The sequence below is a fragment of the Stenotrophomonas sp. YIM B13575 genome (genome assembly GCF_042787595.1).
In the GTDB taxonomy this organism is placed as follows: Bacteria; Pseudomonadota; Gammaproteobacteria; order Xanthomonadales; family Xanthomonadaceae; genus Stenotrophomonas; species Stenotrophomonas lactitubi_B.
Map to the genome: position 1 here is coordinate 55472 of NZ_JBHZOP010000012.1, position 198458 is coordinate 253929.

Genomic DNA, 198458 nt, shown 5'->3' on the forward strand with positions numbered 1-198458 from the left:
ACAGCGCCAAGGCGCCGTTCGCGGTCGCGCCGCCGGTGTTCCGCCTGGACCCGAAGAAGCAGCAGACGGCCCGCATCCTGTTCACCGGTGCCACGCTGCCTGCCGATCGTGAAACGCTGTACTGGCTGAACATGCTCGAGATCCCGCCGAAGACCGGTGGCAGCACGGCCAACATCCTGCAGTTCGCCTTCCGTACCCGCATCAAGGTCTTCTACCGCCCGCCGAACCTGGCCGGCGAGCCGGTGCTGGCGCATCAGAAGGTGCGCTGGTCGCTGCACTCCGCGTCCTCCGGACTGGTGCTGCGTGCGGACAACCCGACGCCTTACCACGTCAACTTCGCCAGCGTCGGCCTGTGGGCCAATGGCAAGGAACAAGGCATGCAGGGGGGCGGCATGGTCGCACCGTTCGCACAGGCCGAGTTCGCGCTGGAAGGGCTCACCGCTCCTCCGCAGGGCGAGCTGAAGGGCGCGATCACCGTCATCAACGATTTCGGCGCCCTGGTGCCGACCCAGGTCGCCTTGCAGCCCTGAGTACAGCGCGCACCGCCTGCGCGCCTTTCCCTGTCCCCGCGGAGACACCCTGATGAACGCCCCGATCCGGGCGCCGGGCAACGGCGCCTGCCGCCTGCGGCATGCCCGGCTGCCGATGCTGGTGGCCACCATCCTGTTCGCCCACAGCGTTTCGGCGGCGGAATCCGGCGTCGACGAAGCGGTCACGTTCGATGCGGCGTTCCTGCCGGCCGGTGCGTCGGCCCGCCTTGACCTGGAGCGCTTCGCGCAGGCTGACTACGTCGCGCCGGGTACCTACCGTGGTGATGTCCGTCTCAACGGACAGTGGCAGGCACGGACGGACATCCTCTACCGCGAGGTGGAGGGCAGTTCCCGGCTGTGCCTGGACCCTGCACATCTGCAGGCGTACGGCATTGCCGTGGATCGGCTGCAGGCAGACCCGGAGCACCTGCCTGCGTTGCCGTGGCCGCAGGAGCTGGTCTGCGCAAGCCTGGGTGACCTGGTGCCGGGCGCAACGGCAACGTTCGATGCCGGCAGCCAGACGCTGGACCTGCAGGTACCGCAGCTCTACCTGCGCAGCGAAGCACGCGGTTACGTCGATCCCAGCCAGTGGGATGCCGGCGTGCCCGCGTTCGCCTTGAGCTACAACGCCAACGCGTACCACTACAACAACGGCAGCACGGCCCGCTATTCGGGCTTCCTGGGCCTGAACGCCACCGGCCGCGTTGCCGGATGGCAGCTGGTGCACCAGGGCGCGATGACCCTGGGCGGCAGCCAGCCGCAGCGCTACCGTTCCACGGCCGCCTACCTGCAGCACGATATCGTGCCGTGGAAGGCGCAGCTGATGCTGGGTGACACCTCCACGCCGGGTGACCTGTTCGAAGGCGTGCGCCTGCGTGGCGTGCGCCTTGGCAGCGATGACCGCATGCTGCCGCAGTCGCAGCGTGGCTTCGCACCGGTGATCCGCGGCGTGGCCGAGACCAATGCACGGGTGATCGTGCGCCAGCGCGGCAGCGTGCTGCACGAGGCCAGCGTGGCTCCGGGGCCGTTCGAGCTGGACGATCTGTATCCAACCGGCTATGCCGGTGACCTGGAGGTGGAGGTGCGCGAAGCGGATGGCCGCTCGCACCGCTTCACCGTGCCGTACTCGGCCGTGCCGCAGCTGCTGCGCCCAGGCCAGTCGCGCTGGAGCGCGTCGGCCGGCCGTGTCGACGAGAGTTCGCTGCGTGCAGCGCCGGAACTGCTGCAGCTGCAGTACCAGCGCGGCCTCAGCAACACCCTCAGCACCTACGGCGGCATGGTCGTGGGTGAAGACTATCGCGCCGCCCTTGCAGGTGCGGCGATCAACACGTCCTTCGGCGCGGTGGCCGCAGACGTGTCGCTGGCGCGGATGGCCGTGCAGGGGCTGCCGCCGATGTCCGGCAGCAGCTTCCGGCTGGCCTACAACCGCAACGTGGTGCGCACCGGAACGTCTTTTGCCGTGGCCGCCTACCGCTATGCCACCCGCGACTACGTGAGCCTGCGCGACTGGGCATCGCTGCGCGACGCGCGTGCCCGCGACCTGGACATCGACACCGTGGCCCGCCAGCGCAACCGCATGGACCTGAGCATGAACCAGCAGCTGGGGGAGCGCGGCGGGCAGCTGTTCGTGATCGGCACCCGTCGCGATTTCTGGAACGCACCCGGCCGCCAGCTCGACCTGAGCATCGGCTACAGCAACCAGTGGAAAGCACTGAGCTACAGCCTCAACTTCCAGCGCACCCGCGACTCGATCGACTTTGGTCGCGGCTATCTGCAGGACAGTATTCCCGGCGCGGACGTGCCGGCCGCAAGAGCCCAGCAGGCACGCGTGGACAACCGCCTGATGCTGATGGTGTCGTTGCCGCTGGGCAGGTCGCCGCGGGCGCCGCTGGGCAACCTGATGCATACCCGCAGCCGTAATGGCGAACCGGCCACGCAGCTGTCGACCAACGGCCTCTCCGCGCGGGACGACCGCTTCAGCTATGGCGCCACCCTGTCGCGCATCGCGGGCAGCAACAGCGTCGATCTCAACACCGGCTACCGCGGTGCGCGCGGCCAGTGGACGGCCAGCATCAGCAGGGGCAGCGACTATACCCAGCTGGGCATGGGCGCAGCGGGTGGCATGGTGCTGCATGGGGATGGGCTGACCTTGTCCCCGCCACTGGGCGAAACGGCAGCACTGGTGCACGCCGCTGGTGCGGCCGGTGCGCGCATCGAGAACGGTGGGGGTGCGCGCCTGGACAAGCGCGGCTACGCCGTGGTCCCGTTCCTGACGCCTTACCAGCTGAACACCATCTCGATCGATCCCAAGGGCACCGGCTTCGACGTGGAACTGCAGGAAACGGCACGCAGCGTCGCGCCGCGTGCCGGCTCGCTGGTGCGCTTGGCCTTCAGTACCCGCGCCAGCCATGGCCTGATGGTCGACGCACGTACCGATGACGGTCGGCCATTGCCGTTCGGTGCCGAGGCCACTGACGCCCAGGGCACCAATGTCGGTGTGGTGGGGCAGGGCAGCCGCCTGCTGCTCACCGGCCTGCAGGCTTCCGGTCCGGTGCATGTGCAATGGGGTCCTGACAGCGACGAGCAATGCGTGATGCAGGTGCAGGTGCCGACCTCACGTTCCGGCGATGGTTACACCGTAGTGGAAGCGCGCTGCCAGACCGCGGCCGCTGCACAGCAGCCCGGCCCCGGCGCTCTTCCTCACCTGGTTACTCTGGAGAAAGCGCCATGAACCCGATCATGCTGATGGCCCGAGTCCTGCTGGCCGCGATGCTGCTGGCCAGTGCGCCTGTCTGGGCGCAGAACTGCCGGATGTCCGACGGCAATGCGCCGCTGGTCAACATCGCAAACCTCAATGGCTCGATCACCGTCGGTCCGGACGTGCCGGTGGGAACCGAGATCTTCCGGGCAACCTATTACCCTGGCCCCGGCAACGAGATTACCTGCACGCCTGGTCGGATGGACCGCATCCGCCAGTACACGTCGTTGCCGTATCGCGCTTCGAGCTACGTGCACCCGAGCTACGGCACCGTGTATGAGACCAATGTACCGGGCGTGGGTGTGGCCGTGTGGTACAGCGGAAGAGGATTTCCGTTCTTGGTCGAAGACGAAACCAACCTTCCGCCACCTACCGTCCTGCTGTTCACACCGGCACAGGCCTTCGATGTGAGCCTGATCAAGATCGGTCCCATCAACGCAGGCACCGTGACCGGCGTCAGCCTGCCGCAGTTCGAGTACCGGATGACCGGAGCCAACCGCAACGTGCTCTTCTGGAGCGGGCGCGTGCAGGGCAGCCTGAACATTGTCTCGCGCACGTGCACCACCAGCGACGTGCCGGTGGACCTGGGCGTGCACCAGATGAGCGAAATCCCTGCGGTCGGGACTGGCACGGGCTGGGTGAATGTGCCCGTGGTGCTGCGCAACTGTCCTGCGTTCTTCGGCCGCTTCCGCGGCCACCTGACCACCGGTACGGTGCAGACCGCCAACGGGCGGGTGGACAACCGCATCCGCTATCGTGTCGATCCGGTCACTGCGGTTGCCGACCGTGCGCGCTCGGTCATGGCGCTGCAGGACGACGGCGTCAACCTGACCGCCACCGGCATCGGTATCCAGATCGGAACGCAGGCGCAGGATTCGGTCGGCTTCAACACCCTGCGTGATTCCGGCCTGGCCCTGACCGAGGTCAACAACGCGCAGTACACGATCATGCTGCGCGCACGTTACTACCGCCTTGCAGCCGCAGCGTCCTCCGGGCAGGCCAATGGCGCGGCCACCATCACCCTGGAGTACAACTGACATGCGCGCTGTCCTGCTGTTGGCCGCGCTCGCCGGGCTGCTGCCGTTGCCATCGCATGCGGCCGACCTGACCCTGCGCTTCAGTGGCCGTTTCCAGCCCGGCACCTGCCAGTTCAGCGTCGCCGATGTCGATGTGGGTACCTTCGACGCGCCGTACTTCACCGCCAATCCGCAGTCGCACGCGGTCAGCTTCACCCTCAACCGCAGCAGCTGCGCCAGCGATCTGCGCGTGCTGCACGTGCGCATGGCGGGCACCGCCGACAGCAGCGATGCGCGTTACTTCGCGGTACCCGCCAGCGGCGGTGTGCGCGGCCTGGCCGTGTGGTTGTACACGCCTGCCCAGCAGACACTGGCACCCAACCAGGCGGGGTTCGACTGGCTTACCAATGGAACGCCGGCGGCCGGTCACCTGCTGAACGCTCGCCTGGTCCGCACCGGCACGGTAACGGCTGGCACCATCCGCACCAGCGTGACCGTACAGGTCACCTACAACTGAGGTGCATCATGCATCGCACTGCTCTTTTCCTGGTGCTGGCCATGTTGACGGCCAGCGTGCAGGCGCAGGACACCCAGCCATTCACCGTTTCCGGCGAGATCCTGCCCGGTGCATGCCGGATCACGTTCCCGGACGTCGACCTGGGGTCGCACCTGGCGAACGTGTTCACTGGCAGCCATGGCACCGCCTACGTCGATTTCAGCGGGACCGTCAGTGACTGCGATCCCTTGATCCTGCGGGTGGCCATGACCTTCGACGGCACCGCCGATATCGACAACAACCGCCTGTTCCAGGGCGTGCCCGGCGTGGGCGTGGAACTGGTGCGGGTGGTGTCGACGCTGAACGTGCCCATTCCGCCCGGTGGCAGAACGCAATACGTGACGGCCGAAGGCATCTTTCCGTTCCGCGCGCGCCTGCTGCAATCGGCGATGCCGGTCTCCGTCGGGCGCATCCAGCGACCGATCACGGTTTCCCTGACCTACAACTGAGAACCCCCATGCGTGCTTCTATTCCAGGCCTGTGGCTGGCCGCTCTGCTGATGCTGTCCGGTGCAGCATCGGCACAGACCGCTACCACCACCAACTTCAACGTCACCGGCACCATCCTGCCGGGCGTGTGTCGCATTGCCGTGGCCGATGTCGACCTGGGAACCTACCAGGCTACCCAGTTCACCGGCGCCTTCAGTACGCCGTTCCAGGCCGTCAACGTGGTGGTCAGCCAGTGCGATCCACTGGTGACCCGGGTCGGCCTGCGCTTCACCGGCAGCGCCGACAGCAACGATGGCACGCTGTTCCAGGGTGTGGCCGGCATCGGCATCGAACTGCAGCGCACCAGCAACGGTACCCGGCTGCCTCCCGGCGGTCTGTCCCAGATGACCACCGCCGCCGGCACCCACGCCTTCCGTGCGCGTTTTCTGCAGAGCGCGGCGACCGTGGCAGCGGGAACGGTAAGCCGGCCGATCACCGTGTCGATGACCTACAACTGAGGCCCCGCCAGGCTGAACGGCATGCGTTCAGCCATTGCCACAACCGCCATTTAGGCCCTGTCCGATTCGGGGCAGGACCGCTGCTTTCCAGCATTTGTCCGTAGACGCGGCATTGGCCGCCATTCGACCGGCCCGACCAGGCAGGGCGGCTGCGATGGCCGCTACAACGCCCCCGAGTGTGGAGCCATAGCGCGCCGCACGGCGCCACGCATCGTCCTTTCTGCCACTGCATAGATGGCTGTGCAAGGCCGTCCTCATGCAGCTGAATTGCCGCGGCATGCCTACGCGGGCCTGGGTTCCGGATGCGTGATTAGGCCGCGTCCGATGTTTCCGGATGGGGGGGGATAGGAGCATGGCCTCAAGCACTACGAGGTCACTGTCCACCCCCCGCGGCCAACGTCATGTACCGCGCGAATCAACTACGAGGAACCGCCATGAACAAGATCTATCGAATCGTCTGGAACCAGGCCATCGGCCGTTGGATGGTCGCATCCGAACTGACCACGGCCCGCGGCAAGCGCAGCGCCGGTGGTCGTCGTGCACTGCTGGCGATCGCCGTCGGCCTGTCGGCCGGCAGCGCCATGGCCGCGCAGACCTGTTCCACGCCCGATGGCACCCCTGGCAGCGAGGACGAGCGCGCAGAGTGCATCGCCGATGCCCCGGCATCGCGCAGCATCGGCGTACTGGGTGGCATGGATGGCGGCGTCGCTCCCGGTACCAATGCCGTTGCGGTGGGGCCGGGTTCGCAGGCACTGGCTACGAACTCGGTCGCTGTTGGCAATGGTGCGGTGGCCAACAACCTTGCAAACGTCGCCATTGGTGATCGTGCGGTAACCGACGGCTTCAATTCCGTATCCATGGGTTATGCCGCCACCGCGACCGGGAACTTCAGCCTGAGTGTGGGCGGAGGTTCCAGCGCGACCGCGGCCCGCGCTACGGCCGTGGGTACTGACGCCAAGGCGACCGGCAACAATGCGACCGCTGCGGGCAATGCCGCACTGGCGAGCGGTGTCGCCGCTTCGGCGTTCGGCGATACGGCACGGGCGCAGGGCGAACGCTCGCTGGCGCTGGGCGCCAACGCCAACGTCGACGCTGCCGCGCAGTATGGCGTTGCCCTGGGTCGCAATGCCCAGGTCACCGAGACCGGCATCAATGCCGTGGCAATCGGCCAGGGTACGGTGGCCAACCGTGCCGACAGTGTGTCGGTTGGTACGGTGGGCGGCGAACGGCAGATCGTCAACGTGCGTGCCGCCACGATCGATACCGATGCGGTGAACCTCGCGCAGCTCAAGGCCAGCGCCGGCAGCACGGCAGCCGCGCTGGGCGGGGGCGCATCCGTCGATGCCAATGGCAACGTGACCGCGCCGAGCTACAACGTGGGCGGCAGCGCGCACAGCAACGTGGGTGCCGCACTGGCCAACCTCGACGGCCGCACCGCAGCCAACACCACGGCACTGGACACGCTGGCCAGCACTGTTGACGGTGCGGTGATGTACGACGGTGCCGACAAGTCGTCCGTCCGTTTCGGTGGCGCCGATGGCACCACGCTGAAGAACATCGCCGACGGTGATGTTGCCGATGGCAGTACCGATGCGGTGAATGGTGGCCAGCTGCACCAGACCAACGAGCGGGTGGCGCGCAACGCCGACGATATCACCACGCTGGACGGGCGGGTGACCAACGTCGACAACCGGGTCAGTACCCTGGTCAGCGACCTCGATGCCGGCACTGTCGGCCTTGTCCGCCAGGACGCCACTACCCGGACCATTACCGTTGCCGGTGGCAATGACGGTGGCACGGTGAACTTCGCCGGCACCAGCGGCAATCGCGTGCTGGCCGGTGTCGACGACGGCGTGTCGGCCAACGATGCGGTGAACCTGTCACAGCTGCAGGCGACCGAGCAGGGGCTGCGCAACGACATGGGTGCGATCGGCGATACGCTCGAAGGCGCCGTGGTCTACGACGGTGCCGACAAGGCATCGGTGCGCTTCAGCGGCGCACAGGGCACCGTGTTGAAGAACGTTGCTGCCGGCGATGTCTCCGACGGCAGCACCGAAGCGGTCAATGGCGGGCAGCTGCACGACACCAATGAGCGCGTTGTCGCGGCGGAAGGGAACATCTCCCTCATCCAGGGTGATGTTACCCGGCTGGATTCGCGGGTAACCACCAATGAGGGCGATATCACCCATCTGACCTCGCAGGTGAGCCAGTTGGCGGCCGGCGGTCTGGGCCTGGTGACCCACGACGCCAGCACGGGCGTGGTCAGTGTGGCAGCCCTGCAGAGCGGTGGTGTTGTCGACGTGTCCGGTACGGATGGCAACCGCGTCGTGAAGGGCGTTGCCGGGGGCCGCGTTGCCGACGACAGCGACGAGGCCGTCAATGGCGCGCAGTTGAAGGCGACCAACGACCGCGTCGCGGTTGCCGAGGGCGATATCAGCAACCTCGATGGGCGCGTGACCATCAACGAAGGCAACCTGACCCAGCTCAGCCAGGACGTGAACAATCTGTCGAACGGCTCGGCCGGCATCGTCCAGTACGACGCCACTTCGGACAGCATCAAGGTCGGCAGCCAGCAGGGTGGAAGCCTGGTCGACATGGCAGGCACGTCCGGTGCCCGCCGCATCGGTGGCGTGGCCAATGGTGTTGACGACGCCGACGTGGCCACCATTGCCCAGCTGAAGGCGTCCGGCCTGGTTGATCCGAATGATGGCCGCGCCTTGGGCGCACTGGTTTACGACGACGTATCACTGGACCGCGCTACGCTGGGCGGCAGCCAGGGCACCGTCATCGCGAACCTGGGCAACGGCCTGATTGCTGCGGGCAGCCGCGAGGCGATCAATGGCGGTCAGCTGTGGCAGGTGCAGGCCGATTGGGAAGCGCGCTGGGCGGCATTGGATGGCCGCGTGGGCGTGGTCGAGGAGCGCATCGCCGACGGCAACATCGGTGGCCCGGGCAATCCTGGCGGGCCGGGGACCTCGCCGGGCACCGGCGAGGGCTCGGTTGCCATCGGCGACGGCAGCCAGGCCGCCGGCAGCGGTTCGGTGGGTATCGGCAGCGGTGCTGCAGCCACCGGCGAAGGGGCAGTCGCCATCGGTGACGGTGCCTCGGCGTCCGGCAACGGCTCCGTGGCGATCGGCGCCGGTTCGGTCGCCGATCGTGATCAGGAAGTGTCGGTGGGATCCCAGGGCAATGAACGCGTCATCAGCAACGTGGCCAACGGTACCCGTCCGACCGATGCCGTCAATGTCGGTCAGATGGAAGACCGCTTCCAGGCCGAGCGCGATTGGTCGAACAGCCGCTTCCAGGCGATCGACAAGCGCTTCGACCGCATGGGTGCGATCAGCGCGGCCTACGCTGGCATGGCCCTGAACACCGCTGGGCTGAGCGGCGACAACCGTGTCGGCGCCGGTGTGGGTGCGCAGAACGGGCGTACGGCTCTGGCCGTCGGCTATCAGCGCATCATGGGTGAGAAGAGGAATATGTCGGTTTCGCTCGGCGGCGCCTTCAGCGGCAGTGACCAGAGCGTTTCGGCCGGCGCTGGCTTCAGCTGGTAACACCGTCCCGCATGCCTCGCAGAGGGGCATGCGGGATCTGCCCGGGGCGTGCCGCGCCGCCGCGGGATTCGATCAGGGCGCGGCGGCCTGCAGCCGGTCGTACATGCGCACCAGGTCCACCAGCGTGCGCGCGCCCATCTTGCGCATCACCTGCGCGCGTCGCACCTTCACCGTGATCTCGCTGACCCCAAGGTCAGCGGCGATCTGCTTGTTCAGGCGACCTCGCACCACGCCGTCGACCACCTCGCGCTCGCCGGTGTTCAAGGTGTCCCAGCGCTGCTGCAACGCGCCCAGCACGTCGCCCTCGCGGCGCCGCTGGCGGTCGATCCCGATGCCCTTGTGGATGGCATCCAGCAGCTCCTGGTCACGGAAAGGCTTGGTCAGGAATTCGATGGCGCCTTCCTTGATGGCATTGACGCCCATGGCGATGTCGCCGTGCCCGGTGATGAACACCACCGGCAGGTGCAGGCCGTGGCTGGCCATGGTGCGATGGAAGTCCAGTCCGCTCTGGCCAGGCATGCGCACGTCCAGCACCAGGCAGGCCGGCGCGTCGTCCATCGCGTGGGCCAGGAATTCGGCGGTCGAGGCGAAGGCCCGTACCTGCAGGCCCATCGATGCCAGCAGATCTTCCAACGCAGCACGCACCGATGCATCGTCGTCGATCACATAGACGATCGGTGCCGGTTCAACGGGCGTTGTCGTGGGTTTACGCATGCGTGTCCTCCGTGGCCGTGGGCAGCTCGAAGATGAAGCAGGCGCCACCGCCTGAGGGTCGCTCGGCGCGGATATGGCCACCATTGGCCTCGATCATCGAGCGACTCAGGCTGAGACCCAGGCCGAGGCCATTCGCCTTGGTGGTCCAGAATGCATCGAACACGCGGTCGGGCTGCTCCACCGGCAGGCCGATTCCGCGATCGCGCACGCTCAGGCTGACGTGGCCTTGCCCATCATGTGCGGTCAGCAGCGACAGCCTGCGCTCGCCCATGGGCGTTACGGCCATCGCGTCAACGGCGTTGAGGATGAGGTTGCCGATCACCTGCTGCACCTGCACGCGGTCGGCATGGGCGGGGGGCAGCTCGTTGCCCAGCAGCAGCGCGACCGTCACGCCATGCTGTTCCAGTTCGCTGCGCGACAACGCCAGCATTTCCTCCACGGCCAGGTTGAGGTCGAAGGCCTGGCGCTCGGGCGCGGCGCCCTGGGTCAGGCCGCGGATGCGGGCGATCACGTCACTGGCGCGATGGGCGTCGGCGACGATACGGGCGATGGTCTGCCGTGCCTTGTCCAGGTTCGGCGGATCCTGGGCCAACCAGCGCTGGCTGGCCTCCGCGCTGCTGGCGATGGCCGCCAGCGGCTGGTTCACTTCATGCGCGATGGAGGTCGTCAGCTCGCCGACGGTGGAGGCGCGGGCCACCCGCAGCAGGCGTGCCTGTGCATCCTGCACCGCAGCCTTGGCTGCTTCCATCTTCAATGCCAGATACGTGGTGATGCCGATCACCAGCATGCCGATGGCCGAATTGACCAGGCCGATGCGGTAGGTGCCGAAACGGGTCAGGAAGAAACTGATGGCGGTCAATGCGATGCAGACTGCCGCAAGCGCGATGAGGCCGCGTGCGGGCAGCTGCCGCGACGCTGCCAGGATGACGGCTGCGTAGAAGCAGGCGGCGGCAACGGCGTAATCGGTAACCGTATCGACCAGGAAGATGGCCGCCATCACGATGATCAGGGCCAGCACGACCAGGGGGCGGCGGGGCGACAGCGATGGCATCGGGGGCTCCCTGGCGTGTGTGGAAAGGATAGCAAAGCGATGTTCGGTAGATGCCGACCTTGGTCGGCATGGGTTGTCCGCGATCATGGCGGCCCACGGATTGTGCCGACCAAGGTCGGCACCTACCAAGGCGGTGCACGGTAGCGCCGGGCCATGCCCGGCGAAATGCGTCCATCAGCGGCCGGCACTACTCCTCCAGGCTGGCGTTCCAGAACCCCTGCAGCACGCCCGGCGTGGCCGCCAACGTCGCCAGCACGGCATCCAGTTCGCCGCCATCGACCGTGGTGGCGTACAGCACCGCCTCGATCTCGACATCGCGCTCGCCGAACGGGCGCTGGTCGACCGCGCGCACCGGGTACTGCGCCTGTTCCAGCAACAGCAGAAGACGGTCCAGCACCTCGGCCTGCTGCTCACGCTGGCAGACCACGTTGATCGCGTAGGTTGCCTCGCTGAACGCTTCCGGCAGCGGTTGCCGCTGGATGCGGTTCACCACCGGCCGCAGCAGGGTGTTGGTGGCCAGCACGAACACCGCAGCCAGCACCGCCTCGGGCAGCAGCTTGATGCCGGCACAGGCGCCGACCGCCGCCGAGCCCCACAAGGTGGCTGCGGTGTTCAGGCCAGATACCTGCGCGCCATCCTTCATGATCGCGCCGGCACCGAGGAAGCCGACACCGGAGATCACGTAGGCCACCACGTGCAGCGGTGATGGCGGACCGCCGTACATGTCGTGGAAGCGCACGGCCAGGTCGACGAACACCGCGGCACCCACTGCCACCAGCGTGTTGGTGCGCAGGCCGGCGGTGCGCTGGCGGAACTGCCGCTCCAGGCCGATCAGCGCGCCCAGCACGAAGGCGACAGACAGGCTGATCAGCGAGCTGAGGGTGGCGCCGGCGTTGAACGCCGGCAGGTGGGGGTTGAAGTCCATGAGGGTTCTCCCTGCGCCGATGCGCTTACTGCCAGCCGTAACGGCGGATGTAGAGCTTCTTCAGCAGGGTGGTCAGCACCGCATAGCCGAACAGGATCGCCACCAGGAACGGCCAGTAGCCGGCCGGCAGCGCCTGCAGCTTGAAGTAGCCGGCCAGCGGGCTCATCGGCAGGATCACGCCGATGGCCATGATCGCCCCGGTCATCAGCAGCAGCGGCGGCGCGGCGATGCTCTGCACGAATGGCACCTTGGGCGTACGGATCATGTGCACGATCAGGGTCTGGGTCAGCAGGCCGACCACGAACCAGCCGGACTGGAACAGGCTCTGGTCGGCCGGCGTGCGTGCATCGAACACGTACCACATCAAGGCGAAGCAGCTGAGGTCGAAGATCGAGCTGATCGGCCCGAAGAACACCATGAAGCGGCCGATGTCCGCCGGGTTCCACTTCAGCGGCCTGCGTACCAGCTCCTCATCGACGTTGTCGAACGGAATGGCGATCTGCGAGATGTCATACAGCAGGTTCTGCACCAGCAGCTGCAACGGCAGCATCGGCAGGAACGGCAGGAACGCCGAGGCCACCAGCACCGAGAACACATTGCCGAAATTGGAGCTGGCGGTCATGCGGATGTACTTGAGCATGTTGCTGAAGGTGCGCCGCCCCTGGATGACGCCTTCCTCCAGCACCATCAGGTTCTTCTCCAGCAGGATGATGTCGGCCGCCTCCTTGGCGATGTCCACCGCGCTGTCCACGCTGATGCCGATATCGGCCGCGCGCAGTGCGGGGGCATCGTTGATGCCATCGCCGAGGAAACCAACCACCTTGCCCTGTGCACGCAGCTCGCGCACCAGCCGTTCCTTGTGCAGCGGCGTGAGGCGGGCGAACACGCGGTGTTCCTGCAGTGCATGCGCCACGGCCGCATCGTCCATGCGCTCGATCTGCGGGCCGGTCACGATCGTGTCGGCATCCAGGCCGACCTGGGCACATACGCGGGCGGTAACCAGCTCGTTGTCGCCGGTGAATACCTTTACTTCCACGCCGTGCGCGGCCAGCGCCTGCAGCGCCTGCGCGGCCGACTCCTTCGGCGGATCGAGGAAGGCGACGTAGCCCACCAGGGTCAGCTCGCGCTCGTCGGCCTGCGAGTACACGCTCTGGCTGGCCGCGGTCTCCTTCATCGCCACCGCCACCACACGCAGGCCCTGCTCGTTCAGTTCCTCGGTGGTCTGCCGCACGCGGGCCAGGCGCTGCTCATCCAGCGGCATGTCCTGGCCGTTCTCGCGCACGGTGCTGCACACCGCCAGCATCTCCTCCACTGCACCCTTGCAGATCAATTCGTGATGGTCCTCGCGCTCGGATACCACCACCGACATGCGGCGGCGCTCGAAGTCGAACGGGATCTCGTCAACCTTGCGGTAGTCCTGTGACAGACGCAGCGAGCTCTGCAGCTCCACATGCTCCAGCACCGCACGATCGAGCAGGTTGATCAGGCCGGTCTGGAAGTGGCTGTTGAGGTAGGCGAAGGTCAGCACATCCTCGGAATCCTGGCCGAACACATCGGTGTGCCGCTCCAGTGCGATCTTGTCTTGGGTGAGGGTGCCGGTCTTGTCGGTGCACAGCACTTCCATCGCGCCGAAGTTCTGGATCGCGTCCAGGCGCTTGACGATCACCTTGCGCCGCGACAGCAGCACCGCGCCCTTGGCCAGGGTGGAGGTGACGATCATCGGCAGCATTTCCGGGGTCAGGCCGACCGCTACCGACAGCGCGAACAGGAAGGCTTCGGTCCAGTCGCCCTTGGTCCAGCCATTGACCAGCAGCACGAACGGCACCATCACCAGAGCAAAGCGGATCAGCAGCCAGCTGACGCTGTTGACGCCAGCCTGGAATGCCGTCGGTGCGCGATCGCTGGCACTGCTGCGCTGGGCGAGGGTGCCGAAGTAGCTGGTGTTGCCGGTCGCCAGCACCAGCGCGGTTGCCGTGCCGGACACCACATTGGTACCCATGAACAACAGGTTGGCCTGTTCCATCAGGCCAGCCTCGGCATTGCCCGGCTGCACGAACTTCTCCACCGGCAAGGATTCACCGGTCATCGCAGCCTGCGCGACGAACAGGTCCTTGGCCGCGAGCACGCGGCAATCGGCCGGGATCATGTCGCCGGCCGACAGCACGATATGGTCGCCCGGCACCAGATCACGGATCGGCAGATCCAGCAGCCGTGCCGGCCGCCGGCTGTGCAGCTGTGCGCCGAAATACTGGTCGGCCACCTCCGCCGCCTCGGTGCCCGCAGCGCGGCGCAGCACGCGTGCGGTATTGCCCACCAGCGCCTTCAGCCGTTCGGCAGCGCGGTTGGAGCGGCCCTCCTGGACGAAGCGGATCAAGGTGGACAGCACCACCATTGCGCCGATCACTACCGTCGCCTTGGCGTCTTCGGTCAGCCAGGACACCGCGGCCAGTACCGTCAGCAGCAGGTTGAACGGGTTGCGATAGCACTGCCACAGATGGCGCCACCACGGCAGTGGCTTTTCGTGGTCGACCTCGTTCGGGCCGAAACGCAGCAGGCGCTCTTCGGCCTCATGCGGGCTGAGACCGTCGACGTGCGACTGCAGGGTGGCCAGCGCATCGGCTTCGCTGCCCTGTGCCAGCGCGAGCAGTCCGGCGGTGAGCGCGGCCGGTGCGGCCTGCGTGCTGCCACGGCCGTAACCGGCTTCGGGCATGGCACGACGACCAAACAGGTTGGCCGCGCGTCGGCTGCGCAGGAAGGTATTGAACCAGGCGTTGAGCAGGCTCATGGGGGAGGTCCTCGTGGAGCGGCGTCGGGCGGCGCCGGCGCGTGGAGCGGAAGGGGCGGGTCGTCAGGCGTGGCGCATGGCCAGCACCGCGGGCGACCAGGGCTGCATGCGCAGCCGCTGGCTGCCGCCGATGCACAGCGGCTTCATCGCATCGCGCAGCGGGTAGGGCAGGTGGCGCAGCACGTTGATGCGCTCGCTGATCGGCAGCAGCGACAGGGCGTCGGCCACCACCCGTGGCGAGCCGAGGGCCAGCGAACGGGCGAACAGGACAGGGCCGTGCTGCAGCAGCAGGCTGCGCAGGGCGGAAACATCGCGCTCACCGATCAGGCGGCGGACAGTGATGTAGAGAATCTTGTAGGACATGGGATTCCTCCGGGCAGGCGCTGCCCGGGGCTCCCATCGCTTACACGGACAGGAACCGGCCGTCAGTCGCCAGCAGTGAACAAGGGGGCAGGCAGGGGCGCGCGTTGCGCCCGGCAGGGTCGGGATCCATCTGCGTCTCCGCGTGGGGCGGCCAGTGGCTGGCCAGTGGCGCTATTGTCCGCGCTCGTATTCAGCAGGCCTAGAGGCCCGTGGGTTAGCCCGGCTATACCTTGGTATAGAAAAAGGGGCCGTTGGCCCCTTCTGTTCAGCTGCGGTCCGCGAAAGCGTCGGTGGCCCGCACCAGGGCATCGGTAGTGGCCGCTTCGTTGGCGCTGTGGCCGGCGATGACCATCTGCAAGGTGGCTTCCGGCCAGGCCTTGGCCAGATCCCAGGCACTGCGTGGCGGGCAGATGATGTCGTAGCGCCCCTGCACGATGACGCCCGGCAGATGGCGGATGCGATCGATATCGCGCAGCAGCTGGCCGTGTTCCAGGAAGGTGTTGTGGCGGAAGTAATGCGCCTCGATGCGTGCCTTGGCCAGCGTATCGAGCGGATCGGTAGCGGACACCGCGTCGACCTCATGCAGCAGCGTGGCGGCATTGTCTTCCCAGCCCAGCCAGGCCTGTGCCGCTGCGATGCGGACGGCTTCGTCGGCATGGTCCAGGCGCTTCCAGTACGCTTCGAGCATGTTGCCGCGCTCGTCCTCCGGGATGTGCGCCTGGTAACGATCCCAGCGCTCCGGGAAGATCCAGCGGGCACCGCCATCGCGCTCGGCGAACCAGCGGTTCTCTTCTTCGCGACCGAGGAAGACGCCGCGCACGATCAGCCCGGTAGCGCGGTCGGGATGCGCCTGTGCATAGGCCAGCGACAGCGTCGAACCCCAGGAACCACCGTAGACCAGCCAGCGCTGGATGCCCAGGTGTTCGCGCACCTTCTCGATGTCGGCCACCAGGTCCTGGGTGGTGTTGTCACGCAGCTCGCCGAACGGCGTGGAGCGGCCGCTGCCGCGCTGATCGATCAGCACGATGCGGTAGCGCGTCGGGTCGAAGAAGCGGCGATGGGTGGGCGAGATGCCAGCGCCGGGGCCACCATGCAGGTACACCACCGGAATGCCTTCAGGCGTGCCGCACTCTTCGACATGCAGGGTGTGCAGCGCGTCGACGGGCAGCGTGTGCTCGCGGTACGGGGTGATCGGCGGGTACAGCGTGCGCATGGCGATGCCTCACAAGCGGGGACTGCAAGGATAGCGGGGCGCAGCGGTCAGCGTCATCCGCGTCAGGTTCAAGTACTCTTTGCGTTCAAGGGGCAACGTCGTCGATTCCTGACGAGATGGACCCGGCAGGACGCAGAGGATGAATGACATGAGCGCGCAGGACGTCGCCGTACACGCCCCGCCGGCGCACGGCTCCCTCAGCAGCGGCGCCCGCGAGCTGCTGAAGTGGATCGCGCTGCTGTCGATGACCGGCGATCACGTCGCCAAAGTGGTGTTCGGTGGCTATGTGCCGGTGGTCAGCGAGCTGGGGCGCATCGCCTTCCCGTTGTTCGCACTGGTGATGGCCTGCAACCTGGCGCAACCGGGCGCCGATCTGGGCAAGTCGATCCGGCGCTTGTCCGCTTGGGGCGTGGTCGCGCAGCCGCTGCACATGCTGGCCTTTGGCCACTGGCTGCCGCTGAACATCCTGCTGACTTTCGGCCTGGCTGCGGTGGCGGTGCATGCGCTGACCAGCAACCGGCAGCTGTTGCTGCTGGTGGCAGGAGGCCTGCTGCCGTTCTTCGTGGACTACCAATGGGCGGGGGTGGCCCTGGTGGTGCTGGGCTGGATCGCGTTCCGCCACCGGGCGTACTGGCTGCTGGCGTTCGGATTCGGCGGGCTGTGCTGGGTCAATGGCAACGGATGGGCATTGCTGGCCATCCCGCTGGTGCTGGCGTTGGCCAGGGTGCCGTGGACGGTTCCGCGTTCACGCTGGGCGTTCTACGTGTACTACGTGGGGCACCTGGCGGTTCTGGCCGCCTATGCGCAGTGGCTGCGCTGAGCAACGGCACCCATCGCAACGGCACCCATCGTAGCGGTGAGCTGCCCCGGTCACGTCGCGGGTGCTTTTCCAGTGCGCAACGCACACCGGGCACGCTCGCCTCTACAATCGGCCCATGCCTGCCACGCCCACCCTTGACGATCTGCGTCGCTACGCCGTAGCCCGCACGCTGTTCACGCCCACCACGCTGCTGACCGCGATCCGTCGCCTGGGTTTCGTGCAGGCCGATCCCATCCGTGCGCCTGCGCGTGCCCAGGACCTGACCCTGCGGCACCGGGTGAAGGGCTATCAGGCTGGAGATCTGGAGCGCCGCTACAGCCGGTTGCCGATCGAGGAAGACTTCCTGGTCAACTACGGTTTCCTGCCGCGCGAACACCTGTCGTTGATGCATCCGCGGGTGTCCCGCAGGCCGTGGGACGCCAGCACGCGGCGCAAGGCGGCCGAGGTTCTGGCGTTCGTGCAGGAGCGGGGTGCGGTGCATCCGCGCGAGGTCGACCAGGCGTTCGCGCATGGCCGGGTGACCAACTACTGGGGCGGCACCAGCAATGCCAGCACCCACCTGCTGGATGGCATGCACTACCGCGGCATGTTGCGCATCGCCCGTCGTGACAGTGGTACCCGCATCTATGCCGTTGCAGAACATGCACTCGCCGAGGGCGGCAAGGCCGCACGCCTGCAGCGCGCCAACGCACTGATCGATCTGGTGGTGCGCAAGTACGCGCCGTTGCCTTCGGCCAGCCTCACCTATCTGGCACGGTTGCTGGGCTACGGCGCTCCACATCTGTCCGTCGAGATCCAGCAGGCACTGCGGCTGGCACGCGAGCGCCTGGCTGGCTGCATCATCGACGGAACACAGTGGTACTGGCCGGCCGAGGAGAATCCCCGTTCGCGGCGCTATCAGGCCGATGAGCAGGTGCGGCTGCTGGCGCCGTTCGATCCCGTGGCCTGGGATCGGCGACGGTTCGAGCTGCTCTGGGGCTGGGTCTACAGGTTCGAGGCCTATACCCCGGCGGCCAAGCGTCGCTTCGGCTACTACGCGCTGCCGCTGTTGTGGCGCGACCAGGTGGTCGGCTGGGCCAATGTCACCGTCAGGGATGGCGCTCTGCAGCCGGATATCGGTTTCGCCAGCGCCTCGCCCATGAAGGACGTTCTGTTCCGCAATGCGCTGGATGATGAGCTGGAGCGGATGACGCGCTTCCTCACCGGATGAAGTCTTGCCTTGCGGTGACAGCAGACGCTGTTGCTAGTCGTCGCGCCGCTGCGTGCGTACCCGTGCACGCGCGTCATAGAGCTGGCTGTCCGCATGATGGATGGTGTCGGCTACCGATTCACCCGGCGCACTGAGCGCCGCGCCCATGGAGAACGCTGTCGGCGACTGCGCCGCGTTGGCGGCATACCAGCCCTCCAGCAGGGCAAGACGCGCGGACGCCGATGCGGTCAGCACCACCAGGAACTCGTCTCCGCCCAGGCGGACCACGGTTTCTCCCGCACCCAGTGGCGCCCTGAGGAACGCGGAAAAGTTGATCAGGATCGCGTCGCCCCAGCGGTGACCCTGCGCGTCATTGATCCGTTTGAAGTCGTCCAGGTCAAATACCAGGCATGCCCACGTTCCGGCGGTCATCTCATCGAGCCGGTGCAGGTAGCGACGGTTGTGGCACTGGGTGAGTGGATCCTTCAGCGACAGCTCGCGCAGGCGCTGCTCCTGCAGCCGCAGCGCGGTGACATCCTGGGCGTGGCCCAGTACGAAGGGCGGCTGTCCTTCGCTGTCGAGCACGTTGTTGTAGGCCCAGTAGCGCAGCGTTCCATCGGCGGCGATGAGCTCGATCACTCCGGCATCGGTTTGGTTGGCTTCGATGCGCTTCAGGTAGGCATTGAACACCTCTCGGCGCTCGGGCGGCATGTAGTCGCACAGGCTGCGGCCGATGATCTGGCGTTCCTCGTAGCCCAGTGACTGCAGTGCCGCCGGGTTCACCGAGGTCAGCGTGCCATCCAGCGTATGGGTGCAGATCAGCCCCAGGCTGTAGTGGAACAGGCGCCGATAGCGCACCTCGCTCGCCTCCAGCGCGTCCAGCGCCGCGCGTTCTTCGGTGACGTCCTGGATCGCGCCCACCAGCCGTGGATGGCCCTCCACCTGCTGCCGGTTGCCCACCACGCGGGTCCAGATGCTGCGTTCGTCGGCCGTTCGCATCGGCAGCTGCACCTCCCAGGGCGTGCCATCCTCCACGCAACGCTGCACGGCAGTCTGGATGATGCTGCGGCTGTCCTGGCGGTAGAATGACAAGGCGGATTCGAGGGTGGGCTGGTAGCTGGAACGGACACCGTGGATCTGCTTGGTCTCGCGCGTCCAACGCACCTCGCCGGTGTCCAGGTCCAGTTCCCAGCCGCCGACCTTGGCGGCGGTGTTGGTGCGCTGCAGGAAATCCTCGCTGCGCTTCAGATCGCGATGCAGTGCCTGCGCCTGGTCGACCTGTCGCAGCAATGCGCTGCGCTGCTCCAGCACCTGCGTGGTGACCCGGCCAAGATGGACCATCAATTCCCGCTGCGACGGTGACAGCACCCCGGGCAGCGTGTCGAGCAGGCACAGCGTGCCGATGCGCGCGCCATGGGCGGTGGTCAGTGCAATCCCGGCGTAGTGGCGTACCCGATGCCCTGCAGTGACCAGTGGACTGCCGGCGAACCGCGGGTCCTGCCGCGCGTCTGGAATCTCCAGCAGCTCGTCCTGTTCGATGGCATGCGAACAGAAAGAGATGGAGCGGGGCGTTTCGGTAATGTCGCCCAGCCCGATGCTGGACTTGAACCATTGTCGCTGCGCGGCAACGATGGAAATCAACCCGATGGGCATGCCGGTGGCGGCGAGCGCGGCGGCAACAATGGCATCGAACACGGGCTCAGGCGGTGTATCGAGAACACCAAGGCGATCGATCTCGAGAAGTCTGGAAGCTTCATCCATGGCAGGCACTGCGTCTCCGGCAGGGAAGGGCAGGTCACAGCGATCACGCTAGGGCGCGGCACGTTATGCCGTTGCGTGGAACAGTGATGCTGGTGTCAATGCTCTTTCAATGATGGGTTTCATGCAGGTTTCCTTCGCGTTGCCGCGCGGGGCGCGCGTACCGAAACGTGACGATGGTCGCGCACATGCCAGCGCCAGGGAAAATCCACGGCGCGGGTGATGCCGATGCGCGGCCCCACCACCGGATCCTGCGGCGGCGGCATGCCGTCGTCCAGTATCGTGATGCCGTGGCTGACGGTTACCAGGTCGGCGCCGTCGAAGTGCCGGTCCAGGCCAAACGCCTGCGACAGCTTGCCGGGGCCACTGGCCAGGTCGTGGTCGCGGCGGGCGGCAGGCCGCAGCGGGTACATCAGTTCCTGCCCGGCGACTGGCGCGGCGGCACGCAGCAGAACCGCAACACCCTCGCCGACGTCTCCGCAGACGACATTGCTGCCCCAGTGCATGCCATAGGTGAAGTAGACATAGAGATGGCCTGCTTCGCCGAACATGCTGGCGTTGCGCGCGGTCATGCCGCGCCAGGAGTGCGCCGCCGGATCGTCGCTGCCGGCATACGCCTCGACCTCGACAATGCGTGCCACGCGGCCATCGTTGCGCACCAGCAGTTTGTTCAGCAGCTCGGGGGCGACCACCGTTGAAGGTCGCTGATAGAAGGCGCGCGATAGTCGAGTCCCGTCAACGGGCTGCACGGTGAACGGCGCGTCTGGACCGGTCTGCTTCGGCATGCTGCAATCATCGCCTGTCAGCGGTGAGGCTGTCGCCAGCGCGGCGTCAGTCCGCCGTGGCTGGACGATCGAGCGCGGCCCGGCGCGCGGCAAACACTTCCGGTGTCTGCGGCTTGATGAACAGGGCCACCAGTTCCGGGAACTCCTGTTTCACCGCAGACTCGATCCGGGTGATGCAGGCCTCGATCTGCGGCGTGGTGCGATCGTCCTCGAACTCCGCACTGAGCATCGCCACCACCTGTTCCGGGCCCATCTGCAGGGTGGTCACACCGTTGGCGCGGCGCAGATCCGGGTCGGTCACGGCCACGGCCATGATCCGTTGCGCCACCGCCGGGTGGGCCGGCTCACCGATCAGCAGGCCCTTGGTCTCGCGCGCGAGCAGGAACGCGGTCATCGCCAGTACGCCGGCAATGCACAGCGAGGCCACGCCATCCAGCACAGGCATCTCCAGCAGTTGCGCGGCCAGCAGCCCGACCAGCGCGAACCCAAGGCCGAGCAGGGCGGCGCTGTCTTCCAGCAGCACGGTGAAGGTGGACGGATCCTTGCTGCGCCGGAATGCCTCGAAGTATCCCAGCGAGCCCTTGCTGCGGCGGAATTCGCGCAGCGCCACCCACCATGAAGCACCTTCGAACAGGATGGAGATGCCCAGCACGCTGTAGCTGATGGCGTGATTGCTGGCCGGCTCCGGCTGGCGGATGTGCTGGATGCCTTCGTAGGCCGAGACGCCGGCGCCGGCGGCGAATACCAGCAGGGCGACGATGAAGCTCCAGAAGTACAGCTCGCGGCCGTAGCCGAAGGGGTGCAGGGTGTCGGGGGCCTTCTCGGCACGGCGCAGGCCGTACAGCAGCAGCACTTCGTTGAGGGTATCGACCAGCGAATGCACGCCCTCGCTGAGCATCGCCGAGCTGCCGGACAGGCCGGCGGCGATGAACTTGGCAATGGCGATGGCAAGGTTGCCTGCCAGTGCAGCGTAGATGACGAGGCGGGAGCCAGTGGGCGAGGACATGGCAGAGAGAAGGCGGCGCGGAACACTGATGATCGCGTCCAGCTTGTGCCCGGCGTGTGCAGGGGAAGGTCCTTCACACCTCTGCCCACCTATGGGCTAGCAGGCTGGGCCCTTTGCCGCGGCCTTGATCTGCGCACCGCACGCGAGGTGGCCTTCATCGGGGGTGGCGGCGTGACGGATGCCGGCGCGCGTGGTTCCGGAGGCAGCGACGGGGGAGGTGCACGGGGAGTTTCAGGAGTCTTGTACCAGGTGAACACTTCGCTGCTGGGCAGGGGGATCGACCGGGTTCGCGTCTTCGGCGTCCAGCCCGGCTCGGCGATGACGGTGTGGCTGCCAAGGCGATTGAGCACGAAGACATCCCGGATCTCGTACAGCTCTTTCCCTGGGCCGTCGATCCTGCGGCAGTTGCCTGATACCCCGGATGCCCGAACCATTCTGCAGCCCTCGCTCGATACCACCACGCTCTGGTCGCGCAGCATCCCCAGCTGGAACGTGCTGGCAGCGCGGTCGAGTGACTCGAACGGAGTGCCGGCAATGAGCAGGATCGGGGTTATTACCAAGGCAAGTGCAACCATCCGGATCCAGAGCGGGAGCGTCCTTATGCTCAGGATAATCAAGTGAAGGAGCGGCAGCCCGAGGGAGACCAGGAGCACTTCCCAGCCGTTCATCGTGGCGGCTGCGGAATGGGTGCCGAAGACCACTAGCGCGATCAAGGGGAGCGTGAACAGGTAGAGGCAAGCGGAAAGCACCGTCAGCCTCAGTGCCCACCAGATCCTCCTTTTCCGCACAACGCTGTTGACGGGTTCATCAATCGGCTTGAGTTTCACGCCCATCGGCGCGAACGCGCCAGCGGCACCGACCAGCATGACACCTGCGAACAAGATGGGTGCAGCGTCGCCGAGCGGAGTGAAAAACCATACATACATCCAGCCTGTTGCCAGGCCCGCGCCCAGCATGGCCATACTCATGCTGAGGCCAGCGGACGGCAGCCAGTGCGTCTCAGATGTGCGGACGCTGCTTCTGTCGGTGATGAATCCTGACTTCTGCCACTCGATCAGCACAGCGGCGGGGAGCATGAGCGTAAGGACGACCACGATGACCATCACGACCGAAAAGAAGACGATGGCCGCCGCCACCAGAGCGATATCAGTCAATGCAAGGCTGGGCAGGTAGTGGATCCGCCAGAAGAAGACGACCATCGCAAGGGTCCCCGCCAGCGCGAACAACGCCTTGTGAGCGTAGAGATCGGTCAGGATTTTGGACGCTGCCGGCCAAGGCGAGCCGGAAGGAGGCGAAAGGGTGTCGGGGCGGGGGTCCTGCAACGGCATCGCGCATCGTCCATGAGTCGGGCTTCACCCCCGGATATCGGCCGTTCGCGAAAGCGCTTGAATCGAAATCCAGATCCACGCATATCCTTGCGTGGACAAGAACGCGCTCCTTCAGGGCAGCATCAGCTCTCAGCGCCCGACTTGATTCAGATACAGCCGTGCACCGTCTGATTCGCGTCGCCCCGACCAGCGCCCGCCACCCGTCTGGCGGAATCTTCCGATCACCTTGTTGTCGGTATCGGTAATCAGCAGTTGGTTGCCTGAAAGCAGCCAGCGATTGGCCGAGAAGAAATCGTCCGGGCACCCGGCCGGCACCCATGCACCATAGCCACCAAACCAGGGGCTGTCCTTCAGTTCGATGGTGCAGCTCTTGCCGTTCTCCTGGCCCAGCGTCCAACGGCCGAACAAATCGCTGTCGATCACCCTGCTGCCATCGCGACGGCGGTCGTTGCTTCCGTCATCGTTGTTGTTGTCATCAAAGCTGATATGGATCCCGACGTCCTTGCTCTCGCTGCGGGATTGGGAATGCGCGCTGCTGTTGCTGTTGGACTGCGTCGTTATCGACCCGAAGTTGCCGAAGGCCGATTCGCCATTGTTGTTCCCGGCCGTGTCATCGCTGGTTGACCCGGAGGTCGAACGGGTGGTTTCCGTGGTCTGCGATGCGCTGGACGACTGCGTACTGCTGGAGTGCTGGCCGAAGCCGATGGAGGCGTCCTGGGCAAGGGTGGTAGCGGGGGCGGCGAAGCTGCACAGCACCAGCAGCGCGAAGCGGGGAAGCACGGTTGCCATCGTCGAATCCTCGTTGGGAACAACGGAAACAGCGGGTGTGCGCGCGCGAGCATAGGCCTCGCAGGGCAGGGGCGGTGTGACGAGGCCCCGATGCTGGCGCTGCCTTGGTGTGCAGTCACATTTCCCGGGAGCCCCGGCTGGCATCGCCCCGTGGCGACGCCAGCCGCCGAGGGTGCGCTAGTTCGGGGACACCAGGATCGCTGCATCCAGCACCGGGAACGATTGCGGTGCCTGGCCCGACGACGCGACCAGGCGGATCTCCAGCGTCGTTGAGCCGCCGCCGGCAGCATCCGCGCGCAGCGCCCCCAGCGTCTGCGGCAATGGCACGGCAAATGTCGTTGGATGATCGTGGCCCATGGCCGCCATGCTCGGCCCGAAGAACGAGACCGTGCCGGCGTAGTACGGGCTGTCCGCGCTCACCGAGGTGACATCTGCCGGTGCATTGATCAACACGTCGAACTCGCGCGTGTTATGCAGTCCATGGGGACGCTCGAGGGTAACCTCCGCAATCAGCACGCGCGGCCCGGTAGCCGCCAGATGTGCACGAACCGCTTCGTTGGGGACAGCCACTCGTACGGCGCCATCAGCCCGCTTGCCGCGCACCAGTCGCGCGGCCTTGGCGGTGGTGGGAGCCGTTGCGGCCTGCTCTGCCGCACGCACGCCGCTGCCATAGACATAGTCGTAGTCGTAGTCGAACGCGCTGGTGGAGAAGAACTCCCGGGCCGGGCGTGTGCCGACGTAACGCCCCTGCGCATTGACGAAGAAGCGGAACGGCTCTTCCATGAACTGCTTGTTCTCCGCAGGGTCGGTCGGCATGATCGGGCGGCCGAAGGCCTGTTGCCTGCGGGTCCACACATCCCACAGACGGTCCATGTTGGCGTGGTGCAGGTAGAAGATCGGATCCAGCGGCGACAGGAAGTTGGTCATGTTGCCGTAGGGACCGGGATCGACGGCGCCGACACCGCCAATGCAGTTGTGCACCTTGTTATGCGGGAAGCCCTCCAGTACCGAGAACTTGGTGGCCCCATCGGGCTGCAGCACGTGCGAAGTGGTGCGTGAACTGGTGAAGCTGCGGCTGATGTCAGGGTTGTTGAACTCCACCGGTGACAGGCCGGCACGGATGGTGTCGGCGGACACGGCGGAGGCCGTCTTCGGGTCGAAGCCCGGGTGCTCCCGCCAGAGATAACGGGCGCCACAGGTCACCGCGTACGCCGCATTGCCGGAAATGCCGGTCTGCTCCTTTGCGTTGTAGCCGGTGACATCGTTCCAGACGTCTTCGGCGCTGTTGTAGCCCCGCAGTGACAGCTGCTGGCGCTGGCCGGTGTCCAGCGTATTCCAGTGGCGCTGCAAAGCAGGCTTCATGAACTGGGTGAACACCGCCAGATTGCGGGTGTAGGGTGTATAGGCGGTGTGGGTCGGGGTCAGCAGGCCATCGAACATGGCTGGCGGAATCCTTGGAAGCTCGGTCCAGTCCCAGTAAGGCATGGCGAACTCGCGGTCGCCGCTGAGCTCGCGGATGGTCTGCTCGAAGTAGCCGACGTAGCCGCGGTGCCAGACATAGAACCACCAGTTGCCGTGCGGGCAATCCATCAGGTGCACGAACGCATTGCGGAACCAGTTGCGCGCGTCGTCAGCCGGCAACGCCAGCATTGCCTGGATGCCGCGCGCATAGCTGGCCAGCATCTGCTGTCCTTTCGCGCTGGTGACGTTGTAGCGGTGGAAACGCGCCACTGCAGTACCGTCGGCCGTGCTCTGGCCACTGGCCAGGGCACTGGGCGCGAACAGCGAGGCCAATGAGGCGGTGGCAGTGGTCGCTAGGAAATCACGGCGTGTGTAGCGCATAGCGTCCTCCTTGGTGATTGGTTCAACCGCGACGGGTTACGAATCACTGCAAGGGCCCGCGGCTGCTGCCACGGGCCGGACGGGGACATCCAGCCCCGCCGCCCGGATCGACGGCCGCGAACGCGCCGCCGCACCAGGCGGCAGCAGTATAGGCACGGCATTGCGCCCGGATCTGGGCAGTACGCCACAGTCATGGCCGGCCTTGGCCGGCCGGGTCGACTATTCCGGGCCGGTCTTCACCCGGGCCACCCGCTTTCGATACTCATACACGTTGTCACCGCGGATCCGCTTTTCCTGCGTTCCGCTGATGCTGTCCACGCGACGATCCGAGCCGGTCACCGGCTTGGCATCGATCTCGGTTTCGTGTTCGAACGAATGCGATTTGTCGGTGTTGCGGTAGAACCGGTACAGCGCCCAGTACAGCGCGGTCGCGCCGGCCGGGCCTGCAGCCAACAACCAAAGACCACTGTCATCACTCATGTGCTGGCCACCAGGAAGGCAATTGCGAGGGCTTCGATGATCGTGCCGGCGGTCAGCGCCGCCAGCAGCATCTTCCACTGCTGCACGGGTACGCTGCCCATGGTTTCACCGGTCCGGCCGTTCACCGCGATGTAGTGCAGCATGCCGCCGTTCTTGCCGGGCTGATGGTACGAGTACAGCCAGACCGGCAGGTACATGGCCACCCAGCGGGTGCCGTGCACCTCCAGCTGCTCCTGTTCCCAGCGCACGCCACGGTCGTAGCGGCGCACCGTGCCTTCCACCTGCGCGCGGGCGATCGACAGCAGCTGGTCTTCCAGCCGCGGCCGCAGCTTTTCGACGTCCAGGTTGCGCTTTTCCGAGGTGAAGCCCGCCAGGTAGGAGGCGTTCCACTTCACCGCGTTCTTGGTGTCGAACGGCAGAATCGTGTTGATGATGTTGTTGGTGTTGGCGCGCGTGTCCAGGTTGCCGCGCTCGGCTGACGATTCCAACGGCAGGTCGTCCACGGTGAAATCGACCTGGCGTTCCACCTGGTAGACATCCGCGTCGTAGTAGGTCTGCTTGTTCTTCTCGCTGCCACGGGTGTATTCGCGTGTCTTGATCTCGCCCTTGCCGGCCACCGCCGCACTGACATTGCCGTCGACGATCATGTACGGCAGGTACACACCCACCACGTTTTCCGGGGTGAACTGTTCCTTGAACGCCTTGAGCGCGAACATCCGGCGCTTGTCGACGAACTGGCGGATGCGCGCGACGGCATCCTCCTTCTTGATATGGAACGGCAGCACGGCGTCAGGCACGGCGCCATTGGCGATCTGTTCGTTCACGCCGAACACGTGCCGGCACCAGTGGCAGCGCGCCGTCATCGTGCTTTCGGTGTTGACCGTGACTTCGGCGCCGCAACCGGTGCACTTGAAGGTCATCAGTGCCGAGGTGTCGGCATCGATATCGCGTGCGCCCGATGCGATGACGGTGCCACGCAGCTGGTCGATGGCTTCACCCAGGCCGAATTCTTCTTCCACCCGTGCGCCATGCCATTCGTGACGGCAGTACAGGCAGACCAGGATATCGGTACCCAGCTTGGGCCGGATATCGGTAGCGCCGCACTTCGGGCAGCGGTTGAGGCCGTCTTTCAGTTCGTCAGCGGAGGTGTCGATGGCGACCGGGTCGGGCGCCTCGACCTCGTTGCGGATGGCCTCAGGCAGCGTCGAGGTATCGAGCGGGAAGCTGCCGGGCAGGGGAGGGACGTCCTGCGGCGAACCCGGCCCGTCCAGCACCGCCGCCGGCAGCGGCGGCGGTGCTGAAGCGGATCGGGGCAGCGGCGGCGGCGTGTTTCTGGGATCGGACATGGTGGTTGCGCGTCCTGCGTCTGCTTACAGTCCCAGCGCCTTGGCCTTCAGCGCGTCGTAGTCGGTCTGGGTGATCAGGCCCAGATCCAGCATTTCCTTGGCCTTCTTCAGCTTGGCCACCGGGTCGTCGGCAGCTGGCGCGGCCGGGGTTGCCGGCTGCTGCAGGTTGCCCGCGCCGAACATGCCCGACGCCATGCCCACGCCGACAAGGCCGGCGGCACCGCCGTTCTCGCCTGCGGACTGGATGCCCTGGGCAACGCTGGCCTGCAGGTTGGAATTGCCGCGCGAGCCGGACAAGGCATCGGCGCGCTGCACGGTCTTCAGCAGCTCACGGGTGTTGGCGTCGTACTCGATCGAGACGATGGCGGTCTTGACGATGGCCAGGCCGCGATCGGACTTCCACTGGTAGCCCTGCTCGACGGCAGCCGACAGGCTCTGCGCAAAGCCCAGCGAATCCTGCTGCAGCTTGGTGATGCGGTTGCCCTTGCTTGGATCGTTGGTGTACAGGCTGAATGCCGGCGCCAGCGAACCCACCACTTCATTGAACAGCTGGCTGGCAGCGGCGTTGTCCAGGTCGGTGAAGTCGAACACCTGGCCCGGCTGCAGGTAGCTGGCCGGAACGAAGTTCTTCACGAACAGGATCGGGTCGACGATCTTCAGCGTGTACGAGCCACGGGTGACCGCGCCGACCTGGGTGTTGAGGAAGCCATCGTCCCAGTAGATTTCCGACTGGGTGCCGAAGCGGTTGTCCGGCAGTTCCTTCAGCGAAACGAAGAAGGCGGCCTGCTGCGAGCCCGGCTGGCCGCCGAACTTGAAGCGCTCCCAGCTCTGCTTGATGAAGGTGCTGACCAGGCCGTCGCCGGCGAAGATCGACTGCGAGTTCAGATCATCCGAGCGCCACTCGTAGCCACCCGGCTCGGCGACGAAGGCGGTGATCGCGCCATCCTGGAACAGCAGCAGGCCGTAGCCTTCCGGCACGACGATCTTCGAACCGTTGCTGATGATGTTGGAGGAGCCGCTGGTGTTCGAGCCGCGCCCGGCATTGGTGCCCTGCGGCACCGCTGCGAACAGGGCTGCCGTGGACGGCAGGCCGGTCGGCACGGTGTAGAAGTCTTTCCATTGGTCCGCCAGCACGCCGCCGACTGCACCCTTCACCGCTTGTACCAGACCCATGACCCACTCCCTGTAGTTGCCGGACAGGCACCACGCCTGTCGTGCTCGGCTGACTATAGAGGAGGCAGGCTACGCGCGGCTAGCGGCCGGGCGAGCCCCCATTCATCTGGTTGTGGGGCCTTGGCCCGCCTGACGCCCCAGCCGCAGCCCGTAGCACTTGCAGGCGTCTCAGCGCACCGACTGCGGTACCCGGCGCAGCTTTCCAGTGTCATACCCCATTGCCTTGATGCGGGCGACCGCCTGCTGATACTCCGCCTCGCTTACCTGCGGCGTACGCGCCATGTACCACACGTAGTCGCGCTTGCTGCGGGCCACGATGGTCTGCGTGTAGCCCTCGTCCAGCCAGGCAATGAGGTATTCGGCCTGGATGGGCCAGATGAACTGCATGCCCCAGACCGCGCCATTGCCGTGTTTCTCGATGCGGCCTATCGGGTGCATCGACTTCTGCGGTGACTGGAAGCTGCCCTTGCGATAGGTAAAGGTGGTCTGGATGCGGCCATCGGCCTGCAGCGCGTAGCTTTCCACGGCATCGAAGGCCTCGCGCTCGGGTCGCGACGGAATATGCGCGATGACATACCAGTCGCCCATGAAACGGGGCACGTCGACCTTCGGCGGCAGCGGGATGGGGCGGGTGTCGTGGCTGCTGCAGCCTGCGCCGAACAGGGCCACGGCCAACAGCGTGAACAGTGGGGCGATGCGCATGGTGGCGGTCTCCTTCAGCGCGGGCGGAACAGGTAGTGGGCGACCAGCCATTGCTGGCCGTCGTCGTAGCCGAACAGCTCGGCGCAGGCCATCCAGAACATGCGCCAGCGCTGCCACCAGATGCGTGCAGCGGCTTCGTCGCCATAGGTCTGCGCCAGGATCGGCAGCAGCTGCTCGCGGGCGGCATCCTGGTTGGCCAGCCAGTGGTTGGCGGTACGCTGGTAGTGGGTGCCGTCCAGCAGCCAGCGCTGGTCCAGTACCAGCTCGCGCTGGAAGTGCAGCAGCGTGTCCGCAGCCGGCATCAGGCCGCCGGTGAAGAAGTGCCGGCCCATCCAGTTGTCGTCGCCCTCGGTTTCGAACGGATACATCAGCGTGCGATGGGCGAAGATATGCACGAACAGCGCGCCGTCCGGCTTCAGCCAGCGGGCGATGCGACCCAGCAGGCGGTCGTAATTGCGCACATGCTCGAACATCTCCACCGATACGCAGCGGTCGAATGCCGTTGCAGGCAGCTCCAGCTGGTTGACGTCGCGTGTAAGCACCTCGACGTTGCCGAACCCGCGCGCCTCGCACTGCGCCAGGATATGGTCGCGCTGGCTGTGCGAGTTGGACACGGCGGTGATGCGTGCCTTCGGGTAGCGCTCGGCCATCCACAGCGTCAGCGAGCCCCAACCGCAGCCCAGCTCCAGGATATGCTGGCCGTCGGCCAGCCCGGCGCGCTGTCCGTACAGCTCCAGCATCGCGTCCTCGGCCTGGTCCAGCGTCTCGCTGCCGGTCCGGTAGTAGCAGCTGCTGTACTTCAGGCGATGCCCCAGGCAGCCCTGGAAGAAGGCGGCGGGAACCTCGTAGTGCTGGCGGTTGGCTGCATCCACGTGCAGCGCGAGGGGGCTGCTGGCCAGTTCGGCAATGCGGCGGCTGAAGCGCTGCGACTGCTCCTCGATGCTGCCGGCCGATTCTTCGGCCAGGCGTTGTGCGCACAGGCGACGGATGCCCGCGCGCAGCGCCGCATCAGGCAGCCAGCCACGCTCGGCCCAGCCGGTGAGTCCGCCCTCGGTATCGGCAACCGGAGCAAGGGACGGGGTGCTGTTCATCGGAATCACTCCTTGGGGCTGCGCGGAAACCACGGGAAGAACATCGAGGTGCTGCGCTGGTAGTCGCGGTAGTCATCACCGCGACTGCGCAGCGCCTGTTTCTCGGTGAAGGGAACGCCACTGAGGTAGCGCAGGAACACATACATCAGCACCGGCCCGGACCAGGCCAGCCACCACAGGGGCGACGTTGCTGCCAGCAGCACATAGGTGAACCAGTGCAGCCACTCGAAGAAGTAGTTGGGATGGCGTGTATACCGCCACAGCCCTTCGCGGCAGGTGCGGCCCTTGTTGGCCGGGTCGGCACGGAAGCGGGTCAGCTGGCGGTCGGCGAGTGCCTCACCACCCACGCTGAGCAGCCACACCACAACGGCCGCTGCGATCCAGCCAGGCATGTCGCTGCGTGGGTTGCTGGCCACGGCCTCGAACGGCAGTGCAAACAGCACCACCAACGCGGCCTGCGCCATGAAAAAGCCGAAGATCTTTCCCTGATGGCCCTGCCAGTGCTCACGTAGATAGCGGTAGCGACCGTCTTCCGCCTCGCTGCGCACACGGCGCCACAGATGCAGGGCAAGTCGGCTTCCCCACAGGCCACCCAGCACCGCCAGCGCAATGCGGGGCTGCAGCGCGCCATCACCCAGCCACGCAAGCAGCAGCGCGCCGGCCGCCACGCCCTTTGCCCACAGCACATCGACGATGCCGATGTTGCGGTGCCTGCGCTGCCAGGCCCAGCCCCAGGCCATGATCAGCACGGCATACAGCAGCACCCACCACACGCTGCTCATCAGGTTGCTCCAATCAATGGGGTGTCGTGGTTGCCGGGCGTTCCACGGCGGGCCACCGCGCACAGCAGCGACAGCGCGATGCACCAGCCCAGCGCCAGGGTTGCCACGCCCTGCCAGGCAGGGGGCGTGAAATGCACCGCCTGGAATCCGCGCGCCGCAGACAGATACGCCAGCGGCGCCAGCAGGCCGAGGGCCACCGGCAGCAGCCAGTGCCGCTGCAGGAAGGCCATCGATGCGGTCAGCGTCATCGCAAAGGCAGCCCACAACGCGAAGATCCACGGCGGCGGCACCCATCCCAGCGGCGCAGCGGCGTAGTGCACGCTGCCGCTGGCGGCAGCGCTGCCATCCACCAGCCAGGCGCAGGCCAGCGCGAGCAGCAGCAGGCGAACATCCAGGCGCGGCTGCGGCGAGGTGAGCAACTGGCTGCCGACATACACGCTGGCTGACAGCACGGCCGGCCATTGCCAGCCACGGCCGGCGCCGGCAACGGCGCACAGCCACACCATCTGGTTGCCGATCACGTTGACCCAGCTGCGGCGCATGTCAGTCGATCCGTTCGTCGTGGGCATCGGCTTCGGGGCGGTAGCCAGGGCGTGCCAGCAGCAGATGCGACACGCCGATGGAGCGTTCCAGGAAGCCACCTTCGCAATAGGCCAGATAGAACTCCCACAGCCTGCAGAAGCGCTCATCGAAGCCCTGCGCACGTACCGCTTGCAACTGCGCCAGGAAGCGCTGCCGCCACGCCCGCAGGGTCAGTGCATAGGAGTGGCCGAAGTCCTGCTGGGCGATCAGCTGCAGGTCACTGGCCCGGGTCTTGGCGGCCAGGATGGCGTTGATCGACGGGATGAAGCTGCCCGGAAACACGAAGCGCTTGATGTAGTCCACGCTGCGCCGCGCCTGTTCATAGCGCTGGTCCTCGATGGTGATGGCCTGCAGCAGGGCCACCCCATCGGGTTTCAACAACCGCTGCAGGGTGGCCATGTAGGTATCCAGATACTCGGCGCCGATGGCCTCGATCATCTCGATGGAGACCAGCTTGTCGAACTGTCCCTGCAGATCGCGGTAGTCCTGCATCAGCAACGTCACCCGATCCTGCAGGCCGGCCTCGCGCACGCGCTGTGCGGTCAGTGCGTGCTGTTCCGCGGAGATGGTGGTGGTGGTGACATGGCAGCCGTAATGCTGCGCGGCGTGCACGGCAAAGCCGCCCCAGCCGGTGCCGATCTCGACCACGCGATCACCCGGCTGCAGTCGCAGCTGCTGGCAGATGCGGTCCAGCTTGCGTCGCGACGCACGCTCCAGCGAGTCGCCGGCATCGGTGAACAGCGCCGAGGAGTACATCAGGTCCGGCGACAGGAACAGGGCGAAGAAATCATTGCCCAGGTCATAGTGGGCGGCGATGTTGCGACGGCTGCCTTCGCGGCTGTTGCGCCGCAGCCGGTTCCAGCCACGCAGCAGCCAGCCGCCGATGCGTGCCGGCCCGCGTTCCATGCCATCGAGCAGGTCGCGGTTGCGTACCAGCAGCTGCACCAGCGCCACCAGATCATCGCAGCGCCAATCACCGTTGATGTAGCTCTCGCCGGCGCCAACGCTGCCGTTCGCGGCCACCTTGCGGTAGAAGGCCGGGTCGTCAATGGTCACGGTGACCTGCAGGTCGCTGCCTGCGTGGCCGAGCTGCACCTCGCCAAACGCATCGCGCACGCACAGGCGGCCGTTCTGCAGCGGCGCAAGCTGGGCCAGCAGGCGCCGGCGCAGGAACGCGTCCAGGGTGCCGGGCTGGGGCAGGGTGGCCGAGGGGGTCATTTCGTTCATCGCGGTTTCTCGGCGAGGGAAGGATGGTCGTGCACGGGGTTGCGCTTGAGCCAGAGGCGCAGTGCCTGCCAATGGATGGCGGCGACCACCTGCGCGCTCATCAAGGGGTAGCCGGCCAGCACCCGGGCAAGTCCGCGGCCATCAATGGGCCGCCGCTGCATGCTCTGGGTGGCATCGAACTGGCGTTGGCCGTCGCGCCAGACCTGCATGTGCACACGCAGGTCGTCAGCGGGCGCGGTAAAGCGCCAGTCGTAGGCGCAATCCATCGGCATGAAGGGGGAAACGTGGAAGGCCTTGTCGAACTGCCAGCGCAGGGCGCGACCCTGCTGCACCGCGGTTGCGACCGGCAGCACGTAGGCGTGCCGTTCCTTCCAGGGGGTATTGGTGATCTCGGCGACGATGCAGTCCAGGGTCTCCCCGTCAGCCTGGTAGCAGTAGTAGAAGCTGACCGGATTGAACACGTGGCCCCCGAAACGCAGGTGGCTCAGCAGGCGAACCGGGCCGTCGGGGCGCCGCCCGAGCACCGTGGCGGCATGATCACGCACGGCGTCGGCCAGGGAGAGGGCGGGATCACCGAAGTAGTCGCTGCGGCGGAACTCTGCCAGGTTGCGGCGCCCGACCGACCACAGCCAGCGCCCGGCAAATACCTGGTCCAGCTCGTCGAGGTCCAGCAGCAGCTGCGCGATCGGGTAGCGGAACGCGTGCGCATGCGGGTGGTAGCGACGATGCTCGACGTGGCCGAAGTAGATGGCGCTGGCGCTCACGCAGGCACCTCCATCTGCTGCGCGATGCCGCGGTGGAACGAGCGCGCCTGCAGCGCGTCGACCACGCGGCGGGCACTGCGGATGCCGTCCTCGTGAAAGCCCCAGCCCCAGTAGGCACCGGCAAACCAGGTGTGCCGATGGCCCTGCACCTCGCCCCAGCGCTGCTGTGCCTGTACCGCAACATGGTCGTGTACCGGGTGTGCGTACTGCAGGCGGCGCAGTACCTTGGCCGGATCGATGGCCTCGCTGCGGTTGAGGGTCACCACCAACGGAGTGTCGCCGGGCAGCCCCTGCAGCAGGTTCATGCAGTAGCTGACCGTGCAGGGCGCAGCGGGGTCGCGCGGCACATGCGCGTTCCAGGCCGCCCAGGCCTTGCGGTTGGCGGGCAGCAGCGAGGCATCGGTATGCAGCACCGCCTCATTGGGCTGGTAGCGGATCGCACCGAGCACCGCCCGCTCAACCGGATCGGCGTCGGCCAGCAGCGCCAGGGCCTGGTCGCTGTGGCAGGCCAGGATCACTTCATCAAAGCCTTCGATGCCGTTGGCCGTGTGCACGCGCGCCCCCCAGGGCATGCGCTCGACGGCGTGCACGGGGCATTCCAGCCGCTCGTGTACCCGCCAGCGCGCACGCAGCGCATCGACGTAGCGGGCCGAGCCGCCCTTGACCACGCGCCAGGACGCGCGCCCAGTCATCTGCAGCATCTGGTGGTTGGCCATGAACTGCACCAGGTAGCGCGCCGGAAAGTCCAGCACCTGTGCGGTCGGTGATGACCATAGCGCCGAGGCCATCGGCAGCAGATGCTCCTGCACGAACGCCTCGCCATAGCGCTGGCTGTGCAGGTACTGGCCCAGCGTAGGTCCCTGCTCCTCGCCGAGCAGCAGGGGGGCGTCACGATAGAAACGCCGCAGGTCAGCCAGCATGCCCCAGAAACGCGGGGACACCAGGTTTCTTCGTTGGCAGAACAGCCCATCCAGCGAGGTGGCGTTGTACTCCACGCCGCTGCGCTCGCTGTGCATCGAGAAGCTCATCGTGGTGGGCTGCGAGGCCACGCCAAGTTCATCGAACAGGGCCGACAACAGCGGGTAGTGGTGCGGATTGAAGACGATGAACCCCGTGTCGACCGCCATCCTGCGCCCGTCCACAGTCACCTCGTGGGTGTGGGTGTGGCCGCCCAGGTAGTCGTTGGCCTCGAACAGGGTGACGTCATGCTCGCCGTCCAGCCACCACGCGCTGGCCAGGCCGGCGATGCCGGAACCGATGATCGCGATGCGCATGTCAGTGCCTCGCCTTGGCCAGTACCCAGGCCGGGATCGGCTTGAGGCCCTTCACCAGGCCCAGCGCAGCCATCACCCGCAGGCCATACCAGCTGATGTCGATCTCCCACCAGCGGAAGCCCTGGCGCGCGGTGCCGGGGAAGAAGTGATGGTTGTTGTGCCAGCCCTCACCGAAGGTCAGCAGGGCCAGCCACAGGTTGTTGCGGCTGTCATCGCGGGTCTCGAAGCGGCGCCGGCCGAAGCGGTGCGCCAGCGAATTGATGGTGACCGTGGCATGGAACAGCACGACGGTGGAGATGAAGAAGCCCCACACCAGCAGCTGCGGGCCGCTGGTGTGCAACGCCGGGGCCACGCGCTCGAGCACCGCGCCGAGGCCGTACAGCGCAGCGGCCAGCAACACGGGCACCACGGTGTCGAACCGGTCCAGCCAGCGCAGTTCGGGGTACCGGGCCAGATCGGGGATGCGCTGCAGGTCGGTGGCAAAGGCGCCGCGGGTGAGGAACCACCCCATGTGACTGCGCCAGAATCCACCCTGGAGTGGGGAATGCGGGTCCTGCGGTTGATCGGCGTGGCGGTGGTGATGGCGGTGGTGTGCTGCCCACCAGAGCGGGCCACGCTGCACGCTGGCGGCACCGATGACGGCGAACACGAACTGCACGGTGCGCGATGCCTCGAAGGTGCGGTGCGAGAAGTAGCGGTGATAGAAGGCGGTGATGGCGAACATCCTGATTGCGTACAGGAACACGGCGACCGCAACCGCCGTCCAGGACACGCCAACCCAGATCACCCCGAGGCAGGCCACATGCAACAGCGCGAAGGGCAGGGCGCGCAGCCAGTCGATGCGGTCATCCTGACCGCCGTCCGCCGCGACTTCGCTTCCGGCATCGGTATCGAACCAGCGCTGGAAGGTGCGCAACAGGCGCGAACGTCTGCGGAGGGGAGGCGCTGCGGATGCCATGGACGGAAGCCCGAGGGAGTCGATTGCCTATCTCTACGCGTTGCGGTGCCGGTTGGATGCAGACGATTGCACGCGACTGCGCTTTCACTTGGCCGTAACAACGCAGCTCGATACCAGCGGTCGCTGCAGTTCATCGCGCCAGCGTTGCTCCGGCTGCTCGGTGGCGGCGGCGGCAAAGCGCGCGGTCACCTGCGGATAGTTGCCACGTGCATCGCGCAGGTTGCTGGTGCCACGGAACTCCAGCAGGCGGCGATCTGCATCGGCGTATATAAGCGACAGACGCGGGGCCACCGCGCCGAACCACGTGTCGAGGCGGACGTCGACGGCGTGGGCGGCAAGCCCCTGCCAGCGCACGGGGCCCCGGTACTGCACCTGCACGGGGTAGAAGCGCTGCCGGCCGGGCACCAGGAAAGGCAGGCTGACCGGCCTTCCATCCAGCAGCGTCTGCCAGTGGCCCCGCACGGCGGCATCGAAGCCGACGTCGACCACGGCATCCGCCGGTAGAGGCAGCTGCTTGATTCGTGATGGCGCAGACCTGTCTTCCTTCCAGTCGACCTTCACCCCGTCGCGGCCGACCACCACGCGGGCCGCCTGGCCGCTGCGGGCGTCCTGCAGCACATAGCCCCGCGCCTGCAGCCGCGCGGCGGCGGGCATCTGTTTGCGGGCGAAGGGTTGCCCTGCAGGGCAGAGGTACTCCACCCAGCGCTCGCTACCATCGCCGGCCCCGCGCTGCCAATGCACTTCGCGGTAGGCGGCGGTTCCATCGGGTAGGGTGGCAACGCCCTCCGAACGCAGCAGCGGCGCCGCACCGGCGGCGCAGGGGGCGACCATCAACAACCAGGCAGCACGCATCGGGGCGATCCATGGGAGACTTGCCCGCCTGTACGGGCGGTGGCACCGGCTGGATGCACGCTGGCGCCCATCCCGGGTGCATCCAACCGGCGCTGCTGTGCGTAGAGACAAGGACTCCTCTTCACTCAACGGCTGCCCCCGCCGATGTACCGTCCACCCGCCAGCCCCTCTCTTTCCTTCGACACCGCGCGGATCGTGTCCAGTTCACAGCAGCCCAGCAACGAGCCGACGAACTGGAACGGCGAGATGGACGGTGTCGCCCGGCTGCGCGACCGTGATTGCTTCCTGCGCATCTACGACCACTTCACGCCGCGCCTGTGCATCTATCTGCGCGGCCTTGGCGCACCTGCAGCGGTGGCCGAAGAGCTGGCCCAGGAATGCCTGCTGCGCCTGTGGCTGCGTGCAGCCGAATTCGATCCTGCGCAGGGCGCGCTGAGCACCTGGCTGTACCGCATCGGCCGCAACCTGCACATTGACCGGGTGCGCCGCGAGCGCAGCTGGATGCAGGTGCAGGAAGCGGTGGAGGATGCTGCTGCCGGTGACGTCAGCGAGCGCAGCAGCGCCGAGCAGTTTGCCGACCACGCCCGCCTGCGCCAGCGCATCAACGAGCTGCCGGCCACGCAGGCGCGCCTGGTACGGATGTCCTACTTCGAGGCCAAGAGCCACAGCGAGATCGCACAGGCGCTGGGCATGCCGCTGGGCACGGTCAAATCACACCTGCGACGAGCGTTCCTGCAGTTGCAGTCGAAGGTGGGGGGTGCACCATGAATCCGCACCACCATCTGCATGAGTCGACGCTGATGAGCTATGCCGCCGGCGCCCTGCCGACGCCCCTGAGCATCGTCGCCGGCACGCATCTGGAGCAGTGCCCGCACTGTCGCCAGCGCCTGCGCGAAGCCGAGGCCATCGGTGCCGCACTGCTGGAGCAGACCCAGCCGTCGGCGGCTGAGGCGCGGCGGGCGGGGCTGCGCGAGGCAATGCTTGCGCAGCTCGATGTGGACCAGGCTGGCATGGTGCCGAGCCCGCTGCGGTCCATGCCGCCGGAACGGCCCGAGGCCGACCCGGACCATCTGCCGAAGTCGCTGCATCCTTACTTTGGCGATTCGCTGGGTCGGCTGCACTGGCGCTGGATGGCCCCTGGAGTGCATTGCATCCGCGCAGAACAGATGCCTTCGCTGATCATGCTGAAGATCGCGCCGGGAAAATGCCTGCCGATGCACAGCCATGGCCGCAGCGAACTGACCCAGATCCTGCGCGGCTCGTACAATGATGCACTGGGGTTGTTCGCGCCCGGCGATGTTGCCGATCTGGACGAGGACGTCGAACACCAGCCGGTAACGGCGCCAGGCGTACCGTGCATCTGCGTGTCCGCGCTGGACGCGCCGCTGGTGTTCAGTGGTTGGCTGGCACGGAAGATCCAGCGCTTCGTCAAACTCTAGGCTTCTTCAAGGTCAACGCATGCACCCAACACGCCCGCTGCGGATTCTGCTGACCGGTGCGACCGGACTGGTCGGGCAGGGCGTTGCCCGTGCCTGCCTCGCTTCGCCGCAAGTGGCGCGGACCGCAGCCCTGGTCCGCAGCCAGGCCGGGCTGGACGCGCGGATCGAGCAGATCGTGCTGGCGGATTTCCAGCATGCCCGCGATGTGCGCCCGCTGCTGGACGGATTCGACGCCTGTTTCTATTGCGCCGGCGCGCCACCGTTCGGCACCGCCGAGGATGAGTATCGGAAGGTCACGCTCGATGCCACCCTGGCTGTAGCTGCAGCATGGGCCGAGACGAATCCAGACGGCCGGTTCCTGTATGTCTCCGGTGCTCACGCCAACCCACACAGCCGGATCATGCCGCTGCGCATCAAGGGCGAGACCGAGACTGCATTGGCGCAGCTCCCGGTGCGCACCGTCATGCTGCGTCCTGCGGGGGTGCGCCCTGTGGCGGGAACCGGCACCCGTCATGCGGCATTGAAGCCGCTGTATCGCTTTGGCGGCCCCTTGATGGCGGCGGCGGGCCGCATCCTGCCTTCGCTGGTGACCAGCAACGAGGCCATCGGCCGCGCGATGATCGTGCTGGCGACGATGCCTGAGCCGCCAGCAGTGCTCGAATGCGCGCAGATCAATCGGCTGGGTTCTGCTTCCGCAGACTGAAGGCCGTGGTGCACATCTGCTGCACATCGCGGCAACTACAGTCGAGGCTCCTCCTTCTGTGACGCATCGACGTGAACCTGCAGCCATCGTCCTCTCCGCTTCGCCCATCGCGCCCCGCGCCTGACAACGGCCGCTTTGATCTGCTGGATGTCAACGCGCTGCAGGATCCCGGCAGCGGCCGCATCGTTCATCTCTATTCGCTGGTGGCGCGCTGCCTGTCCTGCGAGCTGGTGTTCAAGGCGCAGGAGGGCGATGGGCTTGTGAGCACCTCTGCCGCACGGGTGCTGCGCTGCCCGACCGGCTGCGGTGAGCAGGCCTTCAGGGGCAGCGCGCTGCGCCAGTGGCGGCCTGCGGCACAGGGCCTTGAGGCATCGCTCGGCTAAAGCACGGCCGGATTGGCCTGCCACACGGCGTAGTTGAGCGCGCTGGCGAACGCCACCCATGCCAGGTAAGGCAGCAGCAGCCACGCCGCTGCCGGGCGCACGCGATGGAAGGCGACCACGGTGGCCACGATCAGCACCAGCAACAGCAGGATGTCAGCAAACGCCAGCGCCCCCTGCTTCCAGCCGAAGAACAGCCAGCTCCACAGCACATTGAGCGCCAGCTGCAGCAGGTAGAGCACCAGCGCAGGCGTGGCCGCGCGCCATCCGCCCTGGCGCCAGACCAGCCACGCGGCCAGCGCCATCAGCGCGTACAGCAGCGTCCACACCGGGCCAAACACGCTGGCAGGCGGCGCCCATGCCGGCAACGCGAGGCCTGCGTAGAACTCCGCTGCAGAAATGGAGGCGCGCGCGCCCAGCGCGGCGGCCAGAAAAGTGACGATGGCCCAGCCCAGAAGACCAACTGCCTGCCTGCGGACGTTCATGGTGTATCTCCTCCAGCACAAGTGCGGACTGCGGTAGTGCGTTGTACGTAAACGCGTCGCGACTGGATGCAGCTTTCGGTTCAGTCGGCCGTGCCGCCGTCGCTGGCCGCTGCAGCACCGGGCAGCAGCGCGGGCCGACCCTCGAACCACTCGCGCGCGCCGGCCAGATGCCATTGCCGGCGCTGGCCATCCAGCTCGATGCCGGCACCCAGCAGGCCCCAGCGCAGGTAGAGGTCGCCGCGCTTGCGCTGCTCCAGCAGATCCAGCCGCGCACGCAGTGAAAGCCGCTCGTTTTCCGCCTGCAGTCCATCCAGTACCAGATGCCCGGCCCGCCAGCGCAGTCGGGTGTGCGCATCCACCTTGCCGGAATCGAGCAGGGACAATGCCCAGCGCGGGTAATCGCTGCGCTCGGCAAACAGCGCCAGCAGCGGGCCGGCGTCGCGCATGGCGAGGTCCGCACGTGCGTCCACCTGGAAGGGTGACTGCGCATCGATGTCGCCGCGGGCGATGGTGACCCGGCCCCACCACGGTTGTGGTCGCTGCTGGTCACCCACCTGCACATTGCGCAGCTCGATCACGCTCCCGCCCAGATCGAACCGGCGCTGGCTGAAATCGCCGCGTCGCAGCCTGCCATCCACGCGCGCGTCGCCCTGCAGGTCGAGCCCCGCCACCTGCAGCCGTGCGCGTTGACTGCGCAGGCGCACGCTGCCGTTGCCGACCCGTCCCTGGGTATCAAGTTCAGCGTCGCCGCTCACCTTGCCAGCGCCCCCCTGCAGCCGGACCTGGCCGTTGCCCAGGTAGCGGTTGTAGGCGGTGAGGTCTGGAATGGTTGCGTCGTCGAAGCGCAGCTGCGCGCGCACTCCCTTGCGCAGTTCGCGCAGACGGCCGTCACCGGTGAGTGTCAGCGCCAGATCGCGACCATCGAACAACGTGGCACCTTTGGCGCCGCCGGCATGGGCGCTGAACGTAGGAAGCTTCACCGCCAGTACGGCGCGCGTCGGCGTTCCGGCCTGCAGTTGTCCATGGGCGCTGGCCGTTCCCTGCAGGTGCACGCCGGCCACCTCGGCCACCGCCCGTGCCGCCGGAATATCGACGCTGCTGCCGGCGGCCAACTCGCCGTTCTGCAGGCGCAGGTCCGCGCGCAGCACGCCGCCGCCCTGCAGCTGGAACCAGGGCTTCTGCACGAACAGCGCGGGAATCCAGTTGAGCGAGGTGAAGGTCCATTCGCCCTTGACGTTACCAGAGGTGCGTCCCAGCACCTCGCTGGGATCGGCAAATGGAATGTGTCGCCCGGCGATGATCAGATCCGCATCGAGTGCAGCGCCGGTGCCATCGCGTTGCGGCAATCGCGCCTGCAGACGGATATCGCGAGCGGCATCCAGCTGTATCGCCAGCGTTCCACGGTCCGGTGCGCCGGCCCCTACCTGCAACGGAACCCGCCAGACGGCATGGCTGCCCGGCTGCAGCGCGCCCTGGTCAAGGGTAAGCGAGGCCTGCAACTGCCCCGGTACGGCAGCGCTGGCAACGGTGGGTCGTTGCGTGTCCGTATCCAGGCGCAACCCCTGGCTGCGCGCCTTTACCTCCAGCACCGCATGCAGCAGGCCCAGTTTTTCCAGGCCAGGCGCCTGGTCGCGGTAGTGTCGTGGATAGGAGAACTGCGACTTCAACTGCATGTCGCCAAGCAGCTGGGTGCCGTCGAGGCTGACATCGGCATGCGCGAAAGACACCTCCGAGTCCAGCAGCTCCGATGGCCCGCCGCGCAATTGCTTGACGAAGCCGACGGTGCCGCTGCCCTGGCCGACGATCAACAGCTTGCCCGTGCGGACGCTGCGGATGCTGTCGCTGTGAATGGCATCGAATCGCAACGTCCAGCCGCGATCACCGCGTGGTGGTGAGGGAATGGCCTCATCCACACGCGCGATCTCGGCGGCTACACCGGTCGCGTGCAGCGACGGCACGCGCACTTCACGCTGGAACAGTGGCAGCAACGCCAGTCGGGCACTGGCCCGGTCTGCGCGCAGCACATACACCGTGTGATTGACGTGGCCGCGCATCTGCACGTTCCAGGCGATGACATGTCCCGGCAGCAGCGTGATCGCGGGCCCGGTGGTCATCACGAACTTGTGCGGCTTGCGATTGGTGACCTGATCGAACAGCGGCGTATTGAGAAAGACATTGCCCGCGAGCAGGTACAGCAGATACAGCCCCAGCAGGACGGTCAGCAGCGTGCGGCCGTGACGGAACCATTGCTGCGGCGGGGCGAGGGAGCGGGGCATGGACCCTCGGCGTGGAATAAGATGACCATCACTATCGTGGATGCCGCTGCGGCGCGATGTGAACGTGCTGCGCACGCTGCGCCCTATAATCAGCGCGTCTCTGTTCAAGGAGGTCACGGCATGAATGCCCAGACCAGCAAGGAAGGCGCAACCCCGGATGCGCCACGCGATGCCGCCGCGGCGTCGTTCGATCCGACTTACACCTCGGCCAACAGCGAGGTCCGCGCTGCCGCCGGCGGTTACTCTGTCACGTTGAACGAGGGCGATGGGGCGTTGAAGGTGGGCGCCGAGCAGAAACGCGCAGCGTCCAGTCTTGCATCGCAGTTCCAGGGCACGTCGCTGAACATGGCCGGCAGCCCGACAGCCGACGGTGGCAGGGACTACCTGCTGACGATGGAGTCGGTGGTCGGTGCAAGCGTGAAAGGTGCAGGCTTCCAGGACACCAGCAGCACCGGCGTACGCGGGCGCTACAGGGTCAGCCTGCCCAGCGACGCGGTGGATGTCGATCCCACCCGCATCAATCCTTTCGATCCGCAGACCATTCCCAACGGTGGCAGCGTCACCCTGGATGGCCAGCAGTTCACTGGCACTGCACTGGAAGGCAGTTTCCGCAACATCGCCATGCAAACCCAGACGACCGAGGCGAGCGGTGCCAGCTACCGCGTGGATCGCCTGGATGATGGCCGGGTGCGCGTCACCACCGGGCCGAACGAGGCGGTCGAAGCCTTCAACGGCATGGGATTCACTGCAGGCAGCTTCAGCGCGATCGCCGGTCGCCAGGACGCGCTCGGCCACTCGGCTGTCCGCACTGCGACCTTCGACATCAATCAACCCGAAGGCCGCCAGGCCTATGAACAGTTCATCGACAACGGCACGCTGAACAGCCAGACCGCGGGCGTGCAGGATCTGGCCACGGTCGAGCGGCTGGGCATGAGTTCGCAGACGCGGCTGAAGGTCGGCTACGGCGACACGTTTGGTGTCGACCTGGCCGGTGCACGCAACAGCGGTGACGTGGTGCAGGTCAGCCGCGAAGACGGCAGCCGCACCGAGCTGCGCAGCGTGCAGTACAGCGGCAACCTGCCGGCAACCCGGGTCAGCGCTTACGGCGCCGATGGCCAGGAGGACACGGCGCAGCGCCGCTACGAATTCACCTTTGACCTGCGCGGGCATGCGCAGGGCGAACAGATTGCCGGGATGGTCAACGCGGCGCTGTCCGGCGACCCCGCCGGCGATCGCGGGCCGATGAAGGCCGGCGAGCTGAACACCCTGAGCTTCAGCGAGGCCCAGATGCGCACGCTGATGGAGCGCACCCAGTCGATGGTCAAGGACAACCCGATGCTGGGGCCATCGTGGCAGGTGCTTGCCGAGGACGGCAGCGGCAAGGCGCAGCAGGACGTGGATGCCTTCGCCCAGGGGCTGGCACGCAACCAGGGGCAATCCACCTACGGCATGGCCGAGCGCATGTTCCACATTGCCGCGGCGGGCGGCAAGGATCTGCAGAAGATCGACGCGGCGGTGCAGGGCGAGCACCTGCAGTCGCTGGCGCCGCCGTCACCGCTGCTGCCGCGGCAGGATCCACGGCACGCCGCCAGCCCGGACCATGGCCTGTGGCTGCAGAGCCAGGGCGCGGTCAGCAGCCTCGACCAGGCGATGGGGCGCCAGCCCGATGCGATGAGTGAACGGCTGGGGATGGCGCTGCTGGTCGCGGCCAAGGACAAGGGCATGCAGCGGATCGACGAGGCCGTGCTCAGTGACGATGGCCGCTATGCATTCGCAGTGCAGGGTCAACCGCACGCCGCGGATCGCCAGATCGCCCGCACCGAGACCGCGCAAGCAGTGGCCATGCCGGTCGAGGACCAGGTACGCAGGCTGCAGGACGCACCCGGGCGGACCGACGCCACCCAGCAGGATGCGCAGCAACAGGAGCAGGCGGTACAGGAGCAGACCGCGCGGGCCATGGCGCGCTGACGCGCGCACGGTGCCAGCCGCCTGCCGGGCACGGTCACCGCGCGAAGGCGCCCACCGGCGGGCACTGGCGCTCGGCCGAGTCGACGACCATGCCCAGGTAGGGTTCGCCGATGCCCTGTGCGGCCAGCGACCGGCGCTGCCATGCTTTCGTGGCGGGCACGTCGCTGCTGAGGCAGGCATGGCGGGCTGCCGCCTCCAAGTTCCATGCAGTGGGGTACTCGGCCAGGATGTCTTCCCAGCCCTGCCGCATCAGCGGCCAGTCGACTGCCGAGTTCTGGAACAGCTGCTGCCCCGACACGCCTTCGCTGACCGATGCGTACAGGCGTGCATACAGGCTGGCGCGGCGGCGCGTGGATGTTCGTGCGATGGCATGCCGGGCGAAGGCTTCCATCTGCTGGGTATCGCCCTGCCAGTGCGGGGTGAAGCGCTGCATCGCGATCAGATACAGCGGGTCATAGTCGGGAAACAGCCTGCTGCCTTCGTCGACCAACGCCATGAACGCTGCTTCGTCCACCCCTTGCCGCAACGCGATCAGGAGGGACATTTCATACCAGTAGGGGTCGCGCTTGGCGATCGCCTTGTGCTCCTGCATATAGGCTGCTGCCACTGCGTTGTACTCGTTGAACTGCTGCCAGTCCTGCGCCGTCACCTCGTTCGCATAGCCATCGCCACGGAAGCTCCAGGCCAGGTTGAGCGGCACCCGCGCGGCCACCAGGTGCGCCGACGGAGAACGCGGTGATTGCCGGATCCAGCGTGCGGCCCACGCGGTCCAGTCATTCCACTGCTGCACGTCCTGATGCGCGGTGCCGATGCGCCGTGACATGCAGATGTAGAAACGGCCGAGGTTGGAATAGCCGCTGGCGTTGCGCTGGCCCTTGCGGAAGCGCTCGGCCATGGCATCCAGCGCTTTGAAGTCGTCGGCGTCCATCAGCGGCGCTACCTGTTCGCACAGGGCCAGTGAATCGGGATCTTCCGCAGCCCAGGCGGGCGAAACGGAAAGACAGGCCACGCTCAACAGCGTGCCGACGAAGTGCATCCTGCGCATCGGGGTCATCCTTGAAGTTGGGGGGGCCGGGAGCGGCTTCAAGGCCGGCTGCGGCAAGCGCAGTATCCCACTGCCCGCTATCCATCGGAAGCGCCGCCGGCATCTGCGCTACGCTGGGCGCATGCCCCAGAGCCCCGAACTGCTGCGCCGCCTGTTGCGCGCCAAGGACCACATGGACCGGGCCAGCCACGAAGACTGGCCGGTGGCACGGTTGGCGCAGGTCAGTGCGGTCTCTACAGCCCATTTCGCGCGTTCCTTCAAGGACGCCTTCGGGATGCCGCCGCACCGCTACCTGCTCAGTCGGCGCATCGAGCGCGCCGTCGCTCTGCTGCGCGATACCGACCTGCCGATCACCGAGATCGCACTGCAGACCGGCTGGACCAGCCTGGGCACCTTCGGCCGGATCTTCCGCGATATCACCGGCGACAGCCCCGGCGCCGTCCGCGACAGTGAGCGCGCCCGTGCTCCGGTGCAGGGCCCGGTACCGGAGTGTCATGCGCGTGCTGCGCAGCGCCCGGACCTGAAGATCGCAGTTTTGGAGAAGCGCCGCCGCAGCGGCCTTGTTAGCGTAGATCCCACCTGAGGGAGGATCCTATGACTGGCATGGTGAATGTGGTCGGCCTGTATGTGCATGACCAGGACGCAGCGCTCGATTTCTACGTCAACACGCTCGGCTTCAAGGTGCACACCGACGTGGGCAACGGCGACTATCGCTGGCTTACGGTGCATTCGGGCGACGAGGGTGGCTTCCAGCTCGGGCTGTTCAAGCCGGGACCGCCGGTGCACGACGCGGCCACCGCGCTGACCCTGCAGCAGATGGTGGCCAAGGGCGCGATGCCACCGCTGGTGCTGGCGGTGGACGATTGCCGCGCCAGCTACGAACAACTGCTGGCCCGTGGCGTGGAATTCACCCAGGAGCCGGTGGAGCGTTACGGTGCGGTGGATGCCGGGTTCCGTGATCCGTCCGGCAATGGCTGGAAGATGATCGAGCGTCCCGTGAAGCCTGCCGAGAGGACGCCGCAATGAGCGCCGGTGGCTGGGCGCGTCCGGTGCACCGCTGGACCTCGATCGTCTTCACCCTGGCGGTGATCGCCAACTTCGTGGCGCGCGGGATGGGGCAGGGCGAGCCCCCGGCGTGGATCACGTATTCGCCGCTGCCGCCGTTGTTCCTGCAGTTGTTCACCGGGCTGTATCTGTTTGCGCTGCATTACCGGCGCGCAGCGCCAGGCGCGCGCGCCGGGGCTGGGCCTTGAGATGGGCCAGCAGAGATCATCCAGGCTGAGCTACCAGGCGCGATAGGCCCGGCGGAGCGCATTCCGTCGAGCCATCGGGGGCTCAGCTCAGATCGCATCCGCTCGGCAGCGGCCAGCTGGCGCTGGGCAGCATGTTCTTCAGCGACGCCGGCGCGTTGATCGCCACGTAGCTGGCGCCCAGCAGCTCTTCCAGGTCGGCGATGGTGACCAGATAGCTGTCCAGGCTGCCCAGTCCCGCTTCATTGGGAATGATCCAGCTGATGGCCTTGGCGGTGCCGGTGTTCGGATCCTTGGTGATGATCGTTTTCCAGAAGAATTCCGGGGTCGGAATGCCATGGCTGGACAGGAAATAGTCATTGGACGCATCGCCATAGACGACGCCGCCATAGACGTCGACCGGGGCGATGTCCCGATAGCATTCGGCCACGTTCTCGGCCTTGACCCAGATGCCCTGGTTGAAGCTGGAGACCTGCGGCACGATGTTGGTCATGTAGTTGGCGCGACGGATGTAAGTGGCGTCGTAGTCCATGTGATTGGACGTCACCAGATGGCCGCGGTCATAGCCGGACTGCACGCTGGCATAGGAGGCCGTGCTGGTCTGGCCGAGGCAACCGGCCGGCAGCTCCGGATCCTTGTAGAAGCTGGACGGGCGGGCGGCCGAGCCAGTGTCCGCCACCAAGGTGTATTCGTAGCGGGTCGCGCTGTGGATGCTGCAGTCATAGGTCAATACAAACCCGCCCCTGTTGAGGGTCACGACCTGGGCATGTGCGGCCCCGGCAAAGGTGCTGAAGACAAGGGCAAGGAAGAACGTGGCAAGGCGCATTGCGGATCTCCATGGGTATGGGCAAGGCGCAGTCGTCCACCACGGCAGGCCAGGCCTTTCCGTGTGAAGGACGATGCGGTGGCAGGGATGGGGGACGCGATCCGGCCGTGGCCGGTATTGCCTGGGATCTCGACCGCTGCAGGGCGTTACGAACGCTGTCGCGGTGTCGTTAGCGTCATTTGTTGACGCCAGCAGGTCAACGAGCAAAGTGCAAAGGTGTGACTGCGCGCAAGCACTGGGCTCCTGTCAGACCAGAGCGCCCATGCATGAAAAGAAGACCTGCTAATGGCGTGGCCGCTACCAGGGCAATGCGCGGTTGCAGGTGCCCGTCGGGGAATGCCGCGACGCATCACGGGCAACGCTGCCAGCCGACCTGCACGCGGTATCCATGGCTTCTTGACGGCGCCTTGGCGCTGGGCGTGGATACTGCCGCCGTCGTTTGCCGAGGAGGATCGAAAATGGGTAGCGCCGAGACCGTCAAGACACCGCGCATCCTGCGTGTGGAGGTGATGCCGCTGGACTGCGGGGAAACCGCAGTGGTGGTGGAGCTGGCATCGGCTCCGGGCAGAGCCTGGGAGAAGGCGCTGAAACGCGTTCTCTCCGAGACCGAGGGGCTCGAATCGGCGCAGTCGCGCTGCGATGGCCGCTTCGTCTACATCATCGGTATCGAGCCCGGTGGTCGCGGCACACTTCATCGCGTGAACCAGGTGATGGCCGCCACCCACGAACGCGTTGCGCCACGCAATGGACACTCCCTGCCAGCGCGGCAGCCGCAGAAGGGTGGAATGGTCAGCGCCAGCCTCTGAGCAGCAAGGGTCGATGCCGGGCAGCGCCCCCTCGGCAGGCCGGCCACGCCCGGCGGCGTGCTTCACGCCGCAGCCGACGTGTATTCACCGCACTGCTACGGTCCCACCATCACCGTAGCGCAATGGCACTTGAATCTGATGACCCACACTCGGCGCACCGCGTCGCCGTCGGCTGCGCAGGATGGTCGCTGCCCACCGATGTCGCGCACAGGTTCGGCACGGGCGACAGCGCGCTGCAGCGCTACGCATCGCGCTTTCCGATCGTGGAGATCAACTCGTCGTTCTACCGTCCACACCAGCCTGCCACCTACGCACGCTGGGCGGCGAGCGTGCCGGACGATTTCCGCTTCTCGGTGAAAATGCCGCAGGCGATCTCGCATGTCGCACGCCTGCGCGGCGCGGCGCCCTTGCTGGACCCCTTCCTGCACGCGGTGGCGCATCTCGGTGATCGGCTGGGCGCGCTGTTGCTGCAGCTGCCCCCCAGTCTGGCCTGCGACGGCCGCACCGCGTCGGCGTTCTTCCGGGCATTGCGTCGGCGTACCGCGACGCCCATGGCGTGCGAGCCCCGCCACCCCAGCTGGTTCGACGCAAAGGCCGATGCGCTGCTGGAAGACCATGACATTGCACGGGTCGCGGCCGATCCCGCGCGGGTTGCAGGGGCTGGCCAGCCGGGCGGAGCCAGGCACTGGAGCTACTGGCGGTGGCACGGGCAGCCGCGGATCTACTACAGCGCGTACCAGCAGCCGGAGCTGTGCAGGCTGGCCGGCGCAGCAACGCAGGCCGCCGGGCCGGGCGGGGCCTGGGTCATCCTCGACAACACGGCACACGGCCATGCCGTTCCCGATGCACTGCAACTGCAGGCCTTGCTGGAGCACGCCAATGCCTGAAGGTCCTTCCATCGTGCTGCTGCGCGAGGCCGCCGCCAAATTCAAAGGGAAGACGGTCCGCGAGGTCAGCGGCAACAGCACGCTCGACCTGGCCTGCCTGCAGGGCCGCCGGGTGCGGGCCGTGCGCAGCTGGGGCAAGCATTTCCTGCTGGAATTCAGTCACGTCACGCTGCGCATCCACCTGATGATGTTCGGCAGCTGGCGCATCGACGAGCGCAAGGAGACGCCAGCGCGGGTATCGCTGCGCTTTGACAACGGCGAACTGAACTTCTACACCTGCTCGGTAAAACTGATCGCGCAGCCGCTGGACGAGGTATACGACTGGCGCAGCGACGTGATGAGCGACCTGTGGGATCCCAGGCTCGCACGTCGTCGCCTGAAGTCGATGCCCGATGTCCTGGTCTGCGACGCCCTGCTGGACCAGACGCTGTTCTCCGGCGTGGGCAACATCATCAAGAACGAGGTGCTGTTCCGCATCCGGGTCCATCCGGCCAACCATGTAGGCGATGTTCCGCCGCGCAAGCTTGCCGAACTGGTCAGGCAGGCCCGCGAATACAGTTTCGACTTCCTGCAATGGAAGCGCGGGTTCGAGCTGAAAAAGCACTGGCAGGTCCACACCCGGCGGACATGTCCCCGTTGTGGTGGTCCGGTCAGCAAGGTCCATATGGGTACCACGCATCGGCGCACCTTCTTCTGCCCGGTGTGCCAGATTGACTATCGAGTACTACCGCTACCGCCAGCCGCGAAGAAGCGCACGCGGGCGAGGCCTGCAGCACAGCGCGGTGCCGGCAAGGCCGGGCGCTGAAACGCGGAGAGTGGAATGGGGCGGGTAAGAGCGCGTCGGCCTCCGGGGAGCGGCGCGCCGGACGGATGTGCAGTGCACCTGCGCTTACCCGGCCTTCGCGGCGTTGGCGTTGCCGCCGCCACTGGCCAGCAGGGTCAGCTTCTGGTCGGTGGCCTTCTCTTCCTCCAGGGTTTCCAGAAGCAGGGGCACGGCGTCCTTGTAGCCCAGCTGCCTGGCCAGCGCGGCAATGGTGCCGTAGGAGGCGATTTCGTAGTGCTCCACCTTCTGTGCGCCGCCGATCAGCGCCGCATCGCGCACGGGGCCCTTGTCGATGCTGTCGATGGCCTCCTTGCCTTCTTCCACCAGCCCCTCCATTGCCGCACACTTGATGCGCTTCAGGCGGATCCCCAACAGCTCGACCACCTGGTCGATACGTTCGATTTGCCCCTGGGTCTCTTCCAGATGGGTCTCGAACGCAGCGGAGAGGTCAGGATTGTCAGCGGCGCGCGCCAGGCGGGGCAGTGCCTTGGTCAGCTGCTTCTCGGCACTGTATATGTCGGAAAGTTCGTGGATGAACAGATCTTCAGCGGTCTTGATGGCCATGGTGTACTCCGGAACGAAGGGAGACTTCACCGTAGCCGGGAGGCCGTTGGGATACGGGGTAGATGCAGTGAACGGCAGATGCCCAACGAGCGTGTGGTGCATGCATCCTGCTCACATCGCCGTGCCCCATCACGGGCAGCGTTGCATCAGTGCTCACCTGCGGCGACGGCGGGCCGCTCGGTCGCTGCGGCATGCGCGCCATCGGCAAAACGCGCGTTGCTGACCGCCTGGTGGGTCCCGCATCTCCCACAGGTGAGAAGCGTGCCACCCGCCACCCGCTTCAGGTCCGCGTCGGCACGGGACACGTGGTGGCATTGATTGCAGCGGAAGGTGATCGAGGTGATCCGGTCGAGGCCGCCGCGCGCGTCGGCCGCGTAATCCACTGAGAAGACGTAGAAGAGTCCGGTGTCAGGCATGTAGTAATCCTCTTGGGTCATCTTGAACATGCCACCGCACAGGCGTTGTTGGCGTGAACCCTGTCGGGATCCAATTTCACAACGCGCTGCATCAATCTGTCCAGGTCAGTCGCGGCGGAGGCGCCGGAATCACTGTTGTGGCAAAGGGTCGTTGGCCCATCGCAGGGACGTCCAGCGCGCCTGTCCGAGCCACGCCGGTGACCCTTCTGGATTCAGCGCTTTGCAGGAGACTCCGGCGGAACCTCCTTGCCGCTGCTGGCGCCGGTTCCTGACGACTGGTCTTCGGAGGCTGCGGTCCCGCTGCCGCCGCCGGGCACGTTGCGCGTCGGCGCGCTGGCCGCTGGCGGGTTTTGCCGAACCGCATCGGCATGTTGTGCCTTATCGGTCGGTTCGCGTTGGTTGCAGGCCGACAATGCCATCGTCGCCACGGCACACAGCAGCAGTACCCGCATGGCCACTCTCCAGAGTAGGAAACCCCTTGTTTCTAGCGTTGACGGTGTTGTGCGGGCGTGACGGGGGCCCCTGCTTGCCGGCGGAAATCTGCTTGCGTTGATGCCGCAAAGCAGGGCACTTCGCCGTTCTGCGGCTGTTTCCACTCACCCCGCGACGACGAGCAGGTGCGTTACAGTTTCACCCGTAGGTGCCCCCCGCGTCGCGGTCAGGGGCAGCCGAAGACGTGACGCATCAGGAGTCCACATCATGAGTGTTCCCGAGGGATTGGAAGGGAGTGGGCAAGGCCTGACGCGCAGAACCTTCCTGCTGGCGGTCGGTTCGGCTTCGCTGTTGGCTGCCTGCAGTGGCAAGGCACCAGCGCCCGCTGCCAGTGCCGCCCCTGCGAAGCAGGCGGACGGGCGCTTTCTGCAGCTCTCGCAGGTGCTGACGGGCAAGACCGATCTCGATCCGGCGACCGCCGGGTGCATCGAAGCCGCTTTCGCCAAGCTGCATCCCGACATGCACGCCCAGTTCCCCGCTCTGGCGGCAAAGGCGCAACAGGTGCAAGGCCCTGAAGCACTGCTGGCGGCGGCGGGCGATGCCCGGCCCGCAGCGCTGGCCATCATCACCGCCTGGTACACCGGCAGCGTCGGCAAGGGCCCGCAGGCCATCACCGTTTCCTATCGTGATGCGCTGATGCAGCGGCCCGTGGACGACGGCCTGTTCCCGCCGACCTACGCACAAGGCGGCCCGGCATGGTGGACGGCTGAACCGCCGGCGGCGGTACGTGCGCACGGCTGAGCCTGCGCCTTCATCTCTTTCCCGTAATTGATCTGGATTCCCCTCATGAAAGCTCCGGTTTTCCGTGATGGCGACGCCGATGCCGATGTTGTGATCGTCGGCTCGGGCGTCGTCGGCGCATTGATCGCCCATCAGTTGGTTCGTGCCGGAAAATCGGTTCTGGTCCTCGAAGCGGGCCCGCGCCTGCATCGCTCCGACGTCGTCGAAAACTGGCGCAACGTCAGCTTCGAGCGACGCATCGGCAGCGACTTCCAGGGGCCGTATCCGCAGTCGCCGCTGGCCACCGCGCCGCTGTATTTCCCGGCCAACGACTACGTGGGTTTGACCGGCCCCGATGCCAGCAGCTTCCACCAGGGCTTCATCAAGGCCGTGGGTGGCACCACCTGGCACTGGGCCGCCTCCTGCTGGCGCCACCTGCCGGTGGATTTCAAGATGCAGTCCACCTATGGGGTAGGGCGCGACTGGCCGATCAGCTACGACGACATCGAGCCTTACTACTGCCGCGCGGAAGAGGCGATGGGTGTGTCCGGGCCGAACGACCCGGGCAAGCAGAGCCCCTCCGAACGGTCCAAGCCCTACCTCGCCGACATGATCCCCTGGGGCAACGGCGACAAGGTATTTGCCGAGGTGGTCAATCCGCACGGCTACAACCTGGTGCCCATTCCGCAGGGTCGCATGGTCACGCCGTGGAATGATCGGCCGGCCTGCTGCGGCAACAACAACTGCCAGCCGATCTGCCCGATCGGCGCGATGTACAACGGCATCCATACCATCGAAGCGGCCGAGAAACTGGGTGCGCAGGTGCTTGCCGAAGCAGTGGCCTACAGGATCGACACCGACGCGCAGAACCGGGTCACGGCTGTCCACTGGTATGACAACAACAAGGTCAGCCACAAGGCCACCGGCCGCAGTTTCGTGATCGCCTGCAACGCACTGGAGACGCCGCGCCTGCTGCTGCTTGCTGCCAACGAGCAGAACCCGAACGGTATCGCCAACAGTTCCGACCAGGTCGGGCGCAACATGCTCGACCATTCCGGTTTCCACTGCTCGTTCATCGCCGATCGCCCGATCTGGCTGGGACGCGGACCGGCGCAGTCCAGCTGCATGGTTGGTCCGCGCGACGGCGCCTTCCGTTCGCAGTACTCGGCCACCAAGATCATCCTCAACAACATCAGCCGGGTGGCGATCGCCACCGACCAGGCCCTGAAAAAAGGCCTGGTTGGCGACGCGCTTGATGCGGAAATCCGTCGCCGTGCGGTCTTCGGCGTCGATCTTTCGATCAGCCTGGAGCCCTTGCCGGACCCGAGCAATCGGCTGACGCTGTCGAAGACGCGGGTCGATGGCCATGGCCTGGCCTGCCCGGATATCCACTACTCGCTGGGCGACTATGCCCGCAAGGGCTATGACGAGTCCTGCAAACAGTTGCGTCACATCGGCTCGCTGTTCAACGCCGAGGAATTCGTCATCACCACGGCGCTCAACGCCAACAACCACATCATGGGCTCGACCATCATGGGCGCGGACCCGCGCGATTCGGTGGTCGATGGCGATTGCCGCGCGCACGATCATCCGAACCTGTGGCTGCCTGGCGGCGGACCGATGGTGTCGGCCAGCGTGGTCAACAGCACCCTGACCATGGCCGCGCTGGCATTGCGGGCGGCAGACGCCATCGAGCGTGCGGCATGAAGGCCGTCAATGCGGCTCTGCTGATGCTGCTGGCTGCAGCCAGTCACTCCGCGCGCGCAGACGAAGTCGCCGAACGTGGGCGCTACCTCTCGGTCGCCGCCGATTGCGTGGCGTGCCACACCAGCCCCAAGCAGGGAAAGCCCTATGCCGGCGGCTACGCGATTGCGTCCCCGCTGGGTGAGATCTGGGCCAGCAACATCACCCCCTCCAAGAGCCATGGCATCGGCCTCTACAGTGAAGATGACTTCGCCAAAGCAGTCCGCGAAGGCGTGCGCAAGGATGGCGCCCATCTGTATCCGGCGATGCCCTATACCTCGTATGCCAAGCTGACCGACGAGGACATCCACGCGCTGTATACCTACTTCATGAAGGAGGTGGCGCCGGTCGACGAGGAAGCGCACGCGACCGAACTGCCGTTCCCCTTCAGCATCCGCCAGTCCATGGCGGTGTGGAACCTGCTGTTCCTGGACAAGGAAACGTTCAAGCCCGATGCGGGCAAGAGTGCGCAATGGAATCGCGGCGCCTATCTGGTGGAAGGCTTGGCGCATTGCTCGAGCTGCCATAGTCCGCGCGGGCTGATGATGCAGGAAGTGGGCGGCAAGGCCTTCGCCGGCGGCTCGCTGGGTGACTGGTACGCACCCAATATCACCTCCCATCCCATCAGCGGTGTCGGCGGTTGGAGCGACACCGAGTTGGCGCAGTACCTGAAGACCGGCCGCGTTGCCGGCAAGGCGCAGGCCGGTGGCGGCATGGCCGAAGCGGTCAGCAACAGCCTGTCCAAGCTGCAGGACGAGGATATCGCCGCGATCGTTGCCTACCTGCGCACCGTGCCGGCCGTGGCCGAACCTGAGGCCACGCGGGCCGCCTTCGCCTGGGGCGACGCCGCCGCCACGCCGGGCGAGCAGCCGGTACGCGGTACGGGTGCCGCATTGGCATCGGGCGGAGTGCTGTATTCGGGCCTGTGTGCAAGCTGCCATGGATCGCGGGGCGAGGGCAGCCGGGACGGCTACTATCCCTCCCTGGTGCACAACACCACCGTGGGCATGACCCGTCCGCAGAACCTCATCGCCACCATCATTGGTGGTGTTGACCGCGACGTGCAGGGCGAACACGCGTTGATGCCGCACTTCTCGAAAGGCTCGTTCGTGCAGGACCTGAGTGACGCCGATATCGCAGCGGTGGCGACCTACGTGCGGACGCAGTTCGGGCCGGGCGACCAGGTCACCGAGGCACAGGTCGCACTGACCCGCGCCGGCGGCGAGAAGCCACTGCTGGCGAAGATCGCACGCTTGTGGCTGCCGATGCTGATCGTTGCGGTGCTGGCGCTGGTCGGCGTCGTGCTGCTGGTGTGTCGTGCCTTGAAGAAGCGCAGGAACAGGAGGGCTGCGGCATGAAGCTGCTCTCCTTGAGCGGCATCGGCCTGCTCCTGCTCGCGGCCAATGGCCCGGTGTCGGCCGCCGAAGCGACTGCCACCGCCAAACCCAAACCAGTGGACAGCATCGTACAGACGCCGCTGAGTGCCGATTGGGCCGCACGCCTGTGGCTGCAGGACCACGGCGTGACCCCCAGCGCACGCATCGTGGTCGGCACTGGCGTCAACAGCGATGGTTACAAGGGCAGTGGCTGGTCCACCGCCGAACACATTGACCTGGGCGCGACGATCGATACCGGCAAAGCACTCGGCTTCGACGGCACGCTGCGCGTGGTGTTTTCCGATCGCTTCGGCAACGCCATCAACGAGCGGTCCACCGGTTCCTATATCCAGAACCAGGCCTTCTATGGCCAGGGCCAGAACCTGCGCTTCAACGAGCTCTCCTACGAGCGGTTGCTGCTGAACAAGCGGCTGAGCCTGAAAGGGGGTTTCTACTCGATGGGCAACGACTTCGGTGGCTTGCCCTACACCTGCAACTTCAACAACAACGGCCAATGCGGGCATCCGCTGGGCCCGATCTACAGCTCCGGGTGGCTGGACAACCCGACGGGCCAGTGGGGCCTGCGGGTGAAGTGGAACGATCCCTCGGGCTGGTATGCACAGACCGGCATCTACGACGTCAACCCGACGCGCAAGCAGGCCAACAGTGGCTTCCGTGTTTCGACGAAGGGAAAGACCGGCCTGTTCCTGCCCGTGGAAGTGGGCTACAGCCATGGCACGTCCGGCGAGGACTATGGCGGCACCTACAAGGTCGGCTACTACCTGGACACCTCCAACGCCGATGACATCGGTGATCCGGCCGCACCTCGCGCCTCGCATCGCAGCGGTTCGTACGTGCAGGCCGCGCAGCGCGTGTGGAAGCCCGAGGGCGATACGGTGCGCGGCATCTCGGTGTTCGGCGTGGCCACCCTTGCCGACGCAAAAACAGGGCTGATGCGCTACTCGTGGGAAGCGGGCGTGAGCTGGCGCGGCGTGATCGCGTCGCGCGAGGATGATGTGCTCAGCCTGGCCTGGAACCGGCTGGATATCTCCGACCGGCTCGCACGGCATCAGCAGCTGACCGGAAAGGATGTGCAGAGCAACGAGCAGTTCGTCGAGCTGAACTACGGCGTGCAGGTCGCCCCGTGGCTGGTGCTGCGGCCAGCGGTGCAGTACGTGGCACGTCCCGGCGCCTATGCCAGCCGACCCGACAGCTGGGTGTTCACCCTGCAGGCGCAGGCAACGCTGTAGGCGCATTCAGGCCCGCGGCGTGAGGTGGCAGGCCCGCCGCCCCATGCTGCGGCGCAAGGTGTCAGCCACCATTCGCACTGGTACGGTCCAACCCGTTGCACCACCAACGACGGGGAGAGACGACGATGCGCAAGGTATTGCTGCTGTTGATCCTGCTGACCGGGCTGGCGCCCACCGCCTGGGCCGCCACGGTCAAGACCACCCACCGCACCCTTCCCAGTTGGGATGGCACGCCCCTCGGGGTCTTTGTCATCGAGCCGCAGGACGCAGGTGGCGGCAAGTACCCGCTGCTGGTGATGCCCAGCAGCTGGGCTGTGCCGAGCGTGGAGTACGTAGGGGTGGCGCAGTCGCTGGCCAAGCGCGGCTACGTGGTCATCAGCTACAGCTCGCGCGGCTTCTGGGAGTCCGGCGGGGCCATCGATATTGCCGGGCCGGCCACGGTCGAGGATGTCAGCGCATTGATCGACTGGGCGCTGGACAACACCCAGGCCGACCCGGCACGGATCGGCGTCTCGGGCATCTCCTACGGCGCCGGCACCAGCCTGCTGGCGGCCGCACGCGATCCGCGCATCAAGGCGGTGGCCGCCCTCAGCGGATGGGCCGACCTGCAGGCGTCGCTGTACGCCAACGACACCCCCAGCGCACAGGGAATCGCGCTGCTGGTGGCCGCCGGCCTGGTCACCGGCCGACCCGGTTCCGAGTTGGCCACGATCAATCGCAACGTCGTGGTCGGCAACTATCAGGGCGCCGTGGAATCACTGCTGCCGGTGGCCGCGATCCGCAGCCCTGTTGCCAGCATCAACGAGATCAACGCCAACCAGCCGGCGGTGTTCCTCGCCAACGCTTTCAACGACAGCCTGTTCCCGCCGGGTCAGCTGGTGGATTTCTTCAACCAGCTGAAGGGCCCCAAGCAGCTGCAGCTGCGTCACGGCGACCACGCCCTCAACGAGGCCTTGGGCGCACTGGGCATTCCCAACGAGGTCTACGACTCGGTGGGCGACTGGTTCGACCATTACCTCAAGGGCGTGGCCAACGGCATCGACCGCGAGCCGGCGGTGCAGCTGAAGTCACAGAAGGGAAGCTGGAGCAGCTACCCGAACTGGCAGGCCACCAACAGCGGTGCAGTCAGCTACGCGTTGACCGCACCCGGTGGCCTGCTTCTGCCCACCGGGGGCCTGGTTGAAAATGGGCGCAGCAATGGCTGGAACTACCGCATCGGTAGTGGCCTGGCGACCGCCGCCAATTCCGGCGTGGCGATGGTGTCCGGCTCGCTGCAGATGATCAACCTTCCGCCGGGAGCGTACGTACCTTTCATCGGGCGCAACGCCGCCGGTGTCTGGCAGGGGCCGATCTACTGGAACGCACGCCGCTTGGATGGCGCGCCGGAAGTGCGGGTGACCGTGACCCCCAGCCGTGCCAACACCACGCTGTATGCCTACCTGTACGCGGAAGATGTGCTGGGCAATGGCCAGCTGATCAGCCACAAACCGTACACCCTGCGCGGCGTTGCACCAGGCCAGGCGACCACCCTCGATCTGCGGCTGGAAGCGAGCAGCTGGAACATTCCGGCGGGCAGCCGACTGACGCTGGTGGTCGATACGGTGGACCTGCGCTATGCAGGCATCAGCCAGGTGGGCGGCGCGGTGACCTTCAGTTCGCCGACGTCCGCGCCATCGGTGCTGAAGGTGCCGTTGCATTGAATCCATGCCGCGCCCGCCACCGCGGGCGCGGTGCGTGGCGCGGAATCAGTGCGGACGTGAGGCCAGCAGCTCGCCCTGCATCCTCCCGCAACGCTTGCGTGTTCTGCTTGCAGAAGAGCTTCCGCGTCAGCGGCGCTCATCAACCGGCGTCATGTCATGCAGCCCACGCAGCTTCTTCTTGTTGATCTTGCCCACGCTGGTGCGTTCCAGCGAATCCACGAAGCTGACGCGGTCGGGGATCGCATAGCGGGAGATGTCGCCTGAGCGGCTGCGTGCTGCGACCAGTTCGATGATGTCTGCTTCGGTCACATCGCTGCCGGGCTGCCGGACCACCAACGGCAGCGGTCGCTCGCCCCATTTCGTATCGCTGATGCCGATCACGGCGACCTCGTTGACCGCGGGATGCAGGGCGATGATGTCCTCCAGGGCGAGCGAGGAGATCCATTCGCCGCCGGTCTTGATCACATCCTTGATACGGTCGGCCACGCGCAGGTAGCCGCCGCCATCGATGTTGCCGATGTCCCCGGTATGCAGGTAACCGCCCGCCCACAACGCCGTTGAAGCGTCCGGGTTGTGCAGATAACCCTGGGTGAGCCAGGGCGTGCGTACCACCACTTCGCCGGTAGCGACGCCATCGTGGGCAACGTCGTTCATGCCTTCGTCCACGATGCGCAGATCCACCAATGGCACCGGGATGCCGGCCTTGGTACGCAGCGACAGCTCCTCATCCGGGTCGTCCAGGGCGTGCGCATCGATCTGCGCGACGGTGAGCAGGGGGCAGGTCTCGGACATGCCGTAGCCGCCGAAGATGTCGATGCCACGGGCCAGTGCCTGCTGCGCCAGTGCCCGCGGCAGTGCCGCACCGCCGATGATCACCTTCCAGCTGCGCAGATCAGTATCGGCAGCCGTGGCATCGCCCAGCAGCATATGCAGGATGGTCGGCACGCAGTGCGAGAACGTCACCTTCTCGCGGGCGATCAGCGCCAGCAGCTTGCCCGGCAGATAGCGTCCGGGGTAGACCTGCTTGATGCCCAGCAGCGTGGCCACGTAAGGCATGCCCCAGGCGTGGACATGGAACATCGGGGTGATCGGCATATAGACATCGTCGCGGTGCAGCCGCCCCTGCCTGGATGCACTGCCGAGCGCGGCCATCGCCGCAAGCGAGTGCAGCACCAGTTGCCGATGGCTGAAGTACACGCCTTTGGGCAGGCCCGTGGTGCCGGTCGTATAGAACGTCGTGGCGCGGGTGTTCTCGTCGAAGTCCGGGAAGCAGGTGATGGGCGTGGCCTCGCGCAGTCCGGCTTCATACTCGGTCACGAAACCCGTTGGCAGCGGGCCAACCTCATCGGCCAGCAGAATGCGCGTGCGCAGGTCCGGCAGCTGTTCGTCGATGGTTTCCAGCACCGGCAGGAACTCGCGGTTGGCCAGGAGTACCCGCGCGCCGCTGTGATTGAGCGTATAGGCAATCTGCTCAGGCGCCAGGCGGATGTTCACCATCATCAGCACCGCTCCGATCATCGGCACGGCGAAGTAGCTCTCCAGGTAGCGGTTGCTGTCCCAGTCCATCACTGCCACCGTATCGCCGCGCTTTACCCCCAGCGAGGTCAGCAACCCGGCCAACTGGCCGATGCGCGTCTGAAGGGTGCGGTAGTCGAAGCGCACCTTGTCGCCGTAGACGATCTCCTGCTGTGGACGCACAGCCAGCGGCGTCAGCAGCAACTGCTTGATCAACAGGGGAAAGGCGTTGGCCTCGGCAGCGGGCGTGTCTGTAGCGGTGGCGGACGACATGGGGGGCTTCCTGGTGGGCGGCGTGTCAGCGGTTGGAGAGGGTCGTGACCGCGGGAATGGACAGCTGCTCGCGCAGCAAGGGCGCTTCCGCGCGTGGGGTCGGCTGGATGAGCGCATCCTTTGGCAGCGCATGGGCTGGATCCTCAAGGTGACCCCACACCTGGTCCAGCGCCGCGAACAGGTAGGGCAGCAGTGGCACATAGCGCTTGCGGTAATCCGGGAAGCCCAGCAGCGAGTCGAAGTGCTGTGCGTGGTTCACGCGCCAATAGGCGATCTGCGCGCCCGCCTTGCGCGCAGATGGCACATAGCGATCGCTGGTCATGCTGATCGGCACCAGCCCATCGTCGATGCCATGGATCACCACGATCGGCACACCGCGCCGCGGCGCCTTGGCGGTGGCCGCGGCGATGCCGGCGCGCACCCGCCGTGCGTCGGCGCTATCGCCATTGCCAAGTGCACGCAGGCAGTTCAAACCGCGCAGTGGATCAGCTTCCGCCCCGGTGGCATTGCCATCCACCAGCACCACGCCACTGCCTGGCGGAATGCCGCTGCCCTCGCTCCACCAGGTTGCACGCATTTCGGCCGGGGCCGGTGTGCCGTCTGCCCCAGCGGCGGAGAAGCTGTACGCGCAGGGATGTTCGCCGGCGCCGTAGCGTCCATAGGCTGACGAATAAGTGACCGCGATGGCGCGCCACAGATCGAACCCGGTCGAGAACGCGCCGGCACGAAGTGCGTCGGCACTCAAGCCAGCGTCGAGCAGCTGTTGCCGTGCCGACCGTGCCTGTGCCGTAGTGTCATCACCTTGCACCAACCCGGCGGATTTCAGCATGGCACATCGCTGGGTCCACACCGGCACGGCCTGCGCCGACATCGGCGGTTGCGGCAGATCGTCCTCTGCCAGCAGGGCACAGGGCATCAGCAACGCGGCCTGGGTAACGAAGTCGTACAGCGGCGGTGCGCCTGCCACCGAGACATTGGGTTCGCCGGCCACCATCGCATCGAACCAGTTGCCTTCGATCTCCGCCGCACGCAGCACGGCGCCACCGCCATTGGATACGCCAACGCCCAGGGTGCGCGTGTTGGCCGCCGTGAACGGGGCCGATTCGGGGTAGGCGCGGTCCAGTACCTGCAGGCCGAACCGCAGCGCCTGCAGCAGATGCCGGCCCCAGTCTGCTTCCGGGTTGTCACCCGAATGGGCATGTTTGAAGGCGATTCCCTGGGTGGCTGCCGTACCCGCAGGAACAAAGGCCAGCGCGCTTTGGCTGGCGAGCGTGCCGTCGTCCTGGAAGCCCGTCTTGGCGTCCAGATCGTAGTAGTCACTGCCGGCGCCCTTGTCGGTATAGGCGACGGCGCAGCCATGGGCCAGACCCCAGCTGCCGGCTACCGCAATCGCGCCATAGATGCCACGCGAGCCGGAAGACGCCGCGACGACCAGGCAGCGTCGCGAGGTGTCGAAGGTGTCGGGTACCTGCACCAGTACGCGGTGGGGTTGGCGTGCGCCATCGTTGCGCGCATAGGCCGAGAATTCGCGGCCGGGCACTGCCTGCAGGCTGCCGTAGACGTCGCCGAAACCACCGCCGGGAGTCAGGTCGGCAATACCACGCCAACTGCTCCAGATCGCACGGCGTCGGGCCTCCTCTGCCGTGGGCTGGGCCGGGTTGCTGAAGGCTGGCGCGGTAGTCGAGCGCAGGGCGTCGAGGCCCAGTCCCGCGGTCAGCAGTTCATCGTCGCCGCGATGCAGGGTTTCCCGCCACTGCTCGAACACCGGAACAGCGGTGCTGGCACGGGGCGGGGCGGCATGAGCGCTGGCGATGCTGCCCACAAGCAGTGGCAGCGTGGCGCACAGCAGCGTAACGGGGCGGTGGATGTTCATGGCTCCACCCTAACGATCCGGGCGGCGCACGCCAGCGTACCTTGGTACCCGTGCCCAACCGCAGGCGATTTGCTAACCTCCGCTGGACATGCCGACCCTGCTCATCGCCGACGACCACCCCTTGTTCCGCGCGGCGCTGCATCGCGCGGCCGAGGAGGCAGTGGCCGACCTGCAGATCAGCGAGGCCGATTCGCTGCACAGCGTGCTGGAAGCGATCGAGAGCCAGCAGATCGACCTGATGCTGCTGGACCTGCACATGCCGGGCAACCATGGTCTTGCCGGGCTGGCGACCATCCGTGCACTGCAACCGGGGCTGGCGATCATCATCGTCTCGGCCAATGAAGAGCCGCACGTGATCCGCCGCGCCATCGACCTCGGCGCAGCCGGCTATCTGCCCAAGAGTTCGGGGCTGACCGACCTGCAGTCCGCGCTGCAGACCGTGTTGGAAGGTGAGCGCTGGATTCCGGCGCTGCTGCGCGAGCCGGTGGCACGGGTAGCGCCCTTCAACAAGGACGCCGATCTTGCCGCGCGCTTGTCCAGCCTGTCCGCGCATCAGTACAAGGTGCTGAGCCTGGTGGCCGAAGGGCTGCTCAACAAGCAGATCGCAGACCGGCTGGGCGTGCAGTTACGCACGGTCAAGGCGCACATGACCCGCATCATGGGCCGGCTGGGCGTGCGTAATCGTGCGCAGGCCATCCGTGTGCTGCACGAGATGGGGCTGAGCGATCCCTCGCGGCAGATCGAAGAGACGCAGGGCAGCTGACCCTTGGTCAGGGCGTTGCCGTCGCGGCCGTTGCCAGCAGGTGGTTGATCGCCCAGCGCAGTGCCAGCGGCTTGAACGGCTTGTTGAGCAGCGACAGGCCCACGCTGCGCACTGCCTCGCGGGTGTCGCTGCCGGTATCTGCGCTGAGGATCACCGTCGGCCGTGTACCGTGGACGGCGACAAGGCGCTTCCACAGTGCGACGCCGGTATCGCCATCATCAAGGTGGTAGTCGAACAACCACAGTGCCGCTTCCTGCGCTGAAGCACCCAGCGCATTGACATCGCGCGCCGCGATGACATCGCAGCCCCAGGAAAGCAGCATCTGTCGCATTGCCTCCAGGGCCTGCGGATCGTTGTCGACCACCAGCACGCGGATACCCTTGATGCTGCTGTTGCCAGCGGCGGGTTCAGTGCGCGGGGCCGCAGGCGGCGCTGCCCGCGCCACGGTGATCGAGAAGGTCGAGCCGCGATCGAGTGCGCTCTGCAGTTGCAGCGGCGCGTGCAGCAGGTCGGCAATGCGGCTCGCGATGGTCAGCCCCAGACCGAGGCCCTGGCCGTTGCTGCGGTCGCCACGATGGAATTCCTCGAACACCACCGCTTGTTGCTCCGCTGCGATGCCGGGGCCGCTGTCATGCACGCCGATCGACAGGGTCTGGCCATGCCGGCGCACGCCCAGCAGCACGCCGCCACGGCGGGTGTAGCGGATGGCATTGGCCAGGAAGTTCTGCAGCACCCGACGCAGCAGCAACGGGTCGCTGTGCACCCACGCGCGGGTGCGCACATGGCGGAACTGCAGGCCGCGCGCCGCCGCCAGCACGGCGAACTCCTGTGCAAGCGGGTCCAGTACGGTCGACAGCGCGAACGGGCGTGGATCGGCGACCAGTCCGCCGGCTTCCAGCCGCGAGATATCGAGCAGGCCCGACAGCAGATCGTCGGTGGAGTCCAGCGCGCCACGGATCTGGCGCAGGAAGCTGTCCAGGAACTCCGATTCGATGTGCTGCGACATGGCATCGGTCAGCAGCTGCGCCGCATGCAGGGGCTGGATCAGGTCATGGCCAACGGCGGTGAGGAAGCGTGTCTTGGCCACGTTGGCTCGTTCGGCTTCATGCACGGCCTGCTCCAGGCGGGCGGTGCGGTCCTGCACGCGGCGCTCCAGGGTTTCGTTGCTGCGCTTCAGCGCGTCTTCTGCACGCCGGAAAGCGGTGACATCGGTGAAGGTGGCCACGTAGCCGCCACCGGGCATCGGGTTGCCGCGGATTTCAACGATGGTGTTGTCCGGGAAGATCCGCTCGGACAGATGCGGGGTACCGCGCCGCATGTGCACCACCCGCCGTTGCAACGCCTTGTCGCGCGAGTCGCCGGGGGCGTCGCCGATCTTCAGCTGTCCCAACGCCCACGCCGTCAGGTTCGACACCGGTTGCCCCACCTGCAGCAGCTCCGGCGGGAACTTGAACAGCGCTGCGTAACGGCTGTTCCAGGCCACCAGCTGCAACTGCGCGTCGACCACGCTGATGCCCTGGCTCATGTTTTCCAGCGCGGCTTCCAGTAGGCGCTGGTTGAAGCGCAGTACCTGGGTGGCTTCGCCGACCGCACGGGTGACGGCGTCCAGCGGTGCAGCGCCACCATCGCGGGCCGCCTCCACCAGCAGGCGTGCCATGCCTGCACCGACCACGGCGGTCAACTCCCGCTCGATGGCGGTGACCCGCTCGTCATCCAGCATCTGCCCGGCGTGTCCGTCCATCAGCTGGCGCGCCCGTTCCTGGCCGAGGAAGCGACCGGCCGTCTTGCGCAACGATGCTGCGGCGATCGCGTCGCGCTGCCGTGGCATCGAGGGACGCACCGCACGCGACACCAGCACAACGGTCGCCAGGTTGACCGCCAGGCTCGCTCCCATGCTGATGGCGATATGGCCCGGCTGCATGCGCAGCGAGAACATCGCCAGCCAGTGCAACCCGTCGGGGCTGGCCGACGGTGGCGGGGCGGGGATCACCATCGGCAGCAGTACCAGCCACAGCCAGACCAGTGAACCCAGCACGATACCGGCGATGATGGCCGGGGAGGGCGTGCGCGGCCGGTATACCGCCAACAGCACGGCCGGTGCCAGCTGGGAGAGCGCGGTGAACGACATCAGGCCGAAATCGCTGAGCGCCTCGGTGCCGCTCATCGCGCGGCTGTACAGCCACGACATCAGGAACACGGCGAGGATGCCGGCGCGACGGAAGGCCAGCACCCGCGGTCGCAGATCGGCGCCACTGCTGAAGCCATTGACCCCGCTCAGCAGGCGTGAACCCACGCCGTGGTTGCCGAGCATGATCGACAGGGTCAGCCCGGACAGGATCATCATGCCGGTGGCCGCGCTCAGACTGCCCAGGTAGGCCAGCAGTGCCAGCAGATGGTGGCCGCGTTCCTGCGGCAGGGCCAGGACATACAGGTCGGGCGACACCGAAGAAGGCAACTGCGCGGCACCAGCCAGTGCCATCGGCACCGACGGCAGGCCGATCAACAGCAGGTACACCGGGAACAGCCAGCGCGCCGTCTTCAGGTCCGACGACTGCCGCAGTTCAACCACGCCCACATGGAACTGATGGGGCAGGGTGAACGCAGCCATCGCACCGAGCGCGACCATGGTCAGGTAATCCGGCACCACGGCCGGCGGCGGCAGGTGCGCCATCTTCTCAAGCAGCGGCACGCCGGCCTTGTGCACCGAGCGCGCGGCATACAGGCCAATGGCCAGCAGTGCCGTCAGCTTCAACAGCGACTCCAGCCCCAGCGCGACCACGATGCCGCGGTTGTGTTCGGTGGCCGACGCCTTGCGTGCGCCGAACAGCGTGGTGAACGCCGCCATCGTCAGCGCGAACCAGAACGACATGTCCAGTTGCCAGCCGACGGGCGCGAACTGATCACCGAGCAGTGCGGCAAGCCCCTGGCTGACCGCTTTCAGCTGCAGCGCGATGTAGGGAATGATGCCGAACAGCGCGACCAGGGTAATGGTGATGCCCAGCCCTTGATCGGCACGCAGGCGCGCCACCACCAGGTCGGCGATGGTGGCACTGTTGTGCTGCTTGGCCAGTCGCCCCAGCCGCACCAGGAACGGCAGGCCGAAGGCAAAAATGAGGGCCATGCCGACCAGTGTCGGCGGGATCGGGAAGCCCCACTGCACACCCTGCGAGGCGGCCCCGTAATAGGTCCATGCCGTGCAGTGCACGCCCAGCGACAGCGCGTAGATGGCTGGCCAGACCTTCGACAGCCGATGCCCCTGGCGTTCCCCCCACAGGGCGACGCCGAACAGCAGTACGGTCCACGCGATGCAGGCGAACAGGACGATGGAGGGCGTCAACATCGCTCCAGTGTAGAGAGAACCGTGGCCGGCGGGCAGCCGGCCGGCGCTAGTCGGCGAGCACGATCAGCGACAGCTGTTCGGCGACCACCGCGACCTCGCCGGCGGGGATCACTTCCACCGTCTTCTGTTGGGTCAGCAGCCACTGCCCGGGCCTGCGTGCCTCCAGTGACAGCAGCTGCGAGCGCACCCGCACCTCGGAACCGCTGGGCACCGGCGCCAGGAAGCGGACCTTGTTCAAACCGTAGTTGAGCACGTGTGCGATGCCGGGAAAGCCGGCCAGGGCCGCCACGTCGTCTTCGACGGTGAGCGAAAGCAGGAGGAAACCATGCGCTATGGTCTGCCCACCCGGCAAGCCGGTCTGGGCGCGGGCCGGATCGGTGTGGATCCAGTTGTGATCGCCGGTGGCGTCGGCGAAGGCATTGATGCGCGACTGCGCAATGTGCGTGCTGCCGCTCAGTCGCTCGCTTGCCGCCCATTGCCGCAGTGCCCGCAGGGCGGCAGGCAGCTCATCGATCGACACGTCGGCACTCATCGCACGCGCTCCAGCAGGGCCAGAATCGCATCGCGCGCCTCGGGCTCGGACAGCATCGGCGCATGGCCTACCTCCGGTACTTCAACGAGGCGGGCGTTGGGCGATGTGGCTGCCATCTGCCGTGCGACATCGGCAGGCAGGATGTCCGACAACGCCCCGCGCACCACCAGCACCGGCACCCGCGACGTCAGGCCACGCACCGCACGCCACAGCACCGGGCGCAGCAGCCACAGGAGCCACGGCCGCGTGGTACGGATCACCGCCGGGTCGTAATCCAGCACCATCAGGCCATCGCTGCGCTGGCGGAAGGTGCGCACGGCCATCGCCCGCCAGTCATCGGTGGTGAAGCGCGGGAATGCGGCCTTGCCGATGGATTCCACGTAGGTCGTAGCGTCAGCCAGGTCCATCGGTGGCACCGGCTTGCCGGCGTATTTGCCGATCCGCGCCAGGGCTTCGCGCGGCACCTTGGGGCCGGCGTCGTTCAGCACCGCCGCGGCGATCAGCGCGGGCGCACGCGAGGCGAGGGTGATGGTGACCAGCACCCCCAGCGAGGTGCCGACGAACACCGCCTTGTCGATGTTCTGTGACCGCAGCAGCGCCACCATGTCATCGGCATAGGCGCGCGGGTTGTAGCTGGACGGGTCCGGCGCACGTTCCGAACCCGCACGTCCACGCAGGTCAACGGCAATCACCCGCCAGCCGACGGCGGTCAGTGACTGCGCAAGGGCATCGAAGTCGGCACCGTTGCGGGTCAGGCCCGGGATGCAGACCACCGTGCCGCGGGGCGGTTGCCCCGCACCCGGAGCATGGTCGCGCGCATGCAGGCGCAGGCCATCGTCACTTTTCCAGTACAGATCATCGTAAGACGGTGTCATGCAGACGCTTCCTAGAAATCGTAACGGACGCTGAGGCTATATTGGCGCGGCGGCCCATAGAAACCAATCAGCGTGCCGACCGCCGGAATGTTGTAACCGGTGGTGCGGTATTCCTTGTCGGCCAGGTTGGTGCCTTGCAACGAGAAGGTCCAGGCATCGTCAAGCTTCCAGATCACGCCGGCGTTGACCAGTCCGTAGCCGTCCTGGCGGATCACCGGGCTCAGGTCGGTGGTCGGCCACACCTCGCTCTGGTAGCTGTAGCTCACCCGCGCGGACAGGTTGCTGCCATTGGCCAGGTCGGTGCGGTACTCCACGTTCAACGCGCCCGAGAAGTCCGGTGCGTTGGTGAACTTCATCTGCTTGGCAACGTTGACGCCACGATCCATGTACTCGTCATACTTGGCATCCAGCCAGGCCAGGTTGCCGGAGATCAACCAGTGCTGGCTGGGCAGGTACTGGTACTCGATTTCCAGGCCGTTGATGGTGCCGGCGCCGGCGTTGGTGAAGTCGCCGAAGAAGGCATCGTCGACGCCGTCGCCATTGGTATCGATGCCGGTGAACACCGACAGCTGGATGTCCTTGTACTTGTTGTGGAACGCCGACAGGTTCAGGAACAGGCGTTGGTCGAGGAAGGCCATCTTGCTGCCGACCTCGAAGCTGTCCACGGTCTCGTCATCGAACGGTTCGGCCGAGCGCGGCACCGCCACGGCATTGGCGCGGATGTTGTAGCCACCCGACTTGAAGCCACGCGTGGCCAGGCCGTAGACCATGATGTCGGGGGTGATCTGGTAGTCCAGCGACACCTTGGGCGAGACGTTCTTGAAGTTGGTCTTCTTGTCGAAATCGGCGGCGATGGCGATCGGGCGCGTGAACGTCGCATCCGAGTAGAAGCGGTTGAGCACGATCGCGCGCTTGTCCTCGTCGGTGTAACGGGCGCCGACGTCCAGCTTCAGCTTGCTGGTCAGGTCGAAGGTCCAGTCAGCATACAGCGCGATGCTGTCGGTCAGTACCTTGCCACGGGTGTCGCCGAACTGCAGGTTGAAGAAGTTGTTGCGGATCTGGCCACCGGCTTCGCCACTGAACTGGTACAGGCCGACCACGCCACGCACGCGTCCGCCGGCGTCGTAGTTCAGCTGCACCTCGTTGCTGACCTGGTCGTCGTGGTAAGTGCCACCCACATCGGCCAGCTTGACCGGCGTGCTGTCGAAGTCGATGTTCGCATCGCTGTCCGATTCGCGCTTGGCCACCACGTACTTCAGCGCAACGTCCTCGCTGGGGCGCCAGTTCACCGTCGCCGAGGCACCCTTGGTCTCCACGCTGTTGAGGTTGCGCATGCCCGAGCGGATGTCGTAGCGGTCATCCATCGGCGGGTAGGCGCGCACGAACGGGTTGGGCGCCAGCATCTTCGAACCGCGCATCCCGGACTGGTCATCGATCCAGTCCAGGGCGAACTGCACATCGAAATCATCGCCGGCATACGCACCCAGGTTGAAGCGTGCCGCATTGATCTGCTTGTCACTCACCGGCTGGTTGGTGAACGTGTTCTCACCGAAGCCGTCACGATTCATGCTGGCCACTGCCACGCGTGCGCGCAGACCGCTGTCGGCGCCGCCGATCGGGCCGCCGATGGCCGCCTTGGCGTCCAGCTGGCTGTAGTTGCCCACGGTGATCTGGGCAAAGCCTTCGGTCTGGGTGGGCAGGCCGCGCGAGATGTACTTGATCGCACCGCCGATGGTGTTCTTGCCGTACAGCGTGCCCTGCGGGCCGCGCAGCACCTCGATGCGCGAGACGTCGAACACGTCCAGCAATGCACCCTGCGGGCGCGCGATGTAGACGTCATCCAGGTAGATGCCCACGCCGGGGTCAGCGCCCCAGGTGGGGTCGGACTGGCCGACGCCGCGGATGTAGGCCGTGACCGTGCTGCTGGCCCCGCGCGCCGCGTAGATGGTCAGGTTGGGCACCTGTCCATCCAGATCGCTGATGTCCTGGACGTTCATCTTGTCCAGGGCTTCGGAGGTAAAGGCAGTAACGGCAACCGGCACCTCCTGCAGGGTTTCCTCGCGCTTGCGTGCAGTCACCGTGATGCTGTCCAGATTGGTCGCCGAAGCGGTCCTGCCCGCCGCCGGCGTGCCCTGCGGCGCGTCCTGCGCCAGAACCGGCCCGGTGGCCAACAGCATGCCGATCATCAGGCTCAAGCAATTCCGTTTCATTCGGTCCTCCCCCAAGGCAGATGGCCCATTGCCACCCATGCTGCCTAGGCTAGCGACGCCGTGGCACCCCGGCGAGTGGACCTAGGTCCAGTCGGCAGCGGTCGCCAGATCCGGATACTGGGCGCGTCCCCATCTGGAAGCGCCGTATGTCGTTACTGATCGTACTTGCAGCGCTGGCCTTCCTCATTCTGGTGGCATACCGCGGTTACAGCGTGATCCTGTTCGCGCCCATCGCCGCACTGGGCGCCGTACTGCTGACCGATCCGTCGCTGGTGGCTCCGATGTTCACCGGCTTGTTCATGGACAAGATGGTCGGCTTCCTCAAGCTCTACTTTCCTGTGTTCCTGCTGGGCGCGGTATTCGGCAAGCTGATCGAGCTGTCCGGCTTCTCCCGATCCATCGTCGGCGCGGCGATCCGGCTGTTCGGTGCGCAGCGGGCGATGCTGTCGATCGTGCTGGTGTCGGGCCTGCTGACCTATGGCGGCGTGTCATTGTTCGTGGTGGTGTTTGCGGTCTACCCGTTCGCGGCGGAAATGTTCCGCCAGAGCAACATCCCCAAGCGCTTGATTCCGGCCACGCTGGCGGTGGGCGGTTTCAGCTTCACCATGGACGCGCTGCCGGGGACGCCGCAGATCCAGAACATCATTCCAACCACGTTCTTCGGCACCGATACCTGGGCGGCACCCGTGCTGGGCACGCTTGGCGGCATCTTCGTGTTGGTGGTCGGCCTGGTCTACCTCGAGTGGCGCCGCCGCGTCGCGTTGCGCAACGGCGAAGGCTACGGCGATCCGGCCACCCTGGTGAACGAGCCTACACCGTTCGCCGGCACCCACCTGGCACATGCGGGTATTGCCATACTGCCGCTGCTGCTGGTGTTCGTCTCCAACAAGCTGTTCACCCTTGGCATCCCGCACTGGTATGGCAGCCAACACAGCTTCATTCCGTCGATCATGGGCAGCGCCGCACCGGTGGTGCAGGACGTGGCGAAGATCACCGCTATATGGGCCGTGCTGGGGGCACTGCTGGTGGGCATCCTGTCGGTGCTGGCGCTGGCCTGGCGCCCGGTGGTCACCCGGTTTGCCGAGGGCACCAAGGCAGCGATTGGCGGTGCAGTGCTGGCCGCCATGAACACCGCTTCGGAATATGGTTTCGGCGCGGTCATCGCCGCGCTGCCAGGTTTCATGGTGGTGGCCAATGCACTGGGCTCCATCAAGGATCCACTGCTGCACGAAGCGGTGACCGTAACCGGCCTGGCCGGCGTCACCGGCTCTGCATCGGGCGGCATGAGCATCGCCCTGGCGGCAATGTCGGAGACCTTCATCGCCAATGCACAGGCCGCCGGCATCCCGATGGAGGTGCTGCATCGTGTTGCCGCGATGGCATCCGGCGGCATGGACAGCCTGCCGCACAACGGTGCCGTCATCACCCTGCTGATGGTGACCGGGCTGACCCATCGCCAGGCCTACAAGGACATTTTCGCAGTAACCATCATCAAGACCCTCGCGGTGTTCGTGGTGATCGGCATCTATTACGCCACCGGCTGGGTTTGACAGCGGCGTCGCAGCACCCTCTGGAAGGTCGGTCCACGAGGATTTCCGGTACCACTTCATCCACGACTCACGCATGAGGATCTGGTCATGAAATCTGGAATCGATTCAATCAAGGCGCTGATGCTGCTGCTGTGCACCTGGCTGGCCACGACGGGTACCGCAGATGCGGCAGACCCCGCCGGGCATTGGGATGTTGGCCTGTACGGCAATCTGTTCGGTGCCCGCGAGTACCAGGTATGGGTGCCGGCCGGCTACGACCAAACGCAGCCGCTGCCCCTGTTGCTGGTGCTGCACGGCTGCGTGACCGGGCCGAATCTCATGGGCGAGGCCTCCGGCTTCAACGAGGTGGCCGATACCGAAGGCTTCATCGTGGTCTATCCCCGGCAGAACGTGACCTCCAATCCGGCACGCTGCTGGAACTGGCAGCTGCCGATCAACCAGGCGCGCGACAGCGGCGAGGCCTCGATCCTGGCCGGCATCGTGGACAAGGTGAAGACGGGCTACAGCATCGATCCGCATCGCGTGTACGTCACCGGAATTTCCGCCGGCGGGGCGATGACCTCGATCATGCTGGCCTGCTATTCGGACGTGTTCGCTGCGGGCGCGATCCATTCCGGTGGCATGTACAAGGGCGCGACCACGATCTCCGGCAGCGCCTACGCGCTGTTGGCCGGCAGCATCTATTCACCGGACAGCAACGGGCGGCTGGCCTGGCAGTGCTCGGGTTCGCCGTCACCGCGACCGATCCCGGTGCTGGTATTCCACGGCACCGCCGACGCTACGGTGAATCCGGTGAACGGACAGCAGGCCGTGCGCCAGTTCCTGCAGACCAATGACCTGGCCGACGATGGCCTGGACAACGACTCGGTGAAGTATGTGCCGACCAACACCTTCCATGGCCAGGTGCCGGGCGGGCGCGCCTACACGGTCGACACCTACACCTTCGGTGGCAGGACGCTGGTCCAGCATTACGTAGTGCAGGGCATGGGGCATGCCTGGAGTGGCAGCCAGTCGGGGTTGCCGTTCACCGATCCCAAGGGGCCGGATGCCACGCTGATCACGTGGCTGTTCCTGAAGGATCAGCAGCGCTGAGTATCGGGGCGCAAGGGTAGGGGAGGCGGCGCCGGTGCGGGAGTGGAGGGCTCCCGCGCTGGCGCGCGGCCTTTGCTTCGCAGAGCGGGGCGTGTTCGACAGGATGCTCTGGCCCGTTCAGCCCTGGGCCAGAAGCTCCTCGCGGATGATCTGTGCGCCTGCGCTGAGCGCGCGCAGCTTGCCCCGCGCCACCTCACGCGCCAGCGGCGCCATGCCGCAGTTGGTGCTGGGGTAGAGCTTGTCAGCATCCACGAACTGCAGCGCCTTGCGCAGGGTAGTGGCCACTTCTTCCGGTGTCTCCACTACGCTGGACGCCACGTCGATGGCACCGACCATCACCTTCTTGCCGCGCACCAGCTCGATCAGGTCAATCGGCACATGCGAGTTGTGGCACTCCAGCGAGATGATATCGATGCTGGAGGTCTGCAGCTTCGGGAACGACTCTTCATATTGGCGCCATTCCGAACCCAGCGTCTGCTTCCAGTCGGTGTTGGCCTTGATGCCATAGCCATAGCAGATATGCACCGCCGTTTCGCACTTGAGCCCTTCGACCGCGCGCTCCAGCGCGGCCACGCCCCAGTCGTTCACTTCGTCGAAGAACACGTTGAATGCCGGCTCATCGAACTGGATGATGTCCACGCCAGCCGCCTCCAGCTCCTTGGCTTCCTCGTTGAGGATCTTCGCAAACTCCCATGCCAGCTTCTCGCGGCTCTTGTAGTGCGCGTCATACAGGGTGTCGATCATGGTCATCGGGCCCGGCAGCGCCCATTTGATCGGCTGCGTGGTCTGCCTGCGCAGGAACTTCGCATCGTCCACAAACACCGGCTTCGGGCGGCTGACAGCGCTCACCACGGTGGGCACACTCGCGTCGTACCGGTCGCGGATGCGGACGGTTTCACGCTTCTGGAAGTCGACGCCACTGAGGTGTTCGATGAAGGTGGTGACGAAATGCTGCCGCGTCTGTTCGCCGTCACTGACGATGTCGATGCCGGCGTGCTGCTGTTCCTGCAGGGACAGGCGCAGGGCATCCTGCTTGCCTTCAATCAGGCCGTCATCCTGCAGCTTCCAGGGCGACCAGAGCTCTTCCGGCTGGGCCAGCCAGGAGGGCTTGGGCAGGCTGCCTGCGGTGGAGGTGGGGAGCAGTTTCTTCGTCGACATTGCGTCTTGTGTCCTGAGGGGCGAATGGAAAAGCGGTGGATCAGCGGGCGGCCCACTGCTCAAGCACGGCGCGGTATGGCTTGATGAAGTGTTCTTCGGTGAACCTGCCCTGCTTGACGGCCAGCTGGCTGCGCTCCTCGCGGTCGTAGACGATGCGGGTGGACGAATAGTCCTGGTGCTTCAGGCTGGGCTGGTAGACCTTGCCGGCCACGGAATTGGCGTTGTAGATCTCCGGGCGGTAGATCTTCTGGAACGCTTCCATCGTGCTGATGGTGCCGATCAGTTCCAGGTTCGAGTAGTCGCCCAGCAGGTCGCCCTGGAAGTAGAACGCCAGCGGCGCGACGCTGCCTGGCGGCATGAAATAACGCACCCGCAGGCCCATCTTGTCGAAGTACTGGTCGGTAGGGGAGAACTCCTCCTGGCGGTATTCCACGCCCAGGATGGGATGGTGGTTTTCCGTGCGGTGGTAGGTCTTGCTGCTGGACACGCTGATGCAGATCACCGGTGCCTTGCTGAACTGCGCGCGGTAGGCGTCGGACTGCAGGAAGTGCTTGAACAGCTTGCCGTGCAGGTCGCCAAAGTCTTCGGGAATGGAGAAGCTGTCCTTGCCCTCGTTGCTGGCGGGCAGTACCACGCTGAAATCGTAGTCACGCACATACGACGAGAAATTGTTGCCGACAATGCCTTCGGTGCGCGCGCCGGTGTGCGTATCCACCAGGGTGGGGCGCAGCACTTCGATCAGCGGGAACGGATCGCTGCCATCGCTGCCATCGATGTGCATCTCCACCGAGATGATGTCCAGCTCCACCACGTAGCGATCGGCGTTGGGGTTGTCCCAGTGCGCCAGGTCGTTGCAGCGGTTGTTGATCATGCCGAGCGTGTTGCGCAGGTTTTCCTGGCGGGATTCGCCGCGGGCCAGGTTGGCGAAGTTGGTGGTGATGCGCGTGCCGTCAGCGGGCTGGTAATCCTCGTTGAAAGGAGTACGGGTGATGCTGAAGTTGAAGGTGTTGGTCGTCATGGGCGGCGTTCCGGTTTGCGGGGTGACATCCGAATGAAGGTCGATGGCATTCGGCGTTCAGAGAGCGGCAGCGGCCACGAGGGGAACAGGTGCTGCGCGATGGGAGAGGGCAAGCAGCGGCATTGCCCGCTGTACCGCCAGGCGCGCCCGCTGGATCAGTGCTTCGTCGTGTACACGGCCGTCGGCGAAATCACGATCGGTCGCGTAAACGCCCAGGGGCAGGGTACGCGCCTGGAAGAAGCTGAAGAGCGGTCGCAGCTGGTGGTCGATCACCAGCGCGTGGCGCTCGCTGCCGCCGGTGGCGGCCAGCAGGATCGGGGTGTCGACCAGCGCGTCCTGGTCGATGAAGTCGAAGAAGTGCTTGAACAGGCCGGTGTACGAACCGCGGTAGACCGGCGTGGCCACCACCAGCACATCGGCCTGCTCGACAGCGACCAGCTGCCGCTCCACGGTCTCGGGCAACTGCGAGCGCCAGAGCGCACCGGCCAACTGCGGTGCCAGTTCACCCAGTTCAATCAGGTGCTGATCGCAGGGGACGCCTTCGCCAATCAGGTCCAGCAGGTGCTCGGCCAGGGTCGCGGCCCTTGAGGGGCGCTGCAGCCCGCCGGAAACGGCGACGATACGGAGGGGGCGGGTCATCTCTTCGCTTTCAGCTGGGGAGGGGCTCCTTCGGGTGATCTGCAGGGGCGCAGTCCTGCAGGCCGGCGGGGTGTCCGGGCTGGCAGGTAACCGAAGGCATGAGCCGATGCTAGCCAGCCCTTCCCATGACGTAAAATGGTATTACTTCACCAATCCATGAGTGAGATTCATCGTCATGTTGGAGCGCATCCATCTCAGCATCGTGCAGCAGGTCGAACAGCAGGGGTCCCTCACTGCCGCTGCTGGCGTGCTCAACCTGACCCAGTCGGCCCTGAGCCACAGCATGAAGAAGCTGGAGCTGCAGCTCGGCACCGATGTCTGGCTGCGCGAAGGCCGCAGCCTGCGGCTGACCCAGGCCGGGCAGTACCTGCTTGCGGTCGCCAACCGGGTGCTGCCGCAGCTGGACTTGGCCGAGGAGCGGCTGGGCCAGTTCGCACAGGGCGAGCGCGGCGCCTTGCGTATCGGTATGGAATGCCATCCCTGTTACCAGTGGCTGCTGAAGATCGTCTCGCCCTATCTGGCTGCCTGGCCGGATGTGGATGTGGACGTCAAGCAGAAGTTCCAGTTCGGGGGGATCGGCGCGCTGTTCGGCTATGAAATCGACCTGCTGGTCACGCCCGACCCGCTGTTGAAGCCGGGCCTGAAGTTCGTTCCCGTCTTCGACTACGAGCAGGTGCTGGTCGTGGCCAAAGGCCACGCCCTGGCAAAGGCGGACTACGTGAAGCCGCGCCAGCTCTCGCAGGAAATCCTGATCAGCTACCCGGTGCCATTCGAGCGCTTGGACATCTACAACCAGTTCCTGCTGCCGGCCGGCATCACGCCACGGCGGCACAAAGCCATTGAAACCACCGACATCATGATGCAGATGGTGGCCAGTGGCCGCGGCGTGGCCGCCATGCCGCGCTGGCTGGTGGAAGAGTACGCCGCGCGCATGGACGTGGTGCCGGTGCGGTTGGGTGCGCGAGGCATTCCCAAGCAGATCTATCTGGGTGCGCGCGAGGCGGATACCGGCATCGATTACCTGCAGGCATTCGTCGAGCTGGCACGGCACAGCTCCACCAGCGCCGGCAACCTGCGCGGGGCCAGCTGATGTCGGGGGCTGTCGACCGCCGGGCTCCGATTCTGGCGGGCACGGCCGACCGCGTGCAGCGGGCGCAGGCCTTCATCGGCGCCGCTTCCCTGGAAGTCAGCGCCAAGGCCCTGCCTGCGCTGCACGCAGAGGCGGCCCGCATCGCACCGGGGACGACGATCTCCATTCCCTACCTGCCCAGCGAGGACGACACTGCCCGACTGGCCGCAGTACGCGCGGTGCGCGCACTGGGTTTCGAGCCGATGCCACACCTTTCGGCACGCCGCATCGGCTCGCGCGCGGCGCTTGAGCATTTCATCGACAGTGCCGTCATCGACGCCGGTGTCGAGCGCTGTCTGTTGATCGCGGGTGATCTTTCCACCCCTGCCGGGCCGTTTGCCGACAGTACATCGATCATCGAGAGCGGTGTGCTCGAGCGCGCCGGCATCAGGGTTGTCGCTGTGGGCGGGCATCCGCAAGGCCATCCGGTGATGACCAGCGCCGATCGCTGGCGCGTGCTGGAACGCAAGTGCCAGCGTATTGAAGCGCGGAGCATGAAGCCGCTGATCATCACTCAGTTCGCATTCGATGCCGATAGCGTGCTGACCTGGTTGAATGAACTGCGCGGCCGGGGCATCACCCCTCCGGTGCTGGTCGGCGTTCCCGGGCCAGCCAGCGTCGCGCGACTTGTACGCTACGCGGCGATGTGCGGCGTAGCTGCAAGCACCTCGATGCTGTCCCGCTACGGCATCTCGATCGGCCGCCTGCTGGGAACGGCCGGGCCGGATGTGTTCGTGGATCGCCTGGTGGACGGGTTGACCGAAGCCCATGGCCAGGTCAGCCCGCATCTGTTTCCCTTCGGTGGTATCGCAGCATCCATGGAATGGGTGGAGCACTACCGGATGCAGGCGGGCGAGCTCATGGCCCAGGACGGGCACTGTCCTCCGCATCCTCCATCCCCGGGCTGACCCGACGGCCGATGTCCTTCAGGCGGGCCAGCTGGTCAACCATCGACGGTGCATCGTCGAGGCTGCCGACAAAGGTCCACAGGTAGGTCATCACCGCATAGACGTGGCCCGGTGTGATGCCATCGGTGGTGGCGAGGCGGCCGATGGTCAAGGCAAACAGCACCGCCGCCGCACCGCCGACGACCACGAAGGCGCCTGCCTCGCGATCGGACAGCAGGATGCGCAGCCGTGACAGTGTGGTGTAGTGGCGGCGCAGCACCGACGGGCTGACCCGGTCCACCAGCCGGATTTCATGCTCCAGCCGGTTGTTCAAACGTCCGTGCAGCTGTTCGTTGCGTCGTGCGAACGAGGGCAGCAACAGCAGTGCGCCGAGCAGGGCAATGAGACTGGCCGCGCCAACCAGGGGCTCGATTGCCAGCAGCATCGCCGCCGCGCCGAACATGGAAACCAACGCCGTGGCGATGATCGGCACGTGCTTCTCGAAGAAGTCGACGAACTCGCGGGCCAGCACCACCCGCGCCGCCGACGTGGACGTGGCCTGGCCCAGCCGTCGCTGCGCCTGCACCACGTTCACCGCCAGATCGGCATAGATGCGGGTGAACGTGCGCGTATCCACCGCCCGACGGGCGGCACCGACCAGCCAGAACAACAGCACCACGCCCGCGTAGGAAATGGCATGGCCGACGTTGCCATGGATGATCGCATCCACCGCGAAGCCGGCGAACAGCGGATAGGCGAGCAGCAGCGCATTCTCCAGCGCCACCAGCGAGAAGGTGCCGGTGAGCTGCCAGGGGTAGGTGCGCAGGATGACCTTCAATGTGGCGGCCGCATTCTGTTGGCCGATGCTGCCGGCTGCGGTGGCCGGATCGTGCGCGTGTTTCATGGGAACCTGGGTGGATCGAGGGTGGGGCAGGGGCGGATGCCTGGCATCTCCCTGGTGGTTGCCAGTATCTGCGGCCCTTTTGGAGGTGGCATGGAGGAACGATGGAGATCGCATGGAGATGCCGGCGGCGTTCAGCTGCCAAAGCAAACCTGGCAGAGGAATTTGATCTCGAACACGGTCCGGTATCCAACTGGGCCCCTCCATCGACTATCGTGGGAGCCCTTTCCCGCCCACCTTCAAGCGCCTAAGCATGCACGCGACTTCGATGAGTGTCCGAAACAGACAATGGCTCAGCTGCCTCTTGGCGTCCGCCGCGCTGTTGGTTGCAGGCTGCGCCAGCGAGAAGGTTCCAACGAAGGATCTGGGGACTGAAATCGATGAGGTCGCCGCGACGCTGATCCAGCAGCCGTTGCTTCATTCAACCTCGATCGGCGTCGTGTACCGGGGCAAGGAATTCATCCGTCATCGCGGCGACATGGAAACCGGCAAGCCAGGCCTGCCGACCGATGCGACGCTCTACGAGATCGGTTCGTTGAGCAAGACCCTGGCCGGCACCCTGATGGCCAATGCCGTCCAGGAACACAAGGTGAGTCTGGACGACGATGTTCGGCAGTACCTGCCGGGGGACTACCCGAACCTGCAGTACAAGGGCGAGCCCATCCGCATCCGCCACCTGCTGTCGCACACCAGCGGCCTGCCGAACATGTTGCCGGAACGCGCGAACACGGTGCTGGCAGACTTCACCGATCATCGTACGCCCAGCGAACTCAACGCCATCTACGCGCACTACGGCAAGGCTGACTTCTTCAAGGACCTGCACACCGTCGAGATCGGCCAGGCGCCCGGCAAGGATTACGCGTACTCCAGTGCCGGGACGGAGCTGACGGCGCATATCCTCGAAACCGTCTACAAGCGCGACTACGCGTCGCTGCTGCGCGGATTTCTCAGTGATTCCGCCGCAATGACCGACGTCAGGATCCAGCTGGGCGACGCCGAAGCGCTCCGGCTTGCAGCCGGCTATCACAGTGACAACCCGGTGCCGACCACGCCGATGCCGCAGTTGCCGTGGGGCGCTTCCGGAAACGTGAAGGCGACCGTCCCGGAAATGGTGAAGTACCTCAGGTTCCAGCTGGCCAATGGGCCCGTGGTAAAGGAATCGCATCGCCCCTTGGTCCAGTTCGATTCCGGGTTCAGCATCGGCTACTTCTGGAACATCGTCGCCAACGATCACCTGAAGGGCGTCTACTACGCCCATCATGGTGGCGTACCGCGTTCGCAGTGCTACATCTACATCGTGCCCAAGTATGATCTTGGCATCTTCGTCATCACCAACCAGAGCGGCGACCAGACGGCGCGCGCCATGGAGACGGCGATCGATACGCTGGTCGAGAAGATTGCCGCGCGGGAGACTCTTGCTGGTGATGGGATTTCCCGTTAGCGCCCCCGCGATTTCCGTCTGTCGGTGTAGTGCCGAACGGTCTTGGCACCCCCAGGCAGGAGTATTTCGTTTTGATCATCCGTACGTTGAACGTGGTCCTGCTGCTCGCAGGCCTGGGGCTTGCCATGGCGCCCGCCGCGCCAGCGGCAGAATCGATCCGCAAGACCGCTCCCAGACAGGAAGACATCGATCGAGCGCTGGCGCTCGTGTCCTGCAAGGCCGATCGCACGGCATTCCGGACCTTGGCCTATCAGTTGCGTGACATCGCAACCAGCGGAAAGCTGTCGGCTGGCTGGCAGCAGATCGCCGGCAAGGCCGGGGGCTACAGCAACGCACTGGGCGATATGCCCGGTGTTGTCGCGGAAATGCAGCTTCCCGCCCCGGTTCTCGTCTTCGGCCATCCATCCACTCGGTTGATACTGTCGCGTAGTTCCGTGGTGGCTGTCTTTGATGAAGCCATTGCTGCGGACCTCACCAAGGACCTATCCCTCGACGCACCGGGGACACAGGACACACCTGCAGGGATGCGTGTGGTCCAGTCAGCACCGGAAGCGCAGGGCGACGGCATCGAAGTGATGGCACTGGTGGCCCAGCGCATCGACGCCGACCCGACGCCGATCGCCGTGGCCGGGTGCCTGTACTTCACTCGATGAAAGGCTGGCACCCATAGGCCATCAGTCATGGCTCCCGTTACAGCCCGCGACTGCTCGGCACAGCTACACTGCGCCTTTCCCAAGTGAGGCCTGTAGATGCCCAGCGCCACTCTGCTGTTCGCGCAACACGCAAGACGCTTTCTGTTGCGAACTGTGCTGGCAGCAACAAGCGCCATGGCGATAGTGATCGGCATTTCGGGACAGGCGAGAGCAGCGGCCAACCCCGCCGAGTTGAAGCAGCTGGTAGACAGCTATGCAGCGAACCGTGACTTCAATGGCGTAGTGCTTGTGGCCCAGCATGGAAGGGTGCTGTACCGCGGCGCCTACGGCCTGGCCAACCGCGAATGGCAGGTGCCGAATGTGGGCGAGGGCGTGTTTCGCATCGGCTCACTGACCAAGCCGGTCACCGCCATCCTGGTGATGCAGTTGGTGCAGGAAAACAGGCTTCGGTTGGACGGAACGCTGGGCGAATACCTGCCGGTGCTCTACGCCAACACACCGGCCGCCCCGGTCACCGTGGCGCAGCTGCTGAACCATACCTCCGGCATTGCCGATCTGCCTCGCAGCTATGACGACCCGTGGTGGCAAACACAGGCCCGGCTCTCGCTCGAGCCGGTTGATTTCGCGAAGGCGTGGATCCCCGCGAAGCTGCAAAGCGCTCCGGGAACAGAGTGGCGCTACAACAACAACGGCTATTTCCTGCTTGGCCTGATCATCGAGAAGGTGACGGGCACCAGCTACGAAGCCAACCTTCGAAGCCGGGTTCTGGACAAGGCAGGCATGAAGGACAGCGGGCTGTATCGCGCCAACGAACTCATTCCACGCTTGGCGACGGGCTATCAAACCCGGCCCGACCTCAGCCTGGCTCGCCCCATGCCGATCGATCCGAGCGTCTCCTTCTCGGCAGCCGGCCTGTACTCCACCGTCGACGATCTGCTTCGCCTGGACCAGGCCCTGCAGGGAGATTCGTTGCTGACCGAGCCGTCGCGGCAGGCAATGTGGACCGACCATCGCTCCGGCTATGGGTACGGCTGGGAAGTGGAGAGCTGGCCCTTGCCGGCCGGTGGCACCTACAAGGTGGAATCGCATACGGGCAGCGTTCCCGGCTATCAGAGCTACTGGCTCCGCGCCGAGCAGGACCAGTCTGCGGTGATCATCCTGGACAACTACTGGCAGGGCGAGACGGTAGCGACCTTGGGCAAGGACCTGATGGCAGTACTGCACGGCAAGCCGATTGCCCTCGCCAAAAAGAACCTGGGCGACCTGCTGGTACCGCTGGCCCTGTCACAGGGCGTGGCGGGCATGGCCCGAGCCTACGTGGGGCTGGGCACGACCGCCGGACAATACGACACGTCCGAGAAGGCGCTGAACTCGCTGGGCTATCGCCTGTTGAGAATGAAGCGCATGGCAGAGGCCGTGGCGGTGTTCCAATGGAATGCCAGTGCGCATCCGGAATCCGCGAGTGTCCACGACAGTCTCGGTGAAGCCTACCGTGCCAATGGACAGCGTGATCAAGCGATAAGCAGTTACCGCAGAGCCGCCGAGCTTGCGCCCGATGATGCGCGCCTGCGCGGGATTCTGAAGGAGCTGGAAGGCCAGTGAATCCAGGGCTGCCGTGATGCCGGAGCTGCGGGCTACACCCTCGGCGCTTCCTCGTACGGGTGTGGGAATTGGGGGGCGCGCACGTAGTGCCCGGGACGGATCTGTTCGGCAAGGCTGCGACAACTGAGCACAAGGATGAACGTACCCATGATTCGCTGGCTGTTCCTGGCGCTTGCCGCGCTGCCATTTTGCGCCGGGGCTATCGTCATCCGCGATGACGTTGACGATGCCCGATACCGGATCGACGGAACGGAGTTTCCTGCTCTGGCCGATATGCCGGGCGAGGGGCAGGGCGTTCTGATCGCTCCCAGATGGGTATTGACGGCGGCGCATGCAGCTCCGATGGAAGGGATGGGAGCCACAATCGCCATCAATGGAACGGAATACGGCGTAGAGCGCGTGTTCCTGCATTCCGGCTACAGGAGAATGCCTGAGGCCTTGGGCAAGGAGGCACTGGCAACGGGAAATCCCGCCAAGATCCACGCGTTCCTGGCCGAAACGGATGACATCGCACTGATCAGGCTTCAGGCACCCGTGAATGATGTGCAGCCCGTGCCGCTCTATCGAGGCACCGCTGAGGTCACACAGATCGCAGCGCTGATTGGGAAGGGCGCCACCGGCAATGGCGCCGTTGGGCTGGTGCCGGGCGGGCCGCATCGCACGACGCTGCGGCGTGCGTACAACGCCATTACTGGCGGTAACGATCGGTATCTCTGGTACCGTTTCGATGCTCCTCCGCATGGCCTGCCGCTTGAAGGCGTGCTGGGTAACGGCGACAGCGGCGGCCCTCTGATCATCAATAATCACGGAGCCTTGCAGCTGGTGGGCCTCGGTTCCTGGATCACTGCCGTTCCCGAGCACGCGCTTGAAGCGGGCTTCTATGGCCAGGTTGTCTACAACGTACGTGTATCTCGTTACATCGACTGGATAGAGAGCGTAATGCGCACCAGCGATGACGCGTCACGCTGATCCTCCGTTCGCCTCGATCTTTGGCGGGTAGGCGTGGTTGGACGCTCAGCGCATCGCGCATGTTGTCGAGGTGGACCGCGGGGCGGGAACCCGCCAGACCTGTTCACCCTCCTCGTCATCGCCGACGTAGAACGCGATGCGCCCATCCTCCTCGTAGCGGAGAGTAGGGCTGAAGGTAATGCTATCGATTTCGCTGCCCTTGCCGATGAAACGCATTTCGCCGCCACAGACAAAGTTCGAGCCGGGCGCCTCTCCCAGCGCGCCACAGTTCAGTGGCGAGGATTCGGCACGGTCCAGCTGCTTTACGCGAGGCTGGATGCGCCCTTGGTCAGCCAGTTCGCAGAAGTAGTCGGCGATGGTGTTTCGCATCTGGGCCTGCGATGGCATCCACGCCGGGCAACCGGATGCATCAGCTTTGCAGCTGCTTGCTGGCGCGGTGGAAGCAGGCCGCGGGGGCGATGCCGCGATTGCCATGGAGAGCGGCAGCTGGGACGCCGCGATGGCAAGCAACAGGCGCGCGGAGACGAGCATGCATATCCCTGGTCGGTTGAGCCCGGCATCGTAACGCAGGGAGCCAACCCTCACTCTTCTGGCTTCCGCGATGGCACGCTGTCGTCACGTTCGTGCCAGAGCGGCAGCTCGAGCGCGTGGCGCTTCAGCATGGCCTGGATGCACGCGTGTGCGTGGCCCCTTTCCGCGTGCTCACATTGGTCCAGAATTTCTGCAGCCAGCGTTTCAAACTGCGGCCAGAACTGCGCCGGATGCCGCACCTGCGCCAACCAGTGCACCAGCATCTCGGCCAGCGCATCAAGCTGCACCTGTATTTCAGGGCGGACGTTCATCCCGGGGGCGCACCCAGATCAAGTGCAACACGGTAGTGATGCCCGTCATCCCGAAGCAGGACGGTAAGGTCCGGCTGCAGCATGCCATCCACATGTAACGTTGCCTGGTCCTGCGCAGTGCGGGTCACCACGAATTCGTAGAAGCTGCGACCGAAGCGGTAGCTCAGTTCGAATGATGGCCAGTGATCGGGCAGGCACGGTGCAAGCGATAGACGATCACCTTCCCGACGTATGCCGAGCAGGGATTCCACCAGCAGGCGATACATCCAGCCGGCCGAGCCGGTGTACCACGTCCAGCCGCCGCGCCCGACATGAGGAGACACGGCGTATACATCCGCTGCCAACACATACGGTTCGACCCGGTAGGTCTGCACCGCTTCCGGGTCCAGCGTGTGATTGAGCGGATTGATCATGCCGGCCAGCTCCCAGGCACGCACCGCGTCTCCCTGCTGTGCGAATGCCATCGCCGCCCACACGGCCGCGTGGGTGTACTGGCCGCCATTCTCGCGCACGCCCGGTACGTAACCACGGATGTAGCCAGGGTCCTCCGTGGTCTGGTCGAAGGGCGGATCAAGCAGCTGGATCAGCTTGGCGTCCTTTCGCACCAGATGCGTGTACAGCGAATCCAGCGCCTGCGTGGCACGCTCAGGTGCGGCAACGCCTGACAGCACCGACCAGCTCTGGGAGATCGAATCGATGCGACATTCCTGGTTCTGTGACGAGCCCAACGGGGTGCCGTTGTCGAACCAAGCGCGGCGATACCATTCCCCGTCCCAGGCATGCAGTTCCAGGTTCTGGCGCAGGCTGTCGGCCTGCTGCTGGCACCATTGCGCACGGGAGGTGTCGCCACGCGCGTTGGCCACCCCGATGAAGCGGTGGAGCGTGTCGTGCAGGAAGAAACCGAGCCACACACTTTCACCGCGCTGCTGGTCGCCGACGCGGTTCATGCCGTCGTTCCAATCACCACTGCCCATCAACGGCAGGCCGCGCTCGCCGAGCAGCCGGCAACCGCGCTCGAGCGCGAGGACGCAATGTGCATACAGGCTGTCGCGCTGCGTCGAAGGGGTAGGCGTGTCGTAGTACCCTTCCTCTTCTGCGGTCACCGCGCGCCCCTCGATGAAACCGACCGTCTCGTCCAGCACGCTGGCATCGCCGGTGACCTCCAGGTAACGGCAGGCGCCATGGGGCAGCCACAGATAGTCGTCGGAGCAGCGCGTGCGCACCCCGCGACCTTGCGGCGGGTGCCACCAGTGCATCACATCGCCGTCGGTGAACTGGTGTGCGGCGCACAGCAGCAGGTGTTCGCGGGTCAGCTCCGGGCGAGCGTGTACGAGAGCGAGCGCGTCCTGCAGCTGGTCGCGGAAGCCGAACGCTCCGCCTGACTGGTAGTAGCCACTGCGCGCCAGGTAGCGGCAGCCCAGGGTCTGGTAGACCAGCCAGCCATTGGCCAGTGCGTCCAACGCCGGGTCCGGCGTACGTACCTGCACCGTGGCCAGCACATTGCGCCAATGGATGCGCACCGCGTCCAGCGCGTCGATGGCCTCCTGGGCGCCCTGGCGGCTTCGTGCCAGTGCCAGCGTTTCCTCGCGGTCGCGCCCCGCGCCGAGGCGGAACGTGGTTTCACTGCGGTCGCCCGGCGCCAGCTCCAGGGGCACCTGGATCGCCGCACAGGGATCCAGGCCCGCGCCCATCCGTCCATCCAGCCGTTCGCGCCGCAGCGCCGCCGGTGCCTGCAGGCTGCCGTTGCGGCCGATGAACTCCAGGCGATCACAGGTCCAGCCGCAGCCGTCGGCATCGGTGTCGAAGAAGGCCATCCGGCCGCCGAAGTCGGTGCTGTAGGTATTGCGCGCCAACAGCGCGCCGGTCTGCGGGTCGCGCTCGGTGACCACGTGCATGCGCGACTTCGCGCGCAGGTCACCCATCACCCACTCGACGTAGCCGATGGCCGACAGCCGCCGTGTCCTGCCCGACAGGTTGTGCAGGCGCAGGACCGAGAACTTCAGCGGCGCGGCGACGTCGACGAAGACCCACAGCTCACTGGCGATGCCGTCCTCGACATGCTCGTACACCGTGTAGCCGAATCCGTGACGCGTACGGTAGGCCCCGGTGCCCCTGCGCGGCAGCGGCATCGGCGACCAGACACGACCGGTGTCCTCGTCGCGCAGGTAGAACGCCTCGCCGCCCGTGTCCGAGACCGGGTCATTGAGCCAGGGCGTCAAGCGGAACTCGTGCGCATTCTCGAACCAGGTGTAGCCCGGCGCACTTTCGCTGACGACCGTTCCCAGGCGGGCGTTCGCGATCACGTTGGCCCAGGGCGCCGGCGTCGGCGCGTCTTCGCGCACCACCACGACATACTCGCGGCCGTCCTCACTGAAACAGCCGGTGCCGTTGTCGAACTGGCCGGCGCCGCGGTAGGGAAGGAACGGCCACGGGTCATCCATCTCCTCGTCGTGCCCGGCGCCCGGGGGCAAGCCTGCGTCGAGGCCCGCGTCTGCGACGATGGACAGCCCCGGCGTCGCCTCCGACGACAGTGCCAGTTCCTGCTGCACTGCCTGCGGCACCAGAGGCGGGATCCGTCGCGGAGGCGGCGGTTGGCGGCCGACCTGTGCGGCGAGGGTGCCGTCCTCGTCGCTGATCACCGCCCGTGCCACCGCCTGCAACAGGACGCGATCCTCGTGGGTCATGTTCTGCACCGGCCGCACGAAAATGCCGCCGGGGCGATCAAGCAGGCCCGTCTCCGAACTGGCGGCCACCATCCCCAGGATCTGGTCCTGCAGTTCCTGCCGATAGCCGGCCTTGCTGTCGTTCCAGATGACCAGGTCGGTGTTGAGTCCCTTCTGCCGCCAGTACGCGTGCGCCTGTACCAGCTGCCTGACCAGTTCCACGTTGTCCGCATCGGTGACCTTGAGCAGCACGATGGGCAGGTCACCCGAGATGGCATGGCTCCACAGCCCGGATTGTCCGCGCTGGTTCTGCAGGAGGACCCCGGCACCTGCGCGCAGCAGTGGACCGGCATACAGCACATGGGCGGCCAGACGCTCGTACAGCGCCGCCTCGGCCTGGCTGGCGTTGATCTGCCGGCGCACCACCTGGCTGTGCGTCCACGCCAGGTCGAAGACGCGGTCGGCCAGGCGGCGGTCACGGTATTTGTCCACCAGCACCTCGCAACCGGGGCGGTCGGCGCCGACGCCATACACCATGTCCAGCTGCGCGGTCTGCTCGGGCTCAAGCACCACACGGACACGGATCGCCACGATCGGGTCGAGCACCGAACCGTCCGTGCCGGAAAGATCGGCATCGGAGGTCAATGCCTGCGGCGTCCGCGGCGTATTGCCACGGCCCAGGAAGCGCGCACGGTCGGTTTCGTAGGAGATCGCCACCACCTCGGCGTCATGCACCGCAACCAGATGGAACATCCACGGCGGCACCTCATCGTGCGAACGGGGCCGACGCGTGCACAGCACGGCCTGCTTGGCGGCCAGAATCTCGCTCTGCACGAACAGGTTGCTGAAGGCCGGATGCGCATCATCGGCCGCGGCGGGTGCCAGCACCACTTCGGCATAGGTGGTGATCTCCACCGTGCGCGGGCGACGGCTGCGGTTGGTCAGGCGCAGGCGCCTGAGCTCGATGTCGTCCTCGGCGGAGATGGCCACCTGCAGATGGCTCTCGCAGCCGCGGCGGGTACCACGGAACTCTGCCTTGGCGTCAGAGAAGATCGCCTCGTAATTGTCCACCGCCACGCAGGTGGGCTGGTACGCGGCAGACCAGAACTCGCCGCTGTCCACATCACGCAGATAGCAGAACGACCCCCAGGCATCGGTGGTGCCGTCCTCGCGCCAGCGGGTCAGCGACAGATCGCCGTGGCGGCTGTAGCCGCCGCCGGCATGGGTCAGCATGCCGTGGTAGCGTCCGTTGGACAGCAGCTGCACCTCCGGGCGCGGGCCGCCCGGGTCCCGCAGTACGCGCAGCGCCGTCTCGTCCTCGGCCGTGGCCGAGTGCTCGCCCAGCGCTTCCACCTCATGCGGGTGGAAGACGCCGATGCGCGGGATGCGTTCCTGCAGCAACAGCAAGGTGGCCTGGAACTCGACATCGGCAAGGAAGCGGCGCTGCATCGGCTGGTCGCGCAACAGGTAATCCAGCGACAGCAGGCCCATGCCCTGGTGGTGGGCCATGAACGAACGCAACAGCACGTGATCCTGCCCCGGCGGCAGCCGGGCAGGGGTGTAGTCGATCGCCTCGTACATTCCAAAGCGCCCGGCAAACCCCAATCCCTCCAGTACCTGCAGGTTCTGGCAGGCCGCTTCCGGCGCCACCATCAGCGCCATCATGCTGGCATAGGGCGCGATGACCCGATCCTGGCCCAGGCCGCGCTTCAGCCCCAACCCCGGTACGCCGAACGCCCGGTACTGGTAGTTCAGGCGGGCATCGACGGCGTTGTAGCCGGACTCGGACACGCCCCACGGCAGGTTCAGGGTCCGCCCGTAGACGATCTGCGCCTCGACCGCATGCCGTGTGGTCTGGTCCAGCAGCGTATCCGGATAGCTGGGCATCACCAGCTGCGGCATGAGGTACTCGAACATCGAGCCACTCCATGACAGCAGCGTCGGCGTGCCGTTGACCTCGGTGAGCATCCGGCCGAGCGCAAACCAGCTCTCCTGCGCCAGCTGGCCCTGGGCGATGGCGACGAAGGCGCACAGCCGTGCTTCGGAGGCCAGCAGGTCGTAGAAGCTGTTGTCGAGGCGATGGTCGTCGACGTTGTAGCCGATCGAAAGCAGGTTGCGGGTGCGGTAGAACAGGAACCCGTATTCCATCAGCGAGAACTGCCCGGCGCGGTGCGCAAGGGCCTGCAACTGCTGGATGCGCGCACGGGCATCCGCACCGGCGGTGCCGCGCCGCGCAGCCAGCTGGCGCAGGCTGGGCACCGGTGCTTCGTCGTCCGCATTGGCATCGGCAGGGAGACTGGCAAGCGACGCGTGGGCGGCATGGCATTCGGCGGCGAACAGGGTCGGCCAGTGCAGCTCGCCTTCCTCGGGCGATGGCGGCGCGGGCCACTGCGCCAGCACGACGTCGGCCAGGCCGACCAGTTCCTGCAGGCGGACGAGAATCTCCGCCGTTCCGACAGGGCGGTCGACACGCGTTGAGGCCAGACGCTGGCGCAGATGGTTGAGCGCCTCGACCAGTGCTGCATCGTCGCGGCGATGGCGCTGCCGTTCCTCTTCCAGCACGCCGAGCGTATCGGCCAGGCCATCGAAGGTGTGCGGCGCCAGCACCGGCGCATCCACCAGCGCGAGCAGGCCCTGGCGCAGCGTCAGCAGATGCCCGGCAAGATTGCCGCTGTCCACGGTGGAAACGTAGCGCGGCGGCAGCGGCGCCAGGGTTTCAGTGTCGTACCAGTTCAGGAAGTGGCCGCGATGGCGCGGCAGCTGGTCCAGCGTGTCGAAGGTGAGGGCCGTACGTTCAGCGACCGCGCCCAGCTGCAGATAGCCGAAATCCCATGCCGACAGATTGGCCAGCAGGGACAGGCCGATGTTGGTTGGCGAGGTGCGGCGTGCCACCACCAGCGACGGATGCTCCTGGATGTTGTCCGGTGGCAACCAATGGTCCTGCTCGCGCACCCAGGCCTGGAAGAAGGACCAGGTGCGCCGCGCCAGCCGGCCCAGGAACGCCCGCTGCGTTACCGAAAGCTCCGCCACGCTCGCGGCCGGCGGCCGGCCCAGCCACGCCATCAACGCGGGGGCAAAGGCCCAGGCCAACAGCAAGGGCAGGGCGAACGGCAGCGCCTGCGGACGCACGCTGGCGACCACAACCACCAAGGCGATCGCCAGCAGTGAGGCCGGCGCCATCACCCGCCATTCCGCGCCGCGGTCGCTGCCGAGACGGCGCTCGACTTCGCTTGAAGGGTTCCACTGCAGCAGGTGGCGGCGCGTGACGGCCATGCGCCAGAGCGTGCGCAGCACCGCGTCGCTCGCCAGCAATGCTTCGAAGGGCAGGCACGCGACCTGGGTGGACGCGCGCAGCAGCGATTGCAGCGTGCCGCGCCCGACCTTGATGTAATGCGCTTCCAGCGGCGTGTCGTCCGGAACGCTCAGGGCATCGCGCAGCATGCCTATCAGCGGCGGCGCGTACCACAGTGCCAGCACCCATGCCGTCCATGCAGCAGGGTTTCCGGCATACAGCCAGCCCACCACCAGCAAGACCAGCGCAGCAATCGGCACCAGGCTGCGGCGCAGGTTGTCCAGCAACTTGCCGCGCGACAGCAGACTGAGCCGGTTGCGTTCCCATCCCTGGCCCGGGCGCGGCGTCCACGGCATCAACCACGGCAACAGCTGCCAGTCACCGCGGATCCAGCGTGCACGGCGCTTGGTGTCGGCGGCGTAGCGCTCGGGGTAGTCCTCGTACAGGCGCACATCGCTGACCAGGCCCGCACGTGCATAGCAGCCTTCCAGCAGGTCGTGGCTGAGGATGCGGTTCTCGGGCAGGCGACCCTCGAGCGCGTGCTCGAAGGCCTCGACGTCATAGATGCCCTTGCCGACGAACGAGCCCTCGTCGAACAGATCCTGGTAGACGTCCGAGACCATGCGCGTATAAGGATCGATGCCAGGTTCGCTGCCGAACATCCGGGCAAAACGCGAAGTACGGCGCCGGCCCAGGCTGGTGCCGACGCTGGGCTGCAGGATGCCGTAGCCCTCCACCACGCGTTGCAGCGTGGGATCGAAGCGCGGGCGGTTGAGTGGGTGCGCCAGGGTGGCGACGAACGCGCGTGCCGCATCCCGCGGAAGTTGTGTATCCGAATCCAGCGTGATGACGTAGCGGACGCCGATCAGCGCAGCCGCGTCACCGACGATGCGCATGAACGCGGCCGCATCGCCCAGACGGAGCAGGGCATTGAGTGCCGCCAGCTTGCCGCGCTTGCGCTCGTGTCCCATCCACACGCCTTCACCCGGGTTCCATTGCCTGGGGCGGTGCAGCAGGTAGAAACGATCGCCGCGCTCGGGCGCGTAGCGCCTGTTCAATTCCTCGATACGTGCCGTGGCGTGCGCAAGCAGGGTGTCGTCCGTCGCCGCCGTGGCCTCCGCCGCGTCGAGAAAGTCCGTCAGCAGCACGAAGCGCAGCTGAGGATCACGATTGGCCAGGAACCGCACCTCCAGCGCTTCGACCAGCACGTCGATTCCGTCGATGCTGGACAGCATCGAGGGGACCGCGACCACGGTGGCGCAGGCGGCAGGGATGCCTTCGCTGAAGTCCAGCTTGGGCAGCGGCCTGGGGGCGACCAGCACCGTTGCGGTCCAGTTCACCAGCACGATGCCCAGCTCACTGAAAACCAGCAGTGCGAGCAGCGCGGCCAGCCAGAGCGGCACCGAACCACTGCCGGTTGCCAGCAGGCCCGCGGTGGCCAGCACCGCCAGCAGGGCGATCGGCAGCAGGTACAGCGCAAGCGGCACGCGATGTGCCAGTCGCCGTGCCTTGCGGTGGCGCGGTGCTGCCTCGGCCACTGCTTCCACGGTGGCGTCCACGCCCTCGCCAACCAGCCAGTAGCCCACGTGCGTACGTGGCCCCTCCGGCGGTGTTGCCGTCCGTGCCAGGTCCAGCGCGATGGTGGCAACGCACTCCTCTGCCATGCGGCTGCCGCGGGCGATCTTCTCCACCACATGGCGGTAGGCGTCGCGGGTGGCAAAATCCATCTGCGCATAGACGGCCATCGGGTCTTCGCGCAGCCGCTGCTCCACCACACTCATCTCTTCGACAAACGTGCGCCAATCCATGGTGGAGAGAAAGCGCAGGCTGCCGATGCTGTTGCCGATCGACACCTGGTCGGCCGCCTGCTGCTGCCCCTCGGCGGCGACCAGCTCGTCGACGCGCTGCCCGGCCGCTGCAGCCCACTGTTCCAGCCACGCGACGGGCATGGCCCAGGCACCGCCGCGCCCATGCAGCGAGCGCGTCAGCTCGGCGATGAACGCGCCGGTCAACGGCGGCGTGGATCGTGCCATGTCCGCAACCACCAGGACCACATCGGTCGGGGTCTCGGAAGCGGCTTGATTGAGGCTGTCCGCCCATTGCGAAGCGAGGCGACGGTCGGTTCCATCGCGCATCACCCGCGCCGCCATGCGCCGCAGGTTCTCCAGCAGCGCCAGGCGCAGCATGATGGGAACCGCCCACAGCTCGCCCAGGCTCAGCGGCGCGAGCGATTGGTACGAAGCGATGAAACGGCCCAGCGTGTCCGCGTCAATGCGGCCGTCACCGTGCGCGATGGCCTGCATCGACAGCTCATACACCCGCGGCAACCCGGCCGAGGGGCCCGAGACAAGGGACGGCAGCTGCCGGCTGTAGCCGCGCGGCAGGTGGCGCCGCGCGGTCTGGATCTGTTCCTCAACCAGGTAGTAGTTGTCGAGCAGCCATTCCCCCGCCGGGGTTACCGGCCGCTGTTCGCGTACCACGCTGCTGAGCAGCGAATTGGCGTCTTCCAGCACCCGCTCGTTGGCCTGCAGGCGTTCGAGCAGGCGCTCCGGGCCGGGTCGCATCCGCACGCGGTGCTGGCGCGCCAGCGCGCGGCCGTACACCTCCATCTGTTCAACGCTGTACAGCGCGGCACGCAGTGGGCCCTCGGTGGCCTCGATGGCCGGGACCGAGGCCTGGTGTTCACGCCAGCGCCAACGCACACGACGACGCAGGCGCAGCCAGCGGCCAAATAGACGACGAAGGTGGGGCATGGGCTACCAAGGGGGAGGGTGCGTCCTGCATGGTTGCATTGCAGGTGCCGTGGTAGCTGTGAAGGCCGGGTTACCGGTCCTTGATGGCGGATTCGAGCCCCCGGGGCGGAACTCCCTCGCTCCATTCACCCCGCAGCAGCGAGAATGTGTCAACGGGTACGCTCTGCTGCGTGCCGCTTACTGCCTGCAGGATCGCGAAGATGTCCAACACCCCCTTTGGCGAATCGTCATGTGCTGCCGCCGCCAGCGGCTGCGTCGAGGTGCGCGGCGCGCGCGAGCACAACCTCAGGAATGTCGATGTCTCCATTCCGCGCAACGCACTGGTGGTGTTCTCTGGAGTATCGGGTTCTGGCAAGTCATCGTTGGCCTTCGGTACCGTCTTCGCCGAGGCGCAGCGGCGCTACTTCGAATCCGTAGCGCCATATGCACGCCGCCTGATCGACCAGGCGGGAGTGCCCGATGTGGATGCCATCGACGGTCTGCCGCCGGCGGTCGCCCTGCAGCAGCAGCGCGGCGCCAGCAATGCACGTTCATCGGTGGGCAGTGTCACCACGCTGTCCAGCCTGGTGCGCATGATGTACTCGCGTGCAGGTGCATACCCGGCCAACCAGCCCATGCTGTACGCCGAGGACTTCTCACCGAATACGCCACAGGGCGCCTGCAGCACCTGCCACGGCCTTGGGCACGTCTACGAGGTGACCGAAGCGCTGATGGTTCCGGATCCGTCGCTGAGCATCCGCGAACGCGCCATCGCCTCCTGGCCGCCGGCATGGCATGGCCAGAACCTGCGCGACATCCTGGTCACGCTCGGCTACGACATCGACATACCGTGGAAGAAGCTGCCGAAGAAGGACCGGGAGTGGATCCTGTTCACCGAGGAGACGCCGACCGTGCCGGTCTATGCCGGCTTCACGCCCGCCGAAACCCGTGCCGCGCTCAAGCGCAAGCTGGAGCCAAGCTACATGGGCACGTATACCGGCGCCCGTCGCTACGTGCTGCACACGTTTGCCAATACCCAGAGCGCGTTGATGAGGAAGCGGGTCTCCCGCTACATGGAAGGCAAGCTGTGCCCGGCCTGTCACGGAAAGCGCCTGAAGCCGGAGGCACTTTCGGTCACCTTCTCGGGCGTGGATATCGGTGAATTCATGCGCCTGCCGCTGGATCAACTGGCGGATCTACTGGAGCCCATCGCTCAGGGCGACTTCAGCGCACACAGCCGGGGTGAACGCACCAGCAGAAGCGCCACCCGCCGCGACCGCACCACGCGGGCAGCGAGCGGTCGTCCTGTCCATGCTTCGGCCCCCGACGTACGGCTGACCTCTGCCCTGTCGGAGGAGAAACGTCTGGCTGCACAGCGGCTTGCAGGCGGTGTCATGGCGCGTGTACACCAGCTGCGAGGCCTGGGCTTGGGGTACCTCTCGCTGGATCGCGCCACGCCAACGCTATCGGCTGGCGAACTACAGCGTCTGCGGCTGGCCACCCAGCTCAGCTCCTTGCTGTTTGGGGTGCTGTACGTGCTCGACGAGCCCTCGGCTGGCCTGCATCCCGCCGACAGTCAGGCGCTGTACGACGCGCTGGACCGGCTGCGTGACGGCGGGAACTCGGTGTTCGTTGTCGAACATGATCTGGAGCTGATGCGCCGCGCGCAGTGGCTGGTGGATGTCGGCCCTGAGGCGGGCGAGCATGGCGGGCGCGTGCTCTACAGCGGCGAGCCCGAAGGCCTGCGGCACGTGCAGGATTCACGCACGGCCCGGTACCTGTTCGACCAGGTGCCTGCGGCCGCCAGCCGGCAGCGCAGTGCCAACAGTTGGCTGGAGCTGAAGGGCATCCACCGCCACAACCTGCGGGGTGTGGATGCGCAGGTGCCGCTGGGGCTGCTGACCGCAGTGACCGGCATTTCGGGCTCCGGCAAGTCCAGCCTGATGGCGCAGGCACTGCCTGAGCTGATGCTGCTGCACCTGGGGCATGAGCCCGCAGACGATGGAGCGGAGGGCACGCCTACGGAAGGGCCGGCCGTGATCGAAACCACGCGAGGCCAGCTTGCAGGTGATGTGGACGCCATCCAGCGGGTCGTGCAGGTGGACCAGAAGCCCATCGGCCGCACGCCACGCTCCAACCTGGCCACCTATACCGGCCTGTTCGACCACGTGCGCAAGCTGTACGCGGCGACACCCGATGCGCGCCGCCGTCGCTTCGATGCGGGCCGCTTCTCGTTCAATGTTGCCAAGGGCCGATGCGAGACCTGCGAGGGCGAAGGGTTCGTCAGCGTCGAGCTGTTGTTCATGCCCAGCGTCTATGCGCCTTGCCCCACCTGCCACGGCGCCCGCTACAACGAGGCCACGTTGAAGGTGTTGTGGAACGGCCGCAACATCGCCGAGGTCCTGCAGATGACGGTTGAGCAGGCGCATGCGTTCTTCATCGAGGAGGATGCCATTGCCCGCCCGCTGCAGTTGCTGCAGGACATCGGACTGGGATACCTGCGACTGGGCCAACCGGCCACGGAACTGTCAGGCGGTGAAGCACAACGTATCAAGCTGGCCACCGAGCTGCAGCGCAGCCAGCGTGGGCGCACGCTTTACGTGCTGGACGAGCCCACCACCGGCCTGCATGCGTCGGACGTGGACAGGCTGCTTGTCCAGCTGCAGCGGCTGGTGGAGGCCGGAAATACGGTGGTGATGATCGAGCACGACATGCGTGCCGTCGCGCAGGCGGACTGGGTGATCGACCTCGGGCCGGGCGCCGGTGCTGCGGGTGGCACCATTGTGGCGAAGGGAACGCCGCAACAAGTGGCCCGCGCCAAAGGCAGCAGGACGGCGCCTTTCCTTGCGCGGGAGCTGGGGCAGGGCGGCTGATCGAGGGTCGGACGCATTGGACGAAGACGCCGGGCGCGACCGAGGAGTCGGCGCCCGATGTCCTGCTGCCGGAGCCTACTTTGTCGAGCTGATCGCTTCCTTGGCCGCTTGGTCGATCGTGTGGGCGACCACCTTGGGCTGCGTCATGAAGACCGCATGGCTTGCCGAAACCCTGGTGATGCGGGCGTTGATGCGCTCGGCCATGTGGATGAGCATCGCCTGGTCGAATGCCTGGTCTTCGGTGGCAATGACGGCCCAGCTGGGTTTCGTCCGCCAGGCGGCCTGTGTCAGCTTCGTGGCGAACGCCGACATGTTGATGGGCACCTGCGAGTCGCGCAGGAATGCGGCGTCAGCGTCCGTGGTGTCGTGTGCGAAGCCGGCCTTGAACGCGGTCTGGCTGATGAATCCGAAGCCGTCGCTCCCGGTTTCAATGACGAACCTGGGGGTGGGGGCGAACCCTTCGTACTGCTGTGCGGTGGTCTCACCTGCATCCGGTGCCAGCGCGGATACATAGACCAGGCCTGCCACCTTGCCGTGCACGCCGGCTTCGGTGATCACGGTGCCGCCCCAGGAATGGCCGACCAGGATAGTGGGACCATCCTGTCGGTCGAGCACGCGCTGGGTGGCCTTCACGTCATCGGCAAGCGAGGTCAGCGGGTTCTGCACGATCGATACACGGTAGCCGAGCGCGGTCAGCTCGTTGTAGACCGGACGCCAGCCCGCGCCATCGGCAAAGGCGCCATGGACCAGGACGACGTTCTTCACCCGGCCGGCATCGCCAGCGGCGGCATCGGCGGCCTGTGTGGACGGGCTGAAGCCGGCCGCCAGGGCGGCGGCGAGCACGGCGGAAATGAGCTTGGACATGTGTGTTATCCCAGGTGGTGATGGTCGGCAGGGCAACTTTGCGCTGAGCGGCAGGATCATGGGTTGCATGGAATCCTGATAACTTGATCCAGCGTACTGATTGGCGTGGGGGCAAGGCCGGACGTGATCAGCGCTCGGCCAAGCGGAAGCCTGCCTACACCGTCGGCACCGTTCCGCCGTCGATGATGTGCTCCGATCCCGAAATGGAGGCCCCACGGGGCGAGACCAGGAACGCGATGAGATCGGCCACTTCGCTCGGTTTGGCCGGGCGCCCCAACGGAATCCCGCCCAGCGCATCCATGACCATCTGCCTGGCACCTTCGTAGTCGGTGCCGGCATTGGCGGCGATGCCGCCGAGGAAATCGACCGCAGCTTCCGTCTCGATCCAACCCGGCGAGACACGGATCACGCGCACGCCCTTGGGGGTCACTTCCTTGGACAGGGCCTTGCTGTAGGTGGACAACGCCGCCTTCGCGGCGGCGTAGGCGATCGTGGCGTCATGCAGCGGCAGCATGCGCTGGATCGACGACACATGCAGGATCACACCGTCCCCCTGCGCGATCATCGCGGGGAGCAATGCACGATCCATCCGCACGGCCGACATCAGGTTCAGATCGAGCGCCGTGGCCCATTCGGCATCGTCCAGCCTGGCAAAGCCACCAGCAGGCGCCGAAGAGCCACCGACCACGTTGATGAGGATGTCGATTCCATGGAGCTTTTCCTGCGCCGCCTCGACCGCTTCGCGTACCCCGTGCGCCGTCGCGAGATCGGCCGCCACGTAGTGGACGCCCTCGACAGGCTGCTTCGGAATCGAGCGTGCCGTCGCGACGACCCGGGCATCAAGCTGGGACAGCAGTTCGACGACAGCCGCGCCGACGCCGCGCGTGCCGCCCGTTACCAGGATGCGCTTTCCCGCCAGTTGGAGATCGAAATTCATGGCGCGACCTCCAGTGAGGCGATCTTGCCGCGCTCCAGCACGAAGACGTAACGCAGGTCCAGCGGGCTGCCGGGAAAGTTGCCCGACACCCGGCAGGTAACGACGTGGGAGCGCCCCTGGGTTTCCAGAGTGTGAGGTTGGGTCGTATAGGTGTACCTGGCAGATGCCTCGTTCTTCCAGGCTTCGATCGCGGCCGCGCCGGAATGGGTGTTGCCCTCATCAAGGACTAAACCCTCCCTGGTGAAGCAGGAGGCTACCGCATGACCGCTCTGGTGGTCGGCGGCGAAGTAGGCTGCGATCGGCGCGGGCAGGTCCAGATCTTTCATTGCAATGCTCCGTTTGGGGTGTGCGGAGCTAGATTGATTGCTTTCCTGCGGTTAGAGAATCACCTATTATCCGATCAGGCCATGTAGGAATCAGTGCACAATGCGCGGCTCCGAATTTGCGGAACTCAAGGCCTTTGTGGCCGTGGTCGAGCGCGGCAGCTTCGCGCGGGCTGCCGATCATCTGGGCCTGTCACGGTCGGCCCTCAGTCAGATCATCCGCCAGTTGGAAGCCCGGCTGCGCGTGCGCCTGTTGAACCGCACCACACGCAGCGTCTCGCCGACCGAGCCCGGTCGGCGGCTGCATGAGCGCATGGCCCCCATGCTTCGCGAGATGGACGAAGCCGTGGCGCAGGCAATGGGCGCGAGTGCGCGTGCGGCGGGAACCCTGCGTATCAACACCCTGAGCATGGGCGCCAAGCGCGTGCTCGCGCCACGGTTGGGACGTTTCGCGCAGGCCAACCCCGATGTCGTTCTCGATATCGTGATAGATGATGGCCTCAGCGACATCGCGGGAGAGGGATTCGATGCCGGCATACGGGTAGGTGGGCGGCTGCAGAATGACATGGTGGCGGTCCGGCTGACTCCAGATTTCGAGCTGCTTGCCGTAGCTTCGCCCGAATATCTTGCCCGGCATGGCACACCCAGGACGCCGGCGGATCTGAGCCGCCACGCCTGTATCAACTGGCGCTTTCCGGGCAGCGGCAAGGTCGCGGGCTGGCCGTTCAAGAAGAAGGACAAGGCGATCGAGTTCTTCGGTGATGGAAAGGTGATCTCGAACCATCAGGACATCATCGTGCCCGCCGCGCTGCAGGGACTTGGAATCCTGTACGCCTACAACGACAGTGACATAGCGGACGCCCTGCGCGATGGACGGCTCAAACGCGTACTTGCCGATTGGTCGCCGACGGTGCCCGGCCTCTTCCTCTACTATTCCAGCCGGCGTCACATGCTGCCGGCACTGCGTGCTTTCATTGATTGCCTGCTTGATCAGGACGTTGGCAGCGACGCGCCCACCCAACCAGGCCTTTCCGGCTGATCGTCCCGCTGGAGGTCCAGATCCTCGATGCCTGCTTTCGACCCAAAGCGATCTCCCTTGGCGGGGGCACGCTTCACCTTGGAGACCACGATGCCTGATGTCGTCGCGCCTGCAGAGATCGGACAGCGCCTGTTGCTCCGCACCAGTCTCAGCGTTGCATCGATCGTGCTGATGTTCGTGGTTCCATCGGCCCCTGCGCAGGAGGTTTCACCTGCAATCCAGTCCCGGATTGCCCGGGTGGAGCAGGGTCTTTCCAGTCGCGTAATCGTCAAGGGCGCCACCGGCCAAAAGGCGTCGATTGCCACACGCATGGCCTTCCACGCTGTTCCAGCGGTCAGCATTGCGCTCATCAACGATGGGCATGTCGAATGGACGCGGAGCTACGGCGTGCTCGATACGACCGGTCAACGCGCGGCCACACCTGCAAGCCTGTTTCAGGCTGGCTCAATCAGCAAGCCTGTCAGTGCACTGGGCGCGCTGCGCCTGGTTGAGCAGGGCAAGCTGTCGCTGGACGCTCCTGCGAACGGTCAGCTCAGCAGCTGGAAGATTCCGGAGAACGCGTTCACCCGGCAAAGCCCCGTCACGCTACGCGGTCTGCTCAACCACAGTGCCGGCATCAACGTCCATGGCTTCTACGGCTACGCAAAGGGCCAACGGGTACCGTCGCTGCTGCAGGTGCTGGATGGTGTGGCGCCAGCGAACTCCGAGGCGGTTCGTGTGGAGGCCAGGCCCGGCACCGGTTGGAAGTACTCCGGGGGTGGCTACAGCGTTGTCCAGCTGATGATGACCGAATCCGGCGGGAAGCCATTCCCCGAGTTGATGCAGGCGTTGGTCCTCGGACCGCTGGACATGGACGACAGTACGTTCGCCATGACACTGCCGCCAGCATGGCAGGCGCGGGCCGCAACGGGCCATGACAGCAACGGAACGCCCCTCGCCGGCGGTTGGCACGTCTATCCGCAGTCGGCAGCAGCCGCGCTCTGGAGCACTCCAGCGGATCTGGCCAAGGTGGTCGTCGACATCCAGCAGGCGCAGTCCGGAAAGCCCGGAAAGGTGCTGTCCAGTGCGATGACCTCCACAATGCTGAGCCGGGGTCTGGGTGAGTACGGCCTCGGGCTGTACGTTGAAGAGCTTGGCGCGGGCAGCAGCTTTTCCCACTCGGGAGGTACGGATGGGTTCCGCTCGCAGCTGTATGGCTACACCCACACCGGGCAGGGCGTGGTGGTCATGACCAATAGCGATAACGGCGCTGCTCTGATCGATGAGATTCTTGTCAGCGTGGCGGCAGAGTATGGCTGGCCGGAGTTCCAGATCATCGAGAAAGCTGCGTTGGCAGCCGACCCAGCGGCCAACGCGACGTATGCGGGCGACTACACTCTGGTGGGCAAGCCTGCGCAGATCATTGCCGAAGGAGACCGCCTGTATCTCCAGAGCGAACTGTTCAGCAAGCGGCCGATGCAGCTGTTTGCGGAGTCAAAGACCCGGTTCTTCATGACCGCACAGGACATGACGGTCGAATTCCAGCAGGCAGGCAGCACGAGGCCAGGCAGCTTTTCGCTGAAGCGCGGGAACAGCACCTACGTCGCCATGCGGGCGGATTAGTTGCGAAGCCAGTACCACTCGGATGTCCGCTTCCGGCCGGAGTCGCACACGCGCGGGGGCAACGCGCTTTCAAGGGTATCGAGTGTCCACCCACCCGCGATGCCTGACTTCGTCAGAATCTACGGCAACTCGACAACAACCTTGCCCTTTGCCCGCCCGCTCTCCACATAAGCCAACGCGCCTTGGGTGTCCTGGAACGGAAACACCCGGTCAATGACCGGGCGGATCACACCGGACTCGACCAGCGGGGTGATCCCGCGCAACTGCTGCCCGTCGGCGCGCATGAAGACAAAGGTGTAGGTCACGCCTTTCTGCCTGGCCTTGCTGCGGATGCCACGGCTGAGCAGGCGCAGGACCTGCTTGAGCGGCCAGCCGAGCCCGCGCGCGGCGGCAAAGGCCGGCGTCGGTGGCCCGGAGATGGAGATGAGATGTCCGCCCGGCTTGAGGATCTGCAGAGAGCGCTCCAGCTCCTCTTTACCCAGGCTGTTGAGCACCACATCGTAGTCGCGGAGTTCGGAGGCGACGTCCTGCTGCCTGTAATCGATGACGACATCCGCGCCCAGCGCCTTCACCCACGCGACGTTGGCCGTGCTGGTCGTGGTCGCCACGAAGGCTCCCAGATGCTTGGCCAGTTGGATGGCCACGGTGCCGACGCCGCCGGAGCCGGCCTGGATGAACACCTTCTGTCCTGGCTTCAGCTGTGCGGTTTCCACAAGCGTCTGCCACGCGGTCAGTGCGACCAGCGGCAGCGAGGCGGCCTCCACCATGCTGAGGTTGCCGGGCTTTGGCGCCACAGAGCCCGCGTTGACCGCGATGAACCCGGCGAACGTGCCGATGCGATCATCGTCGGGACGTGCATATACCTCATCGCCCGGTTTGAACTGGGAAACGCCCGCGCCCACACGCTCCACCGTACCGGCCAGGTCGTTGCCCAGGATCAGCGGCAGGCGATACGGCAGGACCGCCTTGAACTCGCCACGCCGGATCTTCGTGTCCAGCGCGTTGACGCTGGCCGCGTGCACGCGGATGAGTACATCGCCGTCGCGCAGCGGTGGCGTTGGTACCTCTCCGATGCGCCCCGTTTCCTTCTTGCCATACCGGTCGATGAGGAAGGCTTTCATGCGCGGTAGCGCTCCGCTGCCTGCGCCTGGCGGAGATCCGAGAGCAGGCCCTGGCGCGATGCCTCCAGCGTGTCCCAGCGTTCGGCCACATGCAGCGGCGGAATGGTCACCGGTTCGCGGCGATCAAAGCCGACCAGGGCGGCATCGACCAGTTCGCCAACGTCCATCACTTCGGGCAGCGTGTTGATGTCGATGCCGGCACGCTCCCAGATCTCGGTGCGGGTGGCCGCCGGCAGGACGGCCTGCACGTAGACGCCCTTGGGCGACAGTTCCAGGCTCAGGCCCTGCGACAGGAACAGCACGAAGGCTTTGGTCGCGCCGTAGACGGTCATGCCAAGCTCCGGTGCCAGGCCGACTACCGAGCCGATGTTGACGATCGCGCCTTCGCCGGCGGTGGCCAATCGCGGTGCAATGGCAGCGGCCAGGCGCGTCAGGGCGAGGGTGTTCAGTGTTACCAGTTGGTCGATGCTGTCGGCCGATTGCGCGGTGAAGCCACCGGACTGGGCGATGCCTGCGTTGTTGATCAGGATGCCGATACGGGCATCGTCACGCAGGCGGGCTTCCACGGCGGCCAGATCGCTGCGCTGGGTGAGATCGGCCGGCAGGACGTCTACGGCGACCCCGGTGTCCTGGCGCAGGCGCGCGGCCAGTGTTTCCAGACGCGTCCTGTCGCGCGCAACCAGCACCAGGTCGTGTCCGCGGCGTGCGAAGCGTTCGGCGTAAACGGTGCCGATGCCGCTGGAGGCGCCGGTGATGAGGACGATGGGAAGCTGGCTCATGGTGTGTCTCTTGGAATTGGAAGGGGCGAACGGGGTGTGCAGCGTGGCGCTGTCGAACGGGTTACTGCGGCGCCGTATCGGTCAATGCGGGGTAGTCGGTGTAACCCTCCGCACCGCCGCCGTACAACGTCGCTGGATTCAACGCGTTCAACGGCGCGCCGGTTTTCAGGCGTTCGACCAGATCGGGATTGCTGATGAAGGCACGGCCAAACGCGACCAGGTCTGCTTTGCCAGCGGCAAGCCGTGCGTTGGCCAGTTCGAGGTCGTAGCCATTGTTGGCCAGGTAGGTGCCGGTGAAACGCCGGCGCAGGCTGTCAAAGTCGAACGGCGCTACGTCGCGCGGGCCACCGGTAGCACCTTCCACCACGTGCAGGTACACGATGCCCAGAGCGCTGAGCTGATCAACGATGTAGTCGTACTGCGGCTGCGGGTCGCTGACGGTGGAAATCGCGTTGGCCGGAGAAACCGGCGAGATGCGCACACCGGTACGATCGGCGCCGATCTCCTGCGCCACGGCGGCGGTGACGTCCAGCAGCAGGCGCGCGCGGTTCTCGACCGAGCCGCCGTACGCATCGGTGCGCTGGTTGGCGCCGTCCTTGATGAACTGTTCCAGCAGGTAGCCGTTCGCACCGTGGATTTCGACCCCATCGAAGCCGGCGGCGATGGCATTGGCGGCGGCCCGGCGGAAGTCGTTGACGATGGCCGGCAGTTCGTCGATCTCCAATGCGCGCGGCTCGGACACATCAACAAAGCCGTTGTGCACGAACGTCTTGGTCTGCGCACGGATCGCCGAGGCGGAGACGGGCGCGGCGTGGCCGGGCTGCAGATCCACGTGCGAGATGCGGCCCACGTGCCAGAGCTGCACGAAGATGTGCCCGCCACGTGCGTGCACGGCGTCGGTGACCTGGCGCCAGCCGTCGATCTGATCCTGCGTGTAGAGCCCGGGCGTGTCCTGGTAGCCCTGGGCCTGGGCCGAGATCTGGGTGGCCTCGGTGATGATCAGGCCGGCCGAGGCCCGCTGGGCGTAGTAGGTGGATGCCAGTGGGCTGGGCACCAGGCCGGCATCGGCGCGGTTGCGCGTCAGCGGTGCCATCACGATACGGTTGGCCAGCGTCAGCGGGCCAAGGGGGTAGGGCTGGAACAGTGTCGTGGTCGTCATGTGATGTGGGGCTGGTGGTCGTTGCCGCAATGATGATGACCGTAATCCATGATGTCAATGGTTTGATGATGAACGTAATCAATACGTGCTAGACTGCCGTCCTTCCGCAGCACAGCCCCTGGGGCATCGGGTCATGAAGGTCACCAAGGCACAAGCGCAGGCCAACCGGGCGCACATTGTCGAAACCGCATCCACGCTCTTCAGGGAGCGGGGCTACGACGGTGTAGGCGTCGCAGACCTGATGGCGGCTGCAGGCTTTACCCACGGTGGCTTCTACAAGCATTTCGGCTCCAAGACCGACCTCATGGCCGAAGCCTCCCTCTGCGGCCTGGCGCAATCTGCCGACGCCGCAGCGGGCATGGATCTGGCGGGCTTTCTTGGCTACTACCTTTCCCGGGAGCATCGGGATGACCCAGGCCACGGCTGCACGATGGCCGCGTTGAGTGCAGACGCCGCGCGCCAGCCGGCAACCGTCAAGGCAGCCTTTGCCGCCGGCATTGAAGCCCAGGTAGGGCGCCCTGCCGACGAGGATGATCCGTCGAGCGAGCACGCCAGCCCGGAGGCGCGTGCGCGCCGGATAGCCCTGATGGCCATGGCCGTGGGCGCAGTGGTGCTGTCCAGGTCCTGTCCGGATGATTCGCCGCTGGCGGACGAAATCCTGGATGCGTGCCGGGCGGCCGTCATCGCGCGCCTGTCGGATGCGCCCGATCGCTGAGTCGCGCCTGCGCGCGTGCGTCTGGGCCGTCAGCCGGCGCGCGCGATGCAAGCCGCCGTGCATCGGTCCGACCTGGCACCACCGCGGACCTTAAGCGTCCCGCTTCAGCCAGCCCACCAGCGCCGAAAATGCCGGCGAGGGCTGCCGGCGGTTCGGGTAGTACAGGTGATAGCCCGGAAAAGGCACGCACCATTTGTCGAGCACGGCAAGCAGCCGGCCCTCGGCAATGTGATCGGCCACCATCGGCTCAGGCACGTACGCCAGGCCCAGGCCGTCCAGGGCGGCATTGATCACGTGGATCATGCTGTTGAACACCAGTGGTCCGTCGCCGCGCACGGTGAACTCCTTGCCCTTCTCCTCGAACTCCCACGCATAGATGGCGCCATTCGGGCGATGCCGGATGTGCACGCAGCGATGTTGCGTGATATCGGCGGGCTTCCTTGGCTTGGCATGCTTCTGGAAGTAGTCGGGCGATCCCACCACCACCAGCCGCCAATCCGGCCCGACCCTGACCGCGATCATGTCCTTGCTGAGCGCCTCGCCCAGCCGGATGCCGGCGTCGAAGCGCTGTTCCACCACATTGGTGAAGCCGTAATCGACGTAGAGCTCCAGTGTGATGTCCGGATACTCGGCGAGGAATCCGGCAAGGCGAGGGCGGATGATGGTCTCCATCGAATCGTCCGTGCAGGAGATCCGCAGGGTTCCGGCCGGGCGATCGCGCAGATCCCCCAATGCCTCCACACTGGCGCCGATGGCCTCGAAGTGCGGTGCGATGGAGCGCATCAGGCGCTCGCCCGCCTCGGTCGGGGAGACGTTGCGCGTGGTCCGGGCCAGCAGCCGGATGCCCAGGCGCTCCTCCAACAGCCGCATGGAGTGGCTGAGCGCCGAGGGTGTCACCCCCAGGCGAACAGCTGCCTTGGTGAAGCTCTGCTCCTGTGCCACCACCAGGAAGGCCTGCAGGTCGTTGGTCTTCACGCTGCTCATGGGTCAATTGTGAGCTTAACTCAGTAATGCATCAACTTTCAGCCGGCTTATCGCGGTAGCAGGCGCCGCCTATCGTGGCGACCTGAGTTCCCACTGAGGCCGTCCGCACATGAAACCCACCACGCTGCTGCTGGCACTGATTGCCAGCCATTTCGTTCCGCAGTCGGCCGTGGCCGCCGAGGCACCGGTCGCCGCAAGAACCGCCGGCGCCGACAATTTCTACAGAAGCGCCAGCGTAAAAGGCGAGCGCGTGAGCTTCCGCAACCAGTACCAGATGGAGGTGGCCGGAACGCTGTACCGGCCTCAGGGCCAGGTGCGGGGTGCCCGCGCGCCAGCCGTGGTAGTCGGTCATCCGATGGGCGCAGTGAAGGAGCAGAGTTCACAGTTGTACGCGCAGAAGCTGGCTGAGCAGGGCTTCGTTACGCTGGCCATCGACCTGTCCTTCTGGGGTGAAAGCGCCGGTACGCCGCGGCACCTGGTGTCGCCGGAGATCTATTCGGATGACATCAGCGCGGCGGTGGACTTCCTGAGCGCGCAGTCGTTCGTGGACCCGGAACGAATTGGCGCCTTGGGTATCTGCGGCAGTGGCAGTTTCGTGATCAGCGCTGCGAAGATCGATCCACGCATCAAGGCAATCGCGACGGTCAGCATGTATGACATGGGCGCCGCTGCGCGCCAGGGGTTGAACAACACGCAGTCGCTTCAACAGCGCAAAGCGATGATCCAAGCGGCGACGAAGCAGCGCCTGGTTGAGTTCAACGGTGGGCAGGCCGCCTATGTGCCGGGCACCGTGAATACGCTGGATGCCGATACGCCGGACGTGCAGCGTGAGTTCTTCGATTTTTACCGTACGCCGCGCGGTGCCTATGCGGCCGCAGGCGAGCAGCCCGAACGAACCACCCAGCCGCTGTTCAGCAGCCTGGTCAAGTTCGTCAATTTTTATCCTTTCAACGATATCGAGACCATCTCGCCGCGGCCGATGTTGTTCATCTCGGGTGACCATGCACATTCCCGTGAGTTCAGCGAGGATGCGTACCGCAGGGCAGCCCAGCCGAAGGAACTCTACTGGGTGAAAGATGCCGGCCACGTAGACCTGTATGACCGCACCGACCTGATTCCCTTCGCCAGGTTGGCGACGTTCTTCCAGCAAGGCCTCGCTGGGAAATGAGCAGTAACGACGCGACGGCCGAACGGGCCAACTGGGGCGGTGTGCTGGCGATGACGCTATGCGTGTTCGCACTGATCGCCTCCGAATTCATGCCGGTGAGCCTGCTCACGCCCCTGGCGGCTGACCTCGGTGTGGCCGAAGGGCTGGCCGGGTATGGAATTGCCATCTCCGGCGCCTTCGCAGTGCTGACCAGCCTGTCGATCTCCCGGTTGGCCGGCAGCATCAACCGGAAGACGCTGCTGCTGACGCTCACCGCGGTGATGGCGGTGTCGGGCGTGGTGGTGGCGATGGCTCCCAGCTACCCGATGTACATGATGGGCCGGGCGCTGATCGGCGTGGTGATCGGTGGGTTCTGGTCGTTGTCTGCGGCCACGGCCATGCGCCTGGTGCCTGCAGCGCAGGTGCCGCGAGCACTGGCGATCTTCAATGGCGGCAACGCGCTGGCGACGGTCGTGGCCGCGCCACTGGGCAGTTACCTTGGCGGCGTGATCGGATGGCGCGGCGCGTTCCTGTGCCTTCTGCCTGTGGCAGCCATCGCGCTGGCATGGCAGTGGCGGTGCCTTCCCTCCATGCCCGCAGAAGGAAGGCCATCCCACGGCGGGGTACTGGCCCTGTTGCGGCGGCGGGTGGTGATGCTGGGCATGGCGGCGTGCGGCGCGTTCTTCATGGGGCAGTTTGCCGTGTTCACCTATGTGCGCCCGTTCCTGGAGAAGGTCACGGGTGCAGGGGAATCCGCGGTTCCGCTGGTGCTGTTGGCCATGGGTGCAAGCGGCTTTGTGGGCACGCTCGCGATCGGGGTATTCATCAGGCGCGGCCTCTACCGCACGCTGGTGGCTGTCCCGATCCTGATGGCGGTGATTGCCGTAACGCTGGTGCCGCTGGGTTCGCACCTTTGGCCGACTGCCGCACTATTTTCGGTATGGGGGCTGCTGGCCACGGCTGCGCCGGTGGGCTGGTGGAGCTGGCTGGCGCGCACGTTCACCCGCAACGCTGAGGCGGGCGGCGGGCTGATGGTAGCGGTGGTGCAGTGCTCGATCGCGTTGGGTTCCACCCTCGGTGGCCTGCTGTTGGACAGCGCTGGTTTCGCCAGTACGTTCCTGGCCGGCGCAGGCCTGCTGTTGCTCGCGGCCTTGCTTGCCCATGTCACGGCTGCCGATGCTGCATCCGCGTCCGGCTCGGCGGTTGCCGCGGAAGCCCGAGGCTGATTACCCTTCAGCTTGAGGACTATGCTGCTACGGAGAAGATCGCGCAGCTCCCGCGCCGCCTCAACATTGCCGGCGAACCGGACGGGATCACGCCACTGGCTGGCGATATCGCCTTCTACGCGCCGTGGGGGAACCTGGCGATCTTCCACAGACCGTTCGGTTACTCGAAGGGGCTGGTGCTGCTTGGACGTATCGAGGGAAGTCTGCAGGCCCTTCGTGCCGAGGGACCGCTGGTGGTTCGACTGGAAGTCGAGTAGCGGTCTGGCTGCCGCGCTTACTCCGAACCGCTTCTTTGTTGGCGACAGGGCCTGGCATCCGCTTGTGTGATCGGGATTGCCAAGGCGGCTGGCGGCTTGCGCCGCCAGCCTACGGACGCGGGAGGGGACCCGCCCGGTGCTTTAGAAGTAGTAGGCAGCTGAAAAAGCCACGATGTCTGAGCCGACGTCGTACTCGCCCTGCAGGCTGCTGCCCGTAGCCGAGGTCACCGACACTTCCGGCTTGTCCAGGAAGAGATGCGTGTAGCCGACGCTGTACTCAGCCGACTCAGAGGCTCGATACGTAGCGCCCAGGGATAACCACTTGCGGTTGCTGTCTGGCACGCGGACATCACGGATATCGTCTGTCACAGGGCTCTGATCGGTCGCGATGCCCGCGCGGAGCGTTAGCTTCTGGCTATAGCGATACTCCGTGCCGATGGAAGCAAACGTTGTATCCCGGTAGCTGAAGTCCAGAGCCCGGGTGGGCTGAGCAGAGTGGAAGTCCAGCCTGATTTCGGCGAACTTGGACCATGCCGTGCGTGTCACATCGGCCATGACCGTCCAGCGGTCGTTGACCTGGTGGCTGATGCTGCCGGTCAGCGTGGCGGGAAGATTGAGCGCAGTGTTTGCGTTGGTGTCGACAAACCAGCCAGGACGCGCTGCTGCCAACAATGGTGCGGCGGTCGCTGGAACCCCGAAGCGTACCTCTGCGTCGTTGAGCTTGTGTTCCACCCTGGACCGATATGCGATGCCGATGTTGGTTCCCTCTACCGGCGTGAAGAGTCCGCCGAGGGTGAAGCCAACCGCGTCATCCTTGGCGTCAATGCGCGTATAGCCATCTGCGCTTCCCGGAGAAAAGCCGGGCGCCCGTGCGCCAGCGAGCACGGCGCCAAAATCGACAGCGTCGTAGAGCTTGGCTTCCACGCGCTCGACAAAAATGGAGGCGCCAAAGGACACATAAGGATTTACGTCGTAGGAAAGCGACATCCCCAGGTCAACCGATTTAATTTCCGTCTTGATCCCGTTATAGCGACCGACCCAGTCGCTCTCGTACTCAGTCTTGAAGCCAAATGGCGCCGTCAGTGAAAGCCCCAGGTGGGCCTTCTCACCCAATGGGGTGTGGAAATAGAGGGCAGGGATGGGGCTGGTGTCACCCGCGTCCCCGCCATCGCCTCCAGAGAGCGGACGTCCCAGGGCATCGCGTCCTTCGCCTTTGAAGTCCACGGTGTAGTTCACAACACTTGCATCGGCTTGAAACAGCCGCCCATCGAGAAGACGCATGGCAGCCGGATTGTCCGCTATCACCGATGCGTCGCCTGGCGCACTGATCGACCCCGCAAAAGCGCGGCCCAGGCCCTTTGCACTTTTCTCCTTCAACTGGAATGCAGCAGCCTGCGCAGTGCCAGTCGCGCCTGCCAATCCACCAAGCAGGGCCAGCGCAAGTATCGTTTTTGTGGTCATTGCTTGCCCTCCACAGGCAGCTGTCGATGCGGCGATTCGGATGAGGAGATGCTTGATTCAGAAGGCGCTCCTCACGCCATGAGACGGCTCGGCCCTGGTGCGCAGCGCGCATCCGGCTGCGGAGTCATCGCCCAGCTGAGCCGCCCCGAGTATTGGATATGTGACCAACGCCGTCAACAGTCACTATGAGGCCGGTAGTGGACCGATACCCGATCGGTCACCATTTGCCCGCGTTAGCGTGCGGCGCTACCCTTGCCCGATGTCTACTTCAACCTCTGCAGCACTCGACGCCGGGCGCGGCCCCGCCGAGCACGACGTGCGCACCCAGATCATCGAGGCTGCCACCGCGCATTTCAGCCACTACGGCTATGACAAGACCACGGTGTCCGACCTCGCCAAGGCCATCGGTTTCTCGAAGGCCTACGTCTACAAGTTCTTTTCCTCCAAGCAGGCCATTGGCGAGGTGATCTGCGCCAATTGCCTCAGTCAGATCGAAAGCGAGGTTCATCAGGCCCTGCAAGGCGTGCAAGCGCCTGCCGAGAGGCTGCGGTTGTTGTTCACCGTCATTGTGGAGGCCGGTCTTCGCCTGTTTCTGCAGGATCGGCGCCTGTATGAAATTGCCGTTGCGGCCGCGACGGATCAATGGCCTTCCGCGCAGGCGTATGAAGGGCGCATCAGGCAGCTTGTTGAAGACATCATCAAGGATGGACGCGCTTCCGGCGCATTTGAGTGCACGACGCCGCTCGAGGACACCAGCCGTGCGGTCTACCAGGTCCTGCTTCCTTATCTGAATCCGGTGACGCTGCCGCACCTGGCGCCCCTGCACAAAGAAGCGCCAAGTGCCTTGCAGGAGTTGGTCCTCCGGAGCCTTGAGTCACGTCCGTAGTGACTATTGACTATATTAGTCACTATGAACAGAATCCCTCCGGATACCCCACTCCGGAAGGCCGCATGCGTCGCCGTTTTGTAGTCACAGCCCTCTCCTGTGTTGCTCCGTTGTTCCTTGTGGCCTGCGGAAAGTCGGATGACGTCGATCCCCGGACCGCTCCGCGCATCGTCCGGATTGCCCAAGTGCAACCGGGGGCGGGAGGCGCGCGCACGTTCACAGGAACCGTCGCTGCACGCGTACAGAGTGATCTGGCCTTTCGAGTGGGTGGCAAGGTCACCGAGCGCCTGGTTGAGACGGGGCAGACGGTAAAGCGCGGCGACGTGCTCTATCGGATTGATCCTGTCGATCTGAATTTGGCAGCGGCCTCCCAGCAGCAGGCCGTCATCGCGGCCCGAGCGCAAAGCGCGCAAGCCACCGCAGACGAAGCGCGATACCGCGATCTGGCAGCCAAGGGCGTCGTTTCCCGGTCGGCCTACGAGCAGATCAAAGCGGCGGCGGACGCAGCATCGGCACAGCTCAAGGCGGCCGACGCGCAAGCCCGGGTTGCACGTAATGCCAGTCAATACACGGCGCTCATCGCCGATGCCGACGGAGTGGTCATGACCATCTCCGCTGAGCCCGGTCAGGTGGTGGCGGCGGGGCAGATCGTTGCCCGGCTTGCCCGTGCAGGCAGTCGGGAGGCCGTGGTCCAGTTGCCCGAGACGCTGCGACCTCAGATCGGCTCCGTGGCCTCAGCGTCCCCGTTCGGGGCAAGCGGCAAGATCCCCGCACGGTTGCGCGTGCTCTCGGAATCGGCCGACCCCGCCACCCGGACCTTCGAAGCCCGCTACACCCTGGAAGAGGGCAGCACGGCGTTGCCGCTGGGTTCCACGGTGGCGGTCGAACTTGCAGGCGCAGCGCCCGCCGGTGCGTCGGCCGGGGTCGAGTTGCCGTTGGGCGCACTGTTCGATCCTGGTACCGGTCCCGGCGTCTGGGTGATCGGTGGTGAGCCGCTCAAAGCCCATTGGACGCCGGTCGCCGTCAAGCAGTTGGGTGATGACCGGGTCGTGGTTGAGGGGGCCCTGAAAGCATCGGATCGCGTGGCTGCCCTCGGCGCCCATCTACTCCGCGAAGGGCAGGTGGTTCGCATCGCTGAGACCGCCAGGAACGCCGCTGCAAACGGAGTCCACCAGTGAGTGGGTTCAATCTGTCGGCACTTGCGGTGCGCGAGCGTGCCATCACGGTTTTCCTGATCTTTCTGGTCTCCGTTGCCGGCATCGTTTCCTTCTTCCAGCTCGGCCGCGCTGAGGACCCTGCGTTCACTGTCAAGGTCATGACCATCGTGACGGCCTGGCCTGGCGCTACGCCAACAGAAATGCAGGACCAGGTCGCCGAGAAACTGGAAAAGCGCCTGCAGGAACTGCGCTGGTATGACCGCAGCGAAACCTACACCCGGCCTGGCCTGTCCTTCACTACGCTGACATTGCAGGATGGCACGCCACCGTCGGAGGTACAGGAGGAGTTCTACCAGGCGCGCAAGAAAATGGCTGACGAAGCCGCAAATCTGCCCACGGGCGTGATCGGCCCGATGGTCAACGACGAGTACGCCGATGTCACGTTTGCTCTCTTCGCACTGAAAGCGAAGGGTGAACCGTTCCGCCTGCTCGCGCGTGATGCCGAGACGCTGCGTCAGCGATTGCTGCACGTACCTGGCGTGAAGAAGGTCAACATCATTGGTGAGCAATCCGAGCGCATCTATGTGGAGCTGTCGCACGAACGGCTGTCGAACCTGGGCATAACACCGCAGGACGTGTTCGGGGCGCTGAACGGACAGAACGCGTTGACCCCGGCAGGCTCGGTCGAGGCCAAGGGCCCGCAGATCTTCATTCGCCTCGATGGCGCGCTCGATCAGCTGGACAAGATCCGCGATACACCCATCGTTGCACAGGGCAGGACCCTCAAATTACGGGACATCGCCACCGTCAAGCGTGGCTATGAGGACCCGTCGACCTTCATGATCCGCAACAGTGGCGAGCCAGCCATGCTGCTGGGCATCGTCATGCGCGACGGCTGGAATGGCCTGGATCTTGGCGCCTCACTCGACGCGGAAGTCAGGAAGATCAATGACGGGCTTCCTGTCGGGATGGCGCTGGACAAGGTCACCGATCAGGCCGTGAACATCAGCTCGTCGGTCGACGAGTTCATGATGAAGTTCTTTGCCGCGCTGCTGGTGGTGATGCTGGTCTGCTTTGTCAGCATGGGCTGGCGGGTGGGTGTCGTGGTGGCTGCGGCCGTGCCGCTGACCCTCGCTGCCGTGTTCATGGTGATGGCTGCAACCGGCAAGAACTTTGACCGCATCACGCTCGGCTCGCTGATCCTGGCGCTCGGTCTGCTGGTGGACGACGCCATCATTGCCATCGAAATGATGGTGGTGAAGATGGAAGAGGGCTATAGCCGGGTCAAGGCATCGGCCTACGCGTGGAGCCATACGGCAGCGCCCATGCTGGCCGGCACCCTGGTCACTGCGGTGGGCTTCATGCCCAATGGCTTTGCCCGGTCCACTGCGGGCGAATACACCAGCAACATGTTCTGGATCGTGGGCATTGCGCTGATCGTGTCGTGGGTGGTCGCGGTGTTCTTTACGCCTTACCTCGGGGTGAAGCTCCTCCCTGAACTCAAGACCGTCGAAGGCGGGCACAGCAGCCTCTACGACACGCCGCGCTACAACCGTTTCCGTTCAATCCTGGCGCGCGTGATCGCGCGCAAGTGGCTTGCGGCAGGTTCGGTGATCGGTCTGTTCGTGCTTGCTGTGGTGGGCATGGGGTTGGTGAAAAAGCAGTTCTTCCCCATTTCCGATCGCCCGGAAGTGCTGGTCGAAGTGCAGATGCCCTACGGCACCGCCATCGAACAGACCAGCCTGGCTACCAGGAAGGTCGAAAAGTGGCTTTCGCAGCAGGAAGAATCGAAGATCGTCACGGCCTATATTGGTCAGGGCGCTCCCCGGTTCTATCTTGCCATCTCGCCGGAACTACCGGATCCGGCATTCGCCAAGATCGTGGTGCGTACCGACAGCCAGGAACAGCGCGATGCCTTGAAAGCAAGGCTGCGCCAGGCGGTGGCTGAGGGATTGGCACCAGAGGCGCGTGTGCGTGTGACGCAGCTGGTGTTCGGGCCTTACTCGCCCTATCCGGTGGCCTACCGTGTCAGCGGTCCGGATACGGAAGTCATCCGTGGCATTGCGGCCAAGGTGGAGCAGACCATGCACGCCAGCCCGATGATGCGCACGGTCAACACCGATTGGGGCGTGCGCACGCCAACGCTGCACTTCACGCTGGATCAGGACCGCTTGCAGGCCATGGGCATGACCTCGGCGTCCGTCTCGCAGCAGTTGCAGTTCTTCCTGAGCGGCGTGCCGGTCACTGCCGTTCGTGAGGACATCCGCACCGTCGAGGTTGTCGCTCGATCTGGTGGGGCAACGCGGTTGGATCCTGCGCGCATCGCAGACTTCACCCTCGTCGGTGCTGCTGGCCAGCGTGTGCCGCTGTCGCAGATCGGCTCGATCGAGGTTCGGATGGAAGAGCCGGTGCTGCGCCGCCGCGATCGGGTACCCACCATCACCGTGCGCGGTGACATTGACGATGCACTGCAGCCACCGGATGTATCCACCGCGATCAGCAAGCAGCTTGCGCCGCTCATTGCCTCGCTGCCCGAGGGCTACGCGATTACCCAGGCCGGCTCCATCGAGGAATCGGGCAAGGCGATGAGCGCGATGCTGCCACTGTTCCCAATCATGCTGGCGGTGACCCTGCTGATCATCATCCTGCAGGTACGTTCCATCTCCGCGATGATCATGGTCTTCATGACCAGTCCGTTGGGGCTGATCGGCGTGGTGCCGACCCTGCTGCTGTTCCAGCAGCCGTTTGGCATCAACGCGCTGGTTGGATTGATCGCATTGTCGGGCATCCTGATGCGCAACACGCTCATCCTCATCGGCCAGATCCACGAGAACGAAGAAGCGGGGATGGATACCTTCCACGCCATCATCGAGGCGACAGTTCACCGCGCCCGCCCAGTGATCCTCACGTCTCTGGCAGCGGTGCTTGCGTTCATTCCGCTGACCCATTCGGTGTTCTGGGGAACGCTTGCCTACACGCTGATCGGCGGCACCATCGCAGGCACCGTCATGACACTGGTGTTCCTGCCGGCGATGTATGCCATCTGGTTCAAGGTGCGAGCGGACAAGACCCCCGTCGCCTGATGGTGGCCCGAAGAACCTCCTCCAAATGGGACGTGAGACATGAGTACTGCCGACAGAGACCGCATTGTGGTGACCGGAATGGGCGTGGTCAGTCCACTCGGCTGTGGAGTTGAAACCGTCTGGTCGCGCCTCCTGGCCGGGCGCTCCGGGATCGGGTCGCTGGGTGTCGAGCTTGCCGCGGGAACCGGCTGCGAAGTCGGCGGCCGCGTGCCAGACCGGATTCAGGATCCCGAGGCGGGCTTCGATTCCGCCGGCATCATCGCGCCGAAAGACCTCAAGAAAATGGACCGGTTTGTCGAGTTTGCGTTGGTCGCCGCCCATGAAGCGCTTGCACAGGCCGGCTGGAACGAGGCCGATGAACAGGGGCTGCTGCGAACAGCGACCGTGATCGCCACGGGAATCGGCGGATTCGGATCGATCGTCACGGCGGTCCGCACCACGGACAGTCGCGGGCCCGGCCGGCTGTCGCCATTCACTGCGCCCACGTTCCTAGCCAACATGGTAGCGGGGCAGGCGTCCATCCGCTACGGATTCAAGGGCCCGCAGGGTGCACCCGTCACCGCGTGCGCAGCGGGTGTCCAAGCGATCGGCGACGCGGCGCGCCTCATCCGATCCGGTGAGGCGGACATCGCGTTGTGCGGTGGTGCAGAGGCAGCAATGCACCGGGTCAGCCTCGGTGGCTTCGCCGCTGCCAAGGCACTGAGCACGTCATTCAATGACACACCGCAGGCAGCGTCCCGCCCGTTTGACGAGCAGCGGGACGGGTTTGTCATGTCCGAAGGGGCGGGGCTGCTGGTGATCGAGCGGCTGGATCACGCGCGCTCGCGTGGTGCCACCCCGCTGGCCGAGCTGGTCGGCTACGGCACCACTTCGGATGCCTACCATTTGACTGCGGGTCCCGACGACGGCAGTGGCGCCCGCAGGGCGATGGAGATCGCGCTGGCGCAGGCGGGCATTTCCGCTGAGCAGGTCGACCACATCAATGCGCACGCGACGTCGACCCAGGTGGGGGACCGGGCAGAGCTTGCAGCCATGCGTGCCTTGTTCGGCGCCCGTCCAGATCTTCTCATCTCCGCTACCAAGTCCAGCACCGGGCACCTGCTCGGGGCGGCTGGCGGCATCGAAGCAATCTTTACGGTACTTGCCTTGCGCGATCAGGTTGCGCCGGCGACGCTCAACCTCGGCCGCCCGGATCCGTTGGCCGACGGGCTTTCGATCGTCGCCGGCGGGCCGCGGAAAGCGGAGATCGAGTTCGCGTTGACCAATGGATTTGGCTTTGGCGGCGTGAATGCCAGTGCATTGTTCAGGCGGATGTGAGCGTGGTTCGCTCCAGCGGCCTCCCAAGCAAAACCGCCCTGCGCTGGGAAGGTGCACGGGCGTTGAGCCGACGTTGGATACTGGATGCAGCCGGCACTGTGTTTGCGGAAGAAGGGTTTGAGAACGCGACGATGAAGCGCATCGCTGAGGTCTGTGACGTCAGCAAGGTCACGATCTATGCCCACTATCGTGACAAGGCGCAGCTCTACGGGGCGGTCATGGACAGCCATCTGGCATCCTTGCCGGTTGCTGGGCTGCACATGCATGGAACGTTGGATCTTGGCGATGCGCTGATGCGGATCAATGATGGCATCGGACGGTTGGCGGCAAACCCTTCATGCCAGGCCTTCTGCAGTGCGCTTTCGCGTTCAGATCATGCCCGCGCTGTCTACATGGAGCACTGGCGTGCGGTGCTCCAGCCGTACTTCGATCTCGCCGCGCAGGCGATGGCGACGGCCTCTGCATGTTCGCCGCATTCCAGTGACAGTGAGAAGTTTCTCAGGCTCATCCTTGCAGAGCATGGCCTGCCAAATGGGGCAACGCCCATGTCTGGAAGCCATGCCACGGTCGCGCTTTTCGTACGCGCCTATGCACAAAGGCCGTCGGATGCCTCGAAGGCGCCGCCCGGGCGTGGGTGAAGGCACCCGGTCGGCGCATGACTTCATGCACTGCACGATGACTACAAATGTAGTCATCCTGTACCTGTCCAATGGAGGAACCCGCCATGAGAGCCTGTTTATTCGTCTGCATAGTCTTCCTCGCGTTGCGCCCCTGGGTGGCCGGCGCCAACACGCCTGACGCCCTTGCAGTGATCGAGCAGAATGCCCGCAACGCGCATTCCGACGCGGTCTTCGTTGAGCGAGAAGGCGCTGTCCTGCTGCAGATCGCACCCGCCGCCGGTGAAGAACGGATTCACCTCATGTCGGCGACCAAGTCCGTCGTCGCCCTGGCCATCGGACTGCTGCTCGATGACGGCAAGCTCGCTTCCATCGACGAGCCGGTCAGCATTGTCTACCCGGAATGGCGGCAGGGCAGGAAGCGGGACATCACGATCAGGATGCTGATGGACCACACCTCCGGACTGCAGAACGTAGCCAACGCCGGTGTGGAACTGGAGGGCGCACCGGATCTGGTGAAGCTGGCGCTGGCGGCCGAGGTGTTCACCGATCCAGGCACCACGTTCGCCTACAACAACAAGGCCACCAATCTCCTGCCGGGCATCGTCGAACGGCTTGCCGGCAAGCCGCTGGATGTCTACCTGGACGAACGGCTGTTCAAGCCACTCGGCATCTCCGGTCATGCATGGATGAAGGATCAGGCCGGCACGCCCTTGGGCATGGCCGGGCTATCGCTGTCAGCCCCTGATCTGGCGGCGATCGGAAGACTGATGCTGGCCGGTGGCGTCGCCCCGGACGGCAAGCGGTTGCTGAGCGAACGCTCGGTGGCGTTGATGACCGCCGAGAGCGCACGCTCCCCCGATGTCGGCCTGCTGTGGTGGCGCATCCCCGCTTGGGAGCACTACCGGCTGAAATCAGCGGCAGCAGCCTTCCTGTCTGCCCGCAGCGTGGACGCCGGGATGCAGGAGGTGCTGCTGGCCACCGAGGCCCGTCTGTTCGACAGCAAGGCAGCGCTGATCAGCTTCTTGGCCGAACGCCTGGGACCTGCCTGGCCACAGCGCTACGCTGCCGAAATCAGCGGGCGCGGACTGAAACTCAGCGACATCTTCGACATCGACCGGGGGCCTGTAGCGGCATACGCAGCCAACGGCTATCTCGGCCAGCACCTGGTCATTGTTCCCGACAAGGGCGTGGTCGCGGTCAGGCAGATCCACCGGCGGGACAGCCACAGCGCGCCGCTCGACGATTACGCCGCGTTTCCCATGGACGTACTGCGTTTGGCGGAGACACTGTGACAGTCGACCACGCTAGGGTAGGCGGCAGCCCGCGAACACATCCAGGCCCGGCTCGTAAACCCCGCTGCTGATATCGAACAGCCCCAGCAGGGAGTGGAAGAGATTGTCGTGGCTGTAGGATCTGGTGCCCGCAGCATGACGCAGGCAGGCAACCTCAAGTCGTGCATGGGTCGCGAAGGCAGGAGAGAACCACATCACCAGCGGCACCTGGGTCTGCTCCCGTGGCGCGATGAAGTAGGGCGTCCCGTGCAGATACAGGCCGTGCTCGCCAAGCGACTCGCCATGGTCGGACACATAGATCAGGGCTACATCGCGCTGGTCCGCGTAGGTCTGCAGGAGGTCGATGGCCTTGCCCAGCAGTCGGTCGGTATAGACCAGCGTATTGTCGTAGGTGTTGACCAGCGCTTCATTGCTGCATTTCTGGATCTGGTTGCTGTCGCAGGTGGGGCTGAATGTCCTGGCATCGGCCGGATAGCGTTCAAAGTACGTGGGCCCATGGCTGCCCAGCTGATGCAGCACGATCAGCCCGTCACCCGGCATCGCCTCGATGCGTGCGCCCAGCTGGTGCAGCAGGATTTCGTCATGGCAGGTGCCATCCCGGTTGACACACAATCCAGGCACTTTCAGCGGAGGCATGTCATCGGTGGGCACGCGCTCGCACACGCCCTTGCAACCGCCATTGTTGTTGTCACGCCAAAGCACGCTGACACCGGTCCGCTGCAGGATGTCGAGCACGTTCTCTTCCGATGCCGCAGCGACTCCGTCGTACTGCGACCGCGTCATCTGCGAAAACATGCAGGGCAGCGACACGGCCGTTGCGGTACCGCAGGAGGAAACGTCGCCGAAGCTGATGACGTTGTCTTTGCGTGACAGGTACGGATTGGTCGGGCGTGGGTAGCCGTTGAGCTGGAAGTTCTGTGCTCGTGCCGTCTCGCCAGCCACCACGACCACCAGGCGGGGCCGTTTTCCGGGGATGCGGGTGGCATCCTCGCCGACAGCCCGCAATGGCTGCGCCTTGGCGCTGTAGCTGCTCTTGAGATAACCATAGGTGTGGCGGACCACATTCAGCGGCAGCACCTGTTCACGGATGTAGCGATTGTTGCGCAGCAGCGACGAGTACTCCTTGTAGAACGCAAACGTCACCGCCGCAAGCACCATCAATGTCGCCAGCACATTTCCCAGCCATACCAGCGCCGCCCGCAAGAGTCGACCGCTGTTTCCACTGCGCATGACCAGCAACACGCACGAGGGCAGGGCGCCCAGCAACAGCACTGTCAGCAGCAGCGGGACCGAGAGATAGGACGCCATCTCGGCCTGGTTGGTCTCCAGCGCGTTCTGCACCATGTCGCGGTCGATCAGCACGCCGTAATGAAGCATGAAGTAGCTGCACGCGGCACTGATGAGAACCAGGAGCGCCAGTACCGGCTTGCGGACATAGGGAAGGATGCCGATCGGCGTGAACAGCAGATTGAACAGGCAGAACAGCAGCACCGGCAGGCTGAAGAAGAACAGGGTGCTGCGCAGGTCATGGATGTCCATGACAGACCACAGTGTTTTCCAGAGGGCGATGTTTCCCAGCGTGGCGAAGAACAACGCGGTGCACCACACAAGCACGATCGGATGATGAGGGGAAAGTCTGAAGCATGGGCGCACGTGCACAATCCGTTGTACGAGAAGTGCGCGCAGTATCTGGATGCGTTTATCAGGAAGCTGTCAGCTTTCGTGCTCAGCCCAGCAGAACCACGGCCCATACCGTAGCGACCATCAACAGCGCCGTGGTCTGCGCCGCACTGCCCATGTCCTTGGCGTTCTTGGAGAGCGGGTGATGTTCCAGCGAGATGCGGTCGACCACTGCTTCGATGGCCGAGTTGAGCAGTTCCACCATCAGGCTGATGAAGCAGACCATCAGCATCAGGGCGCGCTCGCTTCGGCTGACCTCCAGCAGGAAGGCCACGACCGCCAGTGCGCCATGCAGCAACAGCAGCTGGCGGAAGGCGGCCTCTCCGCGGAAGGTGGCGATGAAGCCATCGCGCGAATGGATCAGGGTATGGAAGACGCGGCGCAGGCCGGTCTTTCCGTGCGGGTACTTGCCGTTGCCATTGGGGTGCCCTGGCTGCATTTCTGTCCTGCCTTCACGTGGAAATCCGGCAAGGATGTGCAGGCCTGTGTCAGGAAGCTGTCAGGTGCCGCGCGCGGCTGGGAGCATCTGCAGGGTGAATCGGCAGCCTTGCGCCGATGTCTCGACTGTCATCTGCCACCCCATGTGCTCGACCGCACGCTGCACGATGGACAGGCCCAGGCCTTCACCGCTCTGCCGGGCACTGGGCATGAAACGCTGGAACTGCTGCGCGTCGATGCTGGGCGGCAACCCCGGGCCGGTATCGGCGATGCGCAGTATGTTGCCCCGCAGTTCGACCCGTACTTCGCCCTCGTCGGTGTACTGGCAGGCATTGCGCAGCAGGTTCCAGATCACACTACGGGCCAGCTCTGGAGTGGTCAGCACCTGCTGGTCCTGCGGCGCATCCAGAACCAAGCGCACCGGCTTTCCCGAAAGCCACGGCGCACATCGCTCCCTGCATTCCTCGATCAGCGCCCGCACAGGCACGACGCTGCGCGGCACCGTCCTGGGGTCACGCGAAAGCAGCAGAAGGCAGGTCAACTGCCGCTGCATTTCCTGGGTGGTGCGCATGATGCGATCGGCGCTGGCGACCAGATGGCTGTCGGCGGGCAGCTGGTGCACCAGTGTCTCGGCCGCGCCACCGATGATCGCCAAGGGCGTGCGCAGCTCATGACTGGCATCGCCTGCAAAGCACTGTTCGCGTTGCAGGAACTGCTCAAGCTCGTCGCTGTGCTGGGCAAAAGCGCGCGCCAGCACACCTATCTCATCGCGCGCATCCTGGTAGGGGAAGGGCTTGTGCTTGTTCTGCACCGCCTCGGCCAGACGGGTGATGGGCGCGATGACATGGGTCGCGGTTCGGCGGCCGATCCAGAACGCGCAGAGCACGCAGGTGAGAATGACCAGCGCCGCGAAGGCGTTGATCAGATGCTCCAGGTAGGCATAGTGCTCGCCATCCTGCAGCAGGTAGTAGCGCTGTCCGTCGCTTTCGAAGACCCGCAGATGCCATTCGTTCGGGCCTTCTTCACCGTGGTAGCCCGGCCCGTACCTGCGCAGCACCTGAGGAGCCGAGCGCGCGTCATACAGCTGGCTGCCCTTTGCCAGTTCCGGTTGCGCGCCACTGGCCAGTGCGGCCTGCAGCCGATGGACCTCGCGGTCCTGGGTCATCGAAACGACGGAGGCTCTTACCTCGTCGTAGTCCACCAGTTCGACCAGCACGATGAAGCCCATGGCACCGGCCATCAGCAGCACGAACGACACCGTGATGCGCGTTCTCAGTGTCATGCTTCGATAGAGAGACCTCAGCGAGCGGGTAGTCAACGGCATGGGCTACTCCGCAGGTGCCAGTGTCGGCCTGTCCAGCCGCCAGCCAACGCTGTGCACCGTGGCAATGAGTGCAGGGTTGAACGGCCTGTCCACCTGCAGGCGCAGCTCATGGATGTGCGTGCGCAGTGCACCGCTCTCAGGCGGCTCGTCGCCCCAGATCAGGTATTCCATCTCCTGCTTGCGCACCACCGCGGGGGCAGCCCGCACCAGGCACATCAGCAGCTTGTGCGTTGTCGGGGTCAGATTGAGGGTGTGGCCCTGGCGCCACGCCTGCGGTGAACGGGTGTCGACGCGCAGATCGCCCCAGTCCAGCACACTCTGGACCTGCCGGCCCTGGGCGCGGCGGACCAGCGCCTTGATGCGCGCATCCAGCTCCTTCAGGGAGAAGGGCTTGACCAGGTAGTCATCCGCACCCAACGCGAGCCCCTGCACCCGGTCCTCCACCGGATCACGGGCGGTCAGCATCAGGATCGGCACCGGGTTCTGGAACTCCTGACGGAGCGTCTGGCACAGTGCCATGCCATCGAGGCGGGGCAGCATCAGGTCAAGCAGAATGGCGTCGTAATCGTTCTGCGTTGCCCTGCGCAGGCCGGTGGCACCATCCCGCGCATCGTCAAGCACGTAGCCCAGTGGCTCGAAGAAGGCGTAGAGATTTGCAACCAGCTCGGGGTTGTCTTCAATGATGAGCAGACGTGTCATGGGCTATGCGCATCCGTGCATGATCAATGGACGTTGAACGACCACCGCTAGTTTGCCACGTGCAAGGGCGCGCTGCGGGTCATTGCCGGACACGGCGGCAGGTGCCTGTGATAGCGTGCCGGGATGAAGATCCTTGCCCTATCCGGTAGCGCTCGCCGGCTGTCCACCAACACCGCATTGCTGAGGGCGCTGGAAGAAATCGCGCCACCGGATATCGCACTGAGTACCTACGCCGGCCTCGGCGGACTGCCCGTTTTTTCTCCCGATCTTGAAGATCTGCCCTTGCCTGACAGCGTTGTGCACTTCAAGCGCTGCATTGAAGCCAGCGATGGCATTCTGATTTCAAGCCCCGAGTACGCTCGAGGCGTTCCGGGCGGCCTGAAGAACGCCATCGATTGGCTCGTATCGGGCGACCTTGTGATTGCAAAGCCCATCGCGCTGGTGCACGCATCCCATCGCGGCGACGACATGCTCGCGGCTCTGCGGCTTGTGCTGTCGACCATCAGCTCCCGCTTCAACGAAGAACTGTTCCTGCGCTTCCCCTTCATGAAGATGGAGCCGGAGGCCATTGCCGATGCCGTAAGGCAGCCGATCAATCGCGGACCGGCGGAGGCCTTTCTTCAGGAATTTGCCCGCTACTGCCAGCGACCATCGGGTGATTGAACATGATCGTTGGCGCAGTCTGCTGACAAGGGCTTGCGGACGCCCATCGGGTCCGGTCCGGGCGCACGGATTCATTCACAGGCGCTGCTCTATATTCCGGGCCACAACGCCGCATACCGCGGCTGGACCGGGAGTATCTCCATGAAGACCGGACGTTTGCTTGGCATTGCCCTGGGTGCGGCAGTGACCCTGGTTGCTGCGCCTGCCTGGGCCGATCCGCCGCATCATGCACGGGGCAACGGACCGCCGCCCCATGCAGGCGGCCCGCACAACCGCGACGCACCCCCGCCGGGCTGGCAGAAAAAGGCATGGCGCCGCGGTGACCGCTTGCCTTGGGCCGAGGTTGACCGGCGCTACTGGGTGGACGACTACGCGCATTACCGTCTGCGCGACCCCGGTCGCGGTCAGCGCTGGGTGCGGCAGTCTGATACGGAATACCTGCTGGTGGAGATCGCCACCGGCGTGATCATCGACGCCCTGCGTCGCTAGGGATTCCGGCATGGGCCCCGGGCGGCGCGCAGCCGCCGCCGGGGTAATGCGGGCACGGCCGCCGGTGGCATCGCGCGCTTACCCCGGCAACTCGCACTTCATCCTGCCGTCCACGTAATACGGCTTCGGTACGTTCGGGTTGTCGCTGGTCTTCTCAAAGACCACTTCGAACGACGCCGCGTCGGGCGAACCTTTGCGATCGGTGCAGGCGTCCTGCAACTTCTTCTTGACCGCAGCAATGCCGGCCTCGCGGTTGGCGCCGTCAGCGCTGTTAGTGAGATTCACGGATTCAGCCAGGGCCAATGGGCTGAAGGCACACAGGCAGCAGGCGATCATCAGGGTATGCAGCTTGGTCAAGGGGCGCGCCTCGCGGAAATCCAATGAGGCAGTCAGCATAATGCGGGAGCGTTAACAGCACGTGCCCGGTTGCGGCAGTTGGCTTGGCTGACGTTGTTTGGTACAAGCCTCGCTGTCGAAGATCAGAGAATGGATGCGAGCCATGTCCGAACCCTATTCGGCCCTGCTCAGGCTGCGGCTGCCACGCGAGCGTCTTGCACGCTGGTTGGCCGCGCCGGTGCCTGCGGCATCGAGGTGGAAGGACTGGCGATCGATCGCCGGCCGGTGGCGCCTGCCCGGCGGCGCCGATCTGGCTGCGTCCAGTGATGTGGAGCTGGGTGAATTCCTCGCCGATTGCAATGCAATGCTGGCCCGGCATGCGGACAATCGCGCAGCGTTGGCCGCGATCCTGCAATCCGCGCAGGCGGAGAACATCAAGCTTGCGGCCTACGATCAGGCAGGGGCGTACTTCGTTGCAGGGTCACTGACGTATTCCGAGAACCTCCATGACCTGGTCGTGTTTCTGGCCATGGCGCGCGGCGCCGCCGATTTCCTTGAGCCTGGCGAGCACGGCGAGGCACTGGTGCACGACTACCTGTGGGCCGAGGATGGCGAGCGGGAGACGGTTGCTGCGGTCCACCTCGCCGGCAAGGGCGATTCCGGCTTCATGACGCCTGCGCAGTCTGGCGAGACCGCTGCAACCTTCGATGCAATGGTCGAGCTCATGCTGGAGGGAGCGGACGACCCGCAGTTCACTCCACGCAATCAGTTGGACCGTATCCAGGAGCGCGGCCATGCTGCCCAGGAGAACTAGATGACAGACACGGGCATCCGCAGGAATCCGGTCGGCAGCAGAGCGCGCTGCGTGCCCGCCGCCCTTGTGCTCTGCTTCTGCCTGCTGGCGGAGTCCGCGCTGGCCGAGACGGCACCGGCTGCGCGCACGTGGTTCGTGAGCGGAGCAGAGCTGGCCACGCTCCTGCAGGGCAAGGGCGAAAGCGGATTCTGCAGCAGTGATCAGTGCCGGGGCCTGTCGAGCGCCCGCGCGAGCGCCTATATCCAGGGTATTGCGGACGCAGGCCGAGGGCAGTGGTGCGGCCAGGGGCAGATCCTTCCCCATGAACTGGTCGACCGGGTGGCTTCGCACATCCGGCAGTTGCCTGCCGAACGACTGCAGCAGGATGCCGCATCTCTGGTCATCGAAGCGCTTCAGACCGCGCTTCCCTGCCAACACGCGGCGTCCAGCAGCGACCGCGCCCACGCCGCGCAGGGAGCGCGATGAGCGCTTGCTGCCGCTGCAGGTCGCCGGGCCGGAACGAGGAGAGGGCTGCCGCATGCGCGTGATGGAGACAGCGTTGTCTGCCGATGTGCTGGCCCTGCTGGAGGCCAGCGGCCTGCCAACAGAGGATCTGCGTGCAGGCAGGCCAATCACCCTTCTGGCAGCGACGTTGGATGGAGAGCTGCTCGGCTGTGTGGGCTACGAATCGAGCCGGGATGTGGTGCTCCTGCGTTCGCTGGCGATCCGGCCGATGTCGCAGGGCAGGGGTCTGGGGCGGCACCTGGTTGAGGAACTGGAGCGGCATGCCAGAGCGGCGGGCGGCAGGACGGTGTTCCTTCTCACGACCACGGCAGCGCCGTTCTTCGGGCAGCTTGGCTATGAGCGCGTCGCGCGCGATGCAGCGCCTGGATTCATCGCTGCGTCGACGCAGTTCAGTGGACTGTGCCCAGGCTCAGCCCAGCTGATGATGCGGCGGCTGTAGGGCAACCGGGCCCGGGGCGGTGCTTCAGCCGCCGCGCCCATCGGCGTCAGCGGAGTGCCGCGTTGCAAACGGCGATGCCCGCAGTGCAGAGGGCCGCTGCGGTGTCGATACCGAAGCGCGTGTGATCAACCGGTGCGCGAGTACGTGATTGACCGTCGCGCGTCCCGGCGAGGCGGAGTGACGGATCGCCCGCAACAGGATGTCCATCGCGTTGTCGGCCATCTCCGCTACCGGCTGATGGATCGTGGTCAGCTCCGGCCACACCATCGTCGAAGCGGATGTGTCATCGAACCCGACCACCGAAAGATCGCCCGGTACCTGCAGGCCGCGACGATGCGCCACGGAAACGACCGCCGATGCCATGTCATCGTTGCTGGCGAAGATCGCGCTGGGTGGCGGCTGCAGCGTCAGCAGCTGCTCGGCAGCCTCCAGTCCAGACCGGTAGGTGAAGTAGCCCGGTTGGACGAGCGCGTCGTCGTAGACGATGCCAGCTTCGGCCAGGGCATCCCGGTAGCCCTGCCAGCGATGCGCACTGGCTGTCTGGTTCGGATCGCCCTTGATGTAACCGATGCGGGTATGCCCACGGGAGACCAGATGCGCCACCATGTCATGGCTGGCCTGGCGGTCGTCGATGCGCACGCAGGAAATCCTGTCGCTGAAGCGGCTGGACGCGATGGAGACCGCGGGAATGCCGGCATTGACGAATACATCGACGATGTCCTTTGACTCACACAGGGGCGGCGGAAGAATTACCCCTGCCACGGTGGTGGAAAGTTGCCGTGCCGCCTCGCGACGTGCCTGGGCGCCCAGTTCATCCCATGCAGCGATCACCAGCTGTGCCGCCGACCGCGTGGACCCGCGCAGTGCGCCGACCAGCAGTTCGCGCAGGTAGCTGGAGCTGGGATTGGTGTAGATCAAGGCGATGCACGTGCGCTGCGCGGCGGCCAGTGCGGATGCGGCGAGGTTGGGCCGGTAGTCCAGCGCGTGCACGCTGCGCAGGACGCGTTCGCGGTTTCCCTCGCGTACCCCGGCATGGCCGTTGATGACGCGCGACACCGTCATGGCGGAAACGCCTGCATGCGCAGCGACGTCATCGATGGTGATGGCGCTCGCTTTCCGGCGGACCGCTTTGTGGCCGTTCTTCAAGTGTCGATTCCCTTTGCTGCGCTGCATGATGACAAGCGCGATTGCGGGTGAGTAGTCTGCGCCCTGACGCGATGGTAGCGCTACCACTGGGCCGGTGTAAGGCCAGCGGATGCCCCCCCCCTTTACCGCGCGGCTGTTCCGGCAGGTCTGAAAGCGAGTGTGAGTCGCAGTGGGTGCAAAGCGCACTGCGATGTTCGGTGTGGAAGACGGGCATCGCCCGTGCGTGCCCCCAGGAGGGGCGGTACATCCATTCGATCGTATGTCAGAGGGGAGAGTCATGAGCGCTTTTTCGTTCCGTCGTACCCCAGGCCGGAGGGCTCGTCGATGAGCCGGACGCTGGCGAAGTTCACCTCCAGGGCCATGTTCACCTTTGTCGGTGGGGTCCTGGTCATCAATCCCGCATTCGCGCAGGAGACGTCACCCGCCGCGCCTGTCGCCCAGCAGCAGAACCCGCCCAGTCCGAAACAGCTGGATACCGTGCAGGTCACCGGCATCCGCAACAGCCTCAGCCAGGCGATGGACATCAAGCGCGACTCGGCCGGCGTGGTGGATGTGATCAGTGCGGAGGACATCGGCAAGTTCCCCGACACCAACCTGGCAGAGTCCCTGCAGCGCATCACCGGCATCTCGATCGAACGACGTGATGGTGAAGGTGCACAGGTGACGGCGCGTGGCTTCGGCCCTCAGTTCAACATGGTGACGCTCAATGGGCGCCAGATGCCCGGCGCCGATGCATTCGGTGCGTCCGGGCAGGTCGCCATCGGTGGTGTCGACGGCGGTACCCGCGCCTTCAACTTCGCCCAGCTGGCTGCCGAAGCCATCAACGGCATCGAGGTCTACAAGACCAGCCAGGCCAATGTCCCCAGCGGTGGTATCGGTGCCACCATCAACATCCTTACCTCGCGGCCGTTCGACCATGAGGGCATCGTCGCCAGTGCCGGCGCGAAAGCTGTCTCCGACCGCAGCCAGCCATTCGGTGACGACCTGACACCGGAGCTGTCCGGCATCTTCAGCTACACCAATCCGGAAAAGACCTTCGGCGTGGGCGTGAGCGCCAGCTACCAGAAGCGCAAAGGCGGCTCGGTGCAGGCCACCGAGAACTACTGGAATGTGCAGCCGTGGACCGGCACCATGCCGGGCAACCCGAGGGTAGTCAATGCACCGGCGGTGGGCGCGCTGTACGCCCGGCCCAATGACCTGCGCTATGCGTTCTCCGAGTTCGAACGTGAGCGCATCAACGGCCAGGCGGTGCTGCAGTTCGCGCCGACCGATGCGGTGACCCTGACCCTGGACTACACCTATTCGACCAACGAGATCACCGAGAATCGTGGCGAGCAGGGCATGTGGCTGCAGAACAGCAATTACACCGACGTCGAATTCGACACCAGTGGCGCGGTAGCGACCCCAACCTACATCCGCGAGATCGCCGGCACCAAGGACTTCGGCCTTGAGCAGCAGCGCAGCATGCAGAAGTACAAGCTGGGGTCGCTGGGCTTCAATGCGGCATGGAACGTGACCGACCGCTTCAAGCTGACCTTCGATGCGCACAATTCGAAGAACGAAAGCCGCCCGAACGACCCGCTCACTGGCGGTGGCTCCATCTTCATGAGCATCGCCGGCACCAACAACTGCACCACCGGCCCGCATTGCGGCGGCTCATGGGTGCAGGAGCTGAACTTCAACAACGGCCTGCCGATCGGCACCCAGGTCTGGTTCCCGTCCAACGCCGATGCAGCCGCCAATACCAACGGCGTGGTCAACCCGGGCTTCGTGCCGGGCGAGATCGGCAGCCAGGTGCTGCGCGTCAACTCGCAGACCCAGATCAGCGAGATCAAGCAGGGCCGCGTGGATGGCGAGTGGATCTTCGACAGCGGTCGCTTCCAGTTCGGCGTGGACAGCAGCAAGTCCACCACCCATCGCATCCAGGCCGAAGAGGCCTATTCGACACTGGGTGACTGGGGCGTAGCCAACGTCAACCGTGACACGGCCGGCGGGCTGATGGACCTGATGCAGCCGGTCAACATCGTCGGTCTGTTTGATGATTACAGTGCCAGCAGCTGGACCGCATGGCGCGGCGACGCCGGCCGCCTCGCGCAGTGGGCGGCAAACGAGTATGGCGTGGGCCTCGGCGTGAGCCCCAAGCGCGCCGCCGACAACCTGGTGGAAGAGAAGACGAAGTCGGCCTACTTCCAGGTTGAGCTGGATGGCGAGCTGGGCGGGATGCGTACCAATACCCGACTGGGTGTGCGCTATGAAACGACCGACGTTGTCTCCACCTCGAACATCGCCATCCCGGAAGCGATCGAGTGGCAGTCCAACAACGACTTCCGTGTGGTGTTGTCCGACGAGCAGCAGCCGTTCACCGAGAAGAGCAACTACAGCTACATCCTGCCCAACCTCGATTTCAGCATCGATCTTCGCGAGGACCTGAAGGGACGTGTCTCGTTCGGCAAGAGCATCGCACGCGCGCCGATCGGCAACCTGTATGCCGGCCCGACGGCCCAGCAGCCGTTCGGCTCGGTCCTGATCGACCCGTCCTCGCGGGCCAGCGGCACTGCACAGAACCCGCAGCTGAAACCGTTGGAATCGGACAACCTGGACCTGGCACTGGAGTGGTACTTCGCCGACGCGAGCTACCTGTCGCTGACCTACTGGAACAAATCGGTCGACAACTTCGTTGGCAACACCATTGTCCAGGAAAATCTGTACGGCCTGCGCGATCCTACCTCCGGTCCGGACGCGCAGGCGGCCCTGGCATTCCTCAACAGCGGTGCCTGCGTCACCCAGGTGGGCGCTGCCAACGCGGCGGCGTGCTCGGCCAATGACACCTCGCTGTTCACCGCCCTGGCCCTGCTGCGCAACAATCCGGCCGGGCTGGCCGCCTACAACGGCACCGACGCCCAGGTGCTGGCCACCGAGGCAGCCTACGATCTTTACGGCACCGCTGCCGATCCGCTCTACCAGTTCAACGTCAACCGTCCCATCAACCAGAACAAGGCCAAGCTGCACGGCTGGGAGCTGGGTGGACAGTACTTCTTCGGCGATACCGGCTTTGGCATTCTGGCCAACTACACCCTGGTCGACGGTGATGTGGGCTTCAACAATGCCGGCGATCCGGGCATCGACCAGTTCTCACTCACCGGCCTGAGCGACACCGCCAATGCCGTGCTGATGTATGAGAAATACGGCTGGTCGGTACGCCTTGCCTGGAACTGGCGCGACCAGTACCTGATCCTGGCCAACCAGGGTGCCAGCCGCAATCCGTACTATGTGGAGGCGTATGAGCAGTGGGATCTCAGCGTGAACTACACCCTGGATGATCACTGGTCGTTCGGCCTGGAGGCGATCAACCTGACCGGTGAGGATGTCCGCTGGCGCTCGCGCACCTCGCAGATGATCGTCAAGCTGGCCGACCAGAGTCCGCGGTATATGCTCGGCGTGCGCTACAAGTTCTGAACCGTAGGGGGTGCAGCTGCCACGGCAGCTGCACCGGTTGAAGGCATCTGACCGAACGGGACACGTCCATGCCGCGTTACGAAATGCTCAACAACGTTGCCCACCGCGATCTTCGCGTTGCCACCGGCTTCGGGCCGGAGTTCGGCGATGCGGTCGGCATGGTGCCAGCGTACCCGAGTGAGTTTGCAGAGCTGCAGCGGGAGTACCCGATCTTCCTGCGCAGGGATGCCGACACCGGTGGCTGGCAGTCGGTGGCTCTGCTGGGCTTCGAGCAGCACGAGAACCTGTTCCTGCAGGGCGGCCGCTGGAATGCGGCGTACCTGCCCGGTGCGGCCGCCAAGGGGCCATTCCTGATCGGCTTCCAGGAGAACCACGTTGATGGCGCGCTCACCCGGGAGGCCGTGCTGCATGTGGATCTGGACCATCCGCGCGTGAGCGCGATGCAGGGGGAGCCGGTGTTCCTGCCGCAAGGAGGGAACTCGCCTTATCTCGAACACGTCGCCGGCGTGCTGCGCGGCATTCACGATGGCCATGCGTTTGCCGCGGAGATGTTCGCCGCCCTCGATGCGAACGGGCTGATCCAACCGGTCACGCTGGACGTGCGGATCGATCCGGAGCATCGGGTCGGTGTCAACGGCCTGCACGCGATCGACCGTGATCGGCTGGCGCAGCTGGACGGTGCCGCGCTGGCCGCGCTCAACCGCGCCGGCTATCTGGAAGGCGCCTATCTGATGCTGGCGTCACTGCACAACATGCGCCGCCTCATCGCCGAGAAGCAGCGGCGACTGCGGGCGCATGATGCCGCTGCTGCGGCAGGCAGGAACTGACCGGTGCTGGACGGCCTCCCGATGCGTACCCTGGAAGGGCTCGATGCCACGGCGCTGCCGCTGGAGTCGCTGGTGGCTGCCGGCGAACCGGTGGTGCTGCGCGGCATCGCGAACGGATGGGGGCTGGTGCAGGCCGGTGCACGTTCCCTGCAGGAGGCGATGGCCTACCTTCGCGGCTTTGACGCAGGCGTGCCGGTTCCCTATTCCTTCGGCGGCCCCGAGATCGAAGGGCGCCCGTTCTACAACGCCGACTTCACCCGCTTGAACTTCGAGGTCCGGCGTGGCGTGCTGACGGAGGTGCTGGACGCAATTGGCGATCATCTGGATTCGGCGAACCCGCCCACCTACTACGTCGCTTCGCTGCTGATCGCACGGGCGCTGCCGGGGTTCGCGCAGCACAACGATGCCGGCCTGTCGGGGCAGGGCATCGATGCCTCGGCCAGCATCTGGATCGGCAACCGGGTAACGGCCTCCTGCCATTACGACGTCCCCGACAACCTGGCGTGCTGTGCGGTGGGCCGGCGCCGCTTCACCCTGTTTCCGCCGGAGCAGATCGACAACCTCTACCCGGGGCCGATGGAGCCGACCCCGGGAGGACAGGTGGTCAGCACGGTGGACTTCGAACGCCCGGACGTCGACCGCCATCCGCGCTTCCGTGATGCCATGGCAAGCGCGCAGACCGCCACGCTTGAACCCGGGGATGCCATCTTCATCCCGGGCCTGTGGTGGCACCACGTGCGCAGCCTGGAACCGTTCAACGTGCTGGTGAATTACTGGTGGCGCAGCGCGCCGGCCTTCCTGGGCTCGCCCCTGCCGGCGCTGCAGCATGCGATGTGGGCCCTGCGTGATCTACCGGCACGCGAGAAACAGGCCTGGGCAAGGATCTTCGATTACTACGTGTTTGGTCCCGGCGAGCGGGCAGGGCAACACCTGCCCGAAGCCGCCCGGGGGGAGCTGGCACCGTTCGACGAGACGCAGGCGCGGCGCATGCGCGCGCAGCTGCTGGGTCGACTCAACCGCTGATGGGGAGCATCGCATTGAACGCTGCGGACACTACACAAGGGCGGATCCGGAGAGTGGTGATCGCCGGTGGCGGCACTGCCGGCTGGCTGGCCGGCTGCGCGCTGGCGCACCAGTTCCGCCAGCAGCTGGACATCACCCTGGTAGAGTCCGAGCAGATCGGTACCGTGGGTGTGGGCGAATCCACCGTGCCGCCCATCCGCACGTTCCACCGCTTCCTGCAGATCGATGAGCAGGAGTTCATGCGTGCGGTCGCCGGCACGTTCAAGCTCTCGATCTCGTTCGAAAACTGGCGTCGCCCGGGTGAGCGTTTCATCCATCCCTTCGGCACGATCGGGCAGGGCACGTGGGCCACGCCGTTCCATCATTTCTGGCTGGACAGCCTGCGTCGCGGCATGCCTTCGGAACTGGGCGACTTCTGCCTGGAAAGCGTCGCTTCCCAAGCCGACCGGTTTTCGCTGCAGACCCAGCCCCAGGTCAACTACGCCTACCATTTCGACGCCGGGCTCTACGCCCGCTTCCTGCGCGGCAAGGCCGAAGCCAACGGGCTGCGGCGGGTGGAAGGCAAGATCCGCGAAGTCCGCCAGCATGCCGATGACGGTTCGGTTGCATCGCTGCTGCTGGAGGACGGCCAGGTCATCGAAGGCGATCTGTTCATCGACTGCACCGGCTTCCGTGGCCTGTTGACCGAGCAGACACTGCATACCGGCTATGAAGACTGGAACGAATGGCTGCCCAGCGATCGTGCCGTTGCCGTGCAGACCGACGCGGCTACGCCGCCGGTGCCCTACACCCGCGCCATCGCGCACGAGGCCGGATGGCGCTGGCATATCGCATTGCAGCACCGGGTCGGCTGCGGCCTGGTGTTCTCCAGCCGCCACATGTCCGATGACGAGGCGCAGGCCAAGCTGCTCCGTGATGTCGACGGACGGCCCCTGCGCGATCCCTGGCTGGTACCGTTCCGCAGCGGACGCCGGTTGCAGGCCTGGAACCGCAACGTGGTGGCACTGGGGCTGGCCAGTGGCTTCATCGAGCCGCTGGAATCGACCAGCATCCACCTGACCATCAGCGCCGTCGTGCGCCTGATCCAGCTGTTCCCGTCCGAGGGCATCACCCCTTCGCTGGTGGCGCTGTACAACGACGTCAGCCGCCAGGAGATGGAGCATGTACGCGATTTCATCATCCTGCACTACCACGCCAACCAGCGCGACGAGCCGATGTGGAAGGCGTGCCGCGAGATGGCGCTTCCCGAGTCACTGCAGGTCCGCCTGCGCGCATGGCGCGAACGGGCCCATGCCTGGCAGGACCCCGGCGAGCTGTTCCGGGTCGACTCCTGGACCAGCGTCCTGATGGGCCAGGGCATCCTGCCGGGACCGCCGCATCCGCTTGCGCGCGCGATCAGCGACGCGGACCTGCGAACGCTGTTGCATCGACTCCGGCAGCCGCTGCAGGAAGCGGTGGCGAAGATGCCGTCGCAGGCGGACTTCATCGAACGCTACTGCAGGGCTGCGCCGGGAGCCTGGCAAACGGGGCGGGCCGTGGCGTAGCCGCAGTGTGTGCTGTTGCACAGAATTGGTAGCGCTACCTTCACATCATTACGGGGTGCAGTAAATGGAATTGGTTGCAGGAATCGACGCCGGTACGCAGAGCCTGAAGGTGGTCGTCTACGATCCTGATGCACGCAGCCTCGTTGCCAGCGCCAGCGCGCCACTGGAACTGACCAGCGCCGCCGATGGCAGCCGGGAACAGCGCCCAGACGACTGGGTCGCCGCGCTGCAGGGCTGCTTTGCCGCAATCGATCCGGCGCTGCGCTCGCGCATTGCCGCGCTTGCGGTCTCCGGGCAGCAGCATGGCTTCGTACCGATCGATGCAGCAGGGAAGGTCCTGGCACCGGCCAAGCTGTGGTGCGACACCAGCACCGCGGCCGAATGCGTGCAGATCATGGACGCGGTTGGCGGTGCCGCACGCACCATCGAACTTGCCGGCAACCCGGTGCTTGCCGGTTACACCGCCTCCAAGCTGCCGTGGACGAAGATGCACCGGCCCGACGCCTACGCCCGGCTGGCCACCATCCTGTTGCCGCACGATTACCTCAATTTCGTGTTGACCGGCCAACGCTTCTGCGAGTACGGCGACGCGTCCGGCACCGGCTGGCTGGACGTGCGCACCCGCACCTGGTCGGACGAGCTGCTGCACGCGACCGATCCGCAGCGCGATCTTGCCGGCTGCCTGCCGCGCATCGCTGCACCCGATGAGGTGTTCGACATTGCGCCTGAGGCCGCCGTGGCATTGGGACTTCCGCCCACCGTGAAGGTGGCCGTCGGCGGTGGCGACAACATGATGGCGGCCATCGGCACCGGCTGCGTCGTGCCTGGTCGCCTGGCGATGAGCCTGGGCACGTCAGGCACGCTGTTTGCGTTCTCGGATACCCCCGTGGTCGATCCCAACGGCGCGTGGGCCGCGTTCTGCTCGTCGACCGGCGGCTGGCTGCCACTGATCTGCACGATGAACTGCACCGTGGTGACCGGGCAGGTTGCCGATGCCTTCGGTTTCAGCAGCCGCGATGGCGACGGCCACCTGCACGCCACGCCGCCCGGCGCCGACGGGCTGGTGATGCTGCCGTTCCTCAACGGCGAACGCACGCCGGACCTGCCGCAGGGCAAAGGGGTGCTGGCGGGCCTGGATACGACCAACATGACGCCGGCGCACATCTACCGCGCGGCCATGGAAGGGGCCACCTACGCCCTGAAGTTTGGCTACGACGCATTCGTCGGCGCGGGCATGCAGTTCGACCGCATCGTGCTGACCGGCGGCGGCAGCAACAGCGAAGAGTGGCGGCAGCTGGTGGCCGATGTGTTCGGCCTGCCGGTGGACGTACCGATCCAGCCCGAAGGCGCGGCGTTCGGTGCGGCCTTGCAGGCGCTGTGGGCCGTCGCTCACGCGCGCGGTGACGCCACCTCGATCGCCGCGATCACCGACCGGCACGTTGCGCTCGACCCGCTGCGGTCCGCGCGCCCGGACCCCTCGCGCAGCGAAGCCTACGCCACGGCCTACGTCCGGTTCCTTCGACATCTCGACGCCATCACGCCGCTGTATCGCGGCTGATTCCTCTTTCCGCGACACCTCGCACAACGACAGGAAGACGCACCATGAGCACGCAACCCTTCATCGGCGCCAAGGAGTACTTCCCCGGCATCGGCCGCATTCCCTTCGAAGGACGGGGCTCGGACAACCCGCTCGCCTTCAAGGTCTACGACGCCGACAAGGTCATCGGTGGCAAGACCATGCAGGAGCATCTTCGCTTCGCGGTCTGCTACTGGCACACCTTCTGCAACGCCGGGCATGATCCGTTCGGCCCGGGTACCCGTCACTTCCCCTGGGAGACCGGCTCGCCGATGGCAACCGCCGAGGCGAAGGTGGATGCAGCGTTCGAGTTCTTCACCAAGCTGGGCGTGCCGTACTGGTGCTTCCACGATATCGACCTGGCGCCGGACGCCGACGACGTCACGCAGTACGAAAAGAACCTGAAGCACATGGTGGGCCTTGCCAAGGCGCGCCAGGATGCCACCGGCATGAAGCTGCTGTGGGGCACGGCCAACCTGTTCTCGCACCCGCGCTACATGAACGGTGCGTTCACCAACCCGGATTTTGCGGTGGTGGCGCGTGCCGCCGTGCAGGTGAAGGCGGCGCTGGAGGCCACCGTTGAACTGGGCGGCGAACATTACGTGTTCTGGGGCGGCCGCGAAGGCTATGCCGCGCTGGCCAATACCCAGATGAAGCGCGAAGTCGACCACCTTGCGCGGTTCCTGACCATGGCGCGCGACCATGGCCGCAGCATCGGCCTGAAGGGCAACTTCCTGATCGAGCCCAAGCCGATGGAACCGATGAAGCACCAGTACGACTTCGACAGCGCCACCGTGGTGGGCTTCCTGAAGGAGCATGGCCTGGACAAGGATTTCAAGCTCAACATCGAGGCGAACCACGCTACGTTGTCCGGCCATACCTTCGAGCACGATCTGCAGGTCGCCTCGGACCACGGCCTGCTCGGCAGCATCGACGCCAACCGCGGCAATGCACAGAACGGCTGGGATACCGACCAGTTCCCCACCGACCTGTACGACACCGTGGGCGCGATGCTGGTGGTACTGCGCCAGGGCGGTCTGGAAGGCGGCTTGAACTTCGACGCCAAGGTGCGCCGCGAATCGACCGACCTGGAAGATCTGTTCATTGCCCACGTCGGCGGCATGGATGCCTTCGCCCGCGGGCTCGAAGTGGCCCATGCACTGCTGAACGATTCGCCGCTGGAGCAGTGGCGCCAAGAGCGTTACGCCAGCTTCGACAGTGGTGCCGGCAATGACTTCGCGCGCGGCGCGCTCAGCCTCGCAGAGCTGGCTGCGCTGGGTGCCAAGGGCGGCGAGCCACGGCAGATCAGCGGCAAGCAGGAGCGCTACGAGAACCTGATCAACCAGTACCTGCTGCGTTGAGCGCGACGGCTCGCATCGATGACACCGAACCGGGGAGGGGCAGGGCAATGCAGCAGGCAATGAGCGGTGGAGAGAACACCCGATTGATCGTACTGATCAGCGTGGTGGCGACGATTGGCGGATTCCTGTTCGGGTTCGACAGCGGCGTGATCAACGGCACCCAGGACGGCCTGCACCAGGCGTTCAGGTCCGGCGAGTGGATGCAGGGGTTCGAGATCGCCTCGATGCTGCTGGGCTGTGCCGTCGGTGCCTTCAGTGCCGGCCGCCTGGCCGACCGTCTCGGTCGCCGCAATGTGCTGATCGTCTCGGCGGTGCTGTTCCTGCTGTCGGCGATCGGCGCAGGCGCCGCATCGTCCTCGGTGATGTTCGTCGCCGCGCGGGTGTTGGGAGGCTTCGCGGTGGGGGCCGCGAGCGTGATCTCGCCGGCCTACATCGCCGAAGTGGCACCGGCACGCTACCGTGGCCGCCTCGCCACGGTCCAGCAGATCGCCATCATCAGCGGGCTGACCGTCGCGTTCCTGTCCAACTACCTGCTGGCGGCCACCGCCGGTGCCTCCACCGAGGCGCTGTGGGGCGGCTATGCGGCGTGGCGCTGGATGTTCTGGATGCAGGCCGTGCCTTCGCTGCTGTTCCTGGCATTGCTGCTGACCATTCCGGAAAGCCCGCGCTACCTGATGGTGAAGCGCCGCAAGGACGAGGCACTGCAGGTGCTTGCGCGGCTGTACGGCGGTGCCGAGGCGCAGGCGAAGCTTGCCGAGATCGACGCTTCGCTGTCGACCGACCACCATCGGCCGCGGCTGTCTGACCTGCGCAGCAAGAGCACCGGCCGGATCCGCTCCATCGTCTGGGTGGGTATCGGCCTGGCCACCTTCCAGCAGCTGGTCGGCATCAACGTGGTCTTCTACTACGGTGCCGTGCTCTGGCAGGCCGTCGGCTTCTCCGAGAACGACGCATTGCTGATCAACGTGCTGTCCGGTGCGCTCAGCATCGGTGCGTGCATCGTCACCGTGCTGCTGATCGATCGCATCGGGCGCAAGCCGTTGTTGTGGGTGGGCTCGGCCGGCATGGCGGTGTCATTGGCGGTGCTGGTGGCGGCATTCGCCAGCGGCTCGTTGGTCGATACGCACCTGCAGCTGCCTGCAGGCATGGGCACGCTGGCGCTGGTGGCGGCCAATGCCTATGTCGTGTTCTTCAACATCTCGTGGGGACCGGTGATGTGGGTGATGCTGGGCGAAATGTTCCCCAACCAGATCCGCGGTTCGGGCCTGGCAGTGGCCGGTGCGGCGCAGTGGACCGCCAACTTCGCCGTTACCGTGACCTTCCCCATCCTGCTGGCCGGCACCGGGCTGGCAGCCACGTACAGCATCTACCTGGTGGCAGCGGTCATTTCGGTGTTCTTCGTGCTCAGGTACGTGCACGAAACCAAGGGCAAGGAACTGGAGCAGATGCAAGGATGAACGCAATGACCCATCGACACGTTGGCCGCGCCCATGCTGGCGTGCTGCTGACCACGCTGCTGCTGGCACTTACGGCCTGCGGCAAGGATGAGAAGGTTGCCGGACCTGCGGCCGCGACGGCGGATCCGTGGCCGCAGGTCGCCTGGCCGTTGGCCGAGGACCCCGCGCTGGAGAAGCGCATCACCGACCTGATGGCCACCCTGACGGTGGAGGAAAAGGTCGGCCAGCTGGTGCAGGGCGATATCGCCAGCATCACGCCCGACGACGTGCGCCGCTATCGGTTGGGCTCGGTCCTGGCCGGCGGCAATTCCGATCCCGGTGGCCGTTACGATGCCGCGCCGGCCGAATGGCTGGCGCTGGCCGATGCGTTCTACGCAGCGTCGATGGACACCTCCGCCGGTGGCAAAGCGATTCCGGTGCTGTTCGGCATTGATGCCGTGCACGGGCAGAGCAACATCATCGGCGCGACGCTGTTCCCGCACAACATCGGCCTGGGCGCGGCCCGCAACCCGGATCTGCTGCGCCGGATCGGCGAAGTCACCGCACTGGAGACCCGCGCGACCGGCATGGAGTGGGCATTCGCACCGACCGTGGCGGTACCGCAGGACGACCGCTGGGGGCGTACTTACGAGGGCTATTCCGAATCGCCCGAGGTGGTGGCCAGCTATGCCGGTGCAATGGTCGAAGGCCTGCAGGGCAAAGTGGGTACGCCCGCGTTCCTCGATGGTCGTCATGTGATCGCTTCGGTGAAGCACTTCCTCGGCGACGGCGGCACCACCGATGGCAAGGACCAGGGTGACACCCGGATCAGCGAAGCAGACCTGGTGCGCATCCACGCGGCCGGGTATCCACCGGCGATCGCGGCAGGCGCACAGACCGTCATGGCGTCCTTCAACAGCGTCAACGGCGAAAAAATGCATGGTCACAGGCAGTACCTGACCGATGCGTTGAAGGGCCGCATGCACTTCGGTGGGTTCGTGGTGGGCGACTGGAACGGACATGGACAGGTCAAGGGATGCACGACCACCGATTGCCCGGCCACCATCAATGCGGGCCTGGACATGGCCATGGCCTCGGACAGCTGGAAAGGCTTCTACGAAACCACGCTGGCTGCAGTGAAGAACGGCACCATCAGCCAGCAACGGCTGGATGAAGCCGTGCGCCGGATCCTGCGGGTGAAGATGCGACTGGGCCTGTTCGAGGCCGGCAAGCCATCCGCCCGCGCGGTCGGCGGGCAGTTCGCCCTGATCGGTGCACCGGAACATCGCGCCCTCGCGCGGCAGGCCGTGCGCGAATCACTGGTAATGCTGAAGAACCAGGGTGGTGTACTGCCGTTGTCCCCCCGCCAGCGCATCCTGGTCGCCGGTGATGGTGCCAACGACGTGGGCAAGCAGGCCGGTGGCTGGACATTGAACTGGCAGGGAACCGGCACCACGCGCAAGGACTTCCCCAACGCAGACACGATCTACGAGGGTATCGCCCAACAGGCGTCCGCCGCAGGTGGCGAGGCAGTGCTTGCCGTCGATGGGAAATATGTGACGAAGCCGGACGTGGCCGTGGTGGTATTCGGCGAGAGCCCGTACGCCGAGTTCCAGGGCGATCTGCCGACCCTGGCGTACAAGCCGGGCGATGACGCGGATCTTGCCCTGATCAAACGGCTGAAGGCCGACGGCATCCCTGTGGTGGCCGTGTTCCTGAGCGGACGCCCGCTGTGGGTCAACCGCGAGATCAACGCCGCGGATGCGTTCGTTGCAGCGTGGCTGCCCGGCTCGGAAGGTGCCGGCGTTGCCGACGTTCTGCTGCGCAAGGCTGATGGCAGCGCGCAGCACGATTTCAAGGGCAGGTTGAGCTTCAGCTGGCCGCGCACGGCCACGCAGTACGCCAACAACGTGGGGCAGCAGGGTTACGACCCGCAGTTCGCTTTCGGCTTCGGACTGTCCTACGCCGACAACGGCGATCTGGCAGCCCTGCCGGAAGTCTCCGGCGTGACTGGCAACGAAGGCGCCACCGGCGTGTTCTTCGCGCGCGGCGAAGCCGGTTCAGGCATGGCCCTGCGCCTGCAGAACGGCACGGGGCAGGGCGTCACGGTCACCAAGGTGCCGGAGGCCCTGGAGGGCGATCTGCTCAAGGTCACTGGCGTGGACCATCTGGCGCAGGAGGACGGTCGCCGCCTTGCATGGTCGGGCAAGGCGGAGGCAGTTGCCACGCTGCAGTCGCACACAGCGCTGGACCTGCAGCGCGAAAGCAACGGCGACCTGATGCTGCTGACCACACTGCGGGTGGAGTCTGCACCCCGCGGCGAGGCATGGTTGGCAGTGGGCTGCGGCACTGGCTGCTCGGCCCGCATTGCGCTCACGCCGACGCTGGCAACGCTGCCGGTGGGCCAATGGACGCGCGTGGGCGTGCCGCTGAAGTGCCTGGTGGCCGCTGGTGCGGATGTCGGCAAGCTGGATCGCCCTTGGTCGATCGGAACGGCGGGGGCGATGACACTGTCGGTGTCACGTGTCGCACTGGGCGCTCTGAATGAAGCAGAGACCACCATCGGCTGCGCGGGCGAGTGACCGTGACGCCGCGCCCTGCGCTATCGGGAACCAGGCGGGCGCGCGACCGAGTCGCGTACCACCAGCCGGTGCGGCACCACGTGGTCGATCAGCACCCGCTCGCCGTCGGTGCGGCGGCGGATGGTGCGCAGCAGGATATCGATGGCCGCGTCGGCCATCGAGGCGATCGGCTGATGGATGGTGGTGAGCTCAGGCCAGACCGTGGTGGCCGCCGAGCTGTCATCGAAGCCCACCACCGACAGATCGCGGGGTACCTCCAGGCCACGGCGGTGGGCAACGGAGATTGCCGCCGCGCCCATATCGTCATTGCTGGCGAAGATCGCAGTGGGTGGCCGAGGCTGGCACAGCAGCTTCTCAGCAGCGGCGAGCCCGGAGCGGTAGGTGTAGTCGCCCTGTTCGACCAGGGCGGGGTCGACCTCCAGCCCGGCGTCGTGCAGCGCGCTGACAAAGCCGTCATAGCGCCGCGCGCTCGCGCTGAGATCGGTACGCCCGCAGATGAAGCCGATGCGGCGGTGACCATGCTGGATCAGGTGTTCGGCCAGTTCCCTGCCAGCGTGGAAGTCGTCGATGCGCACGCAGGAAACGCCGTTGCCAAGGTGACCTGGCGCGATCGCAACCACCGGGATACCGGCCCTGACCAGCTCGGTCACCACGGGCTTCGATTCGCACAGCGGCGGCGGCAGGATGACGCCGTCCACCCGCCCGGCAAGGGCACGCGCGGCCTTGCGCTGGGCGGCGGGGCCCGGCTCGTCCCAGTAGTCGATGACCAGCTGGATGGCAGCGTTGGACGCTACCCGCAGCAGGCCGACCAGCAGTTCGCGCAGGTAGGCACCGCTGGGGTCGGTGTAGATCAGTGCAATACGCGTGTGCTGCGCGGCGGCCAACGAACTGGCGGCGAGGTTGGGCGTATAGCCCAGTTCACGCACTGCGCGCATCACGCGCTCGCGGGTGACGTCGCGCACCTTGCCCTGGTTGATCGCCCGCGACACCGTCATCGGCGACACTCCGGCCAGGGCTGCCACCTCGTCGATCGTCACGCCACTGGTTTTGCGGCGGACCGATTTCTTCGGCTTGTCCAATACGCGCTCCCGTTCTTCTTTGTGACGCTGCTGCATCCAGCGCACGCGCCGAGCTTACAAGGTTTGCTGGCCACCCTGCGGTTCCGTTTCGATGGCGAGCGGTGTCATTGGATGTTCGCCAGCGTGCTGGCGTTGCTGGCCTGCATGGGCAACGCACGCGCAGAGGATGGCTACGCGCTGTGGATGCGTTACGCCCCGCTCGAGCCGACGCTCGCTGCCCACTACCGCACCCGCCTGGGGCAGGTGGTGGCCCCTGATCAGACGGCCACGCAGCGCGCCGCGCGCGATGAGCTGGAGCGTGGACTCGGCGGACTGCTCGGCAGCGATCCGCAGGCACCGGGTACGGCGGCCATCGGTCCCGCGCTGGTGCTGGGTACTCCGCAGTCGTCAGCGTTGATCGCACCGTTGCGGGCGCAGTTGCAGTCACTGGGCGAGGAGGGCTACCTGCTCAAGCGCACACGGGTGGGCCAGCGCGATGTGCTGCTGGTCGCCGCATCACGGGATATCGGCGTGCTGTATGGCGTGTTCCATCTGCTGCGGCTGCTGCAGACGGGCGCGAGGATCGATGCCCTCGATGTGCGTCAATCGCCACGGCTTCGGCTGCGCGTGCTCAACCATTGGGACAACCTCGACGGGTATGTGGAGCGCGGCTATGCAGGCCAGTCACTGTGGGACTGGCAGACGCTGCCGGAATGGCGCGACCCGCGCTACACCGACTACGCACGTGCCAATGCGTCCGTAGGCATCAACGGCACCGTGCTCAACAACGTGAATTCAAACGCACAGAGTCTTGCGCCGCAGTATCTCGACAAAGCGGCAACACTGGCGGATCTGTTCCGGCCGTACGGCATTCGCGTCTACCTGAGCGCACGCTTCAGCGCACCCATCGAGCTGGGCGGGCTCGACACCGCCGATCCGCTCGACCCGGGCGTGCAGCGCTGGTGGCGGGACAAGGCCGCCGAGATCTATGCACGCATTCCCGATTTCGGCGGCTTCCTGGTGAAAGCCAATTCGGAAGGGCAGCCCGGCCCGCAGGACTATGGCCGCTCGCACGCCGACGGCGCCAACCTGCTGGCCGATGCACTGGCCCCGCACGGTGGCGTGGTGATGTGGCGCGCCTTCGTCTATGCGCACGACGTTCCCGCCGACCGGGCCACGCAGGCCTACAGCGAATTTGCCGGCCTGGACGGCGCCTTCCGCCCGAACGTAGTCCTGCAGGTGAAGAACGGGCCCATCGACTTCCAGCCGCGTGAGCCGTTCCATCCGCTGTTCGGGGCCATGCCGCGCACGCCACTGATGATGGAAGTGCAGATCACCAAGGAATACCTGGGCTTCGCCACGCATCTGGTTTACCTGGGGCCGTTGTACGAGGAAGTGCTGCGGGCCGACACCCGCGCACGCGGCAAAGGTTCCACCGTGGCGCGATCCCTGGCCGGCATGGCCGGCGTCGCCAACATCGGCACCGATCGCACCTGGAGTGGATCGCATTACGACCAGGCCAACTGGTACGCCTTCGGGCGCCTTGCGTGGGATCCGCGGCAATCGGCCGGGGACATCGCGGCAGATTGGGCGGCGCTGACCTTCTCGGCCGATCCCGGCGTGGTGCAGCCCATTGTCGGGATGATGATGGCCTCGCGCGAGGCCGCGGTGAACTACATGACCCCGCTGGGCCTGCACCATCTGATGGCGCGGGGACACCACCATGGTCCGGGTCCGTGGGTCGATGGCGGCCCACGCGCGGACTGGACGTCGGTGTACTACCACCGTGCGGATCACAGCGGCATCGGCTTCGACCGCACCGCAGGCGGCAGCAATGCCGTGGCCCAGTATTCCCCCGGCGTGGCTGAGCAGTATGGCGACCTGGCGCGGGTTCCAGCGCCGCTGCTGCTGTGGTTCCACCACGTGCCGTGGGACCACCGCATGGCCTCGGGGCGGACACTGTGGGACGAGCTGGTCGCGCGCTACTCGCAGGGGGTACGGCAGGTGCAGGGCATGCAGGGCACCTGGGCAGGGCTGCAGGGCAGGGTGGATGCACAACGGCATGCGCAGGTCGCGGCCTTCCTGCGTATCCAGCTGCGCGAAGCACAGTGGTGGCGCGATGCCAGCGTGGCGTACTTCCAGTCGGTGAGCGGCAGGCCGTTGCCCGCAGGCGAAGCCGCGCCGCCGCATCCGCTGGCCTGGTACCAGGCGTTGCAGTTTCCGTCCGCACCGGGAGATGGGCGATGAAGCCGACGTCGTGGGTGGGCTGGATGCTGGTGGTCGCCATGGGCGGCTGTGCCACGAATGCAGCGGCGCAGGAACCAGGGATGGCGCTGCTGCATCCGTTGTTCCAGGATCACGCCGTGCTGCAGCGTGAGCAGCCGGTTCCGGTATGGGGCCGGGCCGCGCCAGGTGCCACGGTTTCGGTGACCGTTGCAGGGCGGACGGTCAGCACCCACGCGGCAGCCGACGGCCGCTGGCAGGCAACGCTGCCGTCCATGGCCGCCGGCGGCCCCCATGCAATGTCGGTGCGTGCGGGGGACGCAACCCAGATCGTGCACGACGTGCAGATCGGCGACGTCTGGTTGTGTTCCGGGCAGTCGAACATGGAACTGCCGGTGCGGCGCACGCTGGACGCAGACAGCGAGATCGCCAGCGCCACGCAACCGAAGATCCGCCTGTTCACCGTACCGAAGGCGGCGGCGGTTTCACCACAGAGTGATTTTCCGGCGTCTGTGGCATGGCATATGGCGGCGCCGGACACGGTGCGCGACTTTTCCGCTGCGTGCTTCTACTTTGCGCGCGAACTGCAGAAGACGGTCGATGTCCCCATGGGCTTGATCCAGGCGGCGTGGGGCGGTTCGCGCATCGAGGCCTGGACCAGCACCGATGCCCTGCGCATGCAGGGCGGCATGGGGCCAGCACTGGACGTGCTCGCCTTGTCTGCCCGCGATCCCGCAGCGGCAAACGCCCGCTGGGGCCAGCACTGGCAACACTGGTGGACAACACGCGAAGGTGCCGCCGCCGATACGCCCTGGCAGCCCGGCACCGACAGCAGCGGATGGCAACGCGCACCGGCCACGCTCGGCGCGTGGGAGCGCTGGGGTGTGCCGGCGCTGGCCGGCTACAACGGCATGGCCTGGTACCGCACCCAGGTGACCCTGACGGCCGCGCAGGCCGGCAAGCACGCGTGGCTTGAGCTGGGTCCCGTCGACGAGACGGACATGACCTGGGTGAACGGCGTCGCCGTGGGCAGCCAGTACGGCGCGGGTGAGCGGCGGACGTATGCGCTGCCGCCCGGGTTGCTGAAGGCCGGTGCCAACACGGTGGTGATCAATGTCCTGGACACCTACGGTGAGGGTGGGCTTGCAGGGCCCGCAAGTGCGCACGCCATCCGCCTGGATGACGGTACACGCATCGCGCTGGATGCGCGCTGGCAGTATCGGATGGCGCCCGGTGTACAGGCGCCGCCGCTGGCACCGTGGCATGCCGCTACAGGACTGTCGACGCTGTACAACGGCATGATTTCGCCACTGGGCGGCTATGGCCTGCGCGGCGTGCTGTGGTACCAGGGTGAATCCAATACCGGCGACGCAATGGCATACCTCGCACGCCTGCGCAGCCTGCGCGACGACTGGCGGAGACGGTTCGGCGCGCACACGCCGCTGCTGCTGGTGCAACTGGCCGGCTATGGCCAGCCAGCCGTGGCGCCGGTTGAAAGTGGCTGGGCGCAGGTGCGCCAAGCGCAGCGGCTCGCTGCGGTGGAAGACCCGCGCACCGGGCTGGCGGTGGCCATCGACATCGGCGATGCCTACGACATCCACCCGCCGAACAAGCAGGAAGTGGGCCGGCGACTGGCGCGGGCAGCGCGTCATGTGGTCTACAGCGAGCGCGGCGTAGCGCCGTCCGGCCCGATAGCGCGCCAGGCATCGGCCACGCGGGCCGGTGTACGCATCGCGTTCGACGACGTGGCCGGCGCTCTGGTCACGACCGGCGCGAACGGTCCCATCGGCTTCGAGCTGTGCGACGCCGATGCGCGCCACTGCCACTACGCCGACGCGGTGCTGGACGGTCACGACGTCGTGCTGCGCGGCGCCGAGACCGTTTTCGCCGCCCGCGTGCGCTACTGCTGGGCCGATGGCCCGGTGTGCACCCTGCACGACAGCAGCGGCGCGCCCGCCGGTCCCTTCGAGCTTTCCATTTCTCCTGCGGAGGTTCCCTGATGCGCCTGCTGCTGGCCTCACTGCTCGTGTTGTCTTCATTCCTGCCGCAGGCGTGGGCAGCGGCGCCTGCGCCGCCGGTCTACTTCGACTGGTTCGAGTACCGCGGTCGCGACGCGGCATTCGATGCGCCGTTGCCGGCCGGACACTATCGCAACCCCATTCTTGCCGGGTTCCATGCCGACCCCAGCGTCGTCGCCGCAAACGGGCGCTTCTATCTGGTCAACTCCAGCTTCACCTACTTCCCGGGCATCCCGGTGTTCGAAAGCGTGGACCTGGTGCACTGGAAGCAGATCGGCAACGTGATCGACCGGCCATCGCAGCTGGACTTCGACGGCCTGGGCGTGTCGCGTGGCATCTTCGCACCGGCCATCAGTTACCACGACGGCATGTTCTACGTGGTCACCACGGCCGTCGACAGCGGCGGCAATTTCATCGCGACCGCGCGCGATCCCGCCGGTCCCTGGTCCGATCCGCACTGGCTGCCCGGCATCGACGGCATCGATCCGTCGTTGTTCTTCGACAATGACGGCACCGTGTATCTGCTCAACAACGATGTACCGCCCGGCCCGCCACGCTACGAGGGCCACCGTGCCATCTGGATGCAGCAGATCGATCTGGAGCGTTTCACCCCGGTGGGACCGCGCAGGGTGTTGATCGACGGCGGGGTGGAGCCGGCCAGGAACCCGATCTGGATCGAGGGGCCGCACCTCTACAGGCGCGATGGCTGGTACTACCTCTCCGATGCGGAAGGCGGCACCGGCCCGCAGCACTCGCAGGTGGTGCTGCGCAGCCGCGAGGTGTGGGGGCCTTACGTGCCATATGCGGGCAATCCGATTCTCACCCAGCGCGACCTGCCCGATGGCAGGCCACTGCCGATCACCAATGCCGGGCATGCCGATCTGGTGGAAGGTCCGGACGGCTCCTGGTGGGCGGTGTTCCTTGCCAGCCGCAACTACGACATCCGCCACTACAACACCGGGCGCGAGACCTATCTGCTGCCGGTGCAATGGCAGGACGGCTGGCCGGTGATCCTGCCGGCCAACCAGGCCATTCCGTATGCGGCCAGAGCGCCCTCGTGGATGCAGGGCGAGGCGTCGCAGGCGCCGTCCACCGGCAACTTCATCGAGCGCGACGAATTCGATGCGCCGACACTCGGCAGCGGCTGGCTGCGCGTGCGCGTCCCCAAGCAGCCGTGGGCCGACCTGCGTGAGCGGCCGGGGGCGTTGGCTGTGCATCCGCTGGCGGAGAACCTGGACACACTGCGCAACCCCGCGTTCCTCGGCCGACGCCAGCAGCACCTGCGCTTCGAGGCCAGTACCGATATGACCCGCCCGGCAGCAGGCGTGGCCGCCGGCCTGGCAGCTTTCCAGAACGAGACGCACTGGTACTTCCTGGGCGTCCGCAGCATTGGCGCTGATCGCGTGGCGGTCTTTCTCGAAGCGCGCGACGGCAGCGGCGATGCCCGCACACTGGCAACCCGTGAGGCGATGGCGACCGCGTCGCTGCGCCTGAAGATCGCCGGTGACGAAGGCCGCTATGCGTTCGCCTTCGACAGCGGCGACGGGCGTGGCTGGCAGACACTGGCCGATGACGTGGACGGAACGGTATTGAGTACGGATCGTGCAGGCGGCTTCGTCGGCGCCCTGCTGGGACCATTCGCGCGCGACGAGCGTGCCCTGAGGAGCAAATGATGACGCGCACTCCCATCTTCCGCACGCTGGCCCTGTGCGCTGCCATCGCGCTGGCAACGACCGGTCACGCTACCGGACCTGCGCCCTGGCTCGACACCTCGGCCAGCGTTGAAACCCGCGCCGCCGCCCTGGTCGCACGGATGACCCTGGAGGAGAAGGCAGCGCAGATGCAGAACGCCGCGCCCGCAATCGAGCGCCTGGGCGTTCCCGCGTACGACTGGTGGAACGAGGGCCTGCATGGCGTGGCGCGGGCAGGGCAGGCAACCGTGTTTCCGCAGGCCATCGGCCTGGCGGCCACGTTCGATGTGCCGCTGATGGGGCAGGTTGCCAGCACCATCAGCGACGAGGCCCGTGCCAAGCACCACCAGTTCCTCCGCGAAGGCTCGCATGGCCGCTATCAGGGGCTGACCTACTGGTCACCGAACATCAACATCTTCCGAGACCCGCGATGGGGCCGCGGCCAGGAAACCTACGGCGAGGACCCGTACCTCACCGCCCGCATGGGCGTGGCCTTCGTGCACGGCCTGCAGGGTGACGACCCGGTGTACCGCAAGCTCGACGCCACCGCCAAGCACCTGGCCGTGCACAGCGGCCCCGAAGCTGATCGCCACCACTTCGATGCCCGCCCCAGCAAGCGCGACCTGTATGACACCTACCTGCCGGCGTTCGAGGCGCTGGTGAAGGAGGGGCAGGTGGACGCGGTGATGGGGGCCTACAACCGGGTGTATGGCGAGTCCGCCAGCGCCAGCCGCTTCCTTCTGCGCGATGTGCTGCGCCGCGATTGGGGCTTCAAGGGCTACGTGGTATCCGACTGCTGGGCCATCGTCGACATCTGGAAGCATCACCGGATCGTTCCCAGCCGCGAGGCTGCTGCCGCGTTGGCGGTCAGGAACGGCACCGAACTGGAGTGCGGCCAGGAATACGCCACGCTGCCAGCCGCCGTACGGCAGGGCCTGATCAGCGAGGCGGAGATCGACGATGCGGTGACCCGCCTGTTCGCCGCGCGGATGCGGCTGGGCATGTTCGACCCGCCCGAGCGCGTGCGCTGGGCGCGGATTCCCGCGTCGGTCAACCAGGCCCCGGCGCATGATGCGCTGGCCCTGAAGGCCGCCCAGGAATCGCTGGTATTGCTGAAGAACGATGGCGTGCTGCCGCTGTCGCGCACCCTCAAGCGCATCGCCGTGATCGGCCCCACCGCCGATGACACCATGGCACTGCTGGGCAACTACTTCGGCACCCCAGCCGCGCCGGTCACCCTGCTGCAGGGCATCCGCGATGCCGCCAAGGGCATCGAGGTGAGCTACGCACGCGGCGTGGACCTGGTTGAAGGGCGCGACGATCCCAGCGCCACGCCCTTGATCGAAGCGACCTACCTGCGCCCCTCGGCCGATTCCCCGGAGCGCGGCCTGCGTGGCGAGTACTTCCGTACCGCTGATCTTTCCGGCACGCCGGCGCTGGTGCGCACCGATGCCCAGATCGGATTCCGCTGGGACCGGGGCTCTCCCACCGACAACCTGCTGGCCCGTGGTGAAGCCGCGCCGGGGCAGGGCATCCCCAGCGATGGTTTCAGCATCCGCTGGAGTGGCCAGCTGCTGCCGCCCGTCTCGGGGCGCTACCGGATCGAGGCGGCTGCCGACGATGGTTTCCGCCTCTACGTGGACGGCAAGCGGGTGCTCGACCACTGGGCCAACAGCGATCGCCTGCGCGGCGATGGCGTGGACCTGGACCTGCAGGCCGGCCGCGCCTATGACCTGAGGCTTGAGTACTTCGACGCCGAGCGCGACGCCGGTGTCCGCCTGGGGTGGCGCATGCCCGGTGCCAAGCCGCCGTTCGAAGCGGCGCTGGAGGCCGCGCGCAACGCCGACGTGGTGGTGTTCGTGGGCGGCCTCACCGGCGATGTCGAAGGCGAAGAAATGAAGGTCAACTACCCGGGCTTCGCCGGCGGGGACCGTACCGACCTGCGCCTGCCCGCGCCACAGCGCACGCTGCTGGAAGCGCTGCACGCCACTGGCAAGCCGGTGGTGATTGTGCTCACTGGTGGCTCGGCGATGGCGGTGGAGTGGGCGCAGCAGAATCTGTCCGCCATCCTGATGAGCTGGTATCCCGGCCAGCGCGGTGGCACCGCCGTCGGCCAGGCGCTGTTCGGCGAAGTCAATCCCGGCGGGCGCCTGCCGGTGACCTTCTACAGGGCGGATGACACATTGCCCGCGTTCAACGACTACACGATGGAAGGCCGCACCTACCGCTACTTCCGCGGCACGCCGCTGTATCCGTTCGGTCATGGGCTGTCCTATACCCGGTTCGACTATGGCAGGCTGCAGCTTGATTCGGCGCGCATCACCCACGACGGCAAGCTCAGGGTGCAGGTCGAGATAGCCAACACCGGCAAGCGTGCCGGCGACGAAGTGGTCCAGCTGTATGTACGGCGGCTGGAGGCGGGTCCCGGCGACGCACGCCAGACATTGCGCGGCTTCCAGCGCGTCCACCTGGCCGCCGGCGAGCGGCGCACCGTAGCGTTCGATCTGCAGGCACAGCAGGACCTGCGCCAGTATGACGAAGCGCGCGGCGGCTATGCGGTGCCGGCGGGTGCGTATGAAGTGAGGGTGGGAAGCTCCAGCGCCGACATCCGTGCGAAGGTCGGGTTCCGCGTGGAGGCCAACCGTGACTGATGCACGTCGCATGGAAAGCACCGAGCACACGCTGTCCATCCGGGAGAAGCTCGGCTACAGCCTGGGCGACCTCGCGGCGAACCTGATCTTCCAGACGCTGATCACGTACCTCGCGTTCTTCTACACCGATGTGTTCCGGCTGCCGCCGGCCACGGCCGCAACGATCATCTTCGTGATCGGCGTGCTCGGGGCGTTCGTGTTCACTCCATTGATCGGCATCGCCGCCGACCGGACGGCCAGCCGGTGGGGCAAGTTCCGGCCGTGGATCCTGTGGACCGCACTTCCATTCGGGGCGCTGTCGCTGCTTGCTTTCAGCACCCCCGACCTGGCGCCGCGCGGCAAGATCATCTACGCCGTGACCACCTACGGCCTGCTGATGCTCGTGTATGCGGCCAACAACCTGCCGTACTCGGCGCTCAGCGGCGTGCTCACCGGCAGCATGGCCCAGCGCAACAGCCTGTCGGCCTACCGCTTCGTGGCGGTGATGGTCGCGCAGTTCATCATCCAGGTGCTGCTGTTGCCGCTGGTGTTGATCCTCGGCGACGGCGACCGTGTGCTGGGCTTCGAGCGGGTCATGACCGTGTTCGCGGCAGTGGGAACCGTGTTCTTCCTGATCACCTTCGCCACCACGCGCGAGCGCATCGTACCGGCGAAGGAACAGACCGCCGGCGTGCTGCAGGACCTGTCCGATCTGCTGCGAAACCGTCCTTGGAAGGTGATGCTGGCCCTCACCATCCTGGTTTTCATCAACCTGTCCCTGAAGGGCGGCACCTACGTCTACTACTTCCAGTACTACATGAGCGAAGCCGCCCTGGCGGGTTTTCTCGACAGCTCCGGATTCAACCGCTTCATCGCTGCCGTCAACGCGGCGCTCAACGGCATGGGCCTGTCCGGGTTCGCCTGGCCGAAGGACCCGGCAACGTCGGCATTCAGCCTGTTCAACGCCTGCGGCATCGTCTGCATGATCCTGGGCATCGGCGTGTCGCGCCGCCTGGCCGACCGGTTCGGCAAGCGTGATGTCTTTGGTGGTGCACTGTTGGTGTCCACCGTGTTCCTGCTGGCGTTCTATTTCTTTCCGCCCACGGCGGTTGCCGTGGCTTTCGCTGCCTTCATGCTGCACGGGTTCTGCTACGGCATCACCATCCCGCTGCTGTGGGCGATGATCGCCGACGTCGCCGACTATTCCGAATGGAAGAACCATCGCCGTGCCACCGCGATCGTCTTCTCGGCAATGCTGTGTGGCCTGAAGATCGGGCTCAGCATCGGTGGTGCGCTGGTCGCCGCCATCCTCGCCCATCATGGCTACCAGGCAGGCGCCCCGCAGCAGCCGCAGGCCGTGGTGGACGGTATCCGCCTGACGGTAAGCGTCTACTGCGCCATTCCGTTCCTGGCCGCGGTAGCGCTGCTTTTCCTCTACGAGATCAACAAGCGCATGGAGACCCGCATCGAGCGGGAGCTGCAGTCGCGGCGACAGGGCAGCCGTCTGGACCAGTTGGCAGCACACGCCATCTCGCAACCACTGGTAACGCACATCTACACCGCCGACCCTTCGGCGCACGTATTCGAGGGGCGGCTGTACATCTATCCGTCGCACGACATCGACAGCGGCGCGCCCTTCGACGATGAGGGCGGGCACTTCGGCATGCAGGACTACCATGTGCTGCGGATGGACACGCCCGACGGCGAGGCCAGTGACTGCGGCGTGGCGCTGCATGTGCGCGACGTGCCATGGGCCAGCCGGCAGATGTGGGCGCCGGACGCCGCCTGCCGCGATGGCCGCTACTACCTGTACTTCCCGGCCAAGGATGCCGACGGCATGTTCCGCATCGGCGTTGCGGCGGCGGATCGGCCGGAGGGCCCGTTCACTGCCGAGTCCGAGCCCATCGAGGGCGCGTACTCGATCGACCCGGCCGTGTTCGAGGACGACGACGGCACGCACTACCTCTGTTTCGGTGGCATCTGGGGTGGCCAGCTGCAGAAGTACCGGGACAACCGCTACGCCCCGGCGCATGAAGAACCTGCCGGCGACGCGCCGGCACTGGGCCCGCGTATCGCGCGACTGGACGCGAGCATGACCCGGTTGGCCGAAGCCACGCGCGAGATCGTCATCCTGGACGGGCACGGACAGCCACTGCGCGCCGATGACCACGCACGCCGTTTCTTCGAGGGGCCCTGGCTGCACAAATACCAGGGCCGGTATTACCTGTCGTACTCCACCGGCGATACGCATCTGCTGTGCTACGCCACCAGCGACAGCCCGTACGGGCCGTACACCTATCGCGGCGTGATCCTCACCCCCGTGGTGGGCTGGACCACCCATCACTCCATCTGTGCGTTCCGGGGGCAGTGGTACCTGTTCTACCACGACGCGCTGTTGTCTGGCGGGGTCACCCACCTGCGTTCGGTCAAGTGCACGCCGCTGCACATGGAAGCAGACGGCAGCATCCGGACCATCGATCCCTATGGCGCCTGAAACATCTCCGCAGGATGATGCGCAGGCCGCGATGCCTGCCGGTCCGCTGCACTGGTTGCGGGCGGGCAGCCTGGAAGTGGCAGTGGCACCGGAGGCCGGTGGTCGCATCGCCCGAATCCGTTTCGACGGTGTGGAATGGCTGATCGGCGAACAGCAGGAGGCGGCCGCCATCGGCTGGGGGTGCTATCCCATGGTCCCCTGGGCCGGGCGCATCCGGCAGGGACGCTTCAGCGTCGACGGCAGGTGCTATCAGCTACCGGTGAACTTTGGCGTGCACGCCATTCATGGCGTTGGCTTCTCACGGCCCTGGCGCATCGACCGCCTTGAATCGGACGGCGCGTCGCTGTCGTTGGACCTTCCCGAGGATGGCTATTGGCCCTTCGGGGGCAGGGCATCGCAGCACATCCACGTGCAGCCCGACTGCCTGCAACTGCGACTGGCCGTACAGGCAGGCGACACGCCGATGCCGGCCGTGCTCGGCTGGCACCCGTGGTTCCGCAAGCCGGACCGGTTGCTGTTCGCGCCAGCCGCGATGTACCCCCGCGACGGAGAGGGAATCGCCGTCCTGCCCTGCGTCGATCCGGCGCAAGGCCCGTGGGACGACTGCTTCATCAACCATCGCGAGGTCACGCTGGTTTCCGCCGGCCAGCGGCTGCGACTGCGCGCCGACACCGATCACTGGGTGGTCTATGACGGCGCCGCGCACGCCACCTGCGTGGAGCCACAGACCGGCCCGCCGGATGGGTTCACGTTGGCGCCCACCCGGTTGCAGCCGGGACAGCAACTGGAACTGCACTTCGAGTTGCGCTGGGAGATCGACACCGGTGGCAAGCACCGGCCATTGACCTGTTGTTGACGTGCAGATGCCAGACTCGCAGGCAAACGGATGTCTGGGCGCATGGCAGGGGAAATGATCGGGAGAGCCGGCAATGCCGTTCTTCACTGATTCAACGGAAGTCGCGGTCGAGGGCGTCGGCGCTGCACGGCGCATCGGCTGGATGCGGTTCGTGGGAAATGGGTTGGGGGCGCTTCCGATTGCCTCGATCATCCTGGAGCGTCAGGCGGATGCGTCGACGTGGGTACTGCTGCTGCTCAATGCCGTCGCATGGCCTGCAGTGGCGCTGGTGCTGACACGCCGCGCGCGCGCGCCGGCCGCGGTGCAGTTCCGCTGCATGATCGTCGACTCCCTGCTCGGAGGCGCGTGGATCGCCTTCATGGCCCTCAGTACCGTGCCCAGCGCGTTGTTTGCGGCGCTGCTGGTGGCCGACAAGATCGCCGCCGGGGGTATCCGCCTGGCAACGCGGGCGACCCTGGCATTGGTGGCCGGATTCGTGGTCGCCTGGCTCGCCCTGGGCTTGCCGTTTCAGCCGGTCACCTCGCAGCGCACGATCGTCCTCAGCCTGCCTTTCCTGTTCGTCTATGGCATCGGTCTGAGCGTGCTGAGCTGGCGACTGGCGCGGCGGGTGAAATCACAGAATCGCCAGCTGCAGCGGCTGAGCCGGATGGATCCATTGGTCGAACTGGCCAACCGCGGCTTCCTGATCCAGCGCGCCCAGCAGGTGCTGGAGAAGGGGCCGTACCAGGGCGCGGGCGCGTGCCTGCTGATGCTCGATGTAGATGATTTCAAGCAGATCAATGATTCGCACGGCCATCGCGCCGGCGACGAGGTGCTTCGCCGCATCGCGGCAGTGCTGCGCCAGCTGGCCCAGCCGGGCGACATGCCGGCGCGCTTGGGCGGCGATGAGTTCGCCGTCCTGCTGGGTCAGCGCACAGCAGCGGAGGCCATGAATGTGGCCGAGCAGATCAGGCAGCATCTGCAGGAACCGGGCACGGCCGAGGCCGCCGACATCGACTTCAGCGTCAGCATCGGGATCGCCGCCGCCGCTGGCACAGGCACCGCAGAGGACTGGCTGGCGAAGGCGGACAAGGCGCTCTATCACGCAAAACGGCACGGCAAGAACACCGCAAGCTGCGCCGAGTGATGTGCACCTGGCGGGGGCACTGGCAGGGCAGGTGGACGCCCATTTCACCGGATACCGCAGCGCCAACCGCCACACTCGCCACTTCCCTGGGCCCATCGGCGCTCACAGAATCAACCGATGTTCGATCTTCAACCTCTCCGCGCACGCCTGTCAGCGATGGTGCTGACCGAAGGATGGCGCCGGCGCGCGGCCTTGTGGAGCGGCGCGGTGGCCGTGGCACTGGTTGCCATCGTGTTCGCCAAGGCCAGCGATGCCGCCTTCCATGTCTTCCAGCGCGTCATTGCCCATTCCCCGTGGTGGGCGTTGCTGCTCACGCCGGGCATCTTCGCGCTGCTGGCCTGGCTCACCGCCGGCGCGCTCAGGCCCACCCGGGGAAGCGGCATTCCGCAGGTCATCGCATCGCTGGAACAGCCGGACCCGGAATTCCGGCAGGTCAACCTCTCGCCTGCGGTGTCGGCGGGCAAACTGCTGCTGACCTCGCTGTCCCTGCTTGGCGGCGCGTCGGTTGGCCGCGAAGGCCCCACCGTGCACGTGGGCGCCAGCCTGATGTACCTGTTTGGGCGCTGGTACGGGTTCAAGGATCCCCGCGAGCTGTCGCATTTCCTGCTGGCAGGGGGCGCAGCGGGCATCGCCGCGGCCTTCAATACGCCGTTGGCGGGCATTGTGTTCGCCATTGAAGAGTTGAGCGGGCGGTTCGAGCACCGCTTCTCGGGCACCCTGCTCACGGCGGTCATCGTGGGCGGCGTGGTGTCCCTGGGCCTGCTGGGCAACTACACCTACTTCGGCCACGTCTCGGCGCTGCTGCCGCTGGGCCAGGCGTGGGGCGCCATTGTGCTGTGCGGCGTGGTCGCCGGCCTGCTGGGCGGACTGTTCGCCCGGGTCGTGCTGCTGACCATGTCCGGTCATCCGCGTTGGCTGGGCCGGCTCAAGCGGGACCATCCGGTGGCACTGGCCGCGGCCTGTGGCTTGATCGTGGTGGTGCTGGCGCTGCTGTTCGGCGACGGCGCATTCGGTACCGGCTACGAGCAGGCGCGCAGCCTGGTGCAGGGCCAGGCAATCGTCGGTCACGAGTTCGGCCTGATGAAGCTGCTCGCCAACCTGGCGTCCTACGTGGCGGGCATCCCCGGCGGTCTGTTCTCACCCGCCTTGGCGGTGGGGGCAGGGCTGGGGCACAACCTGGCGGTGCTGATGCCGGCGGTGGACCCGAAGGCGTTCGTGCTGCTGGGCATGTGCGCCTACCTGACCGGCGTGACCCAGGCGCCGCTGACCTCGGCAGTGATCTCGCTGGAGCTGACCGACAGCGGCGATCTGCTGCTGCCGATCCTGGCCACCGTGCTGATTGCCCGGGGCGTGTCCGGCATGGTCTGCCGGGTGCCGATCTACCGCGGCCTGGCCGAGCAGCTGCTGGCCAACAGCGCCGTTGCTGGCGGCACCACAGCCACAGCGGGAACGCGCCCTGCGGACTAGGCCGCGCTCAGGTCTGCGCGCGCCACTGGCTCATCAGCATCTGCAGGAACCGCTCTGCGGTGGGCGAGAGCAGGGCACCGCGACGGCGCACGATACCGATGGTGCGCGACACCACCGGATTGCCGATCGAACGCGTCACCAACGTCGGATGATCGCCGTCGGGGGTCGCCATTTTCGGCAGCACCGATACCCCGATGCCGGCCTCGACCATGCCCAGTGACGTGGACAGGTGGGTCACTTCGTAGTGCCAGCTCAGCTTGAGGTTCTCGCGCGCCAATGCGCCGTCCAGCAGCGTGCGATTGCCACTGGTGCGATGCACGGTGATCAGCTGGTGCTCGGCCAGATCGGCCCATTCCACCGTGCGCTTGCGGGCCAGCGGATGATCGCGCCGGCACGCCAGCACGAACGGATCCTCGGCCAGCACGTCGAAATCGAGATTGGGGTCGTTGGCGCCCATGAAATTGATGCCGAACTCGACTTCGCCACGCTCCACCGCCTGCAGGCCCTCGGTGGCCGGGATATCCAGGATGCGGAAGCGCACGTTCGGATGCGCTTCGTGGAAGCGCGCCATCACGCTGGGCAGGAAATAGAACGCCGCCGTAGGCAGGCAGGCGATGGTCACGGTAGCGCCGCGGGTGTCTTCGCGGCCGCGCAGTGAGAACAGCGATCCATCGAACTCTTCCAGCATGCGCCGTACCAGCGGCAGCAGGTTCTCGCCCACGGCCGTGGTGCTGACGCTGCGCGTGGTGCGCTCCAGCAGCGGCGAGCCCACCGCCTGCTCAAGCTTCTGGATGCGTCGGCTCAACGCCGGCTGGGAAACATGCAGGATCTCGGCGGCGCGATGGAAGCTGCGGGTTTCCGACACCAGCAGGAACGCGCGCAGATCCAGAATTTCGCAATTGATGCTCATCAGGTATCAATCATCCAAAAATCAGCAATTCACAGATCAATTGGGGTCATGCCAGTATCGAATCACAGAGGGGTAATTCATCCCCTATACGCATCAATCTATCACACGTATGTCCAACGATCTGCTCAGCATTCCCTGCGTGCTCATGCGCGGCGGCACCTCCAAGGGCCCGTTCTTCCTGGCCAGCGATCTGCCGGCCGATCCCGCCGAGCGTGACCGCCTGCTGCTGGAGGTGATGGGTTCGGGCCACCCGCTGCAGATCGACGGCATCGGCGGTGGCAACGCACTGACCAGCAAGGTGGCCATCATCGACCGCTCCAGCCGCCCCGATGCCGACGTGGACTACCTGTTCGCCCAGGTGCGGGTGGAGCAGCAGGTGGTCGATACCTCGCCCAACTGCGGCAACATGCTGGCGGCCGTGGGCCCGTATGCGATCGAGCGCGGGCTGGTACAGGCACAGGACCCGCAGACCGAAGTGCGCGTGCACAACGTCAACACCGGCAAGCTGATCATCGCCACGGTGGAAACCCCGGGCGGCAACGTGGTCTACCGGGGTGATACGCGCATTGCCGGCGCACCGGGCTCGGCCTCGCCAGTGCGGCTGTCCTTCCTGGACGCGGCCGGCGCACGCACCGGCAAGCTGCTGCCCAGCGGCCATGCCCGGGAAATCATCGACGGCGTGCCGGTCAGCCTGGTCGATTGCGCGATGCCGCTGATGCTGGTGCAGGCCGAAGACCTGGGCGTACGCGGCGATGCCTCACCTGCCGAACTGAACGCGGATGCTGCGTTCATGGCGCGGCTGGAGGCGCTGCGTATCGAGGCCGGCACCCGCATGGGCATCGCCGACGCCGGCAACAAGGTCATTCCCAAGCCGGTGCTGCTGTCCGCACCGCAACACGGCGGGCAGCTGCAGGTGCGCTATTTCATGCCGCACCAGTGCCACACCGCGCTGGCCATCACCGGTGCAGTGGGCATCGCGACCGCCGCCGTCACCCCGGGCACGCTGGCCCACACTTTGGTCGGGTGCCTGCCGCTGCCCGGCAGCATTACCCTCGAACATCCGAGTGGGGCCCTGGAGGTGGGCCTCAGTCGCAGCTCGGACGACGCGCCGGTGGTCGCCAGCGTGGTGCGCACCGCACGTCGTCTGTTTGAAGGTCGCGTGTTCGCCACGTCGCCCGCGCCCGCCAGGGCCAGTGCCAATCAAGCCCGCCAATGGACGTCAGCGGCATGATCTGAAACCGGTCGGGCCGGCACAGCCGTGCTTGCCCGCCACCACAACGTAGATGCTTCACTCCTGGGAGGGATGATGTACAAGCAGTTCTTCATGGCCGCGCTGTGCGCGGTCGGCCTGGCCGCGGCCGGATGCAGCAAGCCGGACGCCACTGCCGCCGGTGGCGGCGCACGCGGCGGCGACAATGCGCCGGTGCGCATCAGCGTCGGTTCCTACAACCTCAACAACCTGCCGTTCTTCATCGCCGATGCCAAGGGCTACTTCAAGGACGTCGGCCTGGACGTGAAAACCGAGAACTTCGCCCAGGGTGGCTCCAAGGTGCTGCAGGCGCTGGTTGCCAACTCCACCGACGTGGCCGTCGGCTTCTACGACCACACCATCCAGATGCAGGCCAAGGGCAAGGACGTGGTCGCCTTCGTGCTGCTCTCGCGCAATTCCGGCCTGGTGATGGCCGGCCGCGAAGACGCCACGTTCGATCCGGCGCGCCCGCAGACCATCAAGGGCCAGAAGGTCGGCATCACCGCACCGGGCTCCTCGTCGGACTTCTTCGTGCGGCATTTCCTGGCCCAGCATGACATCCCGGTCGACAGCATCTCGCTGATCGGCGTGGGGTCCGGTGCCGCTGCGGTCGCCGCGCTGGAGCAGGGCAAGATCGACCTGCTGGTGAATTACGATCCTGCCGCCACCCTGATCACCGAACGCAAGGTCGGCAGGATCATCCTCGACGCACGCAGTGATGAAGGCGCACGCCAGGTCTATGGCGGCCTGTACCCGACCTCGGTGATGTACGCCAACCAGAGCTTCCTGGACAAGCGCCCGGAAGCGGCCGAAAAGATCGCCCGTGCCGAGCAGATGGCACTGAAGTTCATCGCCGACAACAGCGCCGAGGACATCGTCGCGGCCCTGCCTGACAGCTATGTCTCCGGCGACCGCGCCACCTATGCCCGCGCCGTGGAGAACGCCCGCGCGATCTTCACCGCCGATGGCCACTTCACCGCGGCCGATCTGGAAACACCGCTGAAGGTGCTGCGCGAATTCAACACGGACGTGGCCAAGGCCAACATCGATCTGTCCAGGACCTACACCAATGCCTTCGTCGAGCGTGCCCACGCTGCGGCGCCGGCTGCCCAACGTTAAGCGGAGGTAACCCCATGGCCCTCAATGCCACCGTGCGCCAGCTCAACGGCGCGCCGCAGCTGGAGCCTGCACAGACCATGGTCGCCATCAACAAGGTGACCATGTCCTTCGGCGAATTCACCGCCGTGCGCGATGTCGACATCCAGGTAGGCGACGGCGAGTTCCTCGCCATCGTCGGCCCCACCGGCTGCGGCAAGAGCACCATCCTCAATTCCGTGGCGGGCCTGCTGACCCCGTCGTCCGGCGACGTCGCCATCGATGGCCGCAAGGTCAGCGGCGTGCAGGAATCGGTCGGCTATCTGTTCCAGCAGGATGCACTGCTGCCGTGGAAGACCGCCTACCAGAACGTCGAACTGGGCCTGCGCTTCCGTGGCGTGCCTGAAGCCGAGCGCAAGGCCAAGGCCAATGCCTGGCTGGCCAAGGTCGGCCTGAGTGGCTTCGAGCACCGCTACCCGCACCAGCTGTCCGGCGGCCAGCGCAAGCGCGTGCAGATGGCGCAGGCGTTGATCGTCGAGCCGAAGGTGATCCTGATGGACGAGCCGTTCTCGGCGCTGGACATCCACACCCGCCACCTGATGCAGAACGAACTGCTGCGGCTGTGGCAGGAGGATCGCCGCTCGGTGATCCTCATCACCCACGACCTGGAAGAGGCGATCGCGCTGGGTGACCGCGTGGTGGTGCTGTCCTCCGGCCCGGCCAGCCGCGTCGTGCGCAGCTTCGACGTGAACCTGGAGCGGCCGCGCAACGTGGCCGAAATCAAGCTGGACGAACGATTCACCGACCTGTACCGCGACATCTGGGCCTGCCTGCGCGGCGAAGTGGAGAAGAGCTATGCACGCCAAGACTGACAAATTCATCCAGCTGGCCCTGGTGGTCGCTGTGTTCGGCGGCTGGGAAGGCGGCATCGCGCTGGGCGTGATCGATCCGTTCTTCTTCCCCTCGCCAACGGCGATCGTGCAGCAGGCCTGGACCTGGCTGTCCGATACCTCGTTCTACCAGCACGTCTACATCACCCTGACCGAAACCGCGCTGGGCTACATCATCGGCACCGGGCTGGGCGTGGCCGGCGGCGTGTGGCTGGGCCTGAGCCGCCGTTCGGCACGCATCCTGGACCCCTTCATCAAGGGCTTCAACGCGATTCCGCGCGTGGTGCTGGCGCCGATCTTCGTGTTGTGGCTGGGCCTGGGGCTGTGGTCGAAGGTGGCGCTGGCGGTCACGCTGGTGTTCTTCACCACCTTCTTCAACGCCATGCAGGGCGTGCGCGAAGTGAACCCGGTGGTGCTGGCCAATGCCCGCATCCTCGGCGCAGGCCGCAGCGACCTGCTGCGCCACGTGTACTTCCCGGCGGCGGCCAGCTGGATCCTGTCCTCGCTGCGCACCTCGGTCGGTTTCGCCGTGGTCGGCGCGATCATCGGCGAGTACCTCGGTGCCTCGGCAGGGCTGGGCTACCTGATCGCCCAGGCCGAGGGCAATTTCAATGCCGTGGGCGTGTTCGCCGGCATCATCATCCTGGCCGCCTTCGTGCTGGTCATCGACGCAATGCTGGATGTGGTCGAGAACAAGCTGATCACCTGGCGCCCGAACGCGCAGACGCAGGCCACCAGCTGAGCGCGGCTGCCTGAGCCCGCTTGCCGCGCCGCCGGGCTGGATCCGGCGGCGCGCGCCTCCTTCCCCGATCTTCCCCCGCACCACCGCAACAGGCCAGCGCCCGGCCAGGGGGCCGGCTGGCCGGAGAGAGAGACCATGAACCATTCCACCGTGCTGCCGCCGGCAGCGCTGTCGGTCGCGCTTGGCCTGCTGTTGGCCAGTGGCCACGCCGGCGCCCAGACCACGTCATCACCGCCTGCGCCACTGAGCCAGGCCCAGCTCTCGCAACTGGTGCAGCAGCAGGCCGTGCAGATCCAGCAGCTGGAGGCGCGCCTGCGCGCTGTCGAGGGCGGGCAGGGCACTGCAGCCCAATCACCGACAACGGCAACGCCCGCGGCTGCGCTGGAAACCCGGGTGGCCGCGCTGGAATCGGGCCAGTCCAAACAGCCCAAGGTGTCCTGGTCGAAGGGCGCGCCGGAGTTCAGCAGCGCCGACGGCAACGTCACCTTCCGGCCGCGCGGGCGCCTGTTTGTTGATGCCTCCAGCACCGACGGCTCCGCGGTGAACGACCGCAATCTGTCCGGCACCGAAATCCGTTCGGTGCGCCTGGGCGCCGAAGGCCGTTACGGCATCCTCGGCTGGGCCGTGGAGGGCGATTTCGCCGACAACGACGTGGCCTGGAAATCGGTCTATGCCACCGTCGATCACCGCCTGTTCGGCCTGCCTGCCGACCTCACCGTCGGCAACCGCCTGAACGATCGCGGCATCGACGGCTCCAGCAGTACCTCCAACACACCCTTCCAGGACCGCAACGTGGTGGGCACCTTGATGCTGCCGCAGCGCGGGCTGTTCGGTGTCGGCCTTACCGAGCGCGTGTACGGCAAGGGCTGGCACGCCAGCCTCTCGGTGGCGGGCAATGACCTCAACAACGCTGGCACCGACAACGACAGCCAGACCTGGGCCACGCGCGTGCACTGGAACCCCATGGAGCGTTCCGCCGCGACGGTGCATCTGGGCGCATGGGCCTTCCACGAGGAGATCGCCGCCGGCGCCAGCAGCGTGGTGCGCAGCTCGGCCATCGCCGGGCATTTCAACGACCTAGTCAAGATCACCCCGGGCACGCTGCTGGGCGCCGAGCGCAGCACCGGCTATGGCGCAGAGCTGGCGGGCTTCTTCGGCCCAGCCTGGGCGACCGGCGAATGGGGCACCCGCAATCTGCGCGGTGCCGATGCCAGCGGTCGCTACGACCTCGATCACCAGGCCTGGGCCGTCTCGGCCGGTTGGTTCCTGGCCGGCGCCATGCCGGCCTATTCGGGCAAGGCCGGCACCTGGGGCCGGGTGAAGGTGGCCGACCCTGTCACGCGCGGCGGCAGGGGCGCGTGGGAGCTGAAAGCACGCTATGAAGACGTGGATTACGCCGAACTGCCCAGCGGCGGTACCGGCCACGCGTGGACGCTGGGCACGAACTGGTACCTCAACGATTTCAGTCGCGTGATGTTCGAGGCCATCCGCTGGCAGACGAACAACCGCAGCGGCACCGGGCCGGGGAAGGACGAAGGCACTACCTTCAACACCCGCCTGCAGGTGGCGTTCTAGGCCAGCACGGCGCCCGCGCCCTGATCAGAGCAGCAGCAACGCCCCGATCAGCGCGGGCGGCATCACAAGCGCGCCGACCCGCAGGAAGTCGAGCGCGCCGACATGCTCGCCTTCGCGGCGCAGCGCCACCAGCCACAGCATGGTGGCCAGCGAACCGGTCACCGACAGGTTCGGGCCCAGGTCCACGCCGATCAGCAATGCCGCGCGCGTCTGCGCCGGCAGCTCGGCCATCTGTCCCAGCGAGCCGGCCGCCAGACCCACCGGCAGATTGTTGGCCACGTTGCTGAGCAGTGCGGCCGAGGCGCCGGCCAGCCAGCCAGCCTGGTGCGGCGAGGTCTGCGCCAGCGCCTGCAGGTTGCTGGCCGCCACCTGGATGACACCGGTCTGCGACACCGCTTCAACCAGCACGAACAGGCCGGCCACCAGCGGCAGCACGCCCCATGACACGTGGCGCAACAGCGGCAGCGGGCCGCGGCGCTGGCGGATCGCCACCACCGCGACGCTCAGCGCGCCCGCACAGAAGGTGGCCAGGCCCAGCGGGCCGTTCATTGCCGAGGTCACCAGCAGCACCGTGCCGGTGAACAACACGCCCAGCGCACTCAGCCGGCCACCCTCGGTAAGCGGGCGATGCGCGGGCGACGCTGCCAGCGGCTGTGCGATCTCGCGGCGATGCACCCAGCGCAGCACCAGATAGGTGGCGCCGATCGCAGCCAACGAAGGCAGCGCGAACTGTGCCAGCCACTGCAGCAGTGAGGGCATGTGGCTGCCGTACACCACCAGGTTGGCCGGGTTGGAAATGGGCAGCACGAAGCTGGCCGCGTTGGCGATGAACGCGCAGACGAACAGATAGGGCAGGGGATTGGCGCGGGCCGCCTTGCATGCCGCATAGACAGCGGGCGTCAGCACCACCGCCGTGGCATCGTTGGACAGGAACACCGTTACTACCGTGCCGACCAGGAACACCAGATCGAACAGGCGCCGCCCCGAGCCGCCGGCATGCCGCACCGCATACAGCGCCAGCCAGTCGAACAGGCCCTCGCGCCGTGCCAGCTCGGCCAGCACCATCATGCCGATCAGGAACAGATAAACGTCGCGCCCTTCGGCAACCGCGTGCCAGGTCGTGCCGAGCGACACCGCCCCGAGCAGCGGAAGCAGCGCGGCCGCGCCCAGCGCCCACACGTACTCCGGAATGCGGAAGGGGCGGAACAGCAGGCCGACGGTGGCAACGGCCACGGCCGCCCAGATGATGAGGGGGGAATAGGAAGCGAGCATGGAGTAAGTGGGGTCTCAGCTGCACCGGCGCGTAGCCAACAGCAACGCGCGCGCTGCGTCGCGGCAAGTGCGAGAAAGTCGGCATCATACCCGGTTGATGGTTCACGCCATTCACCGTGACGCGTCACGGTAATTGCAATTCCGCGCTCCTGTAATGCAAGCGTAGTGCCGGCCGCTGGCCGGCAAGACGCCATCTGAAACCCGTCTCGGCTACGATTCGGTGACCGACACAAACGCCGGTGGGGCAGGGGGCGCAATGGACATGCAGACAGGAACCGTATTCGATTCACCCGCGCAGACCAAGCCGCGGGAGGAACTGACCTTCCACTGGCTCTATGAGCGTGTGCAGGAACTGGTCGAACGCAGCATCTACCCGAAGGCGGGCCGGCTGGAGAAGTGGTCGTTCCGAGTGGGCATGCTCGCAGCCGTCATAGGTATTCTCAGCAGCCAGCTTCCAGATCGATGGCTCCCAGTCAGCGTGGTGTTGCCGTTGGTCGTCGTGTGCCTGGCGGTAGAGATTGGCGGCTTCATCGTGGGAGGCATCCTGGCGGCGCGGAGAGGAGTTCGGCAGTTCATCCAGCCACGTCTGTCGCATGCGAGGGAAATGGATAGCGATTTTGCGCACTGGCAAGCAGTGGTCGCTGACCTTCGAGCCTTCCCCAGGATCGAGCGCGAACGGCGACTCAAATACGTCAGCACCCTGCGCACCAACATGATTGAACGCATGGGAATGATGTATGGGGGACTGCAGCGTCTTGGTCCATTCCCTGTATTGATTGCGCTCTACCTGCAGTTCCGTGGATGGAAATGGGGCGACTGGGCGGGGGCTTTCGACGTCAGTCTGCTCGGCGCACTGCTGATCTTCGGAATGGTGGTGCTCTACGCTGTGGGCTGGATGCTGATCGGCCTGCGCACTAGGCTGGACACCTACGTCGCGTTGCTTGAAGGCTCCATCCAGGAGCCGGATATGTCTCCCGTGTAGCGCCAATCTGGCTCTGCCCTATCCGCGACAACGCTCATCCTCAGGCACGCCGCCAGTGACCATCAGCAGCAATCGATCCTGCACGGCGGGCTCCTGCACGCCCGCCAGGAACTGCTCCAGATAGCTCAGCGGCTGCAGTGGCCACTGCAGCGTGGCCTGCAGGTAGAAGATGGCAGGCGCCCGTCGCCCGGCGCCAAGTGGCAGGCTGATCAACAGAAGAGGGTGCCGCCTCTCCACGTACAGAACCGGCACACCCCTGCACTGGATCTGGAAGGAAGACGCTGCGTTCGACCCGTCTGTGAACTCGAAACCGTCCCGTGCCCGTGCCTCTGCGAATCGGAGCGCGTGGCGACGAAGCGTCGAAAACATCTCATCGGATACACCCTGGTACGCGAGGATCTCTGGCTCTTCAGGCTCCGGCCAATGAATCCGTGCTGCAACGACCATCGCCAGGAAAAGCACCCACATCACCGCGTGGTGCGCCTTCATCAGCGGAGTGCGCACAACCAGCGTGCACCTTACCAAGGCAGTCTTTCAATCTGCCGGCTGCAGCTGTTCGCTTGCGTGGGCTGCAAGCCCCATGCCGGCCATGATCAACCCTTCCATCACCCGGTCGCCAACGTACTGGTCCGGCTCGCCGTTCTGGCGGCTGCGTTCTGCCGCCAGCAGCACTTCCAGCACAACTCGTAGGCCCGTCAGCGAGCAGTCGACATCAGCCAGTGCCATCTGCCGGCCACGCAGCTGATGCCGCTCTGGCCAGGGCTGGCCGTTGGCGGCAACGCCCGAGCCGATGCTGTGCAGCAGCGCGATGAGGGTGTTCGAATCCAGCATCGGGCCGTTCGCGGGTGCGTCGTGGACCGAGCGCGGGGCAGGGGAGTGGGGCTTGGTCATGGCAGGGCTCCTTGCGTGCAGGCAGAAGCCGCCACCGATAAAGGTGGCGGACGATGCGTGGTTCGAAACCCGGTCTACGCTGGAACCGGCAGGCACAAGGCCTCCACGCACCGCCCGCCATAGCCGGCCGACGGATTGCCAGCCGGCACCACCTGATGGGTGATGCCGGCTGGCAAGCGTTTACTTCAGCGTAGAACCGGGGTTTCGAAGCCCGGCCACCTGTTCAAGGTGGCACAGCAAGGAATACGCCCGGTTGTGCGCGATGCCAATGCAGTAGGGCTGAAGCCGACACCACTTTCAACATTTTAAGAATCGTTGCATACGACGCAGCGACGCTGGAGCCTTGCGCTGCAATGCTATCGGCGGTGTCGGCTGTGCCTGCCTGCGGACTGTCGGCATCCGCCTGGCGTGATCGCGGGCGTGGCGGATGCGACAAAGGGATGGACGGATCGATCTTCAATGCCCCTTCTGGGCAACCTTGGTCCGCTGTAGCCGGAGCGTGCTGCGGAAGTCTGCCTGGGCCGCATCACTGCATGGCAGACGCCGCGCTACGAAATGGCACGATCCGGGGCTCGTCACAGCCGCGACGATTTCCTCCGGAGGCGGCAAACACGTGACGGACCTGACTGCTGATGGAAGTCGGGGAACAGCGCCAACTGCTCGTTGGAGAGGGTAGGGTGGATGTCCGCTTCTGGCCGCGGGGCGTCATGCTACCCATAGCCAATAAGTGCAGCCCCCGAGCCTAGCGCTAACTTCGGTCATACGTCGGCTTGTTCGGCGGGCCCAGCCGCCCTAAGATCGAGCTGTATCAAGGAAAAGCCCACCATGCGTTGTTTTGTGGATAAGTCGTATATCCGCACCCACGGGTCCGTCTACTAGGTAGTTAGACCGCTAAGGATTGCTCAGTGAACTCTTTGGTCTTTGCTTTTCAGATTGAGTTTTTCGTGGTGGCGCTATGTGCATTTGTAATTTTTTACATGCAGGTTCGTGGCTATCGCAAGCACAGGAAGCAGTTCTTCGTTACTTTGGCAACCTCAACTGTATTTGCGGTAGCCGCCACCCTTATGAGGGCGCTCCCATACTTTCTTCAGATGCCTGAAGGCCAATCGGTCACGGTGTACTGGCTATCAGTCCCGCTAGCTATTCTTGCCACTGCACTTGCCACATTGGGCAGCGTCCAATTCTTTCAGGCATTCGATGATAAATAGCACGCTGGCATCGCGGCCTAACAAATTGTTCGAACCGACACCGCTTCGCGGCGCGGCTTAATTCTGGCGTTGGGCATCAACGGAGGATTCCCATGTTTAGCGGGTTCAAACCGAAAGCGGCACCTCCACCGCCGGTGAACCTTCGTCCGAGCCTGGATGGCGTGTCTTGGTTCCAAGACATCTTGACGAAGGTTGAGAGCTTCTGGGCTATGAATCCAATCGAGCCGTCAAAGCGCTCATCTTTCCTCTTGAACTACTTTCGTAGCGCCATCGAGGCTGGAGACAAGGGTCGCGTCTATCTCGCCTTGGAGGTTGCTCTCCAGTCGGAAGGCACGGAAACAGCGGTCTGCCTCTGCGAAATGCTTCTTGTACGTGAGCACGACCGTCACCAAGAACTTGTGCGAGAGCTCCAGCTAATGGCAGAGCCGTCCGCTGTCCCATATCTCGTTAAAGCGCTCAATTCAAATCTATTCCACATGGTCGAGTACAACGGATCCGGGTCCGGCGTGGTGGCAAAATGGTTCAGTCACGCACTCCTCGACATCGGCACTCCAGAAGCCATTGAGGCGCTAAAGGCACTCTCAGTTCACTCGGACACTGAGGTTCGTGACGAGATGGCCTACCGCCTGACCAAACTGGAGGGCTCAAATTGAGACCCAACAAGTGGTCCCAGTGGGACTTCCCCGTCTTTGGCTGGGACAACCCTGAACCCGGGCGTTGAACGTCCGCTTCTGGCCGGAAGCGGACGTGAGTCTCCCTAGCAGCTCGGTTCTCTTATGAGGAACATGTCGATGATCAGCAACCGGTGCAACATTTGCGGTCGAAAGCTTGACGTCTCTGCCGATCTGCTCTCAGCCGACTGCGGCGGAGATTGCTGGGGCTGCGTGGGGGCCATGGAGCTTGGTTGGCCAGAATCCACCAAGCAGGTCGCGAAGGAAATCCGAGCAGGGCTTCGAGAGCCTGATGGGGCGGCTAAGCCACCGTCCTAGATCTAGCAGGACAACGTCCGCTTCTGGCCGGAAGCGGACATTGTGCGTTTCGTGATCTACCGGTCTGTTGTGCAGCTAGAGATCACCAGATCCAACCATTCATATGTGATGTTTGGCCGGAAGCCGCCGTCAGGAATCAACGACCGCCACGCTTGGAGCTTCCTCGCCAACCGAGTGGGCCTGCGCGTCATGCGTGGTGTCCGGGTAGGACAGTCGTACCTCGGCGTGCTCGGCAATCCATAGCAAGGCCTGTCGGGCGCCGTCTCACGATCAGCGGAATGCGCGCGGTCGGCGAGTCGCGCCAGGAGAGTGCCCGATGACGCGCTTGTAGGCGCGACTGAACGCTGCCTGCGACGCGTAGCCGAGACGCTCTGCCACGACCTCGATGGAGAGGCTTTGGTGGGTCAGCCACTGACTCGCCAATTGCATTCGCAGCTCGGTCACGTACCGCAGGGGGGCGGTTCCCACGACGGCCTGGAACCGGTCCGCAAAGACAGAGCGCGAGATGTTGGATTCTGCGGCCAGCGCGTCGACGGTCCAGTCACGCCCGGGGTCTCGGTGCAGGGCAAGCAACGACGGCGATAGACGCGGGTCGCGCATGGCCATGACCAGGCCGGATGCGCCGTCGCAACCGCGCTCGACCCAGTCACGGACGATCATGGCGGCTACTGCATCCGCCAACCGGGCGAGTATTCCTGCATATCCAATACGTCCGGAGCAGACCTCGCGCTTCATCGCATCGACCATCGGCAACAGCCCAGGGAACTGTGTAGCGTTGCCATCGGCCAACATCACAGCTGGCATCACCTTGCTCAACCCTTGCATGCCGCCCAGATCGAACACCATGCATCCGTGGAAGAGCACCGCGCTTGGCACGGCATGTGTGCTCGGGCATGTATCTATCCCGCTCACCGCGTCACCCAGCGGGGCTGCGTCTATCGTTTCCAGGCACTGGACGGGGTGGTCGTCGCCCGACAGCAACGCGTGCTCTTCTCCGCGGGGAAGAAGCACGACATCCCCGGCAGATAGGCGGTGTTGGCTACCATCCTCGCCACGAAGAATGGCAGTGCCCACTGCCAGGTAATGGAAGTAGGCATGGCCCAGCTTCGAGGGAAATCCAAGCCCAAAGGTCGGCCCGGTCTGAATACGTCGGTATTGAACGCCATGCAGCCGCATGCCGGTCAGCAGCTCGCTGATCAGGTCGGAGGGCTGGGGTGGGGCGTGGCTCATTGAGGTGGCCCGGGGTTTCGATCAAAAATGCAGGTTGGACAATCATAGATCATCCTGATGTGGCTCCCTAGACTCTCGGCTGCATGAATGCACTGGGATCTTTGATGAGCAATAACGTAGTGGATGCAGCAGGCGCGCCTGGTTCTGTGGCCAGGGATAGCGGGGAGCCGTCTTCATCGGCATGGGTGGCCGTGTTTTCGCTGGCCATGGGTGTCTTCGGGCTACTCACGGCCGAATACCTGCCTGCCAGCCTGTTGACGCCGATGGCGTCGGATCTGGAGGTGTCGGAGGCGCTGGCCGGTCAAGCCGTGACGGTTACCGCTGTAGTGGCCCTGTTCGCTGGCCTGCTGGTGCCGCGACTGACCCGTTCGATAGACCGGCGCCTGGTGCTGTTGAGTTTCACGGGTCTGATGATCCTCTCCAACGCCCTGGTGGCATTGTCGTCCAGCATGGCCGTCCTGCTGGCGATGCGCGTCCTTCTGGGCATCGCCCTGGGTGGTTTCTGGAGCATGGCAGCGGCCGTGGCCATGCGGTTGGTGCCGCCGCAACGCGTGCCTCGCGCGCTTTCCATCATCTTCAGCGGCATTGCGGTCGGCACGGTGGTGTCGGTTCCCTTGGGGAGCTACCTCGGCGGGCTACTGGGCTGGCGCAGCGCCTTCTGGGCTGCGACGGCGGTAGGTGGACTCACGTTTGCGTTCCAGTGGTTCACGCTGCCCAGAATGGCCCCGCGCAAGGCGGCAGTCCCGGAGTCGGTGGTGGGGCTCCTGCGCCGGCCAGGCGTTGCGGTCGGCATGCTGGGCTGCGTTCTGGCGCACACCGGTCAGTACTCGCTCTTTACTTACATCCGTCCTACGTTGGAGAGCTTGGGACAGATGAGCGCTGATGGCCTGGCGCTGATTCTGCTCGGATTCGGTGTGGCGAACTTTGTCGGCACACTCCTGGCGGGCTGGCTCATGGAGCGCAGCTTGAAAGTCACGCTGGTGATCATGCCAGCCTTGGTGGGCGTAGCCGCGCTCGGCATGGTCCTGTTGCCGGTGGGCGTTGACGGGCTGGCGATGCTGGTCGCGCTCTGGGGTCTGGCCTTCGGTGGCGTGCCCGTTGCATGGTCGAGCTGGGTGGCGCGTGCAGTGCCCGACCAGGCCGAGAGTGCCGGTGGGATGGTGGTTGCTGCTGTGCAGTCCTCCATCGCCGCGGGGGCCGCTTTGGGCGGGCTTGTGTTCGGGCTGGGAGGCATCGTTGCCGTCCTCACCGTTGCCGCGGCAGTGATGCTGCTCGCCAGCCTGCTCATTGCCTTCCGAGTCAGAGTGCGCTCGCCGGCGTTCTCGGCAGGTCCGGTGTTCCACATTTAGATGCCCACAGCTATGCGTGGCTCCGAGATTCAGTTCGAACGGCATCCCCAGGCCGGTCAATTGAACCGGCCCAATGGATCATGTGCTGAGCTCTGCTGAAAGGCAGTCAGCGGTTCACTGAAAGCACCAGTCTGGCCGACCTCAACGAGGACGTGTTGACCGGCATGCTTATGCAATCGGTGATGGCCACTGCCTATGCAAAACACGACGTGGCGGTTCCAGCGGTGGTCCAGCCGATGACGGGGCAGCTTTCGTCGCCTGGTGAGCCCTTGCAGGACTGGCCGCCCTCAATGACCACGCCGGCCCTATTTCGGCGGGCCGGCGGCAAGCGCACTGGCTCAACGAGAGAAATGGGTGGAACAGCCGAATGATGGCCACAACCAATGCCACGTATGCATTGGGCGGGCATCCATGCATGCCAGCGCGAGTCCTCACGGCGTGGCCGGCAAGTCAGTCTCCATCCGAGCCGCGCGGGCTTGGTCCTGCAACCAGTGTGCAAACGCTTGCACCGGACCGGCAGTCAAACCGATCGGTTCGGACAGCACCAGGCAGAACGTCTTGGATATCGCCTCGCCTTGCGGCCATGGCGCCACCAACCGACCTTGCTCCAGCTCTGTCTCCACGTAGAGGCGTGGCACCAAAGCGACCCCGAGGCCTGCAAGCGCTGCTTCAATCAACATCGCATGGAGGTCGTAGCGTGCACCCACCGCTGGGTTGGTGAGGGGTATGCCTGAGTCCTTGGCGTAGCGCTGCCAAGCATCGGGACTCTGTCGTCGGTGTAGCCGCGGCAGTTGGTCCAGCGGGACGCTAGCCTTTGCGCCCTTGATGAGCGCGGGATGGCACACAGGCACCAGCACTTCCTGCAGCAGCGGGTAAGTGCGCATACCCGCCCAGGCTGGGTGCTCGAAGTGCACGGCGGCGTCGAATCCACTGCCGGCCAGCACGAACGGCTCGGTGCGCTCGGATAGGTGCACAGTGATGTTCGGGTGGATGCGGCTAAACGCCGGAAGGCGAGGGATGAGCCATCGCATCGCGAAGGTAGGCGTTACGGCAATGTCCAAGCTTGCCGCGTTGTCAGGTTGGCCCATCAGATATTGGCTGTCGCGGTCCAAACGGTCCAGTGACTCGCGGACTTGGGCGGCGTATCGCTCGCCATTGGGCAGGAGGCGGACGCGATTGCCGACCCGCTCAAATAGGGGGACCCCCAGGAAGGACTCCAGCCTGCCGATCTGGCGGCTGATGGCCCCCTCAGTGAGGGAAAGCTCTTCCGCTGCCCGCGCAAAGCTGCCGTGGCGGGCGGCGGCCTCGAAAGCGGTCAGGGCGGTGCTGCTGGGAATCTTCCTGCGCATGGGGATCCAGCGTGATCTTTTGTCACTGAAGCATACCGAAACATCGATTTCATGCTAGCTAATGCACGCCTAGCATGATGGGACATCAACAAGGGGCGCGTGCACAAGCCGGCCCAGGAGTGTTCCCATGATTTACACCGTTGAATGCAGCTATTCCGACTCCGCCGGCGAGGAAGAATGGAACGATTTCTACAGCCTGCAAAAACTGCCCGCGCTCATTTCCGTGCGGGGCTTCCACACCTCGCAGCGCTTCAGGGCGTGTGGAGCAGGGTGCCCGACCTACCTTGCACTTCACTCGATAGACGGCCTGGAGGTCCTGCAGGGGGACGAGTACGCCCGGAAGGGAGGGGGCAACTTCGCACGCTGGCAGCATCACATCACCGACTGGCATCGCAACCTATACAGTGGCTTGGATCGGGCCCCCGCCGTCGAACAGGGCGATTACCTGCTGGTGAGTCGCGTCGGCCCTGAGCCGATCATTGCGATGGGGACCGCCCCCGAGCCCTTGCATGCGGTTGCTCTGGATCACGCTCCCGCAGCGCTCTGGCTTGCGCGCCTTCCGGCCGGGATGCTTCCAGCCATGGAGTCCTTTCCCAGTGGCATGCATGCGTATGCGCCCGTGACAGCACAACTCAAGAGCGTGTCCGATGCAGGCCGGTCAGGGGTGGAGACGCACCCAAATGCCTAGGCTCTCGATCTACTTCACCGAGGAGCGGATGCCGGCGAAGGACAGTCTGACCGCGCTCACCGAGCGATGCGCGGTGCTGTGCACGGACGTGCTCGGTGCTGCGTTGGACAACGTCCACATCCTTTACCTGGCTGCGCGTCAGGGACGGGGCCATCCGGCGTCCGCGGAACTGGCCTATCGAGTGGGACCGGGCAGGACGTCCGAGCTTATGGACGAATTCATGCGGCAGCTCGATCTGGCCATCCAAGTCCATGCAGGGCTGACAGCGCGCATCCGATGTTTTGGCTACGCCAGTGATTCCCTCCACGCACGAAATTGACGAGCGGCCATGAACGCATCCATCGTTGAACGGGCTCTGCCCATGCTCCAGATCGGTGACTTTCTGATCCAAGCGATCAGCGATGGGCATCTTACAGCCAGCCTGGATCTGCTCTCCCACATCGATCCGGCCGAGGCCACGCAGCTACAGCTGAAGGCCGGGGTCAGCGACCCGTCCTCGATCCACATCAACACCTACCTGGTGCGGGGGAAGGGCCGCACGATCCTCATCGACGCCGGTGCTGGGGGGATCAATGGCTGGGGAGGGGAGTTGAGGGGCAATCTATTGCGAGCCGGTGTGCAGCCCACGGATGTGGATACGATCTTGCTCACGCATGCGCATCCTGATCATGTTGGCGGTCTGCTCGATGCTCACGGTCACCCCGTCTTCCCCAATGCGGAGCTGCTCATACACCCACGCGAGCTGTCCTTCTGGGAGGACGACGGCAACCTTGCCCGCAGCAATGATCGTGCCCGGGGCAACTTCCTGCTCGCACGGCAGGTGTTCGCCGGATATCGCCGCAACTTGCGCTTGTTGGCCGAGGGCGATGTGCTGCCCGGTATCAGCATGGTCCCGCTGCCGGGCCATACGCCAGGTCACACCGGCTATCGAGTCGATTCGGGGGGCCAGATTGCCTTGATCTGGGGCGATATCGTCCATTTTCCGCATATCCAGATTGCTCGCCCCGACGTATCCATCGCATTCGACCAGGACCCACAGCGAGCAGCAACGGTCCGTTCAGGGCTTTTGGATATGGTCAGTGCAGATCGGCTGATTGTCGCCGGCATGCACTTGGGTGAGCTGGGGTTTGCTCGCATCCAGCGCATCGGAAGGAGCTATGCCTTCATCTACGCCGGATGAAGAAGGGCTGGTTGTTGTAAGGGCAGCGTCCGATCTTGGCCGAGAGCGGAATTTGCCCGGTGGGAAGGGCAGGGGAGCTGCTATCCAATTTTAGGATTAGGGATGTTTATCGGGGGAGGGCATGGCAGCTCCCGACCCGTAACAGCCATTCGAGATGAGGCGCGCTCGATGGGCTTCGCTTATGTTGCCCCGCTTGCATATTTTCCATACACCACCACGGATCATGGCTAGCTCATAGGCGCCAAATTGGAATTGGGCGGGACGAAGCATGCATCGGCCATTGAGAGCGCTATGGCGGCTTTCCGGCTAGTATTTGATTTACGGCCCCGTCAGGGGGCATCCTGCGACCCAGGGGAAAGCATTGGCTCTTCGACACAGCTACGTCTACCACGTCCTGAAATTCCTCAGGAACGGACAGGCCCGAACGGCTCGCGACCTACTCCGACTGCTCGCGGTGGAGCGCGAGAACATGCGGTCGAAGGAAGGGAAGAACTTAGCAGGCCCAGAGAGCCTCGAGCAAATGGAAGTAGTTCTCGCCGGCCTCGCGGAAATCGGCGTGCTGTCAATTGGGAGCGACGGTCGCATCTCGCCTGACAACGATTTGCCTTCGCCAAGCTTTGACGGTGGTGGTGATGAAGGTGGTACGCCTGGAGTACCCACCGGACCCGAGTCCGGTGACGGCGGTGGGGTGGGATTGTCCGAGATCCTTGGGCACGCCGTACTGTTCTGCCTACCCGATGACGCACAGGATGCCTTACTTGACGCTGCATTCAGCGCCGGACTTCCGGAAGAAGGACCTCACGGATGATCAGTGTCTCAGCGCTACCGTTGTTGGCCTACAAGGTCGGACCGAACCTCTTTGACCTGTCGAGCAATTTGCATCAGGTCAGCATGCGCGATCAGATCCATCGCGCCGTGGCGCTTGCGGAAGCACTTGTGGCAGGCAACCAACTCCAGCCCGGCCAACAGGCGCTGATCGTCGGTGCCGGGGTCGCTGGCGTCGTGGCAGGCATGGTGCTTGCGCGCCACGGTGTGGAGGTCCAAATCGTCGATGCTTCGGTAGATGCGCCTTTCCGGTTGCAGCGCGGTGTCGCCACACGATACGTGGGTCCGTACATGTACGAATGGCCACTGGTGGTACATGGCTGCCAACAGATGCCTCCGCCAGTAAATGAGGCACTGTTTCCTTGGGCTGCTGGCAAGCCGAAGGCGTTGCCATTCAGCACCAGCTTCCCGGCCAGTCCAGATGATCTCGTCAAGGATTGGGAGCCGATCCTCAAGCAGGCCATCGCCAATTCGGGCGGCCGACTTAGGCTGCAGGTAGGCATCAACAGCCCCACAACCAATCGAGACGTCAAGCGTTGGCTCCGTACCGAACGGTATATCGCGGAAAAGCGACATCCACGCAAGCGAACGCGTGCGGTCACCATTCATGGCGGCACTCCTTGGGGTGGAAGCCAGAAGCCATACGCCCCGCTGGTACCACGTTTCGTGCTACTGGCTGCGGGCATGGGAGCGGAGAACAACATCGTCACTGACAGCAGCGGTAACATCTTGCTGCAGGGAGACGCCTTCTGGGCGAATGACGAAATTCGCAAGCCTTATTGTGGCCTGTCCTCACCGCCGCGAGTGGTAGTGATCGGCGGTGGCGATGGTGGCCTGCAAGATGCGCTTCGAGCGGCGACCATTGACGACCACCCGCTCGCCACTTGGGATCGGCTCTTGGCCGCGGACACTAACAAGGTATTGCCCGAGGCGCTGGCTGATATTCAAGCCATGGAGGCGCAGCATGGGCTCAACGCTATCTGGACGGCGACGGATCCTTTCCGTAACCAGGAGCTGCCCACCCTCGACGCCGCCTATCAAAAACTGGCCACATCGCTCGCGGGAGATCAGTACGTCGAGCGGGCTCTGCTTTCCAGCTTGCGCAAGGACGTGAGCAGCGTGCACCTGTGCATCAAGGATGCGTGTTTTTCCAAGGCTTATGCGCTCAACCGCTTCCTGGTGCACCTGCTCGAGCAATGCACGAAGAAGGCAGCCGGTGCGGGCGGATCTCCTTTTGTGGAGGTAACCCGGAATGTGACGCTCACTTCCGCGAAGGATAACAGTGCCATGCAGACGCTGAATTTTTCGAATGGCATGACATTGCATGCCGAGATCGTCATCGTTCGATTCGGGCCGGATCGGAGCGCTCTTCCGGCACAGTGGCTCGGGCTTACCACCAAGGACACGGTAAATCGACAAGAGCTAGCCGCCGTGCCCCTGCCTCTATACCTGCCACCAAGTCGTTGAAAGACCGCTTTTGGCCGGAAGGGGACATCGACAGGCCAGGGGATTAGGCAAATTTATCGGGGGTAGGGAGAAAGCTCCGGAAGCTTGTGATCGGTGACTTTCGCGCCGACGGCCAAAACGAATTTGAGGTGCTAACTGCCTCCCATGGCTGATCAGCTTCGGAAGGGATCCGGGTCGATGAACTCGCGGTGCTACCATCGGCCACAAGTACTGGCCCGATGCGTAGCCTGAAACGTCTCTAGGAGGAGTAAAAGAATGGGGAGCCCACAGGACGGCAGAGCGCCTATCGAGGTCGAAATATTCTTGAACGGCAAGGCCAGCTGGCTGCGAGCGGCCGCCCGGGGGCTGGTTGAAAACCGACGCATGCCCACCGACGCGGAGATCGCCGCTCTGGCTGACCACTGCCTTCTGGAGGCGTCCAAGCAACTCGCCCAGACTGAGCCGCCGCTGGATCCGGGCGCCATCGCGGGAACTCCGAGCCGGGCCGGCCTGCGTCTCGAGCGCGTGTTCGACGTTCGAGGGGTCAACGCGCTTGGAGATCAGGCGAAGTTGGAGCTTGCCGACGCAGACTTGGCGATCGTGTATGGGCCCAATGGATCCGGGAAGTCCGGCTACGCACGCTTGATGAAGCACCTCTGCGGAGCACGGTTGGCGGGCACCATACACGGCAACGTGTTCGATCTCACGCCGGAGTCCCCATCAGCAAACATCGAAGTCCGGGCACTTGAAACTCACGGGCCTGCGACCGACACGACCATCCTCAGTTGGGACTCGGCGAGAGGGCCTTTGGGCCCACTCAAAGCCGTGCCGGTCTTTGACTCGGCCACGTCCTTGGAGTTCGGCGACAGCGCGAGTGCGGCCACTCACACGCCCCGGTCAATGCAGTTTGTGGGCCGTCTTATCCAGATTTCCGATCAGGTGGCGGCGAACCTGCGCCAGCGTGCCGATCTATTGGTCACCCAGATGCCGGTGCTGCCGTCTGATCTCATCCAGTCGCCTGCAGCCAACGAACTTCGCCAGCTCCTCCGCAGCAAGACCCAACGGGCTGCCATTGAAGAAGTATGCATCCTATCCGACGAAGGGCGAGCGGAGCGCGTGACCTTGGAGGCCGCGTTGGCGCAGGCCAACCCCGCAGAGCTTCACGCCAAAGTGGTTGCCGAACTTGAACGCCTGGCGAAGCACAAGGCGGCCGCTGTCGACCGGGAGCATGCAACCGGCGAAGAGAAGGCTGGCGAAATAGTGGCCGCTCAGCTCGACGCCGTAAACAAGCGGGCGGCTGCGACCGCACACGCAACGTCATTCTTCCAGGGGTTGCCGCTGGCCGGCGTCGGAGAAGATACCTGGCGTCGGATGTGGGCGTCGGCCGAGGCGTATGCCCAAGCGTTCGCCTACCCCGATCATACCCACCCGAACACCGAAGAGGGCGCCCGCTGCGTGCTCTGTCAGCAGGAGCTCAATGGGGACGCCAAAGCGCGAATGCAAGGGTTCGCGGATTTCATCCAAGATCGATTGCAGGCGGAAGCGACCGCCGCCGAGCTACGCGCTGTAATGCTGGTCCAAGCACTTCCGGGCATTCCCGATGCGCAGACCTGGTCAACGGTGAGTCAGGCCGTGGGGCTCGATCATCAGGCAAGTGAAGCGCTTCGCTTGGCCGTCGCAGCCCGTTCAAGCGCGTTGAAGGTCGCTGTCGATGTCGCGAGCTTGCCTGTGGTCGACTGGGCGGAATGGCACGCTGCGCAAGCATCCAGGATGGTCGAGTTGGAAAAGCAACGCGACACATTGGCGGGACTGATCGACGTCGAAGGACGCAAACTAAACCAAGCACGGTTGCTCAAGCTAAGGGGCAGGGAGTGGTTAGCAGCCCACCGCGAACACGTCAGTGCAGAAGTTGAACGCCTTCGAGCGATCGAGGGAGTCGAAGCGGCCATCCGCTTGACGTCGACGAACGCGCTGACCACCAAGAATAACGAAATCGCCGGTGCAGAGCTGGCCAAGGGGTTCTGCGATCGCTTTAACGCAGAAATGTGGCGCCTAGGTGGGCGCGGGTTGCCCGTGGTCATGACCCATCAATCCAAAGGCAAGGGCCGTTTCACGTTCTGCGCCGAGTTGAGGGGCCCGCAGCGTGCCATTCACAACCGCGAGGTATTGAGCGAGGGCGAGCAGCGTGTGGTCGCATTGGCTGCGTTCCTGGCCGATGCCACCGGCAGCGATCGTTGCCTCCCGATCGTGTTCGATGACCCCATTTCTTCGCTCGATCAGCGTTTCGAGGAGGCAGTGGCGGATCGGATCGCGGAGCTCGCAGAGACACGCCAGGTGCTTGTGTTAACCCACCGGCTTTCACTGATGGTTCTGCTTAAAAATGCGGTCAAGAAACGAGCGGAGTTCCATGGTTCAACTGCCCGAGTTCAGGTCATCTCCATTGCTAGCGACGGTCGTGCGGCAGGTATTCCAGCCACGATTGACGCGTTCGCGATGAAGCCCAAAGAAGGCCTCGACAAAGTTGTACGTGATGCCAGATCAGCGGCGAACTTCGACGGCGAAATCAGATGGGCCGTGCTGAGAAACGCATGCAGCAACTTCCGGATCCTAGTTGAGCGCTCTGTGGAGGAGCACCTCCTGTTCGGGATGGTCATGCGCTATCGCCGTGAAATCAAAACGATGGGGCATCTGAAGAAGCTTACCGCCATCCGAGTTGAAGATTGCGAGCTCATAGATGGAATGATGAGCAAGTATTCTGCATTCGAACACTCGCAACCTATGGAGACTCCCGCTTGGTTGCCAGAGATCGAAGAACTCATCGCAGACGCTAGTTCGGTTCAGGCATGGATCAAGCCCTTCGAAGCGCGGGCGAAAGCAGCCGCAGAAGGAAGGTCTTCGACCACGTGATCCGCAGATGCACCTCACTCAGGATCGGCACTGTTCGGTCGGGTAAGTCCATCACATCGAACGATGATAAAGGAGCTCTTTCCAATGTGCCTAGTCGTTACGTCTTCAAGGCGTGTTTGCTGGCAGAGGAAATTAACCTGCCTCTGACGTTTGAGCACGAGAGCGACGTCACCGGCGAGTAGGAGGTCGTGTACCTGGAACTGCTCCAGAAGATGGCGATCCCTTCGCACTTGCAGCGTTGACCTCTTCGGCACCGCGTTCATGCTTCTATCAAGCCATCCGCCTTGACCTGCATTCCCTCGAATTCCTCAAACGATACTTCATGAAGTCGTTTGACCGGCGCGACGCATGAGGCTTTCTTTGTCGTCGTGCTCGTCGTAGTAGACAAGCGCCCGGCCTTCGGGGCCGCCTTCCAGGCGCAGTCGGTTTGTCCCAGGGATGGGAACAATATTAAAGCTTAGCAACTCCACTATGGCTGGGATGCCGCCAACTTCCTGTCCCGCAATGGCGACGACAAAATTCGTTGTGATCAGCATCTCAAACTGCTTCGAGTAGTCGATGTCAACCCTGGGCTCGACTTCAATCGGGCCCGGCGTGATTGAAAGCTGATCACCACGCAGGAGCCGGAACGCGAAGCTGATGTCGTCCAGGTCGCGTTCGGTTAACTCGAAATCGTCTGGCAGCGAGAACTCGGATTGCAGGACTCGGGTCACCGCGTGGAGACGACCGAGGGCCCACGCCAAGCGGATGACGCCTTCGAAGTGATCGACAAATGCGGCCGGTAACGCGAGCATACCGTGCCCGTCCTCAGCTTGTATTTCGAGATGCGCCTCACGATGCGAGAGCATCTGTTCCGCCCAAGCAGGAAGCGAGCTAAGTTCGTGGAACTGCCGTAGAGGACGGCCGGTCAAGACATTGGACCGAAGTCCAAACGAGATGTCGATATCTGAACAGGTGGGATACTGCTTGCCCGGCAGCATTGAAAAGTTGAGCAGGCTTTTCAAACGCTCGTTGCTGACAGCCCCATGTTGAAGGCCCTTGAACCGCTCGGCGGGCAGGGGCAACGCGAGCGCCGTGATGGACGGCTTGGCGCCCGGGTAGAGCAGCAGGTTCAAAGGCTCGGCGTTCAGCGGAGTCAGGGTCAGTTGACCGGCCAAGGGGCCTACCTTGTTGCCGTAGACGCTCTGACCGGTTAGGTGGAGATCTTTGACATCGACGGTTCTAGGAAGTCCTAATGCAATGGCCTCCCGCAATCTGGTTTGATTTTCCGGGCCTTCACCCGCCCGGAAGGAGACGCGCAATTCGCGTGTCAGATCTTGTAGGGCGGGTTCCTCAACTCTCTGCAAGGAAGGAGCTGGTGTTTCGCTCGATGCCCGCGCCAACAGGTTCGTCAGTGTTTCACTTAAGTGGCCTAAGCCCGCTGTGTCTTCGATCTGCCGAGTGGCAGTGGCCAGGAAAGCACGATGCAAAAATTCCTCGAACCGTTCGCGGTCGGCCAGCAGCTGTCCGCGATCGAACTGGATCGATCGGTCGCCAATGCCGGACAGCAGTTCTTGATGAGTGGCGCACCACTGCTGGGCATCGAGCCAATAGAAATCGTTGTTGATCGCGCGGACCAGTACGACCGGATGACTGGCCTCTGCGTACTGCCGTAGTCGCTTCTTGGAGGCCGGAGCCGACACCACCCCCAAAGTCTCCCGGGCCGTGCCCTTCACCTGCACAAAGAAGGATCGATCCTTGAATGGCTCGCCAGGGGTGACAAACAGGTCGTAACCGCGATCGATGCGGTGGATGCCAGGGTTCCACCCCCAGCGCATGAATAACGTCTTGACTTCGTCTTCGGCCAAGACGCCGATGACTTGGGTGTCGGGTCTGTCCATAAATGTGAAGCACCTTGCTGGTTAGCTTCGAGTGTAGCGAGAAGTGCTGAGCTCCATAAGCTGGAACCCGTACGCCCCTCGAGAACTGCCCCCGCAGGGCTTCCACTGCGCTGCCAGCCTGTGCACGTGGGGCTTATAGTGCTTCACGCCCCCAAGCTGATACTCGCACCCTTGGCACGCAGCTTGACAGGGGGGCGCCCTTGATTGAATCGTCCGGTTCGACACACTGCGCACCGGGGGAAGTCCAGACTCAGCCCAACCGCCCTTGGAAACAGGGTAAAACCCAAAGACGAATCTCGTTCTACGACTCCTCGCACGCAAGGTGCAGCACGTACTTTTCAGATGCCCATACAGCTAGTTCTTTGCATGCGTCGACGTAGTGACTTTCCAATTCGAATTGACCGTGCGCCAAGTCGTTCCGCTTGTCGGAAAGTGCCATTTTCTGGTCTAGATCGAAGTCGTTCTCAAAGGCGAGCAGCAGGAAATAGATCTTTGTTCGCTGACTGCCCTTGGTGCTCAGCGAGTGCCGGGCCATGTCGACTGCAACACGATTGCTCGAAGGGACATCCTTGTGGGCAGCCAGGTCGTCGGAGATGATCTCGATGATGCTGTAGTAGGACATGAAGCTAAAGCGCGGTGATACCTCCTCAAGTTCGAGGGCTTCCTTGAGGCGCGTTCGCAGCATGGCCGCCTTCCTCGACCTCTTGTCACTCTTCAGCGAAAGTTTTTCGTAGGCTTGGACAAGTGCCTGGATGTTGGGCTTCGGGATCTCCTCGTAGCTGCACATCATGCTGATGCGCCCACCACCGCTAGCCGCTTCTATCCAATCGTTGTCGTACTCCTCCCACTGGTTGAAGTGGATCGAAAGGTAATATTTGAAGCCTGCCACCGGCAGCACACGATCCAGGCATTCATACAAGTCGAAGTTGTTGCCACCCCGGTGATGTACGAAGTCGGCGATAGTTTCGCAAACGAAAGCGGGCATGAGCCCACCTTCGCTTGGAGAACGGGGCTGCTGCCCTAGAGGCAACGGCGAGAGCGTCATCTCGAAGTTGTTCAACTTGAAATGAACAGGCTTCTTGATTGTCTTGTCGCTGTAGACAACAGCCTTCAACTTCACACGAGTGGGCTTTTGACCCCGCTCGTAGTACTCAAGCCACCGCTTTGCATGTTCTCTGTTCATTCGACACCCTAGTAATTGCTTGCGCCTTCATTCGCAGCCGTTCCCTGTGTCATCGCTGGCTGTCGCATCACTTGCTCCCTCCAATGTGGCAGTACTGTGATCAGCTGAACCCAGCTATGGCGATCCACGATCGTGCTCCAAGTGGCTACCGCGTTGCTCGAAAACAGCAGGGCGTACCAAGAAGCAGCCCCACCAACTGCCTAGGAAGAGGTGCATCACGCCGTACATCCTCAGAACTGAGCGGCGTAGGTATCGAGCCATTCAGTCCTCAAGGAGCCGAGCAGCCGGATTGTCCGCGGCTCCGCCAGCTTGGAAATACCCCATCACACTCGACACAGACCTATGCTCGGTCAATTGCATTATCGCCGGCAGCGCCACCCCTTGACGGCTAGCTTCGGTCACGAACCCCGACCGCAGGCTGTGCCCACCAAAATCCCCCTCCAGCCCCGCCAAGCGCGCCCGTCGCTGCACGATCTCGCCGACCGCGGCCGGGGAGAGGGCAGGGCCGACACGTTGTTTCCACAACCGCCGGAAAATCGCCCCCTCGGTGATCCCGGACGCTTCCAGCCAATCCTGCAAGGCGAGGGCGGCCCGATCCAGCACCGGCTTGTCCGGGGTCGAGGTGGCGGTAACGCCAGCCTGCTGGGTCTTGCTGTGCTCGAGCCGGTAGATGTAGCCCGCTTCGCCGATCCGGCGCAGGTCGCGCAGATCGGCGGCAGCGATCTCGCTGCGCCGGCGGCCGCCGCTGGCAAACCCGAAGCAGAGCAGGGCGCGGTCCCGAATTCCTTCCAGACTGTCGTCGCAGGTGGCTAGCAACGCTTCCAGTTCGGGCAGGGTGATGGCGGTCTTCTTACGTGGCCGTTCGCCACGCTTGACGGCGGCCCGCGCGGCACGACTGAGCACGGTGCGGATCGCCGGCTGCTCGCAGGGATTGGTGACTTGCTTGAGCCGGTGCGCGGTGGACAGGACGGCAACGCGATGGCGCACGGTGGCCAAGGTCCACGGGCCGAGCTTGGCCTTGAGGCCCGCGGCCACCAGGGCCTGGTCGATGGCCTGCGGCAGTTCCCAGGCCAAGTCACCTTCGGCCGAGCGGCGCTGCACGTGGTCGACCACGAACTGCAGCACCGTGGCTTCGGGCACCGGCAAGGCCAGTTCGATGCCGTAGCGCGCCGCATGCCAACCGGCCCAGTAGCGCAGGGCACTGGTGTAGCTGCGGGTGGTGTTCTCAGCCGCGGCTTCGGCCAGTAACTCGCGCACCGCATCGGCAGCCTGTTGGGCCAGCCGTTCGGGCAGTACCAGGCTGGCAGCCGTCGCAGCAAGAAGCGGAATCGTAGAATTAGCTTTCATACTATGTAATGTATACTACGAAATGGAACTTATACCCGCGATAATCATCACTTATCACCAGTACGGAATCAATGGGGCAGGGCGCCCGTAACGGAGACCTGAGATGGCCCGCGGCATCACCGAATCGGATGTACATAACGCAGCAGACGCGCTGGTGGCCAGCGGCGAGCGTCCCACTGTGGAGCGCATTCGAGCCCACTTGGGAACAGGCTCCCCGAACACCGTGACGCGCTGGCTGGAGACGTGGTGGAAGCGACTTGGCACGCGTCTGCAGCCAGCGCGTCCGGACCTGGAAGATGGACCAGCGGTGTTGGCAGAACTCGCCGGACAATGGTGGGAGCTAGCGTTGAGTCATGCCCGGGAGGCCGCCCATCGAGAGCTTGCAGAGGCTGAGCAGTCACTGGCCGCCCGGCGTGATGCACTGGACGCAAAATCCCGGCTTGTAGCTGACGAGCTGACGCAAATGCGCTCAGAGCGCGACGATGCTCTCACAGGAGAGAGGATTGCCGCTACGCAAGCTGCAGAGCTACAACGGTTGGTTGACCAGCTCCGTCTGCAGATGTCAGAGCTTGTAGAGCAGCGGGATGTCGAGCTTCGAAGAGCCGATCAAAATGAAGCATCGAGACAGCAACTCGACGCCAGGCTTCATGAAGCGCTAGAAACGGCGAAATCTGAGCGAGAAGACTGGACTGAGTACACCAGATCTGTCGAGAATCGGGCGCTCAGCGATGTTGATCGCGCCCGCCAGGAGGTGAAAGAACTCCAGGTGCAGCTAAGCAAGGCATCCGAACAACACAGAGCTCTTGAGAAGCAGCTGCGTCAGGATATTCAGGCCGCCCAATCAGCGGCCGCCACGGCCAGTCAGTCTGCCGATATCCTGCGCGGCAGATGTGACGCGCTCGAGGGACAACTTTCAGGACTTCGAGATTTGCCAGCTCAGCTGGAAGTTGCATTCAAGCGATCCAAAGAAGTCCGCATCGCTGCTGATGTTAGGCCGAAACGCAAGCGGTCGAAGCAATGACCGCCTGGCTGCAATCCTTGCTACTTCGCTGGAACTAGCCAATGCCGGCCCAGTTTCGTGCCCAATTCAAGCGTGCATGCGGCCGCAGAACGCTGAAGTAGCACTTTTACTTGGAAGGCTCGCCTCCAGAAGGCGAGCCGAATCACCTCGGTTCCTGCAGTCGAGCCTAGTGGACGCCAACTAATGGCGTTACTTACTTGATGGAGGCGCCAACTTCAGAGAAGTAGCGCTAATACGTTGAGCGGCGTAACAACTTTAGTTGGGTCGGCTGCAGCCATTGCCATGCAGAGCCGACGAACCCAACCACGGCAGATACAGCATTTCGCATAATGTATATTATGTTCAAAGCAGCTGGGCTGCCGGTCCGTCATCCGCCCAGCCACCCCAGGACGCCCCCAGAATCACCGCAGCTTCTATTCCCAGCCATCCCAGCCATCCAGCCGCCGCACACCTTGGCTGCCGGCAGCATCCAGACTCACCACAGCTCATCCTTACAGCACACGCCCACCACCGGCAGCACGCTCAATCAATCAACCAAGCACGCGCCACCGGGCGAACGTTGAATTCTGAGAGTCATCCAAGCCCTCAGCCCTGCAGAATTCACCGCCCAGCAATTCCGTCGCCGTGACGCGTCACGTTAATTGACCCCCCTAGGGCCCATCGGCCGCTTCGGCTTTGAGCGTCCCGTAATCAGCGCCACCCTCAATGCTGGCGTCCTGCCAGCGCCGCGCATTGTCAACATCCGCCTCACACTCAACCCGCGCACACCTGCGGACGCAACTCAGAAGCCGGCAGACGCATCAGGCTACTGCACCACACTGACCCCGTGCCATTGCCGACACAACAGTCCAACTTCTGCCAACCACGCTCTAAGAAAAGTCTCAAAAATCGAACGTTTTCGATGCTCGACGCGACAGCAGCGCCAGAATGAGCGCCACGCCACTCGGCGCTGACAACACTCCTGCGCATGAACGGATTCCCTGCACCGCGCCGGCTTCGCCTGGCCCTGCTTGATGACCATGACGTCGTCCGCCGTGGCACGGCCTTTCATCTCGGCAGTGACAGTCGCTTCGAGATCGTCGCCAGCCACAGTGACAGCCAGGCCTTCGTGCTGGGCCTGCAGCAGTGCCACGCGGATGTGGCCATCATCGACATCACCCTGGCGCCCGGCGATATCAGCGGCGCCGAGCTCGTCCAGCATCTGCGCCAGGCGCTGCCGCAGGTAACGCTGCTTGGCTTCGCGGGGCAGAACTCGGTAGCGATCATCAATCACCTGCTGGATGCCGGACTCAGTGGCTTTGTCGGCAAATCCGAGCCTTTGGCCGAACTTTCCGACGCGGTCGTGCGCGTCGCGCAAGGGCTTTGCCGGATACCGCCGACGTGCAAGCTGCTGACACCCTGCGATGCGCTGAGCCGGAACGAGCGCGAGGTCATCCGGCTGGTCCTGGATGGGCTGACCGTTTCCGAGATTGCCTTGCACCGGCACCGCAGCGTCAAGACCGTCAGCACGCAGAAGATTGCAGCCCTGCGCAAGCTGGGCCTGCGCAATGATGCGGAGATCTTCGCGATGCGCCAGCAGTTGGAGGCACTGTGACTGCGCTGTTCAAGCGCGCATGCAGGTTCATGCTGCTGGCGCTGTTTACCCTGCTTCCCTGCACGTCCGCAGGCGATGTCCAGCACGGAGTATGGGCGCCTGGACGCGAGGTGCGGGTGGCCGCGGGCCCCACACTGCATCCCGCCCCCGAAGATGCGACCGACCCCGAGGTGCTGCAGACGCTGGCGCATGGCTATGCTGCGCTCGTCGCCCGCCATTCCGGCCTGGCCTTCGTCGAAGTCCCGTTTCCCAGCACCCTCGCAGCGATGGCAGCCGTCTGTGACGGCCGGGCGGACCTTGTACTGGTGCAGGGCGATGGCGATGGCGCGCGCCTGCCCTGCCCCAGCCTGGCGCCCTCGCGCAGCTTTCATGGTGGCGCGAGCGTGCTGGCTGGCCGCATTGGTGAGCGCTTGCCGCGTCGGGTTGCCGATGTCGGCACGCTGCGGATCGCAGCCGTTGAAGGCGGCCCCTATCCGGCGTGGCTGGCCGAACACCACCCTGCAGTAACCGTCCTGCCCCAGCCCAGCATGCGCGCGGCGTTGGCGGCGGTGGATGCCGGCATCGCCGACGTAGCGATCGGCCTGGAATCCACTGCGCGCGCGATGACGCGGCGGCACTTCTCCCACAGCCTGCGCCTGCAGGTGCTTGATGCCAGTTTTCCAACCCAGCTGCACCTGCTTGCCAGGCGCGAAGACCAGAAGCTGCTTGAGCGCATCGAGGCGGCACTGGACGACATCACCATCGAAGAACATGCCCAGCTGCTGCAGCGCTGGGCCCAGCAGGCGCTGCCGGCCGCGTTCGCGCAGACGCTGCGGCACCAGTTCAGTGCCGCCACACTCTGGCTGTTGCCTGCGGTCGCTGTTCTGCTGACGCTTCCATTGCTGGCCACGCGCAGACTACGCCTGCAGCAGGGGTTTGATCAGAAGCAGATCCAGATGGCCGGCATGCTCAGCCATGAGGTGCGCAATTCGGCCCAGGCGGTCATGGCGTCAATCGACCTGCTGGGCCAGGCGCCACTGCCGGCTGGCCAGCGCGAGCTGGTGGCCGCCGCTGCGAACGCGGGCCAGGCACTGCGCGGACTGCTCAATCGCACAGTGGATTTTTCCCGTCTGGCCAGTGGTACTTTCCGGCCGAAGCTGCTGCCCTGCGACGCTCATGCGGTATGCACGCAGGCGCTGCAGGCCATTGCACCCGAGGCGCAGAAGAAAGCGCTGCGCCTGCAGCTGTCCGCGTCCCAGGCGCCATTTCCACTGCTGGCAACCGACCCGGACTGCCTGCGACAACTGCTCGACAACCTGCTCGGTAATGCCGTCAAGTTCACCGACGTAGGCGGCGTTGAACTGCGCCTGCAGCTGGATACGCCGGCAAAGCCCGCATCACTGCTGATAGAAGTCATCGATAGCGGCATCGGCATCGCGCCAGCGCAGATGAAAGGGCTGTTCGCCCCCTTCCAGCAGGCCGCCGCGGGCAGGCAGCGCGGCGGCAGCGGACTGGGCCTGTCGATCTGTCGCACACTGGCCGAAGCGATGGGCGGCACTCTGGATGTTCATAGCGTGCATGGCCGTGGCAGTCGTTTCATTCTTCGCCTACCCGTGCAGCGGGTGCGGGAGGATCCGCCGCCCCCCGCAGCCGCACCCACCTTGCCCCAGCTGACCGGTACGCGCATCCTGCTGGTCGAGGACCACGCACTGAACCGCCGGGTTATTGCGGCCCAGCTGCGCTGTTGGGGCGCGACGGTGCAGGAAGCTGCCAATGCCGACGAGGCATTGGCCCTGCAGAGGGAAGCGCCCTGCCCGCTGGTGATGCTCGACATCGGCCTGCCGGGAATGGATGGCTATGCGCTGGCCCGGCAATTGCGGCTGTGTGAGACGGAAGGAGCACCTCGCACCCGCCTGCTTGCGCTCTCCGCCTTCACCGGTGTCGACCACGCGCTGCGCTGCCAGGCGGCCGGCATCGACGCGGTGCTGGTCAAGCCGCTGCAGGTCGATGCGCTACTGGAAGTGCTGGATCAGCTTGTGGCGGCCAGCACCAGCGCGGGTGGTGCCGACGAACTGGCGGTCGCCTACGAAGACGATATCGATCGTGAGGTGCAATGCCTGCAGGAGGCGATCGATCATTGCGATGCCGCTCGACTGCGCCATCACGCGCATCGACTGCAAGGCGTGTTGCAGATGCTCGGCGCGGGCGGCATGGCGGCGCTTGCCGGTGAGCTCTGGGAGTTGGGCGACTGCGTGCCACCCAGGTGGGACGATGCGCGCCAGGCACTGGCAGAGATGCAAAGCTGGCGTGGCTCCCAGAGTACGGAAGCCACGCCGGCGGCCTGAATCAGGCGGCGTTACGGCCCGCCTGGCGGCGGGTCAGGTCGTTGAAGCGACCCAGCGACATCAGGTGCTGGTGGATCAGCGCCAGCCAGCCGTTGCGATGCCATTCGACGACGGTCGCGTCCGGCAGTGCAATGAACTTCTCCACGTCGACGACGAAGAAGCCGTTGAGGTTGAACTCGCGGCCATCGGGCAGGCGCACGGTGGCGTTGCGCTCGACCAGCAGGCCGTTGTCGACCAGCGCCTTGGAGAAGGCCTGGGTCTGTTCGTGCTCGCGGGTGAACTGGCCGCAGAACTCGAGTGCCTGCTGCACCATGTCGGTGGCCTTGCCATCGACGAACAGCGGCTGACCTTCTTCGCCGCCACGGACGATGCGCGGGCTCTCTTCGTCGATGCCGAGCAGGAAGTCATTGTCCGCGCCGGTGTCGATGAAGATGAAGGGATGGCGGCGCAGGTAGGCCGGGATGTAGGTCTCGTCGTCCCACAGGCCATCGGTGATGAACAGGTTGTCGGTGGTCACACCCACGGCGGCCATCGGCACCGCGCTCGGGCCTGCGAACAGGATCGGGAAGTGGTGCAGCGCCAGCGAGAATTCGCCCAGCACCAGCGGGATCGAGTTGCTGCTGGCAGCGAACTCGAGCTTGCCCGGCAGGATGCGCAGATCGGCGTGCAGATCCGCCTGCAGCGGCACCGGACGGGTGTAGAACAGGGGCGCGCTGCTCGGCGCAGCTTCGGTGGTGGTGTCGCTGGTGGTGGTCATCGTGGAAACCATGTCGATCATGCGCGCCTGCCATCCCGGGCGCGCCAGCGGGAACAACCTGAATCCCGCATTATCAACAAGGCAGGTGGCAACGGCCACCCCGCGGCTCACTTATTTCAGCTGCAACGGATAACGCTGCCACAGAACGTGGACCAGGAAGCCGGCCAACTCGGTGTCGCGCGCACTGACTGCTGCGCGGATCTTGTCCAGCAGGACCATGTCGCTGCAGTGCCGCACGTCGGCGTGGTTGGCCTGCCCTGCGCGGCGCGCCCGATAGCGTGCAGCTCGCTGCGCGTCGCTCATTGCGTACCCGAACTTGGGCGGCCGACCGCGTTTGCGCGGCAGGGGCAGCTCCAGGGTTCCGGGATCATTGTCATCACGCATGGGCAGGGTGCGGGCGGCGGCAAGCAACGGGGGGTGCGCAATTTATCGTGAGGCATCACTTTAATCCAGCTTTTTCTGCAGTTTTGTTGCAATGCAGTGCAGGTGCGTGGCGCACGGAGGGCACCCATCCACGCATGGCGTGGATCTACTTCCTTGGGTAGATCCACGCCATGCGTGGATGAGCCCCCGCCAATACGCAAAAAGGGGAACCCGCGAACGGGCTCCCCTGCTCCTTCCTTACGACACACGCACCGGCTCGTAGCCGTGCAGATGCGATTCGCTGCTGGCGCGTCCCTGGCTCAGCGAACGCAGCGAGGTCGTGTAACCGACCAGCTGTGCCAGCGGCGCGAACCCGCTGACTTCGGCGCGACCGTCCTGGTCGTCGATGCGGGCCACGCGGCCATGGCGACGATTCAGATCGCCCACCACGTCACCCACCGAGGCGGACGGCGAATGCACCGTCACCGCCATCACCGGTTCCAGCAACTGCGTGCCGCTGGCCGCCAGCGCGGCCTTGATGCCCTCGCTGCCTGCCCGGTGGAACGCCATCTCCGACGAATCCTTCGCGTGGGTCTGGCCATCCACCAGGCTGACCTCGATGCCGACCACCGGATGGCCCTGGGGGCCTTCCGACAGCGCGGCACGAACGCCCTTCTCCACCGCAGCGATGAAGTTGCGCGGCACCACGCCACCAACGATGCGGTCATTGAACACGACCTCGCCGTCGTCGCGCGGCGCCACGTCCAGCACCACGTGCGCGAACTGGCCCTGGCCACCGGTCTGCTTGACCAGTCGGCCCACAACACCTTCAACGGCACGCTGCGGTGTCTCCTGGTACGCGACGCGCGGCGCGCCAATGCCGATGTCCAGCTTCCATTCGCTGCGCAGGCGTTCGACCATCACTTCCAGGTGCAGCTCGCCCATGCCCCAGGCCAGGGTTTCACCGGTGTCGCCATCGGTTTCCACCCGGAACGAGGGATCTTCCTGGGCCAGACTGGCCAGGCCCTGCGCCAATCGGATCAGGTCGGCCGCACGCGCCGGCTCCAGCCGCCACGCCAGCACCGGGGCCTGCGCCTGGATGCTCTCCAGACGCAACGGCTGCCCTCGCCCGCTCAGCGTTTCACCGCTGACCGCATCCTTCCAGCCCAGCACCGCCACGATGTCGCCGGCCACCGCCTGCGCGATGTCCTGGGTCTGGTCGGCCTGCACGCGCACCAGCCGGCTGATGCGGCGCCCTTGCGGGTGCTGCGAGCTGGCCACGTTGTCGCCCACCTTCAAGGTGCCCGAGTACAGCCGCACGAAGCTCAGTGCGCCGTGCTGCTGGTGGGTGATCTTGAACAGCAGGCCCGCCAACGGGCCGTCCGGGTCCGGCGGCAGCAGGACGTCCCCGCCCTCGCCTTCGGCCGTAACCGCAGGACGATCCAGCGGCGACGGCAGGTAATCGACCACCGCGTCCAGCAGCGTTTCGATGCCCTTGTCCTTGAACGCGGCACCGGCCAGCACCGGCACGCCGGCACCAGACAGCGTCGCGCGACGGATCGCTGCGCGCAGCATCGCCGCGTCGATATCACGGCCTTCCAGCCACGCCGTTGCCAGTACATCGTCATGGTCGGCCACGGCCTCGACCAGCGCATTGCGCTGCGGCTGCCACTGCGCGCGCTCGGCGTCGCTCCATGCCGTCACTGTCGCCGCGCCACCGTCCTGCCAGTGCAGCACGCGGCCATCGACCAGGTCGACCCAGCCATGGAAGTCACCTTCACTGCCCAACGGTACGCCCAGCGCCCAAGGGCGCGCCCGCAGCTTGTCCTGCAGCTGCTCCAGCACGCGCTCGAACGACGCGCCGATGCGATCCATCTTGTTGACGAACGCAATCAACGGCACGCCATGCCGGCGCGCCTGGCGCCACACGGTTTCCGACTGCGGCTGCACGCCGTCCACGGCCGAGAACACGGCCACGGCACCGTCGAGCACACGCAGCGAGCGCTCGACCTCGATGGCGAAGTCGATGTGGCCGGGGGTGTCGATCAGGGTCAGCTGATGCAGCGGCAGATCGCGCGGCGCCCATTGCGCGTGCACGGCGGCGGCGCCGATGGTGATGCCACGCTCGCGTTCGATCGCCGAGAAGTCGGTGGTCGCGTTGCCGTCGTGCACTTCGCCGACGCGGTGGATCTCGCCGGTCTTCCACAGAAGGCGTTCGGTAAGGGTGGTTTTGCCAGCGTCGATGTGGGCAATGATGCCGAGGTTGCGAAGACGCGACAGAGTATGGGTGTTCATGAGATGGGTTCCTGCTGGGCCAACTTCGGGGGCCGCACACCCCGGTTGGCTACAGGGTGTGCGGCTGACGTTCGGTCTCGGCGATCTGGTGCATGGCACGTTCTCCTTGCGGTGGAGCGGGTTGAGGGATGGAAGGCGGAAACGAAAAGAGCGCCCCGGAGGGCGCTCTGTGGATGGTCCAGCGAAGGCCGCGATCAGCGGCCTCGTGGGGCTCCAGGCAGACACGCCCGTTCCGCGCTTGCGCGGGTCAGGGTGAAAAACTTCAGGAGCGGCATCCGGTTCATGCGGCGCATTCTAGACCTGTCAGTCTGGCGCGCAAGTGAATATTGCGCGCATGGATGGAACGATGAGGCGCAATGGAATGGGCATGTCTCAAAAAGTAATCACTCGCAGCCGTTGATACGCCGCGCCTCACCCACCGTCGCGGCGTGATCCCCCGTCACCGACACCCAGTCCTTCAGCGGGAAGGCGGCGTTGATCTCGCCGCGACGGGGCGTGTCGTGGATCGTCACTTCGGTCCAGCTGCCCACCGCACCCAGCTCACGCAGGCGGGCCGCCTGGTCGTCTTCGGTACTGAAGGTGTCACCCGGCTTCGACGGCTTAGCATTGTTCACCGTGGCGGTCTTCAGTGCGCGCACGCGCAGCGCACCATTGGGCATGCGCTGACTGATCACGTCGTAGCGTTCAACGCCATAGGCCCATGACCGCTCGGCCTGGCGGCGCACTTCACTGCCGTCATCGGCAACTTCGATCTTGCCATCCACCAGTCCACCCACGGCAGCGATGCCGCCGTAGCCCGCCATCATTGCTTCGTAGCCGATCATCTGCCGCTTCTCCAGCGGCAGTTCGCTGGCCGCAGGCTTCATGCCCGGCAGCTTCAGATACGCCGACTTCTTGCAGAGCAGCAGCACGCTTTGATTGCCCCAGGCCATCAGCATCGCGCCACCGGTGTAGTAATGCGTGGTGAACAGATCGGAGGCGGCGCCGGCACCCTTCGCATGACGGATTTCGATCGAGGTCGCCTGGTCAGCCACCTTGTCCAGCACAACCGTGCGGACGGGAGCGGCGTGCGCCGTGCACGATGCAGCAATGATCGAAGCCAGCAGTGTCGCGCGCGGGAGGATGTATTTCATGGGGGTCATTCCGTTGAGAAAAACGAACCGCCAATGATACTTCGCCCCGCTCTGCGCGGCTTTACCGCATCAGGTCACCACCACCAACGGCACACCGCGGCGCGGATGCTGCAGCACCACCACGTCCTGCTGGTACACGCGCTGCAGGTTGGCCTCGGTCAGCACCTCCGAAGGCGTGCCGTCAGCGGCCACCCTGCCCTGTTCCAGCAGCACGATGCGATCGGAGTAACCGGCCGCCAGATTGAGGTCATGCAGCACCACGATCACGCATGCGCCCGCTTCGGCGCAGGCACGCACGCTGCGCAGGGTGCGCTCCTGATGGCGCAGATCCAGCGCAGCCGTAGGTTCGTCCAGCAGCAGCAACGGCGTGTCCTGTGCCAGCACGCGGGCGAAGGTGGTCCGCGCCGATTCACCGCCCGACAGCTGCTGCACTTCGCGCAGGCGCAGCGCCTGCAGTTCGGCAGCATCGATCGCGCGTTCCACCTGCGCATCGTCCACTTGCGGGTCCGGCGGATGCGGCAGGCGCCCCATCGCCACGACTTCTTCCACGCTGAAGGCGAAGCGCACACCGTGTTCCTGTGGCATCACCGCACGTTCGCGTGCCAGCGGCCCGGCCTTGTAGTCACGCAGCGGGCGTCCGTGCAGATGCACGTCGCCACCATCGGCGCGCAGATCGCCGGCCGCCACACCCAGCAGGGTGGACTTGCCGGCGCCATTGGGCCCCACCAGTGCCGTCACCGTGCCCGGCTGGAACGCAAGGGTGATGCCATGCAGGATCTCGCGCTGTTGACGGCGCACCACCACGTCGCGCAATTGCAGAAAAGCGCTCATGCGGCGGCCTTGCGACGCTGCTGCAGCACCAGCCACAGGAAGAACGGCGCGCCCAGCGCGGCGGAGAACAGGCCCAGCGGAATCTCGGCAGGCGGGTCCAGGGTGCGTGCAGCAGTGTCGGCCACCACGATCAGCAGCGCCCCCAGCAGGCCCGACAACGGCAGCAGCCAGCGATGGCCGGGGCCGACCAGCAGGCGCGCCACGTGCGGCACCACCAGGCCGACGAAACTGATCGAACCAGCGAATGCCACCGCAGAGCCCACCAACAGCGCACTGAACGCCACCAGCAGGCGCCGTGTACGCGCCACATCCAGCCCCAGGTGCTGCGCCTGTCGTTCGCCCAGCGCCAGCATGTCCAGCGGCGTGGCCAGGCGCTGCAGCGCGAATGCACCGATGGCAAACAGCGGCAACACCGCGACCACATCGGCCCAGTTGGCGCGCGCCAACGAGCCCATCTGCCAGAACACCAGCGATTGCAGCTCGCTTTCGTTGGCGATGTAGGTGAGGAAACCGATCAATGCCGAGCAGAATGCGGCCATCGCAATGCCCACCAGCAACAACGTGGCATTGCCGCTACCCTTGCCCGGCCGCGCCAACGCGTAGGTCAACCCGATCGCGGCGGCACCGCCGCCGAATGCCGCCACCGGCACCAGCCAGCCGGCTGCACCCGCGGCACCGAGCACGATCGCCGCCACCGCGCCCAGCGCAGCGCCCTGGCTGACACCGACGATGCCCGGATCGGCCAGCGGATTGCCGAACAGTCCCTGCAGGCTGGCGCCGGCCATCGCCAGCGCCGCGCCCACCATGGCCCCCAGCAGCGCACGCGGAATGCGCAGCTGCCACACCACGGCCAGGTCACGGCTGCTGACCGATTGCGGATCGAGCAGGCCCAGCTTCACCGCCAGCGCCTGCATCACTTCCAGAGGCGGCAGCCGCAGCGGGCCCACGGCGAACGACGCCAGCACCGCACCCAGCAGCGCGACCAGCGCAATCAACAACATCGTCCGCCCGCGACGGCGGCGTCGATCCGCAGGACTCATGCCTTCGGCAGCGCCGCCAGCGCCTGTGCCAGCGCCAACGCGCCCGCACCAGAACCGATGCTGGCGTACTTCAGCTGCGCATCCGGCATCACCCAGACCCGGTTGGCCTGTCCGGCCGGGGTCTGCTTCAGCGTCGGGTAGGCCTTCCACAGACCCTCGGCACCGCCGAACAGCTGCAGGTCATGCTCGGTCACCAGGATCACTTCCGGTGCCGCCGCGACCACGCCTTCGTTGCTCAGCTGCGAATAGTTGGCCACGCCGGCCTCGGTGCCGATGTTGATGCCGCCGGCCAGCGCGATCAGTTTGGCCGACGCGCTATCGGCACCGGCCACGGTCGGCGCACCGCCTGCGCCCGTCGCCGACACATGGATCACCCGCGGCGCATGCGCGAGACCCTTGCCGATCGCCGCCGCCTCGTCCAGCTGTCGCTGCACCTGCGTGGCCAGGGCCTGCCCTGCATCGGCCACGCCGAGCACGGCGGCAATCTTGCGCACCTTGTCCGGTGCCGGCTGCAGGTCATCGATCACCACTGCGGGCTCGCCCACTTCGCGCAGTTTCTTGGCCAGTTCGGTGTGGCGACGCAGGCTGTTGCCGATGAACAGCGAGCCCTGCAGGCTCAGCACGCCCTCCACGCCGGTGGTGCGGTTGAACAGGAACTGGTGCGGCGCGGCCAGGCCTGCCTGAGTCGTGGTGTTGGTCGGCGCGGCGAACACCTGCTTGCCCAGCCCCAGTGCTTCAATCACCGCGATGATGTCGTCACCGCCGGCAATGATCCGGCTGGTGTCATCCACCTCCACACCGGCGCCATCGTCGGACTGCACCTTGCTCGGCAGAACCGCCTGCTGCCCCGGCAGGGTTGGCACGTCATTGCCCGCCACCCGCTGCCAGCCTGCGGGCAGCGCCCCGGCCTCGGCGGTGGCGGCAGTCGGCGCAGCTGCGTCGGGGTTGCCCGAAGACGGCGGTGCCTTGTCGCCACAGGCGGCCAGCACCAGTGAAACGGCAAGCGGGAGCGCACACAGGCGCAGGCGGGGAGCGATGTTCATGCAGGTTCTCCTTGCTGGCAGGGCGACGGGGTGCCGCCCTGCCCTGTGGCTTACGGCTGGCGCAGGCTGATGCGGGTGATGCGGTCACCCTTCGGATCCTCAGCGCCACGCGACTTGTTCACGGCGAAGACATTGCCCTTGCCATCGGCGCGGACGTGATTGGGGAAGGTGCCGCCATCGAGGTTGCCGACCACCTTGCCATCACGATCAACAGCGGTGACCGTGCCAGCACCGCGATTGGTGACATAGGCCAGGCCGCTCTTCGCATCGAAGGCGACGTTCAGTGCGCCAGCGCCGACCGGCACGTCGTGCACGACCTTGCCGCTGGCCACGTCGACGATCAGCAGGTTGTCGGTGCCCTGCGAGGCCACGTAGAGGCGGTTGCGCTGGGCATCGAAGGCCACGCCCGAGGCGCTGATCGAATTGCCCAGGTCGATCACCTTCTCGACCTTGCCGCTGGCCACATCGATCACCGCCGCTTCCGGCGTACCGATGCTGACCGTGAACAGCTTGCCGCTGGGCTCATCCAGCACCAGGCTCATCGGCACGAACTTCTCGTCGTCCACGCCGGAGGCCAGAGTGATCAGCTCCAGCGGCTTCAGCGTCTTCGCATCGAACACCGACAGATGGTCTTCGCCGGTGGCCGAGGCGAACACCTTGCCGTGCGTGCTGTCGACCACGACGTCGCGGGCGTGCGGCACGGTGCCGACCGGGAACTGATGCACCAGCGACAGATCCGCCTGGCGATAGACGGCCACGGTGTCCTGGCGGGTGTTGCTGACCCAGACGTTGCCATTGGCATCATCCACGCCCACGCCGTACACCGCGAACACTGCACCGTTGGTGCTGCCCGGCACCTGTGCCGGGGTGATGGCCTTGGTCACCTTCAGCGACTTCGGGTCCAGCTTCAGCAGCTGCGACTGGGTGACCGGCGGACGGCCGACGGCCGAGGTCACGAACACTGCGTTGCTGGCGGCGCTGTAGGCCGACTGGTACAGGCCCGGCACCAGCTTGTTGGACTGGGTGGCGAACTTCGCCTGGCCCGACAGCGGCAACTGCGGCGACACGCGCAGCTTCAGCACGGTTGCGGCGGCGGGCTGGCTGGCGCGCACCACCACCGGATGGGTGCCCGGCACCGCGTCGGCCGGAATGGCCAGCTGGGTCTTGAAGTTCCCATCGGCATCGACCACCACCGGCTGGCTGTTGAGCACGGTATCGCCACGCAGCAGGCTGACCTGCTGGCCCGGCACGAAGCCGCGGCCGGTGACATCGGCGGTGCTGCCGGGAACCACGTTCTCACCGCGTGAGACAACCTGGCCCTTGAAGGTGGCGCTGGCCGGCTGGTCGAACACCGGCTGTGCGGTGGCGGTCACTGCAAGCAGCAGGCCGGCGGCCAGGGAAGTGAGGCGGAAAGACGGACGGAACGACATGGAAGGCTCCTTGCACACGTAGGCCGCGCCTGGTGGCGCGGGATTCATCGGTTGCCTTGGCCGCTGCACGTCGACAGTCCGCCTGGGTAGTGGGGTCGCACGGCACTGCCGTGCGAGGGATTCATTCGGCGGCGTTGTCACCACCGGTTGGCTGGCCGTCACCGGCGCTGCGGTCGGTCACGCCATACAGTTCATGCAGCGCCGCGTGGAAGGACGCAGGCAGCATCGGGCCATGGCCGAGGCCGGGAAACTCGCGGTACTGCACGCTCAGCCCCGGCACGTTGTCCAAGCGTTCGGCCAGCTGCATCGCCGCATCCGGGGTGGCGCCACCAATACGGCGCAGATGCGCGACCACGCGCGGATTGCTCATGTCACGCTTGCCGCGGTCGCCGACGCGCTCGGCACCGCCGAGCATCAGCCACACCTTCGCGGGCTGACCGTGTGCGTTCTGCACGAACTGCTGCTCGGCATCACCGAGCGGCGCGCCCTGGCTCCACCACAACGACGGGCTGGCGCTGAGGTAGTACTGGAAGGCGGCCGGACGGGTGTACAGGCTGCTGAGCACGAACAGGCCGCCCAGCGAATGCCCCCACAGCGCCTGCTGCTGGGTGTCGATCTTTGCCCGGCGCTCGACTTCGGGCTTGATGCGGCGCTCGATCATGTCGAGGAAGGCAGCTGCGCCGCCGCCAACGGCCTGGGTCTTGCCGCTTTCATCATCGGCGCGATCGATCCAGGCGGTGTAGTCGCGGGTGCGCGCGGCCGAATCGATGCGCAGGTCGTTGTCGTAGCCGATCAGCACCAGTACCGGCGGCGCCTTGCGTGCGGCCAGCTCGGCCAGCAACGGCTGGTCCAGCACCATTGCCACGGCGTTGCCGTCCAGCGCGTACAGCACCGGCGCTGCGGTCGTCGAGGCCTTGGCCGGGATCGCGACATTCACCCGCCAGCGGCGCTGCTGGTCGGGGCTGTCGATCACGAAACGCTCGAAGCGGTAACTGGCCGCCGGCTCATCGAGCACGGTCTGGCCCATCTTCTGCAGCGGATTGCGTTGCTGCGCGTATGCGTACGGAGTAGCCAGGAGCAGGCCCATCATCAAGGCGGCCAGGCCGGACAGCAGCGGGCCACGGCGCGGAGGCAGGACGGAAGACTTCATCAGTGACGGCGAAAGCGGCACACGGCCACCGGTTCACAAGGGACCGCAGTCTACCTTAAACGCGAATGATTATCACATCGATCAAACGTCACGCTGTGTATCACGCGCGCGCCAGCGCTTGCGCCGGAAGTCCGTGTTCATCTACTTTTCCCGCCATCGGGGCGCAGGAATCGCCCCGCCCTCGCGGGCGCCTGCGTGGCCCCTGCCCATCAGCTCCACAACCGCCATGGGATCGGATCCCATGATTGTGAGAACACCTTGAAGCACAAAGCACTGATCGCACTCGTCGCCGGCCTCCTCGCTCCGCTGGCAGGCCACGCCGCGCCAAGCCTTGCCGGGCTGTATTCGGCCTATGAAGAGGCCGGCTATTCCTCCCTTGGGCTGGAAGAGCTCAACCAGACCGTGCAGTTCACGGCGGTGAGCCTGGGCGCCTCCAGCAACCTGCAGGGCGAACCGGTCCTTGAGGCGGGCGACGAAGAGGGCCAGGTGCTGGCCCGCCTGACCGCTTCCGATGACGAGCAGAACGCCAAGCTGGCAGCGATGGAAGAAGGCGTCTCCTTCACCGCCAGCTGCACACTGCAGTTCAGCTCGGGATCGGACTACCTGGCGTTGGGCGACTGCGTACTGCAGTAATCGGGCCGGCAGCGCTGACAGCAGCACGGAAACGACGAAGCCGGCTCAAAGCCGGCTTCGTTGCGTGAGGCGACGTTGGCGACATCAGGGACCGGCGGGTACCGGACCGTAGGAATTGTCCTGCGGCGTACCCGGCAGCAGCGCGAACACCAGGATCACCAGGCCGCCCATCGGCACCAGCGCCAGCAGGTACAGCCAGCCCGACTGGTTGCAGTCATGCAGGCGGCGCACGGTCACTGCGATAAGCGGCACGATCGTGGCCAGCCAGAGCAGACCTACCAGCGCCAGTGCCCCGATGGTGATCCCGGCCATCCAGCTGGAATCGGCCTGCAGGAAAACCGCAGCAACGAATGCCACCATCATTGAAATCGCGCCTACCGCGGTAGCCGCAAGCAACAGGAACAGCTGGAACATCCAGTACTCGCGGCGATTGGCGCGGCCTTCGAACTGGGCGTAGCGCTTCAACGGCAGAATCATTTCCTGCACGGCATCGCTCCTTGAAAAAAGAGCCGCGCAGTCTGCCAAATGCACACGGGCGGGGCAATGTAGAGCCGAGATCCTATGTTTGTGGTCAAGCCTGCTGGAAGCAGGCTTGACCCACTTTCAGCATGGCTGGATCAAAGTCCCGACCGCTCTTGAAGACGCCCCAGGCGATCTT

At 65.5% G+C, this 198458-nt stretch carries 164 protein-coding genes and 1 pseudogene (1 of these 165 cut by a window edge); 87 read left to right on the top strand and 78 right to left on the bottom strand.

Translation table 11 applies throughout. The features are described 5' to 3' along the window. The 7 genes from ACFX4F_RS02480 to ACFX4F_RS02510 form a co-directional block, all read left to right on the top strand. Window positions 1-530 carry the 3' portion of a molecular chaperone gene (locus ACFX4F_RS02480; protein ID WP_099818581.1) on the top strand. 211 nt of this gene lie to the left of the window's left edge, so only the last 530 of its 741 coding nucleotides appear in the window; the start codon falls outside the window, past its left edge; its stop codon occupies window positions 528-530. 52 nt (window positions 531-582) lie between these two features. Beyond that, the gene (locus tag ACFX4F_RS02485) at window positions 583-3261 is read left to right on the top strand and encodes a fimbria/pilus outer membrane usher protein (protein WP_380651877.1); all 2679 of its coding nucleotides are present in this window, start codon (window positions 583-585) and stop codon (window positions 3259-3261) included. Continuing rightward, window positions 3258-4325, top strand: coding sequence for a fimbrial protein (locus tag ACFX4F_RS02490; RefSeq protein WP_380651880.1), 1068 nt, complete (start codon window positions 3258-3260; stop codon window positions 4323-4325). The genes ACFX4F_RS02485 and ACFX4F_RS02490 overlap by 4 nt, the downstream gene beginning before the upstream one ends. A 1-nt stretch (window position 4326) precedes the next feature. Next, the gene (locus ACFX4F_RS02495) at window positions 4327-4821 is read left to right on the top strand and encodes a fimbrial protein (protein ID WP_380651883.1); all 495 of its coding nucleotides are present in this window, start codon (window positions 4327-4329) and stop codon (window positions 4819-4821) included. A gap of 8 nt (window positions 4822-4829) precedes the next feature. Next, complete coding sequence (locus tag ACFX4F_RS02500; RefSeq protein ID WP_380651886.1) at window positions 4830-5309, top strand: fimbrial protein; 480 nt, start codon at window positions 4830-4832, stop codon at window positions 5307-5309. A gap of 8 nt (window positions 5310-5317) precedes the next feature. Next, window positions 5318-5806, top strand: a complete 489-nt coding sequence (locus ACFX4F_RS02505) for a fimbrial protein (protein ID WP_380651889.1) — start codon at window positions 5318-5320, stop codon at window positions 5804-5806. 434 nt (window positions 5807-6240) lie between these two features. After that, complete coding sequence (locus tag ACFX4F_RS02510; protein WP_380651892.1) at window positions 6241-9360, top strand: ESPR-type extended signal peptide-containing protein; 3120 nt, start codon at window positions 6241-6243, stop codon at window positions 9358-9360. A 72-nt stretch (window positions 9361-9432) separates the two neighbouring features. Here the strand turns inward: ACFX4F_RS02510 and ACFX4F_RS02515 are convergent, their stop codons facing one another. The 6 genes from ACFX4F_RS02515 to pip form a co-directional block, all read right to left on the bottom strand. After that, window positions 9433-10074, bottom strand: a complete 642-nt coding sequence (locus ACFX4F_RS02515) for a response regulator transcription factor (RefSeq protein ID WP_099818573.1) — start codon at window positions 10072-10074, stop codon at window positions 9433-9435. Next, a complete protein-coding gene (locus tag ACFX4F_RS02520; protein WP_380651895.1) occupies window positions 10067-11125 on the bottom strand; it encodes a sensor histidine kinase in 1059 nt (352 codons plus the stop codon). Before ACFX4F_RS02520 ends, ACFX4F_RS02515 begins: the two co-directional genes overlap by 8 nt. 187 nt (window positions 11126-11312) lie before the next feature. Next, on the bottom strand, window positions 11313-12050 hold the full coding sequence (locus tag ACFX4F_RS02525; protein ID WP_380651898.1) for an MgtC/SapB family protein: 738 nt from the start codon (window positions 12048-12050) through the stop codon (window positions 11313-11315). A gap of 25 nt (window positions 12051-12075) precedes the next feature. After that, on the bottom strand, window positions 12076-14835 hold the full coding sequence (gene mgtA, locus ACFX4F_RS02530) for a magnesium-translocating P-type ATPase (protein ID WP_099818570.1): 2760 nt from the start codon (window positions 14833-14835) through the stop codon (window positions 12076-12078). 63 nt (window positions 14836-14898) lie between these two features. After that, window positions 14899-15198: a hypothetical protein gene (locus ACFX4F_RS02535; RefSeq protein ID WP_100552609.1), complete on the bottom strand. Its 300-nt coding sequence runs from the start codon at window positions 15196-15198 to the stop codon at window positions 14899-14901. A 265-nt stretch (window positions 15199-15463) separates the two neighbouring features. Continuing rightward, window positions 15464-16411: a prolyl aminopeptidase gene (gene pip, locus ACFX4F_RS02540; protein WP_099818568.1), complete on the bottom strand. Its 948-nt coding sequence runs from the start codon at window positions 16409-16411 to the stop codon at window positions 15464-15466. A 148-nt stretch (window positions 16412-16559) separates the two neighbouring features. Between pip and ACFX4F_RS02545 the strand changes: the two genes are divergently transcribed. Continuing rightward, on the top strand, window positions 16560-17231 hold the full coding sequence (locus tag ACFX4F_RS02545) for a TraX family protein (RefSeq protein ID WP_380651903.1): 672 nt from the start codon (window positions 16560-16562) through the stop codon (window positions 17229-17231). A gap of 115 nt (window positions 17232-17346) precedes the next feature. Next, window positions 17347-18441: a DNA glycosylase AlkZ-like family protein gene (locus ACFX4F_RS02550; RefSeq protein WP_380651906.1), complete on the top strand. Its 1095-nt coding sequence runs from the start codon at window positions 17347-17349 to the stop codon at window positions 18439-18441. Between the two features lie 33 nt (window positions 18442-18474). Here the strand turns inward: ACFX4F_RS02550 and ACFX4F_RS02555 are convergent, their stop codons facing one another. The 18 genes from ACFX4F_RS02555 to ACFX4F_RS02640 all read right to left on the bottom strand — a co-directional run bounded on the left by ACFX4F_RS02555 (window position 18475) and on the right by ACFX4F_RS02640 (window position 37159). Continuing rightward, the gene (locus ACFX4F_RS02555; RefSeq protein ID WP_380651909.1) at window positions 18475-20181 is read right to left on the bottom strand and encodes a PAS domain S-box protein; all 1707 of its coding nucleotides are present in this window, start codon (window positions 20179-20181) and stop codon (window positions 18475-18477) included. A gap of 119 nt (window positions 20182-20300) precedes the next feature. Continuing rightward, window positions 20301-20963, bottom strand: a complete 663-nt coding sequence (locus ACFX4F_RS02560; RefSeq protein WP_380651912.1) for a DNA-3-methyladenine glycosylase — start codon at window positions 20961-20963, stop codon at window positions 20301-20303. Window positions 20964-21009: 46 nt separating this feature from the next. Continuing rightward, window positions 21010-21969 carry a cation diffusion facilitator family transporter gene (locus ACFX4F_RS02565; protein WP_099818563.1) on the bottom strand — a complete coding sequence of 320 codons (960 nt, stop codon included), beginning with the start codon at window positions 21967-21969 and terminating at the stop codon, window positions 21010-21012. Between the two features lie 89 nt (window positions 21970-22058). Next, window positions 22059-23297, bottom strand: coding sequence for a hypothetical protein (locus ACFX4F_RS02570; RefSeq protein WP_380651916.1), 1239 nt, complete (start codon window positions 23295-23297; stop codon window positions 22059-22061). Window positions 23298-23426: 129 nt separating this feature from the next. Continuing rightward, the gene (locus ACFX4F_RS02575; protein ID WP_380651919.1) at window positions 23427-24086 is read right to left on the bottom strand and encodes an AprI/Inh family metalloprotease inhibitor; all 660 of its coding nucleotides are present in this window, start codon (window positions 24084-24086) and stop codon (window positions 23427-23429) included. Window positions 24087-24263: 177 nt separating this feature from the next. Further along, a complete protein-coding gene (locus tag ACFX4F_RS02580; protein WP_380651922.1) occupies window positions 24264-25928 on the bottom strand; it encodes a tyrosinase family protein in 1665 nt (554 codons plus the stop codon). 219 nt (window positions 25929-26147) lie between these two features. Next, complete coding sequence (locus tag ACFX4F_RS02585) at window positions 26148-26408, bottom strand: hypothetical protein (protein WP_099818559.1); 261 nt, start codon at window positions 26406-26408, stop codon at window positions 26148-26150. Further along, window positions 26405-27754 carry a TFIIB-type zinc ribbon-containing protein gene (locus ACFX4F_RS02590; protein WP_380651925.1) on the bottom strand — a complete coding sequence of 450 codons (1350 nt, stop codon included), beginning with the start codon at window positions 27752-27754 and terminating at the stop codon, window positions 26405-26407. Before ACFX4F_RS02590 ends, ACFX4F_RS02585 begins: the two co-directional genes overlap by 4 nt. A 24-nt stretch (window positions 27755-27778) precedes the next feature. Then, window positions 27779-28927 (bottom strand): SPFH domain-containing protein, encoded by a 1149-nt coding sequence (locus tag ACFX4F_RS02595; RefSeq protein WP_089235748.1) that lies wholly within the window; start codon window positions 28925-28927, stop codon window positions 27779-27781. A gap of 168 nt (window positions 28928-29095) precedes the next feature. Next, window positions 29096-29629, bottom strand: a complete 534-nt coding sequence (locus tag ACFX4F_RS02600; RefSeq protein ID WP_380651928.1) for a lipocalin family protein — start codon at window positions 29627-29629, stop codon at window positions 29096-29098. Window positions 29630-29643: 14 nt separating this feature from the next. Continuing rightward, on the bottom strand, window positions 29644-30720 hold the full coding sequence (locus ACFX4F_RS02605; RefSeq protein ID WP_380651931.1) for an SAM-dependent methyltransferase: 1077 nt from the start codon (window positions 30718-30720) through the stop codon (window positions 29644-29646). 5 nt (window positions 30721-30725) lie between these two features. Continuing rightward, on the bottom strand, window positions 30726-31502 hold the full coding sequence (locus ACFX4F_RS02610; protein WP_380651934.1) for a DUF1295 domain-containing protein: 777 nt from the start codon (window positions 31500-31502) through the stop codon (window positions 30726-30728). Next, window positions 31502-32044 (bottom strand): DUF2878 domain-containing protein, encoded by a 543-nt coding sequence (locus ACFX4F_RS02615; RefSeq protein ID WP_380651937.1) that lies wholly within the window; start codon window positions 32042-32044, stop codon window positions 31502-31504. Before ACFX4F_RS02615 ends, ACFX4F_RS02610 begins: the two co-directional genes overlap by 1 nt. A gap of 1 nt (window position 32045) precedes the next feature. Further along, window positions 32046-33311, bottom strand: a complete 1266-nt coding sequence (locus ACFX4F_RS02620) for a class I SAM-dependent methyltransferase (protein ID WP_380651940.1) — start codon at window positions 33309-33311, stop codon at window positions 32046-32048. Further along, window positions 33308-34075 (bottom strand): DUF1365 domain-containing protein, encoded by a 768-nt coding sequence (locus ACFX4F_RS02625; RefSeq protein ID WP_380651943.1) that lies wholly within the window; start codon window positions 34073-34075, stop codon window positions 33308-33310. Before ACFX4F_RS02625 ends, ACFX4F_RS02620 begins: the two co-directional genes overlap by 4 nt. Continuing rightward, window positions 34072-35349: an NAD(P)/FAD-dependent oxidoreductase gene (locus tag ACFX4F_RS02630; RefSeq protein ID WP_380651946.1), complete on the bottom strand. Its 1278-nt coding sequence runs from the start codon at window positions 35347-35349 to the stop codon at window positions 34072-34074. Before ACFX4F_RS02630 ends, ACFX4F_RS02625 begins: the two co-directional genes overlap by 4 nt. Before the next feature lies 1 nt (window position 35350). Then, window positions 35351-36307, bottom strand: a complete 957-nt coding sequence (locus ACFX4F_RS02635; protein WP_380651949.1) for an acyl-CoA desaturase — start codon at window positions 36305-36307, stop codon at window positions 35351-35353. Window positions 36308-36391: 84 nt separating this feature from the next. Beyond that, a complete protein-coding gene (locus tag ACFX4F_RS02640; RefSeq protein ID WP_380651952.1) occupies window positions 36392-37159 on the bottom strand; it encodes a hypothetical protein in 768 nt (255 codons plus the stop codon). A 144-nt stretch (window positions 37160-37303) separates the two neighbouring features. Between ACFX4F_RS02640 and ACFX4F_RS02645 the strand changes: the two genes are divergently transcribed. The 4 genes from ACFX4F_RS02645 to ACFX4F_RS02660 all read left to right on the top strand — a co-directional run bounded on the left by ACFX4F_RS02645 (window position 37304) and on the right by ACFX4F_RS02660 (window position 39684). After that, window positions 37304-37927 (top strand): sigma-70 family RNA polymerase sigma factor, encoded by a 624-nt coding sequence (locus tag ACFX4F_RS02645; RefSeq protein ID WP_380651955.1) that lies wholly within the window; start codon window positions 37304-37306, stop codon window positions 37925-37927. Continuing rightward, window positions 37924-38598: a ChrR family anti-sigma-E factor gene (locus tag ACFX4F_RS02650; protein ID WP_380651958.1), complete on the top strand. Its 675-nt coding sequence runs from the start codon at window positions 37924-37926 to the stop codon at window positions 38596-38598. The genes ACFX4F_RS02645 and ACFX4F_RS02650 overlap by 4 nt, the downstream gene beginning before the upstream one ends. 19 nt (window positions 38599-38617) lie before the next feature. Beyond that, the gene (locus tag ACFX4F_RS02655; RefSeq protein ID WP_099818545.1) at window positions 38618-39301 is read left to right on the top strand and encodes an NAD(P)H-binding protein; all 684 of its coding nucleotides are present in this window, start codon (window positions 38618-38620) and stop codon (window positions 39299-39301) included. A 71-nt stretch (window positions 39302-39372) separates the two neighbouring features. Continuing rightward, window positions 39373-39684 (top strand): hypothetical protein, encoded by a 312-nt coding sequence (locus ACFX4F_RS02660; RefSeq protein WP_099818544.1) that lies wholly within the window; start codon window positions 39373-39375, stop codon window positions 39682-39684. Here ACFX4F_RS02660 and ACFX4F_RS02665 read toward each other — a convergent pair. Both ACFX4F_RS02665 and ACFX4F_RS02670 read right to left on the bottom strand, forming a co-directional pair. Then, entirely contained in the window at window positions 39681-40166 is a 486-nt protein-coding gene (locus tag ACFX4F_RS02665; protein WP_380651962.1) for a TspO/MBR family protein, read from the bottom strand. The genes ACFX4F_RS02660 and ACFX4F_RS02665 overlap by 4 nt on opposite strands. A gap of 80 nt (window positions 40167-40246) precedes the next feature. Beyond that, on the bottom strand, window positions 40247-42442 hold the full coding sequence (locus ACFX4F_RS02670; RefSeq protein WP_380651965.1) for a hypothetical protein: 2196 nt from the start codon (window positions 42440-42442) through the stop codon (window positions 40247-40249). Window positions 42443-42562: 120 nt separating this feature from the next. Between ACFX4F_RS02670 and ACFX4F_RS02675 the strand changes: the two genes are divergently transcribed. After that, window positions 42563-44410, top strand: coding sequence for an XVIPCD domain-containing protein (locus tag ACFX4F_RS02675; RefSeq protein ID WP_380651968.1), 1848 nt, complete (start codon window positions 42563-42565; stop codon window positions 44408-44410). A 34-nt stretch (window positions 44411-44444) separates the two neighbouring features. On the opposite strand, the gene ACFX4F_RS02680 is transcribed toward ACFX4F_RS02675, so the two are convergent. Beyond that, entirely contained in the window at window positions 44445-45455 is a 1011-nt protein-coding gene (locus tag ACFX4F_RS02680; RefSeq protein ID WP_380651971.1) for a hypothetical protein, read from the bottom strand. A 121-nt stretch (window positions 45456-45576) separates the two neighbouring features. On the opposite strand from ACFX4F_RS02680, the gene ACFX4F_RS02685 reads away from it, so the two are divergent. From ACFX4F_RS02685 to ACFX4F_RS02695, 3 genes are read left to right on the top strand one after another with little or no spacing between them, the layout of a single operon-like run. Continuing rightward, the gene (locus ACFX4F_RS02685; protein ID WP_380651974.1) at window positions 45577-46038 is read left to right on the top strand and encodes a helix-turn-helix domain-containing protein; all 462 of its coding nucleotides are present in this window, start codon (window positions 45577-45579) and stop codon (window positions 46036-46038) included. An 11-nt stretch (window positions 46039-46049) separates the two neighbouring features. Then, the gene (locus tag ACFX4F_RS02690; protein ID WP_380651977.1) at window positions 46050-46481 is read left to right on the top strand and encodes a VOC family protein; all 432 of its coding nucleotides are present in this window, start codon (window positions 46050-46052) and stop codon (window positions 46479-46481) included. Then, on the top strand, window positions 46478-46708 hold the full coding sequence (locus ACFX4F_RS02695) for a hypothetical protein (RefSeq protein WP_380651980.1): 231 nt from the start codon (window positions 46478-46480) through the stop codon (window positions 46706-46708). Before ACFX4F_RS02690 ends, ACFX4F_RS02695 begins: the two co-directional genes overlap by 4 nt. Before the next feature lie 82 nt (window positions 46709-46790). Here the strand turns inward: ACFX4F_RS02695 and ACFX4F_RS02700 are convergent, their stop codons facing one another. Continuing rightward, window positions 46791-47531, bottom strand: coding sequence for a DNA/RNA non-specific endonuclease (locus tag ACFX4F_RS02700; RefSeq protein WP_099818536.1), 741 nt, complete (start codon window positions 47529-47531; stop codon window positions 46791-46793). Window positions 47532-47989: 458 nt separating this feature from the next. Here ACFX4F_RS02700 and ACFX4F_RS02705 point away from each other — a divergent pair, with 458 nt between their 5' ends. The 3 genes from ACFX4F_RS02705 to ACFX4F_RS02715 all read left to right on the top strand — a co-directional run bounded on the left by ACFX4F_RS02705 (window position 47990) and on the right by ACFX4F_RS02715 (window position 50029). Beyond that, window positions 47990-48337 carry a hypothetical protein gene (locus tag ACFX4F_RS02705; protein WP_380651983.1) on the top strand — a complete coding sequence of 116 codons (348 nt, stop codon included), beginning with the start codon at window positions 47990-47992 and terminating at the stop codon, window positions 48335-48337. A gap of 122 nt (window positions 48338-48459) precedes the next feature. Next, window positions 48460-49224 (top strand): DUF72 domain-containing protein, encoded by a 765-nt coding sequence (locus tag ACFX4F_RS02710; protein WP_380651986.1) that lies wholly within the window; start codon window positions 48460-48462, stop codon window positions 49222-49224. Beyond that, on the top strand, window positions 49217-50029 hold the full coding sequence (locus ACFX4F_RS02715) for a DNA-formamidopyrimidine glycosylase family protein (protein WP_380651989.1): 813 nt from the start codon (window positions 49217-49219) through the stop codon (window positions 50027-50029). Before ACFX4F_RS02710 ends, ACFX4F_RS02715 begins: the two co-directional genes overlap by 8 nt. 84 nt (window positions 50030-50113) lie before the next feature. Here ACFX4F_RS02715 and ACFX4F_RS02720 read toward each other — a convergent pair whose 3' ends face one another. The 3 genes from ACFX4F_RS02720 to ACFX4F_RS02730 form a co-directional block, all read right to left on the bottom strand. Next, window positions 50114-50611 carry a ferritin-like domain-containing protein gene (locus ACFX4F_RS02720; protein ID WP_380651992.1) on the bottom strand — a complete coding sequence of 166 codons (498 nt, stop codon included), beginning with the start codon at window positions 50609-50611 and terminating at the stop codon, window positions 50114-50116. 146 nt (window positions 50612-50757) lie between these two features. Beyond that, the gene (locus tag ACFX4F_RS02725; RefSeq protein WP_380651995.1) at window positions 50758-51057 is read right to left on the bottom strand and encodes a hypothetical protein; all 300 of its coding nucleotides are present in this window, start codon (window positions 51055-51057) and stop codon (window positions 50758-50760) included. Between the two features lie 182 nt (window positions 51058-51239). Further along, complete coding sequence (locus ACFX4F_RS02730) at window positions 51240-51479, bottom strand: hypothetical protein (RefSeq protein WP_380651998.1); 240 nt, start codon at window positions 51477-51479, stop codon at window positions 51240-51242. Between the two features lie 247 nt (window positions 51480-51726). Between ACFX4F_RS02730 and ACFX4F_RS02735 the strand changes: the two genes are divergently transcribed. The 5 genes from ACFX4F_RS02735 (at window position 51727) to ACFX4F_RS02755 (ending at window position 58308) form a co-directional block, all read left to right on the top strand. Then, window positions 51727-52260 carry a sugar dehydrogenase complex small subunit gene (locus ACFX4F_RS02735; RefSeq protein WP_380652001.1) on the top strand — a complete coding sequence of 178 codons (534 nt, stop codon included), beginning with the start codon at window positions 51727-51729 and terminating at the stop codon, window positions 52258-52260. 45 nt (window positions 52261-52305) lie between these two features. Beyond that, entirely contained in the window at window positions 52306-53946 is a 1641-nt protein-coding gene (locus ACFX4F_RS02740) for a GMC family oxidoreductase (protein WP_099818529.1), read from the top strand. Then, a complete protein-coding gene (locus tag ACFX4F_RS02745) occupies window positions 53943-55340 on the top strand; it encodes a c-type cytochrome (protein ID WP_380652004.1) in 1398 nt (465 codons plus the stop codon). Before ACFX4F_RS02740 ends, ACFX4F_RS02745 begins: the two co-directional genes overlap by 4 nt. Then, complete coding sequence (locus tag ACFX4F_RS02750) at window positions 55337-56608, top strand: carbohydrate porin (RefSeq protein WP_380652007.1); 1272 nt, start codon at window positions 55337-55339, stop codon at window positions 56606-56608. Before ACFX4F_RS02745 ends, ACFX4F_RS02750 begins: the two co-directional genes overlap by 4 nt. A 125-nt stretch (window positions 56609-56733) precedes the next feature. Continuing rightward, entirely contained in the window at window positions 56734-58308 is a 1575-nt protein-coding gene (locus tag ACFX4F_RS02755; protein WP_380652010.1) for an alpha/beta fold hydrolase, read from the top strand. A gap of 126 nt (window positions 58309-58434) precedes the next feature. Here ACFX4F_RS02755 and ACFX4F_RS02760 read toward each other — a convergent pair whose 3' ends face one another. Together ACFX4F_RS02760 and ACFX4F_RS02765 are read right to left on the bottom strand one after the other, a co-directional pair. Next, window positions 58435-60096, bottom strand: a complete 1662-nt coding sequence (locus tag ACFX4F_RS02760) for a fatty acid--CoA ligase (protein WP_380652013.1) — start codon at window positions 60094-60096, stop codon at window positions 58435-58437. A gap of 25 nt (window positions 60097-60121) precedes the next feature. Next, the gene (locus ACFX4F_RS02765) at window positions 60122-61969 is read right to left on the bottom strand and encodes a 3-hydroxybutyrate oligomer hydrolase family protein (RefSeq protein ID WP_380652016.1); all 1848 of its coding nucleotides are present in this window, start codon (window positions 61967-61969) and stop codon (window positions 60122-60124) included. Window positions 61970-62057: 88 nt separating this feature from the next. Here ACFX4F_RS02765 and ACFX4F_RS02770 point away from each other — a divergent pair, with 88 nt between their 5' ends. Beyond that, the gene (locus ACFX4F_RS02770) at window positions 62058-62732 is read left to right on the top strand and encodes a response regulator transcription factor (RefSeq protein ID WP_265951831.1); all 675 of its coding nucleotides are present in this window, start codon (window positions 62058-62060) and stop codon (window positions 62730-62732) included. 7 nt (window positions 62733-62739) lie between these two features. On the opposite strand, the gene ACFX4F_RS02775 is transcribed toward ACFX4F_RS02770, so the two are convergent. From ACFX4F_RS02775 to ACFX4F_RS02790, 4 genes are read right to left on the bottom strand one after another with little or no spacing between them, the layout of a single operon-like run. Continuing rightward, window positions 62740-66072, bottom strand: a complete 3333-nt coding sequence (locus ACFX4F_RS02775) for a PAS-domain containing protein (RefSeq protein WP_380652020.1) — start codon at window positions 66070-66072, stop codon at window positions 62740-62742. A 46-nt stretch (window positions 66073-66118) separates the two neighbouring features. Then, a complete protein-coding gene (locus ACFX4F_RS02780; RefSeq protein WP_380652023.1) occupies window positions 66119-66604 on the bottom strand; it encodes a MaoC family dehydratase in 486 nt (161 codons plus the stop codon). Then, on the bottom strand, window positions 66601-67479 hold the full coding sequence (locus ACFX4F_RS02785) for an alpha/beta fold hydrolase (protein ID WP_380652026.1): 879 nt from the start codon (window positions 67477-67479) through the stop codon (window positions 66601-66603). The genes ACFX4F_RS02780 and ACFX4F_RS02785 overlap by 4 nt, the downstream gene beginning before the upstream one ends. Before the next feature lie 11 nt (window positions 67480-67490). Further along, window positions 67491-69665, bottom strand: a complete 2175-nt coding sequence (locus tag ACFX4F_RS02790; protein ID WP_380652257.1) for a TonB-dependent receptor — start codon at window positions 69663-69665, stop codon at window positions 67491-67493. 170 nt (window positions 69666-69835) lie between these two features. On the opposite strand from ACFX4F_RS02790, the gene ACFX4F_RS02795 reads away from it, so the two are divergent. Both ACFX4F_RS02795 and ACFX4F_RS02800 read left to right on the top strand, forming a co-directional pair. Further along, a complete protein-coding gene (locus ACFX4F_RS02795; RefSeq protein WP_380652029.1) occupies window positions 69836-71239 on the top strand; it encodes a GntP family permease in 1404 nt (467 codons plus the stop codon). 87 nt (window positions 71240-71326) lie between these two features. Then, on the top strand, window positions 71327-72331 hold the full coding sequence (locus ACFX4F_RS02800) for an alpha/beta hydrolase family esterase (RefSeq protein WP_380652032.1): 1005 nt from the start codon (window positions 71327-71329) through the stop codon (window positions 72329-72331). Window positions 72332-72448: 117 nt separating this feature from the next. On the opposite strand, the gene ACFX4F_RS02805 is transcribed toward ACFX4F_RS02800, so the two are convergent. The 3 genes from ACFX4F_RS02805 to msuE are packed head-to-tail and all read right to left on the bottom strand — an operon-like array spanning window position 72449 to window position 75146. Next, window positions 72449-73489, bottom strand: a complete 1041-nt coding sequence (locus ACFX4F_RS02805) for a methionine synthase (protein WP_380652035.1) — start codon at window positions 73487-73489, stop codon at window positions 72449-72451. Between the two features lie 40 nt (window positions 73490-73529). Continuing rightward, on the bottom strand, window positions 73530-74507 hold the full coding sequence (locus ACFX4F_RS02810; protein ID WP_380652038.1) for a DUF1852 domain-containing protein: 978 nt from the start codon (window positions 74505-74507) through the stop codon (window positions 73530-73532). A 57-nt stretch (window positions 74508-74564) separates the two neighbouring features. Further along, window positions 74565-75146 (bottom strand): FMN reductase, encoded by a 582-nt coding sequence (gene msuE / locus ACFX4F_RS02815; protein WP_380652041.1) that lies wholly within the window; start codon window positions 75144-75146, stop codon window positions 74565-74567. 175 nt (window positions 75147-75321) lie between these two features. On the opposite strand from msuE, the gene ACFX4F_RS02820 reads away from it, so the two are divergent. Together ACFX4F_RS02820 and ACFX4F_RS02825 are read left to right on the top strand one after the other, a co-directional pair. Beyond that, entirely contained in the window at window positions 75322-76236 is a 915-nt protein-coding gene (locus ACFX4F_RS02820) for a LysR family transcriptional regulator (protein ID WP_380652044.1), read from the top strand. Next, the gene (locus ACFX4F_RS02825) at window positions 76236-77183 is read left to right on the top strand and encodes a methylenetetrahydrofolate reductase (protein WP_380652047.1); all 948 of its coding nucleotides are present in this window, start codon (window positions 76236-76238) and stop codon (window positions 77181-77183) included. Before ACFX4F_RS02820 ends, ACFX4F_RS02825 begins: the two co-directional genes overlap by 1 nt. Here ACFX4F_RS02825 and ACFX4F_RS02830 read toward each other — a convergent pair. Further along, complete coding sequence (locus ACFX4F_RS02830; RefSeq protein ID WP_380652050.1) at window positions 77134-78066, bottom strand: ABC transporter six-transmembrane domain-containing protein; 933 nt, start codon at window positions 78064-78066, stop codon at window positions 77134-77136. The genes ACFX4F_RS02825 and ACFX4F_RS02830 overlap by 50 nt on opposite strands. 265 nt (window positions 78067-78331) lie before the next feature. Here ACFX4F_RS02830 and ACFX4F_RS02835 point away from each other — a divergent pair, with 265 nt between their 5' ends. The 4 genes from ACFX4F_RS02835 (at window position 78332) to ACFX4F_RS02850 (ending at window position 82728) form a co-directional block, all read left to right on the top strand. Next, window positions 78332-79504, top strand: a complete 1173-nt coding sequence (locus ACFX4F_RS02835) for a serine hydrolase domain-containing protein (RefSeq protein WP_380652053.1) — start codon at window positions 78332-78334, stop codon at window positions 79502-79504. A gap of 71 nt (window positions 79505-79575) precedes the next feature. Beyond that, window positions 79576-80157, top strand: a complete 582-nt coding sequence (locus tag ACFX4F_RS02840; RefSeq protein ID WP_380652056.1) for a hypothetical protein — start codon at window positions 79576-79578, stop codon at window positions 80155-80157. Window positions 80158-80253: 96 nt separating this feature from the next. After that, window positions 80254-81759 carry a serine hydrolase gene (locus tag ACFX4F_RS02845; protein WP_380652059.1) on the top strand — a complete coding sequence of 502 codons (1506 nt, stop codon included), beginning with the start codon at window positions 80254-80256 and terminating at the stop codon, window positions 81757-81759. A 147-nt stretch (window positions 81760-81906) separates the two neighbouring features. Further along, window positions 81907-82728: a S1 family peptidase gene (locus ACFX4F_RS02850; protein WP_380652062.1), complete on the top strand. Its 822-nt coding sequence runs from the start codon at window positions 81907-81909 to the stop codon at window positions 82726-82728. Window positions 82729-82773: 45 nt separating this feature from the next. Here ACFX4F_RS02850 and ACFX4F_RS02855 read toward each other — a convergent pair whose 3' ends face one another. Genes ACFX4F_RS02855 through ACFX4F_RS02865 form a run of 3 tightly spaced genes read right to left on the bottom strand, consistent with a single transcriptional unit; the run spans window position 82774 to window position 92278 of the window. Continuing rightward, window positions 82774-83259, bottom strand: a complete 486-nt coding sequence (locus ACFX4F_RS02855; protein ID WP_380652065.1) for a hypothetical protein — start codon at window positions 83257-83259, stop codon at window positions 82774-82776. A 50-nt stretch (window positions 83260-83309) separates the two neighbouring features. After that, a complete protein-coding gene (locus ACFX4F_RS02860) occupies window positions 83310-83570 on the bottom strand; it encodes a hypothetical protein (protein ID WP_380652068.1) in 261 nt (86 codons plus the stop codon). Next, entirely contained in the window at window positions 83567-92278 is an 8712-nt protein-coding gene (locus ACFX4F_RS02865; protein WP_380652071.1) for a GH36-type glycosyl hydrolase domain-containing protein, read from the bottom strand. Before ACFX4F_RS02865 ends, ACFX4F_RS02860 begins: the two co-directional genes overlap by 4 nt. A gap of 200 nt (window positions 92279-92478) precedes the next feature. On the opposite strand from ACFX4F_RS02865, the gene ACFX4F_RS02870 reads away from it, so the two are divergent. Then, the gene (locus tag ACFX4F_RS02870; RefSeq protein ID WP_380652074.1) at window positions 92479-95130 is read left to right on the top strand and encodes an excinuclease ABC subunit A; all 2652 of its coding nucleotides are present in this window, start codon (window positions 92479-92481) and stop codon (window positions 95128-95130) included. Between the two features lie 75 nt (window positions 95131-95205). On the opposite strand, the gene ACFX4F_RS02875 is transcribed toward ACFX4F_RS02870, so the two are convergent. The 3 genes from ACFX4F_RS02875 to ACFX4F_RS02885 all read right to left on the bottom strand — a co-directional run bounded on the left by ACFX4F_RS02875 (window position 95206) and on the right by ACFX4F_RS02885 (window position 97257). After that, window positions 95206-96054, bottom strand: coding sequence for an alpha/beta hydrolase (locus tag ACFX4F_RS02875; RefSeq protein ID WP_346577075.1), 849 nt, complete (start codon window positions 96052-96054; stop codon window positions 95206-95208). A 94-nt stretch (window positions 96055-96148) separates the two neighbouring features. Continuing rightward, a complete protein-coding gene (locus ACFX4F_RS02880; RefSeq protein ID WP_099818499.1) occupies window positions 96149-96931 on the bottom strand; it encodes an SDR family oxidoreductase in 783 nt (260 codons plus the stop codon). Beyond that, window positions 96928-97257, bottom strand: a complete 330-nt coding sequence (locus tag ACFX4F_RS02885) for a nuclear transport factor 2 family protein (RefSeq protein ID WP_099818498.1) — start codon at window positions 97255-97257, stop codon at window positions 96928-96930. Before ACFX4F_RS02885 ends, ACFX4F_RS02880 begins: the two co-directional genes overlap by 4 nt. A gap of 100 nt (window positions 97258-97357) precedes the next feature. Here ACFX4F_RS02885 and ACFX4F_RS02890 point away from each other — a divergent pair, with 100 nt between their 5' ends. Further along, window positions 97358-98293: a LysR family transcriptional regulator gene (locus ACFX4F_RS02890; RefSeq protein WP_099818497.1), complete on the top strand. Its 936-nt coding sequence runs from the start codon at window positions 97358-97360 to the stop codon at window positions 98291-98293. A gap of 90 nt (window positions 98294-98383) precedes the next feature. Continuing rightward, window positions 98384-99895, top strand: a complete 1512-nt coding sequence (locus ACFX4F_RS02895; RefSeq protein WP_243379800.1) for a serine hydrolase — start codon at window positions 98384-98386, stop codon at window positions 99893-99895. A gap of 119 nt (window positions 99896-100014) precedes the next feature. Here the strand turns inward: ACFX4F_RS02895 and ACFX4F_RS02900 are convergent, their stop codons facing one another. The 3 genes from ACFX4F_RS02900 to ACFX4F_RS02910 all read right to left on the bottom strand — a co-directional run bounded on the left by ACFX4F_RS02900 (window position 100015) and on the right by ACFX4F_RS02910 (window position 102954). After that, window positions 100015-101016 (bottom strand): NADP-dependent oxidoreductase, encoded by a 1002-nt coding sequence (locus ACFX4F_RS02900; RefSeq protein ID WP_099818496.1) that lies wholly within the window; start codon window positions 101014-101016, stop codon window positions 100015-100017. Continuing rightward, window positions 101013-101795, bottom strand: a complete 783-nt coding sequence (locus ACFX4F_RS02905) for an SDR family oxidoreductase (RefSeq protein WP_099818495.1) — start codon at window positions 101793-101795, stop codon at window positions 101013-101015. Before ACFX4F_RS02905 ends, ACFX4F_RS02900 begins: the two co-directional genes overlap by 4 nt. 61 nt (window positions 101796-101856) lie before the next feature. Further along, a complete protein-coding gene (locus ACFX4F_RS02910; protein ID WP_099818494.1) occupies window positions 101857-102954 on the bottom strand; it encodes an alkene reductase in 1098 nt (365 codons plus the stop codon). Between the two features lie 133 nt (window positions 102955-103087). On the opposite strand from ACFX4F_RS02910, the gene ACFX4F_RS02915 reads away from it, so the two are divergent. Further along, the gene (locus tag ACFX4F_RS02915) at window positions 103088-103669 is read left to right on the top strand and encodes a TetR/AcrR family transcriptional regulator (RefSeq protein WP_380652083.1); all 582 of its coding nucleotides are present in this window, start codon (window positions 103088-103090) and stop codon (window positions 103667-103669) included. 90 nt (window positions 103670-103759) lie between these two features. Here the strand turns inward: ACFX4F_RS02915 and ACFX4F_RS02920 are convergent, their stop codons facing one another. After that, entirely contained in the window at window positions 103760-104653 is an 894-nt protein-coding gene (locus tag ACFX4F_RS02920; protein WP_380652086.1) for a LysR family transcriptional regulator, read from the bottom strand. Between the two features lie 109 nt (window positions 104654-104762). On the opposite strand from ACFX4F_RS02920, the gene ACFX4F_RS02925 reads away from it, so the two are divergent. From ACFX4F_RS02925 to ACFX4F_RS02935, 3 genes are read left to right on the top strand one after another with little or no spacing between them, the layout of a single operon-like run. Next, window positions 104763-105821, top strand: a complete 1059-nt coding sequence (locus ACFX4F_RS02925; RefSeq protein WP_380652089.1) for an alpha/beta hydrolase — start codon at window positions 104763-104765, stop codon at window positions 105819-105821. Continuing rightward, window positions 105818-107026 carry an MFS transporter gene (locus tag ACFX4F_RS02930; protein WP_380652092.1) on the top strand — a complete coding sequence of 403 codons (1209 nt, stop codon included), beginning with the start codon at window positions 105818-105820 and terminating at the stop codon, window positions 107024-107026. Before ACFX4F_RS02925 ends, ACFX4F_RS02930 begins: the two co-directional genes overlap by 4 nt. Further along, complete coding sequence (locus tag ACFX4F_RS02935; protein WP_380652260.1) at window positions 107026-107283, top strand: cyclophilin-like fold protein; 258 nt, start codon at window positions 107026-107028, stop codon at window positions 107281-107283. The genes ACFX4F_RS02930 and ACFX4F_RS02935 overlap by 1 nt, the downstream gene beginning before the upstream one ends. Before the next feature lie 141 nt (window positions 107284-107424). On the opposite strand, the gene ACFX4F_RS02940 is transcribed toward ACFX4F_RS02935, so the two are convergent. After that, window positions 107425-108744: an outer membrane protein transport protein gene (locus ACFX4F_RS02940; protein WP_380652095.1), complete on the bottom strand. Its 1320-nt coding sequence runs from the start codon at window positions 108742-108744 to the stop codon at window positions 107425-107427. 259 nt (window positions 108745-109003) lie between these two features. Between ACFX4F_RS02940 and ACFX4F_RS02945 the strand changes: the two genes are divergently transcribed. The 6 genes from ACFX4F_RS02945 to ACFX4F_RS02970 all read left to right on the top strand — a co-directional run bounded on the left by ACFX4F_RS02945 (window position 109004) and on the right by ACFX4F_RS02970 (window position 117099). Further along, the gene (locus ACFX4F_RS02945; RefSeq protein WP_099818488.1) at window positions 109004-109630 is read left to right on the top strand and encodes a TetR/AcrR family transcriptional regulator; all 627 of its coding nucleotides are present in this window, start codon (window positions 109004-109006) and stop codon (window positions 109628-109630) included. Between the two features lie 65 nt (window positions 109631-109695). After that, window positions 109696-110808 (top strand): efflux RND transporter periplasmic adaptor subunit, encoded by a 1113-nt coding sequence (locus ACFX4F_RS02950; protein WP_380652098.1) that lies wholly within the window; start codon window positions 109696-109698, stop codon window positions 110806-110808. Continuing rightward, a complete protein-coding gene (locus tag ACFX4F_RS02955) occupies window positions 110805-113870 on the top strand; it encodes an efflux RND transporter permease subunit (protein ID WP_380652101.1) in 3066 nt (1021 codons plus the stop codon). Before ACFX4F_RS02950 ends, ACFX4F_RS02955 begins: the two co-directional genes overlap by 4 nt. Before the next feature lie 39 nt (window positions 113871-113909). After that, window positions 113910-115187 (top strand): beta-ketoacyl-ACP synthase II, encoded by a 1278-nt coding sequence (fabF, locus tag ACFX4F_RS02960; RefSeq protein ID WP_380652104.1) that lies wholly within the window; start codon window positions 113910-113912, stop codon window positions 115185-115187. 62 nt (window positions 115188-115249) lie between these two features. After that, the gene (locus ACFX4F_RS02965; RefSeq protein WP_380652107.1) at window positions 115250-115825 is read left to right on the top strand and encodes a TetR/AcrR family transcriptional regulator; all 576 of its coding nucleotides are present in this window, start codon (window positions 115250-115252) and stop codon (window positions 115823-115825) included. A gap of 71 nt (window positions 115826-115896) precedes the next feature. After that, window positions 115897-117099, top strand: coding sequence for a serine hydrolase domain-containing protein (locus ACFX4F_RS02970; protein WP_380652110.1), 1203 nt, complete (start codon window positions 115897-115899; stop codon window positions 117097-117099). A 12-nt stretch (window positions 117100-117111) separates the two neighbouring features. Here the strand turns inward: ACFX4F_RS02970 and ACFX4F_RS02975 are convergent, their stop codons facing one another. The 4 genes from ACFX4F_RS02975 to ACFX4F_RS02990 all read right to left on the bottom strand — a co-directional run bounded on the left by ACFX4F_RS02975 (window position 117112) and on the right by ACFX4F_RS02990 (window position 121240). Further along, window positions 117112-118758, bottom strand: a complete 1647-nt coding sequence (locus tag ACFX4F_RS02975) for a phosphoethanolamine transferase (protein WP_380652113.1) — start codon at window positions 118756-118758, stop codon at window positions 117112-117114. A gap of 67 nt (window positions 118759-118825) precedes the next feature. Next, on the bottom strand, window positions 118826-119218 hold the full coding sequence (locus ACFX4F_RS02980; protein ID WP_380652116.1) for a diacylglycerol kinase: 393 nt from the start codon (window positions 119216-119218) through the stop codon (window positions 118826-118828). A gap of 60 nt (window positions 119219-119278) precedes the next feature. Next, a complete protein-coding gene (locus ACFX4F_RS02985) occupies window positions 119279-120499 on the bottom strand; it encodes a HAMP domain-containing sensor histidine kinase (RefSeq protein WP_099818482.1) in 1221 nt (406 codons plus the stop codon). A gap of 45 nt (window positions 120500-120544) precedes the next feature. Beyond that, window positions 120545-121240, bottom strand: coding sequence for a response regulator transcription factor (locus ACFX4F_RS02990; protein WP_380652119.1), 696 nt, complete (start codon window positions 121238-121240; stop codon window positions 120545-120547). 123 nt (window positions 121241-121363) lie between these two features. Here ACFX4F_RS02990 and ACFX4F_RS02995 point away from each other — a divergent pair, with 123 nt between their 5' ends. Both ACFX4F_RS02995 and ACFX4F_RS03000 read left to right on the top strand, forming a co-directional pair. Next, window positions 121364-121903, top strand: a complete 540-nt coding sequence (locus ACFX4F_RS02995) for an NADPH-dependent FMN reductase (protein ID WP_380652122.1) — start codon at window positions 121364-121366, stop codon at window positions 121901-121903. Between the two features lie 141 nt (window positions 121904-122044). Then, window positions 122045-122392 carry an RcnB family protein gene (locus ACFX4F_RS03000; protein ID WP_025877128.1) on the top strand — a complete coding sequence of 116 codons (348 nt, stop codon included), beginning with the start codon at window positions 122045-122047 and terminating at the stop codon, window positions 122390-122392. Window positions 122393-122470: 78 nt separating this feature from the next. Here the strand turns inward: ACFX4F_RS03000 and ACFX4F_RS03005 are convergent, their stop codons facing one another. After that, window positions 122471-122749, bottom strand: coding sequence for a hypothetical protein (locus ACFX4F_RS03005; protein ID WP_380652125.1), 279 nt, complete (start codon window positions 122747-122749; stop codon window positions 122471-122473). A gap of 142 nt (window positions 122750-122891) precedes the next feature. Here ACFX4F_RS03005 and ACFX4F_RS03010 point away from each other — a divergent pair, with 142 nt between their 5' ends. From ACFX4F_RS03010 to arsN2, 3 genes are read left to right on the top strand one after another with little or no spacing between them, the layout of a single operon-like run. Then, on the top strand, window positions 122892-123542 hold the full coding sequence (locus ACFX4F_RS03010) for a hypothetical protein (protein WP_099818477.1): 651 nt from the start codon (window positions 122892-122894) through the stop codon (window positions 123540-123542). Then, complete coding sequence (locus ACFX4F_RS03015; RefSeq protein ID WP_380652128.1) at window positions 123543-124007, top strand: Rap1a/Tai family immunity protein; 465 nt, start codon at window positions 123543-123545, stop codon at window positions 124005-124007. 4 nt (window positions 124008-124011) lie between these two features. Beyond that, window positions 124012-124485, top strand: coding sequence for an arsenic resistance N-acetyltransferase ArsN2 (gene arsN2 / locus ACFX4F_RS03020; RefSeq protein WP_380652131.1), 474 nt, complete (start codon window positions 124012-124014; stop codon window positions 124483-124485). Between the two features lie 24 nt (window positions 124486-124509). On the opposite strand, the gene ACFX4F_RS03025 is transcribed toward arsN2, so the two are convergent. Next, window positions 124510-125547, bottom strand: a complete 1038-nt coding sequence (locus ACFX4F_RS03025; protein ID WP_380652134.1) for a LacI family DNA-binding transcriptional regulator — start codon at window positions 125545-125547, stop codon at window positions 124510-124512. 408 nt (window positions 125548-125955) lie between these two features. Here ACFX4F_RS03025 and ACFX4F_RS03030 point away from each other — a divergent pair, with 408 nt between their 5' ends. The 8 genes from ACFX4F_RS03030 (at window position 125956) to ACFX4F_RS03065 (ending at window position 139436) form a co-directional block, all read left to right on the top strand. After that, window positions 125956-129087 (top strand): TonB-dependent receptor, encoded by a 3132-nt coding sequence (locus ACFX4F_RS03030; protein ID WP_099818474.1) that lies wholly within the window; start codon window positions 125956-125958, stop codon window positions 129085-129087. A gap of 68 nt (window positions 129088-129155) precedes the next feature. Then, window positions 129156-129914 carry a SapC family protein gene (locus ACFX4F_RS03035; protein ID WP_099818473.1) on the top strand — a complete coding sequence of 253 codons (759 nt, stop codon included), beginning with the start codon at window positions 129156-129158 and terminating at the stop codon, window positions 129912-129914. Window positions 129915-129917: 3 nt separating this feature from the next. Beyond that, on the top strand, window positions 129918-130937 hold the full coding sequence (locus tag ACFX4F_RS03040) for a cupin-like domain-containing protein (RefSeq protein ID WP_380652138.1): 1020 nt from the start codon (window positions 129918-129920) through the stop codon (window positions 130935-130937). Then, entirely contained in the window at window positions 130937-132481 is a 1545-nt protein-coding gene (locus ACFX4F_RS03045) for a tryptophan halogenase family protein (protein WP_380652141.1), read from the top strand. Before ACFX4F_RS03040 ends, ACFX4F_RS03045 begins: the two co-directional genes overlap by 1 nt. Before the next feature lie 64 nt (window positions 132482-132545). Further along, on the top strand, window positions 132546-134039 hold the full coding sequence (gene xylB, locus ACFX4F_RS03050) for a xylulokinase (protein ID WP_380652144.1): 1494 nt from the start codon (window positions 132546-132548) through the stop codon (window positions 134037-134039). A 44-nt stretch (window positions 134040-134083) separates the two neighbouring features. Continuing rightward, window positions 134084-135418 carry a xylose isomerase gene (gene xylA, locus ACFX4F_RS03055; protein WP_380652147.1) on the top strand — a complete coding sequence of 445 codons (1335 nt, stop codon included), beginning with the start codon at window positions 134084-134086 and terminating at the stop codon, window positions 135416-135418. 47 nt (window positions 135419-135465) lie between these two features. After that, on the top strand, window positions 135466-136875 hold the full coding sequence (locus ACFX4F_RS03060; RefSeq protein WP_099818469.1) for a sugar porter family MFS transporter: 1410 nt from the start codon (window positions 135466-135468) through the stop codon (window positions 136873-136875). Window positions 136876-136880: 5 nt separating this feature from the next. Continuing rightward, window positions 136881-139436, top strand: coding sequence for a glycoside hydrolase family 3 N-terminal domain-containing protein (locus ACFX4F_RS03065; RefSeq protein WP_380652151.1), 2556 nt, complete (start codon window positions 136881-136883; stop codon window positions 139434-139436). Between the two features lie 20 nt (window positions 139437-139456). Here ACFX4F_RS03065 and ACFX4F_RS03070 read toward each other — a convergent pair whose 3' ends face one another. After that, window positions 139457-140515: a LacI family DNA-binding transcriptional regulator gene (locus ACFX4F_RS03070; RefSeq protein ID WP_265951399.1), complete on the bottom strand. Its 1059-nt coding sequence runs from the start codon at window positions 140513-140515 to the stop codon at window positions 139457-139459. Window positions 140516-140626: 111 nt separating this feature from the next. Between ACFX4F_RS03070 and ACFX4F_RS03075 the strand changes: the two genes are divergently transcribed. From ACFX4F_RS03075 to ACFX4F_RS03115, 9 genes and pseudogenes are all read left to right on the top strand, one after another. Then, window positions 140627-142741 carry an alpha-glucuronidase family glycosyl hydrolase gene (locus ACFX4F_RS03075; protein WP_099818466.1) on the top strand — a complete coding sequence of 705 codons (2115 nt, stop codon included), beginning with the start codon at window positions 140627-140629 and terminating at the stop codon, window positions 142739-142741. Further along, the gene (locus ACFX4F_RS03080) at window positions 142738-144717 is read left to right on the top strand and encodes a sialate O-acetylesterase (protein WP_099818465.1); all 1980 of its coding nucleotides are present in this window, start codon (window positions 142738-142740) and stop codon (window positions 144715-144717) included. The genes ACFX4F_RS03075 and ACFX4F_RS03080 overlap by 4 nt, the downstream gene beginning before the upstream one ends. Next, window positions 144717-146408, top strand: coding sequence for a glycoside hydrolase family 43 protein (locus ACFX4F_RS03085; RefSeq protein WP_099818464.1), 1692 nt, complete (start codon window positions 144717-144719; stop codon window positions 146406-146408). The genes ACFX4F_RS03080 and ACFX4F_RS03085 overlap by 1 nt, the downstream gene beginning before the upstream one ends. After that, the gene (locus ACFX4F_RS03090; protein ID WP_380652158.1) at window positions 146405-149077 is read left to right on the top strand and encodes a glycoside hydrolase family 3 C-terminal domain-containing protein; all 2673 of its coding nucleotides are present in this window, start codon (window positions 146405-146407) and stop codon (window positions 149075-149077) included. The genes ACFX4F_RS03085 and ACFX4F_RS03090 overlap by 4 nt, the downstream gene beginning before the upstream one ends. Window positions 149078-149087: 10 nt before the next feature. Continuing rightward, window positions 149088-150557 (top strand): annotated as a pseudogene (locus ACFX4F_RS03095) (MFS transporter); the annotation flags it as partial. Next, entirely contained in the window at window positions 150534-151550 is a 1017-nt protein-coding gene (locus ACFX4F_RS03100) for a glycoside hydrolase family 43 protein (RefSeq protein ID WP_380652263.1), read from the top strand. The pseudogene ACFX4F_RS03095 and the gene ACFX4F_RS03100, both read left to right, overlap by 24 nt. After that, window positions 151540-152406, top strand: a complete 867-nt coding sequence (locus ACFX4F_RS03105; protein WP_380652161.1) for an aldose 1-epimerase — start codon at window positions 151540-151542, stop codon at window positions 152404-152406. Before ACFX4F_RS03100 ends, ACFX4F_RS03105 begins: the two co-directional genes overlap by 11 nt. Before the next feature lie 73 nt (window positions 152407-152479). Next, window positions 152480-153532 carry a diguanylate cyclase gene (locus ACFX4F_RS03110; RefSeq protein ID WP_380652164.1) on the top strand — a complete coding sequence of 351 codons (1053 nt, stop codon included), beginning with the start codon at window positions 152480-152482 and terminating at the stop codon, window positions 153530-153532. A 117-nt stretch (window positions 153533-153649) separates the two neighbouring features. After that, window positions 153650-154999, top strand: a complete 1350-nt coding sequence (locus tag ACFX4F_RS03115) for a chloride channel protein (protein WP_380652167.1) — start codon at window positions 153650-153652, stop codon at window positions 154997-154999. 7 nt (window positions 155000-155006) lie between these two features. Here the strand turns inward: ACFX4F_RS03115 and ACFX4F_RS03120 are convergent, their stop codons facing one another. Beyond that, window positions 155007-155909, bottom strand: coding sequence for a LysR family transcriptional regulator (locus ACFX4F_RS03120; RefSeq protein WP_099818458.1), 903 nt, complete (start codon window positions 155907-155909; stop codon window positions 155007-155009). Window positions 155910-156018: 109 nt separating this feature from the next. Between ACFX4F_RS03120 and ACFX4F_RS03125 the strand changes: the two genes are divergently transcribed. From ACFX4F_RS03125 to ACFX4F_RS03145, 5 genes are all read left to right on the top strand, one after another. Next, window positions 156019-157140 (top strand): 4-oxalomesaconate tautomerase, encoded by a 1122-nt coding sequence (locus tag ACFX4F_RS03125; protein WP_380652171.1) that lies wholly within the window; start codon window positions 156019-156021, stop codon window positions 157138-157140. Window positions 157141-157215: 75 nt separating this feature from the next. Then, window positions 157216-158277 carry an ABC transporter substrate-binding protein gene (locus tag ACFX4F_RS03130; protein ID WP_380652174.1) on the top strand — a complete coding sequence of 354 codons (1062 nt, stop codon included), beginning with the start codon at window positions 157216-157218 and terminating at the stop codon, window positions 158275-158277. Window positions 158278-158291: 14 nt separating this feature from the next. Further along, on the top strand, window positions 158292-159125 hold the full coding sequence (locus ACFX4F_RS03135; protein WP_099818456.1) for an ABC transporter ATP-binding protein: 834 nt from the start codon (window positions 158292-158294) through the stop codon (window positions 159123-159125). Continuing rightward, complete coding sequence (locus ACFX4F_RS03140; RefSeq protein WP_089235668.1) at window positions 159109-159885, top strand: ABC transporter permease; 777 nt, start codon at window positions 159109-159111, stop codon at window positions 159883-159885. The genes ACFX4F_RS03135 and ACFX4F_RS03140 overlap by 17 nt, the downstream gene beginning before the upstream one ends. A gap of 135 nt (window positions 159886-160020) precedes the next feature. Further along, window positions 160021-161460: an OprO/OprP family phosphate-selective porin gene (locus tag ACFX4F_RS03145; RefSeq protein WP_380652178.1), complete on the top strand. Its 1440-nt coding sequence runs from the start codon at window positions 160021-160023 to the stop codon at window positions 161458-161460. 24 nt (window positions 161461-161484) lie between these two features. Here ACFX4F_RS03145 and ACFX4F_RS03150 read toward each other — a convergent pair whose 3' ends face one another. Continuing rightward, window positions 161485-162732, bottom strand: a complete 1248-nt coding sequence (locus tag ACFX4F_RS03150) for an arsenic transporter (protein WP_380652181.1) — start codon at window positions 162730-162732, stop codon at window positions 161485-161487. Between the two features lie 256 nt (window positions 162733-162988). Here ACFX4F_RS03150 and ACFX4F_RS03155 point away from each other — a divergent pair, with 256 nt between their 5' ends. Next, entirely contained in the window at window positions 162989-163714 is a 726-nt protein-coding gene (locus ACFX4F_RS03155; protein WP_380652184.1) for a hypothetical protein, read from the top strand. Between the two features lie 18 nt (window positions 163715-163732). On the opposite strand, the gene ACFX4F_RS03160 is transcribed toward ACFX4F_RS03155, so the two are convergent. Together ACFX4F_RS03160 and ACFX4F_RS03165 are read right to left on the bottom strand one after the other, a co-directional pair. Beyond that, window positions 163733-164218: a hypothetical protein gene (locus ACFX4F_RS03160; RefSeq protein ID WP_380652187.1), complete on the bottom strand. Its 486-nt coding sequence runs from the start codon at window positions 164216-164218 to the stop codon at window positions 163733-163735. A 30-nt stretch (window positions 164219-164248) separates the two neighbouring features. Further along, the gene (locus tag ACFX4F_RS03165) at window positions 164249-164605 is read right to left on the bottom strand and encodes a hypothetical protein (RefSeq protein ID WP_380652189.1); all 357 of its coding nucleotides are present in this window, start codon (window positions 164603-164605) and stop codon (window positions 164249-164251) included. A 905-nt stretch (window positions 164606-165510) separates the two neighbouring features. Here ACFX4F_RS03165 and ACFX4F_RS03170 point away from each other — a divergent pair. Together ACFX4F_RS03170 and ACFX4F_RS03175 are read left to right on the top strand one after the other, a co-directional pair. Beyond that, a complete protein-coding gene (locus ACFX4F_RS03170) occupies window positions 165511-165813 on the top strand; it encodes a hypothetical protein (protein WP_380652192.1) in 303 nt (100 codons plus the stop codon). 92 nt (window positions 165814-165905) lie between these two features. Beyond that, a complete protein-coding gene (locus ACFX4F_RS03175) occupies window positions 165906-166466 on the top strand; it encodes a HEAT repeat domain-containing protein (protein ID WP_380652194.1) in 561 nt (186 codons plus the stop codon). Between the two features lie 606 nt (window positions 166467-167072). Here ACFX4F_RS03175 and ACFX4F_RS03180 read toward each other — a convergent pair. Continuing rightward, on the bottom strand, window positions 167073-168032 hold the full coding sequence (locus ACFX4F_RS03180; RefSeq protein WP_380652197.1) for an AraC family transcriptional regulator: 960 nt from the start codon (window positions 168030-168032) through the stop codon (window positions 167073-167075). Between the two features lie 104 nt (window positions 168033-168136). Between ACFX4F_RS03180 and ACFX4F_RS03185 the strand changes: the two genes are divergently transcribed. Further along, window positions 168137-169381 (top strand): MFS transporter, encoded by a 1245-nt coding sequence (locus ACFX4F_RS03185; protein ID WP_380652200.1) that lies wholly within the window; start codon window positions 168137-168139, stop codon window positions 169379-169381. A 431-nt stretch (window positions 169382-169812) separates the two neighbouring features. On the opposite strand, the gene ACFX4F_RS03190 is transcribed toward ACFX4F_RS03185, so the two are convergent. Then, window positions 169813-170730, bottom strand: a complete 918-nt coding sequence (locus ACFX4F_RS03190; RefSeq protein ID WP_380652203.1) for a LysR substrate-binding domain-containing protein — start codon at window positions 170728-170730, stop codon at window positions 169813-169815. Between the two features lie 127 nt (window positions 170731-170857). Here ACFX4F_RS03190 and ACFX4F_RS03195 point away from each other — a divergent pair, with 127 nt between their 5' ends. The 5 genes from ACFX4F_RS03195 to ACFX4F_RS03215 all read left to right on the top strand — a co-directional run bounded on the left by ACFX4F_RS03195 (window position 170858) and on the right by ACFX4F_RS03215 (window position 177776). Then, a complete protein-coding gene (locus tag ACFX4F_RS03195) occupies window positions 170858-171418 on the top strand; it encodes a hypothetical protein (protein WP_380652206.1) in 561 nt (186 codons plus the stop codon). Further along, window positions 171411-171737, top strand: coding sequence for a hypothetical protein (locus ACFX4F_RS03200; protein WP_380652209.1), 327 nt, complete (start codon window positions 171411-171413; stop codon window positions 171735-171737). The genes ACFX4F_RS03195 and ACFX4F_RS03200 overlap by 8 nt, the downstream gene beginning before the upstream one ends. A gap of 9 nt (window positions 171738-171746) precedes the next feature. Continuing rightward, window positions 171747-172598, top strand: coding sequence for an MBL fold metallo-hydrolase (locus ACFX4F_RS03205; protein WP_380652212.1), 852 nt, complete (start codon window positions 171747-171749; stop codon window positions 172596-172598). An 804-nt stretch (window positions 172599-173402) separates the two neighbouring features. Beyond that, window positions 173403-174890: an FAD-dependent monooxygenase gene (locus ACFX4F_RS03210; RefSeq protein ID WP_380652215.1), complete on the top strand. Its 1488-nt coding sequence runs from the start codon at window positions 173403-173405 to the stop codon at window positions 174888-174890. Window positions 174891-175193: 303 nt separating this feature from the next. After that, window positions 175194-177776 (top strand): AAA family ATPase, encoded by a 2583-nt coding sequence (locus ACFX4F_RS03215; RefSeq protein WP_380652218.1) that lies wholly within the window; start codon window positions 175194-175196, stop codon window positions 177774-177776. Window positions 177777-178096: 320 nt separating this feature from the next. Here ACFX4F_RS03215 and ACFX4F_RS03220 read toward each other — a convergent pair whose 3' ends face one another. The 3 genes from ACFX4F_RS03220 to ACFX4F_RS03230 all read right to left on the bottom strand — a co-directional run bounded on the left by ACFX4F_RS03220 (window position 178097) and on the right by ACFX4F_RS03230 (window position 182186). Beyond that, window positions 178097-179656 carry a hypothetical protein gene (locus tag ACFX4F_RS03220; RefSeq protein ID WP_380652221.1) on the bottom strand — a complete coding sequence of 520 codons (1560 nt, stop codon included), beginning with the start codon at window positions 179654-179656 and terminating at the stop codon, window positions 178097-178099. A 301-nt stretch (window positions 179657-179957) separates the two neighbouring features. Next, window positions 179958-180839, bottom strand: coding sequence for a hypothetical protein (locus tag ACFX4F_RS03225; RefSeq protein ID WP_205507998.1), 882 nt, complete (start codon window positions 180837-180839; stop codon window positions 179958-179960). A 261-nt stretch (window positions 180840-181100) separates the two neighbouring features. Then, complete coding sequence (locus ACFX4F_RS03230) at window positions 181101-182186, bottom strand: site-specific integrase (protein WP_164280139.1); 1086 nt, start codon at window positions 182184-182186, stop codon at window positions 181101-181103. Window positions 182187-182289: 103 nt separating this feature from the next. Between ACFX4F_RS03230 and ACFX4F_RS03235 the strand changes: the two genes are divergently transcribed. The 3 genes from ACFX4F_RS03235 to ACFX4F_RS03245 all read left to right on the top strand — a co-directional run bounded on the left by ACFX4F_RS03235 (window position 182290) and on the right by ACFX4F_RS03245 (window position 187125). Beyond that, window positions 182290-183207, top strand: a complete 918-nt coding sequence (locus ACFX4F_RS03235; RefSeq protein WP_380652225.1) for a DNA-binding protein — start codon at window positions 182290-182292, stop codon at window positions 183205-183207. A 967-nt stretch (window positions 183208-184174) separates the two neighbouring features. Then, complete coding sequence (locus ACFX4F_RS03240; protein WP_380652228.1) at window positions 184175-184801, top strand: response regulator; 627 nt, start codon at window positions 184175-184177, stop codon at window positions 184799-184801. After that, on the top strand, window positions 184798-187125 hold the full coding sequence (locus tag ACFX4F_RS03245; RefSeq protein ID WP_380652231.1) for an ATP-binding protein: 2328 nt from the start codon (window positions 184798-184800) through the stop codon (window positions 187123-187125). The genes ACFX4F_RS03240 and ACFX4F_RS03245 overlap by 4 nt, the downstream gene beginning before the upstream one ends. Before the next feature lies 1 nt (window position 187126). On the opposite strand, the gene ACFX4F_RS03250 is transcribed toward ACFX4F_RS03245, so the two are convergent. From ACFX4F_RS03250 to ACFX4F_RS03290, 9 genes are all read right to left on the bottom strand, one after another. Further along, window positions 187127-187882, bottom strand: a complete 756-nt coding sequence (locus ACFX4F_RS03250) for a SapC family protein (RefSeq protein WP_099818768.1) — start codon at window positions 187880-187882, stop codon at window positions 187127-187129. A 111-nt stretch (window positions 187883-187993) separates the two neighbouring features. Further along, window positions 187994-188266 carry a hypothetical protein gene (locus ACFX4F_RS03255; RefSeq protein ID WP_099818767.1) on the bottom strand — a complete coding sequence of 91 codons (273 nt, stop codon included), beginning with the start codon at window positions 188264-188266 and terminating at the stop codon, window positions 187994-187996. Window positions 188267-188503: 237 nt separating this feature from the next. Next, complete coding sequence (gene fusA, locus ACFX4F_RS03260; RefSeq protein ID WP_380652234.1) at window positions 188504-190540, bottom strand: elongation factor G; 2037 nt, start codon at window positions 190538-190540, stop codon at window positions 188504-188506. Window positions 190541-190923: 383 nt separating this feature from the next. Then, window positions 190924-191673 (bottom strand): hypothetical protein, encoded by a 750-nt coding sequence (locus ACFX4F_RS03265; RefSeq protein ID WP_099818440.1) that lies wholly within the window; start codon window positions 191671-191673, stop codon window positions 190924-190926. A gap of 69 nt (window positions 191674-191742) precedes the next feature. Further along, window positions 191743-192504 (bottom strand): heme ABC transporter ATP-binding protein, encoded by a 762-nt coding sequence (locus ACFX4F_RS03270; RefSeq protein WP_380652239.1) that lies wholly within the window; start codon window positions 192502-192504, stop codon window positions 191743-191745. Continuing rightward, entirely contained in the window at window positions 192501-193544 is a 1044-nt protein-coding gene (locus ACFX4F_RS03275; RefSeq protein ID WP_089241109.1) for an iron ABC transporter permease, read from the bottom strand. The genes ACFX4F_RS03270 and ACFX4F_RS03275 overlap by 4 nt, the downstream gene beginning before the upstream one ends. Then, window positions 193541-194587 (bottom strand): hemin ABC transporter substrate-binding protein, encoded by a 1047-nt coding sequence (locus ACFX4F_RS03280; RefSeq protein WP_380652242.1) that lies wholly within the window; start codon window positions 194585-194587, stop codon window positions 193541-193543. The genes ACFX4F_RS03275 and ACFX4F_RS03280 overlap by 4 nt, the downstream gene beginning before the upstream one ends. Window positions 194588-194637: 50 nt before the next feature. Continuing rightward, complete coding sequence (locus ACFX4F_RS03285) at window positions 194638-196017, bottom strand: ATP-binding protein (RefSeq protein ID WP_380652245.1); 1380 nt, start codon at window positions 196015-196017, stop codon at window positions 194638-194640. 121 nt (window positions 196018-196138) lie between these two features. Then, on the bottom strand, window positions 196139-197167 hold the full coding sequence (locus ACFX4F_RS03290) for an alpha/beta hydrolase (protein WP_380652248.1): 1029 nt from the start codon (window positions 197165-197167) through the stop codon (window positions 196139-196141). A gap of 258 nt (window positions 197168-197425) precedes the next feature. On the opposite strand from ACFX4F_RS03290, the gene ACFX4F_RS03295 reads away from it, so the two are divergent. Further along, window positions 197426-197800 (top strand): hypothetical protein, encoded by a 375-nt coding sequence (locus ACFX4F_RS03295; RefSeq protein ID WP_380652251.1) that lies wholly within the window; start codon window positions 197426-197428, stop codon window positions 197798-197800. Between the two features lie 84 nt (window positions 197801-197884). Here ACFX4F_RS03295 and ACFX4F_RS03300 read toward each other — a convergent pair whose 3' ends face one another. Further along, window positions 197885-198286, bottom strand: coding sequence for a DUF805 domain-containing protein (locus tag ACFX4F_RS03300; RefSeq protein WP_099818433.1), 402 nt, complete (start codon window positions 198284-198286; stop codon window positions 197885-197887). Window positions 198287-198458 lie beyond the last annotated feature (172 nt).

Coding starts and splice junctions, on each gene's coding strand:
- ACFX4F_RS02485 (WP_380651877.1), top strand. CDS start 583: ATGAACGCCCCGATCCGGGCGCCGGGCAACGGCGCCTGCCGCCTGCGG.
- ACFX4F_RS02490 (WP_380651880.1), top strand. CDS start 3,258: ATGAACCCGATCATGCTGATGGCCCGAGTCCTGCTGGCCGCGATGCTG.
- ACFX4F_RS02495 (WP_380651883.1), top strand. CDS start 4,327: ATGCGCGCTGTCCTGCTGTTGGCCGCGCTCGCCGGGCTGCTGCCGTTG.
- ACFX4F_RS02500 (WP_380651886.1), top strand. CDS start 4,830: ATGCATCGCACTGCTCTTTTCCTGGTGCTGGCCATGTTGACGGCCAGC.
- ACFX4F_RS02505 (WP_380651889.1), top strand. CDS start 5,318: ATGCGTGCTTCTATTCCAGGCCTGTGGCTGGCCGCTCTGCTGATGCTG.
- ACFX4F_RS02510 (WP_380651892.1), top strand. CDS start 6,241: ATGAACAAGATCTATCGAATCGTCTGGAACCAGGCCATCGGCCGTTGG.
- ACFX4F_RS02515 (WP_099818573.1), bottom strand. CDS start 10,074: ATGCGTAAACCCACGACAACGCCCGTTGAACCGGCACCGATCGTCTAT.
- ACFX4F_RS02520 (WP_380651895.1), bottom strand. CDS start 11,125: ATGCCATCGCTGTCGCCCCGCCGCCCCCTGGTCGTGCTGGCCCTGATC.
- ACFX4F_RS02525 (WP_380651898.1), bottom strand. CDS start 12,050: ATGGACTTCAACCCCCACCTGCCGGCGTTCAACGCCGGCGCCACCCTC.
- mgtA (WP_099818570.1), bottom strand. CDS start 14,835: ATGAGCCTGCTCAACGCCTGGTTCAATACCTTCCTGCGCAGCCGACGC.
- ACFX4F_RS02535 (WP_100552609.1), bottom strand. CDS start 15,198: ATGTCCTACAAGATTCTCTACATCACTGTCCGCCGCCTGATCGGTGAG.
- pip (WP_099818568.1), bottom strand. CDS start 16,411: ATGCGCACGCTGTACCCGCCGATCACCCCGTACCGCGAGCACACGCTG.
- ACFX4F_RS02545 (WP_380651903.1), top strand. CDS start 16,560: ATGAGCGCGCAGGACGTCGCCGTACACGCCCCGCCGGCGCACGGCTCC.
- ACFX4F_RS02550 (WP_380651906.1), top strand. CDS start 17,347: ATGCCTGCCACGCCCACCCTTGACGATCTGCGTCGCTACGCCGTAGCC.
- ACFX4F_RS02555 (WP_380651909.1), bottom strand. CDS start 20,181: ATGGATGAAGCTTCCAGACTTCTCGAGATCGATCGCCTTGGTGTTCTC.
- ACFX4F_RS02560 (WP_380651912.1), bottom strand. CDS start 20,963: ATGCCGAAGCAGACCGGTCCAGACGCGCCGTTCACCGTGCAGCCCGTT.
- ACFX4F_RS02565 (WP_099818563.1), bottom strand. CDS start 21,969: ATGTCCTCGCCCACTGGCTCCCGCCTCGTCATCTACGCTGCACTGGCA.
- ACFX4F_RS02570 (WP_380651916.1), bottom strand. CDS start 23,297: ATGCCGTTGCAGGACCCCCGCCCCGACACCCTTTCGCCTCCTTCCGGC.
- ACFX4F_RS02575 (WP_380651919.1), bottom strand. CDS start 24,086: ATGGCAACCGTGCTTCCCCGCTTCGCGCTGCTGGTGCTGTGCAGCTTC.
- ACFX4F_RS02580 (WP_380651922.1), bottom strand. CDS start 25,928: ATGCGCTACACACGCCGTGATTTCCTAGCGACCACTGCCACCGCCTCA.
- ACFX4F_RS02585 (WP_099818559.1), bottom strand. CDS start 26,408: ATGAGTGATGACAGTGGTCTTTGGTTGTTGGCTGCAGGCCCGGCCGGC.
- ACFX4F_RS02590 (WP_380651925.1), bottom strand. CDS start 27,754: ATGTCCGATCCCAGAAACACGCCGCCGCCGCTGCCCCGATCCGCTTCA.
- ACFX4F_RS02595 (WP_089235748.1), bottom strand. CDS start 28,927: ATGGGTCTGGTACAAGCGGTGAAGGGTGCAGTCGGCGGCGTGCTGGCG.
- ACFX4F_RS02600 (WP_380651928.1), bottom strand. CDS start 29,629: ATGCGCATCGCCCCACTGTTCACGCTGTTGGCCGTGGCCCTGTTCGGC.
- ACFX4F_RS02605 (WP_380651931.1), bottom strand. CDS start 30,720: ATGAACAGCACCCCGTCCCTTGCTCCGGTTGCCGATACCGAGGGCGGA.
- ACFX4F_RS02610 (WP_380651934.1), bottom strand. CDS start 31,502: ATGAGCAGCGTGTGGTGGGTGCTGCTGTATGCCGTGCTGATCATGGCC.
- ACFX4F_RS02615 (WP_380651937.1), bottom strand. CDS start 32,044: ATGCGCCGCAGCTGGGTCAACGTGATCGGCAACCAGATGGTGTGGCTG.
- ACFX4F_RS02620 (WP_380651940.1), bottom strand. CDS start 33,311: ATGAACGAAATGACCCCCTCGGCCACCCTGCCCCAGCCCGGCACCCTG.
- ACFX4F_RS02630 (WP_380651946.1), bottom strand. CDS start 35,349: ATGCGCATCGCGATCATCGGTTCCGGCATCGCCGGCCTGGCCAGCGCG.
- ACFX4F_RS02635 (WP_380651949.1), bottom strand. CDS start 36,307: ATGGCATCCGCAGCGCCTCCCCTCCGCAGACGTTCGCGCCTGTTGCGC.
- ACFX4F_RS02640 (WP_380651952.1), bottom strand. CDS start 37,159: ATGCGTGCTGCCTGGTTGTTGATGGTCGCCCCCTGCGCCGCCGGTGCG.
- ACFX4F_RS02645 (WP_380651955.1), top strand. CDS start 37,304: ATGTACCGTCCACCCGCCAGCCCCTCTCTTTCCTTCGACACCGCGCGG.
- ACFX4F_RS02650 (WP_380651958.1), top strand. CDS start 37,924: ATGAATCCGCACCACCATCTGCATGAGTCGACGCTGATGAGCTATGCC.
- ACFX4F_RS02655 (WP_099818545.1), top strand. CDS start 38,618: ATGCACCCAACACGCCCGCTGCGGATTCTGCTGACCGGTGCGACCGGA.
- ACFX4F_RS02665 (WP_380651962.1), bottom strand. CDS start 40,166: ATGAACGTCCGCAGGCAGGCAGTTGGTCTTCTGGGCTGGGCCATCGTC.
- ACFX4F_RS02670 (WP_380651965.1), bottom strand. CDS start 42,442: ATGCCCCGCTCCCTCGCCCCGCCGCAGCAATGGTTCCGTCACGGCCGC.
- ACFX4F_RS02675 (WP_380651968.1), top strand. CDS start 42,563: ATGAATGCCCAGACCAGCAAGGAAGGCGCAACCCCGGATGCGCCACGC.
- ACFX4F_RS02680 (WP_380651971.1), bottom strand. CDS start 45,455: ATGCGCAGGATGCACTTCGTCGGCACGCTGTTGAGCGTGGCCTGTCTT.
- ACFX4F_RS02685 (WP_380651974.1), top strand. CDS start 45,577: ATGCCCCAGAGCCCCGAACTGCTGCGCCGCCTGTTGCGCGCCAAGGAC.
- ACFX4F_RS02690 (WP_380651977.1), top strand. CDS start 46,050: ATGACTGGCATGGTGAATGTGGTCGGCCTGTATGTGCATGACCAGGAC.
- ACFX4F_RS02695 (WP_380651980.1), top strand. CDS start 46,478: ATGAGCGCCGGTGGCTGGGCGCGTCCGGTGCACCGCTGGACCTCGATC.
- ACFX4F_RS02700 (WP_099818536.1), bottom strand. CDS start 47,531: ATGCGCCTTGCCACGTTCTTCCTTGCCCTTGTCTTCAGCACCTTTGCC.
- ACFX4F_RS02705 (WP_380651983.1), top strand. CDS start 47,990: ATGGGTAGCGCCGAGACCGTCAAGACACCGCGCATCCTGCGTGTGGAG.
- ACFX4F_RS02710 (WP_380651986.1), top strand. CDS start 48,460: ATGGCACTTGAATCTGATGACCCACACTCGGCGCACCGCGTCGCCGTC.
- ACFX4F_RS02715 (WP_380651989.1), top strand. CDS start 49,217: ATGCCTGAAGGTCCTTCCATCGTGCTGCTGCGCGAGGCCGCCGCCAAA.
- ACFX4F_RS02720 (WP_380651992.1), bottom strand. CDS start 50,611: ATGGCCATCAAGACCGCTGAAGATCTGTTCATCCACGAACTTTCCGAC.
- ACFX4F_RS02725 (WP_380651995.1), bottom strand. CDS start 51,057: ATGTTCAAGATGACCCAAGAGGATTACTACATGCCTGACACCGGACTC.
- ACFX4F_RS02730 (WP_380651998.1), bottom strand. CDS start 51,479: ATGCGGGTACTGCTGCTGTGTGCCGTGGCGACGATGGCATTGTCGGCC.
- ACFX4F_RS02735 (WP_380652001.1), top strand. CDS start 51,727: ATGAGTGTTCCCGAGGGATTGGAAGGGAGTGGGCAAGGCCTGACGCGC.
- ACFX4F_RS02740 (WP_099818529.1), top strand. CDS start 52,306: ATGAAAGCTCCGGTTTTCCGTGATGGCGACGCCGATGCCGATGTTGTG.
- ACFX4F_RS02745 (WP_380652004.1), top strand. CDS start 53,943: ATGAAGGCCGTCAATGCGGCTCTGCTGATGCTGCTGGCTGCAGCCAGT.
- ACFX4F_RS02750 (WP_380652007.1), top strand. CDS start 55,337: ATGAAGCTGCTCTCCTTGAGCGGCATCGGCCTGCTCCTGCTCGCGGCC.
- ACFX4F_RS02755 (WP_380652010.1), top strand. CDS start 56,734: ATGCGCAAGGTATTGCTGCTGTTGATCCTGCTGACCGGGCTGGCGCCC.
- ACFX4F_RS02760 (WP_380652013.1), bottom strand. CDS start 60,096: ATGTCGTCCGCCACCGCTACAGACACGCCCGCTGCCGAGGCCAACGCC.
- ACFX4F_RS02765 (WP_380652016.1), bottom strand. CDS start 61,969: ATGAACATCCACCGCCCCGTTACGCTGCTGTGCGCCACGCTGCCACTG.
- ACFX4F_RS02770 (WP_265951831.1), top strand. CDS start 62,058: ATGCCGACCCTGCTCATCGCCGACGACCACCCCTTGTTCCGCGCGGCG.
- ACFX4F_RS02775 (WP_380652020.1), bottom strand. CDS start 66,072: ATGTTGACGCCCTCCATCGTCCTGTTCGCCTGCATCGCGTGGACCGTA.
- ACFX4F_RS02780 (WP_380652023.1), bottom strand. CDS start 66,604: ATGAGTGCCGACGTGTCGATCGATGAGCTGCCTGCCGCCCTGCGGGCA.
- ACFX4F_RS02785 (WP_380652026.1), bottom strand. CDS start 67,479: ATGACACCGTCTTACGATGATCTGTACTGGAAAAGTGACGATGGCCTG.
- ACFX4F_RS02790 (WP_380652257.1), bottom strand. CDS start 69,665: ATGATCGGCATGCTGTTGGCCACCGGGCCGGTTCTGGCGCAGGACGCG.
- ACFX4F_RS02795 (WP_380652029.1), top strand. CDS start 69,836: ATGTCGTTACTGATCGTACTTGCAGCGCTGGCCTTCCTCATTCTGGTG.
- ACFX4F_RS02800 (WP_380652032.1), top strand. CDS start 71,327: ATGAAATCTGGAATCGATTCAATCAAGGCGCTGATGCTGCTGCTGTGC.
- ACFX4F_RS02805 (WP_380652035.1), bottom strand. CDS start 73,489: ATGTCGACGAAGAAACTGCTCCCCACCTCCACCGCAGGCAGCCTGCCC.
- ACFX4F_RS02810 (WP_380652038.1), bottom strand. CDS start 74,507: ATGACGACCAACACCTTCAACTTCAGCATCACCCGTACTCCTTTCAAC.
- msuE (WP_380652041.1), bottom strand. CDS start 75,146: ATGACCCGCCCCCTCCGTATCGTCGCCGTTTCCGGCGGGCTGCAGCGC.
- ACFX4F_RS02820 (WP_380652044.1), top strand. CDS start 75,322: ATGTTGGAGCGCATCCATCTCAGCATCGTGCAGCAGGTCGAACAGCAG.
- ACFX4F_RS02825 (WP_380652047.1), top strand. CDS start 76,236: ATGTCGGGGGCTGTCGACCGCCGGGCTCCGATTCTGGCGGGCACGGCC.
- ACFX4F_RS02830 (WP_380652050.1), bottom strand. CDS start 78,066: ATGAAACACGCGCACGATCCGGCCACCGCAGCCGGCAGCATCGGCCAA.
- ACFX4F_RS02835 (WP_380652053.1), top strand. CDS start 78,332: ATGAGTGTCCGAAACAGACAATGGCTCAGCTGCCTCTTGGCGTCCGCC.
- ACFX4F_RS02845 (WP_380652059.1), top strand. CDS start 80,254: ATGCCCAGCGCCACTCTGCTGTTCGCGCAACACGCAAGACGCTTTCTG.
- ACFX4F_RS02850 (WP_380652062.1), top strand. CDS start 81,907: ATGATTCGCTGGCTGTTCCTGGCGCTTGCCGCGCTGCCATTTTGCGCC.
- ACFX4F_RS02855 (WP_380652065.1), bottom strand. CDS start 83,259: ATGCTCGTCTCCGCGCGCCTGTTGCTTGCCATCGCGGCGTCCCAGCTG.
- ACFX4F_RS02860 (WP_380652068.1), bottom strand. CDS start 83,570: ATGAACGTCCGCCCTGAAATACAGGTGCAGCTTGATGCGCTGGCCGAG.
- ACFX4F_RS02865 (WP_380652071.1), bottom strand. CDS start 92,278: ATGCCCCACCTTCGTCGTCTATTTGGCCGCTGGCTGCGCCTGCGTCGT.
- ACFX4F_RS02870 (WP_380652074.1), top strand. CDS start 92,479: ATGTCCAACACCCCCTTTGGCGAATCGTCATGTGCTGCCGCCGCCAGC.
- ACFX4F_RS02875 (WP_346577075.1), bottom strand. CDS start 96,054: ATGATCCTGCCGCTCAGCGCAAAGTTGCCCTGCCGACCATCACCACCT.
- ACFX4F_RS02880 (WP_099818499.1), bottom strand. CDS start 96,931: ATGAATTTCGATCTCCAACTGGCGGGAAAGCGCATCCTGGTAACGGGC.
- ACFX4F_RS02885 (WP_099818498.1), bottom strand. CDS start 97,257: ATGAAAGATCTGGACCTGCCCGCGCCGATCGCAGCCTACTTCGCCGCC.
- ACFX4F_RS02890 (WP_099818497.1), top strand. CDS start 97,358: ATGCGCGGCTCCGAATTTGCGGAACTCAAGGCCTTTGTGGCCGTGGTC.
- ACFX4F_RS02895 (WP_243379800.1), top strand. CDS start 98,384: ATGCCTGATGTCGTCGCGCCTGCAGAGATCGGACAGCGCCTGTTGCTC.
- ACFX4F_RS02900 (WP_099818496.1), bottom strand. CDS start 101,016: ATGAAAGCCTTCCTCATCGACCGGTATGGCAAGAAGGAAACGGGGCGC.
- ACFX4F_RS02905 (WP_099818495.1), bottom strand. CDS start 101,795: ATGAGCCAGCTTCCCATCGTCCTCATCACCGGCGCCTCCAGCGGCATC.
- ACFX4F_RS02910 (WP_099818494.1), bottom strand. CDS start 102,954: ATGACGACCACGACACTGTTCCAGCCCTACCCCCTTGGCCCGCTGACG.
- ACFX4F_RS02915 (WP_380652083.1), top strand. CDS start 103,088: ATGAAGGTCACCAAGGCACAAGCGCAGGCCAACCGGGCGCACATTGTC.
- ACFX4F_RS02920 (WP_380652086.1), bottom strand. CDS start 104,653: ATGAGCAGCGTGAAGACCAACGACCTGCAGGCCTTCCTGGTGGTGGCA.
- ACFX4F_RS02925 (WP_380652089.1), top strand. CDS start 104,763: ATGAAACCCACCACGCTGCTGCTGGCACTGATTGCCAGCCATTTCGTT.
- ACFX4F_RS02930 (WP_380652092.1), top strand. CDS start 105,818: ATGAGCAGTAACGACGCGACGGCCGAACGGGCCAACTGGGGCGGTGTG.
- ACFX4F_RS02940 (WP_380652095.1), bottom strand. CDS start 108,744: ATGACCACAAAAACGATACTTGCGCTGGCCCTGCTTGGTGGATTGGCA.
- ACFX4F_RS02945 (WP_099818488.1), top strand. CDS start 109,004: ATGTCTACTTCAACCTCTGCAGCACTCGACGCCGGGCGCGGCCCCGCC.
- ACFX4F_RS02950 (WP_380652098.1), top strand. CDS start 109,696: ATGCGTCGCCGTTTTGTAGTCACAGCCCTCTCCTGTGTTGCTCCGTTG.
- fabF (WP_380652104.1), top strand. CDS start 113,910: ATGAGTACTGCCGACAGAGACCGCATTGTGGTGACCGGAATGGGCGTG.
- ACFX4F_RS02970 (WP_380652110.1), top strand. CDS start 115,897: ATGGAGGAACCCGCCATGAGAGCCTGTTTATTCGTCTGCATAGTCTTC.
- ACFX4F_RS02980 (WP_380652116.1), bottom strand. CDS start 119,218: ATGCAGCCAGGGCACCCCAATGGCAACGGCAAGTACCCGCACGGAAAG.
- ACFX4F_RS02985 (WP_099818482.1), bottom strand. CDS start 120,499: ATGACACTGAGAACGCGCATCACGGTGTCGTTCGTGCTGCTGATGGCC.
- ACFX4F_RS02990 (WP_380652119.1), bottom strand. CDS start 121,240: ATGACACGTCTGCTCATCATTGAAGACAACCCCGAGCTGGTTGCAAAT.
- ACFX4F_RS02995 (WP_380652122.1), top strand. CDS start 121,364: ATGAAGATCCTTGCCCTATCCGGTAGCGCTCGCCGGCTGTCCACCAAC.
- ACFX4F_RS03000 (WP_025877128.1), top strand. CDS start 122,045: ATGAAGACCGGACGTTTGCTTGGCATTGCCCTGGGTGCGGCAGTGACC.
- ACFX4F_RS03010 (WP_099818477.1), top strand. CDS start 122,892: ATGTCCGAACCCTATTCGGCCCTGCTCAGGCTGCGGCTGCCACGCGAG.
- ACFX4F_RS03015 (WP_380652128.1), top strand. CDS start 123,543: ATGACAGACACGGGCATCCGCAGGAATCCGGTCGGCAGCAGAGCGCGC.
- ACFX4F_RS03025 (WP_380652134.1), bottom strand. CDS start 125,547: ATGACGGTGTCGCGCGTCATCAACGGCCATGCCGGGGTACGCGAGGGA.
- ACFX4F_RS03030 (WP_099818474.1), top strand. CDS start 125,956: ATGAGCCGGACGCTGGCGAAGTTCACCTCCAGGGCCATGTTCACCTTT.
- ACFX4F_RS03035 (WP_099818473.1), top strand. CDS start 129,156: ATGCCGCGTTACGAAATGCTCAACAACGTTGCCCACCGCGATCTTCGC.
- ACFX4F_RS03045 (WP_380652141.1), top strand. CDS start 130,937: ATGGGGAGCATCGCATTGAACGCTGCGGACACTACACAAGGGCGGATC.
- xylB (WP_380652144.1), top strand. CDS start 132,546: ATGGAATTGGTTGCAGGAATCGACGCCGGTACGCAGAGCCTGAAGGTG.
- xylA (WP_380652147.1), top strand. CDS start 134,084: ATGAGCACGCAACCCTTCATCGGCGCCAAGGAGTACTTCCCCGGCATC.
- ACFX4F_RS03060 (WP_099818469.1), top strand. CDS start 135,466: ATGCAGCAGGCAATGAGCGGTGGAGAGAACACCCGATTGATCGTACTG.
- ACFX4F_RS03065 (WP_380652151.1), top strand. CDS start 136,881: ATGACCCATCGACACGTTGGCCGCGCCCATGCTGGCGTGCTGCTGACC.
- ACFX4F_RS03075 (WP_099818466.1), top strand. CDS start 140,627: ATGTTCGCCAGCGTGCTGGCGTTGCTGGCCTGCATGGGCAACGCACGC.
- ACFX4F_RS03080 (WP_099818465.1), top strand. CDS start 142,738: ATGAAGCCGACGTCGTGGGTGGGCTGGATGCTGGTGGTCGCCATGGGC.
- ACFX4F_RS03085 (WP_099818464.1), top strand. CDS start 144,717: ATGCGCCTGCTGCTGGCCTCACTGCTCGTGTTGTCTTCATTCCTGCCG.
- ACFX4F_RS03090 (WP_380652158.1), top strand. CDS start 146,405: ATGATGACGCGCACTCCCATCTTCCGCACGCTGGCCCTGTGCGCTGCC.
- ACFX4F_RS03105 (WP_380652161.1), top strand. CDS start 151,540: ATGGCGCCTGAAACATCTCCGCAGGATGATGCGCAGGCCGCGATGCCT.
- ACFX4F_RS03110 (WP_380652164.1), top strand. CDS start 152,480: ATGCCGTTCTTCACTGATTCAACGGAAGTCGCGGTCGAGGGCGTCGGC.
- ACFX4F_RS03115 (WP_380652167.1), top strand. CDS start 153,650: ATGTTCGATCTTCAACCTCTCCGCGCACGCCTGTCAGCGATGGTGCTG.
- ACFX4F_RS03120 (WP_099818458.1), bottom strand. CDS start 155,909: ATGAGCATCAATTGCGAAATTCTGGATCTGCGCGCGTTCCTGCTGGTG.
- ACFX4F_RS03125 (WP_380652171.1), top strand. CDS start 156,019: ATGTCCAACGATCTGCTCAGCATTCCCTGCGTGCTCATGCGCGGCGGC.
- ACFX4F_RS03130 (WP_380652174.1), top strand. CDS start 157,216: ATGTACAAGCAGTTCTTCATGGCCGCGCTGTGCGCGGTCGGCCTGGCC.
- ACFX4F_RS03135 (WP_099818456.1), top strand. CDS start 158,292: ATGGCCCTCAATGCCACCGTGCGCCAGCTCAACGGCGCGCCGCAGCTG.
- ACFX4F_RS03140 (WP_089235668.1), top strand. CDS start 159,109: ATGCACGCCAAGACTGACAAATTCATCCAGCTGGCCCTGGTGGTCGCT.
- ACFX4F_RS03145 (WP_380652178.1), top strand. CDS start 160,021: ATGAACCATTCCACCGTGCTGCCGCCGGCAGCGCTGTCGGTCGCGCTT.
- ACFX4F_RS03150 (WP_380652181.1), bottom strand. CDS start 162,732: ATGCTCGCTTCCTATTCCCCCCTCATCATCTGGGCGGCCGTGGCCGTT.
- ACFX4F_RS03155 (WP_380652184.1), top strand. CDS start 162,989: ATGGACATGCAGACAGGAACCGTATTCGATTCACCCGCGCAGACCAAG.
- ACFX4F_RS03165 (WP_380652189.1), bottom strand. CDS start 164,605: ATGACCAAGCCCCACTCCCCTGCCCCGCGCTCGGTCCACGACGCACCC.
- ACFX4F_RS03175 (WP_380652194.1), top strand. CDS start 165,906: ATGTTTAGCGGGTTCAAACCGAAAGCGGCACCTCCACCGCCGGTGAAC.
- ACFX4F_RS03180 (WP_380652197.1), bottom strand. CDS start 168,032: ATGAGCCACGCCCCACCCCAGCCCTCCGACCTGATCAGCGAGCTGCTG.
- ACFX4F_RS03185 (WP_380652200.1), top strand. CDS start 168,137: ATGAGCAATAACGTAGTGGATGCAGCAGGCGCGCCTGGTTCTGTGGCC.
- ACFX4F_RS03190 (WP_380652203.1), bottom strand. CDS start 170,730: ATGCGCAGGAAGATTCCCAGCAGCACCGCCCTGACCGCTTTCGAGGCC.
- ACFX4F_RS03195 (WP_380652206.1), top strand. CDS start 170,858: ATGATTTACACCGTTGAATGCAGCTATTCCGACTCCGCCGGCGAGGAA.
- ACFX4F_RS03200 (WP_380652209.1), top strand. CDS start 171,411: ATGCCTAGGCTCTCGATCTACTTCACCGAGGAGCGGATGCCGGCGAAG.
- ACFX4F_RS03205 (WP_380652212.1), top strand. CDS start 171,747: ATGAACGCATCCATCGTTGAACGGGCTCTGCCCATGCTCCAGATCGGT.
- ACFX4F_RS03210 (WP_380652215.1), top strand. CDS start 173,403: ATGATCAGTGTCTCAGCGCTACCGTTGTTGGCCTACAAGGTCGGACCG.
- ACFX4F_RS03220 (WP_380652221.1), bottom strand. CDS start 179,656: ATGGACAGACCCGACACCCAAGTCATCGGCGTCTTGGCCGAAGACGAA.
- ACFX4F_RS03225 (WP_205507998.1), bottom strand. CDS start 180,839: ATGAACAGAGAACATGCAAAGCGGTGGCTTGAGTACTACGAGCGGGGT.
- ACFX4F_RS03230 (WP_164280139.1), bottom strand. CDS start 182,186: ATGAAAGCTAATTCTACGATTCCGCTTCTTGCTGCGACGGCTGCCAGC.
- ACFX4F_RS03235 (WP_380652225.1), top strand. CDS start 182,290: ATGGCCCGCGGCATCACCGAATCGGATGTACATAACGCAGCAGACGCG.
- ACFX4F_RS03240 (WP_380652228.1), top strand. CDS start 184,175: ATGAACGGATTCCCTGCACCGCGCCGGCTTCGCCTGGCCCTGCTTGAT.
- ACFX4F_RS03250 (WP_099818768.1), bottom strand. CDS start 187,882: ATGACCACCACCAGCGACACCACCACCGAAGCTGCGCCGAGCAGCGCG.
- ACFX4F_RS03255 (WP_099818767.1), bottom strand. CDS start 188,266: ATGCGTGATGACAATGATCCCGGAACCCTGGAGCTGCCCCTGCCGCGC.
- fusA (WP_380652234.1), bottom strand. CDS start 190,540: ATGAACACCCATACTCTGTCGCGTCTTCGCAACCTCGGCATCATTGCC.
- ACFX4F_RS03265 (WP_099818440.1), bottom strand. CDS start 191,673: ATGAAATACATCCTCCCGCGCGCGACACTGCTGGCTTCGATCATTGCT.
- ACFX4F_RS03270 (WP_380652239.1), bottom strand. CDS start 192,504: ATGAGCGCTTTTCTGCAATTGCGCGACGTGGTGGTGCGCCGTCAACAG.
- ACFX4F_RS03275 (WP_089241109.1), bottom strand. CDS start 193,544: ATGAGTCCTGCGGATCGACGCCGCCGTCGCGGGCGGACGATGTTGTTG.
- ACFX4F_RS03280 (WP_380652242.1), bottom strand. CDS start 194,587: ATGAACATCGCTCCCCGCCTGCGCCTGTGTGCGCTCCCGCTTGCCGTT.
- ACFX4F_RS03285 (WP_380652245.1), bottom strand. CDS start 196,017: ATGTCGTTCCGTCCGTCTTTCCGCCTCACTTCCCTGGCCGCCGGCCTG.
- ACFX4F_RS03290 (WP_380652248.1), bottom strand. CDS start 197,167: ATGAAGTCTTCCGTCCTGCCTCCGCGCCGTGGCCCGCTGCTGTCCGGC.